Source organism: Pelodictyon luteolum DSM 273 (genome assembly GCF_000012485.1).
Lineage (GTDB): Bacteria > Bacteroidota > Chlorobiia > Chlorobiales > Chlorobiaceae > Chlorobium > Chlorobium luteolum.
The window spans coordinates 1270185-1500870 of record NC_007512.1; the positions used below are offsets into that span (position 1 = coordinate 1270185).

The 230686-nt window shown below is 57.2% G+C and carries 209 protein-coding genes, 5 tRNA genes, 1 pseudogene, 1 CRISPR repeat array and 3 riboswitches (2 of these 219 only partly in view); of the genes and pseudogenes, 89 read left to right on the plus strand and 126 right to left on the minus strand.

Features of this window, described 5'->3' with window-relative positions:
* Together PLUT_RS05815 and PLUT_RS05820 are read right to left on the minus strand one after the other, a co-directional pair.
* Positions 1-478: the 5' portion of a hypothetical protein gene (locus PLUT_RS05815; RefSeq protein ID WP_011357849.1), read on the minus strand. Its footprint begins 53 nt before the window's first position; only the first 478 of its 531 coding nucleotides appear in the window; it begins with the start codon at positions 476-478; the stop codon falls past the left edge of the window.
* A gap of 125 nt (positions 479-603) precedes the next feature.
* Positions 604-1203, minus strand: a complete 600-nt coding sequence (locus PLUT_RS05820) for a nitroreductase family protein (RefSeq protein ID WP_203415257.1) — start codon at positions 1201-1203, stop codon at positions 604-606.
* Between the two features lie 172 nt (positions 1204-1375).
* Here PLUT_RS05820 and PLUT_RS05825 point away from each other — a divergent pair, with 172 nt between their 5' ends.
* The 5 genes from PLUT_RS05825 to PLUT_RS05845 all read left to right on the plus strand — a co-directional run bounded on the left by PLUT_RS05825 (position 1376) and on the right by PLUT_RS05845 (position 5724).
* Complete coding sequence (locus PLUT_RS05825) at positions 1376-1915, plus strand: DUF2141 domain-containing protein (protein ID WP_011357851.1); 540 nt, start codon at positions 1376-1378, stop codon at positions 1913-1915.
* Complete coding sequence (locus PLUT_RS05830) at positions 1912-2109, plus strand: YnbE family lipoprotein (RefSeq protein ID WP_011357852.1); 198 nt, start codon at positions 1912-1914, stop codon at positions 2107-2109. Before PLUT_RS05825 ends, PLUT_RS05830 begins: the two co-directional genes overlap by 4 nt.
* 17 nt (positions 2110-2126) lie before the next feature.
* The gene (locus PLUT_RS05835) at positions 2127-2474 is read left to right on the plus strand and encodes a YdbL family protein (protein ID WP_011357853.1); all 348 of its coding nucleotides are present in this window, start codon (positions 2127-2129) and stop codon (positions 2472-2474) included.
* 9 nt (positions 2475-2483) lie between these two features.
* Complete coding sequence (locus PLUT_RS05840; RefSeq protein WP_011357854.1) at positions 2484-4550, plus strand: intermembrane phospholipid transport protein YdbH family protein; 2067 nt, start codon at positions 2484-2486, stop codon at positions 4548-4550.
* 226 nt (positions 4551-4776) lie between these two features.
* Positions 4777-5724, plus strand: a complete 948-nt coding sequence (locus PLUT_RS05845; RefSeq protein ID WP_011357855.1) for a hypothetical protein — start codon at positions 4777-4779, stop codon at positions 5722-5724.
* Here PLUT_RS05845 and PLUT_RS05850 read toward each other — a convergent pair.
* The 4 genes from PLUT_RS05850 to PLUT_RS05865 are packed head-to-tail and all read right to left on the minus strand — an operon-like array spanning position 5706 to position 11348.
* Entirely contained in the window at positions 5706-7037 is a 1332-nt protein-coding gene (locus PLUT_RS05850) for an NAD(P)/FAD-dependent oxidoreductase (protein ID WP_011357856.1), read from the minus strand. The two genes, PLUT_RS05845 and PLUT_RS05850, sit on opposite strands and share 19 nt — an antisense overlap.
* Positions 7034-8239, minus strand: a complete 1206-nt coding sequence (locus PLUT_RS05855) for an efflux RND transporter periplasmic adaptor subunit (RefSeq protein ID WP_011357857.1) — start codon at positions 8237-8239, stop codon at positions 7034-7036. The genes PLUT_RS05850 and PLUT_RS05855 overlap by 4 nt, the downstream gene beginning before the upstream one ends.
* Positions 8236-10617, minus strand: coding sequence for an ABC transporter permease (locus PLUT_RS05860; RefSeq protein ID WP_011357858.1), 2382 nt, complete (start codon positions 10615-10617; stop codon positions 8236-8238). The genes PLUT_RS05855 and PLUT_RS05860 overlap by 4 nt, the downstream gene beginning before the upstream one ends.
* The gene (locus PLUT_RS05865; protein ID WP_011357859.1) at positions 10611-11348 is read right to left on the minus strand and encodes an ABC transporter ATP-binding protein; all 738 of its coding nucleotides are present in this window, start codon (positions 11346-11348) and stop codon (positions 10611-10613) included. Before PLUT_RS05865 ends, PLUT_RS05860 begins: the two co-directional genes overlap by 7 nt.
* Positions 11349-11500: 152 nt before the next feature.
* On the opposite strand from PLUT_RS05865, the gene PLUT_RS05870 reads away from it, so the two are divergent.
* Positions 11501-11965 carry an SET domain-containing protein-lysine N-methyltransferase gene (locus PLUT_RS05870; protein WP_011357860.1) on the plus strand — a complete coding sequence of 155 codons (465 nt, stop codon included), beginning with the start codon at positions 11501-11503 and terminating at the stop codon, positions 11963-11965.
* 35 nt (positions 11966-12000) lie between these two features.
* Here PLUT_RS05870 and PLUT_RS05875 read toward each other — a convergent pair whose 3' ends face one another.
* The 21 genes from PLUT_RS05875 to PLUT_RS05975 form a co-directional block, all read right to left on the minus strand.
* Complete coding sequence (locus PLUT_RS05875; RefSeq protein WP_041464105.1) at positions 12001-13173, minus strand: NAD(P)/FAD-dependent oxidoreductase; 1173 nt, start codon at positions 13171-13173, stop codon at positions 12001-12003.
* A 128-nt stretch (positions 13174-13301) separates the two neighbouring features.
* Entirely contained in the window at positions 13302-13808 is a 507-nt protein-coding gene (locus tag PLUT_RS05880; RefSeq protein WP_238974556.1) for a DUF134 domain-containing protein, read from the minus strand.
* Positions 13793-14752 carry an SLAC1 anion channel family protein gene (locus PLUT_RS05885; protein WP_011357863.1) on the minus strand — a complete coding sequence of 320 codons (960 nt, stop codon included), beginning with the start codon at positions 14750-14752 and terminating at the stop codon, positions 13793-13795. Before PLUT_RS05885 ends, PLUT_RS05880 begins: the two co-directional genes overlap by 16 nt.
* Positions 14753-14797: 45 nt before the next feature.
* Positions 14798-15205, minus strand: a complete 408-nt coding sequence (locus PLUT_RS05890) for an OsmC family protein (protein WP_011357864.1) — start codon at positions 15203-15205, stop codon at positions 14798-14800.
* A gap of 125 nt (positions 15206-15330) precedes the next feature.
* Complete coding sequence (locus PLUT_RS05895) at positions 15331-16092, minus strand: adenosylcobinamide-GDP ribazoletransferase (protein ID WP_011357865.1); 762 nt, start codon at positions 16090-16092, stop codon at positions 15331-15333.
* A 4-nt stretch (positions 16093-16096) separates the two neighbouring features.
* Positions 16097-17161, minus strand: coding sequence for a nicotinate-nucleotide--dimethylbenzimidazole phosphoribosyltransferase (gene cobT / locus PLUT_RS05900; RefSeq protein WP_041463836.1), 1065 nt, complete (start codon positions 17159-17161; stop codon positions 16097-16099).
* Positions 17162-17205: 44 nt separating this feature from the next.
* Positions 17206-17736, minus strand: coding sequence for a bifunctional adenosylcobinamide kinase/adenosylcobinamide-phosphate guanylyltransferase (cobU, locus tag PLUT_RS05905; RefSeq protein WP_011357867.1), 531 nt, complete (start codon positions 17734-17736; stop codon positions 17206-17208).
* A complete protein-coding gene (cbiR, locus tag PLUT_RS05910; protein WP_011357868.1) occupies positions 17733-18539 on the minus strand; it encodes a cobamide remodeling phosphodiesterase CbiR in 807 nt (268 codons plus the stop codon). Before cbiR ends, cobU begins: the two co-directional genes overlap by 4 nt.
* 5 nt (positions 18540-18544) lie before the next feature.
* Positions 18545-19810, minus strand: a complete 1266-nt coding sequence (locus PLUT_RS05915) for an ABC transporter ATP-binding protein (RefSeq protein ID WP_011357869.1) — start codon at positions 19808-19810, stop codon at positions 18545-18547.
* Between the two features lies 1 nt (position 19811).
* Positions 19812-20780: a FecCD family ABC transporter permease gene (locus PLUT_RS05920; protein WP_011357870.1), complete on the minus strand. Its 969-nt coding sequence runs from the start codon at positions 20778-20780 to the stop codon at positions 19812-19814.
* A gap of 76 nt (positions 20781-20856) precedes the next feature.
* Positions 20857-21399: a cob(I)yrinic acid a,c-diamide adenosyltransferase gene (locus tag PLUT_RS05925; protein ID WP_011357871.1), complete on the minus strand. Its 543-nt coding sequence runs from the start codon at positions 21397-21399 to the stop codon at positions 20857-20859.
* A 32-nt stretch (positions 21400-21431) separates the two neighbouring features.
* On the minus strand, positions 21432-22394 hold the full coding sequence (gene cbiB / locus PLUT_RS05930) for an adenosylcobinamide-phosphate synthase CbiB (RefSeq protein WP_011357872.1): 963 nt from the start codon (positions 22392-22394) through the stop codon (positions 21432-21434).
* Positions 22391-23437, minus strand: a complete 1047-nt coding sequence (gene cobD / locus PLUT_RS05935) for a threonine-phosphate decarboxylase CobD (protein WP_011357873.1) — start codon at positions 23435-23437, stop codon at positions 22391-22393. Before cobD ends, cbiB begins: the two co-directional genes overlap by 4 nt.
* The gene (locus PLUT_RS05940) at positions 23434-24969 is read right to left on the minus strand and encodes a cobyric acid synthase (RefSeq protein ID WP_011357874.1); all 1536 of its coding nucleotides are present in this window, start codon (positions 24967-24969) and stop codon (positions 23434-23436) included. Before PLUT_RS05940 ends, cobD begins: the two co-directional genes overlap by 4 nt.
* A complete protein-coding gene (gene bluB, locus PLUT_RS05945; RefSeq protein ID WP_011357875.1) occupies positions 24963-25631 on the minus strand; it encodes a 5,6-dimethylbenzimidazole synthase in 669 nt (222 codons plus the stop codon). Before bluB ends, PLUT_RS05940 begins: the two co-directional genes overlap by 7 nt.
* A 3-nt stretch (positions 25632-25634) precedes the next feature.
* A complete protein-coding gene (locus PLUT_RS05950) occupies positions 25635-27587 on the minus strand; it encodes a TonB-dependent receptor plug domain-containing protein (protein WP_011357876.1) in 1953 nt (650 codons plus the stop codon).
* Between the two features lie 245 nt (positions 27588-27832).
* A riboswitch (cobalamin riboswitch) is annotated at positions 27833-28073 on the minus strand.
* 144 nt (positions 28074-28217) lie between these two features.
* Entirely contained in the window at positions 28218-29309 is a 1092-nt protein-coding gene (gene trpD, locus PLUT_RS05955) for an anthranilate phosphoribosyltransferase (protein ID WP_011357877.1), read from the minus strand.
* Positions 29310-29389: 80 nt separating this feature from the next.
* Entirely contained in the window at positions 29390-30361 is a 972-nt protein-coding gene (locus PLUT_RS05960; RefSeq protein ID WP_011357878.1) for a zinc-dependent alcohol dehydrogenase, read from the minus strand.
* A 111-nt stretch (positions 30362-30472) separates the two neighbouring features.
* A riboswitch (cobalamin riboswitch) is annotated at positions 30473-30673 on the minus strand.
* A 164-nt stretch (positions 30674-30837) separates the two neighbouring features.
* Positions 30838-31185, minus strand: coding sequence for a hypothetical protein (locus PLUT_RS05965; RefSeq protein WP_011357879.1), 348 nt, complete (start codon positions 31183-31185; stop codon positions 30838-30840).
* Between the two features lie 27 nt (positions 31186-31212).
* A riboswitch (cobalamin riboswitch) is annotated at positions 31213-31431 on the minus strand.
* Between the two features lie 62 nt (positions 31432-31493).
* Entirely contained in the window at positions 31494-33161 is a 1668-nt protein-coding gene (locus PLUT_RS05970; protein WP_011357880.1) for a Na/Pi cotransporter family protein, read from the minus strand.
* A gap of 87 nt (positions 33162-33248) precedes the next feature.
* Entirely contained in the window at positions 33249-33758 is a 510-nt protein-coding gene (locus tag PLUT_RS05975) for an SRPBCC family protein (RefSeq protein ID WP_011357881.1), read from the minus strand.
* Between the two features lie 123 nt (positions 33759-33881).
* Here PLUT_RS05975 and PLUT_RS05980 point away from each other — a divergent pair, with 123 nt between their 5' ends.
* The 13 genes from PLUT_RS05980 to PLUT_RS06040 all read left to right on the plus strand — a co-directional run bounded on the left by PLUT_RS05980 (position 33882) and on the right by PLUT_RS06040 (position 46655).
* A complete protein-coding gene (locus tag PLUT_RS05980; RefSeq protein WP_011357882.1) occupies positions 33882-34796 on the plus strand; it encodes a cobalamin-binding protein in 915 nt (304 codons plus the stop codon).
* Positions 34797-34898: 102 nt separating this feature from the next.
* Positions 34899-36173: an MFS transporter gene (locus tag PLUT_RS05985; protein ID WP_011357883.1), complete on the plus strand. Its 1275-nt coding sequence runs from the start codon at positions 34899-34901 to the stop codon at positions 36171-36173.
* A 46-nt stretch (positions 36174-36219) separates the two neighbouring features.
* Positions 36220-37278, plus strand: a complete 1059-nt coding sequence (locus tag PLUT_RS05990; protein ID WP_011357884.1) for a Gfo/Idh/MocA family protein — start codon at positions 36220-36222, stop codon at positions 37276-37278.
* Positions 37279-37283: 5 nt separating this feature from the next.
* Positions 37284-38711, plus strand: coding sequence for a CCA tRNA nucleotidyltransferase (locus PLUT_RS05995; protein WP_011357885.1), 1428 nt, complete (start codon positions 37284-37286; stop codon positions 38709-38711).
* A gap of 67 nt (positions 38712-38778) precedes the next feature.
* Entirely contained in the window at positions 38779-40086 is a 1308-nt protein-coding gene (gene purB / locus PLUT_RS06000; RefSeq protein ID WP_041463838.1) for an adenylosuccinate lyase, read from the plus strand.
* Positions 40079-40522: a SoxR reducing system RseC family protein gene (locus PLUT_RS06005; protein WP_238974558.1), complete on the plus strand. Its 444-nt coding sequence runs from the start codon at positions 40079-40081 to the stop codon at positions 40520-40522. Before purB ends, PLUT_RS06005 begins: the two co-directional genes overlap by 8 nt.
* A 181-nt stretch (positions 40523-40703) precedes the next feature.
* A complete protein-coding gene (locus tag PLUT_RS06010) occupies positions 40704-41537 on the plus strand; it encodes a Fe-S cluster domain-containing protein (RefSeq protein ID WP_011357888.1) in 834 nt (277 codons plus the stop codon).
* Entirely contained in the window at positions 41538-42863 is a 1326-nt protein-coding gene (rsxC, locus tag PLUT_RS06015; RefSeq protein WP_011357889.1) for an electron transport complex subunit RsxC, read from the plus strand.
* A 19-nt stretch (positions 42864-42882) separates the two neighbouring features.
* Complete coding sequence (locus tag PLUT_RS06020; RefSeq protein ID WP_011357890.1) at positions 42883-43857, plus strand: RnfABCDGE type electron transport complex subunit D; 975 nt, start codon at positions 42883-42885, stop codon at positions 43855-43857.
* The gene (locus PLUT_RS06025) at positions 43854-44399 is read left to right on the plus strand and encodes an RnfABCDGE type electron transport complex subunit G (RefSeq protein WP_011357891.1); all 546 of its coding nucleotides are present in this window, start codon (positions 43854-43856) and stop codon (positions 44397-44399) included. The genes PLUT_RS06020 and PLUT_RS06025 overlap by 4 nt, the downstream gene beginning before the upstream one ends.
* On the plus strand, positions 44396-44998 hold the full coding sequence (gene rsxE / locus PLUT_RS06030) for an electron transport complex subunit RsxE (protein WP_011357892.1): 603 nt from the start codon (positions 44396-44398) through the stop codon (positions 44996-44998). Before PLUT_RS06025 ends, rsxE begins: the two co-directional genes overlap by 4 nt.
* Positions 44998-45576, plus strand: coding sequence for an electron transport complex subunit RsxA (gene rsxA / locus PLUT_RS06035; RefSeq protein WP_011357893.1), 579 nt, complete (start codon positions 44998-45000; stop codon positions 45574-45576). The genes rsxE and rsxA overlap by 1 nt, the downstream gene beginning before the upstream one ends.
* 65 nt (positions 45577-45641) lie before the next feature.
* A complete protein-coding gene (locus tag PLUT_RS06040) occupies positions 45642-46655 on the plus strand; it encodes an FAD:protein FMN transferase (RefSeq protein WP_011357894.1) in 1014 nt (337 codons plus the stop codon).
* Between the two features lie 438 nt (positions 46656-47093).
* Here PLUT_RS06040 and pgi read toward each other — a convergent pair whose 3' ends face one another.
* Both pgi and PLUT_RS06055 read right to left on the minus strand, forming a co-directional pair.
* Positions 47094-48749 carry a glucose-6-phosphate isomerase gene (pgi, locus tag PLUT_RS06050; RefSeq protein ID WP_041464108.1) on the minus strand — a complete coding sequence of 552 codons (1656 nt, stop codon included), beginning with the start codon at positions 48747-48749 and terminating at the stop codon, positions 47094-47096.
* A gap of 45 nt (positions 48750-48794) precedes the next feature.
* Positions 48795-49214: an ATP-binding protein gene (locus PLUT_RS06055; RefSeq protein ID WP_049752370.1), complete on the minus strand. Its 420-nt coding sequence runs from the start codon at positions 49212-49214 to the stop codon at positions 48795-48797.
* Positions 49215-49470: 256 nt separating this feature from the next.
* Between PLUT_RS06055 and PLUT_RS06060 the strand changes: the two genes are divergently transcribed.
* The 4 genes from PLUT_RS06060 (at position 49471) to PLUT_RS11725 (ending at position 52458) form a co-directional block, all read left to right on the plus strand.
* Positions 49471-50796 (plus strand): ammonium transporter, encoded by a 1326-nt coding sequence (locus PLUT_RS06060; RefSeq protein WP_011357897.1) that lies wholly within the window; start codon positions 49471-49473, stop codon positions 50794-50796.
* A gap of 21 nt (positions 50797-50817) precedes the next feature.
* The gene (locus PLUT_RS06065; RefSeq protein WP_011357898.1) at positions 50818-51159 is read left to right on the plus strand and encodes a P-II family nitrogen regulator; all 342 of its coding nucleotides are present in this window, start codon (positions 50818-50820) and stop codon (positions 51157-51159) included.
* Between the two features lie 100 nt (positions 51160-51259).
* Positions 51260-51934, plus strand: a complete 675-nt coding sequence (locus tag PLUT_RS06070) for a hypothetical protein (protein ID WP_011357899.1) — start codon at positions 51260-51262, stop codon at positions 51932-51934.
* Between the two features lie 215 nt (positions 51935-52149).
* Positions 52150-52458 carry an AbrB/MazE/SpoVT family DNA-binding domain-containing protein gene (locus PLUT_RS11725; protein ID WP_011357900.1) on the plus strand — a complete coding sequence of 103 codons (309 nt, stop codon included), beginning with the start codon at positions 52150-52152 and terminating at the stop codon, positions 52456-52458.
* Positions 52459-52465: 7 nt separating this feature from the next.
* Here the strand turns inward: PLUT_RS11725 and PLUT_RS06080 are convergent, their stop codons facing one another.
* The 3 genes from PLUT_RS06080 to PLUT_RS06090 form a co-directional block, all read right to left on the minus strand.
* Positions 52466-53602, minus strand: coding sequence for a hypothetical protein (locus tag PLUT_RS06080; protein WP_011357901.1), 1137 nt, complete (start codon positions 53600-53602; stop codon positions 52466-52468).
* Positions 53603-53695: 93 nt separating this feature from the next.
* Positions 53696-53899: a YgaP family membrane protein gene (locus PLUT_RS06085; protein WP_011357902.1), complete on the minus strand. Its 204-nt coding sequence runs from the start codon at positions 53897-53899 to the stop codon at positions 53696-53698.
* A 32-nt stretch (positions 53900-53931) separates the two neighbouring features.
* Positions 53932-54984, minus strand: coding sequence for a 3-deoxy-7-phosphoheptulonate synthase (locus tag PLUT_RS06090; protein WP_011357903.1), 1053 nt, complete (start codon positions 54982-54984; stop codon positions 53932-53934).
* Positions 54985-55285: 301 nt separating this feature from the next.
* Here PLUT_RS06090 and PLUT_RS06095 point away from each other — a divergent pair.
* Positions 55286-55491 (plus strand): annotated as a pseudogene (locus tag PLUT_RS06095) (transposase); the annotation flags it as partial.
* A gap of 420 nt (positions 55492-55911) precedes the next feature.
* Here PLUT_RS06095 and PLUT_RS06100 read toward each other — a convergent pair.
* The 5 genes from PLUT_RS06100 to truA all read right to left on the minus strand — a co-directional run bounded on the left by PLUT_RS06100 (position 55912) and on the right by truA (position 63368).
* Positions 55912-58365, minus strand: a complete 2454-nt coding sequence (locus PLUT_RS06100; RefSeq protein ID WP_011357904.1) for a PAS domain-containing hybrid sensor histidine kinase/response regulator — start codon at positions 58363-58365, stop codon at positions 55912-55914.
* A gap of 188 nt (positions 58366-58553) precedes the next feature.
* Entirely contained in the window at positions 58554-58802 is a 249-nt protein-coding gene (locus tag PLUT_RS06105; RefSeq protein WP_011357905.1) for an integrase, read from the minus strand.
* A gap of 833 nt (positions 58803-59635) precedes the next feature.
* Positions 59636-60826, minus strand: coding sequence for an ArsA family ATPase (locus tag PLUT_RS06115; protein WP_011357907.1), 1191 nt, complete (start codon positions 60824-60826; stop codon positions 59636-59638).
* A 173-nt stretch (positions 60827-60999) separates the two neighbouring features.
* On the minus strand, positions 61000-62505 hold the full coding sequence (locus PLUT_RS06120; RefSeq protein ID WP_041464111.1) for a lytic transglycosylase domain-containing protein: 1506 nt from the start codon (positions 62503-62505) through the stop codon (positions 61000-61002).
* 101 nt (positions 62506-62606) lie between these two features.
* Positions 62607-63368: a tRNA pseudouridine(38-40) synthase TruA gene (gene truA / locus PLUT_RS06125; protein WP_011357909.1), complete on the minus strand. Its 762-nt coding sequence runs from the start codon at positions 63366-63368 to the stop codon at positions 62607-62609.
* Between the two features lie 101 nt (positions 63369-63469).
* On the opposite strand from truA, the gene PLUT_RS06130 reads away from it, so the two are divergent.
* The 5 genes from PLUT_RS06130 (at position 63470) to miaA (ending at position 69725) form a co-directional block, all read left to right on the plus strand.
* On the plus strand, positions 63470-65374 hold the full coding sequence (locus tag PLUT_RS06130) for an alpha-amylase (protein ID WP_011357910.1): 1905 nt from the start codon (positions 63470-63472) through the stop codon (positions 65372-65374).
* 73 nt (positions 65375-65447) lie between these two features.
* Positions 65448-66359 (plus strand): PfkB family carbohydrate kinase, encoded by a 912-nt coding sequence (locus tag PLUT_RS06135; RefSeq protein WP_011357911.1) that lies wholly within the window; start codon positions 65448-65450, stop codon positions 66357-66359.
* A gap of 79 nt (positions 66360-66438) precedes the next feature.
* Positions 66439-68196, plus strand: coding sequence for a sodium:solute symporter family protein (locus PLUT_RS06140; RefSeq protein ID WP_011357912.1), 1758 nt, complete (start codon positions 66439-66441; stop codon positions 68194-68196).
* Between the two features lie 7 nt (positions 68197-68203).
* Positions 68204-68785 carry a Maf family protein gene (locus tag PLUT_RS06145; RefSeq protein WP_011357913.1) on the plus strand — a complete coding sequence of 194 codons (582 nt, stop codon included), beginning with the start codon at positions 68204-68206 and terminating at the stop codon, positions 68783-68785.
* A gap of 25 nt (positions 68786-68810) precedes the next feature.
* On the plus strand, positions 68811-69725 hold the full coding sequence (gene miaA / locus PLUT_RS06150; protein ID WP_011357914.1) for a tRNA (adenosine(37)-N6)-dimethylallyltransferase MiaA: 915 nt from the start codon (positions 68811-68813) through the stop codon (positions 69723-69725).
* 58 nt (positions 69726-69783) lie between these two features.
* On the opposite strand, the gene PLUT_RS06155 is transcribed toward miaA, so the two are convergent.
* Positions 69784-70029 (minus strand): hypothetical protein, encoded by a 246-nt coding sequence (locus PLUT_RS06155; RefSeq protein WP_011357915.1) that lies wholly within the window; start codon positions 70027-70029, stop codon positions 69784-69786.
* Between the two features lie 202 nt (positions 70030-70231).
* Between PLUT_RS06155 and PLUT_RS06160 the strand changes: the two genes are divergently transcribed.
* From PLUT_RS06160 to cfa, 3 genes are all read left to right on the plus strand, one after another.
* Positions 70232-71227, plus strand: coding sequence for a DUF481 domain-containing protein (locus PLUT_RS06160; RefSeq protein WP_157858154.1), 996 nt, complete (start codon positions 70232-70234; stop codon positions 71225-71227).
* A gap of 166 nt (positions 71228-71393) precedes the next feature.
* Positions 71394-72008 (plus strand): STAS domain-containing protein, encoded by a 615-nt coding sequence (locus tag PLUT_RS06165; protein WP_011357917.1) that lies wholly within the window; start codon positions 71394-71396, stop codon positions 72006-72008.
* 73 nt (positions 72009-72081) lie between these two features.
* A complete protein-coding gene (gene cfa, locus PLUT_RS06170; protein ID WP_011357918.1) occupies positions 72082-73203 on the plus strand; it encodes a cyclopropane fatty acyl phospholipid synthase in 1122 nt (373 codons plus the stop codon).
* Positions 73204-73266: 63 nt separating this feature from the next.
* Here the strand turns inward: cfa and PLUT_RS12095 are convergent, their stop codons facing one another.
* The 13 genes from PLUT_RS12095 to PLUT_RS06230 form a co-directional block, all read right to left on the minus strand.
* Positions 73267-73389, minus strand: a complete 123-nt coding sequence (locus PLUT_RS12095) for an antitoxin MazE-like protein (protein WP_338047141.1) — start codon at positions 73387-73389, stop codon at positions 73267-73269.
* Positions 73390-73512: 123 nt separating this feature from the next.
* Entirely contained in the window at positions 73513-74580 is a 1068-nt protein-coding gene (locus tag PLUT_RS06175) for an exo-beta-N-acetylmuramidase NamZ family protein (protein WP_157858155.1), read from the minus strand.
* A gap of 254 nt (positions 74581-74834) precedes the next feature.
* Positions 74835-74907, minus strand: a tRNA-Met gene (locus tag PLUT_RS06180).
* A gap of 46 nt (positions 74908-74953) precedes the next feature.
* Entirely contained in the window at positions 74954-77062 is a 2109-nt protein-coding gene (gene metG, locus PLUT_RS06185) for a methionine--tRNA ligase (RefSeq protein WP_011357920.1), read from the minus strand.
* 67 nt (positions 77063-77129) lie between these two features.
* A complete protein-coding gene (locus PLUT_RS06190) occupies positions 77130-78125 on the minus strand; it encodes a PSP1 domain-containing protein (protein WP_011357921.1) in 996 nt (331 codons plus the stop codon).
* Positions 78126-78166: 41 nt separating this feature from the next.
* Complete coding sequence (locus PLUT_RS06195) at positions 78167-78928, minus strand: lysophospholipid acyltransferase family protein (RefSeq protein ID WP_011357922.1); 762 nt, start codon at positions 78926-78928, stop codon at positions 78167-78169.
* Between the two features lie 7 nt (positions 78929-78935).
* A complete protein-coding gene (locus tag PLUT_RS06200; protein ID WP_041463842.1) occupies positions 78936-80144 on the minus strand; it encodes a pyridoxal phosphate-dependent aminotransferase in 1209 nt (402 codons plus the stop codon).
* 17 nt (positions 80145-80161) lie between these two features.
* A complete protein-coding gene (gene coaD / locus PLUT_RS06205; protein WP_011357924.1) occupies positions 80162-80668 on the minus strand; it encodes a pantetheine-phosphate adenylyltransferase in 507 nt (168 codons plus the stop codon).
* Between the two features lie 12 nt (positions 80669-80680).
* On the minus strand, positions 80681-81217 hold the full coding sequence (gene rsmD / locus PLUT_RS06210) for a 16S rRNA (guanine(966)-N(2))-methyltransferase RsmD (protein ID WP_011357925.1): 537 nt from the start codon (positions 81215-81217) through the stop codon (positions 80681-80683).
* A gap of 15 nt (positions 81218-81232) precedes the next feature.
* Complete coding sequence (locus PLUT_RS06215) at positions 81233-82138, minus strand: transketolase (protein WP_011357926.1); 906 nt, start codon at positions 82136-82138, stop codon at positions 81233-81235.
* Positions 82139-82241: 103 nt separating this feature from the next.
* The gene (locus tag PLUT_RS06220) at positions 82242-82886 is read right to left on the minus strand and encodes a DedA family protein (RefSeq protein WP_011357927.1); all 645 of its coding nucleotides are present in this window, start codon (positions 82884-82886) and stop codon (positions 82242-82244) included.
* The gene (gene purC / locus PLUT_RS06225) at positions 82883-83602 is read right to left on the minus strand and encodes a phosphoribosylaminoimidazolesuccinocarboxamide synthase (protein ID WP_011357928.1); all 720 of its coding nucleotides are present in this window, start codon (positions 83600-83602) and stop codon (positions 82883-82885) included. The genes PLUT_RS06220 and purC overlap by 4 nt, the downstream gene beginning before the upstream one ends.
* Before the next feature lie 88 nt (positions 83603-83690).
* Positions 83691-84095 carry a hypothetical protein gene (locus PLUT_RS06230; RefSeq protein ID WP_011357929.1) on the minus strand — a complete coding sequence of 135 codons (405 nt, stop codon included), beginning with the start codon at positions 84093-84095 and terminating at the stop codon, positions 83691-83693.
* Between the two features lie 78 nt (positions 84096-84173).
* Here PLUT_RS06230 and PLUT_RS06235 point away from each other — a divergent pair, with 78 nt between their 5' ends.
* The 3 genes from PLUT_RS06235 to PLUT_RS06245 all read left to right on the plus strand — a co-directional run bounded on the left by PLUT_RS06235 (position 84174) and on the right by PLUT_RS06245 (position 87593).
* Positions 84174-85220: an endonuclease/exonuclease/phosphatase family protein gene (locus PLUT_RS06235; protein WP_011357930.1), complete on the plus strand. Its 1047-nt coding sequence runs from the start codon at positions 84174-84176 to the stop codon at positions 85218-85220.
* Between the two features lie 160 nt (positions 85221-85380).
* On the plus strand, positions 85381-86991 hold the full coding sequence (locus PLUT_RS06240; RefSeq protein ID WP_041463844.1) for a tetrathionate reductase family octaheme c-type cytochrome: 1611 nt from the start codon (positions 85381-85383) through the stop codon (positions 86989-86991).
* Positions 86988-87593 carry a cytochrome b/b6 domain-containing protein gene (locus PLUT_RS06245; RefSeq protein WP_011357932.1) on the plus strand — a complete coding sequence of 202 codons (606 nt, stop codon included), beginning with the start codon at positions 86988-86990 and terminating at the stop codon, positions 87591-87593. Before PLUT_RS06240 ends, PLUT_RS06245 begins: the two co-directional genes overlap by 4 nt.
* Here PLUT_RS06245 and PLUT_RS06250 read toward each other — a convergent pair.
* Genes PLUT_RS06250 through PLUT_RS06260 form a run of 3 tightly spaced genes read right to left on the minus strand, consistent with a single transcriptional unit; the run spans position 87590 to position 90184 of the window.
* Positions 87590-88423 carry a DUF1848 domain-containing protein gene (locus tag PLUT_RS06250; protein ID WP_011357933.1) on the minus strand — a complete coding sequence of 278 codons (834 nt, stop codon included), beginning with the start codon at positions 88421-88423 and terminating at the stop codon, positions 87590-87592. The two genes, PLUT_RS06245 and PLUT_RS06250, sit on opposite strands and share 4 nt — an antisense overlap.
* Positions 88420-89754 carry a Y-family DNA polymerase gene (locus PLUT_RS06255; RefSeq protein ID WP_238974560.1) on the minus strand — a complete coding sequence of 445 codons (1335 nt, stop codon included), beginning with the start codon at positions 89752-89754 and terminating at the stop codon, positions 88420-88422. The genes PLUT_RS06250 and PLUT_RS06255 overlap by 4 nt, the downstream gene beginning before the upstream one ends.
* Positions 89732-90184 (minus strand): LexA family protein, encoded by a 453-nt coding sequence (locus tag PLUT_RS06260; RefSeq protein WP_041463845.1) that lies wholly within the window; start codon positions 90182-90184, stop codon positions 89732-89734. The genes PLUT_RS06255 and PLUT_RS06260 overlap by 23 nt, the downstream gene beginning before the upstream one ends.
* 353 nt (positions 90185-90537) lie before the next feature.
* Here PLUT_RS06260 and PLUT_RS06265 point away from each other — a divergent pair, with 353 nt between their 5' ends.
* Together PLUT_RS06265 and pth are read left to right on the plus strand one after the other, a co-directional pair.
* Positions 90538-92616, plus strand: coding sequence for a sodium-translocating pyrophosphatase (locus PLUT_RS06265; RefSeq protein WP_011357936.1), 2079 nt, complete (start codon positions 90538-90540; stop codon positions 92614-92616).
* Positions 92617-92700: 84 nt separating this feature from the next.
* On the plus strand, positions 92701-93273 hold the full coding sequence (gene pth / locus PLUT_RS06270) for an aminoacyl-tRNA hydrolase (protein WP_011357937.1): 573 nt from the start codon (positions 92701-92703) through the stop codon (positions 93271-93273).
* A gap of 46 nt (positions 93274-93319) precedes the next feature.
* On the opposite strand, the gene PLUT_RS06275 is transcribed toward pth, so the two are convergent.
* The 3 genes from PLUT_RS06275 to hisC form a co-directional block, all read right to left on the minus strand.
* The gene (locus PLUT_RS06275) at positions 93320-94165 is read right to left on the minus strand and encodes an alpha/beta fold hydrolase (RefSeq protein WP_011357938.1); all 846 of its coding nucleotides are present in this window, start codon (positions 94163-94165) and stop codon (positions 93320-93322) included.
* A gap of 78 nt (positions 94166-94243) precedes the next feature.
* Positions 94244-94786, minus strand: coding sequence for an RNA methyltransferase (locus PLUT_RS06280; protein ID WP_041464114.1), 543 nt, complete (start codon positions 94784-94786; stop codon positions 94244-94246).
* 6 nt (positions 94787-94792) lie between these two features.
* Positions 94793-95866, minus strand: coding sequence for a histidinol-phosphate transaminase (hisC, locus tag PLUT_RS06285; protein ID WP_011357940.1), 1074 nt, complete (start codon positions 95864-95866; stop codon positions 94793-94795).
* Between the two features lie 167 nt (positions 95867-96033).
* Between hisC and PLUT_RS06290 the strand changes: the two genes are divergently transcribed.
* The 7 genes from PLUT_RS06290 (at position 96034) to PLUT_RS06320 (ending at position 101959) form a co-directional block, all read left to right on the plus strand.
* Positions 96034-96456 carry an RNA polymerase sigma factor gene (locus PLUT_RS06290; protein WP_011357941.1) on the plus strand — a complete coding sequence of 141 codons (423 nt, stop codon included), beginning with the start codon at positions 96034-96036 and terminating at the stop codon, positions 96454-96456.
* 163 nt (positions 96457-96619) lie between these two features.
* Positions 96620-97639: an ADP-glyceromanno-heptose 6-epimerase gene (gene rfaD / locus PLUT_RS06295; RefSeq protein WP_011357942.1), complete on the plus strand. Its 1020-nt coding sequence runs from the start codon at positions 96620-96622 to the stop codon at positions 97637-97639.
* Positions 97636-98592, plus strand: coding sequence for a PhoH family protein (locus PLUT_RS06300; protein ID WP_011357943.1), 957 nt, complete (start codon positions 97636-97638; stop codon positions 98590-98592). Before rfaD ends, PLUT_RS06300 begins: the two co-directional genes overlap by 4 nt.
* A 219-nt stretch (positions 98593-98811) precedes the next feature.
* The gene (locus PLUT_RS06305) at positions 98812-99243 is read left to right on the plus strand and encodes a YgiW/YdeI family stress tolerance OB fold protein (RefSeq protein WP_157858156.1); all 432 of its coding nucleotides are present in this window, start codon (positions 98812-98814) and stop codon (positions 99241-99243) included.
* Positions 99244-99301: 58 nt separating this feature from the next.
* Positions 99302-99835 (plus strand): DUF4405 domain-containing protein, encoded by a 534-nt coding sequence (locus PLUT_RS06310; protein ID WP_011357945.1) that lies wholly within the window; start codon positions 99302-99304, stop codon positions 99833-99835.
* Between the two features lie 10 nt (positions 99836-99845).
* Positions 99846-100544: a response regulator transcription factor gene (locus PLUT_RS06315; RefSeq protein WP_011357946.1), complete on the plus strand. Its 699-nt coding sequence runs from the start codon at positions 99846-99848 to the stop codon at positions 100542-100544.
* Positions 100541-101959 carry a sensor histidine kinase gene (locus tag PLUT_RS06320; RefSeq protein WP_011357947.1) on the plus strand — a complete coding sequence of 473 codons (1419 nt, stop codon included), beginning with the start codon at positions 100541-100543 and terminating at the stop codon, positions 101957-101959. Before PLUT_RS06315 ends, PLUT_RS06320 begins: the two co-directional genes overlap by 4 nt.
* On the opposite strand, the gene PLUT_RS06325 is transcribed toward PLUT_RS06320, so the two are convergent.
* Positions 101932-103167 (minus strand): helix-turn-helix transcriptional regulator, encoded by a 1236-nt coding sequence (locus PLUT_RS06325; RefSeq protein WP_011357948.1) that lies wholly within the window; start codon positions 103165-103167, stop codon positions 101932-101934. The two genes, PLUT_RS06320 and PLUT_RS06325, sit on opposite strands and share 28 nt — an antisense overlap.
* Before the next feature lie 192 nt (positions 103168-103359).
* Between PLUT_RS06325 and PLUT_RS06330 the strand changes: the two genes are divergently transcribed.
* The 3 genes from PLUT_RS06330 to PLUT_RS11900 all read left to right on the plus strand — a co-directional run bounded on the left by PLUT_RS06330 (position 103360) and on the right by PLUT_RS11900 (position 104392).
* Positions 103360-103548 (plus strand): 4Fe-4S binding protein, encoded by a 189-nt coding sequence (locus PLUT_RS06330; protein ID WP_011357949.1) that lies wholly within the window; start codon positions 103360-103362, stop codon positions 103546-103548.
* Positions 103549-103727: 179 nt separating this feature from the next.
* Positions 103728-103916, plus strand: coding sequence for a 4Fe-4S binding protein (locus PLUT_RS06335; protein ID WP_011357950.1), 189 nt, complete (start codon positions 103728-103730; stop codon positions 103914-103916).
* A 302-nt stretch (positions 103917-104218) separates the two neighbouring features.
* The gene (locus PLUT_RS11900; protein WP_011357951.1) at positions 104219-104392 is read left to right on the plus strand and encodes a hypothetical protein; all 174 of its coding nucleotides are present in this window, start codon (positions 104219-104221) and stop codon (positions 104390-104392) included.
* Positions 104393-104417: 25 nt separating this feature from the next.
* Here PLUT_RS11900 and PLUT_RS06340 read toward each other — a convergent pair whose 3' ends face one another.
* Positions 104418-105083: a PASTA domain-containing protein gene (locus PLUT_RS06340; protein ID WP_238974561.1), complete on the minus strand. Its 666-nt coding sequence runs from the start codon at positions 105081-105083 to the stop codon at positions 104418-104420.
* A gap of 144 nt (positions 105084-105227) precedes the next feature.
* Complete coding sequence (locus tag PLUT_RS06345) at positions 105228-106202, minus strand: polyprenyl synthetase family protein (protein ID WP_011357953.1); 975 nt, start codon at positions 106200-106202, stop codon at positions 105228-105230.
* Between the two features lie 226 nt (positions 106203-106428).
* Here PLUT_RS06345 and tatC point away from each other — a divergent pair, with 226 nt between their 5' ends.
* Complete coding sequence (tatC, locus tag PLUT_RS06350; RefSeq protein ID WP_011357954.1) at positions 106429-107412, plus strand: twin-arginine translocase subunit TatC; 984 nt, start codon at positions 106429-106431, stop codon at positions 107410-107412.
* Complete coding sequence (locus PLUT_RS06355; RefSeq protein WP_011357955.1) at positions 107409-108434, plus strand: alpha/beta hydrolase; 1026 nt, start codon at positions 107409-107411, stop codon at positions 108432-108434. Before tatC ends, PLUT_RS06355 begins: the two co-directional genes overlap by 4 nt.
* On the opposite strand, the gene coaE is transcribed toward PLUT_RS06355, so the two are convergent.
* Together coaE and PLUT_RS06365 are read right to left on the minus strand one after the other, a co-directional pair.
* Positions 108402-109061 carry a dephospho-CoA kinase gene (gene coaE, locus PLUT_RS06360; protein WP_011357956.1) on the minus strand — a complete coding sequence of 220 codons (660 nt, stop codon included), beginning with the start codon at positions 109059-109061 and terminating at the stop codon, positions 108402-108404. The genes PLUT_RS06355 and coaE overlap by 33 nt on opposite strands.
* Positions 109058-109405, minus strand: a complete 348-nt coding sequence (locus PLUT_RS06365) for a hypothetical protein (protein ID WP_157858157.1) — start codon at positions 109403-109405, stop codon at positions 109058-109060. The genes coaE and PLUT_RS06365 overlap by 4 nt, the downstream gene beginning before the upstream one ends.
* A gap of 224 nt (positions 109406-109629) precedes the next feature.
* Between PLUT_RS06365 and PLUT_RS06370 the strand changes: the two genes are divergently transcribed.
* Both PLUT_RS06370 and PLUT_RS11990 read left to right on the plus strand, forming a co-directional pair.
* Positions 109630-110232 (plus strand): superoxide dismutase, encoded by a 603-nt coding sequence (locus PLUT_RS06370; protein WP_011357958.1) that lies wholly within the window; start codon positions 109630-109632, stop codon positions 110230-110232.
* Positions 110233-110894: 662 nt separating this feature from the next.
* Positions 110895-111080, plus strand: a complete 186-nt coding sequence (locus PLUT_RS11990) for a Txe/YoeB family addiction module toxin (RefSeq protein ID WP_238974562.1) — start codon at positions 110895-110897, stop codon at positions 111078-111080.
* A 144-nt stretch (positions 111081-111224) separates the two neighbouring features.
* On the opposite strand, the gene PLUT_RS06375 is transcribed toward PLUT_RS11990, so the two are convergent.
* Entirely contained in the window at positions 111225-112085 is an 861-nt protein-coding gene (locus PLUT_RS06375; protein WP_011357959.1) for a DUF4292 domain-containing protein, read from the minus strand.
* Positions 112086-112241: 156 nt separating this feature from the next.
* On the opposite strand from PLUT_RS06375, the gene PLUT_RS06380 reads away from it, so the two are divergent.
* Complete coding sequence (locus PLUT_RS06380) at positions 112242-113423, plus strand: class I SAM-dependent rRNA methyltransferase (protein WP_011357960.1); 1182 nt, start codon at positions 112242-112244, stop codon at positions 113421-113423.
* Between the two features lie 162 nt (positions 113424-113585).
* On the opposite strand, the gene PLUT_RS06385 is transcribed toward PLUT_RS06380, so the two are convergent.
* From PLUT_RS06385 to trxA (PLUT_RS06395), 3 genes are all read right to left on the minus strand, one after another.
* Positions 113586-114656 (minus strand): type I restriction endonuclease, encoded by a 1071-nt coding sequence (locus tag PLUT_RS06385; RefSeq protein WP_011357961.1) that lies wholly within the window; start codon positions 114654-114656, stop codon positions 113586-113588.
* Positions 114657-114854: 198 nt separating this feature from the next.
* Complete coding sequence (locus tag PLUT_RS06390; RefSeq protein WP_011357962.1) at positions 114855-115445, minus strand: 5' nucleotidase, NT5C type; 591 nt, start codon at positions 115443-115445, stop codon at positions 114855-114857.
* Position 115446: 1 nt separating this feature from the next.
* Positions 115447-116253, minus strand: coding sequence for a thioredoxin (gene trxA / locus PLUT_RS06395; protein WP_011357963.1), 807 nt, complete (start codon positions 116251-116253; stop codon positions 115447-115449).
* 162 nt (positions 116254-116415) lie between these two features.
* Here trxA (PLUT_RS06395) and PLUT_RS06400 point away from each other — a divergent pair, with 162 nt between their 5' ends.
* The gene (locus PLUT_RS06400) at positions 116416-118677 is read left to right on the plus strand and encodes a heavy metal translocating P-type ATPase (protein WP_041463847.1); all 2262 of its coding nucleotides are present in this window, start codon (positions 116416-116418) and stop codon (positions 118675-118677) included.
* A gap of 21 nt (positions 118678-118698) precedes the next feature.
* On the opposite strand, the gene PLUT_RS06405 is transcribed toward PLUT_RS06400, so the two are convergent.
* The 20 genes from PLUT_RS06405 to PLUT_RS06500 all read right to left on the minus strand — a co-directional run bounded on the left by PLUT_RS06405 (position 118699) and on the right by PLUT_RS06500 (position 143385).
* Positions 118699-119370 (minus strand): HAD family hydrolase, encoded by a 672-nt coding sequence (locus PLUT_RS06405; protein ID WP_011357965.1) that lies wholly within the window; start codon positions 119368-119370, stop codon positions 118699-118701.
* Positions 119371-119380: 10 nt separating this feature from the next.
* Complete coding sequence (locus tag PLUT_RS06410; RefSeq protein WP_011357966.1) at positions 119381-121117, minus strand: ATP-binding protein; 1737 nt, start codon at positions 121115-121117, stop codon at positions 119381-119383.
* Between the two features lie 193 nt (positions 121118-121310).
* Positions 121311-122291: a helix-turn-helix transcriptional regulator gene (locus tag PLUT_RS06415; protein WP_011357967.1), complete on the minus strand. Its 981-nt coding sequence runs from the start codon at positions 122289-122291 to the stop codon at positions 121311-121313.
* Between the two features lie 107 nt (positions 122292-122398).
* Complete coding sequence (locus PLUT_RS06420) at positions 122399-125074, minus strand: cation-translocating P-type ATPase (protein WP_011357968.1); 2676 nt, start codon at positions 125072-125074, stop codon at positions 122399-122401.
* Positions 125075-125178: 104 nt separating this feature from the next.
* A complete protein-coding gene (locus tag PLUT_RS06425) occupies positions 125179-128832 on the minus strand; it encodes a DUF3683 domain-containing protein (protein ID WP_011357969.1) in 3654 nt (1217 codons plus the stop codon).
* A gap of 59 nt (positions 128833-128891) precedes the next feature.
* Entirely contained in the window at positions 128892-129800 is a 909-nt protein-coding gene (locus PLUT_RS06430; RefSeq protein ID WP_011357970.1) for a glycosyltransferase family 2 protein, read from the minus strand.
* A 78-nt stretch (positions 129801-129878) separates the two neighbouring features.
* A complete protein-coding gene (locus PLUT_RS06435) occupies positions 129879-131195 on the minus strand; it encodes a pentapeptide repeat-containing protein (RefSeq protein ID WP_011357971.1) in 1317 nt (438 codons plus the stop codon).
* A complete protein-coding gene (locus PLUT_RS06440; RefSeq protein ID WP_011357972.1) occupies positions 131192-132493 on the minus strand; it encodes a hypothetical protein in 1302 nt (433 codons plus the stop codon). Before PLUT_RS06440 ends, PLUT_RS06435 begins: the two co-directional genes overlap by 4 nt.
* Positions 132493-132891 (minus strand): DoxX-like family protein, encoded by a 399-nt coding sequence (locus tag PLUT_RS06445; RefSeq protein WP_041464120.1) that lies wholly within the window; start codon positions 132889-132891, stop codon positions 132493-132495. Before PLUT_RS06445 ends, PLUT_RS06440 begins: the two co-directional genes overlap by 1 nt.
* Positions 132892-133100: 209 nt before the next feature.
* Positions 133101-133832, minus strand: a complete 732-nt coding sequence (locus PLUT_RS06450) for a PhoU domain-containing protein (protein ID WP_011357974.1) — start codon at positions 133830-133832, stop codon at positions 133101-133103.
* 175 nt (positions 133833-134007) lie between these two features.
* Positions 134008-134694, minus strand: a complete 687-nt coding sequence (gene phoU / locus PLUT_RS06455) for a phosphate signaling complex protein PhoU (protein ID WP_011357975.1) — start codon at positions 134692-134694, stop codon at positions 134008-134010.
* 18 nt (positions 134695-134712) lie between these two features.
* The gene (gene pstB / locus PLUT_RS06460) at positions 134713-135573 is read right to left on the minus strand and encodes a phosphate ABC transporter ATP-binding protein PstB (RefSeq protein ID WP_011357976.1); all 861 of its coding nucleotides are present in this window, start codon (positions 135571-135573) and stop codon (positions 134713-134715) included.
* A 6-nt stretch (positions 135574-135579) separates the two neighbouring features.
* Positions 135580-136926, minus strand: coding sequence for a phosphate ABC transporter permease PstA (pstA, locus tag PLUT_RS06465; RefSeq protein WP_011357977.1), 1347 nt, complete (start codon positions 136924-136926; stop codon positions 135580-135582).
* Positions 136927-136962: 36 nt separating this feature from the next.
* A complete protein-coding gene (locus PLUT_RS06470) occupies positions 136963-138126 on the minus strand; it encodes a PstC family ABC transporter permease (RefSeq protein ID WP_011357978.1) in 1164 nt (387 codons plus the stop codon).
* A 213-nt stretch (positions 138127-138339) separates the two neighbouring features.
* On the minus strand, positions 138340-139149 hold the full coding sequence (locus tag PLUT_RS06475) for a phosphate ABC transporter substrate-binding protein (RefSeq protein ID WP_041464121.1): 810 nt from the start codon (positions 139147-139149) through the stop codon (positions 138340-138342).
* A gap of 153 nt (positions 139150-139302) precedes the next feature.
* Complete coding sequence (locus PLUT_RS06480) at positions 139303-140118, minus strand: phosphate ABC transporter substrate-binding protein (RefSeq protein WP_011357980.1); 816 nt, start codon at positions 140116-140118, stop codon at positions 139303-139305.
* Positions 140119-140310: 192 nt separating this feature from the next.
* Positions 140311-141390, minus strand: a complete 1080-nt coding sequence (locus tag PLUT_RS06485) for a putative porin (protein WP_011357981.1) — start codon at positions 141388-141390, stop codon at positions 140311-140313.
* Between the two features lie 126 nt (positions 141391-141516).
* Complete coding sequence (locus PLUT_RS06490) at positions 141517-141777, minus strand: hypothetical protein (protein ID WP_011357982.1); 261 nt, start codon at positions 141775-141777, stop codon at positions 141517-141519.
* A gap of 72 nt (positions 141778-141849) precedes the next feature.
* A complete protein-coding gene (locus PLUT_RS06495; protein WP_011357983.1) occupies positions 141850-142542 on the minus strand; it encodes a GNAT family N-acetyltransferase in 693 nt (230 codons plus the stop codon).
* 15 nt (positions 142543-142557) lie between these two features.
* A complete protein-coding gene (locus PLUT_RS06500) occupies positions 142558-143385 on the minus strand; it encodes a lysophospholipid acyltransferase family protein (RefSeq protein WP_011357984.1) in 828 nt (275 codons plus the stop codon).
* A 220-nt stretch (positions 143386-143605) separates the two neighbouring features.
* On the opposite strand from PLUT_RS06500, the gene PLUT_RS06505 reads away from it, so the two are divergent.
* Together PLUT_RS06505 and PLUT_RS06510 are read left to right on the plus strand one after the other, a co-directional pair.
* Entirely contained in the window at positions 143606-144295 is a 690-nt protein-coding gene (locus PLUT_RS06505) for a class I SAM-dependent methyltransferase (protein WP_011357985.1), read from the plus strand.
* Complete coding sequence (locus tag PLUT_RS06510; RefSeq protein ID WP_011357986.1) at positions 144292-144954, plus strand: HAD family hydrolase; 663 nt, start codon at positions 144292-144294, stop codon at positions 144952-144954. The genes PLUT_RS06505 and PLUT_RS06510 overlap by 4 nt, the downstream gene beginning before the upstream one ends.
* A 40-nt stretch (positions 144955-144994) precedes the next feature.
* Here the strand turns inward: PLUT_RS06510 and PLUT_RS06515 are convergent, their stop codons facing one another.
* Positions 144995-146068, minus strand: a complete 1074-nt coding sequence (locus tag PLUT_RS06515) for a metallophosphoesterase (RefSeq protein ID WP_011357987.1) — start codon at positions 146066-146068, stop codon at positions 144995-144997.
* 58 nt (positions 146069-146126) lie between these two features.
* On the minus strand, positions 146127-146843 hold the full coding sequence (locus tag PLUT_RS06520; RefSeq protein ID WP_041463849.1) for a PHP domain-containing protein: 717 nt from the start codon (positions 146841-146843) through the stop codon (positions 146127-146129).
* Positions 146844-146976: 133 nt separating this feature from the next.
* Between PLUT_RS06520 and trmH the strand changes: the two genes are divergently transcribed.
* Positions 146977-147636, plus strand: coding sequence for a tRNA (guanosine(18)-2'-O)-methyltransferase TrmH (gene trmH, locus PLUT_RS06525; RefSeq protein ID WP_011357989.1), 660 nt, complete (start codon positions 146977-146979; stop codon positions 147634-147636).
* Here trmH and PLUT_RS11510 read toward each other — a convergent pair.
* Positions 147588-147947, minus strand: a complete 360-nt coding sequence (locus PLUT_RS11510) for a hypothetical protein (RefSeq protein ID WP_011357990.1) — start codon at positions 147945-147947, stop codon at positions 147588-147590. The genes trmH and PLUT_RS11510 overlap by 49 nt on opposite strands.
* 83 nt (positions 147948-148030) lie before the next feature.
* Entirely contained in the window at positions 148031-148255 is a 225-nt protein-coding gene (locus PLUT_RS06530) for a hypothetical protein (protein ID WP_011357991.1), read from the minus strand.
* 243 nt (positions 148256-148498) lie between these two features.
* Here PLUT_RS06530 and PLUT_RS06535 point away from each other — a divergent pair, with 243 nt between their 5' ends.
* Both PLUT_RS06535 and PLUT_RS06540 read left to right on the plus strand, forming a co-directional pair.
* Positions 148499-149959, plus strand: a complete 1461-nt coding sequence (locus tag PLUT_RS06535) for a sigma-54-dependent transcriptional regulator (RefSeq protein ID WP_011357992.1) — start codon at positions 148499-148501, stop codon at positions 149957-149959.
* 44 nt (positions 149960-150003) lie between these two features.
* The gene (locus tag PLUT_RS06540; RefSeq protein WP_238974563.1) at positions 150004-150483 is read left to right on the plus strand and encodes an NUDIX hydrolase; all 480 of its coding nucleotides are present in this window, start codon (positions 150004-150006) and stop codon (positions 150481-150483) included.
* On the opposite strand, the gene trxB is transcribed toward PLUT_RS06540, so the two are convergent.
* From trxB to PLUT_RS06565, 5 genes are all read right to left on the minus strand, one after another.
* Positions 150416-151351 (minus strand): thioredoxin-disulfide reductase, encoded by a 936-nt coding sequence (trxB, locus tag PLUT_RS06545; protein WP_011357994.1) that lies wholly within the window; start codon positions 151349-151351, stop codon positions 150416-150418. The genes PLUT_RS06540 and trxB overlap by 68 nt on opposite strands.
* 100 nt (positions 151352-151451) lie before the next feature.
* Complete coding sequence (gene trxA, locus PLUT_RS06550; RefSeq protein WP_011357995.1) at positions 151452-151781, minus strand: thioredoxin; 330 nt, start codon at positions 151779-151781, stop codon at positions 151452-151454.
* A gap of 83 nt (positions 151782-151864) precedes the next feature.
* Entirely contained in the window at positions 151865-155431 is a 3567-nt protein-coding gene (locus tag PLUT_RS06555; protein WP_011357996.1) for a DNA polymerase III subunit alpha, read from the minus strand.
* Between the two features lie 134 nt (positions 155432-155565).
* On the minus strand, positions 155566-156696 hold the full coding sequence (locus PLUT_RS06560; RefSeq protein ID WP_011357997.1) for a glycosyltransferase family 4 protein: 1131 nt from the start codon (positions 156694-156696) through the stop codon (positions 155566-155568).
* A gap of 18 nt (positions 156697-156714) precedes the next feature.
* A complete protein-coding gene (locus PLUT_RS06565) occupies positions 156715-159060 on the minus strand; it encodes a glycoside hydrolase family 65 protein (RefSeq protein ID WP_011357998.1) in 2346 nt (781 codons plus the stop codon).
* 341 nt (positions 159061-159401) lie between these two features.
* Here PLUT_RS06565 and PLUT_RS06570 point away from each other — a divergent pair, with 341 nt between their 5' ends.
* On the plus strand, positions 159402-160604 hold the full coding sequence (locus PLUT_RS06570; RefSeq protein ID WP_011357999.1) for a leucine-rich repeat domain-containing protein: 1203 nt from the start codon (positions 159402-159404) through the stop codon (positions 160602-160604).
* Between the two features lie 127 nt (positions 160605-160731).
* Here the strand turns inward: PLUT_RS06570 and PLUT_RS06575 are convergent, their stop codons facing one another.
* The 5 genes from PLUT_RS06575 to PLUT_RS06595 all read right to left on the minus strand — a co-directional run bounded on the left by PLUT_RS06575 (position 160732) and on the right by PLUT_RS06595 (position 166683).
* Positions 160732-162282: a sodium ion-translocating decarboxylase subunit beta gene (locus PLUT_RS06575; protein ID WP_011358000.1), complete on the minus strand. Its 1551-nt coding sequence runs from the start codon at positions 162280-162282 to the stop codon at positions 160732-160734.
* Between the two features lie 95 nt (positions 162283-162377).
* A complete protein-coding gene (locus PLUT_RS06580; protein WP_011358001.1) occupies positions 162378-164225 on the minus strand; it encodes a biotin/lipoyl-containing protein in 1848 nt (615 codons plus the stop codon).
* A gap of 77 nt (positions 164226-164302) precedes the next feature.
* Positions 164303-164584 carry an OadG family transporter subunit gene (locus PLUT_RS06585; protein ID WP_011358002.1) on the minus strand — a complete coding sequence of 94 codons (282 nt, stop codon included), beginning with the start codon at positions 164582-164584 and terminating at the stop codon, positions 164303-164305.
* Positions 164585-164653: 69 nt separating this feature from the next.
* Complete coding sequence (locus tag PLUT_RS06590) at positions 164654-166174, minus strand: fumarate hydratase (protein WP_041464125.1); 1521 nt, start codon at positions 166172-166174, stop codon at positions 164654-164656.
* Positions 166175-166218: 44 nt separating this feature from the next.
* Positions 166219-166683 (minus strand): universal stress protein, encoded by a 465-nt coding sequence (locus PLUT_RS06595; protein ID WP_011358004.1) that lies wholly within the window; start codon positions 166681-166683, stop codon positions 166219-166221.
* 288 nt (positions 166684-166971) lie between these two features.
* Here PLUT_RS06595 and PLUT_RS06600 point away from each other — a divergent pair, with 288 nt between their 5' ends.
* The gene (locus tag PLUT_RS06600) at positions 166972-168522 is read left to right on the plus strand and encodes an AAA family ATPase (protein WP_011358005.1); all 1551 of its coding nucleotides are present in this window, start codon (positions 166972-166974) and stop codon (positions 168520-168522) included.
* Between the two features lie 4 nt (positions 168523-168526).
* Here the strand turns inward: PLUT_RS06600 and PLUT_RS06605 are convergent, their stop codons facing one another.
* The 7 genes from PLUT_RS06605 to PLUT_RS06635 form a co-directional block, all read right to left on the minus strand.
* A complete protein-coding gene (locus PLUT_RS06605; protein ID WP_011358006.1) occupies positions 168527-169402 on the minus strand; it encodes a VIT1/CCC1 transporter family protein in 876 nt (291 codons plus the stop codon).
* Positions 169403-169435: 33 nt separating this feature from the next.
* A complete protein-coding gene (gene htpG / locus PLUT_RS06610) occupies positions 169436-171313 on the minus strand; it encodes a molecular chaperone HtpG (RefSeq protein ID WP_011358007.1) in 1878 nt (625 codons plus the stop codon).
* Positions 171314-171455: 142 nt separating this feature from the next.
* The gene (locus tag PLUT_RS06615; RefSeq protein ID WP_041463850.1) at positions 171456-172325 is read right to left on the minus strand and encodes an N-acetylneuraminate synthase family protein; all 870 of its coding nucleotides are present in this window, start codon (positions 172323-172325) and stop codon (positions 171456-171458) included.
* A 47-nt stretch (positions 172326-172372) separates the two neighbouring features.
* The gene (locus PLUT_RS06620) at positions 172373-172891 is read right to left on the minus strand and encodes a KdsC family phosphatase (RefSeq protein WP_011358009.1); all 519 of its coding nucleotides are present in this window, start codon (positions 172889-172891) and stop codon (positions 172373-172375) included.
* Positions 172892-173401: 510 nt separating this feature from the next.
* Positions 173402-174280, minus strand: a complete 879-nt coding sequence (locus tag PLUT_RS06625) for an ADP-polyphosphate phosphotransferase (protein WP_011358010.1) — start codon at positions 174278-174280, stop codon at positions 173402-173404.
* Between the two features lie 165 nt (positions 174281-174445).
* The gene (locus PLUT_RS06630) at positions 174446-174988 is read right to left on the minus strand and encodes an inorganic diphosphatase (protein ID WP_041464126.1); all 543 of its coding nucleotides are present in this window, start codon (positions 174986-174988) and stop codon (positions 174446-174448) included.
* A 136-nt stretch (positions 174989-175124) separates the two neighbouring features.
* Positions 175125-176678, minus strand: coding sequence for a mechanosensitive ion channel family protein (locus PLUT_RS06635; RefSeq protein WP_157858159.1), 1554 nt, complete (start codon positions 176676-176678; stop codon positions 175125-175127).
* A gap of 231 nt (positions 176679-176909) precedes the next feature.
* Here PLUT_RS06635 and PLUT_RS06640 point away from each other — a divergent pair, with 231 nt between their 5' ends.
* Positions 176910-178499 carry a peptide chain release factor 3 gene (locus tag PLUT_RS06640; protein ID WP_011358013.1) on the plus strand — a complete coding sequence of 530 codons (1590 nt, stop codon included), beginning with the start codon at positions 176910-176912 and terminating at the stop codon, positions 178497-178499.
* A 177-nt stretch (positions 178500-178676) separates the two neighbouring features.
* Positions 178677-178871, plus strand: a complete 195-nt coding sequence (locus PLUT_RS06645) for a hypothetical protein (RefSeq protein WP_157858160.1) — start codon at positions 178677-178679, stop codon at positions 178869-178871.
* On the opposite strand, the gene PLUT_RS11130 is transcribed toward PLUT_RS06645, so the two are convergent.
* The 8 genes from PLUT_RS11130 to PLUT_RS06680 form a co-directional block, all read right to left on the minus strand.
* On the minus strand, positions 178855-179625 hold the full coding sequence (locus tag PLUT_RS11130; protein ID WP_162010066.1) for a response regulator: 771 nt from the start codon (positions 179623-179625) through the stop codon (positions 178855-178857). The two genes, PLUT_RS06645 and PLUT_RS11130, sit on opposite strands and share 17 nt — an antisense overlap.
* Positions 179558-180418 carry a PAS domain S-box protein gene (locus tag PLUT_RS11135; RefSeq protein WP_049752372.1) on the minus strand — a complete coding sequence of 287 codons (861 nt, stop codon included), beginning with the start codon at positions 180416-180418 and terminating at the stop codon, positions 179558-179560. Before PLUT_RS11135 ends, PLUT_RS11130 begins: the two co-directional genes overlap by 68 nt.
* A gap of 235 nt (positions 180419-180653) precedes the next feature.
* A tRNA-Pro gene (locus PLUT_RS06655) sits at positions 180654-180726 on the minus strand.
* A 15-nt stretch (positions 180727-180741) separates the two neighbouring features.
* Positions 180742-180814: transfer RNA gene (locus PLUT_RS06660), tRNA-Arg, on the minus strand.
* Positions 180815-180899: 85 nt separating this feature from the next.
* The gene (locus PLUT_RS06665) at positions 180900-182288 is read right to left on the minus strand and encodes an FAD-dependent oxidoreductase (RefSeq protein ID WP_011358015.1); all 1389 of its coding nucleotides are present in this window, start codon (positions 182286-182288) and stop codon (positions 180900-180902) included.
* Between the two features lie 47 nt (positions 182289-182335).
* Entirely contained in the window at positions 182336-182950 is a 615-nt protein-coding gene (gene recR, locus PLUT_RS06670) for a recombination mediator RecR (protein ID WP_011358016.1), read from the minus strand.
* Positions 182951-182959: 9 nt separating this feature from the next.
* Positions 182960-183289, minus strand: coding sequence for a YbaB/EbfC family nucleoid-associated protein (locus PLUT_RS06675; protein WP_011358017.1), 330 nt, complete (start codon positions 183287-183289; stop codon positions 182960-182962).
* Between the two features lie 127 nt (positions 183290-183416).
* On the minus strand, positions 183417-184400 hold the full coding sequence (locus tag PLUT_RS06680; protein ID WP_011358018.1) for a transketolase family protein: 984 nt from the start codon (positions 184398-184400) through the stop codon (positions 183417-183419).
* Between the two features lie 85 nt (positions 184401-184485).
* On the opposite strand from PLUT_RS06680, the gene rsmA reads away from it, so the two are divergent.
* The 7 genes from rsmA (at position 184486) to meaB (ending at position 194421) form a co-directional block, all read left to right on the plus strand.
* Entirely contained in the window at positions 184486-185307 is an 822-nt protein-coding gene (gene rsmA, locus PLUT_RS06685; protein WP_011358019.1) for a 16S rRNA (adenine(1518)-N(6)/adenine(1519)-N(6))-dimethyltransferase RsmA, read from the plus strand.
* Between the two features lie 94 nt (positions 185308-185401).
* The gene (locus tag PLUT_RS06690) at positions 185402-187297 is read left to right on the plus strand and encodes a propionyl-CoA synthetase (RefSeq protein ID WP_011358020.1); all 1896 of its coding nucleotides are present in this window, start codon (positions 185402-185404) and stop codon (positions 187295-187297) included.
* A 12-nt stretch (positions 187298-187309) separates the two neighbouring features.
* Positions 187310-187723: a methylmalonyl-CoA epimerase gene (gene mce / locus PLUT_RS06695; RefSeq protein ID WP_011358021.1), complete on the plus strand. Its 414-nt coding sequence runs from the start codon at positions 187310-187312 to the stop codon at positions 187721-187723.
* Positions 187720-189504, plus strand: coding sequence for a carboxyl transferase domain-containing protein (locus PLUT_RS06700; RefSeq protein ID WP_011358022.1), 1785 nt, complete (start codon positions 187720-187722; stop codon positions 189502-189504). The genes mce and PLUT_RS06700 overlap by 4 nt, the downstream gene beginning before the upstream one ends.
* A complete protein-coding gene (locus tag PLUT_RS06705) occupies positions 189501-191267 on the plus strand; it encodes a methylmalonyl-CoA mutase subunit beta (RefSeq protein WP_011358023.1) in 1767 nt (588 codons plus the stop codon). The genes PLUT_RS06700 and PLUT_RS06705 overlap by 4 nt, the downstream gene beginning before the upstream one ends.
* Positions 191267-193411, plus strand: coding sequence for a methylmalonyl-CoA mutase (gene scpA, locus PLUT_RS06710; RefSeq protein WP_011358024.1), 2145 nt, complete (start codon positions 191267-191269; stop codon positions 193409-193411). The genes PLUT_RS06705 and scpA overlap by 1 nt, the downstream gene beginning before the upstream one ends.
* Complete coding sequence (gene meaB, locus PLUT_RS06715; RefSeq protein WP_011358025.1) at positions 193408-194421, plus strand: methylmalonyl Co-A mutase-associated GTPase MeaB; 1014 nt, start codon at positions 193408-193410, stop codon at positions 194419-194421. Before scpA ends, meaB begins: the two co-directional genes overlap by 4 nt.
* Here the strand turns inward: meaB and PLUT_RS06720 are convergent.
* Positions 194405-194863 carry a universal stress protein gene (locus PLUT_RS06720; protein WP_011358026.1) on the minus strand — a complete coding sequence of 153 codons (459 nt, stop codon included), beginning with the start codon at positions 194861-194863 and terminating at the stop codon, positions 194405-194407. The two genes, meaB and PLUT_RS06720, sit on opposite strands and share 17 nt — an antisense overlap.
* 376 nt (positions 194864-195239) lie before the next feature.
* Here PLUT_RS06720 and PLUT_RS11515 point away from each other — a divergent pair, with 376 nt between their 5' ends.
* From PLUT_RS11515 to cas2, 8 genes are read left to right on the plus strand one after another with little or no spacing between them, the layout of a single operon-like run.
* Entirely contained in the window at positions 195240-195479 is a 240-nt protein-coding gene (locus tag PLUT_RS11515) for a CRISPR-associated endonuclease Cas3'' (RefSeq protein ID WP_081423686.1), read from the plus strand.
* Positions 195463-197469: a CRISPR-associated helicase Cas3' gene (gene cas3 / locus PLUT_RS06725; protein ID WP_238974564.1), complete on the plus strand. Its 2007-nt coding sequence runs from the start codon at positions 195463-195465 to the stop codon at positions 197467-197469. Before PLUT_RS11515 ends, cas3 begins: the two co-directional genes overlap by 17 nt.
* Positions 197470-197492: 23 nt before the next feature.
* Entirely contained in the window at positions 197493-198206 is a 714-nt protein-coding gene (gene cas5c / locus PLUT_RS06730) for a type I-C CRISPR-associated protein Cas5c (RefSeq protein ID WP_011358028.1), read from the plus strand.
* Entirely contained in the window at positions 198203-199948 is a 1746-nt protein-coding gene (cas8c, locus tag PLUT_RS06735; RefSeq protein ID WP_011358029.1) for a type I-C CRISPR-associated protein Cas8c/Csd1, read from the plus strand. Before cas5c ends, cas8c begins: the two co-directional genes overlap by 4 nt.
* A gap of 11 nt (positions 199949-199959) precedes the next feature.
* The gene (gene cas7c, locus PLUT_RS06740) at positions 199960-200859 is read left to right on the plus strand and encodes a type I-C CRISPR-associated protein Cas7/Csd2 (RefSeq protein ID WP_011358030.1); all 900 of its coding nucleotides are present in this window, start codon (positions 199960-199962) and stop codon (positions 200857-200859) included.
* A gap of 5 nt (positions 200860-200864) precedes the next feature.
* Positions 200865-201509, plus strand: a complete 645-nt coding sequence (cas4, locus tag PLUT_RS06745; RefSeq protein ID WP_011358031.1) for a CRISPR-associated protein Cas4 — start codon at positions 200865-200867, stop codon at positions 201507-201509.
* Entirely contained in the window at positions 201506-202537 is a 1032-nt protein-coding gene (gene cas1c / locus PLUT_RS06750) for a type I-C CRISPR-associated endonuclease Cas1c (RefSeq protein ID WP_011358032.1), read from the plus strand. Before cas4 ends, cas1c begins: the two co-directional genes overlap by 4 nt.
* A gap of 3 nt (positions 202538-202540) precedes the next feature.
* Positions 202541-202831 carry a CRISPR-associated endonuclease Cas2 gene (cas2, locus tag PLUT_RS11520; protein ID WP_011358033.1) on the plus strand — a complete coding sequence of 97 codons (291 nt, stop codon included), beginning with the start codon at positions 202541-202543 and terminating at the stop codon, positions 202829-202831.
* Positions 202832-203011: 180 nt separating this feature from the next.
* Positions 203012-205614: direct repeats of the CRISPR family, unit length 32 nt; unit sequence GTCGCGCCCCACGCGGGCGCGTGGATTGAAAC.
* A 1018-nt stretch (positions 205615-206632) separates the two neighbouring features.
* Here cas2 and PLUT_RS06755 read toward each other — a convergent pair.
* Together PLUT_RS06755 and PLUT_RS06760 are read right to left on the minus strand one after the other, a co-directional pair.
* Positions 206633-207379 carry a slipin family protein gene (locus PLUT_RS06755; protein ID WP_011358037.1) on the minus strand — a complete coding sequence of 249 codons (747 nt, stop codon included), beginning with the start codon at positions 207377-207379 and terminating at the stop codon, positions 206633-206635.
* A 46-nt stretch (positions 207380-207425) separates the two neighbouring features.
* A complete protein-coding gene (locus PLUT_RS06760) occupies positions 207426-208778 on the minus strand; it encodes an NfeD family protein (protein WP_238974565.1) in 1353 nt (450 codons plus the stop codon).
* A gap of 218 nt (positions 208779-208996) precedes the next feature.
* On the opposite strand from PLUT_RS06760, the gene PLUT_RS06765 reads away from it, so the two are divergent.
* The 9 genes from PLUT_RS06765 (at position 208997) to PLUT_RS06805 (ending at position 219283) form a co-directional block, all read left to right on the plus strand.
* Entirely contained in the window at positions 208997-209689 is a 693-nt protein-coding gene (locus PLUT_RS06765) for a zinc metallopeptidase (protein WP_041464129.1), read from the plus strand.
* Between the two features lie 39 nt (positions 209690-209728).
* Positions 209729-211222: an amino acid permease gene (locus tag PLUT_RS06770; protein WP_011358040.1), complete on the plus strand. Its 1494-nt coding sequence runs from the start codon at positions 209729-209731 to the stop codon at positions 211220-211222.
* Positions 211219-211929, plus strand: coding sequence for an SDR family oxidoreductase (locus PLUT_RS06775; RefSeq protein WP_011358041.1), 711 nt, complete (start codon positions 211219-211221; stop codon positions 211927-211929). The genes PLUT_RS06770 and PLUT_RS06775 overlap by 4 nt, the downstream gene beginning before the upstream one ends.
* Positions 211930-211977: 48 nt before the next feature.
* Positions 211978-212622, plus strand: a complete 645-nt coding sequence (gene tmk / locus PLUT_RS06780; RefSeq protein WP_011358042.1) for a dTMP kinase — start codon at positions 211978-211980, stop codon at positions 212620-212622.
* Positions 212623-212761: 139 nt separating this feature from the next.
* Positions 212762-214024, plus strand: coding sequence for a hypothetical protein (locus tag PLUT_RS06785; RefSeq protein WP_011358043.1), 1263 nt, complete (start codon positions 212762-212764; stop codon positions 214022-214024).
* Positions 214025-214064: 40 nt separating this feature from the next.
* On the plus strand, positions 214065-217226 hold the full coding sequence (locus tag PLUT_RS06790) for a beta-phosphoglucomutase family hydrolase (protein WP_011358044.1): 3162 nt from the start codon (positions 214065-214067) through the stop codon (positions 217224-217226).
* A 114-nt stretch (positions 217227-217340) separates the two neighbouring features.
* A complete protein-coding gene (queA, locus tag PLUT_RS06795; protein WP_011358045.1) occupies positions 217341-218381 on the plus strand; it encodes a tRNA preQ1(34) S-adenosylmethionine ribosyltransferase-isomerase QueA in 1041 nt (346 codons plus the stop codon).
* Between the two features lie 13 nt (positions 218382-218394).
* The gene (locus tag PLUT_RS06800; RefSeq protein WP_011358046.1) at positions 218395-219117 is read left to right on the plus strand and encodes an IspD/TarI family cytidylyltransferase; all 723 of its coding nucleotides are present in this window, start codon (positions 218395-218397) and stop codon (positions 219115-219117) included.
* An 89-nt stretch (positions 219118-219206) separates the two neighbouring features.
* A tRNA-Met gene (locus PLUT_RS06805) sits at positions 219207-219283 on the plus strand.
* 316 nt (positions 219284-219599) lie between these two features.
* Here the strand turns inward: PLUT_RS06805 and PLUT_RS06810 are convergent.
* Together PLUT_RS06810 and PLUT_RS06815 are read right to left on the minus strand one after the other, a co-directional pair.
* Entirely contained in the window at positions 219600-220904 is a 1305-nt protein-coding gene (locus PLUT_RS06810; RefSeq protein WP_011358047.1) for a type II toxin-antitoxin system HipA family toxin, read from the minus strand.
* Between the two features lie 3 nt (positions 220905-220907).
* On the minus strand, positions 220908-221249 hold the full coding sequence (locus tag PLUT_RS06815) for a helix-turn-helix domain-containing protein (protein ID WP_011358048.1): 342 nt from the start codon (positions 221247-221249) through the stop codon (positions 220908-220910).
* Positions 221250-221758: 509 nt separating this feature from the next.
* On the opposite strand from PLUT_RS06815, the gene PLUT_RS06820 reads away from it, so the two are divergent.
* The 3 genes from PLUT_RS06820 (at position 221759) to PLUT_RS06830 (ending at position 223873) form a co-directional block, all read left to right on the plus strand.
* Positions 221759-221831, plus strand: a tRNA-Gly gene (locus tag PLUT_RS06820).
* A 36-nt stretch (positions 221832-221867) separates the two neighbouring features.
* Positions 221868-222320: a hotdog fold thioesterase gene (locus tag PLUT_RS06825; RefSeq protein ID WP_041463852.1), complete on the plus strand. Its 453-nt coding sequence runs from the start codon at positions 221868-221870 to the stop codon at positions 222318-222320.
* Positions 222321-222457: 137 nt separating this feature from the next.
* Positions 222458-223873, plus strand: coding sequence for a B12-binding domain-containing radical SAM protein (locus tag PLUT_RS06830; RefSeq protein ID WP_011358050.1), 1416 nt, complete (start codon positions 222458-222460; stop codon positions 223871-223873).
* A 133-nt stretch (positions 223874-224006) separates the two neighbouring features.
* On the opposite strand, the gene PLUT_RS06835 is transcribed toward PLUT_RS06830, so the two are convergent.
* The 6 genes from PLUT_RS06835 to PLUT_RS06860 form a co-directional block, all read right to left on the minus strand.
* Positions 224007-224435: a DUF2141 domain-containing protein gene (locus tag PLUT_RS06835; protein ID WP_238974566.1), complete on the minus strand. Its 429-nt coding sequence runs from the start codon at positions 224433-224435 to the stop codon at positions 224007-224009.
* A 29-nt stretch (positions 224436-224464) separates the two neighbouring features.
* On the minus strand, positions 224465-226279 hold the full coding sequence (aspS, locus tag PLUT_RS06840) for an aspartate--tRNA ligase (protein ID WP_011358052.1): 1815 nt from the start codon (positions 226277-226279) through the stop codon (positions 224465-224467).
* Between the two features lie 130 nt (positions 226280-226409).
* Positions 226410-226703 (minus strand): hypothetical protein, encoded by a 294-nt coding sequence (locus PLUT_RS11995; RefSeq protein WP_238974567.1) that lies wholly within the window; start codon positions 226701-226703, stop codon positions 226410-226412.
* Between the two features lie 389 nt (positions 226704-227092).
* Complete coding sequence (gene dnaX / locus PLUT_RS06850; protein ID WP_011358053.1) at positions 227093-228283, minus strand: DNA polymerase III subunit gamma/tau; 1191 nt, start codon at positions 228281-228283, stop codon at positions 227093-227095.
* Entirely contained in the window at positions 228280-229563 is a 1284-nt protein-coding gene (locus PLUT_RS06855; protein WP_011358054.1) for a YihY family inner membrane protein, read from the minus strand. Before PLUT_RS06855 ends, dnaX begins: the two co-directional genes overlap by 4 nt.
* 60 nt (positions 229564-229623) lie before the next feature.
* A protein-coding gene (locus PLUT_RS06860) for an MFS transporter (RefSeq protein WP_011358055.1) crosses the window boundary here: on the minus strand, positions 229624-230686 show its 3' portion. The gene runs 215 nt beyond the window's last position; the window shows 1063 of its 1278 coding nt (coding positions 216-1278); the start codon falls outside the window, past its right edge; its stop codon occupies positions 229624-229626.

Here is a 230686-nt window from a genome sequence, read left to right on the forward strand (position 1 = left end):
CGTTCAGGATACGCCGGGCCTCTTCTGCTTCATCCGCCGTCCCTTCTGCCATGACAAGGAAATGCCCCTCACGGAGTGCAGCTTCATACCGGCTTGTGCACTCCTTGGGAATGCCGATGCTGAAGAGCGCCGCACCGACAGCGCTGAGGCCGCCGACCACAAGCTCCCGCTCAAGCGCGGAGAGGATCAGCTCCACGATAGGGCCGAACAGCATCACATGGCCGATGCCGGGCACAAAGAATGAGGCCGAAGCGGAAAACTGGCGGGAAAGTCCCTGCCAGAAGGCTTCGAGCTTCCCGCACGCCCTCAGCTGTTCACCGATGCGGTAGAGACCTGACACATGCGCCCCATGAGGGGAATCCAGGCCGATAAGGGAAAGCTTGCCAAGATCGAAACCGGATGCGCTGAGCTCTTCGATGGCCTTTTCAGCCGTGAGATGCTCAAGAAACACCCCTGTCGTCACATTTCTCCGCTCCATTCCATTCCTCCCTCTGTCTCTCTGAACGTTAGACAAGCTACAGCTTCAGTATATAGGGGGAGTAGACTACGCCAGCATATCACAGTGAACGGAGCGCATGCCGCTCAAGGCTCCGCTCCAGCATTTCAGCCCTTCACAAGGACACGCTCTTCAATCGGCGAAAACGACTTTTCACCGGGCCAATGCTTGACGCTACCGTAAACCAGCTGTGAGAGGAGACGCCATGAAGGAGCGATGCCCCATTCACGATGCACCGCCTCATCGATAAGCGGATTGTAATGCTGGAGCGAAGCGCCGCATCCCTCATCCTCAAGCGCGGTCCATACGATGTACTGCGCCATGCCCGAAGTCTGGAGAGAAAACAGGGGGAACTGAGCGGCATAAAGCGGATAGCTGGTACTGAGGCCATCGATCACCGCCTGGTCCTCAAAAAACATCACGGTTCCGGCACCGGCACGAAACCCTGCAATTTTTTCCTCAGTTGCCGGAAAAGACTCTTCGGGAACAACTCCGCGCAGGATATCCAGGACAATATCCCAGAGCCTCCGGTGTGCATCAGGCTTCAGCACCACAGCACGGGAGCTCTGCGAATTGAAGGTAGAAGGGGTATGGAGTATGGCGTGATGGACAATAGCTACCACACGGTCGTGCTCAACCGCCACTGCGGCGCCGATGTCATAAACCGAGCGGCGGTGCCGGACGGCCTCGAGAAAATCCCGTTTCATGCTCATTGCTCTCCCGCTGGCTTCTGGTTAATAAAACGTAACCGATAAAAATCATGAACGCATGAAACGCCCCTCCCGTTCCGGGCGCGCGGGCAGGAACCGTTCATTGTGTATATTCCAAAAAAAAGAGAACGATGCGCCTCAACCACCCTGCAACCATTTCCAGAACCACATGCCTAGCTTGAAAGCACTCCTCCTCGCGCTGCTTGCAGCCCCACTGCTGTCGGCATCGGTGCCGCACCGTGAGCCGGACGCCATAAACAACAACGAAAAAGGATCCCTTCGGGTACAGATCATGGGACTCGCCAGCACAGAGGGCATCATCGGAGCCGCCATCTACACCTCGAAGCAAGGATTCCCCGACAAACCCGAGCGGGCCTATCTCTCCAAAGCAATGAAGCTGCAGGGTTCATCCCCGGTCTTTGAATTCAGGAACATCCCATATGGCACTTACGCCGTAAGCATCCTGCATGATGAAAACGGCAACGGGAAAATGGACAAGACCTTCATCGGCATCCCCAAGGAAGGTTTCGGGGTCTCCAACAACCCTGCCATCGGATACGGCCCTCCGAGTTTCAAAGAGGCACGATTCGAAATAACCGCCAAAGAAGTTGAAGTGCGGGTCGCGATGAACTATCTTGAAAGAATGAAAGGTTCAATGAACAACAGCAACGCCAATAACGGCAGCATACAGCAAAAGGACCACAGATGAAACGGAACCACACGTCCCCCTTCATGCTTCTCGTCTCGGGATCCTTCCTCCTCGGATGCAATCCTACGGTAAGGGTCGAAGCACCCGACAAACCGATCGTGATCAACATGAACATCAAAATCGATCATGAGATCCGCGTCAAGGTCGACAGGGAGCTCGACTCGCTGCTTGACAACAAACAGGGACTATTCTAAACCGGAGAACCAGCACGATGAAAACGAAATCGATCTTCTCTCTCGCCATCCTCTCTTTTATGATGCTGCTGATGGCACTGGCCGCACCAGCTTCAGCACTTGACCTCGATACGGCTCGCTCCAGCGGACTTGCCGGCGAAGTCGACACCGGCCTGCTTGCCATACCTCCAGGCGCAGCTCAGGATGCTGCCACCCTCATCAGAGACATCAACAACCAGCGCCGGGCTGAATACGCCCGTGTGGCGGCCCAGAACAACCTCGCGCTCGATGTCGTTGGCTCAATGATGTTCCAGAAGATCTACAGCCGGCTTCCGGCAGGCACATGGATCCAGATCAAGGGTGAATGGAAGAAAAAAACACCCTGACCGCTTCCCGTGAAATGGCTGCTGCGCATCATACCCCTGCTCCTGCTGCTGCCGCTGCTCTTTTTGGCGGCAGCATGGGTCTTCTTTCCGCAGATTGCCCCCGCCCTTCTCCGTTCCGCTCTTGAAGCACCGGGACGCCGTATAGAGATAGCCGGCCTCTCCCGGCCCGGCTTCAACTCTGTAGGCTGCCATGCCCTCACGGCCGATGTTGAGGTACCGCCGGGTCCCTGCACCCCTGACACCGCCGCCACCCTCTACCATGCAACCATCATCAGGCCGCAGTTGCGATGGGATACCGATCTTTCGAAGCTCCTCGCCACGGGAAAAGCCACCATCACCCTTCGCCTCACTGCTGACAGCCTGCAGTTCGGGCCAAGCTCCGGAGCATTCAGTTATTCCGATACCGACCCTCTTGCCGGCGTGGAGATGAGCATCTCGCTGAATGGTTTCAATGCACCGGCATTCACCCCGCTTGCCGCCTCGTATGTGATCGATGATGCCGCCCTCGAGGCCGGCGGATTCAAGGCCAGGGGCATCAGCGTCCCGCTCAGGGCCTCGGCCGACCGGGAATGGGTGCCGGAAAAGGCCGACATCAGCATCCGGAGCCTCGAAAACAAAACCGGTCCGTTGCCCGTTACCGCCATCCGGGCATCCCTCATCGCTCTGCCCGACAGCAGCAACCATTGCACCCTCACCCTCAACCGCTCTTCCCTGGAACTCTTCGGCATGAAGGCCTCGACCGACACGCTTGCCTACGATATGCTCCGGAAGCGGGCCGCATTCCAGCTCGATATCGAAAACGCCGATCTTATCCGCCTGCAGGGCACCAAAGCGGGCAACCGGGAAAAGCCTTTTGCCACCGGAGTGCTCCACGGAAGCATTCCGGTCGTCTACGCCGACTCTGTCCTGAGGGTAGAGGGAGCCTTCATCTCGGCCTCCAAACCCCTTGCACTCCATTGGTACGACCGCACCGTGCAGGAGTGGCTGTCGATAGAATTGGGGACGGGTCCCGTCCTCAGGAAGCTCAAGGCCCAAATAGCCGTCGGCGGCCCGGAGGGAACCGAACTTACATCCCTCTCGGCAGGAATGCTTCAGGGAACCCTCAAGGCAAAAACCGCCAGAACTCCCGCCCCGTCCGGCAGGAAACCCATCATCGTGGGGATTGAGGGCGTCGATGCCCTGCAGACGGTCAAATTCCACGGAGCCTATAAAGGAGCACTCAAAGGCCGTATCTACGGTACGGTACCTGTCACTCTTGAAAAAACGGGGTTTGCCATCCGGAACGGAACCCTCCGCTCAGAGGGAGGAGGAACCATCTCAATCAGAGACCCGAAAACCGGGATAGAAGCCTCCTATGCGTTCACTGAACCAACGGCGCGCTTCACCCGTTACCCGACCGGTGCCCTTACCCTCGATTTCAGCATGAGAGAGCTCACTCGCAAGGCAGAAGGCGGCGAACTGCTCCTCACTCACCCGGCAGGCAGAGCCTTGCTGTGGAGCGATCCGGCGTCCCCCGACATGGTACGCCTTACGAACTTCAGTGCAGGATTTTTCAACTCCACCCTCAGCATAACCGATGCACGCTACGATATGCTGACCGGCAGCGGGAACACCGTGCTGCATTTCAGCAGCCTCCCGCTGCAGAAACTGCTGGACCTGCAGGGCACGAAAAAGCTCTATGCAACCGGCACCCTTCAAGGCGACATACCCGTCAGGATGGATAAAGAGACCATCGCCATCAAGGACGGTGGGCTGCGCGCCGAAGAATCCGGGCAGATCATCTATGCCACCACCCCCGAGGAACGGGCAGCCGCCAACCCAGGACTCAGGACAACCTATGAGGCACTCACCAACTTCCTCTACATCCAGCTCGCCTCATCGCTTGACATGGCTCCTGACGGCGAGTCACTCTTAACAGTCCAGCTGAAAGGCAATAACCCAGAATACCAGGGCGGGCGCCCGGTTGAAATCAACCTCACCATCCGCCAGAACCTCCTCTCCCTCCTGAAAAGCCTGAGCATTGCCTCCGACATCGAGCGCTCTATTTCTGAAAAAGCGCTCCGACCTGAGAAATAAGCAGCCGCCACGCCTGCTTTCCTACCTCCCTGTACAAGCGCACCACATTCCTACATTTCCGTAGCTTTAAACACTACAGGCACACGTCCAACAAAGCCGTAGGACATTGCCATACAGTGACTTAACAAACATATTGATTCCGGCACGGTTATTGCAATTGATTACTGCAGATACTTCTGCCATTGCTGCATTTTTCAGTTCACCAATCAGGAATACCCATAGCATCATGACGACCAGAACCATGCAACCATGCAGCACCCCGTACGGAGGACTTGAAGGGATCGAGTTCCGTGAGCTTGCCTCAAACAGCAGAATGGACGGCGGCTTCATTACCGGCCCTCAGACGCTCAAGACACCATTCGGCGACATGGTCCCCCAGTTTGAAACGGAAGACATGGGGCGCCGTACCCTTAAACCGCTCTGCTTCTACAAGGACGGAACACCGAAAGCCATCCCCCTGCAGACCCGGACCATGCTCAAGACCCCTATCGGGCATCTCCCGGCCGAACTCTTGACTTTTTATCCCTCCGGTGCGCTCAAAAGGGTGTTTCCGCTCGACGGGAAGCTCAGCGGGTTCTGGTCGTGGCAGAACGAGCTGAAGCTTGCCGAAAAGCTCAGCTTCGACTCACCGCAGGGAGCGCTGAACGCCAAGGTGATTGCATTCCGCTTCTATGAAAGCGGTGCCCTGAAAAGCCTCACCCTCTGGCCCGGAGAATCCATCACCATCATGACGCCTCTTGGTATGATCACAGCAAGAAAAGGGGTGTCATTTTATGAAAACGGGTCGGTCAGGTCCCTTGAGCCCCTGAAAAAGACCGTGCTCGAAACACCGATCGGCGACATGAGGGCCTACGACAGCGAACCCAACGGCATCCACGGCGACACCAACTCCCTGCAGTTTGCGCCGGACGGCAGCATCAAGGGCATCAGCACGGTGGACGAAGCCATTGAGGTGAGCATTGAGGGTGTGCTCGAAGTGTTCCGTCCCGGGCTGAAGAACAATGTCTGCGGTGACGAGCGGAAGGTGAAGGTTCCGATGCATGTCCTGTTCAGGGGGGAGCGCGTTTTCATCAACAGCGAGGAGGGGGAAGGCTTCAGTGTCGAAACATGCCGGGCGATTGGGCTTGAGGCCCTCAGCGGCGCCGACGAGCCGTCCTACTCCTGCGGAGGCTGAGCGGCTGAGGTTCCGGCAAGCCACCCTGTGGAAAAAGCCGCCTGCAGGTTATAGCCGCCGATTTCACCGGTGTAGTCGAGCACTTCACCGGCGAAGTACAGCCCCGGGACCAGTCGCGACTCCATCGTTTTCGGGTTCACCTCACCAAGCACAACCCCGCCGGCTGACACCTCTCCCTGCTCCATCGGCACCTTCGCCACCGGCCCCAGCGGGAACCGCTTCAGCACCGAGAGCAGGGATTGCCGGGTTTTCTTCTGCAACCCGCCCCAGACCACCTCGTCTCCAATGCCTGCGTGAGGGAGGATACAGCCTACAAACGCGGTCGGGATGGTGCCGTGCGGGTGGTTCCCGCCAGCAATCCTTCCGCCGGGTGCAATCGGACAGGACTGCAGGAACTTGCGCACCATCTGGCTGCCGTTACGCGCTGCATGAAGGAGCAGCTCCTCCTCCAGTGCGCTCACCTCATGGGAGGGGAACAGATCTGCCGTCATCATGCATGACCCGGTGGTCTGCATGATGCGTGCAACATCGCGTGAAATCGAGAGCGCCGCCGGTCCGCTGAGGCCGCGATGGGTAAAGAGCACGTCCCCGTTCCGGGAACTCTTCTCTTTACCCGAAGAGGCATGAATGGTAACGGAGCGGAGAGCAATACCGGAGAGCTCACTGCCGGGAGGATTGATGAGGTAGAGGGGTGCGAGTGCCGGGGAGACAGGGGTCTTTGTATGACCGAGCGACACGGCAAGCCGGATGCCGTCCCCTGTCGTACCGAGCTGCGGCCATGAAGCGCCGCCGGTGGCGATGATGAGCCGTTCCGCACTGAAGATGCCGCCCTCCGTCTCCAGCTCAAACATCCCGCTCTTCCTGCTGACTCTGGTTACTCTTGAGCCATAGATCATGAGGGTGCCGGCACGCTTCAGCATCCGGCTGAGGGCCTCGGCAACCGCATCGGCATCGCCTCGCTCTGTAAACACCTTCCCGTCCGGTCGTGCCTCAAGCCCGACCCCTTCGGCCTCCATCAGGGCAATGATGTCCTCGTTGGTGAAGCTGTGGAGGGCATGGCGGAGAAAGCGGCGTTCATTCATCCTGAGAAAACCCTCCTCAAGAATGGCCTCTACCGGTCCGGCGTGGGTAAGGTTGCATTTCCCGCCGCCGGATATCCTGATTTTCTCACCGGTACGACGGTTGCGCTCAAACACCATGACGGAACGTTCGGCCTTCGAAATGCCCCCCTGAGCCGGTGCCCTCAATGCAGCAACAGCTGCCGCCATGCCTGAGGCTCCGCCGCCGATGATGGCTACTCTGCAGTGCTTCACGTCCGCTCCCTGACGCGGACACCATCGCGAAGAACTGGTGACGGGTGCAGAATGACCCTGGCACCAACGTCAATACCCTCCAGCAGTTCCGCCTCATGGGTTCCCATAAGCCCGATCCTGACCGGTTTTTCAGCGGCCCGGCCGCCTTCCGCCACGAACACATGCCACCGGTTTCCGGCGCGAAAGAGCGCACTCCGGGGGATTTTCAGGCAGTGCTCCCGCCGCTCCACCTCAATCCGCGCCTGCACCCGGTAGTTGTCGCCAAGAGCCGGTTCGGCAGAGAGAAGAACGGCAATGACGTTCACCCGTTTCTCCTCCACGCCGAGAGCGGAGAGTGTCGTTCTTGCAGCTGGCTCCACCCTCATGACTCTGGCGGCAAGGATGGAGGGCCCTCCCCAGCCGGTGATTTCGACAGGGTTTCCGGGACGGACAAGAACCGCATCGCTGGAGAGAAGATCGATGATGATTTCAAGCGACATGGGATCGCCGATATCAAGCAGCGGGGTGCCGGCCTGCAGGGTGCGCTCGCTTTTTTCATGGATGACGAGAACCCGGCCATCGACAGGCGAGAGCACATGAAGAGGCCTTGATGCGACTGAGGGATCAATGACCGCTCGTGCTCTGCCTAAACGGAAGCGGGCGGCTTCAGCCGCGGCAGCAGCCGACTGCAGTTCTCTCTGCAGCATGGCCGAGTCGTTCTGCGCCCCCTCGAATGCTTCCTTCGATACAGCACCCTCGCCGTACAGGTTCCGATAGCGCAGGGCGCGAAGAGCCGCTTCGCCGGCATTGACCGCAGCCTTTTTTTTACGGGCGAGCGATTCATCGAGCGCTGAGGCTGCAGCCCGGGCGCTGAAAGCCGCCTCCCGCTCCTGCAGGGCGTCAAGCGCCGGTGGAAGGACAGTGGCGGCAATGTCTCCTCTACGGAGGGAATCCCCCTCCTCAAGCGTGATACGCAGAAGCCGTCCGGTTATCGGGGCTGCAACCCGGTAGCGCTCACCTACACGGGCGGTTCCCTCATCTTCAATCGTGGCCTGCAGAAGACCCGGGGAGACTGGAGCGGTATCAACAGAAACCGGAGCAGGCCGGAAGAGGGCGTACAGCAGAAACGCCACACCAATGAGCCCTAGAATCGTGAAGAGCCGATTCTTTGAAGGCAGCTGAAAATGTTTCCGGCCGGAAGCGTGCATGCTGTTGAGAATCATTCCCTTGTTTTGAGGACCGCCACAAGATCAAGCCGCTGCAGTCTGCGCCATATTGCAAAACCCGACAGCATTGACACCGATATGACGACAAGATAGGCAAAAAGAACGTTCCACACCGTAAACACCAGGGGCATCCGGTAAAGATCCGAGTTCAGTGAACGGGCAAGAAGGATAGAGAGCAGGATTCCGAGGAGATAGCCGGGGATAAGGGCCCCGAGGGTTATGACGGCCTGCTCGCCAAGCAGGATAAAGGAGATCTCCCCCTTCGTCATTCCGAGTATCCGCAGCCCTGCCAGTTCGCGGGAGCGTTCTGAAAGGGAAATCCTGGCCCCGTTGTATACGACGGCAAACGCAAGCACACAGGCAAATACCGTCAGGATAATGGTTGAGGTCATCATGCTCCGCTCGATCAGTTCGTCGAAACTCTTCCGGAGGGCTTTGAGGAGCATGATGCCGCCGACGCCGGGCATCTGCTTGAAATCGGCGTAGCGGGCTTCCATTTCTGCTGGATCTATCTTCAGGAGCGCACCGTTCACCACGCCGTCGTCTCCGGCAAGGCGGTTGAGCCCTTCAAGCTGCATGTAGGCGCTGAGCCCGAGGATTTCATCAATCGTCCCTGCCACCAGGACATTTCCGGAACGCTGTCTGCCATGGAGAAGATCGACCCGGAGGGTGTCGCCCGCCTCGACGCCGAGAGCCGAGGCAAGCTCTGTGGTCAACAGCATGCCGTCCGGAGGCACCGTCCTTGAAAGCCCCCTGCTGTCGACAAGACGCTGGAGGCCGCCCCTGAAGGGAAGCCCGCGGATCGACTGCCGTTTCGAGCGGTGCCGGAAGCTCAGCCGCGCAGGCTCCTCCCGGTAGTACTCATCCTGAAGCACCCCCTCACCACTCTTGAGGGAGGATGCGATGGAGGGCGGCATAGGATTATTGAAGAGGAGCGTGACATCTTCACGGTGTTTTTCACCGAACTCGACATGCACCATCCATTTCGTTGCATCGTAGGCGTAGCGACCGGCAAACAGTATGGCGACTGCGAGGGCCACCATAGCCAGAGAAAGCGTGCTCTTCCATGGATGACGCTCGAGGTTCCTGACAATGATCTTCACCGGAACCGGCATCCGTCCGAAAAACCGGAGCCGGTCCAGCAACCCCTCACGGTACAGCGCCGGCGACTCCGGACGCATTGCCTCGGCTGGAGGAAGTGCGGTGACACGCCGTACCGATGAGGCGGCGCCAAGAAGCGCTGCGGCAAAGCTCAAGACGACAGCCAGCAGCAGGTCAGCCGGACGGAACAGATAGAGCGGATCGGGGAAATTATAATACTCAGAATAGATCCTCATCAAGCCTCTGCCGAGAAAGACACCCCCAACAGCACCGCCAAGCACGCCAGCCGCAGCGGGAAGAAGGGCAAAGCCGAGATAATGCAGACCGATCTCCCGCCCCCGGTACCCCATTGCCTTCAGGACGCCGATCTCCTCGCGCTGGAGGTTGACCATGCGGGAAAGAATGATGTTGAGAAGAAACACGGCAGCCAGAAGGAACACAGCAGGAAGAAAAGTCACCTGGACGGCAACCTGGCGGATCTCGTCGGAGATGAAGCGGTCGGAGATCTGTTCATCCCGGCCATATGCACCAAGCGAACCGTAGCGGCCGAGCAGCCTGTCGAGCTCCATCTTCACATCCTCCTTTGAAGCATCCCGCTCCAAAGCAACCGACAGGTCGTTGAACGCCCCGCTCATGTCGAGGGCCGACTCCATTGCAGTACGACCCATCCAGAGCACACCGAAATGCCGGCTGTCGGGAAAGAACGCCCCCGGCTGTACCTCGTAGACATACTCCGGCGAAAGACCAGTCCCGACAATCCTGAGTTCTTTCAACCGACCGTTGATCACCACCCGGATCCTATCTCCCGGCTTGAGTCCGTTGGCCTCCATGAATGGCCTGCTGGCCACAACCTCGTTAAGAGATCGGGGTTCGATGTACCGGCCTGCAACAACGGCAATCGCATTGAGCGATGCCTCCCCGCTGCGCTCCGGGATGGAGATCAGCCGGGCTGTTGCGGGTTCAGGAAGGCCCGGAACATCAAGCGTCACGTCGGCTACCACCCTCGATGTCACAAAGCGCACTCCGGGCACAGCGGACACTGCACCCTCCATATACCCCGGGGCCCGCTTCAGCTGCATGAACACATCGGCGAACCGGTACCTGGCGTAGTAAGCCTCCAGCGTGGCTTCAAGCGAATACTTCACGCTCCGCATCGACACAAAAACCGCTATGCCGCAGGCCACCACAGCGGCGACTGCCGCCATCTGCGTAAGGCCACGGCGAAGCCCGAAGAGGAGTTTGTGGTTCAGGGTATGCATCTCTCGAGCTACCATGAGAGTTCGGAAGGATCGAGACGCGTTTCGTTCCGGTAGTCCTCCGAGACCTCCCCGCTTCGCATCCGGATAACCCTGTGGGCCATACCGGCAATCGAAGCATTATGGGTGATGAGGAGCACCGTTGTCCGCAGTTCAGCGTTCACCATCCGGAGTACCTCCAGAACAATCTTTCCGGTCTGGAAATCGAGTGCTCCGGTGGGTTCGTCGCAGAGCAGCAGCCGGGGCCGTTTGGCTACAGCCCTCGCAATAGCCACCCTCTGCTGCTCCCCTCCTGAAAGCTGAGCTGGAAAATGCTGCATCCGTTCACCAAGACCAACAAGCCGAAGCGCATCCACTGCATCCATCGGATCAAGGGCGATGTCGGTGACGAGCTGCACGTTCTCAAGTGCAGAAAGGCTCGGGATCAGGTTGTAGAACTGGAAAACGAACCCGATGGAATGGCGGCGGTATTCAGTCAGTTCAGCTTCGGAAGCCGTAGAGAGGTTCCGATCGCCGAACAGCAGGGTTCCGGATGAGGGCGTATCAAGGCCGCCGATGATGTTCAGGAGGGTGGATTTCCCGCTTCCCGAAGCGCCGAGCAGCACGACAAGCTCCCCTTCAGCAATGCTGAGGGAAACATTACGGAGAGCCTCAACACTTACCTCGCCCATCGGATATGATTTGCCAATCGAGTCAAGGGTGAGGATGATCCCCCGATCCCTGTCCGGGAGGTTCTCTGCTATGTCCATCTCTGTGCGGATTATGATGTTCTGTCATAATTCTTCAACAGACTCCGCATGCATTTCATTTCCCGGGGGGAGAGGGATGAGGAAAACAAACGTTATTTTAGGATGACAGCCAGAAAAACCGATCCGTCAGTTCAAGAAGAGACCCCTCCGCCATGCATGTCAATATATACCTGCTCTCTATCATCATATTCATTCTCGGCCTCCTTACCGGAGCACTCGCGCTCTTCTTCACCGGGAGGAAGCACCGGGCTCCCTCAAGAGGCAAAGTCGGCATAGGGCCATCAAGCGTAGCAGGGCGCGGGGCGTTCGCCCTGGAAAAAATCAATGAAGGAGAGGTGCTCGAACGGTGCCCGGCTCTCGAGGTGACGGAGAGCGATGTGGGAGGGGAACTCGTGAACTATGTCTTTTACGGAAACACCGAGCGCTCGCGGCTCGTCGTGATGGGCTATGGGATGCTCTTCAACCACTCCTTCGAACCCAATGTCGCCTACTGGCTCGACGATACGGCAACAGGCCCTGAACTGGTGCTCTATGCACTCCGGACGATCAGCAAGGGAGAGGAACTCTTCTACAACTACGGAAAAGAGTGGTGGAGCACCAGGCAGGAAGCTGTGTAGGCTCCCCTGCCCGGCCATCTCCATAGGAAGAGGGTCTATACGCCCGAAGTCCTCAGCAGCCTTCCGAGCTTGCTGAACCGGTAGTAATGCGCCCAGCCGTGCTTCAGCCAGTGCCCGAAAAGGGGCATGGGAAAAAAGATCTCCTTGATGCCGTCCGCATAGACGAAGCCGGCTCCGTTGCCGATGTCCATGACACAGAGGATGTTCAGGTGCTCCCTGTAGCCTTTCAGCGCCCCCTCGCGGCCCTGAATGACAATTGACGCGTTGTGTGCGGCGTTGACAGCCATGGTTTCAGCAAGATGCCCCTGCTTGGCCTTCCAGTCAGGGCCCTCGAGCGCGGCCGAGTCACCGATTGCGTACCACCCTTCGATGCCGTCAATACGGCAGTAATCGTCAATCATAATGAAGCCTGACGGGTTCAGCGGAAGATTCGACTCCTTGATGACCCGGTGGCCGTCAAGCGCGGAGATGAACATGGTGAAATCGCTCTCCAGACGGCTGCCGTCCTCGAACATGACCCCGCCCTCGTCAAAGCCAGTGATTTTCTTCCCGTACCGTGTCTTGAACCCGTTATCCCTGAACATGCCGTCCATCGCCTCAAGCGCCTTCCTGCCCATTCTGGCTCCCGGCTGCGGCATCGGGGCGAAAAAGGTCATCTCATAGCGGTCACGGATGCCGAGCTTCTTCAGCTTGTGGTGCAGGTTGAAGAAAAGCTCGAAGGCCGGTCCGCCGCGCACCGCGCTCTTATCCTTTGGATTGCCCCCGAACCCGAAAGCGATCTTTCCGCTCCCCTTTGCGATAATGGCATCGACCCGCTCTTTCAGGTAGAGTGAGTTCTGCGGGCTTGCGCAGATGGAGCGGGCATGCTCCATGCCGGGGTACTGGATCTTTGCGGCGCCGAGCGCCACGACCACAGCGTCCGTTCCACTCCGCTCCCCGCCTTTTTCAAGCCACACCCTGCGGCTCTCCGCGTCAATGGCCGTGACTCGGTCGATGGTCAGGGTGAAGCCGTGACGCCGGGCCAGTTTTTTGAGCGGGATGGACGCGTCGCTGTATTTCAAGGTTCCGACCGGTATCCATATCGATATGGGAAAAATGAACAGGTGGTCTCGGTCTGATACCAGTTCAACGGAGAATCCCTTCTTGCGGAACGCAATTGCCGCTTCAGCGCCGGCAATGCCTCCGCCGAGTATGAGCACACTCTTTATGTTCTTCACTGCATTATGCTGTTTGTCGTGATAATATGCATGCCTGAGGGGCACGGAGTGACGACATTATAAGCATATGCCAATAATTATGAAACAATAATTCGGAAACTGTTTTCTAACGCTTCATGTCAGTCTATGGAGGAGCAGCGCCCACGGCGTACCATGGGGCGGCCGCAGTCGGGGCAGTCAAGGGTCCGGCAGGGTGTGCCGTTATGGTGCGGTATTTCGGTCCCGCAGTGGAGGCAGACACAGATTCCCGGCTCGTCAGGCTCGCCGTTTGGATCCTGCGGCTGGATGTGGCCGCCCTCGATGCAGATTGAATGACCCTCGACGAGCGCCAGAGCAACCTTACGATGTGCAGAGTCCAGGATACGGCCGAAGGTCTGGCGGGATACCTTCATGAGGCCGGCAGCTTCGGCATGGTAGAGGCCGAGTTTGTCAGCAAGACGGATGGCCTCGAGTTCGTCAAGCGTGATCACCACGTCTTTCAGCCGTGAGGGAGACACGCCCTCCGGCTTGAAGCAGGTTGCCCTCGGCTTGCCGACGACACAGCGGCACAGGACCGGCCTGCCGGGGCGGACGGGTTTTCTCCGGCTGCGGCTTTCGCTCCCTTCTCCCATCACTCCTCGGTGCATATACTGCCGGAAACCATTGCGGTTGCCGTACGGATGATGAGAAAAAGCACGACAATGGCCAGAAAGGCGAGCTCAAAAAACGCAATGCTCCGGAAAAAAGGGTTTTCAGTGAGGGAGAACATTTTCACGGAAGCCAGCACCCTCGCTGCGATCGGAAAAGAGTACGCCCACCAGGAGAGGTGGAACTCCAGCCGTGAAAGCGAAGGGAGACGGAAGAGCAGAAGGACGAAGAGGTAGAGGGAAAAGTAATAGAGAATGCGGGCGAATGCATCAAGCTGGCCGCCGTTCAGGCTGAGATAGGCGAGAAAGCCGAGTGCCGGAGGGGCAAAGAGGATGAAGAGGGTCGGCATGAACCGCTCGGGAATGGAGGCATGGAAGATCATCCGGTTCATGACGATGACAAAGAGGGCGATCCAGAACACCAGGCCGAGAGAAAAGAAAAACCAGGAGAGCTCGAGGTTCCCGAGCCTTACGCCCGAAAGCGGAACAATGATGGAGCCCATGATCGGAATGAACCAGGCCGGAGTCATGTGGCTGATCCGGTAATGAGGTTCAGACATCCAGCTGGAAATGATGGCGACAGACGAGGCGAACTGCAGAAAGACTCCGACCATGAAGAAATAGCGGGCCGTCTCGATGTCGCGGACAAGAAACACCGCCGAAAAGATGAGAAGAACGATTGCCGGCAGAGGAAAGAAATTGATCAGGACAGGATGGCCCCACTCAAGAGCAACTTCTCCCGGATGCAGGAGGGATTTCAGGAGGTAGGCCACTACGGAGAGCCCGCCGATGGCAAGCGTGAGGTAGAGCAGCCAGTCGGAAGGAAGAGATCCCATACCGGCCAGCGGCATGCTCCGCTGCACGGCCAGCGTGAAGCCGGCCATGCCGAGGACCAGCGAAAAGAATGTTACAGGGAAATGCCGGAGTCGCTGGATCTTTTCCATAGCAGAGAGTGTCCTGCGTTCAGGTTAAAAAAGGCAGCCCGACCCTCAGGAGCCGGCGACCGAAGTCGAAAGCTCGAACACCGGAGGATCCTGGATATGCTTCTTCACCGCGCAGAGGTTCGCCGCATTGATGACCGCATCGCGGTACTTCTCCGGGAAATCGGCCGGAAGCTGGATATCAATGGCAATTTTCCCGATGCCGCGACCACTCTCTTTGGGGAAATGGGACTGCACGATACGGATGTTATCGGTCGGAATGTCGCGCTGCTGACAGAAGGAGTAGACGTATATGCCGGCACAGGTGCCGATGGAAGCAAGGAAGAGCGCGAACGGCTCTGGAGCCGATCCCTCGCCGCCGCCATTCGGGGACTGGTCGGTATGAATGGTGAAGCCTTTGAACTCGGCATTGACCTTCTTGCCGCCGCCGAACGAAATGATCATATCGTTGCCCATGATGTAAGATAGAAATAAGGGTGTAAGGAGATGCTCTGAAACAGATCCCGGCCAAAAGGGGGGATGCCTATTATAAGCATATGCTCATGTAGAACCAAATGCAGAAATCCGCCCGGCCCGAAACCTCAACGCAGCATGAAATAAAGTCCGCCAGCCGTCCATACGGCTATTTCCGTCACCTCGCTGACCGCCCCGAGAACGTCTCCGGTGACTCCACCAATTTTCTTACTGGAGAGCCAGCCGATGAAGAGGGTTGAGGCAAGAGACGCTCCTGTAACAATGACAACAGCCCCCGGGGTGCTTTTCAGGACGAAGACGATGATCAAAAGGGCTGAGAGGGAGGAAACAACGGCATGCTTGCGGCCCGCCCCCACAACAAACCCCTCCGCCGTGCCCCCGCCGCTGCGGGCGTAAGGAAGCGCAACGGCAAGCGCCACCTGAGCCGTGCGCGCAAGCACCACGCCAGCAATAACCCAGTCGAAGGCACCGAACGAAAGAAGCTGTTCAAGGGCAACCCACTTGAAGAGCAGGAGAGAGCCAAGACCCAGAGCACCGAACGAGCCGACATTGGGATCTTTCATGATCCTGAGGGCCGAATCGCGGTCGCGCCCGCCCCAGAATCCGTCAAACATGTCTGCAAGGCCGTCGGCATGCATGCCACGGGTAACCACAAGGCCGGAGACAACCATCAGCGCAGCACCGAATCGGTCCCATCCCGCCAGGTATCCGATCCAGCCGGACCCGGCCACGAAGAGGCCGAGCAGCAGGCCGACAGCAGGAAACCAGTAGAGGGCAGAGCTGAACGACCGGGCCTCTCTGCCCGGAACCGGAAACACGGAGAGCGTCCTTAGTGCAGTAACAAGACCCGTCACAAGACCATTAAGCATCCTCTTACTCCCCCTCTTTTCCGGCTACGCAGGCAGAGCTGAACGTTGCCATTTCGTTGTATATCCGTATTGCCCCCTCGATCACATGCATGGCAAGCGCACCGCCCGTTCCCTCGCCGAGTCGAAGGTCGAGATCGAGAATCGGTCGAACTCCCTGCGACTCCATCACCGTTCTATGGCCCTGCTCGTTGGAGAGATGGCTGAAGAACAGGTACCCGGACGAGGCCGGACAGAGCTTCATTGCAGCAACGGCTCCTGCCGTTGAGATGAAGCCGTCGACCACGACCGGAAGCCGGACTGAAGCGGCACCGAGGATGAAGCCTGCGATGCCGGCGATTTCAAACCCGCCGAGCGCAGCTAGCGTCCCTAGCGGTGTTCCACAATGTAGCTGATTGATCTCAATGGCGCGCCTGATCACCGTTTTTTTATGCTCCAGGCGCTGGTCGTCTATTCCGGTTCCCCTTCCGGCGATCGTCTCCGGCGCTATACCGAGAAGCACAGCATAGAGCGCGGTTGCCGGCGTCGTATTGGCAATGCCCATCTCCCCTGTTCCAAGCAGGTGGTAACCGGCCTCATGGGCGGAGAGGGCTATGCCGGCTCCCGCCATAAGGGCAATAAGGGTCTCGGCTTCCGTCATTGCAGGCCCTTCGGCAATGTTCCGGGTGCCGCGCCCGACCTTCCGCTGAACGAGGCCCTCAGTCTCAGGGAAATCATGGTTCACGCCCATGTCGACCACGTCGAGATCTGCTCCAGAATGGCTGGCGAGGACATTGATGGCCGCTCCGCCGGAGAGCATGTTGTAGACCATCTGGGGTGTCACCTCGGCCGGAAACGCCGAGACACCCTCTATAGCGACGCCGTGGTCGCCGGCGAAACAGCAGATCTTTTTCTTTGTGAGCACCGGCTTCAGGCATCCGGTAGCCCGGACGAACTGCAGGGCAATCTCCTCCAGACGGCCGAGGCTCCCACGGGGTTTGGTAAGGTCGTCGAGATGCGCCTGTGCGGCCTCCGTAAGAGTGCCGTCAACCGGCTGGACCGCATCGATGAGGGTCTGGAACTGTTTCTGCATGGAGGGTGTGTCAGAAAAAAGGTTGCGCAATGATGAGGGTTTGGTCATTTCAGTTTAAGCGGCAGCCCGCTGGCCAGGAGCCATGCTTCATCGCTCCGGGAGGCAACACGCTGATTGATGATGCCTGCCATGTCGCGGAACCTGCGGGCCATGGCGTTTTCGGGCACAATGCCCATGCCCGTTTCATTGGTGACGATGACCAGGGAACAGGGCGGCTGCAGGAGGACTTCAAGGAGGGCATCAATTTCCGCCGAGATGGCCGGTTCATCGTCACCGAAACGGTGCATGAGATTCCCGGTCCATACCGTGAGGCAGTCAAGCAGCACCACATCGGTCTCCTCTGGGACATTTTTCAGTGCACGGGCTATCTGAACCGGCTCCTCAATGGTCTTGAACGCCGAACCGCGTTCCTCCCGGTGGCGGCCGATGCGCCTCTGCATCTCAATATCGAACGGTTCGGCCGTAGCAAGAAACACCCTCCGCCGATGCTGCATGGCAAGCCTCAAGGCAAAGGTGCTCTTGCCGCTCCGGGCTCCGCCCGTCACAAAGACAATCTTTGTCGGTTTATCCGTCATGCCCGCCTCCTCCTTGTGTCAAACAGGCTGCATGAATCAAGGAAGTCAGCCTCAGAAAAGATTTCCATGGTAAAGACCCGCTCAAGGTCGGGATGTGTTTTGAGTCTCTCCATCACCATGTCGAGAATCGTGGCATCAAGGTGGCGGAGCGAGACATGGTCGCGCCCTTCCAGCACCCCATGCACATGCAGCACCCTCGCCCGGTGCAGGTAACGGTCGAAATACTCAGCGGCCGGGAACCCGCAGAGCATCATATGGCCGACGTCAAGCGTCACCGAGAGACCGAGGTCATCGACCACCGGCCAGATGTGTTCGTAGGGATAGTTGAGGGTTTCGACCGAAAACTCGCTGGCAGAAGCATCCGTGGAGGAGAGCAGGCGTGAGGCAGAAGCGCGGAACGCATCGGCGAAGCGCATGAGGGCTGACTGGTCAAAGGTGTTGACGTCAACACCCTTTCCCGCTTCAGCATGCACCACATAGGCCGAACGCGGCAGATCGGCCGTGAGTTCGACGATGCGCATGCACTTCGCTACCGAGCGCTCCCTCTCATCCCTGTCCCTGTGGCCAAGATAGGCGTCGAGCGGCAGATGGACCGAGTATGTGAGGTCATCTTCTGCGGCAAACTCAATAAGACGCCGCATATCGTCGGCCGTTGGCAGGTTCGAGAACTCGTCGGACTCGAAGAGGACGAGTTCTATGTCGTCCACCCGCTTTCTGAGATACTCCACATTAGGGATGATCGCATCCGGAATGATGTAGGAAGTGGTCCCGAAGCGGCAGGGGAATGCATGCTGTGATGCCATCGGTATCAGGTTGGTTGCTGTTGCTGCAGTTTCATGATGAGCTCGTGCATCGTCTGCCACGACAGGGCGCCTCTTGCCGTCATATCGGCAGCGAGGCGGCTGGCGGCTTTATACTCCGTATAGTCCCGATCTTCAAGGCCCCGGGCGATGAACACCCGCAGGCCCTGGCGCAGTGCTTCGTCTGCGATCTGAAGGTTGACCAGGTTGCCTGAACCGAAAGGCACATGGGTGATGATCAGGGCATCGGCTTCGGCCACCATCCCGCGGGCTTTATCTGCCGCCTCCTGCCCGACCGCTGAAAAAGGCTGTTCAAGCACTGCGGGGATGGAAAGCGCCCGGGCCGCTTCGGCATCGGAATCAAGCTGGTTGAGCACACCCGTCGTAACGCCGAACCCCTCGAGAACCAGGCGACGGTAGAGCTCGATGCCGCTGCCCCCGCCGGCGACCACATGGGTACGGATTGCAGGGCTGCCGCTCATCTTTCGCCCTTCAAGGTTCCCCGTCACCTGGAGTGAACCCGTAAAGGGGTCCGGACGGACCTGGAGTTCGCAGTCATACACCCGGCCGAGCAGGTCTGGGCGAAGGACTTCGTGCGGCGCCCCGTCGGCGGCAAGCCGGCCCTCATACATGAGGAGCAGGCGGTCGGAGACGGAGGCTGAAAGCGTGAGGTCATGGCTGACGAGCACGATCGTCAGCTGCTGTTCGCGATTCAGGTTGAGCAGGATCTGCAGCACCTCGTTGCGGTGATTGATGTCGAGATGGGAGATCGACTCGTCGAGCATGATGATGCGCGGCTCCTGCGCCAGCACCATGGCAAGCGCAACGCGCTGCTGCTCGCCGCCGCTGAGTTCCCCGAAATACCGGTTGCGGAGATCGAGAACGTCCGTGTAGATCATGGCGCGCTCGACAAGGTCGTGGTCATGGGGGGAGAGGCGGCCGAGCAGCCCCATAGACCCGACACGGCCGTTCATCACGATTTCAGCGACGCTGAACGCCATCGGAGCATCAAGCTTCTGCGGCACCACCCCGAGCAGCGATGCGCGCAAAGAGGGCCGGAGAGTACAGACATCCTGTCCGAATAACTCGACCGACCCGGCAACAGGCTTTACAAGGGCCGCAGCAGTCTTCAGAAGGGTGCTTTTGCCGCTACCGTTGGGGCCGATGAGGGAGACGAACTCCCCTTCCCTGACAGCAAAACTCACCCCGTCGAGCACACGGCGGTGGCTGTAGCCGGCAGTTACGTCCCTGAATGTCAGTGCTTCGCCTGCCATCTCAGCTGATCCAGGCCTGTTTCATCCGCTTCTGGAGGATAATGAGGAAAAATGGGCCTCCGGCAAGCGCAGTGACGACCCCGACAGGTATTTCGACAGGAGCGATGAGGGTACGGGCGAGAGCATCGCACATGACGAGAAATACCCCGCCACCCAATGCTGAGAGCGGAATCAGCTTCCGGTGGTCGGGTCCGAACGAGGCCCGGACCACATGCGGCACGATGAGCCCGACAAACCCTATCATGCCTGACAGAGAAACTGCGGTGGCTGCAAGCAGGGTTGCAAGCAGCAGGCCGAGAACGATGATGAGCCGTGCATTGATACCCTGGTAGTGCGCCATGTCGCGACCGAGCACGAGGGCATTCAGCGGCCGCGACAGCACCCAGGAGCCGATGAGGCCGATCGAGACCAGAAGGGACGCAGCGAGCTGCTGTGAAGATGAAGCGGGTTGAAGACTTCCGAGCATCCACCAGATGACATTGTGCAGTCCTTCCACGCTTGCACTCGAAACCAGAAACATGATGATGCTCGAGCATATGGCGCTGACGATTACTCCCGCAAGAATCAGGCTGTAGACCGATGGCTGGCCGCCTGTGCCCTGGCTGGCGATTGCGTAGACGAGGATGAGGGTCAAGACGGCGGACACAAAAGCGATGACCGGAAGGCTGAAGGGAAGAGCAAGAGAGGCCCCGGCCAGGATGCTGATTGTGGCGCCGAGCCCCGCCCCGCCGCTCACGCCGAGTACGTAAGGCTCTGCCAGAGGGTTGCGGAGCAGTGCCTGAAAGACCACGCCGGAAGCCGAGAGAGCGGCACCGGTCATGAGCCCCATCAGGAGTCGGCTGAAGCGAAGCGACAGGATGGCATTGCCTGAAGGGGTCTGGAGGTCGGGAATGCCGATGCCGGAAGGCCCCAGGAGGAGCGAGAGCACGAGAAGGAGAGGAACGGCAGCAAGAAAGGCCACCACCCGCAACCGCCGGGGCTTCCGGGCCGTGAACCGGTTATCGGCACAGACCGCCTTTTCAGGGTTTCTATAGATGGAAGGATACTTAATCTTCCACTCCTTTCTGGGCAGGGATGCCCGCTTCGTAGCCGTGCTTCAACATGGTCATTTCGGTAGCGGTATCGGCCAGGTCCAGCAGCTCCTGAGGCGCATTGCGGCCGGTCAGGACGACGATCTTCCCGTCAGCGGCACCTTTGATGCCGGATATGAGGGGTGCAGACTCGATAAGCCCTCTGGAGAGCGCGAAACAGACCTCGTCGAGCAGGACGAAATCGCAGTCGGGGTCGAGAAGGGCGGCAAGTGCGGCCGACAGCCCTTCGGCCGCGGCCTCCCTGTGGTCTGCCATCTGGGGGCTGTCAGGGTCACGCGGAAGGAATCCCCTGCCATGCTGCGACCACTCCACCAGCGGTAAAGCGCTGAAAAACTTCTGTTCGCCGACCTCGCCGTCGGATTTCACGAACTGAATCACCCGTGCACGCATGCCGTGGCCGAGCGCACGGGCCAGCATGCCGAATGCCGCAGTGCTTTTGCCTTTGCCGTTGCCGGTAAAGAGAAGGATACGCCTTGCATTTCTCTCAGCCTCACCCATCGCAGTGTTCCGTTGTTATGAGTTAATGTTGGTCATTGTAAAAGAAAGTGGCCGATGGCTGCCGACAGCAGAACCCCGCCCCCGAGAAAAAAGAATGCCGTCAGCCGCATGAGCCCTATGGCACCCCGAAGCGTCCGGGCATTGCAGCGCTCAGCGCGTACGCCAAGGACCGGCGCCATATCCGGCACCCCGCCATAGCTGCGTTCTCCACCGAACATCACCCCCAGCGCACCGGCAAAGGCGGATTCCGGATATCCTGCGTTGGGGCTCTCATGAAGAGCTGCACCCTCCCGGACAGCCCTGAATATATCAAAAACCCGCAGTTTCGCGACTGCAGCCGCAAGCGCTATGGCAAAGACGGTCAGCCGTGCAGGGATAAAGTTGACGAGATCATCGAACCGGGCCGATGCCCATCCGAACTCCATATAGCGCTCATTGCGGTACCCGAAGGTTGAATCAAGCGTACTTGCCGCCTTGTATGCAACTACGCCGAGAGGCCCAAGAAGGAGCGCGTAAAAGATCGGGGCAGTCACTCCGTCAACAGTATTCTCTGCCACGCTTTCGGTGGCGGCAAGGGCAATGGCGTCTTCATCCATCACCTCCGTATCGCGACCGACCATCCATGAGACCCGCTGCCGGGCTTCTTTGAGTCTTCCTGCCGCAAGCGGACTGAGCACGGCAAGGGCGTGGTCGGCAAGGTCACGCGTGGCGAAACAGCTGTACATAATAAGCACCGAGACGACATCGGCAAAAAGCGGGTGCAGTGCCGCCGCGCCCCTGATGACGGCCCAGGCCGCACCGGAGGAGATTGCAATGACTGATGCCGCGGCAAGGATGCCCTGAAAGCGAAGCGGAAGCGCGGTGCGGCGGAGCCGTGCTTCAAGAGCGGCAGCAAGGCTCCCCATCGCACGGACCGGATGCGGCAGCCACCTGGGGTCGCCGAATGCAAGGTCAAGCAGGAACGCCGCCAGAACAAGCCACACCGACTCCATCATGGCATCACCTCACGAAAGAGAGCGATGAGGCGGGTGTTTTCATCGGGTGTCCTTACGGCAAACCGGAACCACTCCCCTTCCAGTCCGCGGAAGTTTCTTGCATCGCGCAGATGGATCCCCTTCCTGGTAAACTGAGGGAGCAGAACATCAAGAGAGCGGGTCGAGCGGGCGAGGAAGAAATTCGCACTGCCGCCATAGAGCGTGAGACCCTCGATTGAGGAGCACTCCCGCTGTATCCTTTCACGTTCTGCAGCGAGCATCTTGCGGAGCGACTCCTCCCACGTGCCGCATCCGGCCAGCCTCCCGGCCACCTGCTCGGCCACAGCGTTCACCGTCCACGGCTCCTTGTGGAAGAGCAATCGTTCAATGACATCGGGATGGGCGACAACCGCACCGAGGCGAAGCCCCGGAAGGGCATAGAACTTCGTCAGGGAGTGCACCACGACCACGTTCTTCATGGCCATGACCTCCCGCATCAGCGAATTCCGGGGAAATGCCGCGGTATACTGGATGAACGCCTCATCGACAATAAACCACTTTTCAGGGAACCGGCTTGCGAGTCCCGGCAGCATCCCGGGCGGAAGTTCAGTTCCTGTCGGGTTGTTGGGGTTGGCGAGGAACAGGGCGTCAACACCGTCCATTGCAGAAACCAGCCGCTCGAACGATGGCATCGCAAAACCGTCCGCCTCGCTGAGTTCCATCCATACGACTTCCGCACCCGCAATGCGGCATGCCCGCTCATACTCGTAGAATGAGGGTGCAGGGATAAGCACCCGCCGGAGACCGTGGGCCCGCGGCAGGAGGTAGATGCCCTCAGCGGCCCCGTTCAGAGGAAGCACCGAATTGGGATCAAGTTTGAACCGGTCCACATAGAACGAACGGATCCCTGCCCCGTCGATGGAGGGGTATCTCATCAACTCAGAAGGCTCGACGACGACCGGGCCGATCGGCGGAAGAACCGGACTGATGTTGATGCTGAAGTCCAGCATGGCGCCCGATGAAGCCGGAGAACCCCCGTGCGTATGGTCATAGAGACTGCTCACACGCGCTCCTTTGGCGACAGCCTGCCGGCAAGGGCAAAAAGCCTGTCAAGATCAAGATTGTCTGAAAAGTGCCGGGCAAGCATGTCATAGCTGCGGTCCGACTCAAGCCGGCGGCTGATCTCCTCCCGAGGAGGCGTGTAGCTGGAATCAGCCTCCTCCAGGAAATGGTGGCGAAGGGAGGGTTCATCGAAAATACCGTGGAAATAGGTGCCCATAACCCGTCCGTCTTCGCTCACCACCCCGTCGGTATCCTCGCTCGGCAAACCGTTTCGCTCGGTAACCTGCAGGAACGGGCGGCATGAACCCTCGACAGCCGTACGGCCCATATGGATTTCATACCCTGAAGCTGCCACATCGGCACCATGCAGTCTGCCTCGGGAATTTGAAAGATATTTCTCCTTATCCAGCACGGTGCTGACTTCCAGAACGCCAAGCGCCTCGCTCGTGCCGGGCTCTCCTTCAAGCCCGTGCGGATCGGCAATGCTCCGACCGAGCATCTGGAACCCGCCGCAGATACCGAGAATCATGCCTCCCGAACGGCGGAATGCACTGATCTCTTCCTCCCATCCCATGCTCCGGAGCCACTCAAGATCCCCTCGTACGTTTTTTGATCCCGGTAGGACCAGCATCCTGTACCCCTCAAGCGAACGGGGGCGGTGCAGATAGTGAAGATCGACCGACGGATCCTCTTCGAGCGGAGAGAGGTCTGTAAAGTTGGAGATATGGGGGAAATAGATTGCCGCCACGCCTACCCTGCCCTCAGCAGGTCCTCCTCCTGGATCCACCTTCGCCTGAAGCGGAACGGCATCTTCGGCATCGATCGTAAACCCCCTGAAATACGGAATGACGCCGAGCACCGGCACACCACTCATCGCTTCGAGCATCTCCACGCCCTCCCGGAACAGGTCGATGTCGCCCCGGAAACGGTTGATGATGACCCCTTTGACGAGCGCGCGGTCTTCGGGAGGGATGATGGAAAGGGTGCCCACAACCTGGGCAAATACGCCCCCGCGGTCGATGTCGGCAACAAGAATCACCGAAGCTCCCGCTTCACGGGCCGTACGGAAGTTCACGAAGTCGCGCTTATAGAGGTTCATCTCTGCGCAGGACCCCGCGCCTTCAATAACCAGCAGTTCATGCTTTGCCATCAGCCGGTGCAGGCTCTCGAATGCCGCAGCCGCCCACTTCGAGGTATCTTTGAAATACCCCTTCGCACTCTCGGTCGAGGATACCTTTCCCTGCAGCACGACCTGCGCGCCGGTATCGGTGTTGGGTTTCAGGAGGACGGGGTTCATGTCGGCAGTCGGCGCAACCCGGGCCGCCTCGGCCTGCACGACCTGAGCACGGCCGATCTCCATACCATCCGGCGTAACTCCGGAGTTGTTCGACATGTTCTGCGCCTTGTAGGGCGCGACATCAATGCCCGCATCACGGAATATCCTGCAGAGCGCCGTGGCTACGATGCTCTTGCCGACGTCGGAAGCGGTGCCGAGAACGGCGATGGAATGTGCTGTTTCATTCTGTACTACCATACCTCGTGATGCACCAGTGTTTTAAGCTCCATCCTCGGCAGCCAACCGGCCTGCTCAAGTTCTGGAGTTTCGTGAAAAAAGCTCACATAGCCCACGCAGAGCCACGCGACAGGAACGATGTGCTCCGGAATCCCGAGCACCTTACGCACATGATCATGATGCACAATGCTTACCCATCCAACCCCGAGGTTCTCTGCCCGGGCGGCAAGCCAGAGATTCTGCACGGCACAGACCGAACTGTAGAGATCCATCTCGGGGTTTGGCGTCCGCCCGATCACCACATCGCCACTTCGGGACCGGTCACAGGTGACGCAGATGCCCATCGGCGCATCCATTATACCCTCCAGCTTCAGCGAGCAGTACTTTTCCCTCTGTTCACCGCCGAACAGTGCCGCAGCCTCCCGATGTGCCGTTTCGAATCCGTCCTTGATACCCTGTCGCACGCCCATGTCCTTGACGACTATGAAATCCCACGGCTGCATGAAGCCCACACTCGGGGCATGATGTGCCGCATGAAGGATACGCTGCACCACATCATCAGGGACAGCATCCGGAAGATACTGTCCCCGTACATCACGGCGACTGAATATCACTTTGTAGAGGGCATCGCGCTCTGATGGCGATATAGTGCTGTTCACTCTTGCGTTTTGCAATATCTCCATGGTTTAGAAATCGGCTCGAATGCCCACAACAAAATTGATTCCCGGCATTGGATAACCTGTAACATACTGGTAATCCCTGTCGAAAAGATTGTTTATCTCGCCCTTTAGGGTTATGCCTCGTCCATTCACTTTGGTGTGATCGAATGGAAATTTCTTTGAAGCGGCAAGATTCACCACCGCAAAGCTTCCCTTGGTGACGAATGCGCCATTATTGTTTTCCCAGTCCTGGACAATCGTACTTCCCGTCATGGCGACATTCACCGAACCGGCAAACCCTCCTTTATCACGCAACCTGATCCCTGTTGATGCATTCCATTCGGGTGTATACGGAAGATTCGCACCGGTCTTGTCATCCTTGAACTCGAAAAGATGAGTGTACCCTGCAAAAGGTTCGACGGTCCAGTTTTCGCCCAATGGAGCAAAGGGCCAGGACAGTTCGGCCTCCAGTCCTGAAACCGTAGCACTTCCGACATTGACATACGTGTAACTTGAGGCCCCTGTGGCACTGGTCTCAATCAAATCAGTATAGTCAGTGGTAAATACCGTACATGAAGCCACAAGTCGCTTCCATGCCACGTCAATCCCCCCTTCCCATGTCAGACTTGATTCTGGTTTCAGCTCAGCGTTTCCGATATAGGTTTTTCCGTATGAAACGATTTCTCCGGCAAGCTCTCTGGCAGAGGGCATTCTGAACCCTTCGGCATAGGATCCTCTCAAACGCAGGCCATCGGCAATCCGGAATGCAAGGCCGGCCTGCCCGGATGTATTGTCGGTGTTCCGGGATGTACCCTCATTTGCATGAAGGTCAACAGAGTAATCATCATACCGCAAACCTGCGGTAAGGGTGAGTGCATCATCGAAAAAAAGGTATCTGCCAAGGACGAATGCCGCAGGATTTTCGTACTGGCTCCATTTCGGAGCCAGAGTAGATTCAAGTTCATACTGCAGCCAATCAACTCCCGCCGTCACCCTCATTGAGGCTTCTGCATAGCTGATTTGCGCCTGAGCACCCTGCTGATCGGTATCGCTCTGGCTCATATAGGATGAACTGGGACTGACATATCCGTATTTATCCATCCCCATGTAATAGCGAGCCATCCAAGACCATCGCCCTTCGCCATCGGAGCCTTCATACATCAAATCGGTCGAATGATTGTTCTGAACCGTGTAGGCATCGAAATCAGGAGTAGCGAAATATGAGGGTGAACCAGCTCGTTCAAGATCGAAAACATGATAGATTACCTGCATACGCTGATGCGGAAGGAATTCATATCCCAGACTGAGGCTTCCCATCACCTGGTCATCAAATCCAGTATTCTGATACGTATCACCTGAGCCTGTCTGGTAATCACCCATATCTGCAGTTGAAACACTGCCGGAAAAATCAAACCTCCCTATACTCCCTTCTGCACCAGCGCCGGTCTTCACATATTCGTTGTTTCCAACCTGCTGTGCTGCAAAAAATGAGGGTGCACCACTGCCTGTTTTGGTAATGACATTCACCACTCCGCCAATCGCTGCAGAGCCGTATTGCACAGATGCGGGTCCGCGTATAATTTCAATACGCTCCACATTCTCGGTCATGATCTTTGCAAGATTTCCGGTGCCAGCACGCCGTCCATCCAAAAGGATGAGTACCTTTCCCATCAAATCATTTCCATGTGTTTCACTCCGAAACCCCCTGAGGCCGATTGAAGTCAATGTCCCGGGATATTTCTGAAAATGGCCAAGGCTTTTCTCCGCAAGAAGCTCGCTGAGATCCTTGGCTGACGAAAGCTCGATCTCTGCCCTTCCGATAATCGTGACATTGGATGTCACGGTGCTTTTCATCTCCTCGAAACGGCTTGAGGTCACAACAACCTCGTCCATCATGTAGGTTAAAGAGGCCTCTTCTGCAAACACTCCCCGGCTCGAGAGCAGTCCGAGCATGACGGCGAGAAATACTTTTTTGTTCATGATTGTTCCTGTGTTCAGTTATGGATTATTGAACAGACAGGGGTTAGCTGAAGGGTGCGTATGACACTGAAGCGGCATTTCCTTTTTGGATTCCAGAACAAAGCATCATTGACTGTGAGACCATACAGCTGCAGCCGGAGACTGGAGAGACGGACCTTGGGCCTGTGCTTTGCAAAAAGGATCAGATGGAAAAGCGATGCAGAAGTAATACAGCTTTGCCCAGACTATTAACCCGTAGTCGATCGTTTATGCAAATGGTAGATGGCAGGTCTCCTGACTTTGACGGCTTACTTCCATTCCGGCCTTCCCGCTGTTTTCCGAGGTGGAAAACGATGCAGTGACCTGGAACGAACCCTGAAACCGATGCATGTGGCCATGCAGGGATTTCGTGGCTTACCGTTATACAGTTGCGGGTACAGTCTGCGATTTTCACGCAGTTCCCTATTCTCCGGTTTTTAAACCGGCACCAGCTACGCTGAAAGAACAATTATGAAGCGTTATATAGCGAATTCTCCTGAAACTGACAAGCGCAATCAGCCGGGCCCGCTCCCCATGCAGGCACAGCAAGCCTTTCAGGCGAGTGGCCGCAGAGACACGGCAATCAACCTCCGAGCCCTCACAGCCACAGCCTTATCTGCTTTCATTACTCATAAACACATCACGCCCCTGATACTGACGCAGGGCTTCGAATTTCTCATAGGCGGCACCGCTCTCAAGTGCATGGCGCGCCTTGTCACCACCCTCGCGATACGACGATGCAATGCCGGACACATAGAGTGCTGCCGCTGCGTTCATGCAGAAGAAATCGGCTGCCGCTCCGCCCTCGAGGCCCTCCAGGACAGCGAGAACTGTTGCTGCATTCTCCCTTGCAGTGCTTCTGCTTGCGATGCATTCGAACGGCACCGTTTTCATCCCGAAATCCTCCGGAGTGACTTCATAGTGCGTAATGCTTCCGTCCCGGAGTTCAACCACGCGGGTCGGCCCGGAGAGGGAGAATTCATCAATACCGAACGCCGGGTCGAACCCCGCTGCCGTACCGTAGGGAGAGAGTGCCGCTGCCATCCCTATGTCTCTCAGGATTTCCACCATCTGTACCGACACGGCAGGGGCATAGGCTCCGATAACTGCACAGTTGTTCTGCCGGCAGGGACGGGTGAGCGGACCGAGGATGTTGAATGCCGAAGTGAAACGCATGCTTCTGATGAGCCGTGCCCAACCTGACTGCAGGAACGCCTCTCCCGGCAGATAGCATATCCCTGCATGCCGGAGACTCTGTGCGGCCCGCTCAAGCGGGTGGTCCAGATCAACCCCCAAAGCCTCGAAGATATCGGACGCTCCAGAAACGCCGGTAACGAGCCGCGCACCTTTTTTTGCTATGGGCAGACCGCATGCTGCGGCAATGAGTGCGGCGGGGCTCGAGCAGTTCAAGGTTTTCAGCCGGTCGGATCCCGTGCCGACGATATCACATACAGGCCCCACGAGATCCACATCGATTTTCAGGGTATCGTGGCAGTCAAGCGCGTCCCACGCTCCGGACAGTTCCCCGGTGGTCGGTCCCCGCATCAGATGTGCTGCAAGAAATGCCCCCTGCTGAAGCTCCGGCTGAAGGTTGAGGATAACCTGCCGATAGGCCTCCCGGGACTCCTCGCGATCCATGATGTGGCCACCGGCAACAGCGGTAATCAACTTTCCGAATTCCCGAAGCCGTTGTTCATTCTCCATTGATTTTTTCCTTCATAATCGGCCCCCGTCCGATCCCGGCGGAGGCACTGTTGTTGTAATAACACGCTCATCAGGGCACCTCAGACAATGACATGGCGGAAACCTTTCCCGCTGAGGACTGCTTCCATTGCGGGTTGCACCCCGTCCAGCCGGATCCTGCGCTCAATAAGGAACCCGAGCTCAGCGCTGTACCATGAAAGCAGGCGGACTGCTTCACCCATATCATGAAGCCGGCAGCCATAAGCGCCTATGAATGCAAGCTCACGGTAATGCAGCTCATCAACTACGCGGGCAGGGATTGCCGGCTCCTTCCCTATCCCGCTGAACAGGCAGAACCTGCCGCCGGCCGCCAGCCGGTCGACTCCGGCCTCAATGGCTTCCGGAGCCGGCGTGGCGTTGAAGACAACATCAAACAGACCACAGGGCGCGCCCGGATGTACGTCGGTGCCGATTCCGAAACGATTTCTGAACACCTCGCTCTTTGAAAGCTTCTCTATATCAGGATCGGACATAACGACAGAAGCGCCACATTCCCTCGCCACAAGGGCAACGAGAAGCCCCAGCGTACCTGCCCCGTAAATGAGGACCCGCTCCCGGGAACTCACACCTCCCTGCCGCACGCCGTGTACGGCACAGGCGAGAGGTTCGGCAAGCGTTGCCATCACCGGGCCGACTCCCTCAGGCACTTCGAGAAGGCTGGAGCGCGGAGCCGTGAGGAATTCAGCAAAACCGCCATCACGATGAAAGCCGGTGATGCGCATGTCCGGGCAAAGGTTCTGGCGCCCGCTCCGGCACGCCATACAGCTGCCACAGGCTTGACCGGGCCACAGGGCATAAAGCTGCCCCGGATTGCCCTCGATAGTGCCGCTGACTTCATGGCCGAGAACCCGTGGCAGCCGGAGGTCACGATGTCCCGAACTCCACATCTTGGCATCGGTGCGGCAGATCGCGGCCGCCCGGACCCGCAGAAGAACCTCGCCTTCGCCCGGTATCGGAATCGGCCGATCGAGAATCGAGAGTGATTTGGGGCCGCAGAGAAGGAGTGCTTTCATGTTTTCGCATAAATAAAAAAGGGCTTCGTCCCATCTTCATTGAAGATGGAGCGAAGCCCTTTGCCATTGGGATTCTCTCAAGGCACTCCCCACGGGGGTAAATGCCGATTATTGGTAAGGGTTCGTCACAGCAGGTCTTCTGGCTCCCGGATCATTCCTCCCCCGCAGACCTTCCCATTCCGGTATGCCGGAACAGTGACCATCCCCTTCCGGGGATCTTGTGCAGGTTCAGTTCCCGGTTACAGCGGCGGGACCGCCACGGATTCACACCGTGTTCCTGGATGCTATGCAACCACTCATTGCAAAGGTAATGCATCCGCGATGAAATACAAATCATGCAAAGCCACAGGAACAACATGGAGCTTCCGCCGGGCTGCTGAACCAGTGTATCAATCTGAACGGGCTTGAAATACTGCCTCAGTCACCGCGCCATGTGCCGCAGTTCCATACCATGAGGTAAGGAGCGGGGAGAGAGGCTAAAGGGCAAACAGCGTCACCGACACGATAAGCAGCGAGTTCAGGGAATACGGATACCCGTATCCGAACGGATCCCAGAGCGGGTCAGCAGGCTTTTCCTGCATGCCGACGGGAAAACACGCCTCCGGCCTCCGGTGCTGCAGGATGGCTCTGGCCATCCGCGGACTGGTGAACAGCATCCTCGGGCTTGTGGAAAACACCTCAAGCGGAGGCGGTGAGATGAAATCCGGAGCCCGCAGCGCCGGAAAGAGGCGGCGGAGGATCGAAAGAAAAATGCGTGTGCCGATGCGACCGACAGAGAGGCGGAGTTTACCCGCTCCCCGTGCTTGTGCGGAGTTGTTCTTCATCTTGGTATCTCAGCTTTTATCCCGAAGCGTTCACGAAATAGTTGCGGCAGGTCTTCTGACTTTCCCGAATTCCTGCAGCCTTCCCGTTCCATTTTTGTTTGGAACAGTGGCATTGTTGCAGAAACCTTTCCATCTCCCTTGGGGGATGCAGGATTACAGCAGCGGGTACTGTCCCGGATTTACACCGGGTTCCCTATTACGCCTTCGATGTTTCCATATTCAGGCACCACAAGTCTAGATTTGCAGGATAAGAAAAAGTTTCCTCCCGCCAAACAGAAGAAAGCAAGAGATGCCATAGTGGTCCTCCATCAGCTCTTCTCTCCTGCTCCGGCAATGACTGTCGTAATCGCCTTCGAGTAATGGTGAACCTGTTCGAGGACATTGACCAGCTCCATATGCAGGTCGTGCGTCAGTTCCGATTCAGGATTGCGCCGTACACGCTCCAGATGCGAGGCCCCGGTCTCTGAGGAAAGAGTGCGGAACTCCCGGTCTTTGGCGAGGATCGCCGCCGCTTCTGCGGCGTCCATGCTCTGAAGCAAGTCGGCAAGCCTGCCCGATTCGCTGCAGACAAACGCATGCAGGCGGAGCAGCTCCTCTTTCCCATCCATGCTCAGCGGAGTCCTGAGGCTCTCTTTCATCCTGACAAGACGACGGGAGAGCACCTCGATGACGTCTCCCATGGATTCCAGATACTTGACCGTTTCCATGAGAGCGAATACCTCCCTTGACTGCGCCTCGGTAAGACCGCTCCGGCTGATCTTTATCAGGTAGTCCGACACCCTCCGTTCGAGGTAATCCATCTTTTCCTCCCGCATGTCCATTCCTCCGATAATGGAAAGGCTGGGGAACACCTCATCCCGGCCCCTGTCCTCACGAACAAAGGGGTGCAGCGCAGCGCAGACCATCCGGGCCGCTATGCGCGCCATGCGTACGATCTCCCTGCGCGCGTAACTGAGGGCAAGTTCCGGTGTGGCAAGCGCGGACTCCTTCAGGTACCAGACGGCTGGCTGCTGGCGGATCTCCATCGGGTCATCCGGGTAAAGGAAATACAGCAGGCGGTCGAACAGCGGCAGAAGCGGAAGAAAGACAAGAGCCATGAAAACGTTGTATATGGAATGGGCGTTGGCCACCTGCCGCGGCAGGTCCTCCGACACGCTGAGGGTCCGGACGAGCGAAGCAAACTGGGGGATGAAGAAGATGAAGAGGAGAATGCCCGCCACGTTGAACATGACTTGTGCAAGCGCCACCCTTTTGGCTGGCCGAAGCATCCCTGAGCCGGCAATCACTGCCGTGATGCAGGTGCCGATGTTGGCGCCGAGAAGCAGAGGAATCGCCGCCTCAAGACCGATGCTGCCCTGAGAAGCAAGCGTTATGACGATACCGATAAACGCGCCGCTGCTCTGCATGAGGGCGGTGAGAAAGAGGCCCGAAAGAAGTCCCGCGAGCGGGTTGTCAAGAAAGGAGAGCATCTGGAGAAAGGGCGGATAGGCCTGCAGCGGCGCTACCGCCCCGGACATCAGCTGCAGACCGAAAAACAGCAGGCCGAACCCCGATACCGCCTCGCCAAGAAAACGGAGGTTCTCAGTCTTGGCGAGAGTGTAGAGAAGAAAACCCAACGTGAAGATGACGAGGGCGTAATCGTGGAGCCGGAATGCAATCAGCTGTGCCATGGCCGTCGTGCCGATTTCCGCGCCTAAAATCACGGCCAGCGACTGGCTGAAGGTCATGAGGCGGGACTGTACGAGCCCGACGAGGGTGGCGATGATGGTACTGCTGCTCTGCACCACCATAGTTGCCATCGCTCCGGCAAACAGCCCGAATACAGGCCTGCCGGCAATGCGTGAAACAAACACCCTCATCCGTTCACCGGAGGCCTTTTTCAGGCCGCTGCTCATCATCCTGATCCCGAACAGGAACAGAGCCAGACCGCCGGAAAAATACACGGCGATGGATGTGAAGGAGATCACCTGGTTCATGGCATGTTCATGGCATGTTCATTAGCGAGTTAATAGTGCGTTCATGATTCGTGTACAGCTCGTTTTGGCTCGTTGTCGGCACCCGGTTCATGATGGAGATGGAGACGGGCCGCCTGCAGGCAAATTACATATTTTTTCTCTGCCGAGCAGAGCAAAGCCCCTCTGACGCCTGTATTCAAAAACCTCCCGGAGCCTATGGCTGAGGATGAATGAATCGACCAGTTCACCAAGAACGCCACCGGGCATACGGTAGAAGATGGTATCGGTCATTTCCGTGCCCCCCTTGACCGCCTTGAACTCATGGCGATGCATCCAGTGCAGATAGGGACCGGAGAGCTGCACGTCCTCAAAAACAAATGGCTTTTCTACCCGGCTGATTTCGGTTTCCCAGAAAACAGGGACAAGCATGAAGGGATAGAGTGTATAGGTGATGCGCATACCCTCATGAATGTGCCCCGCGCCCGACCCTCCCGTTACCCTGAAGCGCATCTCAGGCGGAGTCAGGCGGGCAAGGTTCAGGGGACGCGAAAAAAAGTCCCAGACGCATTCAATCCCGACCGGGAAGTGCTGTACGAACTGCAGTGTATGTGTTTCCATAGTTCCTATAACGCTCCCGGGGCAAAAAAGTATCCCCGCCCTGTTGGCATTTACAACACGCGCTATGTACCTTGCTACTGCATTTTCCACCCGATACCTTCAGTAACCGCAACAACCACCCGTATGCGTCGACAGGGCAACCTTTTCCGGCAGATGGCCTTTCTGCCCCTCTTATGCATGTTCATCTTCACGGCCGCATGCACGGAAAAGCATGCAGAAACCCCGGCACAGGACGCCAGACGCCCGAAAATCGTCAGCCTCGCACCGAGCCTCACCGAAATGCTCTTCGCCATAGGGGCCGGGGACCAGGTCGTCGGGCGCACCAGCGCCTGTGACTGGCCGGTTGAAGCTAAAGCGATCCCGGTAACCGGCGCCTTCGGCCGCCCCTCACTTGAAGTACTCGCATCCATCCACCCCGATCTTGCCATCGATGTCGACCTTGCCGATGAGAAGATGGGAGAAAAAATCAAAGGGCTCGGCATACGGCTTGAGACCATAAGCTGCAAAACCCCTGAAGAGATCCCGGACGCGCTGAGAAGACTCGGCCGGCTGACCGGCCACGAAAAGCAGGCCGACAGCCTTGCAGCCGTCATCACGGAAGGGCTCGGCCGATACCGCATGAAGGCCGAAGAACGCATGAAGGCCAGAGAAAAGAAAACGCGCCCGAGCGTCTATCTGGAAATCTGGGACGACCCGTTCTGGACCGGCGGCAGCGGCAGCTACACCTCGGCACTGATCGAATGCGCCGGAGGACGCAACATCGGGGACGTGGTGGAGAAGGAATATTTTGAAATATCCCAGGAGTGGGTGATTGCCCGGAACCCGGACATCATCGCCTGTATGTACATGGCCAGGGAGACCTCCGCTGCCGGAGATGTGATGAAGCGCCCCGGCTGGGGGCACCTCCGTGCGGTGAAGGGGGGACATGTGTACGACGGGTTCGACAACAGCCTGTTCCTGCGTCCGGGGCCGAGGGTCCTTGAAGGAGTGGAAAGGCTGCACAGACTCTTTTACCCCGGGGACAAAGAGAAGGGCTGAATTTCAGGCCGGCAGTACCGATTCGGCTTCAATTTTCTTATCTTTGGGGCTTTGACCCCCCCGGCCGGGGGGGCAAACCGCTGAACAAAACGCTCCCTGTGCATGAAGAAGTCGCCACTGTTCATCCTGCTCCTGACCGTCATGCTCGACCTTATCGGGTTCGGGATCGTGCTGCCGCTTCTTCCGACCTACGCAAAGGACCTCGGAGCGAACCCGTTCATGATCGGCTTCATCGCGGCGATCTTCTCCATCATGCAGTTCATCTTCTCCCCGCTATGGGGAAAGCTGAGTGACAAGATCGGCCGGCGGCCGGTCATGCTCATCAGCATCTTCATCACTGCGCTCTCCTATCTGCTCTTCTCCCAGGCCAGCACCATACCGCTGCTCATTCTCTCCCGCGGCCTTTCCGGCATCGGCTCGGCCAACATCGCCGCCGCACAGGCCTACATCACCGACGTCACCGACAGCAAGAGCCGCTCCGGCGCGATGGGCATGATCGGGGCGGCATTCGGCATCGGCTTCATCATCGGCCCCCTCATCGGCGGCCTGCTCAAACACAACTGGGGCATCCCGATGGTCGGCTATGTCTCTGCCGGGCTCATCGCTTTCGACTTCCTGCTTGCCGTCTTCTTCCTGCCTGAATCGAACAAAAACGCAGGAAAGCTCTCCTTCAGCTTCGGCAGGTCGGCCAAAGGTCCCTCCCGCCCCGTTCTGGAAATCCTCGGGGAAAAGACCGGAGAATATGTCGACGGCCTGAAACTGGCCTTCAGTTCCCGCCCGCTGGCCATGCTGATGATCGCCAATTTCCTCTTCACCTTCGCCATCGTCAACATGCAGGTGGCCTCCATCCTCCTCTGGAAAGAGTATTTCATGGCGACCGACCAGGGCATCGGCTACATTTTCGCCTATGTCGGTTTCTTTTCCGTCGTTGTTCAAGGCGGCATGATCCGCAACCTCATCAAAAAGCTCGGAGAGCACAAGCTCTTTCTCTGGGGCCATATCTTCACCTTCATCGGGGTCTTTTTCGTCCCCTTCGCCCCTAAGGACTCCCTTTTCACCATCGGGCTCCTGATCCTCTTTTTCTTTGCAATCGGCACCAGCCTCGTGGCCCCGATCAACCTCTCAATGATCTCCCTCTACAGCTACAAGCAGCAGCAGGGACAGATACTCGGCATCTCGCAGTCGGTCAACTCGCTGGCCCGCATCATGGGACCCTTCAGCGGAAGCATCCTCTACGGCATGAACTTCCACGCCCCCTACATCGTCGCCGGAGCGCTGACGGTTCTCGGGGTACTGATCGCGCTTGATATGTTCAAGTACCGGATCGAGGCCTTCGATACCGAGGGTGCCGCAGCTGTAGAATCCCCAAACGCCTGAATCAGAACCCCCTTCGGCAACCATGCCCTAACTGGAGAATACCATCATGAACATCGGAGTGATAGGCGTCGGCAAGCTCGGTGAGTTCCACACCAAGCTGCTGGCGGAAATAGCGCAGGAAACCCCCGGTGTCACCTGTGCCGGCGTATTCGACCTCGATCCCGCAAGGGCCCGGGAAATCGCCTCGAAATACGAGGTCTCGGTGTTCCCCACCATCGACAGTCTGGCTGAAGCCTGCGATGCGGCCGTCATCGCCACAACGACGAGTTCCCACTTCCAGATCGCCCGCGGCCTGCTTCAGAAAGGCCTGCACCTTTTCATCGAAAAACCCATCACAACTACGGTCGAAGAGGCAGACCTGCTCATCCGTCTCGAAAAAGAGATGGGCGTCACCATCCAGGTCGGCCATATCGAGCGGTTCAACCCGGCCCTGAGAGCGGTCGAAGCCCATATCGGGCGGCCGATGTACATCCAGGCAGAACGGCTCAGCGGCTTTTCACGCCGGGTGACCGATGTCTCTGTCGTGCTTGATCTCATGATCCACGACATCGACCTTGTCCTTTCGCTCATCAACTCCGAGATCCGCCATATCTCTGCTTCCGGCGTCAGGGTGTTTTCCAACGAGCTCGACATGGCCACAGCCCGAATCGACTTCCAGAACGGTGCGACAGCAAACGTCACGGCGAGCCGGCTCAGCCGGAGCCGCAGCCGCAAGCTCCGCTTTTTCGGGACTGCGCCGAAAAGTTACGCATCGCTCGACCTCACGACAGGCAAATCCGAAGTGTTCCGGCTCGTGAAGCCCGAAGAAGCCTCATCGAAAAACCCCATCAAGACCTTTGCAGCAAAAAAGATCCTCGAACAGTTCGGCGAGATTCAGGAGTCAATGCAGGGCCTCGTGCTCGACTACATCCACCCCGACCCGCCGAAAGTCAATGCCCTGAAGGACGAGCTGCTGCACTTCATCGCCGCAGTGGCGGGTGAGGCTCCAGTGGCAGTCAGCTCCCACGACGGCCGACGGGCAATCATGGTGGCCGGACGCATCGCCGAGGAAATCGCCGCAAACGCAGAGGCCCTGAAAGCGGCTGAAGGAGCGATGGAGGACTGAAGCGCATGGTAACTACTGTTCCCGATATCCTGTTCCGCATTGGAGAAATCGCCGACAGGAGCCAGATGGGCTGCTACCTTGTCGGCGGCTATGTCCGCGACATGCTGATGCAGCGCCCCTGCACCGACATCGACATCATGGTGTTGGGCGACCCCGTTCCCTTTGCAAAGACCGTCCAGAAAGAGCTCGGTGGCCGGAATTTCGTCTTGTTCGAACGGTTCCGCACCGCACGCCTCGAGCTTCCGGACCCGGAGGGTGCGACCTTTACCCTTGAGCTTGTCGGCGCCCGCAAGGAGTCCTACAACCACGACTCCCGCAAACCCATCACCCTCAAGGGCACCCTCGAAGACGATCTCTCACGGCGCGACTTCACCATCAACGCCCTTGCCCTCGTCCTCAACCATGAAGGGCGCGGCACCATCGTGGACCAGCACTGCGGCCGGGAGGACCTTGAAAAGAAAATACTCCGCACACCGCTCGCCCCTCTGCAGACATACTCGGACGACCCTCTCCGCATGATGCGCACAGCGCGTTTCGCAGCACAGCTCGGCTTCACCCCGGCTCCTGAAGCAGTGGCGGCCATGGCCACCATGCACGAACGCATCAGGATCGTATCTGCCGAACGCACGAGCAGCGAGTTCCTGAAAATCATGCAGTCCCCCGAGCCTTCAGTCGGGCTCAAACTCCTGCATGAAACCGGAGTGCTCGCAGAAATCCTCCCTGAAACGGCAGCCATGGCGGGCATCGAACAGATCGACGGCCTTGGCCACAAAGACACCCTCTACCACACATTCCAGGTGGTCGACAACGTCGCCCGGGCGTCCCAGGACCTCTGGCTCCGGATTGCCGCGCTCCTGCACGACGTCGCAAAACCACAGACAAAGCGGTTCAGCAAACATGCGGGCTGGACCTTCCATGGCCATGATGCGGTGGGAGTGAGGGCGGCGGCAAGGATCTTCCGCGAAATGCGATGGCCGCAGGACCGGCTCGTCTATGTGCAGAAAATGATCCGCATGCACCACCGGCCCATTCCCCTCTCGAAGGAAGAGATCACGGACTCGGCCATCCGCCGGCTCATGTTCGACGCCGGAGAAGATCTGGAAGACCTGATGACGCTCTGCCGTGCAGACGTCACGAGCAAGAACCCCCGGAAGGTTGCCCGCATCATGCAGAACTTCGGAAATGTGGAGAAGAAGATCGCGGAAGTCGGAGAAAAGGATCTTCTGGCCAAATGGCGCCCGCCCGTCGACGGACTGGAAATCATGCAGGAGCTCCAGCTCCCGGAAGGCAGGATGGTCGGCATGATCAAGAAAGAGATGGAAAACGCCATCATCGACGGCACTCTCCCCTATGAGCGTGAAGCAGCGCTCGAGTATGTTCGGGAGGCATACAGGAGGTTATCGGGAGATGGCCCCCCTGCAGCGGGAAAATAAGCACCGACTTTTCGTTATATTGAGCCTTTTTTGAAGAACCTTTTCGAACTCCAAAACAGCACCACCCTTGATACCTCGTTACTCACCCAAAGACATGACGGCGATCTGGACCGATGAAGCCAAGTTCCAGCGCTGGCTCCAGCTTGAAATCGCCGCAGTCGAAGCCCGCATGGAAGCCGGAATCGTCCCCCCCCCTGCACTCGACACCATCAGGAAGAAAGCCGCATTCAATGTGGAAGAAATCCTTGAGATCGAGAAAGAGACCAAGCATGACGTCATCGCCTTCCTCACCAATGTCGCAAGCTACGTCGGCCCCGACTCCCGCTGGATCCATGAAGGGCTGACCTCGTCCGACGTGGTCGACACGTGCCTGGCCATGCAGATGCGTGACGCCGGCGCCATTCTGGTAAAAGATATCGAACAGCTCGTCGCCGTGCTTGCCCGGCGTGCCGTCGAGTTCAAGTACACGGTCGAAATGGGCCGCACCCACGGCATACACGCCGAACCGACCACGTTCGGGCTCAAGCTCCTGCTCTGGCACGAGGAGATGAAGCGCAACCTCCTGCGGATGAAGCGCGCGGTCGAGACCATCTCGGTCGGAAAGATCTCGGGAGCCGTCGGCACCTACCAGCACCTCTCCCCCGACATTGAAGCAGCCGTATGCCGCAAACTCGGCCTGGAGCCCTCCAGCATATCGACCCAGATCCTGCAGCGCGACCGCCATGCAGAGTTCGCAACCACCATGGCCATCGTCGCCTCAAGCATCGAGAAGTTCTCCGTCGAGCTCCGCCACCTGCAGCGCACCGAGGTCCGTGAGGCTGAGGAGTACTTCAGCAAAGGCCAGAAAGGCAGCTCGGCCATGCCGCACAAACGCAACCCCATCACCTTCGAGCGCCTGACGGGCCTGGCCCGCGTCGTACGCTCAAACTCCCTCGCCGCCATGGAAAACGTGGCACTGTGGCACGAACGCGACATCTCGCACTCCTCGGTCGAGCGCATCATCATGCCCGACAGCACGACGGCACTATGCTACATGCTCCGCACCTTCTCGGAATCGCTTGAAACCCTCCTCGTCTACCCCGAACGGATGGAAGAGAACTTCAACTCCTCCTACGGCCTCACCACATCGCAGACCCTGCTTCTGGCCCTCACGGCAAAAGGCCTGACCCGCGAAGATGCCTACCGGCTCGTGCAGCGCAACGCCATGGAGAGCTGGGCGACGAAAACCCACCTGCGGGAGCTCGTACTGAAGGATGAAGAGCTTCTCCAGCACATCAGTGCAGAGGAAATCGCCGGTCTGTTCAGCTTCGAGACCATTCTCGGCAAGCTGAAGAACAGCGTTGACATCATCTTCAAGCGCAACGGACTTGACTGAAGGAGCTACACGAATGTACGGACGGGTACACGCCGTAAGAAAAGGCCTTGCAGAGATCATGGTCGTCTGTGAGGACGAAGCCCTGAAAGGCCCGCACTGCGGATTCTGCAGTGCCAGCGGCGGAGGTGCAGGCAAAGCGAAGAACGAGACCATTCTGGCACGGAACGACGCCGGTGCAACCGCCGGCACGATCGTTGAACTCTCCATCGGCGAGCATGCCGAGCTGAAGGCCGCACTCATCCTCTTTGTCATACCCCTCTCGACATTCATTCTCGCCCTCATCGCGGCGGCAGCCGTCCAGCTGCCGCTCCTGCAGGCGGCAGGTACGGGAGGAGCGGTCCTCCTTCTAACCCTCGTCGTCCTCAAGGCTGTTCTGAGAAACAAGACCTACCACAGGGTGGTCCGCGTCGTACCAAAACCCCTGAAACACGGGTGAAGAACGGCAATTGCCCTGCAGTACTTTTATTTCAGACAGAAAAGCCGTACCTTGAAAGTCAGAATTTTCAATGCCCGCACATTCGCTGCGGCTTCGAACGGGAAAACTGCCCCGTTACAGACCGCCTGAACCGGATGATGCATCAACCGGCATACCCGTATGCCGCCTCTATTACAAGCCAATGGTAAATGAAGCCTTCATACCCGCCGTCCTCAGCCTGGGAACCCTTGCCCTCGCCCTCGGCGTCATCATATACTTTGTCTCCAGAAAGTTCCATGTCGCAGAAGACCCGATGGTGACCATCATCAACGGGGTCCTGCCCGGTGTCAACTGCGGCGCCTGCGGCTATCCAAGCTGCAACCAGTTTGCCGAAGAGCTGGTACGAACCAGAGACACCTCGATGACCTGCCCGGTCGGAGGAAGTGATCTTGCCGCAAAGCTCGGTGACTCGCTCGGCATTGAAATGGCTGAGCCAAAGCCGGTTGTCTGCGCCGTCCTCTGCCAGGGTTCCGACAACGTCGCAAAGCCTTCTGCCGAGTACGTCGGCATCCAGGACTGCTGGGCCGCCACCCAGGCATTCGCCGGCCCCAAACTCTGCCGCCACAGCTGCATCGGCCTCGGCTCCTGCATCGCATGGTGCGACTTCAATGCCATGCGTATCGAAAACGGCCTCATCGTCATTGATTCCGACCTCTGCACCGGCTGCGGAGCCTGCATTCCCGCCTGCCCCACCGGAGTGCTCGTCATGCAGGACAAGAAAGCCGACAGAATCTTCATCGCCTGCAACTCGCACGACCGCGGTGCCGACACCAAACGTGCCTGCGACGCCGGCTGCATCGCCTGCCAGAAATGTGTGAAAGAGTGCCCTGAACAGGCCATCGTCATCGAAGACTTCGTAGCCCGCATCATCCAGGAAAAATGCACCTCGTGCGGCAAGTGCATCGAGGTCTGCCCGACGAAAGTCAACTGCATCGTCCGGCTGAACGATACCGTCAAATCAAAACAAGCCTCATAGATGAAGACATTCACGGTTGGAGGCATCCACCCTCCCGAACATAAACTGACTGCATCGAAAGCGATTGAGGCCATGCCGATTCCCGCCGAGATTGCCGTTTCTATGAACCAGCACCTCGGAAAGCCCGCCAAACCGGTTGTGAAAGTGGGCGACGAGGTCAAGAAAGGCCAGCTCATCGGTGAAGCCGACGGATTTATCTCCGCCAATGTCCATGCCGGCACGAGCGGCAAGGTCAAGGCTGTCAAATCGGCCCCGCACCCCGGCGGCAACTACTCAATGACCGTCATCATCACCACCGACGGCAAAGACGAGTGGCTGGAAGGCTGCAACACCCCGGCCATTGACCCGACGAGTCTTTCGAAAGAGGAGATTCTGCGGAAAATCAAGGATGCGGGAGTTGTCGGAATGGGCGGAGCAGGGTTCCCGACCTCAGTGAAGCTCTCCCCTCCCAAGGACAAGCCGGTCGACACCATCATACTCAACGGCGCCGAGTGCGAACCGTTCCTCACCGCCGACCACCGCCTCATGCTCGAGTCTCCGGAAGGTATCGTGAAGGGCCTTCTGATCATCACCTCGCTCTTTGAGGGAAAGGCAAAACCCTTCATCGGCGTTGAATCGAACAAACCCGACGCCGTTCTTGCTCTCCAGAAAGCAGCTGCCGGAAAAGGCATAGAGATCGTCACCCTCGAGACCAAATACCCTCAGGGTGCGGAAAAACAGCTCATCAACGCCATCACCGGCCGCACCATCGAAGAGGGCCAGCTCCCCTTCGACAAAGGCTGCCTCGTCCAGAACATCGGCACGGCGCTTGCCGTCTACGAAGCCGTATGCCTGAACCGTCCGCTGGTTGAGCGCATTGTGACCGTATCGGGCATGGAGATCAAGTCGGCAAAGAACATCAAGGCGGTCATCGGAACCCGCTTCAGCGACATCGCCGCTTTTGCAGGCAGCATGTCGGAGAAAACGAACCAGGTCATCACCGGCGGACCTATGATGGGGCGCTCGCAGTTCACCCTCGACGTTCCGGTCACAAAAACCACGTCGGGCATCCTCTTCATCAACAACACCATGCTCACAGGTTCTCGTGAAAGGACCTGCATCCGATGCGGCAAATGCACGAGCGGCTGCCCACAGAGCCTGGAGCCATGGCTGCTTGCCACCGAAGCCGAGTTCCGCCGGCTGGATGATGCCGAGACTTACGGGCTCATGAACTGCACGGAATGCGGCAGCTGCAGCTACCAGTGCCCGTCAGGACGCGAACTCGTCCACTGGATCAAGTACGCCAAGGCCCTCAGAAACAACCGCCGTCAACGCAAAACCGCTTAACAGCAACAGCATTAGCCACATGGAACCACTGAAGTTGAAAGTATCCTACGCGCCCTTCGTCCGCTCGAAGGACTCGATAGAATCGGTGATGTACAACGTTGCCCTAGCGCTGCTGCCGGCAACCGCACTTTCGGTCTACTATTTCGGCATCCCCGCCCTGCTCGTGACCCTTACGGCCATCGCCGCATCCATCGCCTTTGAATGGATGACCGACCGCATCCGAAGGAAGCCCGATTCCTGCTTCGACGGCAGCGCCGTTGTCACCGGCCTGCTCCTTGCACTCAACGTCCCCTCCGGCCTTCCGCTCTGGATGGTCGTCCTCGGAGCCTTTGTGGCCATCGTCGTCACCAAGCACCTGTTCGGAGGGCTCGGCTTCAACATCTTCAACCCGGCGCTTGTGGCAAGGGTGTTTCTCCTCATCTCCTTTCCGGTCGCCATGACCAGCTGGCCTGTCCCCTTCGCGGTGGACATGCAGACGGCAGCCTCCCCGCTCGGCATCCTGAAAACCGACGGACTCTCCGCCCTCCAGGGGTTCAGCTACATGGACGCGCTGCTCGGCAAAACCGGCGGAAGCCTCGGTGAAACCTCCGCGCTTGCGCTCCTCATCGGTGCGGCATGGCTCTTCTACAAGCGCTACATCACCCTCACCATCCCGCTGACCTTCATCGCCGTCACCGCAGTCTTCACCGGCATATTCTATCTCATCGATCCTTCGACCTACGCCACCCCGCTCTTCCACATCCTGACCGGCGGCCTCATCCTCGGTGCTTTCTTCATGGCTACCGATATGGTGACAAGTCCGATGTCGATGCGCGGCCAGCTGGTCTTCGCCGGCGGCTGCGGCATACTCACCGCAGTAATCAGACTCTGGGGCGGATACCCTGAAGGGGTCTCGTTCGCAATCCTCATCATGAACTCCCTGGTACCGCTGCTTGACCGGTGGGACCTCAACGACATCAAGGCCAAGAAACAACAGTCCCTCGAAACAGCATGAGACCAGTCATCATACTTACCATCATCGGCCTTATCAGTGCCGCCCTTCTGGCAACGGTCGCCGACTTCACCAAAGAGCCAATCGCGATTGCCAAAGCTCAGATGGAGCGTCGTGCGATCGAGAAGATCTTCCCATTCCAGCTTGACAGCCTCCGAACCCTCGAAGCTGCCGGCACTTCATTCTTCGAAGCCTACGACACCGAAGGCACACTGAAGGGCATCGCCGTGAAATCATTCACGGAAAAAGGCTACGGCGGCAGGATCGAAATCCTGCTTGGTGTCGCCCCCGACCACAGCATCATCGACTACAAGGTCATCACGACCATGGAAACCCCCGGCCTCGGAGACAAGATCGACAAGGAGAAGTTCCGCCGGCAGTTCCACGGAGTCAGCCTGGACGGGCCGGTATGGAAAGTCCACAAGGATGGCGGGTTCGTCGACGAACTGACTGCGGCCACAATCTCCTCGCGAGCCATCACCGATGCCGTCCACACCGGACTGGAACTGATCAACCAGCAATACCCTAACACCGCTGCAAAATGAACGAAGCACTCAATACACTGACCCGGGGGTTCGTCAAGGAAAACCCCGTGACCAAGATGCTCCTCGGGCTCTGCCCGGTGCTCGCGGTCACCACTTCTGCGGTAAACGGACTCGGCATGGGACTTGCGACCACCTTCGTACTGCTCGGCTCGAATGTCGTGATATCGCTCACATCGAAAATGATCCCCGACACGGTACGCATCCCGTCGTTCGTGCTCATCATCGCCACCTTCGTGACGATCGTCGATATGCTCATAAAGGCGTTCTCGCCTGAGCTGAACCAGGCGCTCGGCATCTTCATTCCGCTGATCGTCGTCAACTGCATCATCCTCGGTCGTGCTGAAGCCTTCGCCAGCCGCTCCGGAGTATGGTACTCGGTGCTTGACGCCATCGGTATGGGTATCGGCTTTACCCTGGCGCTCCTTGTTCTCGCCTCCATCCGCGAGGTTCTCGGCAGCGGAACAATATTCAATATGCCTCTCATCGGCGAGAACGGCACCCCGCTGCTCGTCTTCGCCCTCCCTCCCGGCGCATTTGCAGGCCTCGGAGCAATGATTGCACTCATGAACGCACTTGAAAAGAAAAGAGGAGTCAACTGATGGCTGAATATCTGCTCGTAATCGTCAGCGCTGTTTTTGTCAACAACGTTGTCTTCGCCCGCTTCCTCGGCATCTGCCCCTACCTCGGGGTCTCAAAGAAACTCGACACGGCCCTCGGAATGGGACTTGCCGTCACCTTCGTCATGACGCTCTCCACCGCCATCACCTATGTGCTCTACCACGGCGTGCTCGTGGCATTCCACATTGAGTTCATGCAGACGGTCATGTACATCCTCGTCATCGCCTCGCTGGTACAGCTGGTCGAAATCGTCCTCAAGAAGGTCTCCAAGCCCCTGTACAGCGCGCTCGGCATCTACCTGCCGCTCATCACCACGAACTGCGCCATCCTTGGTGTGGCCCTGCTTGCCATCCAGGAGAAGTATTCGCTTGTGATGTCCGTACTCTTCGCCTTCTTCTCCGCCATCGGCTTCATCCTGGCCATCGTCATCTTTGCCGGTGTGCGCGAAAAGCTTGAAGACGCAGATATTCCGGCCCCGTTCAGGAACGTCCCGATCGGCCTGGTCTCCGCAGCAATCCTCTCGCTTGCATTCATGGGATTTTCCGGACTTGTGAAGTAAGATACCCCCGCGAGAACGCAGCCTCCCCCGCCTGCCCGGGCGGGGGCTGCAAGCCAGAAACCGCCATGCGAACTCCCTTCCGCCTCTCTCTTCTCATCTTCTTTCTCACCATCCTCTTCTCCTGCTCCGCCCGGCTGGACGAAGCACCGGTGTACGAACAGGAAAAGGTCCTGATGGGGACCGTCTTCAAAATCAAGGCTGCAAGCAGGGATATCCCTGAAGAAAAAGTTGAAGCGGCTTTCACCAACGCATTCCAGAGAATTGCCTCTCTGGAGTCCCAATTGAGCGAGTGGATCGCCGAAAGCCCCGTCTCTCTGGCGGCACGTCAGGCAGGCCTCGCCCCCGTTCCCGTCACCCGGGACCTCGCGAACGTCACAGAGCTCGGCCTGGCCATATCAGACAGCACCGGGGGCGTATTCGACCCGACCTTTCTGCCGCTCGGGAGGTTGTGGGACATCAAGCACCGGAAGTCTCCGCCTCCCCCCGACAGCATTGCGGCTGCCCTGAAACTTGTCGACTACCGGGCTGTCCGGCTTGAGCGGAAGAAGATGACGCTGTATCTCGAAAAGAAGGGGATGAAAATCGGGTTCGGGGGGATCGCCAAAGGGTACGCTGCACGCGAAGCCGGCAGGATACTGGAGCGGGCGGGCATAGACGACTACATCATCAACGCCGGAGGAGATCTGTTTGTGCACGGCAGAAAGAACGGCGGGGAATGGAGCTCTGGCATACAGGATCCCGACAGAAAGGACGCCCCTCCGCTCATCCGCTTCAACATAAGGCGTGAGTGCGGCATCGCAACAAGTGGAGGGTATGAGAACTTCTTTATATGGAACGGCCGCCGCTACCACCACATCATCGATCTTTCGACCGGCCAGCCGGCTTCGGGTATGAAAAGCGCGACGGTCTTCGCCCATGACCCCGCAAAGGCAGACGCCTATGCGACCGCCTTCTTCATCCTCGGGCCCGAGCTATCACGCGCCCGTACCATGCGTGACACAACCCTCGCTTACATCCTCATCGACAGCACAGGCCGCATCCACCGCAGCCCGAACCTTTCAGCCTTCATTGAAGAATGAGGCTCTACCAGGGGGCTCTGGCTTCAGGGAAGCTCAAGATAAAAGCCATCCGAAAGGCAAGCGATGAAAAGAGACAAACTGCTGACAGTGGCCCCGAGGGTCTGAGGCACCAAGGGAAAGAAGGGCGGAAGAAACTAAATCAAAATGCCCCCTGGGGAGGGAAACCGGGGTTGTGTATTGGAACATGTTGAACATCACCGGCTTCCGGCATTGAATAATCAGGGCTCACGTGAATAAAGAGCATGCGAACGAGTAAACCGCCTGAACAGACCCCAGGCGCACCACCGGGAGTCCTTATTGACTTCGGGCACGACAGATGGCGGACTCTAGTGGAATAACGTGGAGAGAGGTGTGGACCCGGCAATACGAACCCCCGGGGAGAAATCAGTATTTTCCCGGGGGTTCAATGCATGCCGAACGTGGCGAAATCAGAAATGACTACCCGACCTTCTGCCCCTCGCGGTAGCTGCGGTAGCTGTTGATGAGGGCGTTGGTCGAAGCATCGTGGGCATCGCTCTCTTTCTGGGACTGGAGCTCAGGCAGAATCGCTTTGGCCAGCTGCTTTCCGAGCTCTACTCCCCACTGGTCGAACGAGTTGACCTGCCATATCACTCCCTGCACAAACACCTTGTGCTCATACATGGCGATGAGGCTTCCGAGCGTAAAGGGATTTATTTCATCCAGCAGGAGCGTATTGGTCGGTCGGTTTCCGGGGAAGACCTTGTGCGCCACGAGCATCTGCATCGTTTCTTCATCGACCCCCGCAGCCGCAAGCTCTTCAGATGCCTCCGAAGCACTCTTGCCGCGCATGAGCGCCTCGGTCTGGGCAAAGCAGTTGGCGACGAGAATGTCATGATGCTCACCTATGGGGTTCTGGGTTTTCAGCGGCAGAATAAAGTCTGCAGGAATGAAACCGGTTCCCTGATGCAGGAGCTGGAAGAACGCATGCTGTGAATTGGTTCCGGGCTCGCCCCAGATGATCGGTCCGGTGGGATACTCGACCGTATTGCCGAGCCGGTCTACCCGCTTGCCGTTGCTTTCCATGTCCAGCTGCTGGAGATAGGCCGGAAGGCGATGGAGATACTGGTCATAGGGAATGACGGCGTGGGAGGGTACATCGAAGAAATTGTTGTACCAGACGCCGAGCAGGGCGAGGATGACGGGAATATTCTCTTCAAGCGGAGCCTCCTGGAAGTGCTCGTCCATGGCCCGGGCTCCCCGGAGCAGCTCCTGGAAAGCCTCAAACCCCAGATAGAGCGCAATGGAAAGACCGATGGCAGACCAGAGGGAATAACGGCCCCCGACCCAGTCCCAGAACCTGAACATGTTCTCCGGATCAATGCCGAACTCCACGACCTTCGTGCGGTTGGTCGAGACGGCGGCAAAATGCAGGGCGATGTGGGCCGGGTCAATAGCCCTCGAAAGGAACCACTCCCTGGCTGTCATGGAGTTGGTCAGGGTCTCCTGAGTGGTGAAGGTTTTCGATGCAATGACAAAAAGGGTGGTTTCAGCATCAACCCTCTTGAGCACTTCGCTGACATGGGTGCCGTCGATGTTGGACACAAAGTGTACGGCAATGGCGCCATCTGCGAACGGGCGGAGCGCCTCCGTCACCATGCAGGGACCAAGATCGGAGCCGCCGATGCCGATGTTTACGACATCAGTAATGCGCTTTCCCGTATACCCCTTCCACTCTCCGCCAACCACCTTGTCGGTGAACGCCTTCATCTGCCGGAGCACCGAGTCCACCTCGGCAGGCACATCGAGCCCGTCGACGTTCAAGGTGTAGCCCGGCTGGCGGCGCAATGCAGTATGCAGAACCGCACGGTTTTCGGTGAAATTGATCTTTTCTCCCGCGAACATCCCGTCCCGGGCCTCGATGAGGTTCGCCTGCCGGGCAAGCTCTACGAGCAGACCCATGGTCCGGGAGTTGATACGGTTTTTCGAGTAATCAAGAAGCAGGCCGTTCCAGCGGATTGAGAAGTGCTTGAAGCGGTCATGGTCGCTCATGAACATGTCCCGCATATGGAGTTGCTCGACCTCCTGGCGGTGTGATACGAGGGCGCTCCACGCAGCACTTCTTGAAAGATCCATCATGATGTTCCTTTGTCCTGTGTTTGGGGGGTTACTACAATGCCGTCAGTACGGTGCATAACGGAGGCGCAGCGTGCAGCCCTCCCTATTACACTCGACGTCGACGATTTCAGCAATGCTGGATATAATATACATCCCTCTGCCGGAAGAACGCATAAGGAACTGCGGTTTGGTTGGATCTGCAAGGTCGCGAAGTGCGAATCCGCAGCCGCAGTCCGTCACCTCTACCCGGAGCACGGGGCCGTTGGCTTCGAGGGTGGCATCGAGTTGCACGGTAATCGAGAGTTCCTCATGCCCGCAGTTCCCGTGCTGCACAGCGTTGACGAACACCTCTTTGAGTGAGAGCTGAAGCTGGCGGCGAAAATCCCGGCTGTACCCCTCCCCCCGGGCAAACGACTCCACCCGCCCCCGAAGGGACTCGTAGGCATCCACGTTGCCGTGGAGGGTAAGCATGCAGTTTCCCATAGGCCGTTGTCTTTCGAAAGAGCGCCAGAGACCGGTTCCTATGAGGAATGTAGCATTGCAGGGCCATCAGGACAAACCGGAGCATTCGGAAATGCGGCTTAATTATTTAAGTCAGAAAGAATTTTGTGCTAATTATTTACTACTTATTTGTGTGAATGCATTATTTCTTTATATTAATCCCAGAAGTTCTCTTAAAGAATTTCCTTAATGGTCAACCTCGCTTAATCTTTTTAACAAACAGTAAACAATCAACAGCATGAAACGATCAACGCTGACATCAGGAGCTCTCTCCGTAGGCGCGTTTCTGGCGCTTGCCCTGCTCAGCCCGCCGCTCCAGGCAGCCGAAGCAACGGCGGACGCCGTCAACGCCTATGCGATAGACAACTTCTTTATCTTCATCTGTGCCGTGCTTGTCCTCTTCATGCAGGCAGGATTCGCTCTGGTCGAAACCGGACTCAACTCCGCGAAGAACACCGTGAACATCCTGTTCAAGAACCTGATGGACCTTTCAATCGGCGCCATCCTGTTCTACTTCGTAGGATACGGCATCATGTACCCGGGTGAAGCCTTCTCGGGCGGGTTCTTCGGCTTCGGAGGATTCGGCATCGGTTCCGTGGCACCGGAGACAGCCGCCGGCAACCTGCACCCTGCAGTCGACTTCCTCTTCCAGGTGGCCTTTGCCGCAACCGCTGCAACCATCGTCTCGGGCGCCGTTGCAGGAAGGATGCAGTTCAAGTCCTACCTGATCTATTCGGCAGTCATCAGCGGACTCGTCTATCCCATCAGCGGGTTCTGGCAGTGGGGCGGAGGCTGGTTGAGCGCGCTCGGATTCCATGACTTCGCAGGCTCACTCCTTGTCCACGCCCTTGGCGGATTCGCTGGACTTGCAGGCGCGATCGTACTCGGACCAAGGATCGGCAGGTTCAATGCAGACGGAACACCGAACGCCATGCCCGGTCACAACCTTGCACTCAGCACGCTCGGTGTCTTCATCCTCCTCATCGGATGGTACGGGTTCAACCCCGGCAGCCAGCTTGCAGTCGTCGGCGCTGACAACACCAATGCCGTCATGCTGATCGCAGCCAACACCACCCTTGCGGCAACTGCCGGTGCGGTTGTGGCAATGTTCTTCGCATGGGCGCTCTTCAAGAAGCCCGATCTCACCATGGGGCTCAACGGCATGCTTGCCGGTCTTGTCGCCATCACGGCCAACTGCGATGCCGTCACCTATGACGAATCGCTCATCATCGGTGCAGTCGGCGGTATCCTGGTCGTTGCCGGCATCAAGCTGCTCGACGTGCTGAAGATCGATGACCCTGTCGGCGCATGGCCGGTGCATGGACTCAACGGTGTCTGGGGCGGTGTGGCAGCATGGATCTTCGGCGGACAGCCGATGGTCGCGCAGCTCGTCGGCTCCATCGCCATCCCGCTCTGGGGATTCGCTACAATGCTTGTTCTGTTCTTCATCCTGAAGGCGATGGGCGTCCTCCGCGTCTCGAGGGACGATGAAATGAAGGGCCTTGACATCTCCGAGCATGAGGAGGAGGCCTACTACGGATTCCAGATTTTCACAACTCAGTAACCAAACAACCGGAGCTCACACATGAAATACATTGTCGCAATGATCCAGCCCCACAAGCTGCCTGACGTGAAGGCTGCGCTTGCAGAGGTTGGAGTGAGGAAGATGACGGTTACCAACGCGCTGGGTTGCGGTGCACAGGGAGGCTACACAGAGGTCTACCGCGGCGTACCGAGCGAGGTCAACCTCCTCAAAAAGATCAAACTGGAAATCGGAGTCAATGAAGAGTATGCCGAAAAAACCGTGAAAGCCATCGTCAAAGGGGCCAAGACCGGTGAAATCGGAGACGGAAAGATCTTCATCTTCGACCTCCCCGAATGCGTCAGGATCCGCACTGAAGAAAAAGGTGAAGACGCCATCGGATAAGGAAAACAACTGTTCTTTTCAATAAACAACCCATCGTCGGGGTACCCGGAAACCGGGTGCCCCGGCAACCACACAACAATCAGCAAACAGGAGAAATCCAATGAGAAAGACCGCAAAATTCCTGACACTCGCAGTAGCGCTGGCAGCAACATTTACCGGCACCGCAAAAGCAGACGAAGGCTTCAGCATCGGCGCAGACATTATCAGCACCTATGTATGGAGGGGTACCGAACTGAGCGACTCCCCCTCGATTCAGCCTAGCCTGAGCTACACATTCTCCGGCATCGGCATAGAAATCGGCGCATGGGGTTCATACGCCATCGATGACAAAGCAGATGGCACCCGCTACAAAGAAATCGACCTTTATGCCTCCGTACCGGTCGGCCCTGTCACACTTACAGTGACGGACTATTGTGACGCCGCTGCAGATAACTCTTTTGACTTTTCGCAGGACGGCCCCAATGTCGTTGAACTGAGCGCAAGCTATGGAATCGATGACCTCAGCCTACTTGCTGCGATCAATGTGGCTGGAAAGGAAGGAAGTGCTAAAAACGCAGTCTACTGTGAAGCCGGCTACCAGTTCTACGACAAAGACGGCTACACTGCCTCCGGCGTAATCGGCGCAGGAGACCAGGCGTTTTACGGTGACACCCTGAGCAACGGATTCACTATCGTCAACACCGGCATCTCTGTCTCGAAGGACCGCTACACCGCATCCTACGTGTACAACCCCGATTCCGAGAAGTCAGTCCTCGCCTTCATGGCATCGTTCTAAACCGCTGTTCCATGTTCTTTCCCATCGACTGTCTTGTGTGTGTGCTTGACAGAGATAGCAGCAGAAGGGCCTTAGGGCCCTTTTGTTGTTTATGGGCTGAGGGAGGGGGATCCCTCCACACCATAGATTGGGGGTGCATCGCTTCCTTGCTTCCGAAGGGAAAAAAGTTTAAGGTGTCACAACGGCAGTTATTTCCAACCTGTGACCGAAATAGCATGGAAATCAGGAAAATCAGTGAAGAAGGCCGGATAAGCATCCCTGTCGCAATCAGGAATAAAGCAGGGCTGAATACCGGCGACACCGTAGCGGTGAGGATAGAAGGAGAGCACATCATAATCAGCAAGCCTGAACCGAAGGAGGATCCCTATCTGGCGATTGCCGAGGCTTCCCTTACAGAGTGGCTTGAGGCGGAAGATGAAAAGGCCTGGGAAGGGCTCTCTGGCCCGGAAGATAATGAAAGGCGAAAGGAAACATCAGGGGCCCGGCCACAGGGCGAGCGTCGCCGCCCTGAAGCAGAACCATAAAAAAAGATCAGGCGATCTGTTTTTCGTAAATCACATACTCCTTATAGGGCTTGCCTCCGATGACCTTGGCGAGCTTGCTCATGGCCTCGTTGGACTTGAGCACCCAGCTCATCTCACTGGCGAACAGGCCGTGCTGGCCCCCGTAATCGGCAATATGCGTGTTCAGGATGCTGTCGATCCCCTTGTTGCGGTACTCGGGCAGCACTCCCATCACAATGGTGCGGACAAGGGAGATGTTGCGCCGGTACCAGAGGAACTTCACGAACCCCCAGGGAGTGAACGGGTTGCCGTTCACATGGCGGAGCGCCTGGTTGATGTCAGGCAGTGAGAGGGAGAACCCGATGGTACGTCCATTGGAGTCCTCTACGAAATAAATATAGTGCGGGTTGGCGATCGGCTTCAAACTCTTGGCCATGAAGTCGAACTCCTTGTCCGTCATCGGCACGAACCCCCAGTTTTTCTCCCATGCGCTATTGTAGATGTCACGCACCAGCTCGATTTCCCGTTCGAAATTCTTCATGTCGATGATCCTGATCGACAGCCCCTCACGCTTCATCACATGCGCCGAGATTTTGCGTAGCCGCGCAATGTCGATGATCTTCTGGTCGATGTACCATGCCAGCAGTTCCTGACCGACATGGTGACCGGCTTTCTGGACAAGATCGTTGTAATAGGGAGGGTTGTAGAGCATGAGGAAGACCGGAGGACTGTCATAGCCTTTGGTAAGCATGCCGCACTGGTCGTTCATTGAAGGGCTGACAGGACCGCGCATGGTGTCCAGCCCTTTTCCCTTCAGCCAGTCCGCAGCTGCGGCAAAGAGGGCGTCGGCAACCCCCTGGTCGTTCAGGCACTCGAAAAAGCCCCAGAACCCGACACGGTCGCCATGCACCTCATTATGGCGGCGGTTGGCGATGGCGGCAATGGTTCCGGCCATGGAGCCGTCCTTCCAGGCGGTGAACATTGCAAGTTCTGCATGTTCGTAGAGCGGGAAAGCCTCAGTGTCCAGCGTCTTCATGTAGTCGGAGATCACCGGCGGCACCCAGTTCTCTTTCAGCTGCCGGTCATCCCGGTAGACCTTCCAGGCGAACTTGATGAACGCCTTGCGTTCCTGCTTTGTATGAACCTGCCTGATTTCGATGGACATTTCGCCCTCCCTCCTCGAATGGTTGTCTCATTTAGGAATACAAATCCCCCTGGAAAGGGGGATTATGTCATTGATAAATCACCGGCTGAAAGGTCACTTGAACGCGTTGCCGGGCTCGACGCCGAGTGCCTTCAGAATGAGGGCCATCGGGCAGAAACCGGTGAATGCGGACTGAAGCATCATGGCGCCGACAATGCCGGTGAGCCAGAGCCATCCGGTGCTGATGGTAACAGCAAGGGAAACACTGACGAGAATGAGAAGTCCAGCTATGGCAAGAACAAGCTTATCGATATTCATGTTGATTTGGGTTATGGTTTAGAAAGCGAAAGTCAGAGAATTGAGTGCATGGTATCGGCTCCCTCACGCAGCATCCGTTCAGTCTCTTCCCACGAGATGCACTCGTCGGTAATCGAGACGCCGTAATGGAGCTTCTGGGGGTCTTCGGGAAAAGGCTGGTTGCCGGAACAGATATTGCTTTCGATCATGACGCCGGCAATACTTCTGCTGCCTTCACGCTTCTGGCGGAGGATGTCCTCCCACACCTTCAGCTGCTGGGCGTGCTGTTTACCGGAATTTGCATGGCTGCAGTCAACAAGCAGGGACTGCTCGAGCCCGGCTTTCTTCAAGAGCGCTTCGGCTTCGGCGATGCTCGATGCATCATAATTAGGCCCCTTGCTGCCGCCGCGAAGAACCATGTGCCCGAACGGGTTGCCCTTGGTGGTGATCACGCTGCTGCGCCCTTCCTGGTCGATGCCGAGAAAACTGTGCGGGTGCATCGCCGAGCGGATGGCGTCAACGGCTACGCCGAGACGGCCGTCCGTCGAGTTTTTGAACCCGACCGGCATGGAAAGGCCGCTGGCCATCTGCCGGTGCGTCTGCGACTCGATGGTGCGGGCGCCGATGGCAGCCCAGCTGATGACATCGGCCACATACTGCGGGGTAATGGGGTCAAGGAACTCCGTCGCACAGGGCAGACCCATGGCATTGATTTCAAGGAGCAGCTTGCGGGCATGATAAAGACCGTGCTCGATATCGTAGGTATCGTCTAGATGCGGATCGTTGATGAACCCTTTCCATCCGATGGTCGTGCGCGGTTTTTCGAAGTAGACCCGCATGACGATGACAAGGTCCTCCTCAAGCTCTTTGCGCAGGATTGCCAGCCGCTGGGCATACTCGCGGGCAGCGTTGATATCATGAATCGAGCAGGGGCCTACAATGACCAGCATGCGCCGGTCCTTGCCCGTGAGGATCCCCTCTATTTCGCGACGTCCTGCAGCAATGGCCAGTGCCGCCGCCTCATCAACCGGAAGCCGGTCTTTGAGGTCACCGGGGGAAGAAAGCCGGATGATGCTCGAAACCCGTAAATCATGTAACTGTTCCATCAGCGATACAGACAATAATGCTCAAAAATGCTCGAAGAATGCTCGTTCAAATCAGTCACTGAAGATAAAAAAAACCACGAGATATAATGAAGATACCCCACAATAAATTCCAGCGTCAGGGCACACTGCAGTGCAGGGCATCGGCATTATGACGCATCAGGCACCACGTCGCCAGTATAACAATCCGTTTAAAATGGAAGCCTTTGAACTGCCCCTCAAGGACAACAAGACCGGCGAAGGAGGCAGCCGATGATCTCGGAGTTTATCCAGACGCAAATGCGCCGAGGGCTCGCAAAGAGCGGACAAAGGAAAGACCAAGGCGCTTCTGTCGCTCGAAAAGAAGCTGGGCAAATGGCTTGCAGAGAGCGCTCTTTTGCCCAGATCCTGGATTGGTCTGACTGCCTTGAGACCACCCACGTGCAGACTGCCATGGGCAGCTACCGCTGGGCGGCCGAGTCAGTTGCCAGAGACAGGCTGTTTCTGGAGTATCCGGGCATGACTTCATGACCTCGTGTATGCATTCTCCTACTGTTTGGTTAGGATACCATCGTTCGGGTCGGCGTTTAACTGACCGGCTGAACTCATCGCAGTTGCGCCCGGTTAATAAAAAAGGATAAACCGCCTTGCACTGAAGGATCTTTTTGGAACGCCGGAGTCATTTCCGTACCGCCAGCAAGAAGAGATGATCGGATTGACGGTGCCAGCTTGACACGGAGCAAATGCCGCAGAGCTGGCTGAGCGGCTGTTTCGGAGGTGGGACGGGACGCGGCCGGCATGGCGAGAGGCTATCAGCGCAGCAAGCCAGGCGTAGCGCGTGCAGGCTGGATCACTCCGCCCGGCAATTTCGCCCGGCATCTTCATCCATCCCACGCTGCCACCGTCCGGCGTGCACCCCATGACACCACCACTCACTCCACGTCCCCCATTTCATTGAGGGGGGAGGTATGACTGGGGCTCCAAAGACCGCTGAACCAGACCGACAAGATCTTTGATGCTGAAAGGCTTGCGGATGAAGTTCACTCCTTCCTGCAGCGACTGAAGGTGATCAAGGCTTTCAGGTGCGTAGCCGGACATGAACATACATTGCAGGTCGGGATCGGCCTCCTGCATAATCTCATAGAGCTGAGGGCCGTTCATGCCCGGCAACACCACATCAGTAAGAAGCAGGTTGATGCCCTGCGGGTCCAGCTTGAGGGCGCTTTCGCCATCCGGAGCCGAGCGCACCCGGTATCCTATTTTTTCAAGTATCGTCTGGACGAGATGCAGAATATCCGGCTCGTCTTCAACAATGAGGATGACCTTGCTATCCTCTACGGCCGGCTCACTCCGTTCATCATCGGCAGGTTTTTCTGCCACTACGGGATCGCTATACAGGGGGAAGGACAGGGTAAAGGTGGTTCCTTTACCCTGTTCGCTGGAGCATGCAACATGGCCGTTGTGCTGCTTCACGATCCCGTAGACGGTTGAGAGGCCGAGGCCTGTGCCCTTCCCTACCTCTTTAGTGGTGAAGAACGGCTCGAAAATGTGCGGAAGATGACGCTCATTGATGCCGATTCCGGTATCGGAGACGGTAAGGACGGCATATCCCGGTGTCGTACTCTCGCCGGCGTTGATCGTAATGGTACCGTTCTCTTTTATGGCGTCGCGGGCGTTCAAGCAGAGGATGAGGAGGATCTGGTCGAATTGCCCGGGATCGATCGAGATGGAGTTGATGGCGGGGCCGGGGTGCCAGACGCAGGCGATGGATTCACCCATAGCACCACGCAGCATCGGGAGGCACTCTTCAACCAGTGCATTCAGCCTTACGACAGCCGGCTGCACGGTCTGCTTGCGGGCGAATGCCAAAAGCTGGCTGGTGATTGCCACTGAACGCTCGGTTGAGTTCAGAATGGCCTTAAGCCCGTTGAAAAACGGATGGGATTCCGGTACCTGGTCAAGCAGCATTTCCACATGGCCGAGCGTGATGGCAAGCATGTTGTTGTAGTCATGCGCGATGCCTCCTGCGAGCTGGCCTACAAGTTCCAGTTTCTGCGACTGGTTCAGCTGTTCCTGCATGACCTGCTCCGCCCTTTCGGCATGCTTGCGGGCAATGATGTCCCACGCAAAGCCGGCAAGGTTGTTGACGAGGGATGCATCGTCTTCGGTATAGTCGTAGGGGCAGTTGCCGATACCGAAAATGGCCGTGACTGTAGTCCCCTCCATATGGGGAACAACCAGTTCACGCTGCACGTCGCTGTGGCCGTGAGGCAGCGGGCGGTTGCGGTTGAGGGACTTGAAATCATTATGGATGAGTGCTTTTCCGTCCCGCAGGGCCTCTTGCCAGATACCGGCCATCCGCACGCCCATATCGCCCTGGTCAGTATCCATCCGGCATTCGTGCTGCATCGTGTTCGTTGACCATACCCGCTGCATATCCGGAGAGAATGGGCCCGAAAGCACGTGGCAGAACCCGATGATGCTGTCAGTCAACCGTTCAGCTTCGTTGAGGGTTGCTCGAAGCAGCTCCGCTTCAGTAGCGGTCTCCGACATCTGGTAAAGGCGTAGCCGGAACGCCATCAGGGATGCAAGGCGGTTGCGTTCGGTGATATCGTTGATGATGAGATAGACGTAGGGTTTGCCATGGATGCTGATTTTACTTCCGAAAGCCTCTACGTCGCGGATGGTACGGTCAGCCCGCCGATGACGGAACTCAAAGTGCTGGCTTTCGTGCTCTTGCCATGATGCCAGATGCGACTGTATTGCTTCCCATGGCAGCACATTGATCTGGCTGATGTTCATGGACTGCAGCTGGCCTGCCGGCCAGCCATAATAACGCTCTGCGCAACCGTTTGCGTCAATGATGTTGCCGCTGGCAGGATCGAGGATGAGTTTGATGACGCTATTGCTTTCAAACACCGCCTTGAACCGGGCCTGACTTTCACGGCGCATCCCGTCAGCCCGCATCCACTCGGTGACGTCAAGAACTATTCCGGCATATCGGATGACCTTGCCCTGTTCGTCCCGTACCGGAGTCCCTTTTGACATGAGCCACTGAACTTCGCTGCTGTTCAGGCCATTCACCCGCCATGTGCAGTTGAATTCCGTGCCCTTCGCCACAGCGTTATGAATGGTCGATTCAACGGCCTCCCGGTCTTCGGGAAAGATCGTCTCACGCCACGCTTCATAGGATGGCTCGGTGGAGTGAGGATCGAGGCCGTACAATGGCCACAGCTCCTCTGACCATTCGTTGGCGTTCGTCGTGATATCCCACCCCCATCTGCCGGCGTGCACCAGCGAAAGGATGGGGTCAGAAGTGCCCTCAGCAATGCTGTCAATCAGCCCAGTCAGGCGGGATTGGCCGATACCGCCGGAAAGACTGGAGAGATGTTGTGTCTTCTCCATAACGAATCATGTTTGATGTGAACCAACGCCCATACCGATGAGAGACGCACTAACACAGGCGTTTTGCACGAAGTCCCCGCCCATGGCTACCGTCACGATGGCAACGGACTGCGCCGCCATAACCTGCTACACCAAAGAATTCATCGGCGCGATTTTTGGGTGATGTCGCGAAACGGGTTTCCAATAAACTACAGCCCGCTTCCGGTTGTTTGATTTGCTGACCAGTACATTTTACGAAGTTTCTGCTTCTCTCCCCATGCTCTTTTTCTTTCAGCGATAATCCCTGCTGCAAGGTCCCGATGCATCTGTTCCGGGGTCACATATCCGATGCGTGAATGGTAGTGCTCCGTGTTATACCAGCGGAAATACTTCTCGAAAAAGTCCATGACGACTCCTTCATTCCAGTGCGAAAACCTGCCCATGTACACACTTTTCATCCGTCGTCCGGCGAATATGCGCCCTTAGGGTTGCAGTCCTTACAGCGAATCGGGGAGGGTCACATGGTTAGCCTTTCCTCCAAAGACGCTCTCCCCGATGGAGTGCCGGCTCCTCTCCTCCCCGTGCTTGAAACTGATCCATATGGGGCTGAACCCTGCAATTGTACTGATTCAATACCGACGACACTTTTTCCGGACGCAAAATCAAATTCCAGGCCACCCCACCGATAAGCGCCTGACGCCTTGAAATTGAGCCCTGAACGGGACACCTGCCAGAGAACAGTGAGGATGACATCACGCTTGATGCTGCTCTGCAGGATAGCCGGGGCTTCCCTGCCGTCCGGATATCCGGTGAGGGCTGCGTTCCTGATGGAACGGCCCAGCACTTCAGTCTCAGTCGCACTATGAAGCATACCGGGAGAGGCGAAAAGAAGCAAAAGAAGAAAAATGGGGGTCAGAGGAACCGCAATGCAACTACACCGTCGTCCATATAAAGAGTTTCCAAGACTCGGAGCTGACACTAAACGTGCGGCAGGGTAATGGGGAACAGACATAAGAGTTACTTTAGTCCTTCATTATACCACCCATCACAAGAATACACTACACTCGATACAGCGCGGCAGACAGTCTACGGCAGACAATGCCAGTCAACTGTTGCTTCTCTTATAAGAGACTCCGTTGCGCCCCTCGTCGTTCGCCGAGCTCAACCCACAGGATGAGTTTCAACACCAAGAGGGGGCCTGTACTGGGCCGCACCCAATAAAAAAAGCCCACCGGAGTACGGCAGGCTTTTAGAGAAAAGTGCACCCCGGAGGCCCGGGATGCATGGGGGCTTATTCCGGCCTGGAGAAATCGATGCTGAGCCACTTGTCCTCGAACGAGGCACCGGTGGACTCCATGCCGGCAAGGAAGATCGGCAGGGCAACGATTTTCTGGTAGTCGCCGATACGGATGGTAAGGTCATCGCCGAGCTTGAGGATCTTCGGTTCAAGACCCATGTGGTCCATGAACGGAAGACGGACGCGAACCTTGTAATGACCCTCAGATACCTTCTTGATGTCGATCGGGTTCTCCTTGAAGAGGATCTCAAGCGGGTTGGTCTCACCATATACTTTCTCGCCGACCTTGCGGAGCATCTCGAGACCCACGACCTCACCCTCGAACAGCGGAACCTCTGCAATCGGAATCGGGGCGAACGCGCTCTTGATCTGCTCGATGTAATGCTGCTGGATGGCACGCCATTTCTTGAAATAGGGGTCCTCTGTGTGATCCGGCATGATCCGGTTGATGGTGATGCTGTCGACCGTGATGCCGTAGAGGTTCAGGTAGGTCAGTGCACGCATGGACTCCTTGATGACCATCTTCTCGGGGTTCATGACGAGGCGGACGGTGGACTTGCTGCCGTCGGCAAGCAGGTCGATGATGCCTTCGGTCGAAGAGAAGAGGTTGTCGACCTTTTCGTAGACCTCTTCAGGTGCGACGAAATCGTCGATCTTCTTGATCTTTTTGGAGAGCGGCCTGATGACCGGCTTCACCATATATTTCTCGACGTTGCGGATGAGTTTGATGAACCAGCCGAATGTCTCGGGAAGCGAGAGGAGGCGGAGGGTTTCGCCGGTCGGCGCGCAGTCGACGACCAGAAGGTCGAAATCGGCCTGCTCTTCATTGTAGCGCTTGATGTAGGAGAGAGAGAACAGCTCTTCCATGCCGGGCAGAACGCCCATTTCTTCGGCGTAGACGCCTTCGACACCGCGCGACTCCATCAGCTGGGCAAAATGCTCCCTGACGACGTCCCAGTTCAGATTGAGGTCGCCGAACACACTGACTTCCTGACCCCAGAGGTTTTCAGCAACCTTGACGGGAGAAGGTCCGAGCGTGACGTCGAGTGAGTCACCGAGGCTGTGAGCCGGGTCGGTGGACATGATGAGGGTCTTGTACCCCATATCAGCAGCTCTGAGAGCCGTGGCTGCAGCAACTGAGGTTTTACCAACGCCGCCCTTTCCGGTAAAAATGATATTACGCATACGATTTAATGATTCTCATTTAAGGAATTATTGAAAAAGCTGTGTCCCCAAGCTGTGTCCACCACATGCCGTCTGCCGCCATGCAAACATGAAAAGGCTAAAGATAATAAATTAATCAATTAATCTGAACACCACCTCGGCAACTTATTACCTCCCTGACAGGAGGAAGTGATTCAGGGAGACACCCGAAGTTTCTGTCCGGTTCGGATGATTTTCTTATTGGAGATCCGGTTCCACTCCGCCAGACGTCGGACACTTATCCGGTACTCTGAGGCGATGTCCGAAAGGGTCTCTCCCCTTCTCACCCTGTGGTAGCGCACATCCCTGCCGGAATTCTTCCGGCTCCCTGTGTCCGTGGTGGCGATGCTGAGCCGCTGACCGCGCTGGATCAGCATCCTGCCGCCAAGGCCGTTAAGTTCAGCAAGTTCCCGGATGCTTATTCCATAACGGCGTGCGATGGAGGCCGCAGTTTCCCCCTTTGCAACCCTGTGGGTCGTGATGCGGGCCGGGGGAGAAGGTTGCAGGGGGGAAACATCCGGAACAACCTCGGCTGTATCAGTTATCCCCTCCGGGATATCGAGTGCGGTCACGACGGGATCGTAGAGGTCGTTTTCACGGTCGGAGAAGACGCGGGCATACTGCTCCGGGATGCGAAGCTCCCCTTTTGCCGTGTTCCCTGCCGGGACGAATCCGATCTTGTACTGCGGGTTGAGGAACCGGAGATCCTCGATCGGAAGGCCGAGCGTAAGGCTCACCCGTTCGAAGGAGACCGGGCGGCGTACCTCGACGGACTCGATGTCACGGTACAGGAAACCCGGCAGGAGAGGCTCGAGATTATGCTCCCTGTGGTAGTTCATGATATAGTGGACAGCGATGAACGCCGGCACATACCCGCGGGTTTCAGCGGGCAGATACCGCCATATGGTCCAGTAATCCCTGTTCCCCGATGACCCCGAAGCTGCCCGGGCTTTCCGGATGGCCTTGTTGACGTTTCCGGGTCCGGAATTATATGCGGCGAGAGCAAGGAACCAGTCACCGTATATGTTGTAGAGGTCGCGAAGGTGGCGTGCTGCTGCATCACTGGCTTTCCGGGGATTGAACCGGTCCTCGATGAATGATGATGACTCCAGACCGTAGCGGCTGCCGGTTCCGTACATGAACTGCCAAAGCCCCTTTGCCCCGGCCCGGGACACGGCAGTGGGATTGAGGGCCGACTCGACGATGGCAAGGTATTTCATGTCCGCCGGCACATTGTGGCGGGCAAGGGCGGCCTCGAACATCGGGAAATAGATGCGGGTGAGTCCGAGAATTTTCGTCGTCGCAATCCGCTTGTCAACCGCATAGACCCTTATAAAACCCTTGACATGGTTGTTGTAGGTCAGATTGAAAGGCGTTTTACGGTTGAGGGCCTCGATTCTTGCGGCATAGACCGAATCGCTGTACTGGGGGACGAACTGCAGCGGAAATCCTGAACGCGTCTCGGTACCGGACGGAACGGCGAAATGCTCGTCGCTGAAGTATGATGCCTGCATGAGGCTGTCGAGCGACGCCGAGAGCGAGGCGCTCGAGAACACATCGGGAGCGGAGGCCGCGGCCGCTGGACGCCCGATGGGCGCAAGAAGGAGCAGCAGCAAAGGAAGCAACAGCCCCGGAAGGGCATAAGGGATCCTGATGGTCACAGGTGGCACGGGAAACGTATATGGAAGATTCATGGGTACGAAGGAAACGCCCCCGATCAACATATGAACACTTCCCCAGTATTACAAGCGACGGAAGCGGCTTATCTCAGCTTCCGGCATCCGTAATCATCCGGATACACCACCCGGGATAGAAAGAGGCCGGAGGCGGCTGCCGGCCGAACCCTCCGGGCATGGGCATCGGCATCGAGCATCGCCTTGAAGGAGCATGGATCGAGCCGGCCCGCACCTATGTCCATCATCGCGCCCACCAGTCCGCGAACCATGCTCCGAAGAAACCGGTTGGCCGCAATATGGAAGACCAGAAACCCCCGATGGCGGTACCATCCGGCCATGCGGACCGAGCACAGGCTGCCCGTTCCGTCCCGGTCCTCACGCGAAAAAGCGCTGAAGTCATGGATGCCCTTGAGGGTTACGGCAAGAGAGTGCATGAGGGGTAGGTCAAGCGGCCTGGACGAACAGCCGGCAAAACGTCCGAAAACGGCCGAGGGTTCTTCCATGAGGAAGTAACGGTACTGACGCTCGGCAGCACTGAACCGGGCGTGGAACTCCATGTCTACTTCCTGAGGGCAGTCAACCCTGATGGTATCCGGCAGGAGGCAGTTGAGTGAATGCGCGATACGCTGTAGCTCAAGCGATGAGGCGGTCTGAAAATTCACCACCTGACCGAGGGCATGCACGCCCCGGTCGGTACGGCCGGCTGCTGCAAGGTTGACCCTCTCCTGCAGGATACGGCTGAGGCACGCCTCCAGTTCCCCCTGTACGGTCACGATGCCGCCCGGCTGGCGCTGCCATCCTGCATACGGAGTACCGTCATATTCTACGCGCAGTCTGATATTCCTCATGAGAATTGCTACATTTCATTCCGTCAGTGCCAACAATGCACTGAACAGGAACAGATATTCAACCAGAACTGATATTCAATTCATATACAACAGCCCCCATCGTGCATAGAGAGCATTTAGAGATTGTCCAGAGCGCCCTTCGGGCCCTCTCCCCCGCCCCGGAATCATCCAGCTACCGCGTCCCCCGGATGTGGGTGGATGAACAACCCGGAGCAATCGCAGTAGATCCGGTCCTCTGGCATCTGGAGCAGCTTGGGGAACTGCTGGCCTCCCCGTCAGCGGACACAGCCGTCGACTGGCACCGGGAAGCCGTCGTCTACAACCTCTTTGTGCGCTTCGGCTGCGCCTTCGATCACGACGGGGACGGCCGGATAGCCCCGGAGCCCCTCGCTTCCGGCTTCAGGGAGACCGGCACGCTCCTGAAGGCGATCGCAATGCTTCCTTATATAAAAAAACTTGGTGCCAATACCATCTACCTGCTCCCTCTCACCACCATAGGCGAAAAAGAGAGGAAAGGCACCCTCGGTTCCCCCTACGCCGTTCAGGATCCGCTACGGCTCGACCCGATGCTGGCTGAGCCAGCTCTCGGACTCCAGCCCGAAACCCTCCTCAAGGCATTCATTGAGGCCGCACACCTTCAGGGCATGCACGTGGTGCTGGAGTTCGTCTTCCGTACTGCCTCCGTCGACAGCCGCTGGATAGGGGAACATCCAGAGTGGTTCTACTGGCTGAAAGAGAGCGTTCCCCCGGAATCCTACGGCCCGCCGCACTTTCAGCAGGATACCCTGAACGAGATCTACAGCCTCGTCGACCGCCACGAGATGGAAGGCCTCCCTGCCCCTTCGGAAAGCTATCGCAACCAGTTCGCCCGCCGCCCCGTTACGGCCGAGCCCCAAAAGGAAGGCGGGTATAGGGGAATCGATGCCGACGGTGAAGCATGCAGAATCGCCAGCGCGTTTTCCGACTGGCCGCCGGACGACCGGCAGCCCGCCTGGACCGATGTCACCTACCTCCGCATGCATACACCTCCGGAGTTCGACTACATCGCCTACAACACCATACGCATGTACGATGCCGCGCTCACAAACCCTGAAACCCACAACACCGGTCTCTGGGAGGAGATCTCGGGCATCATCCCCCGCTTCCAGCGTGAGTACGGCATCGACGGCGCCATGATGGACATGGGCCACGCACTGCCGGCAGCACTGAAAAAAGAGATCGTCACGCGGGCACGGAAAACAAGGCCCGATTTCGTCTTCTGGGATGAGAACTTCGACCCGACCCCGGCCATACGCGACGAGGGCTTCAACGCCGTCTTCGGCTCGTTCCCCTTCGTCGTCAGCGACATCATCTATATCAGGGGGCTGCTCAATTTCCTCAACAAGACCGGCGTGGCCCTACCCTTTTTCGGGACCGGAGAAAACCACAACACCCCCAGAGTTCCGTTCCGCTACGGTGAACAGGAGGCAGGAAGAAGCTTCTCGACCTTCATCTTCACCCTGTCAGCCGTCCTTCCTGCCGTTCCCTTCATCCACTCCGGCATGGAGATCCTTGAATGGCGTCCGGTCAACCTCGGGCTCAACTTCAATGATGAAGACCGCGCCATGTGGCCCCCGGAAACCCTTCCCCTCTTCAGCGCCGCAAGCTTCGACTGGGAGAGGACGAACAGCCTGCAGCCGCTGAACGGGTACGTCAAAAAAGTACTCGACGTGCGAAGCCGCCATCTCGACATCATACTCTCCGGAGAGCAGGGCTCCCTCGTTATCCCCATCGTCTCCGACGACGCCATCTTTGCACTGAAGCGGACGGCCGGAGGCCGCTCGCTGCTCTTCATCGGCAACAGCGCCATTGACAACCCGAGAACCGGCTACATCGAGTTCAAAAAAGAATCCGCAGCCCTTGACGACCTGCTGACCGGAACAATATGCATGGTAGAAAATCACCGGCTCGAACTCACCCTCAAGCCCGGCCAGTGCATGCTCTTTCTCCTTCCGGATGAAAATTGAGGCACCTTGGAATCATACTGCGTAAAATCGTATCTTGAGTACTTTTACCCGAACCACTAAACGACCCTCGACCATGCCCATACTCATTGTCGGCTCCCTAGCATTCGATGACATCGAAACCCCCTTCGGCAGTTCCATGAACACCCTTGGAGGCTCCTCCACCTATATCGCCCTCTCGGCAAGCTACTTTGCCGACAAAATCCAGATGGTCGGCGTGGTAGGATCCGATTTCGAGGCAGAACACTTCCAGCTTCTGCACGACAGGGACATTGATACCAAGGGAATCCAGGTCATCGAAGACGGCAAAACCTTCCGCTGGGCCGGCCGCTACCACTATGACATGAACACCCGTGACACCCTCGACACCCAGCTCAACGTCTTCGCGGATTTCGACCCCCATATCCCCCACCAGTACCAGGATACCGGCATCGTCGTGCTCGGCAACATCGACCCCGAACTGCAGCTGAAGGTGCTTACACAGATAAAGAAGCCTGAAATGGTCATCCTCGACACGATGAACTTCTGGATCGAGGGCAAGCCCGAAGCGCTTAAGGAAACCCTCAAGCACGTCGACGTCTTCATCCTCAACGACAGTGAAGCACGCCTGCTCAGCGGCGACCCGAACCTCGTCAAGTCCGCCCGCATCATCCGCGAGATGGGACCCAAGACCCTCATCATCAAGAAAGGCGAGCACGGCGCACTCCTCTTCACCAACGGAGGCATCTTCGCTGCACCGGCGTTCCCGCTTGAGTCCATCTACGACCCGACAGGAGCCGGAGACACATTTGCCGGCGGATTCATCGGCCATCTCTCCCGCTGCGGGGAAGTGACCGACATGGAACTGCGCAAAGCAGTGCTTTACGGCAGCGCCATGGCCAGCTTCTGCGTCGAGAAGTTCGGCACTGAAAAGATTGCAGCGCTTGATATGCTTGAAATCGAAGACCGGTACGACAGCTTCCTCGAACTCTCCAGAATCGACGTCTGAGCCCACTGTTCAAAGGGCCTAAGGGCCATTATCCCATGAACCCGGGGGGCAGAGAATCCCCCGGATCCCCTCCAAGCCCATGAATGCGCTCAACGCCCTCGACTACAGTTTCATCATCGGCTATCTCCTCCTGACGCTCTTCATCGGACTCTGGTTCTCCCGGAGAGCCTCCGAGAACGTCGGAGAGTTCTTTCTGTCCGGCCGCAAGCTTCCCTGGTGGATCGCCGGGACCGGCATGGTGGCCACCACCTTCGCCGCCGACACGCCGCTGGCCGTAACAGGCTTTGTCGCACGCCATGGCATTGCCGGCAACTGGGTCTGGTGGACATTCGTTTCAGGAGGCATGCTCACCGTCTTCTTCTTCGCCCGACTCTGGCGCCGCGCTGAAATCCTCACCGACCTCGAATTCATCGAACTGCGATACAGCGGCCCTGCCGCACGGTTCCTCCGCGGGTTCAAGGCCATCTACTTCGGACTCTTCATCAACGCCGTCATCATCGGGTGGGTCAACCTCGCCATGTTCAAGATCATCAGCATCATGATCCCTGAACTGAACCCGCAGCTGACCATCATAGCCCTCGTCCTCTTCACCACCTTCTACTCCAGCCTCTCAGGCCTCTGGGGCGTCTCCATCACCGATGCCGTGCAGTTCGTGATCGCCATCGCGGGCTGCATCATCCTGGCGGTTCTTGCCGTCCAGTCGCCGGCAGTCGTCAATGCAGGCGGGCTGCAGGCAGCGCTGCCGGAGTGGATGTTCGACTTTTTCCCGGCCATCACCGCTAAAGACTCCGGCGGAGCCGGTGCCTTCGCACTCCCCTTCGCCTCGTTTGCCGCCATGGCCTTCGTGCAGTGGTGGGCATCCTGGTACCCCGGCTCCGAGCCCGGAGGCGGAGGCTACATCGCACAGCGCATGATGAGTGCCAAGGATGAAAAGCATTCACTGCTGGCCACCTTATGGTTCACCGTGGCCCACTACTGCCTGAGGCCGTGGCCATGGATCATCGTCGGCTTGGCTAGCCTCGTGATGTTCCCCGACCTGCCGGCGGCAGAGAAGGAGGACGGGTTCGTCTACGTCATGCAGGCCGTATTGCCGCCGGGCCTCAAGGGCCTCCTCATCGCAGCATTCCTGGCCGCCTACATGTCGACCCTTGCCACCCACCTCAACTGGGGAACCAGCTACCTTATAAACGACTTCTACCGCCGCTTCATAACGATCGACGGTTCGCCAAAGCACTACGTCGCAGTCTCAAAAATCACCACCGGCCTCACTGCCGGCTTCGCCCTCTACATCACGTTCTTTGTCCTCCACACCATCACGGGTGCATGGGAGTTCATCATTCAGTGCGGAGCAGGCACCGGGTTCGTGCTTATCCTCCGCTGGTTCTGGTGGAGGCTGAACGCATGGAGTGAAATCACCTCCATGCTCGCCCCGTTCCTCGCTTACGGATACCTGTCGCTCTTTACACAGATCGTGTTCCCCTCGTCGATCTTCATCATCGTCGCATTTACCATCACTGCCACTCTGGCCGTCACCTTTCTCACCGCGCCCACCGAGCGAAAGCACCTTGAGGCTTTCTACCGCAAGACCAGGGTTGGCGGGGTCCTCTGGGAGCCTGTCGCAAAAAACCTTCCCGATGTCCACTCAGACACCGGATTTCTCCGGCTCTTCTTCGACTGGGCGCTTGGTATTGCCATGGTTTACGCCATACTCTTCGGCACCGGCCGGATCATCTTCGGTGAACCGCTGACCGGAGCACTTTTCCTTGCCGGAGGCGCCGTAGCCGGAACCCTCATCTTCATGGACCTGAACCGACGCGGCTGGAACAACCTGAACTGATAGGAGGATGAGGACACCGAACATTCTGCTTGCATCGCAGTCGCCGAGGCGTCGCGAACTCTTAGCCCTCTTGGCCATTCCTTTCACGGCTGTAAGGGTTGATACGCCTGAACAGTTCGAATGCGCTGCATCTCTTGAAGAGAACGTGCGGAGGATAGCGGAAGAAAAAGCACGGGAGGCGCGGCGTCTCTACCCCGAAGAGTCAAGCTCTTCCATCATCCTCAGCGCCGACACAGTGGTCGAACACGACGGGCTGATCCTGCAGAAACCACAGGGAGAGGAGGAGGCCCTTGCCATGCTCCAAAGCCTCCAGGGACGAACCCACTCTGTCCACACGGGGTATGCGCTTCTCTACGGAGAACGGAAGCATACCGCCATGGCAACCACCCGGGTCACATTCAACGCAATGCCGAAGAGGGAGATCATGCGCTACATCGCCACAGGAAGCCCCTTCGACAAGGCGGGGGCCTACGGCATCCAGGACCCGGTGATGGCCTCCTATGTCAGTGGGATAGAGGGATGCTACTACAATGTTGTCGGCCTGCCGCTCTCAGCGGTATGGGCGGCCATTCAGAAAATGGTTGTTTAAGACGGTGGGGAAAGTCTCTGGAAACATGACGGTACCGGTCATCACCGGACCGACGGCGTCCGGCAAGTCGGCCCTCGCTCACCGGCTCGCCCTTGAAACCGGTGCAGAGATCCTCTCCGCCGACTCCCGCCAGGTCTACCGTGAACTCACCATCGGCTCGGCCAAGCCCTCCCGGGAGATGCTCCGGGAGGTAGCGTACCACTTCATCAACGAAAGAGCAATCACGGAGCCCTTCAGCGCCGGCGCGTTCGCCCTTGAAGCCACAGCACGCATCCGGGAGATCAAGAGGCGCGGCAAACGGGTCATTGTGGCCGGAGGGTCGGCGCTGTACCTGGAGGGGCTCATTAGTCCCTTTGCCGAACTCCCCCCCCAAAATGCAGAAATCCGCCGGAAGCTCAGCGAGCAGCTGGCGGACCTCGGAGGCGAACTCCTGTATGAACGACTCAAACAGCTGGACCCGGAACAGGCCGAAACGCTTGACCCGACAAAAACCCACCGCCTGCTCCGCAGCCTCGAAATCATTGAGATCACGGGGCGGACCGTAACGGAACTGCAGGCAAAAAAGAGCGGAGAGCCGTCCCCCCCGAGTTCGCTGCACTTCAAAACCTTTGCGATAGATATTCCCCGAGAAGAACTCTACCGGCAGATCAACCGGCGCACGGAATCGATGATGGAGGAAGGGCTCCTCATTGAGGCTGAACAGCTCTGGAAGCGGTACCGGATCGAAATTGAAAACAAGTCACTGCCGGCACTTCTCACCGTCGGCTACCAGGAACTCTTCGACCACTTCAGGGGCCGCACCACCCTTGACGAGGCCGTCACCCTCATCCAGCAGCATACCCGCAATTACGCAAAAAGACAGCTGACGTTCATGCGCAACCGGCTCACAGTCCAATGGATGCCGGCCGATACGGACTGGACTGCGCACTTCACGGGATAGAACAAGCGGCTCCATCAAGAGGAGCCCAGCCGGGCATGCCCGTTCAGACAAACAGATCTTAATTCCCGTTCAGCGATTGGGCCGGTTCGTTCTTTGTGAGGATGCCGTCAGCGACCATCTTCTCGATGGCTTTACCGAGCTCTGCGTGTGTCCTCAGCATGCCCTGCATTGACATGGCGACTGCGGCAACAGGACGTACGCTGGCCTGCTGATCTTCAATTTTGGTGACGTTGACAAGATCCATACGGATGACTCCGTCAATGAGCATGATATTGGCGATGCCGTCGGCATAAATGGTCTGCATGGCAGGGAAGGTTTTAATGGTGGTTGATACGAGCCATAATTAACGAAATATGTGCCATCCATCCAATAATCCGGATCCAGGCGGGTACTCTCCGGATGATAAAAATTTGTCTGGATGCAAAAAAGAAGGTAGGTTGGCACCAAATACAGATACGATACCCCGTATCCAAAACCCAGCAAACCCTTTACCCCCCTATTCCGCCATGCAGTTGTGTTCCCCCGCCCGCCGATCTCTTGCCCCCGCACTCTTTCTCGCCCTTCTTTTCGTCCACTCATCCCCTGCTCTTGGCATCGACCGGGTAAGCCTCTCGAACGGCGACCAGCTGAGCGGCACGGTGGTGAAGATGGAGAATTCCGCCCTCCGCTTAGACACCGGGTACGCAGGACCGATTTCTATAGCCTGGAATAAAGTGATTGGGCTCACCACAGAGAAACCCATGCGCATCCTTCTGGAAGACGGCAGGATCATGGAGTCCACCGCCCTCGTGCAGGCCGATCTGCTGCCGGTGCAGCAGATCAACCCCGAAGCGTGGGTGACCGGCGATGGACACCTCTTCAAAGGCGAGGCCGCACTGTCGCTGAACTTAGACCGGGGCAATACGCGATCTGACGAAGCCGATGTCGACACAGCCATGGAGTGGCGGCATCTCCGCCACCGGGTAAAGCTGTCAGGTGAACTGGAGTACGACACCACGGAAAGAGCAACGACGAACGACAAATGGTACGTGCTCGCCAAATACGACCATATCGCCTCCCCTCTCCGCTACTACGGCGCGAAGGTGGACTTCAAGACCGACCGCATCGCTGGACTCGACCTCCGCTTCGCCGCCGGCCCCTATCTCGGGCTCCAGTTCATCCACACCCCCGCAACCCGCCTCAGCACCGAACTCGGAGCGGATCTGGTGAGTGAGCGGTTCACGGCCATACCCGGCAACAACTACATGGCCGGCTCCTGGTCGCTTGACTGCAGCCACACGCTCCTTACTGACACCCTCGAGCTCTACCATCACCAGAAAGGCCTCGTGAACGTTGAGAGCCTCTCGGGTGTCATCCTCGACACCTGGACCGGCCTGAAAATCCCGATCCGGGGAGGATTCAGCACCAGTGCGGAACTCAAGGCCGAGTACAGCGGCGACGTCGGGGAAAACATCAAACCCTGGGACCTCTCATACCGCCTGAAATTCGGGTACAACTGGTAGGAAGCACCACAAGGTGCGGCATTTTCAGCGCATAAAAAAAATTCTTTGTGTGTGGATTTTTTGCCTATAATAATTCTGTGGGACAAGGAAGAGACCGGCTTTTTCCGGGAAAGTCTTAACAGGTTCTGCCCGTAATATCTTACAGGTTTTATCGTAGGAATTTACAATGAAGCACTCAGTATCGAACCGCAAGGAACTGACCATTCTGAAAATAGAGGAAACCGTCTTTGATTTCCGGCACGGCACCTCGTACAAGAAAGCCGTAGAGGATCTCATAGAAAGCGGCAGCACCAACCTCATCATCGACTTCAGCCATGTCAAGGCGATCGATTCATGCGGCATCAGCTCCATACTCCTCACCCATCAGCTTGCCAACCATGCCCACGGGCTCGCTATATTCGTCGCTCTCTGCCAACAGATCAAAGATCTTCTCAAACTCACCAACCTCGACAAGCAGCTCTATATATTCTCATCGATCAACGAGGTGGTGACGCTGGTCGAACCCGCCATGAAAACCCGGCGCTGCTCGCGCGCAAAATCTAAATCCGCAGCATACGACCACCCGGACGAAGTCGGTGACGAGCTGGACCTGCTCCACGAGAACGACATTGACAGTGTGATCGATGAAGATGATATGGGCGTATCATCTTTCGATGATGATGAAGAAGAATTGACCGGCGATGACCGGGTTGAAGGCGAAGGGAGCAAGAAGAGAGGACGTCCGAAAAAAACCGCCGGACCCACGATCGGCAGAAACGGAAAGAAAAGCACACGGGCCTGAACGATGGCCCCTTCAATACCGGCGTAACTGACCGCAACATCCCCCGAGGAAAGACTGCAAAGGAGTCTATGCCATGGGGGATTTTTCATTGTGCCGGAGCCATGTGGAGCGCCTGCTCCAGCCTGCCGGCATCCAGGTGAACGGGCCGGAACCCTGGGACATCAAGGTCCACGACAGACGTTTCTATCGCCGCATACTCACCGACGGCCATCTCGGAGCCGGTGAATCCTATATGGAGGGATGGTGGGACTGCCGCGCCCTTGATGAGTTCATCTACAGGGTGCTCCGGGCAGGCGTCGACAAAAAGGTATCAGGCTTCCGGGGGTTCCTGGAGCACAGCCTCGGAAGGCTGATGAACCGCCAGGCACCCCGGAGGGCATGGACCGTCGGCAGAACGCACTACGATACCGGCAACGACCTGTTCCAGGCCATGCTCGACAGCAGGATGATGTACAGCTGCGGATACTGGAAGGATGCCGATACGCTCGAACAGGCGCAGGAACAGAAACTCCGGCTCGTATTCAATAAACTCGACCTCAAGCCCGGCATGCAGGTGCTCGATATCGGATGCGGCTTTGGAGGGGCGGCAAAGTTCGCAGCCGAGGAGTACGGGGTGGAGGTTACGGCGGTGACCATATCCGGCGAACAGCACCGCCTTGCACGGGAGCGATGCCGCACAAGAGATGTACAGATAGAGCTCATGGATTACCGCGACATCCGGAAAACCTTTGACCGTATCTACTCCATCGGCATGTTCGAGCACGTAGGGTACCGCAACTACCGAACCTACTTCGACACCCTGAATCGCTGCCTCAAAAAAGACGGTGTCACACTCCTCCACACCATCGGTTCCAACAGGCCCTCGACAAGCGGCGACCCGTGGAGTGAAAAGTACATCTTCCCCAACTCCATGCTCCCTGCAGCAAGCCAGATCACCAGGGCCTACGAGGGGCGCTTCATGCTTGAAGACTGGCATGTATTCAGTCTGGACTACGCCCGGACCCTCATGGCATGGCACCACAACTTCGAAACCGCCTGGCCACAACTCCGCCACCACTACTCCGACACATTCAGAAGAATGTGGAACTACTATCTCCTGAGCTTTGCAGGAGCCTTCAGGGCCCGCAACATCCAGCTCTGGCAGGTGCTGCTTTCAAAAAAGGGTATGAACAGCCGAAAGGGCGTGCCGCGATAGCCCTTTGAAGACCATGGTATGCCTGTTGGGGCTCCCCTGCCGCGCGTTCATGCCCTCCAGCCGTCACGGGTCTGCGGCATTCTCAAGAAAGCGGACCACGTCGGGTTCTATACGATCATGTACCAACAGACGAGACTGGCGGCGGCACTCATCGCCAAATCCTGCAATGCCGGGTGTCCGGAACAACGACCATAAATGACCTCAGGCCTCGCATTCGTAACAGCTGGAGATACTTCTGTCTTCTTTCTGTCTGCTCCCGGTCATGAGTCCCCTGTATTCTTGCGGGAGCCTTTTTACGGAAGGAAACCCTCAGGGATACAGCAGAAGGGGCCGGAAACCCTCAGCCTCACGCCGGCTTTCAGCCACGATATCGCGGGGCGTCATGCCGGAGGTGATCATTTCACGGAACCGGGGCGTGCCGGCAAGGCGGTCGAAGAAAGTGCGCTGGCGGTCGATGCCGAGCTCCTGCGGGTAGCGGTTATGGAGCAGAGAGAGTATGACGGAAGCGGTCATGAAGGGATCGAACACGTCGCGATCGGTCACCTGTAGCCGCACCCCCCCGCACCTCTCGCCCTTGAACTTCGACGAATTAGGGACAAAACGTACCGCCTTGAAGCGGACGCCCGGAAGAGCGTACAGATTCAGACGCAGGGCGAGCTGTTCCCCGTCAATAAAGGGCGCACCGAACTGCATGAAGGGATGGCCTGTCCCGCGGCCCTCACTGACGTTGGTTGCCTCAAGAAACACCGTTGCAGGATAGAGGATGGCCCCGTCAACACTCCGGATGTTCGGGGAGGGGCTCCGGAAACTATAGCCGGGAAACTGATCGCCGAAGCGCCCGCGGTCCCACCCGCTCATTTTCACGACCCTCAGCGACAGATCCGGGCAGTACCTTTTTTTGATGAAAAGGGCTATTTCACCGACCGTCATGGCGTGGAGGAAAGGCACATCGAGAGAACCGACGAACGAGGTGGATGCGGGTTCGAGCATGAACCCTCCCCTCCCAAGCGGTGAAATGGGGTTGGGGCGGTCGAGCACCATGAAGGAAATGCCCGCCTCGCTGCATGCCTCCATGGCATACTTCATGGTGGAGATATAGGTATAGCAGCGCACGCCGACATCCTGGAGATCAAACACCAGGATATCGACCTCCCGAAGCAGCGATGGATCGGGTCGGCGCGAGGCCCCGTAGAGCGAATGGACCGGGAGGCTACCGGAAAGAACCGCTCCCCCGGCCTTCTCTCCAGCCTCCACATCAAGGGCGAACCCATGCTCTGGTGAAAGAAGATAGCGGAGAAGGACCCCCTGGCGGAGCATCATCCGATACCCCTGCTCCCCGCTCTTGGTCCGTGCAGCCGCATTGGTGATAAGGCCCACCCGGAGGCCTTTAAGATCACTGCAGCCGGTTACCTCCAGACTGTCGATGCCAGAGAGCAGCCGCTCTCCTGCCTCGGCGCGCGCCCACTGAATCAGCGAGCCCGGAACGAGAAAGAGAGCGATGATGAGAGAGGTAATTATGAAAGGGAAAAAACGAGCAGGAAGAAAAGCCGGAGGAAACCAGCTCGACCGGCTCCCCCACCGCGGAAAACGCGAAAAGCCGGTTCCCCTTATGAGGACCGGCTTCTGCTTTGTGGTGGGGACAGGACTTGAACCTGCAACCTTCGGGTTATGAGCCCGACGAGCTACCAATTGCTCCACCCCACGGTGTTTGTATGCACAATGTACGGAATCCCGAATCATTTCCAAATTATTATTGCACACTCTGGCCATTTATTTTCTCTCCCTGCGGTTCAACCATGAAAAGCCGCCCCCCTTCACCCTCGACGGCAAGCAGCATCCCTTCGGAAATCTCACCGCGGATGGTGCGGGGCGCAAGGTTGGCTACAAGCAGCACGTTTTTGCCTACCATCTCTTCCGGGCTGTAGTGTTCGGCAACGCCGGCAAGCACCTGACGCTGGGTTGAGCCGACCTGCACCTGCAGCTTAAGCAGTTTCGAAGCCTTTTTGACCTTTTCGGCGGCCCTCACCGTGGCGACCCGAAGGTCGACTTTCTGGAAGTCGTCGAACCCGATTGCCGGCTTGAACTCAATTTTCACCTCAATGGCTCCCGCTTCGCGCGCTTCGGCTTCACGGACGAGCTGCTCGATCTTCTGGAGTTCGGGCTGTATCTCCTGGTCCTCAATCTTTCTGAACAGGATTTCACTCTCGGGGCTGAGTTTGTGTCCCATCGGAAGAGCTGGCTCAAGAAGTGTCTTGAGGATGGGCTCACATTTGCGTACAAGGCCGTCCACTCCACCCTTGAAGCCAAGCATCCTGTGGATGCGGTCACAGGTTTCGGGAATGACAGGATAAAGGGCAATGGAGAGTGCATGGCAGAGATTCAGCGAGAGCGCCATGGTCCTTCCGGCAGCTTCAGGATCGGTCTTTATGGCTTTCCAGGGCTCTGCCGAGGTAAGGAAACGGTTGGCTGCACGCGCAATGTCCATTGCGATGGTTGCGGCCTCCCTGAAATGGAACCCCTCGTAAGCCTGGTCGAGCTGGCTCTGGGTGGCGTACCAGTCGATACCGAGCCCTTCCCACTCCTGAACGGTGCAGCTGTGCGGCACTTCGCCCCCGAAGCGCGAGTTGGTGAAGTCGATTGAGCGCTTGATGAAGTTGCCAAGCGTATCGGCCAGTTCACCGTTGGTACGGTTCTGGAAGTCGGTCCAGCTGAAATCAGTATCCTTGTTCTCCGGGTAGTTCATCGCGATGCTGTAGCGGAGGGTATCGGCAGGGAACTTCTGGAGGAACTCACCGAGATAGACGGCGTAGTTGCGCGACTTGGAAAACTTCCGGCCCTCGAAGTTCATGAACTCGGATGCCGGCACGTTGTCGGCGAGGTTGTATATCCCATCCTCCCGACCCTCGTTCCAGGCCATGAGGATGGCGGGGAGCATGAGGGTATGGAAGACGACGTTGTCTTTGCCGATGAACTGGACGAGACGGGTTTCAGGGTTCTGCCACCAGTGGCGCCAGAGATCCCGGTCGCCCTGCTCCTCAGCCCACTGCCGGGTGAAGGAGATATAGCCGAGGACGGCGTCAAACCACACATAGAGCACCTTGCCTACCGCTTCCGCCTCGCCGAGCGGCACCTTGATGCCCCAGTTGAGGTCGCGCGTGATGGCCCGGTCGTTGAGGCCCCCTTTGAGCCAGGTGCGGGTGTAGTTGAGGACGTTCGAGCGCCAGTCATCCTCGTGGGAGTTGACGAACCGCTCAAGTTCAGCCTGGTAGCGCCCGAGCGGAAAATACCAGTGGAGGGTGTCGCGTAGCTCCGGGGTGGCGTTGGAGATCTTGCTTTTCGGGTTTATGAGCTCCATCGGGCTGAGGTGCGTGCCGCACTGTTCGCACTGGTCGCCGCTGGCCTCGGTGCTGCCGCAGATGGGGCAGGTACCGCTCACATAGCGGTCCGAGAGGAAGCGCCCGCCTTCGGCGTCGTAGAAGAGTTTTTCGGTCCTGCGGTTGAAAATCCCCTTCCGCTCCAGCTCAAGGAAGAACTCCTGGGCGGTTTCATGATGGAGTTCCGATGAGGTGCGGCCGTAACAGTCGAATGAAATGCCGCACTTCAGGAACGCCTCAAGGTTCATCCGGTGGTACCGGTCGACCACGTCACGCGGACTGATGCCTTCCTTCTCCGCCGTAATGGTGATCGGCACGCCGTGCTCGTCTGAACCGCCGATATGGAGAACCTCCTCCCCTTTCAGGCGCTTGTGGCGGACATAGATGTCGGCCGGAAGGTATACGCCGGCAAGATGGCCGAGATGGACAGGACCGTTTGCATACGGAAGAGCGGTAGTGACAAGCGTTCTTTTGAACTGGGCCATAAAAACTGAATCTGGAAAAAGCTGGTAAAAACTGTTTGTACTAGGACGGTGGATCCCCCCGCAACCCTCAGCTGCGGCGCTCCCGTTTCTGAAGGAACATGGCGTTGAAGCGTTCGAGCGGCAGTCGGCGTTTGCGCGAACCCGCTTCATAAACGATCCATACCACTTTCTTCTCCAAGTCGACGCTGTCGATGACGGCCGGGCCGTCGGGGGTCGAGAGCAATGTGCCGGCGACGGGCAGTTGCGGCCCCTTGCAGGAGGAAGCGGCCGGATCGTTTTTACTGAACCCGAGACAGCATTTCGGCTTGTTGCAGAGACCGGTGATGTTGAAGGCGTGGCTGTCGGCATTGCCGGTATCAGCATACTGGGTCTTGTCGGCAAACGGATTGGCATGGATCTTCTGGAGCCAGCTCGAGCAGCAGAGCATGCACCCGCAGGGGCCGAACGCATTGGCGCGCCGGGCCTCCTCGCGCGTCGTGATCTGCACCATCTGGATCCTTGCACGGAACTCCCCGGCAAGGTCGCGCACAAGGTTGCGGAAATCGACGCGGTGCGACGAGGTGTAGTAGATGGAAAGCTTCTGCTGGTCCATGCGCAGCTCCACGTCGACCAGTTTCAGCTCAAGGGCGTGGCGCCGTACCTTCGCAATGCAGACGTCACGGATCTCATCCTGCTTTTTCATCACATCCTTAAGCATCACGAGATCCTCGGGGGTAGCCAGACGAAGGATTACCGGACGGGTTTCATGCTTCCGGTCGAGCCCCTTGAGAACGAATTTCTTGCGGGCTATCCGGCCCGTCGAATAGACCATACCGAAATCATACCCCCCGTCTGACTCCACGATGACTTCCTGGCCGACATCGAGCGGCACGGCTGTGTTGTTCAGGAAAAAGTCACGGAGACAGCCTGCAAGCTCGACTTCACAGATATCTCCCTCTACGCCGGTCACCTCATCAGCGGAGCCGGAGTAAAGTTCTTCGACTTCGCTGTGCAGCAGCTGTGAAAGCCGCAGCCTGACCTGTGCGTTGTCGCCCTGAAGGCAGCTGCATACAACATTACCCATAGTCGTTATTTCACTCCTTAGGTGAGGCGCCAAAAAGCGCCTTAATGTATGGGGCGCAAAAAGCGCCTTAAGGTTTCAATCCGCCGGTTTATCGAAGCCTTTCCCCTAAGAAGGGTACGGGCCCCCTCAAGCCGGCGGGCTATGACGTTCTCTTTGAGCGTGTCGAGCCGGGCCGAAGTTTCCTCCTCAAGGAGGCCGGTCAGCCGCTCCGTGCCAGGAAACGTTTCCCGGGTGACTTTCTCTGGTGGAGCGATCGACAGGAACAGCTCAGGTTTCTGTTCTTCAAGATATTCAATCCGGCTGACAACTGAAACAAGGTAAATGCTCTCTCTGGATTCCAGAACACGCTTCACGATGGAGGCCGCCCCGCGGTAATAGCCGAGCGGGCGCCGGTCGACATGCTCGATCCTTCCCTGCGGGAAGAGCCAGAGCGCGTTCTGCCTCTCGGAGGGGGCAAGGAGCAGTTCGGCCGCATAGGAGAGAGTCCGGGCCGCACTGCGAGGGTTCTCCCTGTTGAGTGAAAATGCCCCGAGACGGGTGAAGAACCGGTGCTTTTGGAGCTGTCGTTCTTCAATGATGATGTGAAGGTTCTGGCAGAAGTACTCCTCTGTGAGGAGCTGCGACCAGAACCCGTCCCACCAGTATGCGTGGTTGCAGTGGAAGATGACGGGCACACGGAGGTCCATCTCCCTGAGGGCGGGGTCCAGCAACACCCTCACGGAGTTGAAAAACCGCCTGAACTGCCGGCGCGAGTACCAGCCGAACCAGAGGGTGTACAGCCTGCTGCGCCGGACATACAGCATCAAGTCCTCACTGGAATGCGCGGCTGATGCGGAGGACAGCCTCCTCCAGAGAGGCAATTGAGGCCGCATAGGAGAGGCGGAGGTTTTCGGGGGCACCGAACGCGTCACCCGGAACCGTCGCCACGTAATGCTCCTTGAGGAGGTACTCGGCCACGTCTGCCGAATCCTTCATCACCTTTCCGCCAAGCGTCCTGCCGATGATGCCCCTGATGGAGGGGAAGATGTAGAATGCGCCCTCAGGAAGCGTTGCCTCCACGCCGGGAATGGCGTTGAGGGCATGGAACATGAAGTCGCGCCGTTTTTCAAACTCACGCCTCCGCTCCTCGACAACCGACTGATCGCCCTCGAGGGCGGCGACAGCAGCTTTCTGTGCGATGGCGTTGGGGTTCGAGGTGGTCTGCGACTGGATCTTGTCGCAGGCATCGATGATCCATTTGGGGCCGGCGAGGTAGCCGATGCGCCAGCCGGTCATGGCATAGGTTTTCGAAACACCGTTGCTGACAATCACCCACTCCTTCATTTCGGGGATGCGGGCGGGCGAGAACGCCTTGACGGCGCCGTAAACGATCATGTCGTACATCTCGTCGGAGAGGACAAAGATCTCGCGGCCTTTGAGCACATCCATCAGCGCACGCACTTCCGCCTCGCTATATACAGAGCCTGAAGGGTTCGAGGGAGAGTTCAGGACCAGCATGCGGGTTGCAGGGGTGATGGCAGCCGTAAGGTCGGCGGGAGTCATCTTGTAGCCGTTTTCGATCGAGGTCGGAACCGTTACCGGGGTTGCACCTGCCAGGCGAACCATTTCGGGGAAGCTGACCCAGAACGGGGCAGGAATAAGCACTTCATCGCCTTCCTCGCAGAGGGCGAGGAACGTGTTGGCAAGCGTCTGTTTGCCGCCGTTGCTCACCATGACCTGGTTCGTTTGGAACTCCAGGCCGTTGTCGCGGCGGAACTTCTCCACAATGGCTTTTTTCAGCTCGGGGATGCCGGAGTTGGCCGTGTAACGGGTAAAGCCGGAACGGATGGCCTCGATGCCGGCCAGGTTGACGAAGTCAGGGGTCGGGAAATCAGGTTCCCCGGCTGAAAGACTGACAATATCCTTGCCCTCGGCCTTCATGGCGTTGGCAAGTGCTGAAATCCTCATGGTCTGCGATTCCTGCATGCTCCTGACCCGGCGTGTCAGGTATTTTTCTGCAGGCGAAGTGGTGGTCGGCATAGTGGTCTGTTATTCGTTTATGATGTGGTGTTAGGTTTCAGTTCTTTTCGTTTGCGGTGCAGCATCGAGAGCACGGAAGGGTGCACGAACTTGCTGACGTCACCGCCAAGCATTGCGACCTCCTTGATGATGGAGGAGGCGATGTAGGTGTACTTGACATTCGGCATGAGAAAGACGGTGGTCACATCGGGATTCAGGTGGCGGTTCAAAAGCGAGAGCTGGAACTCGTACTCGAAGTCCTTTACCTGGCGCACCCCCCTGATGATGGCATTGGCGCCCACGTCACGGGCATATTCGGCCAAAAGACCATCATGCAGCACTTCCACATGCAGCCCGTCCATACCGATGGTGATTTCGCGGATTGCGTCCATCCGCTCCTCCACCGTAAAGAGGGTGTTTTTATTGCTGTTTTCGGCAATGAGCACCGTTACCTCCTCGAAAATCGTCAGCGCCCGCTCCAGTACGTCGAGGTGTCCGTTGGTAAACGGGTCAAACGTGCCTGGATATATGGCTTTCTTTTTCATGGTGCAGGGAATTCAATGCTGAAAAAAAGTAATTCTCGTCATACCGTAGTCACGGTGGAACGAGTAGTAGGGCGAAAGGGAAAAATCACCGTGCGCATCGTGCTCGATGAGCAGCCAGCCATCTTCTTCGAGGAGGCTTCCTGCCATAATGCCCTCAATCAGCCTGGGATAGTCTTCCCATGCATACGGGGGGTCAGCGAATATCAGGTCGAAGGAACCGGTCTCGGACTGCAGAAACAGGGTGACGTCTTCATTCACAATAGAGACCATCTCTTCCACCTTGAGCTCTCCTGCCGTTTTCCGGAGGGAGCGGAGCGAAACGGGATGACGGTCGACGAAGGTGACCCTGGAGGCTCCCCTGCTCAGGGTCTCAAAGCCAAGGGAACCGAAGCCTGCAAAAAGGTCGAGCACACAGGACCCTTCGAAATCCATTCTGGAGTGAAGGATGTCAAAAATCGACTTCTTCACCCTGCTGCTGCACGGACGAACATCCTGCAGGGGGGCAGTCGTTATCCTGCGGCCCCGGTATCTGCCCGCGATGATCTGCACTGGAGGCCCGTTGCCCTAGAAATCGCCGAAGCGGGTCTCTTCGAGGATCGCAAGCGCTTTTTCGGCATCGTCCTTCGAGGGCGGCTTGCCGTGCCAGTTGGTATTGTCCTCCATGGTGCCTTCAAAGAACGGAACCCCCTTGCCCATGATGGTGACAGCAAGGATGACTGAAGGGTTCGGGGCTGCCGCCAGCTTCACCTTCTCGACGGTGGCGACAAAGTCCTCGATGTCGTTGCCGTCGCAGTGATAGACGTTCCAGCCGAATGCACGCCATTTGTCTGCGAAGGGCTCGATACCCATGACGTTTTCCACCTCTCCGTCAATCTGCTGGTTGTTGTAGTCGACGATGCCGATGATGTTGCCGAGGCCGTAATGGGCGGCACTCATCGCAGCCTCCCAGATCTGGCCCTCCTGGCACTCGCCATCTCCCATGAGGCAGAAGACATGTCCACCCTGCCTGTTCATGCGCTGGCCGAGCGCGGCTCCCGTTGCAACCGAAAGACCCTGGCCGAGTGAGCCGGACGCGATGCGGATGCCGGGAAGCCCTGCCTCACACGTCGGATGGCCCTGGAGATAGGAGTTGAGCTGGCGGAGGGAACCGAGCTCCGAGAGGCAAAAGTATCCTGAACGGGCAAGGACGCTGTACCATACCGGAGCGATGTGCCCGTTGGAGAGGAACAGCAGGTCCTGGTCGCCATGGTCCCAGAAATCATGGGGGCGGTGGCGGAGAACCCTGAAGTAAAGGGCTGTGAAAATGTCTGCCATGCCAAGGGAGCCGCCGGTATGGCCGGAACTGGCCATTGAGAGCATGCGGACGATGTCGCGGCGGACCTGGCGGGCCATAGCCTTGAGGTCTTCAAGTGAGCCGAGCTCAAGTAGCTCGCCTTTTTTTTCAGCAGGATAGCGCTTTAAAGTTGCCATGGGGAGTAGTACTGCGTTCGTGTATGAAAAATAAAGGGAAATTCAGTGGCTCTTGCCCGGTAAGCCGAAAGTTAAAGGGCTTGGCAGAAATAACAAAAAAAACTCACTCACCTTCGCGCTTTCTCTCCCTGTGAAATCTGCGGAGGGCGAAAAAAAGGAAGAGCGCGAAAAGAATCGTGATGGGCACGCTGTAGAGCGCAAGATAGCCTGAGGCCTCCTGCCAGTTGCTGCCAAGGAAGTAGCCGCCGTAGAGCAGGAGCAGGTTCCAGAGGAGCGAGCTAAGAAATGCGGCCGGAAGAACCCGGGGCACATGCAGGTGCATGAGGCCCGCCATGATGGAAATGACGGCCCGTGAACCGAACAGGAACCGGTTTACCAGGACGGCAAGGTAGCCGTGCCGGGAAAACTTCCTGCGCAGGACCACCATGTCACCGGGGGGGAAAAGCTTGTGGAGACTGCGGGAGAGCCAGTGCTTCACGGGCCCTGCATCGTCGGCATAGAGACGGACGCCGAGCCCCCGGCTGAAGAGGAAAAGCAGCATGAACCCGGCCGTGGAACCGAGGGTGGCCGATAAAAGCGACCAGCCCATCGAAATCGTGCTGAAGGAGATCATGTAGCCGACAAAAGCCACCGGCACGTCCCCCGGAATCGGGGGAATGACGTTTTCAAGGAAAGCGACAAGGAACAGCAGGAGGTAGACCGAAAGAGGGTCTGCCTGCTGCAGCCACTGTATCGCAGGTTCCATCATGAAAGCGCCCCTGAGCCGAGTACCCGCTTCTGCACTTCGCTGTAGGCATCCTCAATGCCGCCAAGATCAAGGCGGAACCGGTCCTTGTCAAGCTTTTCGTTGGTCTCGAGGTCCCAGAACCTGCAGGTGTCGGGGCTGATCTCGTCGCCGAGCAGGATTTCGCCGTGATGGCGGCCGAACTCTAGCTTGAAATCGACAAGCTTGAGCTTCACGCCGGCAAAAAAGGGCTTCAGCACCTCGTTGACCCGGAGGGCGCGTGTTCCAAGCACGGCAAGTTCATCAAGGCTGGCCACACCGAGAGCCACGGCATGCGATTCGTTCATCAACGGGTCGTCGAGATCGTCGTTCTTGAGGTAAAACTCGACGATGGGCTCCCGGAGCACACTTCCTTCCGTAAACCCGTAGCGCTTCACCAGAGAACCTGCGGCGATGTTTCGCACGACAACCTCGACCTTGATGATATCAAGCTTCTTGCAGAGCATGTCGCGGTCGGAGAGTTTTTCTACCAGATGGGTGCGGACCCCCTCGCCTTCCAGCATGGTGAAGAGCTTGCAGGAAATGGCGTTGTTCACCACCCCCTTTTCTGCTATAGTGCCCTTTTTCTTGTTGTTGAATGCGGTGGCGTCGTCCTTGAACTCCTGAATGACGAGATCAGCTTCATCGGTCAGGAACACTTTCTTTGCCTTGCCTTCATGGAGGAGCGTTGTCTTTTTCATTATGCGGTTACGTTGGTGAGTAGGTGATAACAAACGGGTGAAAAAGGATGGCGGCGCCCTCTGGGGCGCAGGTGGAAAGAGGATTTGCTCAGCGCCCGTCCGTACGCTCTGAAGCAGCCTGCTGTACCGCGCCGGTAAGCACGATCGTGATCTGGTCGTCGGTTAGGCCGCGATCTTTGAGGAAACTCATGAACCGGAACACTCCGAGGTCGGAGAGCATGGCTTTCGGCTGGTCTCTGTCATCCAGCCCTCGCGAGCGACTGTGCTCACAGGAGGTATGGATCCAGTCTTCGATAAACGGCTCTGTCTTGCCCTTCTCAAGAAAAAAAGCCGTGACAATACGTTCGACATCCTCCAGAGAGGGCTCCGGATGGGCTTCGAATACCAGCTGCATCTCTTCGGAAATTCTGGTCAGGACGATGACTGCCTCCCTGTCAAGAGTCTCTTCAAGAATGTCCTTGGCACGGTCCTTGACATCTCGTTTCCGATCCATACCGCGTTCCCCTGCAGTGAATGAAATAAAAATTGAAACTGGAAAAATCCCGATTAAGTTACATAAAGCATACTGATTATGACAATGAAAAAAATACTCTCCGCCTTTTTGCTCCTCTCGCTTCTCCATGGAGTGGCCAAAGGCGGTGAAAAGACTGTAGATGACCGCCCCGAAAGCCTGCTCCTCCTGTGGTGGAACGTCGAGAACCTCTTCGACACGACGGATGATCCAGGGATCTCCGACGAGGAGTTCACCCCGGAAGGCCGGCTGCACTGGACCCCTAAAAAACTCCTTCTCAAAGAGATGCGCATCGCCTACGTCATGAAAGCGATCGCCACCCATCCTGACTACGGCCAGCTTCCCGCCGTGCTCGCCTTCGCCGAGGTTGAGAACGGTGCCGTGTTCCGCCGTGCCCTCCAGAAAATCAAGGGAGCCCGGTACCGCGCCCTCTACCATGACTCCCCCGACCTGAGAGGCATCGACATCGCGCTCGCCTATGATCCGGAGCGCCTGGACTTCACCGGAATGAAGACCTACAGCGTTCCGCAGGATGGGCGTCCAACGAGGGACATCATCGTCGCCGGGTTCAAGAACCGGGGCCGCCCCTTCACCCTCATCCTCAACCACTGGCCTTCCCGCGCATTCGGCAGCGCCCTGACTGAGAAGAAACGCATCATGGCCGCCAGGGTGGCAAGGGCTGCGGCCGACAGCCTCCTCCTCCAGAACCCGGATGCCGACATCATCGTCATGGGCGACTTCAACGACAGCCCCCAGGACCGATCGGTGAGGCGCACCCTCCGCGGCACCCTCAATCGTCTGCAGGCCCAACGAGCCAAGGACGGCACCCTCTACAACTGCTGGGGTGGAAGCAGCCAGCCCGGCAGCTACTCCTACCGGGGCCGGTGGGAACGGATCGACCAGATCCTTGTCTCAAAAGGCATGCTCTCCGGCCCCGGCATCCGCACCGATGAACCCGGTGCGTTCAGCTGCTTCTTCTTCCGCCCCATGTTCACAAAATCCGGGAAAAAGCCCTGGAGAACCTATGAGGGAGGAAAATACAGCGGCGGCTACAGCGACCATCTCCCCCTCCTGCTCAAAGTCGCCACCACGTCGCACCCGCACTGATTCCTGCGTACTTTTCCCCCGCAAAAAGAACCTTTCCGACTGGCCGATACAGTCCGTTAACAATCGTTATCTTGTTCTTTATAAAAAACTTATACGTACATTACTGCTAATTGATTCTTCCTCTCTCTCTCTCTCTTTTGCAACCGTAAACAAACCACCCATGATGAAAGTGCTCGTGGGCCGGATTCTGCCGGTTATGCTCATCCTCTTTGCCTCAGGGCCTCTTTCCGGAGCGGTCTACCACCTCCCCAAGGACTCTCTCTCGGTCTCGACGGCCGACCACAGCAAATTCCGGCAGCTGCAGCGGGAGTTCAAAAGCGGGCCCGAAGTCACAAAAGCCTGCCTTGAGTGCCACACCGAAGCTGCAAAACAGGTCCACCGCACCAAGCACTGGACCTGGGAAGTGCCGATGAAAGACGGCAAGATGCTCGGCAAGAAAAACGTGGTGAACAACTTCTGCATCTCCGTTGAAAGCAACGAAGCGCGATGCACGTCCTGCCATGTGGGGTACGGATGGAAAGACAAGCAGTTCGACTTCAGGAGCGAACAGAACGTCGACTGCCTCATCTGCCATGACGGAACCGGCACGTACCAAAAGCTGCCCGCCGGAGCCGGCCACCCCGCCTACGAGGCGACGGTGCAGGAAAAGAAGAAGTACCCCAAAGTAAACCTCTCCTACGTTGCCCGGAACGTGCAGAACCCGGACCGCCAGAACTGCGGCATCTGCCATTTTGAAGGCGGAGGGGCCGACGCGGTGAAGCACGGAGACCTGGACGGCTCACTCATAAAGGGGCCGCGTTCGCTCGACGTGCACATGGCGACGGGCAAAAACGAGCTGAACATGACCTGCGTCGACTGCCATAAAACCGAAGGACATCAGGTTCCCGGCAGCCGCTACACACCTATGGCTCGTGATACCCACGGCTTCGACTATCCCCTGGCCGACGACTTCCCGACATCCTGCGCCTCGTGCCACAGCCTCGAACCGCACCGGAAGAACAAGAAGCTCAACGACCATATCGACAAGGTGGCCTGCCAGACATGCCATATCCCCCATATCGCAAAAGAGCGCCCGACGAAAATGTGGTGGGACTGGTCGAAGGCGGGCAAGTTCGACGAAAAGGGAAAAATGATCACGAAAAAGGACGCTGCCGGCATGCCGACCTACGTCACCAAAAAGGGCGAGTTCCGCTGGGAGAAAAACGCTCGGCCCGAGTACCGCTGGTTCAATGGCGAAATGAACTACGTGACATTCCACACCACCATCAACGACAAAGGAGTGGTGTCGGTCAACCGTCCCTCCGGCATGACCGGCGATACACTTTCCCGCATATGGCCCTTCAAGGTGCACCGCGGGCTCCAGCCCTACGACACGGAGCTGAAGCACTTCGTCAAGCCGAAACTCTTCGGCCCGAAAGGCTCCGGCGCCTACTGGTCGGACTTCGACTGGAAGCGCTCGATAGAAGCGGGCATGAGGGAGTCCGGGCTTAAGTACAGCGGCAGCTACGGGTTCGTAGAAACCGAAATGTTCTGGCCGATTTCGCACATGGTTTCACCTAAAGAAGATGCGCTCGGCTGCGTGGAGTGCCACGCCCGCGGAGGACGGCTTGAAAACCTCTCGGGATTCTACCTTCCCGGCCGAGATGTCAACCTGTTCGTTGAAATCATCGGACTCCTCGTCACCGTCGGCTCACTGGGAGGAGTCATCATCCACAGCATCGTGCGCTACTACACCACAAAAAAACACAAGGAACGGGAGGAGAGAGCATGAGGAAAATCTATCTGTATGCACGGTTTCAGCGCTTCTGGCACTGGATGCAGGCCCTCATCATCTTCGGCCTTCTCTTCACGGGAATGGAGGTTCACGGGCTCTTCAAGATCATGGGCTACGAAGCGGCATTCCATGTGCACAACTTTTTTGCCGTCGCGCTTTTGAGCTTCATTGTCCTGGCCTTCTTCTGGTACATCACCACCGGTGACTTCCGCCAGTACCTGACGGAGGGCAACCTGGTCGAGAAGATCCTCATGCAGGCCCGCTATTATGTCATCGGGATCTTCCGCAACGAGCCGCACCCGTTCAAGAAAAACGAGATCTCCCGGCTGAACCCGCTGCAGCGTATCACCTATCTCGGCCTCACGCTTGTCGGCCTGCCGCTGCAGATCATTTTCGGGTTCATCTACTACTACTTCAATGAGCTGGTAGACCTCGGCATGAACCCGGCATGGCTCGAGCCGGTGGCCCACATCCACACGCTCCTTGCCTACCTGCTCATCGGGTTCGTGGTGATGCACGTCTACATGACCACCACCGGCCACACCGTCACCTCCAACATCAAGGCCATGATCACCGGCTGGGAAGAGGTGGAGGACTAGGAGGCGTAACAGTAGAGGCAGCGGTGGCTGCAGGTTCCATAGGTTCCAATGTCCCGGCTTGGCGCACACCCGCACTGGTGGCGCTGGCCGGGATCTTTTTTTCTCCCTCCTTCCCTATTCCGCCCGAGCCCAAGGTCCAGCTGAGCACGGCCCGAAATCCGGAGGAGCAGATCCCTGTCGACGCAGCTGGCGGGGCGTACGCCCGCCTGCGACAGGTCCAGCGCCTCGGCGCAGGCGGAAAGCTCCATACCGCACTCCGCGGCAATACGGGCACAGCCTCCCGCAACAGCCTCCATCGCTGCAGCATCCAGCTCAAGCGTTCCCAGAGCCTGCATCGCCCGCTGTGTCTTGCGGTACCGGTCGACGAAGCTGATGATGGCGTGCCGGGTATAACCCGAGAGCTCACGGGCGAAGTGAGCGAACGATTCCAGATGCCACTGGACGTCCATCCGTGCGGTAAGGATCACGGGATCGTACCGCCAGATAACCCGTTCAGGACCGAGATGCTCTGACAGGCACCGGAACCGGTCCACGAGAAGCGGCTTCGGAGGAAGGCACGGCTCGATGTCGGTGCCGTAGGGGGTGAGGGTGAAGAGGAAGTAGTAGGGGTAGCCCATGCGGTCCAGCTCCGGGAGGAAGGGCATGAAGGGGCCTGGATCTTTCGTCCAGAACACGATGCCCTCAAGGGCATCGGGGTTGAGGGCAATGCGGCTCACCTGGCTCGGCCGCATGGGATTGGGAACCAGCACCTCACCCGCTCGCAGGCACTCCATAAACCACTCCCCGTGGCATGCCGGTATGTCGGTCCGGCGGCTTGCGCTGATGATCACCTGTGAGCGGGAGCGGGTGGGGCCTGCGGTGCGGAGGGAACCCGGAGGATCTCCTCCCAGGAAGTGGTGTAGCGTGGGGAGATGTGCCGGCAAAGCGGCTCCCAGGCCCGGGAGTCCTCCGCGGCAAGGCGGATGCTGCCGTTTCCGTAGCGGAGGTTGACCTGTTCCATGACCTGCTGGAGCGCTTCAGCTCTCCCCTCACCCTCGTCGCCGAAGAGCAGGAATGACTCTCCCGGAGGGTTCTTCGGAGCAATGGCTCCGAGAAGCACACCGGCTTTCCGGTACGGGTGGCCGCCCTGGTAGATCGCCTCGAGCACCCGGGAGGCGGCCGTGACGAGCGTCATGGCATCGTCGGCCGCACGGGGAAGAGAGACGGTGCGTGAGGCCTCGCGCCGGAGAGCGGAAGCGGCAAACGGGCTCGTGGAGATGAAGACGGTGAGAAGCGAGGCCGTCGAGCCCTCACGGCGAAGCTTCGAAGCGGCCCGGGAAGCGAAGCTTGCAACAGCCTCTTGCAGTTCCTCAACCGAGAAAACGTTCCGGCCGAACGAACGGGAGGTGCAGATGGTCTGTTTCATGGGCCGGACAAGCTCCAGCGGGAGACATCGGTGCCCCTGGAGCTCAGCCTGTACCTTTGCGCCGGTGACCCCGAGCAGCCGGCGCACAAGCGCGGGAGGCATACCGGCAAAGTCGGCTGCGGTTTGAATACCCTGCAAAGCGAGTTTCAGGCTCCACTGCCGACCGATACCCCAGACATCCTCCAGATGGGTGGATGCAAGGGCACGGCGCACCCGGTCCGCCCCCTCAAGCATGAGCACGCCGCCGCACGAGGGGTCTTTCTTGGCCGCCTTCGCTGCAAGTTTGGCGAGGGTCTTGGTATGGGCGATGCCGATGCTGACGGGGATACCGGTGTGTTTGAGCACGGTGCGTCGCATGAGGGCCGCATGCTCCCTGAGGCCGAAACGCCGGAACCCGGAGAGGTCGAAAAAAGCCTCGTCGATAGAATAGCGCTCCTGCTCCGGAGCCATGGCCCCGAGGGTGTTCATCACCCGTGAAGACATGTCACCGTAGAGGGGGTAGTTGGAAGAAAAGACTGCGACGCCGTGGCGGCCAATCACATCCCGGCACCGGAACAGCGGAGTACCCATCGCTATGCCAAGCGCTTTCGACTCCTCGGAGCGGGCGATGACGCAGCCGTCATTGTTGGAAAGCACCACCACCGGCCGCCCACAAAGCATGGGGTTGAAGACCCGCTCGCAGGACACATAGAAGTTGTTGCAGTCGGCAAGGGCGAACATAAGCGCTCCCCGTTCAGCGGGACTTGTGGATGACATAGGTGACGATACCCCACACCTGGAAATCGCTCTCCTCGCCGATCCGGATGGGGCTGTATGCGCTGTTTTCAGGCATGAGCATGAGCACCCCGTCATCCATGGCAATGCGCTTGACGGTGAACTCCCCATCCAGAAAACAGAGCGCGATGTCGCCCTCCTTCGCATCCAGGGAGCGGTCGATGACAAGGATGTCGCCTTCGGCGATGCCGGCCTCGATCATCGAACTCCCCTTCACCCGCGCATAGAAGGTTGCATCGGGGTGGCGGACGAGGGCCCGGTTGAGGTCAAGGGTAACTTCGAGATGATCCTCGGCCGGCGAGGGAAACCCTGCCGAAACAGCCGTTTCAGCCAAAGGAAGCGGCAGCGGAACCGAGAGGTCGGCCCGATAGAAATCAAGGAAAAGAGTATGGTGTATGCTGCTTAGTCGCATGAGGGTTAATAAACGAAACATTCCAGGAGCCGGCAAGAAAAGTAGCAGAGAACCCGCCCGGAGGGGGGGCTCCCATATACCCTTATGATACGCCATATCGAAAGAATTATCAGAATCGGAACCGTGAATAACGCCCCGGAGCCCGCCCTGAAGTTTGCAGTCCGCTTCATAAATCGTAAATTTCATCTTTACTATGACTTAGACTCCATCATAAGCCGGCACGCCGGTCCTGTTCTTTGGCCTTTTGCAGCATCGGCTTCCCTGAAGCCCGGATCTACTGTTCCTCACACCGGAACAGTGGATTTCGCACGTTCGCACGTTCGCACGTTCAAACATCCAACAAAAAAAAAGCCATGGACAATTCAACTGTGCTGTACGCAATTCCTCTCACCGGAGTACTTGCGCTGCTGTATGCCTTGTTCAAAGCCTCCTGGATTTCAAAGCAGCCGGAAGGTACTGAAAAAATGTCGACCATCGCCGGGCACATCGCCGACGGGGCCATTGCGTTCCTGAAGCGCGAGTACAAGGTCCTCGTCATCTTCGTCGCATCGGTTGCAGTTCTTCTCGCCTTCGCCAACAGCGGCAGAGAGGGTACATCCCCGATCATCGCCGTGAGCTTCGTCGTCGGAGCGTTCTGTTCCGCTTTGGCCGGATACTTCGGTATGAGGGTGGCGACGAAAGCCAATGTGCGCACCACCCATGCTGCAAGAACAGGCCTCGGAGAGGCACTCAACATCGCCTTTTCGGGCGGTCTCGTCATGGGGCTTTCCGTCGTCGGACTTGGCATCATCGGCCTGTCCGGACTCTTCATCATCTACAGCCAGATGTTCACGGACATGGCTGAAGTCATCAACCTCATATCCGGCTTTTCGCTCGGAGCATCTTCCATCGCGCTCTTTGCCCGCGTGGGTGGAGGCATCTACACCAAGGCGGCCGATGTCGGTGCCGACCTGGCAGGAAAGGTCTATGAAGGCATCCCGGAAGACGACCCCCGCAACCCCGCCACCATTGCCGACAACGTGGGCGACAATGTGGGTGACGTGGCCGGCATGGGCGCCGACCTTTTTGAGAGCTATGTAGGCTCGATCATCGGAACCATGGTGCTCGGTGCCGCGTTCATCCCCGTATTCAACAGTATCGGGTTCCCCAACCCCATCGCCGCCGTCATGCTTCCGCTGGTGCTTGCCGCAGTCGGCATCCTGGTCTCCATCGCCGGATCGTTCCTCGTGAAGGTGAAAGAGGGAGGCAACCCGCAGACCGGCCTCAACATGGGCGAGTTCGGAGCATCCATCGTCATGGCGGTGCTCAGCTACTTCCTCATCACAGCATACCTCCCCGCAAGCTGGACGGCTGAGGGCATCGTCTACAGCTCGCTGAATGTTTTCTATGCCGTCATCATCGGTCTGGCCGCAGGCGTCATGATCGGCCTCATCACCGAGTACTACTGCTCCACCGACAAGGCTCCGGTCATCGGCATCGCCCGCCAGAGCATCACCGGTGCGGCAACAACCATCATTGCAGGCCTCGGCGTCGGCATGATGTCGACGGCCCTTCCCGTCCTCGTGCTTGCTGCAGCAATCGTCGCCTCGCACTATTTTGCAGGCCTCTACGGCATCGCCATCGCAGCCCTCGGCATGCTCTCCGTCACCGGCATCCAGCTGGCCGTCGATGCCTACGGACCGATTTCCGACAACGCCGGCGGCATCGCCGAAATGGCAGGGCTCCCGGCCGAAGTGCGTGAACGGACCGACAAGCTTGACGCAGTCGGAAACACCACCGCCGCCATAGGCAAAGGCTTTGCCATCGGCAGCGCAGCCCTGACGGCCCTGGCCCTCTTCGCTGCTTACCGCCAGCAGGCCCACATCACCTCTCTCGACATCGCAGAGCCGATCATCATGGCAGGCCTGCTGATCGGTGCCATGCTGCCGTTCGTATTCAGCGCCATGGCCATGGGAGCGGTAGGGCGCGCAGCAAGCGACATGATCAACGAAGTCGGCCGCCAGTTCCGTGAAATCCCCGGCCTGCGCGAAGGAACTGCTCCTGCAGAGTTTGCGCACTGCGTCGACATCTCCACCAAGGCAGCCATCCGCGAAATGATCCTTCCCGGCCTCATGGGCGTGCTCGTTCCTGTAGTGGTCGGGTTCATATCCAAGGACATGCTCGGCGGTCTGCTTGCCGGCGTGACCTCATCGGGCGTGCTGATGGCCATCTTCCAGTCGAACGCCGGCGGTGCATGGGACAATGCCAAGAAACGCATCGAGGGCAAGATCGAGTTCGACGGAGTGGTTTACGGTAAAGGGTCCGATACCCACAAGGCCGCCGTTGTCGGCGACACGGTGGGCGACCCGCTCAAGGATACCAGCGGCCCGAGCCTCAACATTCTTATGAAGCTGATTGCGGTTGTGGCGCTCGTGATTGCCCCGCTGCTTTGATAACTCGGCAGCTTTTCGTACCATTGGACGGCCTTCAAATGAAGGCCGTCCCTGTTTTCACCCTCTCTCTGAAGGTCTCAAGCAATGAAACTCATCATCGGCCTCGGGAACCCTGAATCCCGTTACAACAATACCCGTCACAACATCGGCTTCGACCTTGTCGACAGCCTCGCCGCCGCGTTCGGCTCATCGTTCAGCTCCGGAAAGGGAAAATACCTTGCCGCAAAGATCACGCACCGTCAAGAGACCTTGATGCTCATCAAGCCGACCACCTACATGAACCTCTCGGGCCATGCCGTTGTGGCAGCAATGAACTTCCACAAGGTACAGAAGAACGACATCCTCGTCGTCTGCGATGACCTCAACCTCCCCTCCGGCACCATGCGCCTGCGCGCAAAAGGCTCGGCCGGCGGCCAGAACGGCCTGAAGCATATCATCGAATCGCTCGGAAGCGACGAGTTCGCGCGCCTTCGCATCGGCATCCGCCTTGGAGAGATGCCGCCGGGGTCGTTTTCGTCGTTTGTGCTGGGAAAATTCAGTGCGGAAGAGCGGGTTGTGATGGACCGGACACTCGAATCATGCCGGGAAGCCGTTCTGGACTTTGCCAAAAACGGCATCGAGCACGCCATGAACCACTACAACAAGTCGGCAGAATAACTTCAGAATGATTGCAGAATGATTGCAGAATGACGCGCTCTCTCGTTCAGCAGGCAACGAGGCATGCGGGTGCAGCTTCCTCGATCCCGGCAACCGCATCCATACCTCCTGATATCTCCTGAAGGAACATGATTGCCCGGTGGTTGAATTCGACGGGCTGGTCGACGTTGCAGACATGGCCGCTGTTGGTGATGACCTGCAGAAAAGAGTTGGTATGCCGGGTAATGATGATGCGGACCGCCGGCAGGAACATATGGTCCTCCTCCCCCATCAGGTAGAGGGTGGGGATGCCGGTATCCTTTTCCTCAAAGTACCGCAGGAGCGGTGTGAGCTCATAGGTGAGCCGGAACCAGCGCATGAACTCTTTCTGCGCCACCTTTTTCGCCTCGTTCACAAAGAGCAGGCGCGACTTCTTGTGGCGCTCCCGCGGCATGATGATCCAGGCAAAGAAGCTGTAGAGCCACATGTAGGGCACCACACGCTTGAACATATTGCCGAGGGTGACGAGCACCTTGGCCCTGACGTTGAGCCGGATGATGGCCCCGCCCATCACCATGGAGCTGACCCGTTCGGGAGCCAGTTCGCTGAGGTTGCGGATGAGGATGGTGCCGAGGGAGATGCCGATGAAGTGGGCCTCACGGATCTTGAGGGAGTCAAGCACCTCCAGAATGTCGCGGGTGATGTCCTCGAAGTTGTAGTGGCGGTCTTCCTTTGATCCGGCGACTGCCTTGGATCGCCCGTGGCCTCGAAGGTCGACGAGCAGCACGTTGAAGTGGCGGATGAACTCCTTGATCTGAAGGAACCATATCGAGGAACTTCCGCCTGCGCCGTGCACGAACACGACCCACGGGGCCCCAGGTTCAACCAGTTGATATGTCTTGTAATGCAGCATTGAAGAACACTTTTGAAACGCCGTTCTCTATAGTTACCCACTCCCTACCCCCTACTAACTCCGGAATGCCGGAAAACCTCACCCGTCTGCCCGAAACACCCGTACCAGCTCGAAAAGCGCCACGCCTGCGGCAACTGACACGTTCAGGGAGTGCTTGGTTCCGTACTGCGGAATTTCAAGAACCCCGTCCGAGAGCCTGAGCAGACTGTCATCAATCCCCTGAACCTCATTGCCGAGCACCAGGCAGAGGGGGAAATCAACAACCGAAAGCGACGTGTAGGGCCGGCTCCCTTCGGTAATTTCAAGGCCAAAGACCTTCCGGCCGGAAGCTTTCATCTCAAGAACCGCCCGGTGCGGGTCCGGGATGTACTCCCAGGGCATGCTCAAGTCGGCCCCGAGTGCGGTCTTCGAAATCTCCTTGCGCGGCGGTGTTGCCGTATAGCCCGAGAGGAGGATCTTTTCGATGCCTGCACAGTCGGCTGTCCGGAACAGTGAACCGACATTCCACATGCTCCTGATGTTGTGCAGGAGCAGCACGACGGGATGGCGGTCCGTGGGCGGATACTCGCCGGGGTCGAACCGCCCCATCTCACTGGCCTCAAGCTTGCGGAAGCCCTCCATTGCCATCTAGCGAAGCGCCCTGGAAAGCCCGTCGAGCAGGCGACGGTTCTCGTCCCGGAGACCGATGTTGCATCGCAGGCAACCCTCCATCAGCGGATATCCCGACACGTTCCGCACCAGAATACCCTCTCCACGAAGATGCTGGAAGACCGCCCTCGGATCGGCAACGCGGATGATGAGGAAGTTCGTGTCGCTCATGAACGGCTGCAGGCCATCCATTCCCTCAAGTTCAGAGTACATTCGTTCACGCTCATCCAGAATATACGATACCGAATCCTTAACAATAGAATAATTCGCGAGCACATGGCGGAGGGTGATCTCGGCAAGCCGGTTCGATGCGAACGGAATTTTGGGTTTTGTGAGCTCGGCCATCAGCGCTTCCGGCGCTATAGCGAAACCGATGCGCATGCCGGCAAGGGCAAGCGCCTTCGACATGGTTCTGAGGATCACCACGTTCGGAAGCTCATCGACTAAGGGAAGGGCTGAGGGATGGCGTGAAAACTCGATATAGGCCTCATCGACAAGCACGATGGCACCGGACTCCGTGGCTATGCGCCGGATGTCATCAGGAGAAAGGGACTTACCGGTCGGGTTGTTCGGCGTGGAGAGCACGATGAGGTCCACAGCCTCAGCTTTAGCCCTTTCAAGAATAAGGTCGGCATCGAAATCCAGTCCCCGACGCATAGGCACTGAAACGATGTCGGCCTGCATGAGGAGGGCGATCTTCTCATACAATGAAAACGAAGGCTCCGGAATCAGGATCCTGCGGCCCGGACCGAGACACGCCATGAATATGGTGTAGAGCAGCTCGTTCGAGCCGTTGCCCATGATGACGCGGCCGGCCGGAACCCCCAGGAACTCCGCGTAGGCCTCGATCCCCCGGTAGGGCAGGATGTCGGGATAGCGGTTCCAGGGCTCGCGGACGAACTCTCTGGTGATGGCCTCCTTGAGCCACATCGGAACGTCAAAGGGACTCTCGTTCTGGTTGAGTTTCACAGGGGCCTCCTGGCCCCCCTCCACCACGTATGCGCCTATCTTCTGAAGAGCCGGATTGAGGTGTCGGTGGATGTCGTTCTGCATGGGAATGCGGAGAGGAGTTGCTTACATATTGATTACGTTCTCTGGTCCGTTGAAAAATATCTTTTTCCGAGAATTCACGAAAATAAACTGGACAATGATCCTTTTTATTCGTACCTTAAAACAAGACAAAAAATATCCTGTATCTAAATCCTAGAAGGAGGACAACAATGACGACGATCAAGAAATCCCCGATAGACCTGCTTGATGACATATACAGTCTTGCATACTGGATGACAGGCAGCGAGAAGGCCACAAGCGAGCTGGTCAACATGACCTATGTCAATGCCGATATGCGCTCTGAGGAAACCGCCATCCTCAAGACGTTCCGCGAGTGCTACATAGACCGGTACGGCCAGGAAACAGACTTCTGCATCGACAGCATCGACTGCAAGCCGGAACGGAATCTTATGGCCGTGCTTCGCCAGTGGGCAGCCGACATAAAACTCAGCGTCCTGCTCAACGAGATTTCAGGGCTGAAGCACGCCGAGATCTCGGAAATCATCGGCAAACCGGTCGAGACCATCCGCACCTGGCTCTTCCTCGGCCGCAAGCTGCTTGTCTCCGACATGCTCCTGAAAGTCTCAGCCTGAGCCGCTCAGGGCCCCAATGCAACAGTCGTGCAAAGACCGCCCTCCTTCACCGGGCGGTCTTTTGTTTTACGCCCTCCCTCACTATATTGGTCCTTAACTAGAGACGGTGCCCGCTGCAGGGAACCCAGAGGACAGCCCTGAGAACAATTTTCATCATCCCCGCATGATCATCATCACCGGCGGCGCAGGATTCATAGGAAGCGCCATGCTTGCCGAACTCAACATCCTCGGAGAGGAAAACGTCACGATCGTTGACGAGCTCGGCCTCACCACCCCGCCGAAGTGGCGCAACCTCTCCGGACTAAGATACCGGGACTTCATCCATAAAGACGACTTCCCCGCCCTGCTTCAGCGCCATGCGCTCCAGGATGTGACGGCAATCATCCATATGGGTGCGAACAGCTCCACCACCGAGACCGACGCCGACCACCTTCTCAGGAACAACTACGAATACTCCAAGAAGATAGCCGCCTACTGCATGGAAGAGGGCGTAAGATTTATCTATGCCTCCAGCGCGGCAACCTACGGCGACGGAGCCGAGGGCTACACGGACGGCACAGAAGCCGTCGAGCGGCTGCGACCCCTGAACATGTACGGATACTCCAAACAGCTTTTCGACCGCTGGGCCATCCAAAACGGCGTCCTCGGAGCAGCAACCGGCCTGAAGTTCTTCAATGTCTACGGCCCCAACGAGTACCATAAGGGAGACATGTCGAGCGTGGTCTATAAAGCATACCACCAGATTCTGGAAACAGGGAAAGTAAAGCTCTTCAAATCGCACCGGGAAGGCTACACGGACGGCGGGCAGGAACGCGATTTCATCTATGTCCGGGACTGCACCGCCATCATGGCCTGGCTGCTCGAAAACCCCTCCGCCACCGGCCTCCTCAATGCCGGAACCGGCACGGCAAGGACATTTCGCGAGCTTGCCGAAGCAACGTTTTCAGCCCTCGGCCGCGACCCTTCGATCGAGTACATCCCGATGCCCGAGGCGCTGCGGGACAAGTACCAGTACCATACCCGGGCGGAAACCGCCTCGCTCAGGGGATGCGGGTACGATAAGCCGTTCACGACGCTTGAAGAGGGCGTCAGGGAGTATGTACAGCGCTACCTCATGCACGAGAGCCCGTTTCTCGACATGAATACAGACACGAAGGCCAACCCACAACCCTCCGCAACTTGACTACCAGGCAGATTGAGATAGAAGGCATCGAACCGGTCATCCTCTTCGGCCCGCACGACGCAAACCTGAAAACCCTCAAGAAAGCGTTTCCCGACGTCCGCATCAGCTCAAGAGGCGCGAAGCTCTCGCTGGAAGGATCAGGGGACGATGTCCGGGCCCTCGGCAGGATCATCGATGAAATGCGCCAGCTCGCTCTCCGGCACGGAGAAATCCTAGAAAGTGACCTCAATACCCTCATACACCTCACCATCTCCCCCGTTGAAGAGAGCGGAGAAGGAAAAGCGGCGGATGAGGACATCATCGTCTCGACGCAGGACTATGCCGTACGGGCCAAAACCAACGGGCAGCGGCGGATGGTGACTGAGGCCAAAACCAACGATATCGTCTTTGCCATCGGTCCGGCCGGAACGGGAAAGACCTATACGGCTGTGGCCATCGCGGTCGCCGCATGGAAAGCCAAGACCGTCAAGCGCATCGTCCTAGCCCGGCCTGCCGTCGAGGCCGGCGAAAGCCTCGGGTTCCTGCCCGGCGACCTCGCCCAGAAAATAGACCCCTATCTGCGCCCTCTCTACGATGCCCTGCAGGACATGCTGACATCGGAAAAACTCCGTCTGCTCACCGAACGAAGGATCATCGAGATCGTTCCGCTCGCCTACATGCGCGGCCGAACCCTCAACAACGCATTCATCATCCTCGACGAAGCCCAGAACGCCTCGACGAAACAGATGAAAATGTGCCTCACCCGTCTCGGGCTGAACTCCAAAGCCATCATCACCGGCGACGTCACCCAGGTCGACCTTCCGCAGGAAATCGAATCAGGACTCGGCAACTCGCAGAAGATCCTCAATGGGATCAAAGGGATCAGTTTCGTGCACCTTGACAAATCCGACGTGGTGCGTCACAAACTCGTGCGTGACATCATCAACGCTTACGAAATCCACGAAAAAAAATAACCCCTCCCGCCAATGGGCTCCGGTCCGCCGATGGACATACCGTCCAGACAGCCTCTCACCCCCGCACTACCGGGGGTGTTTTATTTTTAAGCGAATTTTAAGCCGCCCTTCATCTCCGTTTAAGGATTGCGGGGCTATGTTATGATCAGTCGGTTGGATACCATACACAGCCGGCTGCAGCAGAGAAAGATGAAACCAATGAACAACAGAATGGAGATTATGATGAAAAAAATGACACTGATGGCACTTCTGGGTACCACGAGCATGCTCCTCAGCACCCCGGGCTTTGCAGCGTACCGCGGCCCCGATGCGGCCGTTGTGCAGCCAAAGGGACCCCGTGCCGCAGCGGCCGCATCCGTCCGGGACATGCCTGAGAACTCGAGGGTCATGCTTGAAGGCCGCATCGTCAACAAACGCCGTGGCGACTGCTACACCTTCCGCGACCGCAGCGGGGAGACGCTCCTGGAAATCAGGAACCGGACATGGAATGGCTTCAACGCCGACCATACCACCCTGGTCAGGGTATTCGGCAAGACCGAGCGCCGTGGACGGCAAACCTGCGTGGAGGTCAAACAAATCGAGCGGGCAGACAGGGGCAGGATGGCGGTGGGCCCGCAGATGCGTCCCGGCACCATGGGACCCGGGCGCTGAACAAACCTGATACGTCAATAAATTATAACCCAAAATCATCAACCAACCCGTTCAAGCTATGAAACTGACCATGAAATCCTGGGCAACTCCAATCGCCGCCGGCGCCTTCCTGATCTCGGGAGTTACAGGAGTGCTGATTTTTTTCCATATTGAAACGGGGCTGGTCGAACCTGTCCACAAGTGGCTCAGCTGGCTGCTTGTGGGCGGCGTTTCCGTCCATCTCCTGGCAAACTGGAAAGCGTTCAGCCTGTACTTTTCAAAAAACTCAGCCCTTGCCGTATTTGCCGCGGCAATGCTCGTGACCGCTCTTTCAGTAATGCCGTTCTTTGGTGACGAAGAGCATGAGAAAACAGAAAAAAGGACCGCCCGAAGTCTGGTGCGCGCTCTTGAGTCCTCTTCGCTCACTACCGTGGCGCTGGTCGTCAACGATACCCCTGAAACTCTCGACATGCGCCTCAAGAGGCGGGGCATCAAGGATACCGACCCATCTATGACCGTAAGCGCCATTGCTGATGCAAGCGGCATGGAAGCCGGTGACGTGCTGGCAATCCTCGTCGGAGGGAAAAACGGACACGAAAAAGGCAACGACTGAACAGGAACCCATGCGACTGCTGATCATTGAAGACGAACCGGGAATAGCCCGCTTTCTCAAGGAGGGTCTTGAAGAGGAGCACTTTGCCGTCGACACGGCCTTCGACGGAGAAAGCGGGCTTGAGCTCGGCATGAGCAACGATTACGACCTCTGCCTGATAGACTGGATGCTGCCGAAACTGAGCGGCATCGAAGTCTGCCGCCAGCTCCGCAAAGCCGGTTCGGCAGTTCCGGTCATTTTCCTCACCGCCCGCGATACCCTCGACGACGTCGTCTTCGGCCTCGGGGCGGGTGCGGACGACTATGTAAAAAAACCGTTCGCATTCGAAGAACTCCTGGCCAGGATCCGCGCCCGCCTGCGACAGAACACACCAACCACGGGCCCGCTCACTGCAGGTGCACTTTGGCTCGATCCGGAAACACACCGGGCAGGGTGCAATCGGCATGATCTCACCCTTACACCCAAAGAGTTCGCCCTGCTTGAATACCTCCTGAGGAACCTTGACAGGGTCTGTACGAGAAGCCGCATCATCGAGCATGTCTGGGACATCCATTTTGATGCTGACACCTCAGTCATCGACGTCTATGTCAATTTTCTCCGCCGCAAACTCGAAGCCGCAGGATGCACGGGCCTCATCAAGACCGTCCGCGGGGTCGGCTATGTCATCCGAACACCTGAAGCAAACAACGAGGAGAAGAGTAACGAGTGAGTCTTCGGAACCGCATAGCGGTATACTACACCGCAGCCACAGCCGTGCTCATCGCACTGGTCTTCACCACGGTCTACCTGATGGTAGAGGGTGTGGTCTACCGGCACTTCGACCAGGAGCTGACGATGGCGGCCGCAAGGGTTGTGAGCATCACGGATGGACGCCTGAATGACCGGCGCCCGATGGAAATGGAGGATTCTGACCGGGAAAAAGAGGACGATGAGCACCGCAAGCACCGCCGTGAACGCTTGAGGACGGAGTTCATACAGTACTCCGCTGCCGATGGCACCCCCATCTCCCGCTCCGGCAATCTGGGACTGAACGCCCTTCAGGTAAAGACGGGCTCCACCGCTACCATCTACTTCAACACGACGGTCGGCGGGCTTGCGGTCCGGCAGATCCAGCTCCCGGTTGAGGGTAACGGAGACCCTCAACCCAGATGGATCAGCGTGGCGCGTCCTCTCGGGGACGCCATCGCCATGCTCCTAGACCTCAGAAGTGTTCTCATGCTGTCGTTTCCAGCCATACTCATAACCCTCTTCGCCCTCACCCGCGCCATTGCAGCCAAAAGCATCCGACCGGTCGAAGAAGCAATCATGGCAGCCGAAAACATCACCAGGGAACATTTCGAGCGCCGCATACCCCTGCCAGCGAACCGTGATGAGCTTTACCGGCTCTCTGCAACGTTCAACGCGCTCCTCGACCGCCTCCAGGAGGCATTCAACCGGGAAAAGCAGTTCACGGCAGACGCATCCCACGAACTGAAAACCCCACTTTCTGCAGTGCAGGGCACCCTGGAGGTGCTCATCCGCCGTCCAAGGGAGCGGGAGCACTATGAAGAGCGCATCCGATTCTGTCTGCTGGAGCTGCATCGCATGGCAGGCCTCATAGAGCAACTCCTCCTGCTTGCACGCCACGATGCCAGAGAGGTATCCGCCACCCTCCGCTCCATCGACATCAATGCACTCATCCGTGAGGTAGCTGAGCGACAGGAATCGCGCGCCGGAGAAAAGGAAATCACCATCCGGGTTCCAGAGGAGTCAAGCTTCATCGTAGCGGCTGATCGGGAAATGCTCGGCATCATCCTTGACAATATCATCGCCAATGCTGTGAACTACTCCCCCCGGTCAAGAACGGTCACAATCAGAACCGGCACGGAAAACGGACTGCCGTTCTGCACCATCAGCGATATGGGGAAGGGCATCGAGGAAAGTAAGCTCGAGGCGGTGTTTGAGCGATTCTACCGGGTCGACGCGTCCAGAAGCATCGGTTCGGGAGGTTCGGGGCTAGGGCTCTCCATCGTCAAAAAACTGGCGGACCTGCAGGGAATAACGGTACGGGCGGAAAGCCGGCCTGGAGAAGGTGCCACGTTCCGACTGCTCTTCCCCTACCCTTCAGACAGTTCCAGCAGGTAGGACTTGATCGAGCGGTGCCTGCCGATGCCGAGCTTTTTGTGGATGCGGTAGCGCAGGCTCTCCACTCCGCGCGCAGAAACACCCATCATGCCCGACAGTTCCCGGTTCGTAGTGTTGTGCTTCATGAGAAGCAACGTCTGAAGCTCCCGCGGCGTAAGGCTCGGATGGATCTTCTCCAGAAGTGTGATGAAGGCCCGGTCCCGTTCGGCAAAACGAATGCCCGCCTGAGCATCCGCAATCGGAGCGGAGCTTCCGGAGGAAAACAACGATCGACATGTCGCAGCAATCCCCGCACCCCGCCCCGCATCGTCCTCCAGCGCCATAACCTTTCGGGCAATCGCATCAAGCGCAGCCCTTTTCTCGGCGACCGAACGCGAAACACTCTCCAACTTTTGTTCCTTCGAACACAACTGCAACAGCAGCCTTGATCGTTCTTCTTCAAATCCCTGAAGGGCTTGCCGGTGCAGTTCCATCTGCGCCTTCATGTGGTGTTTTTTCCGATCGAGACGCTGCTCATAGGAGCGGCGGAGGTCCGCCATCTCAGCCTGATGCTCGGCGGCTCTTGAGCGAAGGTCGTCCTGCATGCATGCAATGGAGCGAAGAAACGGATAGTATGGACTGTCAGCGGCCGGAAAAGGAACAACCTGATCAAGCATATTGAACCATGTCATCTTTGCCACGGCACAAAGAAACTCCTGCAGGCGGGCATGCCCCTCATCCTTTGAAGTGCCCCAGAACGACGCTTGCGGCAGGGTACCGCTCTTAAAGGCAAGGGTGCTTTCCACCGCGTCCTTGAAACTGTCGGCAAAGATGACCTCAATCTGAGCCGGAACCACCGATGCGGCAGTCTCCATCATGGTCCTGAACGACGGGCGAAGGTTATAGAACACGATCAGCCTCAAGCTCGGAGACCACCGGTATAACAGATTGGTGATGTCTTTTTTATAGCCCCATGACATACCATCGACATCCTGGAGGTTCCAGATCCAGTGGATCGGGCTGCCCCGAAGCACGGGACTGTCAATGACCGAATGGATGAGATCGTTATCCATATAATCCAGCACAACCGGCACGTCGGCCACCACCCTGCTGTGGATGATGTCATTGCCGATAACCGAAATCTCCTTGACGTAGCCGGCTGATCCATGCCGGACCGACCACTCGGGAAGGCGGGTAACGGGAAGATGTGAAACACTGCATCGTTCCATTCCGTGAGGGGGAAAAATCTGGCGGAAAGCTCCGTCTTTAAATGTAGCCCCATTCGTGGACATGAACAAATACTTCGTGATTGCACCAAGCAAGGACAGGAACTCTGCGCCGGCGGGTGCTGTTGTAAACTGACGAAGCCTGCCTCCCGTAGCCGGGAGGAACATCGACAATCTAAAAGAGGGAGAACCACCATGGCACACCGCATCACAGAGACATGCACATATTGCGCTGCATGCGAACCCGAATGCCCTGTCAATGCGATTTCGGCAGGAGAAGAGATTTACGTCATCGATGAAGCCGCATGCGTCGACTGCATCGGCTACCATGATGAAGCGGCATGCGTGGCCGTCTGTCCGGTCGACTGCATCATCAAAGTATGAGCCGATGTTCCACCTTCGGGGCATGTGGGATCGCACTCGCGGGTAGCCTTCGTACAACGAAACCGGAGGAAAAGGCGCGCGGAGTTTTTTTTCGGGCGGGAAATTATCTTATATTGACAAACTTGTATTGAATCGTTCTTTTTTACCTGTTTTAACAACTCTTAAGCGAGGAAGTCAATATGGCACTCTACATTACCGAAGAATGCACCTACTGCGGCGCCTGTGAGCCCGAATGCCCGGTCACCGCAATTTCAGCCGGCGACGACATCTACGTCATCGACGCAGCAACCTGCACCGAGTGTGCCGGTTACGCCGATGCTCCCGCCTGTGCAGCAGTCTGCCCTGCAGAGTGCATCGTTCAGGGATAAGCTCCGGAAACGGGCCCCAATCGAAAAGAGGCTGTCTCAGAATCAACGCTGGGACAGCCTTTTTTGCGTTCACAGCATACCCTTGATGTACTGAGATGCGGGTCCTGAGGACCACCAGCCTCAGTAGCTCATAACAATGACTGACGGATGAGTGACGAAGGAGTGACGAAGGAATGATGAGTGACGAAAAAGGGCCGCCATTGCAGGCAGCCCGTTTGTGTCTGTTGCTGTCCTTTTGAGACAGCCTCTTTTTTTGTTATCATCCTTAAACGACCTACACCAACCCACCCCGGCATGTCGGCATGATCAAAAACGCCCTCCTTACCATCCTTACATCGCTGCAACTGCTGCTGGCGGGCATCTGGCTCGTCATCCGCATCGTGCTGGAATACTTCGGGATCATCAGCGACGGAAACGACCGCACGACCGGAATCAAGGGGCTGAGGGACGAATACAAAAAAGCCAACTACCGCTAACCGCTACAAGTCTGGCGGTGCAATACTATTCAGCGGTCACCACGGTAAGATCGACGGCCTGCCCCGGGGATACATAGGCGCTGACCGCGGGACGCTGGCTGATGACGGTGTTCGGCACCAGAATCGCGGAATACTCCTTCGTCACCCTACCCCGCTTGAGACCAGCCTCTGTAATGACCTTGTCGGCCTGCGAAAGCGACATGCCGAGCACGTCAGGCACAATAAGCTTCTCCATTCCCTCATCCGACTCTTCGAAGCGTCCCACTATCAGCGAAACCGATGAACCGGCCTTGACCGATACCCCTGCCGGAACTGATTGGGAGAGCACCCGTCCGTCCTCATCGCGGCTGCGGACGGGGCTGATCTGCACGTCGTCAATGGCGATATCCATCCGCGCCATGGTCTGCAGTGCATCGGACTGGATGCGTCCCACGAGATCGGCCATGGGATAACTCGGTTTTTCCCTCCTGTTCAACACGAGATAAATGTCACGCCCCTTTTTGACCCTCTGGCCGGCGGCAGGCGACTGAGATAAGACAATGGTCGAGTCCACGCCGCTTATGTACTTCACGTGGTAGCGCTGTCTCGGATCGAACCCCTCCCAACGCAGTTTGGAAGCTGCATCGTCATACTGGAGGCCTGTCACATCGGGAACGGTGACAGCACTGCCAAGGGAAACGTACCAGGGCATGATCACCCTGTCTATAACCCCGGCAACAAGAAAAACTATAAGAAAAATCAGTCCGGCTTTTTTCATCATAACAAGAGAAAATCATAATCAGGTTCATAAAAGCACAAGGAGCGCTTCTGGCCGCACCAGGATAGCGCGGCAAGCTCAGTGCTGGCGGTTCATTACAAAATCGACCAGGTTCATAAGCGCCATCTTTGCCTTTCCCTCAGGAAATGGCTGAAGGGCAGCTCTCGACTCGTCGGCAAAGCGTTCAGCCACGCCTGCGGCATAGGTGAGCCCGTCCATACGCTTCACAAACTCAATAACCTCGCCCCGCTTCAGCGCGCGTTTTCCGGAGTTCTTCAGGATGGAGCGGATCCGCCTCGCTTCGGAGGGGGCAGCATTCGAGAGAGCATGGATGAGCGGCAGGGTGATTTTCTTGTCGCGGATGTCGATGCCCATCTCCTTGCCGGTTTTTTTTGAGTCGCCGGTATAATCAAGAAGATCGTCACGGATCTGGAAGGCAAGCCCCAGGTGCTCCCCATAGCGCTTCATGGCGAGTATGCTCTTCTCGTCCGACGTTGCGCTGAGGGCACCCATGGCGCAGGAGGAGGCAATGAGGGAAGCCGTCTTGTCGGAAATGACGGAAAGATAGTCCTCCTCGGTGATGTCCAGGCTCCGGGTCTTCTGTATCTGGAGAATTTCGCCTTCACTCATGCGGCGTACTGCATCAGAAACCTGATGCAGAAATCCGTAGTCACCCGAGTCGAGCGAATAGAGCAGGCCCCGGGAGAGGAGGTAGTCGCCGATGAGAACGGAAATCTTGTTTTTCCAGATCGCATTGATAGAGGGAAGCCCCCGGCGCATCTCGGCGCCGTCGACAACGTCGTCATGGATCAGGGTAGCCGAATGCAGAAGCTCGACCATGATGGCGGCACGGTAGGTCGCATCCGTCACGCCTCCCGAGACTGCGGCGGAAAGCAGGACCATCGCCGGCCGGATCTGTTTGCCCTGCTGGCGGAGCACGTACCGGGTAACCTTGTCGACCAGTGTATTCTGGGCATGCAGCAGCTCCCGATACTTCTTCCGGAAAATCTCGAGTTCATCGGCCACCGATGCCGTTACTTCATTGATATTCAACAGCTCCCCGGTCTTAATGGGTGAAAGGACGATACAATGCCCTGCAATTTACAAATATCGCGATTCCGCATGCAAATAAAATAACGACGCGGCATGTAGCGCACCACAGGGCGATGCCGCTATCGGAGCGAGCAGGAAACAATGTTTGCCAACGTGCATCTTTGTTGCTATGTTTTGAAAGCTGCGCCATGACTCCCGAGCGACCACCTCCACAGAGAACCGAGCGATGAAGAAGGACGAAGAACCCTCCATACCCCCCCCTGATTCAGGGACTGAACAGGACGGCACCCGGCCCGGGACCCCGCCAGCAGAAGCCGAGTCCGTCGGAAACGGCAGCACGCCGCCTGAACCCGCTCCCGATGTAAACCAGGGAGAGCTGTTCGACCTCACACCGATTGATCCGGCATTGGCTGCCGTCGGCAACGGCCGGAAAACGTCCGCCGATGAGCTGAAAGACCCTCAGGAGGACAATGCTGAAGGCGGGGGGCACTTCATCGAACATCTTGACGAGATCCGAACTAGACTCATACGTTCGGCACTGGTCCTGGCCCTCGCCACCGGCCTCTCGGCCTTATACTCCGACTTCCTCGTCGACAACGTGCTGATCGGCCCCCTCAAGAGAAGCAGCGGCACCCTCCAGCTCCAGAACCTTGTGCCCTACGGCCAGATATCGATCTATCTTCAGGCGGTGTTCTTTTCGGGCTTCATCGTCTCGTTCCCCTTTCTTGCTCTCCAGCTATGGCAGTTCGTGGCGCCGGGGCTGCATGAACATGAGCGTTCGGCAGGGCGATTCTCAATCCTCTTCATCTCGCTCTCCTTTTTCCTCGGCATCATGTTCGGCTATTTCGTGTTCCTTCCGGTCTCTCTGGCCTTTTTCGCCTCGTTCGGCTCCCCCCTGATCGAGAACAACATCTCCGTCCAGGACTATGCCAGCTTCTTCATCGGCACCCTCCTGACCGCAGGGCTGGTGTTTGAGCTCCCCTTCATCTCCTATATACTCTCCAAGATCGGACTGCTGACTCCGGCTTTCATGCGCTTCTACCGGCGCCATGCCATTGTCACCCTGCTCATTGTCGCGGCACTCGTCACCCCGTCGACCGACATCGTCACCCAGCTGGTGATCGGCGTACCGCTCATCCTGCTCTATGAGGCAAGCATCCTGATTTCAGCGCATGTCAACCGCAACAACGCAGCTTTGAAACGCTCGTGACCAGCACTACTGGACATCAGCCCCGTCTGATCAATCTTCCTGTACAGGGAAAGACCCTGGAGGGCAACCCGCTCGGCGATCCCTCCCTGCGGCTGATGCCGGTCTACCTCCCTCCCTCCTACGACGACAAAAAGCGGTTTCCCGTCATCTACCTCCTGGCCGGATTCGCCTCGAGCGGAGCCTCGTTCACCAACTACTCGTTCATGACGCCCTCGGTTCCCGAAATTGCCGAGCGGCTGATCGGCGAAAGAACGATGGAGGAGACCATCATCGCCATGCCGGACTGCATGACGCGCTACGGCGGCTCGCAGTATGTCGACTCCGCGGCTACGGGGAAGTATGAAACCTATCTGGTTGAAGAGATCGTCGGCGCTGTAGACCGGAATCTCAAAACACTGCCCGGACGTGAACACCGCGCAGTCGCGGGCAAATCATCGGGAGGGTTCGGTGCACTCCGGCTCGCCATGCGCCACCCCGATGTGTTCTCTGCGGCTGCATGCCACAGCGGCGACATGGCCTTCGACCTGTCATACAGGCCGAACTTCCCCGCTGCCGCAAGGATACTTGAACGATACAACGGAAACATCGCCGCATTTTACGAGCGCTACTTCGCTTCACCGAAACCCCCGCAGGGAGAGTTCGCGCTGCTTGACCTGCTCGCCATGTCGGCAGCCTATTCGCCCGACAGGTCCCGGCAAGCACCGGAAAACATGCGTCTGCCGTTCGATCCCGAAACCGCGGAAACGATTGAAGAGGTTTGGCAGGAGTGGATCGGGTTCGATCCGGTGCAGATGCTGCAGGGCGAAGAGCACCGCCTTGCGCTCAGCTCTTTGAAGCTGCTGTTCCTTGACTGCGGAACAATGGACGAGTACAACCTCCAGTTCGGACTGCGCATTCTCACAAGGGAACTCCGGCGTTACGGCATAGCGCACCGCCATGAGGAGTTCATGGATTCGCACGGAGGCACCTCCTACCGCTACAAGGTATCGCTACCGGCGCTTGCTCTGGCAATCCGGGCCTGAAGCCGCGGCCTCTACAAGAACGCTGTACAGCCGCCCGGCCTCCTCTTTGAGCTTCGTCTTCCCGATGTCGTTGTTCACCACATAGTCCGCCCGCGCAACCAGCATCTCCTGAGGCCACTGGAGTGCGATGCGCTTCCGTATGTCCTCAGGGGTGCCGAGCCCCCTCGTGACCGCCCGCTTGATGCGGGTTTCGGTGTCGGCGGCGACGACAACAACAAAATCGAGGTCTGCGGCACGACCCGTCTCGAACAGGATGGCTGCCTCCATGACAAGAATCGCCGTCCCCCGCCCGAAGGCCTCAAGCGCCCTCTGGCGAAATGCGTTGTATACTTTCGGGTGGATAAGGTTATTGAGCGCCCCAAGCGTTGCGGGATGGGAAAACACCTCCCTTGCGATGCGCTTCCTGTCGAGACTGAGCTTGCCGGAACGGGTTTTAGAGTAAACGTCCTTGCCGAAAAGGGATTTGATGCCCTCCATAATTTCCGGATCAGAAACCTGCAGCTGGCGGGCGACCTTGTCAGCCTCGAACAGTTCGCAGCCCATCTTTTCCAGAAAACGGCACAGCGTGGACTTGCCGCTGCCGATGCCGCCGGTGACACCGACAAGGAACGGATGCGATGGGGTCATTTGGGCGCGTCCGCTTTCTTTCGGATATTCTCCCGGACACGGACTAGCACCTTCTGCCATCGCTCGGGGTCAGTCCGGTACAAATCACTCTTCGCTTTGAGCTTCTCCATACTGAGACTGTGGCGCTCAAGCATCGAGGCAAGGGTTGCGGAATCGAGATCCGCAGTGATGGCTCCGCCGGTATCTTCCGATACGCCGGAGGTCAAGAGATACTCGCTGTAAAACTCGCTGAACCGGACATCGTCAGCGTCCAGTGTTGAGGAAGGCTTTCCCTGGCATCCGCCGAGGAGCGGAAGGAGGAAAAGGGCTGCAAGAACCATGCGGAGGGAACGGCTCGGTTTCATCTGTCGGTTCGGATACGGTGTTGAAGGTGCCTGAAGCAAGCAGCCGTCATCCCTCAGGGCAGAGACGGCCGAAAATGATTTTTCAAGATTTAAGAAACTAAATCCGGAATTCAAAAGTTTATCATTTATTAATCATGCGCAGTAAACGCATACGGCACAATATAATCCACCTATAGCAAAGGCTCGGCAACCTCTCTTAAAAACAATAAAAAACACACTTCATCATGGCCTACCAGCAACCAGCGCTCCCTTGGGCGGAAAATGCCCTTGAGCCCCACATCTCCGCTAAAACCCTAAGCTTCCATTACGGCAAGCACCATGCGGCATATGTCACCAACTACAATAACCTCGTCGGCGGCACGCCACTTGATGAAATGCCGATTGAGGATGTGATTGCCCAGACGGCCGGCGACTCGTCCAAAATCGGGGTATTCAACAACGGAGCGCAGGCCTGGAACCACAGCTTCTACTGGAACTGCCTCACCCCGAACGGCGGTGGAAAGCCTTCCGGTGAACTTGCTGAAGCGATAGAAAAGGATTTCGGCGGCTACGATGCATTCCGTGAAGAGCTGAAGAATGCCGCAGCGACGCAGTTCGGAAGCGGATGGGCCTGGCTCGTGCTGGAGAACGGTACCCTGAAGGTTGCCAAAACAGCCAATGCAGAAACCCCCATGACAAAAGGCATGAAGCCGATCCTCACCATTGACGTGTGGGAACATGCCTACTACCTCGACTATCAGAACCGCAGACCGGATTACACGGCAGCCGTCATCGACAACCTCATCAACTGGGAATTTGCCGAAGAAAACTACACGGCTGCACGCTGAGGAATATACCAATAGCCTGCTGAACAGGTGCCCCTTGAAAGGGCACCTTTTTTTTGAGCCAGAGCACCCCATCCGACTCTTCCTGACTCACAGCCCTCGCTTTATCCGGTACGGCAGGACGCATAGATTCACGACAGCCGGCACCGGGATAAAGTTGCCGATCATGCATAGCAGGTGGGGTAAGTGAGGCTTCTGGAGGCGACGGCGGGGTATGCTTTCTGAACTATTTTGTAGATGAAGCCGTTCTTTTCCTGCCTTACTTACAAACCTTGTGAATACTTGATCCATGATAGAAATCACCAGCACAGAATTACGGCGGAATATGGGCAAGTACCTTGAACCTGCCACAACAAAACAGGAGCAGGTACCGGTCCGATACAGGAACAAGCGGCTGTTTTCGTAGACCCTTGATGCCGTTAATGAGAGCCGCGCAGAAAAGACAGCGAAGAACGAGAAGTATTTTGAACAGCCGGAGGTGCTGAACGCTATCCGTCAGGGAAAAGCCGACATAGAAGCAGGACGGTGCGTTACGATCAAAAACCCCAATAACATATGGGAAAGTATTCTCTCGTAACTTCCGATCTCGAAAAAGCTCATCTGGCGGCGTCATACAAAACCGGAAATGCTAAACGCATCAAGAAAATCTCGTAAATATCCAGAGAGTGCTGGCGAATCATCCAAGAACCGGGACAGGCAAACCAGAGCGACTCAAAGGGAATCTGAAGGGGTATTGGTCACGACACCTCAGTAATAAACATCGTATCGTGTATGAGATTATTGACAACACCGTACCCGTTTATATCATCGAGGCCAAAGGGCATTACGATGACAAGCAGATTCCCCATTGATTGACCGACCCCCTACCCTCGCCTCACCCGCGGGGTTTTTTCAATTACCCAAAGCCAAGCATACTCCGCAAGCCCCCCTTTCTTTGATGGCATCACTTTCTGGGTTGAACACAGCGCCGATAAAGCACATGCCGGCATGTCATCTTAGAGCCAGGGCACTCCGTCCGACTCTTCAAGACTCACAACCCTCGCGTTATCGGGTACGACAGGACGCATAGAGCCGTTTCTACGATTGAATGCGCGTTCGTCATAGGAGATGACCAGCTGTCGCTCTCCCTTTCCCTCATCACCCTGCAGCACCATTTCGATTGTGCGGGGCACCATGGCGCTTTTACCGTCCACCATGCAGGCCTCGAAGTCCTTGAAGTGCATTTCGCTCGTGAGCCGCCCCGCGCCGTCCTTTACCTGAAGCGCACGAAGTGTACCGGAAGCGGAATCTGCGACAACCACCTTCGCCCCTGACCCTGATGCAATGCTGAAAGAGACGAGTCCGTCTCCCTTCTGCACAGAACGGATGGCCCCGGCAGGCTCAGGGATGTCCATAAGGCCGAGCAGCGAACCTGAAATGAGCATCGGCCCCGAACTGACGCCGAGTATTTTTTCGAGGTTCCGCTCGTTGTTTCCGCCGCTGAAATAGCGGTTACGGAGCATATCGTGCACCAGCACCGAATCCCGGCCGATGAAAATATCGGCGACAGGCAGGCCGATGAACCCGGCACTTACCAGCATGCGAGACTCCCCCCCCCTGTTCACCCGTATGCTGCAATAGACCTTGTGACGATGCTTCAGGGTTTTGAGCCATACATCGGCGTAGCCGTCAACCGAGGTGATGAAGGGCGCCGATGCCCGCACACGCTGGTACAGGGCCGCATCCCCCTTTGAAAGCACTGCTTCTCCGAGAGGCAGCTCCTGTCGGGACACCGTCCGGAAACCCGAACAGCCGGAAACCATAACCGAAAGCGCAAGCAGGAGAGCCCACGCCAAAACACCGTTTTTACGCATCATCACCTTCCGTTTTTCGTGCTCGCGTCACCATAGGGGGACGAAGCTTCATTATCCTCTTTGAAAACAGCATCCTGTAAAGCACATTGCAGTACAGGTGTTTTTTCAAGTGTACCCTAAAAAACACCACCGTCAAAACCACAACCCTACAACCGCGACATGCATTCCATACATCTCAAACCGAAAGAACACCGCAGAATCCAGAAGGGACACCTTTGGGTATTCAGCAATGAACTCAGGGAACTTCCCCGCGACATCGCCGCCGGGGAAACCGTCCGACTGCACACCCATGAAGGAAAGCTTGTAGGGGCAGGCTTCTACAATCCCAACTCACTCATCTCCTTCCGTCTGCTCACCCGCGGCGAAGAACTGCCTGACAGGGATTTTTTCCTCCGCAAGCTCACCGAGGCCCTCGCCCTCAGAGAGAAGGTATACCAATTGGACGACACTGATGCCTGGCGTCTTGTGCACGGAGAGTCCGATGGTCTGCCGGGACTTATCGTGGACCGGTTTGCAAAGGGCATCGTCCTGCAGGCATTCTCTGCCGGAATGGACCTCCACCTGCCCCTCATCACCGAAATCCTGCAGGAACTGCTGAAGCCGGAAGTCGTGGTAGTACGCAATGAATCCGTGCTCCGGGAGCTTGAGGGCCTTCCGCTCTATCGTGACGTGGTCGCCGGCAGCAAAACAGCGGTCGTGCAGACAATCCATGATGCAGGCATCACCTTCAAGGTCGACCTCTATGAGGGCCAGAAAACAGGGTTTTTCCTCGACCAGCGTGAAAACCGCAGGATCCTCAGACGCTTCAGCAAGGGAGCAAGGGTGCTCGACGTCTTCACCAACGATGGCGGGTTCGGCCTCAACGCACTGGCTGGAGGAGCATCCTCCGCACTGCTCGTCGATGCATCTGAAGAAGCCCTGAAACGTGCCGAGCGCAATGCCGGACTCAACGGGATGGACAACTTCAGTCTCATGGCAGGGGACGCGTTTGACGTACTCCAGCAGATGATTGATGCCAAAGAACAGTTCGATATCGTCATCCTCGACCCGCCAAGCTTTACAAAAAGCCGGAAAAACCTTCCAGTGGCACTCAAGGCATACAAAAAGCTCAACCAGCTCGGGCTGAAGCTCGTGAAAAACGGAGGGTTCCTGGCAACCGCATCGTGCAGCCACCATGTATCGGAGGAGGACTTCCTGCAGAGCATCCATCAGGCCGCACTCCTCAGTGGCACACAGCTCAGGATGATCTACCGCAACTCCCAACCCTTCGATCACCCGGTGCTGCTCTCAATGCCTGAAACCGGATACCTCAAATTCGCCTGTTTCTACGTAACCCGCTGAATATGCCTCTTTGGCCTGTGCTGTAAAAGCGCAGGCCGTTGATAAAAAAGCCCTATCTGCCATTCGCTGATCAGTTGCGGCAGATAGGGCTTTTTTTTACTTACGGCAAATGCGTCGCCAGCGACAAGCCTACGTCAAAAACCAAATCTCGGGTCGTCCCGTTTAGTTTTGATTGTCGTACCAGGCAACACTTTGCATCAACTCATCCGAGAGGTCAAAAATGTCTTCAAGAGATCCAATATCGAATTTCATTTCTTTTTTATTCTCCCCAAAAACAGTAACCGATTTTTTATCGCTGGTCATACTGAAATAGAGTCTGCACACGGTTTTTCGGTTATTGTCATCTAAAAGAACAGCAAAATAGGATTGGGCATCTCGATACGCTAAACGTTTGACATCAACATTCCGGCGTAAAATTGACTTTACTATCATAAACGCCTCAAGTTCATCATCAGTTGTGACGATCTTAGTCCCTTCTTTTGGCGTCAACTCATTCAACGCCGATTCTTTATTACTTTCTCCTTCTTTTGTCAACGCAGTCTTCAACCTTTCTGTAATGAGGTCTGATATATGCTGCTGAATTGACTTTTTGGTCAGCGAAGTAAACTGATCTAAGACTTTTGCAGTTACAATGCTGGGGTATACCTGTCGTGCAAAATACTTCACAAAATCAACAGATGGATTGATTAGCTCCTGCTTTATCAATTGCTTTAACTCATTTGTATATTTTAAATCGCTTGCGGTGTTAACTATACTATCAACGTCGAAGCTTGATTTATGAAATTTCTTCAATTCTTCCAGTTGACCATCATTAATCTCTGTGATATCAAACTCAAGAAACGGCTTTTCATCCATTTTATTCTGTTGCACCAAATCCGAAAAGAACCTATAACTCACCCCATTGGTCAACAAGCCAAACTTTGCCTGTGAAACATGGAAGTAGCGTAATAACTGGCCATCATGGAGATTTAAATCTTGAGCCCAGTGTTTGCATTCAATCAAGATTGCCGGCACACCATCCTTAATGATTGCATAGTCAATTTTCTCCCCTTTTTTCAATCCAATATCCGCCGTAAACTCCGGAACCACTTCAACTGGGTTAAACACATCGTATCCCAATGCCTGTAGAAATGGCATAATGAAGGCGTTCTTTGTCGCCTCTTCCGTTCCGATCTGCTCTTTAAGCTTTGAAACCCTATCAGCTATGGCTTTCAGTGAATCCTTAAGGTCCATGATGGTATGCGGGTAAGTACGTTGTCAAAGATTACCACTTCCACCAATGTACTATTATTTTTTCAGCCATAAAGCATAATCGCGGTAAAGTCGAGCACTTACACTCGTAAGACAAGCGTTGATCTTTATTAAAATGAAAGTAAATACTCCCGCATCTAACATCCCGGCTTTTGCGGGGAAGATGTGGTTGAGAGAAGACTACCCCTGTGGCTCTTTTTCCCGCTCTTTGACGAGACGGTAGGCTTCCTCCCACGAAGAGGCCTTCGGAGCGGAGATGTGTCGGTTGGTGCTGTTGGAGAAGCAGATGGTGTAGAGGCCGCTTTCACGGAGCTGCAGGATATTGTCCGGGCTGTCCTCGATGTATATGTCGGCACCCACTTGCGACTTCACCTTCATGAAACAGAGATCCCAGTAAGGAATGCCGTGACTGTCGAGCCACTCGACCGTCTGCTGCACGGCCGAAGCATGGAAGTAGTGGATGAAGAGACGGTGGGTGATGATGCGGATGCGGTATCCTTCATCGGAAAGCAGGCGGAGGTAGCGGCGGGCTCCGGGAACCATCGGCATCGTCCGGAACAGTTCGCGCTGGGTGACAGCAAACCGGTGCAGGCTTTCATACTGCCCGGGGCCGCTGATGCCCCATTCGTCAAGTCCGTAGGAGACTTCCTCCGGAAGCTCATCGAGAGGCCGCTCCAGCCATTCCGAAGCGATACGACGCATGCGGTGGTAAAAATCGGCACAGACTCCGTCCAGATCGACGCCGATGACTGTTTCACGGGGGCTCTTCATCTCAGAACGCCCTGTCGAACGACCTGCGGTGACGGATCGATACCTCATGCTCCTCGCCGAGAAAACGGAAGATGGCGATGCAGGCGGTTCGTGATCCATCGTCATCATAGCCACGATTCCGCCGGAGCACATCAATGAACCCTTTCAGCGCACCGTCGAAATCCTCACGGCGCAAGCACTCGATTGCTGCAAGATAGTCCGCCCTGAGATCGTCCTCAGGAAATGCCGACAATGAGGCATCAAGAAGCCTGGAGAGCGTCTTCAAGGTACCCGCGAGCTCCATGTACTCAACCTCCGCATCCAGCTTCGGGGAAAGGGCGAGCACATACCCCGGTGCGGAAAAAAGCTTGAGTTTCAACAGAAGCGAGAGAGCCTTCAGATTCCCGGGTTCACTTTCAATCACGCCCTCAAGTACGGAAAGTGCCATCGAGAGCTTTCCCTCCCGTATGAACTCTTCCGCCAGCAGAACCTCTTTTGCATAAGGGCCCGGCACGGCCTTCTGGAGCCACTCCTCGATCTGGTGTTCCGCGAGCGCTCCGGTGAAGCTGTCCCGGACCTCACCTCCGGAAAAAAGCATCACGGCAGGAATGCCGCGGATCTGATACCGGGAAGCGATATCGGGGTACTCCTCGGTGTTGACCTTCACGAGTACCCACCCTCCGATATGCCTTTCAGCAAGTTTTTCGAGCACAGGGGCCAGCATGCGGCACGGCGCGCACCACTCAGCCCAGAAATCGACAAGAACCGGAAGATCATAGCTCCGATCTATGACATCACGCTGAAAATCAAACGAAACGGGCTCAGCCATAACTTGAGGAGGGGATATGTGGCAAAAACATCGTAGGGTTACGATACCATTTATTTTTGAGTTATGCCACCCCGCATGAGTAGCTGCCGGTTATGAGCAATGGAACCCCGGGCATGGGTATTGCGTTTGAGCTACTATGAATAAATAAACCACAGAGAGGCAATGAGCAGAAAAAAATACCGGGTAACGGGGATGAGCTGCGCAAGCTGTGCAAACATCGTGCAGAAGAAACTCACTGCCATGGAGGGAGTGGAGGGTGCCGATGTGAACTTCGCAACGGAAAAGGCGACAGTTGAACTGTCGGACGGAGCCCCTCGGCTCGAAGCCATGAACAGTCAGCTTGAAAAGCTCGGCTACCGGCTTATGGAAGAGGAGACGGAGCCCGGTATGGAAACTACCGACAGAACGCATGCTGGCGCACCCGAAGAACGGAAGGCAGGAGAGGAGAAACTGAAGTCCCTCAGGGCCATGAAGAGGACGGTGCTTCTGGTCCTCCCTCCCGCTATTCTGATGGTTGCCGTGATGCTCTACGGCATGCTGGTCCGACCGCTCCCGCACGATATCTATAACCCGGTGGCGATGATCATTGCCACCATCATCCTCTTCGGCCCCGGCAAACCCTTCCTGAAAGGCGTCTCGGCCTTTGTCCGTTACCGTGCCGCCACCATGGACACCCTGATCGGCATCGGCACCCTTGCCGCCTACACATACAGCTCGGCCATAACGCTTTTTCCCTCAGTCCGTGAGTTCCTGCAGGTCGATCCCCATACCTATTTCGATACTGCCGTAATCATCATAGGTTTCGTCCTTTCCGGGAAATATCTCGAGGCCCGGGCTAAACAGAAAACGGGTGAGGCCATCGAAAAGCTCATCGGCCTGCAGGCCAAATCGGCCATCATCGTCCGTGATGGAACGGAGATGACGGTGCCGGTTTCGGAGGTCCGGCGCGGCAACCTTCTGCGTGTGAAGCCGGGAGCCGTCATCCCGGTCGACGGCATCATTGCCAAAGGCACGGCAACCATCGATGAATCAATGGTAACCGGCGAACCGGTCCCCGTTGACAAAGCACCCGGGGAAGAGGTAATCGGCGGCACCATCAACAAGCAGGGATCGTTCACCTTCACCGCCATGCAGGTGGGTTCGAATACCATGCTGTCGAGAATCATCGCCATGGTCGAGGAGGCCCAAGGCTCAAGGGCACCGATACAGAACATGGCAGACCGCGTCGCTTCGGTCTTCGTTCCCCTCGTGCTTCTCTTCGCGCTCCTCACCCTCCTGCTCTGGCTCTTTATCGGCTCGCTCACGATGGGGTTCGCCGCAGCGCTCCCCCTGGCCATCAACAGCTTCATCGGCATCCTGGTGATCGCCTGCCCCTGCGCTCTTGGCCTTGCCACACCGACTGCCATCATCGTCGGAGTCGGCAGGGGTGCTGAAAACGGCATCCTGGTCAGAAATGCCGAGGCACTAGAAAAGCTTGCTGCCGCAGACACCGTGGTCTTCGACAAAACCGGGACCCTCACCTCCGGCCGACCGGTAGTCACCGACATCGTTGCCCTCAACGCTGAACCGGAACGGTCGCATATCCTCCAGCTTGCGGCAAGCGTGGAGGCCCTCTCTGAACATCCTCTTGCCCGGGCAATCGTCGAGGCAGCAGAACAGCAGCAGCTTCAGCTGCTGGAAAGCCCGGAGTTCAAGTCAATGGAAGGGTTCGGCGTCAGCGCCCTTCTTGAGGGCAAACGGGTACAGGTGCGAAAGCCAACGGTGGAGGAATCCGCCCTGCCCTCAGCCTCGTCACTCCTGGCAGAGGGGAAAACCCTTGCCATTGTCGATGTGGAGGGAAGCGCAGTCGGAATGGTTGCGCTTGCCGACACCATGAAGGAAAACGCCCGTGATGCAGTGGAGGCGCTCAAGAGGCAGGGAGTAAAGGTCATCATGATGACAGGGGACCGGGTGGAGGCTGCAGAGTGGATTGCCCGTCAGGCCGGCATCGATACCGTCATGGCAGGCGTACCGCCAGAAGAAAAGGCGGAGAGGATCAGGGAACTCCAGCGCGAAGGCCGCAGGGTTGCCATGGCGGGAGACGGCATCAACGACGCCCCGGCCCTTGCCGTGGCAGACGCCGGCATTGCGATGGCCACAGGCACCGATATCGCCATTGCCGCTGCCGGCATCACCCTCCTGAAAGGAGATATCATGAAGGTCACGGAAGCGGTGCAGCTGGCGCGTGCGACACTGCGGGTGGTGCGCCGGAACCTGTTCTGGGCATTCTTCTACAACATTGTCGGCATACCGCTTGCGGCAGGAGCCTTCTACCCCCTGTTCGGACTGCTCCTCAACCCTGCTTTTGCGGGCATGGCCATGGCGGGAAGCAGTGTATCAGTGGTTGCCAGTTCGCTCTGGCTTAAACGGATGAGAATCCGCTGAAGAGTGAAGCAGAGTGCGGGATCATGAAGCGCATGGGGGCACTGGAACCGATAAGGACAATCCGAGATGGCGGAGTACGGCCAGAAACTCATCCTCTACAGCAAGAGCACCGCTGAAGCGCTGCAGGCGGGTGAGGCTGTTTTGCACGATGACGCAGTCAATGCCGGCTGCATGGGCGGAATTGAAGCCCCGCAGGGAGTCTTCAACCGCCAAAGCGTGGCATGGGTCGACACCAAGCGTCTCGAGGGCTTTGCTGTAGGGTTCGGGGTGCGGTTTAGGCCGCTCTACGTCGTCATCGGCTATGATCAGCTCGAAATGGTCAAGCAGGCCGGTATGACGGTGCATCATGAGCACCTGGTCGCGTGGACTGCCGGTCACCATGGCCAGACGGACTTTTCCAGAAAGAAAAGAGAGTGTTTCAGACACACCGGGCCGGACCGGAACTTCACCCTGAAGACATCGCATGTAGCGGCTGTTGCGCCGGCGCAACATGTCGCCGGCATCATCCTCCTGCATGCCGAGCTCAATGGCGATCTGGAGGCTCCGTTTGGCATTGCCGAGATACTCCCTCGCCCATAAGGCTTCGGTGATCTCCAGCCCCGATTCCCGGAAAAACTCCTTTGTCACATCAAAAAAAAGACGCTCCGTATCCAGCAGCAGGCCGTCGTTGTCAAGGAGCAGCAGTTCCTTCATAGAGCACTCCTCACGCTTCAAGCACTTCACGGATTTTGGAGGTCAAGGCGTCCCGGGAAAATGGTTTTCCGAGGAAGTGCAGCTCCGCACCCGCTTCGGCATCAGCAAATGCATCGGCCGCGTATCCCGACATGAAGAGAGTCTTCAGCCCGGCACGGGCCCGAGAAAGCTTTTCAGCCAGTTCCCGGCCGTTCATGCCGGGCATCACCATGTCGGTGAGGAGCATGGCAATCTCTCCATGATGCTGCTCTGCTCTGGCGAGGGCCTCATCCGCGTTTTCGGCATCGAGCACCCGAAAGCCGATGCTCTCAAGAAAACGGCGTGTGATATGGCGGACAGCGTCTTCATCGTCAACAAGCAGGATGGTAAGATCCTCTGCGGAAACCGAGCCGGTCGATGCATCGGAAGTCGCTCCTGCAGGGCCGTCTGTGATTTCGAAAGAACGCGGAAGGAAGAGCTTCATGATGGTGCCATTTCCAGGGGTACTCTCAACACTCACGAACCCCCCGCTCTGCTCGACGATGCCGTATACCGTCGAAAGACCGAGTCCGGATGCCCCGCTGCGGGTCGAGAAGAAAGGCTCAAAAACATGCTCGAGCACTTCGGGCGCCATACCGTGTCCCGTATCGGACACTTCGACAAGCACCATATCGTCCAGAGATATCTCGCCAATAGAGTCAGGCGTATGCCCTTCCATAGGAACGTTCCGTGTGACGATGTCGATCCTGCCGCCTCCCTCCAGCGCAAGAACAGCATTGTCAAGCAGGTTGGCTATGATTTCTTCGAACTGGGACGGGTCCATATTCACCGGCCAGAGCTCACTGCAAGAGGTAAAGGAAATCTCGATTCCGCTGGCGTAGAGCGGTCTGACTGACTGCAGTACGCCGGCTATAGCATCATTACATGCGATGACTTTGGGAACGACAACCCGTTTGCGGGCGAATGAGAGAAGGCTTGTGGTCAGCTCTGCACAGTGCATCACCGCCTGGCGGATCTCTTCCAGACTCCCATCATGCTCCGAAGCGGGGCCAAGTCGGGAGAGCATAAGGTCGGCATGGCCGAGAATGGACTGGAGGCTGTTGTTGAAATCATGTGCGATGCCGCCGGCAATGCGGCTCACCGACTCCATCTTCCCCGCTTTGACGAGGAGCGAATGCATCCGCTCTTTTTCCGCCTCGATCCTCCGCCGCTCCCGTATGTCCCGCGCAACGCCGATGATGCCGGACAGATTCCCGTCTGCGTCCTGAAGGAACGTCGTCATCACCTCTGTGGGAACCACAGAACCGTCCTTGCAGAGCTGGTCGAACTCGCAGACCGCCGAGCGGGCCGTAATGTCTCCCTGTTGGAGCGCCGTCAGGCGGGACTGGATCTCCTCAGCGGCGACAAGTGCCGAGGCAGGGGTGAGGGCATCGAAAAGCGATTGACGACAGATCTCCTCGGGGGTGAATCCTCTCAGGCTGAACACGGAAGGACTTGCATACACATAGCGGTTACGCCGGAAATCATATAGCCAGATGACATCGCCGCTGTTTTCAGTGAGAAAACGGAAAAAGGATTCTCCGCCGACCGTATCGATGAGGGGAAAGCCCTCCTTGGCCCCCTTAAGCATTCCGGAGACACCTCTGAGCGGGTCTTCATACTGCGGCCCGCTCTGGCAACGCACATGGCCGCCGGCATTATGAACAAAGCGCCGGGGCAGTTCCTCTCCGCCAACAGTCGCATCCTTCAACCGTGCGTTCTTCCTCATGGCAACAACTCCTTTTTGGCGGGGGAGAAATTCATGATGGAACACTCTGCACATACCCTGCACGGAAAAACCAACCTGATGCATAATAGGAATAGTCTCTGTGGCCGTGTAGTCATTGGCGGCAAGTGGGGACCGCCGAAAGGCCACTGGTTCAATGTATGGAAACAGCTCAAGAAAGACAAACCGCCCGCATTCACAGGTAGAGCATGCCCATCCGCACAATCTCCTCTTTCACCCGGTTCCTCAGTTCTTCGGGGGCAACCACTTCGGCTTCTCCTCCGTATCGCATCACCCAGCGCATGACGGCCTCCAGAGAAGGAATCTCCATAGAAAGAGTGAGTGAGCCATCCTCATGCTCTTCGAGCTCCTGGGAAGAATGCCACTTTCTCTCCCTGATCCACTGCGAGTGATGCGGGGAAAACCGGAGCGAAACCTTTACGAGCTGAGGTTCGCGAACATCCTCGAATGCTCCGGAAAGATATCGGCCCAAAGGAAACCCTTCCTGAAGACTGAAGACTTCATCGAGCGGCACTGCCTCGCTGATCCTTGAAACAGCAAAGGTGCGCACCTCCTGACTCAGCTCACACCATGCGACGAGGTACCATGAGGTGAGCACCTGCGAAAAATGAAGGCGATAGGGATGAATGGTGCTTTGTGTCGCAGCTCCGCTTCTTGACGAGTCATCGTAGATGATCCTCATTTTCGTCTGTTGCCGGAGGGAGTCCTCGATGGAAGTGAAACAGGCAATCGAGACCAGCGGGTCGGAAAACCGGCCGAAGGAATGGATGTCGGACTCGGATCGGTCGGCACAGGCCCCGGGAAGATACTGCAGCACCTTGTCGAGTGCACGGCTCACCTCATCATGGCAGGGCGTGCCGTGATACCCTGAGATTACTTTCTTGGTTGCCATAAGTGCCTCGGCCTCCATGGGATCGAGAAGCACCTCGGGAAGGAACTGCCATGCCCCTTCATAGGCAAACCCCCGTCTCCGGGAGTCATAGACTATCGGGGCACCGAGCATGTCCTTCATGTAGCGGATGTCGGACCGGATGCTTCTTGGCGACACGTCGAAATAGCGGGCGACGGCGGAACAGTTGGGATATCGGCTGTTGCGGAGCAGGCGGTCCAGATGCTGCATCCGTACCATCGGGGGCCGGAACTGTCTCATGGGCATGTACTACATTAAAACAATAACGAAACGGTCACAGTATAGTTTAAAATAGGCGAATAATAGGCGAAAGTAAAAGTATTTATCTGTTTTTTACTGTGTAGGCAGATTCTTCAGGCTGCTTCAGGCTGGTTTTTGCGTATAAAAAGCTTTACCAGTTCAAGCACGGGAAGCACGGAGAGAGCCGGAAGCACCGTCAGGATCCAATCTTTTCCCTCAAGTCGGACCACGCCGAACGGCCCTTCAAAGAGGGGCACGAAAAGCACTGCGGCAAACATGCAGGACTCCCACAGCACCGCAAGGTTGAGCCAACGGTTGGCAAACGGACGGCGGAATACCGAGGCTGTGAGGGAACGGAAATTATAGGCTTTGAAAAACTCGATCAGGACGAGCGAAACGAAGGTCATGGTCATGGCTGTCCCGACAGAGCGCTCAGTATGAAGCGCGTAGGTGAACAGGAGGAGGTTGCAGAGGGTCGACCAAAGACCGCCGGCAAGCATGAGAGCCATGAGCGGAGGTGTGAAGACGCCGGTCTTCGGATCTGCAGGGGGACGGCGCATGATGCCCTCTTCAGGGGGATCGACGCCAAGAGCAAGTGCAGGAAGGCCATCGGTGGCCAGGTTGACATAGAGGATCTGCACCGCAGTAAGCGGCATCGGCAGACCCAGCAGCATGGCGCCCACAATGAGACCGAGCTCCCCGATATTGGATGAGAGCAGGTAGGTCAGATACTTGCGGATGTTGTCGTAGATGCCCCGACCCTCTTCGATGGCATCGACGATTGAAGAGAAATTGTCGTCAGTGAGGGTCATGGCCGAGGCCTCCCGGGCGACATCGGTGCCGGTGATGCCCATCGAGATGCCGATATCGGCCCGCTTCAGGGCCGGGGCGTCATTAACGCCATCTCCAGTCATTGCGACCACTTCGCCGTTTTTCTGCAATGCCTCGACAAGGCGGAGCTTGTGCTCGGGAGAGACCCGAGCAAACACAGAAACGGAGGCGGCAACGTCACAAAGGGCACCCTCATCCATCGTCTTCAGCATCGCACCGCTCACCACACGCCCGTCACCGGGAAAGCCCAGTTCCTTGGCAATCGCCGCAGCCGTCAGAGGGTGGTCGCCGGTAATCATCACAGGACGTATGCCGGCCTCGATGCATCGGCGGACAGCCGGCCCCGCTTCCGGACGGGGAGGGTCGATCATTGCTGCAAGGCCGAGAAAGGTCATTCCGGTTTCCGCACCCTCAAAATCCTCTGCATCCCGTCTGGCGAATCCGAGCACCCGCAGGGCGTTGCTTCCGTACAGGTCAGCCGCCGCCTGCATCTGGGTTTTCAAAGCATCATCGAACGGTACTGACGCACCGTCCATAGACACAGCTGAACAGCTCCGGAGCACCGCCTCCGGAGCCCCTTTCATGAACACCTGCCCCTTCCCCTCAATCCGGTGCAGGGTAAGCATCCGCCTTGTTTCGGATGAAAACGGGATTTCTCCGATGCGGGGACAGCGCTTTCTTTCAGCCTTTTCATCAATGCCGGCCTTGCGTGCTGCAACGACGAGAGCCCCTTCGGTGGGATCCCCGGCAACCGTCCAGATGCCATCCCCGTCCATCTCGAGACCGGCGTCGTTGCAGAGCACTGCCGCCAGAAGCAGCGCTTTAGCCTTATCGGGCATGAAGGAACCCTCTGCAACGGAGAGGGTTCCCTCGGGCAGATAGCCGGTGCCGCTGATGAGCACCTCTCCCTCTCTGAGGCGGATCCTCCGGACGGTCATTTCATCGCGGGTCAGGGTACCGGTCTTGTCGGTACAGATCACCGTTGTGCTTCCGAGCGTTTCAACCACAGGAAGTCGGCGCATGAGTGCGTTTCGCCGGGCCATCCGCTGTACGCCGAGGGCGAGCGAAATCGTGACGACAGCAGGAAGGGCCTCAGGGACCACCGCAACGGCAAGGGCAATACCGAAAAGCACCATCTCCATGAAGGGTCGTCCGTGCAGCAGCCCTGAAACGACGATGAAGAGAACAATCAGAAGCGCAGCTCTTGAGAGAAGGATGCCCACCCGGTCAAGGTTTTTCTGGAGCGGGGTCCGCTCCGGAGGAACCTCCCCGAGAAGCGAAGCAATCCTGCCGAACTCAGTCTGCATGCCGGTTGCCGTCACCACGGCCTCTCCCCGTCCGGCACGGATGGTCGTACCGGCAAACACCATGTTGAGCCTGTCTCCCGGAACGGCTTCCTCCCTAAACACGGAGTCTGCTGATTTTTCCGTCGCTTCAGACTCCCCCGTCAAGGGCGACTCGTCGACAATCATGCCATAGGAAGAGAAAATGCGGGCGTCGGCCGGCACCCTGTCACCCGCATCAAGGATGATGATGTCGCCAGACACAAGTTCCGATGCGTCAAGCGTTGACTCCCTGCCTCCCCGCCTGACCCGGGCCATCGGTGCCGCCATCTTCCTGAGTGCAGCAACAGCCTGTTCCGCCCTGTACTCCTGGACAAAACCGAGCACCACGGCGAAAAGGACGATAATGGCGATTGTTGCCGCTTCAAGCCCCTCGCCGATCAGGAACGAAAGAGCGGCTGCAATGAAGAGGGTTATGACGAGTACATTGCGGAACTGAAGGAGGAGCAGGGAAAGTGGACGGACGGGGCGGACAGGGCGGATGATGTTCGCCCCTTCCTTATGCTTGCGCAGAAGGACGGCATCGTGCGTCAGTCCGTCCGGACCGGAATCAAGCCGGCGCATGGCCTCATCGGCCGGAAGCGCGTGCCATGGTACCCTGGAATCCGAATGCATGAGACCCTCCCGTGATGATCGGGTTTCCCGCCCCTTCTTGAGGGGCGCATGTCTCTACGGAGGAAAAAACACCGCCAGAGATGTTTTAAACGGAAGCCTGGAGCTTAAAAGTTTACGGCCACGGCCCTCGAGGCCTGAAGACGGAACTTCTCTATCCAGTCAGGACCCGAATGCTTTATGGCAAGGGCGACGGTAAGATGCTCGGCCCGGAGTCCCATGTCGACGTTGCGGCCGAGTCCCTGGACGCAGGATGGACAGTTGGTCAGGATGACGGCATCCGGCGCTCCATGCATGGCCTGGCCGATAGCCTCCCGTTTGCGCTGGAGCATAGAATCGGTGATGTCGGGGCGAGACAGAGAGAGAGTGCCGGCCTCCGAACAGCAATGCGGAACCGGAGTGATGGCACCGAACCCGCCGATTTCGGCAATGACTTCCTGCGCCTTGCCGTGCAGTGAATCATGGCAGGGAGCGTGGTAGAGTCCCCGCGCCCCGCCCTCAAGCCTCATTCCCTGCTCCTGCAGCCAGGCCGCGGTGTCAATGATTCTGCCGCCGAAGAGCCGGCCAGCCTCGATTGCGTCCAGTCCCTCCATGCATGTGCCGCAGGTCACCAGACAGGCATCGAATTCAATGTAGGAGAACATCTCCCTGATCTGGCTGAACATCACGCTGTTGCGGAGCACGATGCTGGAATACTGATCGGTTTTTGCATTGACATGGGCAGGAAATCCGCAGCAGAGAAACGGCGGGGGGATAACTACCCTGGCTCCCGCTTCGAGCAGGAGGTGGATGGCCGCCATCGATATGGTGGAGTTGAGCCGCTCGGAACCGCACCCCGGGAAATAGAAGACGCTGGAGGTGGCTTCCCGGGCAGGTTCGAACACGAGCACCTGGTCGGGGCCGCATTCGGGCAGTACGTCGCGCAGGGTCCCGGCAGGCACCTTCGGCACCGGCGAACGGAGCATACGTAGCGGGTAGAGTGCCGGAGGCTCGTTTTCGGGCTGAATGGGCCGTACGATGCGGGTACCTGCCCGCTGGGCGGCGCCTCCCATCTGGAGCACACTCTTGCGGAACAGCTGGTTGAAGGCCGGAGAGCGGCTTTCAAGATAGCTCAGGGTCATTTCAGTAACCGGAGAGGAGTGCTTGATGCCCCAACCCGAAAGGATTTCACGCTCAAGAACGGAGACGTCTCCTGTATCGATATCGACAGGACAGGGCTTGAGGCACTTGTGGCAGATAGTGCAGTGGTCGGCAACCTCCTCAAGCCAGCGGAGCAGGGCAAAATCGGTCGAGCGCTCGCGCTGCGCATCGAACAGCAGCGCCTCAATCAGCGAGCCGATGGCGAGGTTCTTGTTGCGCGGGTGATAGAACATCCCGCGTGCAGGATAGTAGACACAGCAGTCCGTCTTGCATTTTCCGCAGCGGATGCAGTAGTCGACCTTCCGTGACAGCGACTCGATCTGGGCCCGCTGCAGAATGTGGGCCTCAAGCTCGAGCATATTGAACGAGGGGGTGAAAATATGCTTGAGGAGCTCGAGGTCGTCGAGCTTGCCGGGGTTCATGAGTCCTTTGGGGTCAACCTTCCTGCGGTACAGCGAAAGCTCCTCAAGGATCGAGGGGTCGAGGTATTTCAGTTTGGTGACGCCGATGCCGTGCTCACCGGACACAACGCCGCCGAGCTCGACCACCTTTTCCATCACCCGGTCAATGACCCGGTCTGCCCGCTCCAGCATTGGCCGGTCGTTCGAGAGCACCGGCACGTTCACATGCACGTTGCCGTCACCGGCATGCATGTGGGTTGCGAGCACGATTCTCCGGTCGCGGATATAGCGGTATCTCTCTTCAAGCGCCTCCTGGACATCAGGGTACCCCTGCAGGAGCTCGCCAAGCTCGCCGGCCAGTTCTTCGACGATTGCAAGTGAACGGAGATCCTCAAGGGAAGCTTCCGATATCCTGTTGCCGAAAAGCCTGCAGAGATCGAGGCCTGCGGGGACTTTGGCGGCAAACTGCCCGTCATCCTCAACGACCTTGGCCCCCTGGAGGACATCGCGTGCACGCTCCATGAAAAGCAGCTGGGCGTGTCGTTCCTCCTCGATGTTCAGGCCGTCGATGAACCGCGCGAATTCTGCCAGAGCTTCGAGCGGGATGACAATGTCCTCATTGAGCTTGAAGGCATTGGTACGCCGGGCGATGGCGCCGAGTTTCTTGCGGTCGGCCCAGAACCGTTCGGCCGCGGCATCATCGCGCGCCAGGAACATCAGGGTGTTGGGATGGCGGCTGAGAAGTTCCTCCACCCGCGCCACCCCGCGGCCCGCCTCTTCCTCCGTATTGCCCGCGATATCGATGAGCAGAACCGCCTTCGGCGTCTGCGGCCTTGTGGCCTTCACCTTATAGTCAATCGCCCGGATGTACTCATCGTCGAAATGCTCAAGGGCGAGCAGGGCCTCGCCGCCTTCGGCCGGCAGCGGGAAAATCTTCGACAGTTCGACAATCACCCGGCTTGCTTCGTCCATATCGGGTCCGAAAAACTCCAGGCAGAGCGTTTTCTTGACCGGGTACTTTGGATAGAGCACGAACACGGCCGAGGTGATGACCCCGTCGGTACCCTCTTTCTGCAACCCCGGCACGCCGCCGAGAGCCTTGTTGGTGATGTCCTTCCAGAGGCCTTTCTTCCGGATGTCTGTGCCGAGCAGCTCAATGCGGTCGATCCTCCGGTCTGATTCGTCGCGGATCTCGAAGGCGACGGTATCTTCGTGCAGAATCTTGCGAAGCCGGTGGTCGGTTCTGCGGACGGTGATGTTCTCTCCCGTCGGCATGGCCATCCGCCACTCAAGCAGATTATCTATGCATGTGCCCCAGCGCACCGCCATTTTGCCGCCGGCGTTTTCAGAAATATTGCCACCGATGGTACAGGACCATTCGCTGGTGGGATCGGTCGCAAACACCAGTCCATGGTGATCGGCCTCGTGCATGGCCTTTTCGGTCACAACGCCTGCCTCCACTTCAATGACCGATGCGGTGCGCATCTGGCCGTCATCAAGCTCGAATTCACGGGCGGTGATCCCCTTGATGTGGTTCATCTTCTCCATGTTGACGATGACGCAGCCGGAATGCAGCGGAACCGCGCCACCCGTCAGGCCTGTTCCTGCACCGCGCGGAATGGCATGAAGCCCGAGGCTGGAAATGGCGGTGAGAATCGGGGCCACCTGCAGCTCGAGATCGGGCGTGACGACTGCGACAGGCAGATGCAGGCGCCAGTCTGTGGCATCCGTCGCATGAGCAACAAGGGAAAACGGGTCGAAGAGTACGTTCTTCACGCCGACCACTGCGCCAAGCTCACGGCGCATCCTCCGGCGAAGATCGGGAGTGAGGGCAACCACACGACGGAACCGCTCAACCTCTTCCTGAACGGCGGCAACGATCGCCGTGACGCGGGTTTCGCCGTTGGCCGATGCGGCAATGACCTCGAGGTCCGCCATCGCACGCTCGAACAGCCTGCGCCGCCGTGCAGCCGAATCGACCAGTTCCTGGAACAGATAGGGGTTGCGGCGATGGATGAGGATTTCGCCAATGATGCTCATCAGAAGGCGCGCCGAACGGCCCGTCACCCTGCGCTCACGCAGTTCGTCGAGCATACGGACGACATCGGCTCCGAGCAGGAACGCAATGGCCTGACGGTCACCAGCCGAAGTGTAATTGAAGGGAATCTCCCTCGGTGTGCTTTGTGCCGATTTCTGGGATTTCTGGCCTCGTGTCAACATTCAATCAGGGGTCATGGTGTAAATAATAAAAATAACACAATCCGGAGGCATTCCATTCCTCAAGGCAGAAGAGCGCGAGCCCGTTCTCCCATATCGAGCTGGAACATTCCCGCGAGAGTCCGTTTTTCCGATGAGGAACCTGCAAACAGCTTGAATCCCATCATACTGGTCATCGACTGGACCGCACAGTTGATCCTGCCGATGAAAAGATCAAGATCGGTAACTTCATGCCGGACGTCGGAAGCCGCCTGCTCCATGAATGCCAGGAACTGCTGCTGGCGCATCTCACCGATCCGCGAGGACCATGAGGCGTCTGATATCCGGAAAGCACAGAGCGGTTCATCAATCACGTACAGGTCTCCGAGCTGGAGCAGCTGGAGCCAGAAATCAAGGTCCGTGGTATAGGGCACCCGTGCGCTGTAGCCGCGGGTTCGAGGAATGGCTTCAGAGGGAAACATGCCGGATACCGGTTCGCCGATGATATTGGTACCCATGCGCACCATCTTGCGGACCACCTCGACTGGTCCCTTGCGCCCTTCGTCCAGAAAGTTCACCTTGCTGATGAGCGTCTTTCCGTGGGAGTCGATGATGGCCCGCTGGGCACTGACGAGGCTGACGCCCTCGTTCATGGGATCCCGGAACGCAGCAACCTGTTTTTCCAGGCATGAGGGATAGAGTATGTCGTCGCCGCACACCAGCTTCACATAGCGACCCGACACCTCGCTGACGGCACGGTTCCAGTTTGCTTCAGGACCGAGGTTTCGCTCGTTCTGCTGAAGACGGATGCGCGGATCGGCATAAGACGCCGCTATTTCGAACGACTCGTCCGTTGAATTGTCATCATAGATAAGCAGCTCAAAATCCTCGTACGTCTGGGAAAGTATCGAGCGGATTGTTTCACCGATAAAACGTGCATTGTTGTACATCGGAACAGTCACGGTGACCATTGGACGGTTGCAACCGTTCATACCATTGCCTCCCATACATTTATGGGCAGAGCCTTCATTACGGCGCCCCGCCTTCATCGATACGCTGTGTGTGTCCTGCTAGTCTGCAATATAGCGCGCGTCATGCTTCTCTGCCCATCCGGGAGTCGCTTTTTTCCCTGAATCCAGCACTGTGGCCCCTGAAACCCTGGCGCCGCTGAGCCTCGTACGGCTCATGTTGGCCCTCCAGAGGTTCGCGCCACAAAGATCGGCGCCGCCGAGATCAGCTCCGGCAAGCGTTGCCCCCCTAAGGTCGGCACCCCGAAGGTCGGCGCCGCGCAGGTCAGCATCCCCGAGGTCCGTAAGCCGCATACCGGCCGCTGACAGGTCAGCGCCCCTAAGGTCGGCCCCAAAGAGGTTTTTGCCGGCGAAATCCGCTTCGCGGAGGTTGATGGCAACAGGACTCTCAGTACGACGCATCCGGTTCCACCGGGTAACATTCTTCTTCAGCGACTCGTACTGTATGGCGTCATAGGGTGCATTCAAGGGACCGGTGCGCTGCCAGAGGTTCACAATCCCCTTGCGGGGAGCCTTTTCGGGACGCACGCTCTGCGCCCCCACGAGAGGAACAGCAGCGGAAGATGACGCTGCGGGTGCGGCAGTCTCTCCGGCCGACACGCCGGGGGCCACAGCCGTTCGGGCGGGTGGCGGAGCGGGGATGTCTGCGATGAACAGGGCGCCATGGGCCACTGCCCAACGAGCCGTCGCATAGCTGCCGGAATCAAGCACGGTTGTTTCCGACACGCTTGCGCCTTGAAGCCTCATCCGGTCGGTGTTCGCCCTCCAGAAATATGCAGCACGGATGTCAGCGTTCCCAAGGTCGGCACCGTTCAGCTGAGCTTCACGGAAATGGACCTCCTTCAGGTCCGCTCCGTGGAACACAGCACCGGTGCAGTCGGACAGCCGGAGGTCGGCCCGAACCAGGACGGCACCCGTACAATCCGCTCCATCGAGCACGGCGGACGCCAGATCCGCACCGTTCAGCCGGGCGCCCTGCAGGTTGGCGCTGGAGAGGATCGAAGATACGGCCGTAACTGAATCCAGCACTGCCCCCTTCAAATCCGCACCCGACAGGTTCGTCTGGCTGAGATCGGCTCCCCGGAGAACGGCACCGTGCAGATCGTATTCCATCAGTTTACGGCCCTTGAGGTCCGCGCCTGAAAGATCGGGATGCTCCGGGCCGCTCTGGCTCCGCATGGCGTTCCACGCCTGCCTGCCTTCGCGCAGCTTCAGAAGAAGAGACTGATCAGCGGCAGCAAGCGGTGCGGCACTTCCGAGAATGACCAATGCGCCAAAAAGAAACGGCAGGACGCGGGACGGCGGCAGGAAGTACCGGAATGAAAAGCCCATGGCGTTGATGGTGTACATGGGGTTCATGCTGAGGGTCCGTTGTCTCCGGAGCCTGCATGAAGCTCCCTGTGGAGGTTGAAGGAAAGAAAGAGGACAGCTAGCCCGAACACCAGCCCGGACAGGCCGAGCAGAACGGCATTCTCAATGAAAAAGGCCAGCAAAACTCCCGTCGCCGAAACCAGCATCACGGTAAGCTGCATGAACGCCCGGTCCATTGCTGCAGATGAAAGCAGGCGGGAAAGGGCCTGGCCTTCCTGAAGCATCTCCAGAGAATCCTTCCTGACGATGGCGGGGATGACGATGTAGATCATTCCGATGAAAGAGAAGGTGATCCAGCCGAGCAGAGCGGCATGGGTGTGGGAATGGTAGATCCACATCGCATCCGGGCTGATGGGAGGATGCGCTCCGAACGGGATGCCCTTGATGAAGTAGACGTTCATGATGCCGTATGCGCTTGTGGCGAAGAGAAGTGAAAGTCCACTGAAGAGGAACGCCAGAGCCGGATGGTGGAAGTTCTTCTTGAAGAAGGTGTAGAGGTAGGCTGCAAAGCCCCAGAGGATCGCCATGACGCCGAACAGTAGAACGTGGCTGACGAGCATCATCCCGAAATAGTGACCGATGAGGATGACGATGAGGAACACCAGAACCCCGCCGACAAACGTATAGAACCAGAGGCTGAAGAGACGCGTGATGAGTTCACGCTTCGGAGACTGCTTCCAGGCATAGGTATAGAGGAACCCCATGACGCTGATGGAGAGGGGGAAAGAGGAGCCGAGGAAATAGGCCGACTGCGTCACGAAAAACGGAATGAGGCCCTGTTCCGGGAACGCCTCCTTGAGGCCGAGGGTGAAGAGACCGAGGTTTGCGTTGAGCAGGAAGATGACATCGAAGATATAGTACCGGACCGAGACGTCCTTCCAGATCTTCGGGATGGAAAGCGTGGTGAAGATCTCGTAGAGCGGGCCCATGACGATGATCATGAGAAACAGGCCGGTCAGCGCTTTCAGGAGCGGCCACTGCATCCATACCGCCACGGTGATGGAAACGAGGGAAAGCAGGACGGCGTAGATGTAGCGCCGCTGCCTCGGGGGGCTGATCTTCAGCTCCGGATAGATGGCCGAAGTCAGGTACCGGTTGAAGATGAGGATGGCAAGGTTGCCGAACCCGATGAAAAAGAGGTACGGGTGAAGCTGGTTCAGGAAATGGCTGCCGGCAACGGCGCCGAGGGCTCCGAGAAGGGCGGCGACAGTGATGACTGAAATGGTGACGTAGAGAAACTGTCTGGCAACGCTGCCGGTCGATTCAGTGTGTGATGTAGGCTGCATCAAAAGAGGCGTTTTGTGTTGTTCAGTTCAAGGATGGCGATGAGCGAAAGTGCTATGAGTGCAACATTCAGGGTCAGGGGGTTGAACGGCAGGGTCAGCATGCCGGGCTCGAAAATGCCGACGAAGAGGAGCAGCATGCACAACGTCACGATATTGAACCAGAAAACCCAGTTCCGGCGGGCCACAAGGAGGTAAAGACCGAAAACTATCTCCCCCGCTCCCATCCAGGAAACCGCAATACAAGCCCACCGGTACACGGGAATGATATGGCCGAGGAGTTCGACTTCCCCGCTGCTCATGCAGTAGAGTTTGGGCACAGCCCCCTGGTAGATCCAGGAAAAGGCCAGAGCCACACGGCACAGGATGAGCACACTGCTCTCTGCGGACATGAATGCCATCGGGGAAAAACCCTTAGCCTTGGTGGACGTGGTGTCGTTCGGATTGTTCATGGTGTGCATCCCTGCAAAATACGAGAGTCCCGGTGACGATTCTGAAAATTCAGCACAAGCAAAAAAATCAAGGCGCCTGCATCCAATAAAAAAGCGAACCGGAGTTCGCTTTTCAATATGCCGGTGCATTCCTCTGTATCCTTCAACCCGTCAACGGGTCAGCAGAAATTGCTGGAAATGGAGCAGGAAATGACGGCGCACTCCCTGACATGGTCGAGGATCGAGAGGATCCCGGTATGGCTGATGATGTTCTGGTCGTTGACCGTCGACTTCAGCTTCTCCACAGCCTTGTCGTAAAGACCCTGGATCTCCTGCATCATGTCGAGGGTTTCGCGGGCATGCTTCGAGTTGCCGCTGACAAAGGCTTCAACCGCTTTCTTGATCATTTCAGCGGTGATGTCGCCCATTGGTTTCAGGCCGTATTCGTCCTTATGGAGCTCCTGCACATTCGAAAACTCGACAAACGGCGTCTTCTCGGCGATGTTGAGGGCAAACTGGGCCATTTTCTCCAGTTCCTGCAGGATCATGCGGGCATCGCGGACACCCTTCAGCTGGTCGGTATCGAGGGTCTGGAACGCACTGTATGCAAGGGTGAGATACTCGACCTCGAACTTGCCCTTCTGGATATATTCTTCGTCGAACTTGAAGGCAGAGGCCGCCAGTTCGGTATTCTTCTTGGTTGAAGCCCTGATGCTGAGCATCAGGTTGTTTTCCACGTTCGAGGACAGCTTGGTGAGCTTCTGCTTGAGGGACTCAAGCTGCACGTGCACAGTACCCTGGGGTTTGATGGAAAGACCGAACTTCTGGGGATCGATCTGAACGGTGAAGGCTTTCGGGGTTGCAGCAGTTTTCGGGGAATCACCGAAAAGTTTTCCTAACAGACTGGCCATAAGGATCGGACACCATGCTTAATGATTAAGGGAAAGAGTACGAGAAAAAGCGAGAGAAAACGGAATATCGCTTGTAAACTGAATTTAGCTGTCGGGAGGGGTTAAATCAAAGAAAAAAACAGCAAAAAAGCCCGGCGGATAACCGGGCTTGAACTGCACTGTGGAAGCATGGTCTTCAATCTTTCAGCGACTGGATCAGCTTTTCATAGGAGATGTCGCTGTGCCGGACGATCTCGCCCGTCACAAGGTAGGTGACCTCATGGGCGATACGGGTGGCATGGTCGGCCATGCGCTCGATGTAGCGGGAGATGCTGAGGAGCGAGATCAGCTGATCGACGTTCAGGGCAGGGTCTTTCATGAGGGTAGCGACCTTCTTGAAAACGGCACTGTGGATGCTGTCGATCTCTTCGTCAAGGGCGCAGACCTTGTCGGCAAGGAAACGGTCCTTGTTGATGAATGCCTCGATCGACTTGCGGGTCATGTCGGCGGCAAGGCGGCCCATGGAATCGAAATCGAACATGGCAAGCATGTCGGGCTTGATGTCCGGCATGCGCTCGATGATGTGGACGGCAAGGTCGCCGATGCGCTCGAGATCGTCGTTGATCTTCATGATGGTGACGATCGTGCGCAGGTCCCGGGCAACGGGCTGCTGGAGGGCAAGGAACGCCAGGCAGCGCTCTTCAAGCCCGACTTCGGCAAGATCGATCTCAAAGTCGATGCGCCGGATTTCGCGGGCCTGCTCTTCATCCTGGTTGCGTATCGCTGTAAGGGCGTCGTCGAAGTTCTGAAGGACCTTTTCCGAGAGATGGACAAGGACATCTGAAAGGTCCCTGATATGTTCGTGTACCGGTCTGTCTGACATGGCGTGTGAGTGGTTGCGTTAGCTGAATCTTCCGGTGATGTAGTCCTCAGTCATCCTATCCCTCGGATTGGTGAAGAGCTGCGAGGTGCCGGCATGCTCGACCAGCGTGCCCTCATAGAAAAACATGGTGTAGTCTGAAACACGCGAAGCCTGCTGCATGTTGTGGGTGACGATCATGATCGTATAGCTGCCGCGAAGCTCCTGGATGAGGTCCTCGATCTTGGCTGTGGCCTTGGGGTCGAGAGCAGAGGTCGGCTCGTCGAGCAGAAGGATTTCGGGCTCGACGGCCAGCGTACGGGCTACGCAGAGCCGCTGCTGCTGTCCACCGCTGAGGCCGAGGGCGTTGCGCTCAAGGCGGTCGCTCACCTCGTCCCAGAGTGCCGCCTTGCGGAGGCTCTTCTCGACGACTTCAGCCAGCTGCTTCTTGTCGTTCATGCCGTGCAGACGCGGGCCGTAGGCGATATTGTCAAAAATCGATTTCGGGAACGGGTTCGGCTTCTGGAACACCATGCCGATCTTCTTGCGAAGCAGCACCTCGTCGGTGAGCTTGCCGTAGATGTCCTCTCCATCAAAACGCAGGGTACCGGTCGTATGGCAGCTCGGAATAAGATCGTTCATACGGTTGATGGCACGCAGGAACGTGCTCTTTCCGCAGCCGCTCGGTCCGATGATGGCCGTCACATATTTCGAGAGGATATCGGCGTTGACCTTTTTGACGGCTTCGAAGTCACCGTAAAAGATCGAGAAGTCCTTGGCGACGACATGGGGCTTGCCTCCGCCGCTCACGCTTTTTCGTTCAGAAGGGATGTAGATGTCGCGCGTTGCGGTCTTTGCAGGGGTGTCCATGGAGATCTCCTTTTCTTCCGCTGTCATTTGCATGGTTAATCAGCCTTTTAATTTCTTGGATATGCGGGCTCTGAGCAGTACCGCCGAAAGGTTCAGAAGGAGCACGATGCTGACAAGGGCAAGCACCATGCCGTACTGCACGTGGCGGATTTCGGCCGCCGCCTCATGTTCGCTGGCAAGGTTGTAGATATTCCACGACAGCGCCGGGGTCGGTGATGAAAGCACATCGGCAATGCCGATGGCCGAACCTACACTTACCGCTGCGGTGAAGATGATCGGAGCGGTTTCGCCGGCCGCCCTGCCGAGACTGATGACGCCGCCGGTGATGATGCCGGGAAGCGCTGCAGGCAGGATCACGGTAACGATGGTGTTCCATTTTGTGGAACCCAGACCGAGCGAAGCTTCTTTATAGGTTTTCGGCACCGCCAGTATCGCCTCTTCAGCCGCCCTGATGATGGTCGGCAGGATCATGATGGCAAGGGTAAGTGCACCGGCAAGCACGCTTTTGGATTCCGATACGTTCAGGGTATTGATGAAGAAGGCCAGACCGAACAGACCGAACACGATGCTCGGTACACCGGCAAGGGTGCTGTTTGCACTGCGCAGCATGCTGGTGAAGACGCCGTCCTTGGCATACTCGGTGAAATAGATGGCCGCGACAACACCAAGCGGAAAGGCGAAAAGCATGGCGCCGATGGCGAGGAAAAAGGTACCCTGGATTTCAGGCCATATGCCGCCGAAGATGTGGGCATCTATCGATGAGTCGGTGAGGAACCCCCAGTAGAGGGTGAAGCGAGGAAGCAGCATCTTTTCAGCGTTTTTCTCGACAAAACCGAACATCGGGGCAAGTTTCGTCCCCTCAAACGACTCGGCCCGGCGGACGAAGTACTCCTTGGCCATAACGTCGGGATCTGAATAGTCCCACTTGGACTCATAGAGCAGGGCGTGGAGTTTCTCCTCGGCCTTCTCCCACCGGGTCTGACCGTAACGGAAACGGGTCAGGATGGCCGAATCATCGCCGGGCGGAGGACCGAGCAGGGTCTGGAGCGCGGTCTTGACCGGGCCGTACTGCATACGGTACTCCCTGGCCTTTTCAGGATCCATACCCTCAAGCTCAAGCTCGAAATCCGCAAGCATCCGGTACGCCTGGTCCCGGTACACGGCAACTTCAGCGATTTCGCGCTCGAGCTCTGCCCCGTCACCGCGGTGGAACTCGTTATAGAGGAGCTTGCGATGCTCGATCGTTCCCTTGAAGAACACGGCGCCGAGTCCGTTGTAGATGATCGGCGTGATGACAATCAGAAGCGCAAGGGCCATGACGACGATCGAACCAATCCCGAGAGCGGTGAACGAACGGTCCAGTATTTTCCTTGTTCCGAGATTCATGACTGCCTGTTTGGTATTATTGGAATCTTGAGGCTCTTACTGACCCGAAAGAATCTTCCTCTGGCGGACGACGATGCGCTCGCTGATGAGGTTGCTTATGAAGCTGATGACGAGGAGCAGGAGGCCCATGGCGAACAGCACATGATAGCGGGCCGAACCGGTCACCTGGTCTGCTTCGCCCATATCACCGGCGATGGTGGCCGTCAGGGTACGGACCGCCTCGAGGTAGTTGTACCAGGGATCGGGGATATGCGAAGAGTTGCCGGAAGCCATCCACACCACCATGGTCTCGCCGAGCGAGCGCATGATGCCGAGAATGACGGCGGCAAGAATGCCGCTGCTTGCGGCGGGAAGCACTGTTTTGACGAGTGTTTCAGCCCGGGTGGCGCCAAGTGCGTAGCTTCCTTCGCGGAGCTCGCGACCTACCGACTGAAGGGAATCCTCCGCCACACTGACGATCGTCGGCAGCGCCATGAAGCTCAGGATGATGGAGACGTTGAGGGCGTTGGTGCCGGTGAGGATCTGCATGCCGTTGAGCTGCGAACCCACCACGTAGAGCACGAGAAAGGCGAGAAGGGTGAAGAGCACCTGAAGCATGGTTGCATAGCGCTTGCGGCGAACCGGTTCCTCAATACCGGCAGTCAGGAGGTCGGAACCAACGATGACGGCAAGCAGCAGGAACGGTCCTGCAAGGATCCACCATACCCACATGAGCATGGGTCCGCCGCTTGTCTGGAGCAGCGGAGCGAGGATCACGAGCGCAAAGAAACCGAATGCGACAGAAGGAATGGCCGCAAGCATCTCAATTACCGGCTTGGCGTACTGGCGGACCGAAAAAGGAAGGATGTCGCTGAGGCAGACCGCTGCGGCAATGCCCATCGGGACAGCGAGGAGGGCCGAGCCGAGGGTGACCATGCCGGTGCCGTAGATGATGGCAAGTGCGCCGAACTCGCCGGGATCTCCTGCAGGGTACCAGTTGCTGCTGGTGAAGAATTCAGCGAATCCTCTCTGCTGGAAATAGGGAACGGCATCGACGGCGACGAAATAGAAAATGAAGAGAACGACGATGGCGACAAACGAGGCAATGAGAAGCAGAATGGATTCTCCTGCAGTCCTGGCGGCTTTCTGCATTTTCCGCCTCCCTTCGCTGACAACGAACGCGCCTGAACGGTTGCTGTCTCTGTTCACGTCTCCACTCATGATGATACGGTTGGGTTCAGGTAACGGGGCGGATGCTGGTGCGTTGATTTCAATGCCTCAAATCTATACTCTTTAGCGAAAGAAAAAAACGCGCACGTGTTACATCTTTGCAACAACGCCTGCCCAAAAAACAACAAAAGCCGGAATCGGGTTGCATTCCGGCTTTATGAAAAGTATTGAGCTGCATGGATCAGTGGTCCCCTTGAAGTCACATCACTGGCTGATGAAGCCGAGTTCACTGATGATCCGCCGCCCGTCAGCAGTCGAGGGCAGTGCGAGAAACTGTTTGATGCTACCCGTCGGCTGGCCGCTGGTATAGAAATAGAGCTTGCGCGACAGCTTGTAGGTACCGCTGCGGATGCTCGCGACGCTCGGCTTTACCCCATCGACAGGAACCGCCCGGACTGAGGAGTCCAGAAATCCCATGCCGATGAACCCGATCGCAGAGGGTGTCGTCGACACACGGCTCTTCACGGCGCCGTTGCTGGCCTGGGACTCAGCCCTCGGCATGATAGGCACAGCCTTGCCGGTGACGAGCGTCTTGAACGACTCCTGGGTGCCGCTGTTCGACTCACGCTGGATCACCACGATGCGGGAATTCGGTCCGCCGACCTCGCGCCAGTTGGTATAGCGTCCCTGATAGATCCCTGCGATCTGGGCCTTCGTAAGACCCCTGACAGGGTTCGAGGGATGAACGACGATGGCAATGCCGTCAAGGGCGGCAACATGCGCTACCGGCTGAATACCTTTTTTCCTTGCAGCAGCGATTTCCTGTGTTTTCATATCACGCGACATGGCTGCAATGTCGCAGGCGCCGTTGATGAGGCTTTTGGCACCGTTGCCGCTCCCCGACTCGCTGACGGTGACCGGAACACCGTAGCGCTTCGTGAAATATGCCGCAAACGATTTCGCTATGGGTCCGACAGTCGTCGAACCATCAATCACAATCCCATTCCCTGCCGCAGACACCTCTGTGCCCATAAGCATCAGCGCCGCCAGCGCCAGCATCAACATCCTCTTCATCATATGTTCCGGTTCAATTTGGTTCCCTCTGTGCAAGAAGAAGAAAGGTAGGAAAAAGAAGCCCCCCTTGAAATAAAAAAAGCCCCCCCGATGCAATGCACCGGGAGGGCGTCATAACAGCAGCGCTCTAAGCCGCCACCACAGGGTGGAAGCTTACTGGTTCACGAAACCAAGTTCGCTGATCATGCGCATGCCCTCGGGGGTCTGGTTGAGCTCGATGAACTGCTTCACAGCGCCCTTCGGCTGACCGTTGGTGTACATGAAGAGCGGGCGGGAGATCGGGTAGGTACCGTCCTTGACCGAAGCAACGGTAGGAGCCACACCCTCAACACTCACAGCCTTCACAGAACCATCAACAAAGCCGAGGCCGAGGAAGCCGATGGCTGCAGGGGTGGAGGCAACACGGCTCTTTACAGCACCGTTGCTGGCCTGGGTCTCTGCACGCTTGGAGATCGGAGCTGCCTTGCCCATGACGAGGCTCTTGAAGGTGTCCTGGGTACCGCTGTTCGATTCACGCTGGATCTTGACGATCTCGGCAGTCGGGCCGCCGACCTGGTTCCAGTTGGTGATCTTGCCGGAGTAGATGTCACGGATCTGCGTCTTGGTAAGGTTCTTCACACGGTTGCTCGGGTTCACAACAATAGCCATACCGTCAAGAGCGACAACGTGCTCAACAGGATTGACGCCCTTTGCCTTTGCAGCAGCAATCTCGTTGGTTTTCATTGCGCGGGACATGTTGGCGATATCGCAGGTGCTGTTGATGATGCTCTTGGCACCGTTGCCGGAACCGGATTCGCTGACGGTCACATCGGTACCGGTGGTACGGGTGAAGTATGCTGCGAAGGACTTGGCAATCGGGCCGACGGTGGTGGAGCCGTCCATGACGATCTTGCCGGCGGCAGAAGCGTCACCGGAAGCCATCATACCGAAAACAGCCGCACCCATAAGGATTTTGCTGAAGAGTTTCATGTCTAAGTAAGTGATTTGGTTTAGGAAACAAGAAAATAAAAGAGATTACGAGAGACTGCTCTGTTCCGCCGGTAGCGTGAAGATCCTTTAAAAAAGGCTGTCCTGCCGGAAAAGCAGGAGCAGCCTTGCAGGCCAACCACACAACCTGACGAAGAAAGAACACCACACACGAAAGAACAACACACAAAGTGATTAGAACTTCACGACAGCGTCAAGCTGGAAGAGGTGCTTTGTATCATCAACCTGAGCAGCTGTACCATCAATCTTATTGAAGTTAAAGTACGTTGCACCAAGCGTCATATTCTGGATGAGCTGGTATGTGCTGCTAATTTTGAAGCCTTCACAGTTTGTCCCACCACCATTACGATCACTGTCAGTCATGGCTGGATTTACCGCGTCCTCCTCAAGCTGTACATACTCAACCGATCCTTCAATCTGACCGGGATTCTTTGCCTTACCAAGCTTTAAGCCGACAAGCATACCATCCCTACGCGAATCTGTAATGCCACTGAAATCGCTATTTTCAGCCATATTAGTAGCAAACTGACCGTAGACCTTCCAGGGTAGGGAAGACACCTTGCCTCCGACACTTCCAAAAAGCTCGATAATATCATATCCGAGTGATGGATCGGGCATATTATCGTAGCCATAGTAAGAGGCTCCGAGCTGATAGCCTAAATTGCTGACTTCACCCTTGTAGGATGCCTGTGCGGCCAGAATGTAGGTATCATCGCCAACGGAAGATTCATCATAGAAATATGAACCAGCGACGAGTGAAAGACCATCCTTCTCTTTTCCTTTGGCATCTTTCCCATACTGCACAGTCGCTCCCTCAATTGTAACGTCGCCGTCCCAGATGAGATCGTCTATAACCGCAAGAGTGCTCTTAGTTGCCCTCTTACCAAGAATCAAGTTGACATCACCATTGAGGAACATCGGATGATAATCGATATATGCCTCATTCAATAAGATGGTGTCCGCAGCAAAACTGTCATCTAGAGTCTCGTTCCTTGAAACCGGATCTGTGTCGTTTCCAGTAGCGAGCTGCAACCCAGCAGATAGCTCCTCGTTAATCCACATGTCGGTTCCAAAACGGACACGAATACGGTGGCGGTCACGGCTATTATCATCAGTCGTGCTGACATTATCATCAGTCAAACTAGACTCATAACGATAGCGGATATCCCCTTTCCAGTTCCAGTCTACTGCCTGGGCGTTGCTCGAGAACCCGAGAACGGCAGCCAGACCGATTAACATTGCTGTTTTTTTCATGATATGGTTTGGTTGGTTTGCGTAATGTGTTGCATGATTGATTCTTTTTTCATGCGCTGATAATCTAGGCCTCCAGTGTTACAGGACTGTTAAGGCTTTGTAAAGAGATTGTTAACTGAGTCTTCATCATATCTTCAAATCAGTGATCACCACCGCCCCGTGGAAGCGGCGATCAGGGAAAATGACCCGCCCTTTCTGGTTGATGACGACATGGGGATATCCCGCTTCGTCAAGCAGCGCAAGGATTTTAGCAAGATCCTTTCGACCGGCGGGCTTGATGATGATGTCAGCCAGGGCATCGACTTTCTTTACACTGTGGCGGGAGAGTTCCTCCCGGAGAAAGAACTCGCCCGCCACCGCTGTTTTCAGCGCTTCAAGGTTCAACATGGTATCCTCCTTCCTGCGGCTTCACGAAAAAACTGCAGAGCTCCTTACCTGCAGCCCGGCGCCTTAGGGCGCCTACCCCCCTGCTATCGGCCGGCGGCCGAGAAGGGCCTGACGGGCGGCCTTCCGCTGTTCCTTGCGCTCAATGACCGCATGAATGCCCTCGCTGAGCTCCATATAGATGCGGTTGCGGCTGTTCTTGATGCGGCGAAAGAGTTTCAGGATGTCGAGCGTAAGGATGATGCGGGTGGAGCTGCAGTTCAAGTCACCAAACAGGTGTTTGCCCACCACCTCGAACCCGAGCACGCGGGTATGGAAGTTGAAGGGAGAGTTGGCCTCCCCTTCGAAGACGTCAGTAATGAAATGGGTATAGTCGCGCTCGACCACTTCGGCAGTTGCGGCGCGCATAAGACGCAGCGCAATACGGGGGTTGCGGCGGTACTCGCCAAGAATCATGAACCGGCCGATTTCAGCGTAGCGTCCTGCGGTCCTGAGCTTTTCGACATCTATCCCCGGCTCGAACTTCACTTCGTACCGTTCGGGCAGTTCAAGCGGCGGATCGTAGAGGAGGCGGATGACGCCGGCAGGCTTTCCGCTGACCTCGGCAATGAACCAGGACAGGGTATCGCTTTTGAGAACATCCTCGGGGATCTGCCCTTCGACGCCCGCTATCCAGTTCTTCTCTATGCGGAAGACCTGCTCAATGACCTCGAGCACCCGGCTGCGGTCACAGGCGCTCTCCACTCTCCTGACGGTAACACTCGACATGGCGGTCCTCCCGGTTTACAGGGCACCCTCCCCGACCGCAAACGGCGGACGGGATACGGACCCGTATGGTTGTTGGTAAAGTGCATGATGTTCGTTCGGCATGGGTCCCTGATAGCGTTTGCCTGACAGGTCTGCAAGGCAGTGCATGACCCTGTGGGTCACTTCATTTGCCAGTGCGGCACGCCGCTGCACACCGCCCTGTTCCTCTTTCTTGACGGCACGGTAGGCTTCCGACTGCAGGGTGAAGTCGATCGGGGTGCCCACCCGTATGATGGTGCGCCCGAGGATGGGGATGCGTCCCTTCTGTATGCGGAGCGGGAAGTCGATGCCGACAGGGATTACCGGGGCACCGGTCGTGAGGGCAATGTGGCCGATACCGCTCTTGCCTTTGGCCAGGGCATCGGCATTGCGGTTGCGCCGCCCTTCGGGGAAAATGCCGATGCTCCTGCCGGAAGCGATCTTGCGGCAGCAGCGCTCGACGGTATCTTCCGCCATCCGGACCGGCCGTGAGGATTCTATCCAGGAGAGGGTGGAGCGCTTGTTATAGACATAGACGGGATCGATCATCCCCATCAGCTTGCCGAGTACCGGCACCCTGCCGTACATCCAGTCGATGACGAAGCTGATTGTGCGCCCGCCCATGTGGTAGATGAAAAAGATCGGGACCATCAACGCTTCAGCAGAATTGTTGTGGTTGAAGGCGAAAATGTATGGCCGTCCGTCACCGGGGAGGTTCCCGAGCCCTTCCGCCTTCAAAAGGAAGAAGTTCGGAAGCATCAGGAGCCGGAGGAGCAGCGCCCGCATCGGGGAGAGCCGGGGAAGCGGCCTGAAGTAGTCTTTCATACGCAGTAAGCCTTATTGGCTGAGCCGCCAAGAAGCGGCAGGGGTTTTCAGGGTACAGAAGAAAGAACGTCTTTATGTGTTGACGAACAGTTACGGGGGTGCAACGATTCTGCAAATTTGAAGAGGGTGCGGGAAGGGCCGGAGGAGGGAAATTGAAACAAATAATGCATCGGGGCTGTTTTAAGCTTTGTGCAGATAAACGATTTTTTATTTTCCCCCTATGACAAACCATTGGCACAGTTCAGAAAAATTCAACCGGCAGGCAGAAGGCTGGGACGACAATCCCCGCAGACTCGCCATTGCCGAAGCCGTCTTCAAGGCTCTTGCCGAAGCGGTACAATTCACCGAGAGAACCGAAGCGCTTGAATTCGGATGCGGGACAGGCCTGGTGACCATGCAGGTCGCCCCGCGGGTACGGAAGGTGACGGCCATCGACACCTCGCACCGGATGCTCGGCGTGCTTGAGGGCAAGATCATGGCGACAGGGACGAAGAACATCGACTCTCGCTGCCTTGATTTGACCGTCCCTGATGAAATGCGCCGTCTGCCGAAAGGGCACTTCAACGTCATATACGCGAGCATGACGCTCCATCACATCGACGACACATCCTCGTTCCTTCAGGAACTTTCGGAGCTGCTCGCCCCCGGCGGAACGCTTGCCATGGCGGACCTTGACCTCGAAGATGGCTTTTTCCATGACGATGCCGATGAGAAGGTTCATCCCGGATTCGAGCGGCCGGCCCTTGCGGCCATGCTTCTGGCGGCAGGCCTCCAGAACCCGACGTTCCGGACCGCAGCCACTATCGAAAAGAAAAACCGGACGGGAAGAGAAGCATCCTACCCCATATTCCTCGCCACGGCAACCAAACCGGAAGCCTCGAAGGAACAGCCGGAGAGCGCGGCCGAATGAGCTGCAAGGCGGTCATCTTCGACCTTGACGGGACCCTGCTCGATACCCTCAAGGACCTCTCCGTCACCCTCAATGCCGTGCTCTCGGCAAACGGCCACCCCACCCATCCGCTCGAACACTGCCGCTACCTTGTCGGCAGCGGCATGCGCGAACTCGTCCGCAAAGCCCTTCCCGACGGAGTCGGCACACCCGACACCATCGAGAGGATCCTCGGGGAACTTCTGGAGCAGTACGCACTCAACTGGAACGTGCACTCGCAGCCCTACCCGGGCATTCCGGGAATGCTCGACGGGCTGGAGCGGCTTGGAATGAAAAAAGCCATTCTCTCCAACAAGGCCGACCGGTTTACGAAGCTCTGTGCCCGGCATCTTCTTGCAGACTGGCATTTCGATGTTGTCATGGGCCACCATGACGCAATCGAGCACAAGCCCTCACCCGAAGGGGCGCTCCTCGTAGCGGAAATGATGGGTGAAAAACCCTCTGACATTCTCTATGTCGGCGATACCGGCATCGACATGCTGACGGCCAACCGTGCCGGCATGTACCCGCTTGGCGTACTCTGGGGGTTCCGGCCTGAAGCGGAGCTGGTGGAAGCCGGGGCACGCTCGCTTACAGCCGATCCCGAAGGGATACTACTCCATCTGGAGGGCTGCGCCTGAAGGGCAGAGTGAGGGTGGCGAGCGGCTGGAGTGAACCCTTTCAGGCCAGAAGGTGAAGGCGGGAGAAGACGTAGTCAAGGGAGTCCTCGTTCAGCACAATCCTGTAGTACCCTGTCGATCCCAGCTCATGCGGGCTGTTGTCGCGGTCGCTCGTAAAGCGGCGGCTCCGTTTTCCGTTGTACCAGTAGACAAGCCGGATGCGGTTTCCCTCGATTTCAAGGGCGGTAATGCCCCTTTTTCCGATGGCGCACCCTGAATTGAACACGCTCGGGATGGTGATGTTATTATAGAGCCCGCTGCGAAGTCCTATCCTTTTTCCCTCGCGGTAGCATGCCTCAAGCTCCCCCTTCAGCTCCGCAATCTTCCCTTCGATTGATACCTTCTCACCATTCTCTGCTGATGAATACGCCCTGCAGAGCTCTTCTATCCGGTAGTTGAGGTAGTCGACTTTCGAGAGCGACTCGAAAAGGGGACGGTGGGTATGGCCGATGATCGACACAACCTTTGCCTCGTTCGAAAACTCGTAGATGGATTTTTCAATGGCGAACCGGCGGCGGCTGTTGTAGGCGATCGAGAAGTTCCGGATACCGACCGGCTTTGCGATGTAGCGGAGGAAAAAGATTACGGCCCGGCTGACGATGGGATAGGACTCCCAGAGCAGCACGGAAGCCTGGTGGCCGTGGAACACAAGGATGGTCTCGTCCCCGTAGGAAAACTTCACCGACTCGACCAGCGAGTCGGCAAGCGGGTAGGAGCGGTTGCCTGCAAGTTCCGTGTCGTGGTTGCCGATGGTTTTCCAGAGAAACGACGTCCTGCTGAACTCCCCGAAAATATCGTACATGGAGGTCCAGGCCCGGGAAATCTCATCGAGCGGGAACTTGAAGAGTTCCTCTATGTCGCCATTCAACACGAGACCGTACTTTTCAGGAAGGTAATAGGTCGAAAGCATAGCCTCGATGAGGTCGCTGTTGCGACGGAACTCGTCGCGCCGGCCGCCGTTGCCCATATGGAGGTCGCTGAGGATCAGGACCCGGGTATCGGTTTCAAGGCTTACCTTGCTTGCGTTCTGGAGCAGTCGCTCCAGATGGGGGTGTTTCTTCTTATGAATGCTCATAGTGACTGCTGTGCCGCGCTTCGCCCTCCTGCCCCTGAATCAGCCGCCCTCGGGGCCATCATCTGCATACCCTGACAGAACCCGTCCCTTTGAGCGGTCCTCCCCTGTACAGGAAAAGCGAAACTGCGGCGTTGGTCCGGATCGCCTCTTTGACCGCTTCGACATTGCCGCGGCATCGCAGGAGGGTCTTCCATGAGCGAAGGTGTTTCTCCTCGTGGAAGTCGGAGTTAGCGATATAGTTAAATTTTTTCAACCCCACAACATTAAACAGGTCATCACGGTTTGCGACCTCCCATGCGTCGAACATGGTGGCGTATTCTTCATGATTGTTCCAAAGATGCTCGGAAGGCGCTTCACCCGAGTGGTTCCGGACATACGGGTGGCAGGCAACCGACACGGCCCCCTGCCGGCGGATCTCCCGGAGCAAGGGCTCCACCGGAAGGTCGGGGCTTATGAATTCCTTTACGTCGAGGGCGAGGATGTGGTATTTCGAGGTGTTGTTGGTAAGCTCAATGCCGGGGATGAGCAGCATGTTCCATCGCTCCCAGGCAACCCGGGAGGCCTCCCAGAGTTCGTGCAGGTACTCGCTGAACCGTTCGGGTGGCACGCTGCAGTGCGGACCGGGCAGCTGGAAGCTCGCGGTGTCAAGCACATGGTCGGTAATGGCAATCACGTCGAAGCCGGTGCTGCCGTACAGTTCGACCACATCCTGAAGCGAAAGCTCGCCATCGCTCCAGCGTGTATGGATATGGAAATCACAGTAGAGCCAGTCCATATGGATCGCACAATAAGGGTGGGAAAAGGGGCGCAGAGGGACCGCAGACAAGGTAGGATATTCCATTCCCTGAATTCCACCGTTATTGTTAACTTCATGAAAAATCACGCCACACCCTTAAACCTCAAGCCCATTGATTGACAGCGAACGATTCAGGCAAATCAGGAGCATGCTCCGCCGCCGCCAACCGGACCTGACGGTGGTCATGGACAATGTCAACAAACCCCACAACCTCTCCGCCCTCATCAGGAGCTGCGATGCCGTCGGCATCCACGACCTGCACGCCGTTTCGAAACAGCGATCCATCCATACCCGGCAGCATGCCGCAGCGGGCTCAAGCCGCTGGACCCGGCTGCACCTCTGGCATGAGATCAAGGAGCCCTGCAGTGCTCTCCGCCGGGAGGGCATGCAGCTGCTTGCGGCAACCAACGTTGCGGCAGCCGTTGACTTCAGGGAGATCGATTACACCCTCCCGACCGCCGTAATCCTCGGTGCGGAATGGGACGGGGTATCGAAGGAGGCCATAGGAGAGGCCGACCGGACGATCATGGTACAGACGCACGGGATGGTGGAGTCGCTGAACGTCTCGGTGGCAGCTGCAGTGATCCTCTTCGAAGCAGAACGACAGCGTAGCCTGAATGGAATGTACAGGGAACTCCGGATGGAAGAGGAACAATACCGGAGGCTGCTCTTCGAGCTATCCTACCCCCGCCTTGCCGAGCAGCTCACCCTAAAAAAGCTCCCCTACCCCGCACTTGATGAGGACGGCGGCATATTCCCCTTGGAGATGTAGCAGGTAAACCGGCCCTCGCCCTCCCTGCCTTCGATATGGCGGTGAAGAAGCCAGAGCAGATGGTCTATTTCATCAAGAAGCCGGGAGTGGTTGAACGCAAGGGCGACGAGGAACATCGGGAACGAGATGTGCTCACGGCGGAGCTTGCGGAGTACGTTGCCCATCGCACGGGCCATCACAGGAAAACCGGGTGACTGTTCGGGTATTATCGACGGAGCATCGGGAGGCAGGGGCGCGTAATCGCAACTGAAACAGAAATCCTCGTTCCCGTCCCATTCGATGACGATACGGTATGGTTTTGGCGCACTCATACACAAGCGGTTTTAGCGCTATATAACCAATTCACGGAACGCGGCACAGCCAGCTTTGTTAAGGCTCTGCAAAAAAAAGAAGCCTAAGGCTCCATTTTCAATGAAGGCGGGATGCTGGCGCGCAGCTTCAGGAGCTGCTCGAGGATCGCCTGCAGGTCTTCGGTAATGGCGCCAAGCAGTTCGGTAAATTCCGTCCTCTCACGCACACTCATTGCAGCGATCTTCTGTTCCTTCAGGAGCAGTTCGGTGACGGCGGCATCAAGCGCCGTGCAGGAATCGGTAAGTTTCCTGACAATTCCCTTCTTCATGGTGAACGTCACAGCGGGGAGCGTTGTTTGAATGCACAGGCTGAGCAATAACTTCTTGCAAGAACCATACCACCGCCCATATCACGCCGGATACCCTGCATAGAGCCCTTTACAGAAAAAAACTTTTCCGGTTGCGGTACAACTGTCTCAAAACAGGCCGGCATTGCACCCGGCGGGCATTTAGCGTATATTTATCAACACCATCACGTGCCGGTGACACGGCACAAACAAAGATCAGCTGCAATGGCGCTACAAAAGCAACCTAAAACCGTCCTTGTTGCCGACGACAGTTCGGTCATCAGGACCCTGATGCAGCATCTCCTGAAAAAGCTCGGCTACCGGGCAATCACGGCAGAGAACGGCACCAGCTGCATCAGAACTCTTGAAGAGGAGCCCGTCGATGTGCTCCTGCTTGACTTGAACATGCCCGAAAAGGACGGAATGGAGGTGCTTTCCTGGGTTCGGGAACAGGGGATGACACTGCCGGTGATCATCATCACCGCTCTTGAGGACGTGAGTCAGGCAGTGCAGTGCATGAAAATGGGGGCATATGAATACCTGACGAAGCCAGTGGAAAACGAACGGCTTGAAATCATCCTCCGCAATGCCCTCTCGGAATCATGCCTCAAAGAAAAGGTTGCCGTTCTTGAAAAGGAGCTCATAGCCAAGGACCTCTTCCGTGAGATCCGCGGAAACAGCCCTGCACTCCGCCGCTCTATCGACCAGGCGATGCAGGTGATGGAAACAGACATGAACGTACTTCTGAACGGCGAAAGCGGCACCGGCAAGGAACTGTTCGCCAAGGCCATCCACCACGGAAGCAGGCGCAAAGGCGGACCGTTCGTCACCATCAACTGCGCGGCGATTTCGAGCGAACTGGCCGAAAGCCTGCTGTTCGGGCATACGAAGGGGGCCTTCACCGGCGCAACCGCCGATCATGCCGGGTACTTCGAACAGGCTGACGGCGGCACCATCTTCCTTGATGAGATCGGAGACATGAGCCTCGATATCCAGGCCAAGGTCCTGCGTGCGCTCCAGGAAAAAAAGATCCGGCGGGTTGGAGAAAAGAAGGAGCGGGCGGTCGACTTCCGGCTGGTGTCAGCCACCCACCGGGATTTCTCACAATCCATCACCGACAAGAGCTTCCGTGCTGATCTCTACTACCGGCTGGAAGAGTACCCGCTCTATATTCCTCCGCTCAGGGAACGGCAGGAGGACATCATACCGCTCGCCGAACATTTCCTTCAGGAATTCTGTAAGGCCAACGGCCTCGACACTCCGGTCATTGCTCCCGAAGCCCTTCTTTCGCTGCAGTCGCACCCCTGGCCGGGCAACGTCCGCGAACTGCAGAACATCATCCGCCGCGCTGTACTGACTGCCGGAGAGGGCAGGATTGCATCCTTCATGCCGCAGGGATCGCAACAGAAGAGCACACCGCAACCCTCATCCCTGCCGATCTCTGTTCCGGCAGAGACCACCCCGACATCCGCACCGGTAAAGCCGGAGAGGGGAACTGAAAATCAGGCGATTCTCAAAGACATCGAGCTGCAGGCCATCGTCGACACCTACCGGGAGTGCGGCGGCAACCAGAGCAGGACCGCCGAACTTCTCGGCATCAGCCGTTCCACCCTCATCAGGAAAATGAAGCGCCACGGACTCACAAGGAGTGTTTCCATCGCACCGGCTGACAGGAAAAGTGATTGATGCAGCGCTTAAGAGAGGCAGTGACACAGGCAGTGACACATGAAATGACCGGAAGCGTAAGCATGGAGGCCGGAAGGCATGAGGGAGCGAGCATCATCATCCATGATGGCCGCGGCTCTGTCCTGCTGTTTTTACGCGACAATATACCCGCCATACCCTACCCCGGCATGTGGGACCTTCCCGGCGGACATATCGAACCGGGAGAGACCCCATACGAATGCATCGTAAGGGAAATGCTGGAGGAGATAGAAACGGACGTCAGGGAGTGCGGACTCTTCAGGGCCTACCCTTTCAGCGACCGGAAGGAACATGTCTTTGTGATCCAGCGAGAACTGAGGGTCCGGGAAACTGTGCTGCACGAAGGCCAGATGCTCCGCTGGTTCACGAAAAGAGAAACGGAGGAGACCGCACTTGCGTACGGGTTCAACCGTGTGCTCAGAGAGTGGTTCGAAGAGTTCAGCGGATCGTTTCCAGATACCGCTCAGCGTCCACAGCAGCCATGCACCCCGTTCCGACCGCGGTAACGGCCTGGCGGTAGATGAAGTCCTGTACATCGCCGCAGGCGAATACGCCCTGAACGCTTGTTTCAGTGGAAGATTTCTTCGTTAGGATGTAGCCATAGTCGTCGATATCGAGCTGGCCCTCGAACATTTTCGCATTGGGCGCATGGCCGATAGCCATGAATACCCCATCGCATGCATGCTCTTCAAGCTCCCCGGTTTTCACGTTCTTCAGCCTGATGCCGGTTACCTTCTGTCCGTCACCCAGAATCTCGTCGACAACAACGTTCAGCATGGTGTCGATTTTCGGGTTCTTGCTGGCACGCAGGCTCATGATCTTCGATGCACGGAACTCTTCACGCCGGTGCACGAGCACAACCCTCGAAGCGAACTTGGTGAGATAGAGCGCCTCTTCCATCGCAGTATCTCCTCCGCCGATCACGAACACCGTGCTGTCACGGAAAAAGAAACCGTCACAGGTGGCGCAGGCCGAGACCCCGCGTCCTCGGTAGCGGTCTTCCGACTCAATGCCGAGCCATTTGGCGTTGGCACCGGTGGCGATGATGAGGGCGCGTGTCAGAATCTCGCTGCCGTCCTCAAGGGTAAGCGAAAATGGACGACGGGAAAGGTCGGCTTCCGTCACGCTGCCGAACTTGAATTCCGCATTGAACTTCGTCGCCTGATCGCGCATCCGCTGCATCAGTTCGGGTCCCTGGATCCCCTCGGGGAACCCGGGAAAGTTCTCGATTTCCGAGGTGATCATCAGCTGGCCGCCGGGCTGGTACCCATCGATGACGAGGGGCTTGAGGTTCGCTCTGCCGGTGTATATGGCTGCGGTATAGCCGGCAGGACCGGTACCGATGATGACGATATCACGGACGTCTCCTTCCATGGCGCATTCGGATGTTGATGGTTCGAAAAAAGTGAGGTACGGGGAAAAAAGGCAGCGCCCCGGCACGTCATGCCGGGGCATGTTCGCTGCACTGGAGAAATCAGCCGATATGCTCGTCGATTTTCTTTGCGATCATGTTCTTCGGCATGGCGCCAACCATCTGGTCGACAACCTGGCCGTTCTTGAACACCAGCATGGTCGGGATGCTGCGGATGCCGTACTGGGCAGCCGTATTGGGGTTATCATCGACATTGACCTTGGCAATGACAGCCTTGCCTTCGTAGTCGCCTGCAAGCTCTTCGATGACAGGTCCGAGCATCATGCAGGGTCCGCACCATGCAGCCCAGAAGTCAACGAGTGCAACCTTGCCCGACTCGAGGACTTCAGCCTTGAAGTTCTGGTCGGTAGCCACGAGATATTTTCCGCTCATTTAAGGTATCCGATTAAATTGTTTAACAAGTAAAACTCCATATAAATACATCTCGACGAATGAGGAAAGTAACAAAAAAACAGCTACCCCGCAATTTTGACATTGTCCGGTCCCAGAATTTCCTCAAGCTGCAGGAGGGCATCCTCGTCGGCATCGAAGGGTGAACTGCGGGCAAACACATTGAGGGTTTCGATGGACTCGCCTGCCTGCACCCTGACCTCAAAGTCAACCGGCGTATCGCCCCGGTGCCGATCGAACACCTGCTTGACCTTCCGGAGGCGTTCAAGCTGCGTATCCTCGTCTGCATCGACCTTGAGCACGATTTTGCGGATCAGGGTTTTACGGACCTTCTCTACCGGCAGGACCTCCCGGACGAGCAGTTTCAGCATTCCCCCGCTCACTTCAGCCTCTGCGACAAGCATCACGACCCCGTCCGGCTTGAGCAGGTGGGCGTACTGTTCGTAGACGCTGGCGAAGACCGTAAAGTCCGCCTTGCCGGTAAAGTCCTCTATAGAGCCGAACAGCATCTGCTTGCCCTTGCGGTCGCAGTAGGGTTTGGTAGAGACGACGAGACCGATGACGCGGTACTGGCGGGAAAGGGTGATTTCGCGCATGTGGAGCTGAAGCGAAGAGAACGCAGCCCAGTCGCGGCGCCACGGGGAGAGCGGATGGCGGCTCAGGTAGAACCCTACCAGCTTTTTTTCGTGCATCAGCTTCTCAGGTTCCGGCATCTCCGCGGCAGGCTCCATGTCGGGATAGTGGGCATCCTCTTCCACCGTGCCCTCTTCGACGCTGAAGAAACCGCATTGGCCTAGGGTGACGGCCCGGTTTTCAATCTGGCCGAACTTGATGGCTTTGTCGATGTTTGCAAGCAGGCGGGCCCGGTGCGGATCGATTTCGTCGAACGCGCCACAGAGAATGAGGCACTCGAGCGCCTTACGGTTCATTACCCGCTGATCGACCGAAGCGGTCAAGTCGAACAGGTTCAGATAGTCCCGTTTTCGGCGAAGCCGGGCTGTAATAATGGCCCTTGCCGCACCGCCGACCTGTTTGATGGCGCTGAGCCCCACACGGATGGCCGGCGGGCCGGTCGAGTCGTCGACGGAAAAGAGTGCGTCGCTTTTGTTGATGGACGGCGGAAGAATCGAAATCCCGAAACTCTTGGCCTCGTCAGTGAGATGCTTCATCCGCTCGGTGTCGCCGATCTCGCTGTTGAGGATGGCAGTCATGAACTCGATGGTATAGTGCGCCTTCAGCCATCCCGTCCAGTATGCAAGAACCCCGTATGCCGCAGAATGGCTCTTGTTGAAGCCGTACCCGGCAAACTCCGCCATCAGCTCGAAAACCCGGGTCGCCAGGGAGTCATGCACCCCCTGCTCCACGCCGCCCTTGACGAAGTCCGCCTTGAACTTCTCCATGATCTCGGGCTTTTTCTTGCCCATCGCCTTGCGGAGATTGTCGGCCTTAGCCATCGAAAACCCGCCCATCACCTGCGAAATCTGCATGACCTGCTCCTGATAGACGATAACCCCGTAAGTCTCCTTCAGGATGGTTTCCAGCATGGGGTGCATATAGTCGATGGTCTCGCGGCCGTGCTTGCGGTCTACGAACAGGTCGACGGCATTGCGTTTTTCATCGATGCGTGCATTCAGCGCCCCGGGACGGTAGAGGGCGCTCATGGCGATGATGTCTCCGATCTGGGTCGGCTGGAGGCGGGTCATGTAACTCTGCATCCCTGATGACTCGAACTGGAAGATTCCAGCCATCTTCCCCTCCTGGAAAATCTTGAAGGTCTTCCGGTCGTTCATCGGCACCTCTTCAAGCTCGATGTCCACCCCGTGGCGTTTTTTGATGAGCCGGAGGGTTTCGTCGATGACAGCCAGGGTCACCAGGCCGAGATAGTCGATCTTCAGAAGCCCTGCCGTTTCGATCCAGTTCTTGTCGAACTGGGTGACCACCTGCTTCTCCCCCGCCCCGTCCGCGCTTTTCGGTTTGCCGGCTGCAGGCTCGTCAAGATCGATTTCATCGGCGTACTGGCGCTCCTCTGTCTCGATCTTGTTGGAGACATAGAGCGGGACCTGCTCCTCGAGAGGTCCTTCGGTAATGACGACCGCGCCTGCGTGCATGGAAACGTTTCGTGCCCGCCCTTCGAGCGCCCGGGCATAGTCCATGAGCTCGCGGATCTCGGGTGTGCTGTCGGCGTACTCCCTAAGCTCCTTGACCTCGAGCAGCGCCTTTTCAAGGGTGGTGCCGGGCCTTGAGGGCACCAGCTTGGCCAGCCGGTCCGCAACCGAAAGCGGCACCTCGAGCACCCGTGCAGCATCGCGGATTGCCGCCTTGGCGCCGAGGGTGCCGACGGCCACCACCTTGGCCACGCTTTCGGGGCCATATTTCTCTACGGTGTACTCAAGCACCTTCTGCTTGCCGACCGGCGTGAAGTCTATGTCGATATCGGGCATCGAAAGACGCTCGGGATTCAGGAACCGCTCAAAGAGCAGTTTGTACTTCAGGGGGTCGATGCGGGTGATGCCGGTAAGGTATGCGACGATGCTTCCGGCCGCCGATCCCCTGCCGGGGCCAACGGAATAGCCCATCTTCCGGGACGCCTGGATGAGGTCGCTGACAATGAGGAAGTAGGAGCTGAACCCCATCTTTTCTATGACGCCGAGCTCCAGCTCGATGCGTTCCTTAACGTCCTCGGGTGTAATGCCGTCCTCCGGGTTGTCGCCGTACTTTTCACGGGCACCCTCCCATGTCAGGTGGCGGAGGTAGGCCGCCTCGTCCGGGAACGCTTCGGGAACAGGAAAATGCGGGAGGATCGGATCCTTCTCTGAAAATGCGTAGGTGCAGGCCTCTGCGATCCGGAGGGTGGCGGAGAGCTCGCCGTACCGGTCGTCGAAGAGCAGCCCCATTTCTTCGGGAGATTTCAGGTAGTACTCCTTGCCGGGAAGGGCAAGCAGGTTCTGGCTCGATAGTTTCTCCTTCGTCCGGTTTGCCACCATCGCCCGGTAGCACCCGGCGTCACGCCGCTCAAGGTAGTGGACGTTGTTCGTCGCCACCAGCGGGATCGAGAGTTTTTCACCAAGCGCCACGGTCGCGGCATTCAGCTCGTCATCATAATGGGTGCTGTGCCGCTGCAGTTCAAGATGGAACCGGTTGCCGAACACCTCGCGGTAATACGCTGCCTGCGACTCGGCCTCTCCGGCGGCTCCTGAAAGGAGGGCCCTGCCGATACGGCCGGAACTATAGGCGGAAAGACAGAAAAGGCCGTCATGGTAGGTTTCAAGCAGTTTCGGATCGACATGCGGCATGCCGTTGTGGAAACCGTCCTTTGATGCCCTTGAGAGCAGGACACAGAGGTTCCGGTACCCTGTTTCATTCTGGACGAGAAGGACGAGCGAGGGCGCCTGGGCCTGTTTCTGCTGGTGCTCTTCGCCCTCAAGCAGCAGGAGTTCGCTGCCGATGATGAGCCGTACCCCGGCACCTGCGGCATCGCTGAACAGCTCCGGCATATTGAAGATGGCGCAGTAATCGGTCACTGCGACACTCTTCATTCCGAGTGATGCCGCCTTGGTGAACAGTTCGCCCGGAAATATCGGGCTGCTCTGCATCGAATAGTGCGTATGGGCGTGAAGGTGGACGAAATCCATAGGTGCCGTGCTCTCCTGGGGTATGAAAAGGGATGGAGTAATATGTGCATTGCAAGGCAAACATGCACTATCCGGCGTCATGAAAAATCAGACCATAAGCCCCCCTCTCATCCCTTTCGGGGGCATCAGCACGTTCATGATCGGTCAGCGGCACCTGCCGGGCGGCCAAGCAGGCGATGCAGGGGTTCCGGCCGGCGTTCAGGCTGCAGCACGGATTCAAGACGGCGATCGGGGAGAAGATCCATATAGAGCGACTCGTAGGAGCGGACCATCGCATCGGCCGAAAAGCGCTCGAGGAATTCCTGACGGCACCGGCTGCGTGAAATGGTATCAATCTCCCGGATGGCATTGATGAAATCCATCCGGCTGTTGCAGACGAATCCGGTCTTGCCTCCGGTGATGATTTCCGGAGCTGATCCGCATCCGCGGACGATGACCGGAGTGCCTGAAGCAAGGGCCTCGATCATGACGAGCCCGAACGGCTCGGGCCAGTCGATGGTGTTGAGCAACGCCCGTGCGTTTTTCAACAGCTCCCTTTTCCTGCACTCATCCACCTCGCCGACATACTCGACGAGCGGATGCTGGAGAAGCGGCTTGATTCGCTGATCAAAATACTCCCTGTCGACAGGGTCTATCTTGGCTGCAACCTTCAGGCGCACCCCGCAGGCAATTGCAAGCATCATGGCCTGGTCAGGACGCTTTTCCTCTGAAAATCTGCCGAGGTAAAGGAAATAATCGTCGGGATGCAGATTGTAGTCGAACGAGGAGGGAGGGTAGCCGTGGTAGATGGTCCCGACCCAGTTGATGTCGGGGACAGGACTGCGCTGATTGTCGCTGATCGACACTAACGGGAGATGTCGGTATCTGCGGAGAATTGCGGCATAGTCGTCGATATCAAGACGGCCGTGCATGGTGAAGACGGTAGGCGCCTTTGCGTGAACGGCGAATGGAAAAGTCACGTACTCGAGGTGGGAGTGGATGATATCGAACTCGTCCGCCATCTCGCCGTACACCTGGGCAAGCATCAGCATCGTCGTAATCAGCGGAGAGTGTTCCTTGCGTCCAAGCCGCAGTCCTTCCCGGACCGGTGCGATGAGCCTTGCGCTTGTAATCGAATCGCCCGAAGCGAAAAGGGTGACATCATGACCGCGGGCGACAAGACCTTCGGTAAGGTGGTAAACCACCCGTTCGGTGCCTCCGTATTTTTTTGGCGGCACCCGTTCAATAAGCGGGGCGATCTGTGCAATCCTGAGCTGCGTGTTCATCGGTCATCTCCTTCTGATTCATGATGCAGTGTATGGAAGTTCGGTAAGGACATTCGTTCTGATCCTGCTTGTTTTGCGGTAAAGGGTGAGCGGCAGTTCGATATCTTCAAGGGAGTGCACCAGCACCGACACCCGGTCGTGCAGCACCTTCACATCCACCGTCCGGTCCCGCCAGCGGACCGAGAAGGAGAGGCTCTCCCACTTTTTCGGCAGCCAGGGTTTCAGGACCAGCCGGTCGGACTTGATTGAAAATCCTCCAAATCCGGAAATGACCGTCTGCCAGGTTCCGCCGACCGCTGCGGCATGTATGCCGAGATCGGTGTTTTTGTGGAGGTTTTCAAGGTCGAACAGCGCCGTTTTCATGAAATAGCTGTAGGCATGCTGGCGCCGGCCGGCCTGGATTCCCATTATGGCGTGAACGCAGTGGCTGAGTGATGACTTGTGCGCCGTGCGCTTTTCATAGAAATCGTAGTTGACTTCGATCTCTTTACGCGTGAATGCATGAGGAAAGAGCATGATCATCATCAATACATCTCCCTGCTTGATGAGACGGGTCGAAGCAATGTTGCGGTATGTCACACCGCGGGGAAGCACCGGGTGCCCTTCACGGTCGAACCGGTCGATCACATGGTCTTTCAGGGCGAAATAGCCGTCGAACTGCTCGATGACCCCTGTTTTCTGATCTCGCCTGAAGCCGAGCTTGCGGCTCATCCTCAGCCATGCCGCTGCTTCGGCACGGGTGAGGGAAAGTCGTTCGGAAAGGGCTTCGAGCACCTCCGGCCGGGATTTGCCGACATGCTTGAACAGCATGGCCGCCAGTTTGAGGTGCCATTTGACGAGCGCATTGGTATAGGCATTGTTGTCGACATGCTCATGGAACTCATCGGGCCCGATGACGCAACGGATCTCGCATCGCTCCCCGCTGTCGATCACACGGGAGGCCCAGAAGCGCGCCGTGAGGAAAATCATCTCCAGTCCGCAGTCAACGAGAAATGCCTCGTCTCCCGTAACACGGAAATACTTTTCCACACCGTATATCACATCAGAAACGATGTGATCCTCCTCCGCCCCCGTATAGATGAACCGGATGGTCCGCTCAAGCTTGGAGGCGAAACGCGGGGTCACATCAACACCGGTCGTTGCCGACTCCCATGCGTATTTTGCCCCTGCGTACCCCAGCCTCCGGGCGTTTTCCCTCGCACCCGGCAGCGTGTTGAACCGGTAGAGCAGCATGTTTCTGGCGATATCCGGGAAGTTGTAGATGAAGAACGGAAGGATGAAGATCTCCGTATCCCAGAACACGTGGCCGAGATAGCCCTCACTGCTGAGAAACTTCGCCCCGACTCCCCCCGGTGCCGGCGGGCCGTTGATGAGAAGCTGGTAGATGTTGTAGCGAAGGGCTTTCTGGGCGGCATCATCACCCTGTATCTGGACGTCGGCCTGTTTCCACCGTTCATCCCAGAGGCTCACATGGGAGCGGATCTCCGTCTGAACGCCCTTACGGACAAAGGCGCGGAGCCGGCATATGGCGTCTTTCATCATGGCCTCCGGCGGCACTTCCCTGGCGGTGGTGACAACGGAAAGCTTTTCAAACAGGTAGGGCTTTCCCCGCTGGACATCGAGGGTGATTTCGCTGGTGAACTTCTCCCCGTAGATCCTCGGTTCCCATTTCAGATGCTGCCCCGGCGGTGCAACCAGCCGCCAGGAAGCTGCCTCGGCAATGCGCATTTCCTGCTCCCGGGTCTTCATCTCCAGGTACATGAAGTTGCGTCCGCGCTCGATTTTTTCGAGCTGCAGGTGCTTCAGCAGTTCTTCAGGAAAGTAGCCGCGATTGCAGACACCGCCGTTCAGCCCGCTGAACACGCGGAGCGGACCGGAAAAATTCCGCGGGGTTATTCTGACAAGCATGCATCCGTAATGCTGGTTATGCAGCATGACAATGCGGAGGGTCTCAAGGGTGAGGATCTTTCCTGTAGGGTGGCGGTAGGTGGTTCTACGGTGCAGCGCACCTTTTTTGAGGTCGAGGATCTGCTCATGCTGGATGGCGCGGGAGGTGGACAGGCAGAACTTCTGGCCCTCCACCCAGAGCGACAGGTCGGTCCACATCGGGCACTTGACCAGTTCCTCCACATCAGCTTCGGACTTGTCGTACACACCGGAAATGTACATCCCTCCGGCATGGCCGGATGGCAGTTCCTCAAGGCTGCCCCTGATATTGAGGTAACCGTTGCCGAGCGTCAGGAGGGTCTCGTTGATGCGGATATGCTTTTCACTCCGCCGGAATCCGCTCTTGCGAAGGAGCCACTCCTCCTTAGAAAGCTCCAAAAGGCTATCAGCCCAGGGTACTCTTGCATCCGCTCCCATGACAACCTCCCCGGGAAATGTTCCCGTTCCTTCATTTACAGTGGGGGATGATGAAAAATTAAACGGCCTCCCTCCCAAAAAAGTTCAATGAGCGCCCTGAAGAATACAGCCAGGGGCACGGTGGATACAGTGTCCTGTAAGGGAAATTCGGAACAGCACAAAAAAACTACTGCCAGAAGAGGCTGATTTCAGGGGTCCCGGTATGGGGATAACGCATTTTTTCTTATTATTTAAGAACACGGCGCCCCCCAAGAAGGCGACCGACGGATCCATGCTCAAACCGACGAGCGGTCCACCGGTTGCAAGAAGCCGTTTTACCAATGCTTTAACCGCCACCTGTCTTGGAGCAAAACACCTACAACCAATGCCCCGTCTGCAGCTTCCCCCTCACTGCTGACAGCGCCGTCTGCCCCCGGTGCGGCAACGACATTCTCGAAGAGATCTCCTCGCTTGACCAGCAGGACAGGGAACGGCATAACCGTACCATAGAAGATAAAAAAGCCGAATGGTACACCCGCTGCCTGACCGACAAGCTCGCCGGGTTCCAGCCCCCCGAAGAGGACACCCCGGTAGAAATAAAAGAGAACCGGGAAGCCCGCCATATCTGCTGCAGCCCCGATGAAGCCGAATTCCTCCGCACAACCAGCCGCAGGGACCTGCTCCGCGATAGCGGACTGCGGAAAAAATGGTGGGAGTCACTGACCGCCGAGTGGAAAGACGTGGTCCGCCACACCCTGAAAGTGGTTCGGGACCCCGCTGACAATGAACTGCTCGCTTTTTTCGACACCACGCATCTGCGCTGCGACAACCGCAGGATCCATGATCTCCTCCCGGTCGCGCCCCTCGAAAAGCTTCAGCAGCTGCGGTGCGACGAGTCCCCCGTCGAAAGCCTTGAGCCTGTCGCCGGCCTCACGAACCTGCAGCGTATGTATGCCTTCGACTGCGATTTTTCTTCCCTTGAGCCGCTTCGCGGACTGAAAACCCTCAAACTGCTCTGGATTTCGAGCACAAGGGTCGCCTCACTTGAACCGATACGCGACCTGGAAAACCTTGAGGAACTCTACTGCTCCGAAACCCCGATCACCGACCTCTCTGCGCTGAGGAACCTCAAGGCCCTGGAAAAACTCAGCTGCTATAAAACAGGGATCACATCCATCGACGCGCTCTCGGACCTGGAAAACCTGATAGAACTCGGCATCAACAATTCGGCGGTCAACGACCTCTCGCCGCTTTCTGCTCTCAAGAACCTTGAATACCTCCGCTGCAATAAAACCGCCATCGAGAGCATCGAACCGCTCCGTAACCTGCCGTTCCTCCGCGAACTCAGCATTGCAGCAACTCCGGTAAGCAGCATCGAGCCCCTTGAGATGCACAGCGAACTCGAAGAGCTTGACATTTCCTATACCCAGGTACGCTCAATCGAGCCGGTCATGGCCCATGAAAGCCTTGAGAAACTGGAACTGACTGCGGGCCGGATACCCGACATCGAGCTCGAACGCTTTATTGAACTGCACCCGGACTGCGAGGTCATCCTGAAAAGCTGACCGGAAGAAAACGCGGGATACACTCCCCCATACCCTATACCTCCCAAGAACGCAGAATGGCGGCCCGATGGCCGCCATTCTGGCGTATTGCCTGTGCCTGCATTCGCCGGCACCATGGTCCTGAATGTTACATGAACACAGCGAGGAGTAGACCCGCGGCAACCGCAGAGCCGATGACGCCGGACACGTTCGGCCCCATGGCATGCATCAGGAGGAAGTTGTGCGGATCAGACTCAAGACCGACCTTGTTCGCTACACGGGCGGCCATCGGCACAGCCGAGACGCCGGCTGAACCGATAAGCGGATTGATCTTCTGCTTGAGGAAGAGGTTCATGAACCGAGCCATGAGGATACCGCCGGCCGTACCGACAGAGAAGGCGATGAGACCGAGGATGAGGATGCCGAGGGTCTCGATGTTCAGGAACTTCTCTGCAGAGAGCTTGCTGCCGACACCGAGTCCGAGGAAAATGGTGACGATATTGATGAGGGCGTTCTGGGACGTATCACTGAGCCTGTCAACAACACCGCACTCGCGCATCAGGTTACCGAACATGAGGAACCCGATGAGGGGAGCAGTTGAGGGCAACAGAAGCGCGCAGAGCAGGATCACGACGAGCGGGAAAATGATCTTCTCCCTCTTCGATACATAACGGAGCTGGCTCATCTTGATCTTGCGCTCAGCTTCGGTAGTGAAGAACTTCATGATCGGGGGCTGGATGATCGGCACAAGCGCCATATAAGAATAGGCGGCAACAGCAATGCTGCCGAGCAGCGCCGGGCTGAGACGGGAAGCCACAAAAATCGAGGTCGGACCGTCGGCACCGCCGATGATGCCAATGGAAGCGGCATCCTTCATGGTAAAGTTGATACCCGGAACATACTGCGAGAGAACGAGTGCGCCGATAAGGGTCGTGAAAATACCAAGCTGGGCAGCACCGCCGAGCAGGGCGGTTTTCGGGTTGGCGATCATCGGACCGAAATCGGTCATGGCGCCGACACCCATGAAGATGAGCAGCGGGAAGACACCGGTTTCGATGCCGACATGGAACACATAGTAAAGAATGCCGCCCTCATCATTGATATAGGCCAGCGGTATGTTCGAAAACACAGCGCCCATGCCGATCGGAATGAGAAGCAGCGGCTCAAACCCTTTGGAAATGCCAAGGTAGATGAGGAGAATGCCAACGCTGATCATGAGCAGACGGCCGAGACCTTCAGTCCATATCAGGTTGTTGTCGGTAATGAGGGCATAGATGCCGGTGCTCTCCATGAGGTTGTTCATCACCAAGCCGATCGACAGCCTCTCGTGGGTCACTTCGGATCCCTGGATGTTCACGAGGAGGTCTTCCCGGGAAATCCGGATGAGTTCAGTCCCGGCAGGAATCGGCGAGTACTTGTGATAGAGGGAATCGTTGATGTAGGTGATGTGGCCCGAAACGCCGGCAGTCACCGTAATCTTGTTATGGGCCTCATCAGAAAAGAGGGCGAGAAAATCTCCCTGCTTTACCTCGTCACCAACCTTCAGGTTCCGGCTGTCGCGTATCGGGACCTTCACCAATTCAAGGCTGTCGGGAACCTGAAGGGTCACCGAATTGCCTTCGGTCTGGAAAAAAGTCTGGGAAAACCCTGCCGTACTGAAGAGCAGCAGGGAAAACACGACTAACAGTAATTTGCGCATAGTTGTGGTTTGAAACCTATGAATTTTTCAGGGGTGCGCTCCCCATCCCTCCACACTGACAGCTGAAAGGATGGGGGCGTGTCACTCCGGTTTTATCAGGCGATGTATACGAGCACGTCACCGGTTGCCACCGTATCGCCGACGGCGACATCAATGGAGACGACTTTTCCAGCCCTCGGCGACTTGACGGGAGACTCCATCTTCATGGCCTCGATGATGGCGATCTCATCACCCTCGGCAACCGTGTCACCGACTTCGACGGAGATGGCCATGACGGTTCCGGGAAGAGAGGTTTCAACAGGAACGCCCTCACCTGAAGAAGGAACGGCTGCAGGTGCTGCTTCTGCGACAGGTTTCACGGCGCCGGTTCCATCGGCGACCGAAACATTGAAGGACTTGCCGTCCACGGTAACGATATAGTTTGACATACAGGATTTCTGGGGTTTGACGATGAGTTCATTAAGACGCTGATTCACATTCTTCGGTTCGGCCGTGCCATGCTTTTTTGCCACCTTTGCAGCCATTTCAGCCTCAACATCAGCTTTGTAGCGGATGCCGAGCGGCTTGTCGCCCTGGAGGAACGAAATCCCTTTTGCGCCGCATGTTGCAGCGATGAAGATGTTCTCTTCCGTGACGGGAACGCCTGCTTTCTCAAGCAGCGAACGGTTGTAGGCAATGCCGAGCTCGGGGTTGCGGTCATTGATGTCGTGCACATCCTCTTTCGTCGGCTGAAGTCCGAGCTGTTCGGATGCAAGCCGCACCACTTCCGGATCAGGCTCTGCAGGGGTGTTGCCGAAATAGCCGAGCACCATCTTGCCGTAGCTGTCGGTGATCTTCGTCCAGGGGCCCTGCACGGTGTTTGCGAAAGCCTGCTGGAAATAGAACTGGGAAACCGGGGTGACGGACGAGCCGAACCCGCCCTTGGCGACCACTTCACGCATGTTGCGGATGACCTCCGGGAACAGGTGCAGGGTGTTGTTGTCGCGCATCATCTGGGTGTTGGCCGTAAGCGCGCCGCCGGGCATCGGCGAGAACGGGATGACGGGGTTGACCTCTTTGGCTTCCGGCGGCATGTAGTACTTCTCCATCCGTTCAGCAAAGAGCGCCTCGACCTCGATGTACTTCTCGGGATCGATGTCAAGCGTATAGTCGGTGCCGCGCAGGCGGTGCCACATGGTGAGGATGTCGACCTCGGCCGTGCCTCCGCTGACGGGAGCCATGGCAAGATCGATGATGTCCGCTCCGCCTTCAATTGCGGCGAAGTTGCAGGCCACGCCCATACCGGCGGTGTCATGGGTGTGGAACTCGATGATGGTACCCTCTGGGAGCATCGCACGTGCGCCCTTGATTGATTCATAGACCACCGTCGGGGTCGTCACGCCGGAAGCGTCCTTGAAGGCAACGCTGTCGAACGGAATGCCGGCGTCAAGGATCTCACGAAGCTTGTCGAGGTAGAACTTCGGGGTGTGGCAGTAGCTCTCCTTCAGTCCCGGAGGAAGGCCCATGAGGGCAATGACGACCTGATGCTTGAGGCCCGCATTGTGGATGCACTGGCCGGAGTATGCGATATTGCGCACATCCATCAGGGCGTCGAAGTTGCGGATGGTGGTGATGCCGTGCTTCTTGAACATCCTTGCGTGCAGGTCGATGATGTCGCGCGACTGCGATACCAGACCGACGACGTTCGCACCCCTTGAAAGGGTCTGGAGGTTGATGTCGGGACCAACAACCCTGCGGGCGGCGTCCATCATCTCGAAGGCATCCTCCTGGCAGTAGAAGTACAGGCTCTGGAACCGGGCGCCTCCACCGATCTCGAAATTATCCGTCCCGGCTGCAACGGCAGCCTCGAGAGCGGGGATGAAATCCTCAGTCTTCACCCGTGCGCCGTAACAGGACTGGAACCCGTCACGGAATGATACATCCATAAACCGTATTCTTTTCATGTGCCTTCTTTGGTTTTATTGAGCTTTTTCAGTTCGTCGATACGTTTTCAGCCGCCGTGCATGGCCCGGGCTGAGCTTTAAGACTGCCGTGCGGCATGGGCATGGACCGCCGCGGTTATCACTGCCGTCATTCTGGCCGCATCGCCTGCGGTTCCCATGGTGGCGGCAGCTTTCTTCATATCCTTTTCCCTCTTTTTCCGCCGCTTGGACTCGATCTCGTCAAGGATGCTCTTCTCTTCATCGAGCGCATGGGTTCTGAACACATTCGAAAGGATCTTGATCATCATGATCATCAGCATGATGAACACATACACGGTGAGCATACCCACCACCATGAGAATTACGCCGTCAAACGCCATAGCTTCGATTTTTATTGATTGTTGAGTAGCAAAACGGAACCCCGTCAGTCCGGCACCGGCCGGAACACCTTACCCTGCTGCCTCGAGGGCGCGCTTCGAATCGTTCTCTATCTCGCTGTGAAGGCTGTTGCCGTGTGCGTCCATGGTTACGATGGCCGGGAACCCTTCGACCTCGAAATGCCACATCGCTTCCGGCACGCCCATCTCCTCAAGCAGATCCACACCGGTGACCTTCTTGATGCACGCCGCATAGTACTGCGCAGCACCGCCGATTGCGTTCAGGTAAACCGCCCCGTGCTCCTGGAGCCCGGCCAGGGTCTTCGGCCCCATGCCGCCCTTGCCGATGATGGCGCGCAGGCCGAGTTTCTTTATGACGTCCGCCTGGTAAGGCTCTTCACGGATCGAGGTTGTCGGGCCTGCAGCGTTGACGGCGTAAGATCCGTCCTCGTTTTTAAGGATGACCGGTCCGCAGTGATAGAGCACTCCCCCGCGGGTATCGACCCCTTCGGGAAGGTCATGGTGCATGATGTAGTGATGGAAGGCATCCCTGCCGGTATGCATTTCGCCGCTGACGAGCACCACGTCGCCGACCCTCAGCGAGCGTACCTCCTCTTCGGTGAGAGGGGCCTTCAGCACCACCTCTTTTCCGGTGAGAGGCATCCCCTCCCCTTTGGCCATGCGGGTGATTTCATTTTCGTCACGGAACTGCCACTCTTTCACCGACCCGTCAGCCGGATCGACAATGATGCCGAGACGGCGGTAGGCCCAGCAGTTGTATGCCACAGACACGAAAAAGCTTGCCGGCACCCGGTGCGACTTGCCGATCTTGCAGCCGAGCAGGGTGGTTTTTCCGCCGAAGCCCATCGGGCCGATGCCGAACGTGTTTGCCGAAGCCATGATGCTCTCTTCGAGGCCCTGCAGATCATGATCCGGATTGGTGTCGTCGACCCGGCGGAAGAGCTGTTTTTTGGCAAGCTCGTAGCCGCTGGTGCGGTCTCCCCCGACGCCGACGCCGATGAAGCCCGGGCTGCAGCCCTGACCCTGCGCCTGCCAGACCGAGTGGAGGATGCACTTGCGCACGCCGTCGATATCGCGTGCCGCCCTGCCGAGTCCGGGAACCTCCATCGGAAGGGAATACTGGATGTTCTTGTTCTCGCAGCCGCCGCCCTTCAGGATGAGGCGCACTTCGATGTCCTCTTTTTCCCAGGGCTCGAAGTGGATGACGGGGACATGGCATCCGAGATTGTTTCCGGAATTCTTTCCGGTGATGGCATCAACTGCATTCGGGCGGAGTTTGCCGGTACGCGATGCCTCAGCGATCGCTTCTTCGATCTCCCGCTTCATGAAGAGCTGATCGACGCCTTTCGGGGCGTGGATGAAGAATGTCGGCATGCCGGTGTCCTGGCAGACCGGAGCGACGCGGTCGACCGCCATATCGATGTTGAGCGAAATGGCCGACATGGAAAGCCCTGCCCTGGAATCCGGATCCTCTCTCTCTATGGCCGCAGCAATGGCACGGCGGACATCGCTCGGAAGGTTGGCGGAGGTCTCGGTGATCAGCGACAGTACTGAATTGCGGAAGTTCGTCATCATAACAAAAAAGCTATGCGGTTCAATGAAATTTCTACTGGCACTCAGGCCGAAACGATCCGGCCCGAAACGTCATGCTTGACAAGCAGCACCGGAATGTCGCAACCGCGGAACACCGCTTCAGCAACGCTGCCCATCATCAGCCGCTTGAGACCTGTGCGGCCGTGGGAGCCCATGATGATGAGATCGGCACCCCACAGCGCGGCCTGCTCGGTGATGACACTGTCCGCCTCTCCCCTGAGCACCAGCACATCGGCCGCGAGTCCCTTCTTTTTCTCTCTCATGAGCAGGGACGAAAAGTGTTCGGGAAGCACATCTTCCTGACGGGCCCCGCCGATTTCCACGCCGTAGCCGGCAGCAGTCTTTTCAGCGATGTTGCCGCCGTGCAGCACATGCAGGAACCGCACATGCGCTCCTACCCGGTGGGCGAAATCGACCGCGTAGCGCACTGCCGTATGCGACGCTTCGGAATAGTCCGTCGGACAGATGATTTTGGTAAGATGGATCATAGTCAGAGAAATGGAACCAAGGGTTAACCGCCAGCAGCCGGAAAGGCCTCTCTGGCGCCGGGAGAAAATGGTATCTACAAAATTTCAATTTAAACTTTTTTTGGACTTAAGCTATCAGATTGTGACCGGTTCGGCCAAACCGCTGGATATCACAAATGCCCCTCCGGCCGGCGACTCCGTCCACCTCCATCAGGCTTGCCGGACACCCTGCACGCTCGTATATTGATAAAATCAGAGAGTTCCGTTTCCTACAAACCTCCCCCTCCGGCCCCATCACGGGGAGCTGCCATGAACCGTCTGCCGGAATCGCTTCTGGACCCCCAGGCATACCCGCACCCCACTGGTGAAATTGTATTGGTCGAGACCCATATTTCATGGGTATTTCTTGCGGGCGGCTATGCCTACAAGGTCAAAAAACCAGTTGATCTCGGGTTCCTCGACTTCTCAACCCTTGAAAAGCGCAGGCAATTCTGCCACGAGGAGCTGCGGCTGAACCGGAGGCTATGCCGGGGCATCTACCTTGATGTCGTACCGGTTGTCCAAAGAGACGGGCGGCTTCATATCGGGGGAGAGGGTGAGACGGCAGACTACGCCGTCAAAATGGTACGTTTCGACCGGACACAGGAGCTCGACCGCCTGCTCCGGTCCGGCGGCCTGAAACAGGCACTGGTCGAGCAGCTTGCCTCAAAGATCGCAGCCTTTCACACATCCCTTGACCCGCTTCCCCCTTCGACCCCGTACGGCACAGCCGATACGCTCATCAAGCCCATGCTCGAGAACTTCGGCCATCTGGAGCCGGCTGCAACCGATGCAGGCGAGGGCGCCCTCGTCGAGCGGCTGAGGAAGTGGACACTCGAACGCCACAACGAGCTCATGAGGGTATTCGCCGGGAGAAAAGCCGCAGGATGCATACGCAGGTGCCACGGCGACCTGCATTCGGGCAATATGGTGCTGGTGAACGAGGAGGTGGAGGTGTTCGACTGCATCGAGTTCAGCAATAGGCTCAGCTGCATCGACGTCGCCAGCGATGCCGGATTTCTTTTCATGGATCTCCTGCATGCAGAAAGGAGGGATCTGGCCTGGTGCTTCCTGAACCGGTGGATGATGGAAACCGGCGACTACGGCGCGATGCGGGTAGTACGTTTCTACACCATCTACAGGGCGCTGGTGCGGGCAAAGGTGACGGCGATACGCTACAGCCAGGAAACAGGCGAAGCGCGAAAGCTTGCCCTGCAGGAGCACCGTTCCTATATCGGCTTTGCCGGCCGGTGCATAGAGGAGAAACGCCCATACCTGCTCATCACAACGGGACTCTCCGGCAGCGGCAAAACGACCCATGCCGCCGCACTCGCCACGACACTTGGCGCAGTGCATGTCCGGTCCGACATTGAGCGCAAGCGCCTTCGGGGCCTGAAACCGCTTGAGAGCAGCCGGGAGCTTTCGGAGTCCATCTACACCACACAAATGAGCCGGGCGACCTACAACCAGCTGCTAGAGGCGGCGGATGCTGCACTTTGCGGTGGCTACCCGGTCATTGCCGATGCCGCGTTCCTCAGGAAGAGCGAGAGAAAAGAGTTCATTGATCTGGCCGGTTCACTCGGATGCCCCTGCAGGATCCTGGCGTATGAAGCCCCTGATGAGGTGCTCATGCAACGGGTGCGACTGCGGAGTGAACGGCACAGCGATGCCTCCGAAGCAGACGAAGCGGTCCTTCTGGAACAATATGCCAGACGTGAGGGGTTCAGCGGCAAAGAGGAGCCGCTGGTGCTGAGGATAGCAACAGCGGGAAAGGTGGACCCGGAGGCTGAAGGGAGGCGGGTTACGGCCTCCCTCCACTGACCGGTCATACCTCTATGCCGAAAGCATAGCGGATGACATAGCCGGCAAGGAAACTCAAGGCGGCAACCGAGAAGCTCAGCCCGACCATTTCAAGGAACCGGGTCCTGAAGGGCACGTCGCGGGCAACGGAAATGTAGTAGTTGAAGAATCCGATGATGCAGACCGCTCCGAAAAACGACAGGCCGAGCGACACATAGAGGTCGGCGATCAGGATGAAGGGCGCAACCAGCACGATGACGGTCAGAATATAGGCGATGCCGGTATAGATGGCTGCACGGAAAGGGTTGTTTCCGTTCGGTTCAGACTTGGTCGACAGATACTCCGAAGCCGCCATCGATAGCGCTGCGGCAAATCCCGTGATGGAGGCGGTAAGAGCCACAAGTCTTGTATCCTGCAGGGCAAGAGTCAGACCGGCAAGCACACCCATCAGTTCGACAAGCGCATCGTTCAGGCCGAGTACGATCGAGCCGGTGTACTGCAGGCGTTCCTCGTCAAGCAGCTTGAGCAGGGCCTCCTCATGCTCCTCTTCGTCGCGGAGAATGCCGTTGACTTCATGCAGCGAGGGCGGCAGGGCTCCGTAGGCATCGAGTGCGCCTTTTTCCCCCTTCTCCATCAGCCTGATGCCGAAGGTGAATCCGAAGAGCATGCTGACCAGTGAGTAGAACCAGATCCTGAAACGGCTGGGAGCCACGTCCCTGCGGCTATGGTTCTTCCAGATATTGTAGTGCCGCATCTCGTCATCGGCGATCTGGGCCAGCACCCGGCGGTTCTTCACCCCGCGGACCCTGGTGGCCAGATTGCGGTAGATATGGTACTCGGTGATCTCGTTCTTCTGGAATGCCTCGATCTCCCTTGTGTTCAGTTCCCTGTTGCGTTTCACAGTCCTGGTGTTTGTTATTGTTGGGGTATGCCGTTACCGCGAAAGCGTCGCTGCCTCGATCAACTCATTCATCCGCGAGACAAAGCCCGTGGTGGAATCCAGTCCGCCCTCAAGAAGCAGTGCCCCTTCGTACAGCTGGTGGATTGCGGTACGGATGAGGGGGTTATTGTCGTTGGCCATCATCATGCCCGACAGGTTCCTGATGATGGGATGCGAAGGGTTCACCTCGAGGATCTTCCTGCCGGCCGGCATCTCCTGCTGCATCATTTTCATCATCCGCTCCATCTGGCTGTCCATGGCGTCCTTGCCGCTGACAAGCGTCACGGGAGAGCTGACGAGGCGGTGTGACTCGACAACGTCCTCGATGCCCTCGCCAAGGGTTTCCCGGAAGATCTTCAGCAGCGGAACAAGCAGATTTTCAGCGATCGGCTCCGTCTTGTCCTTCGTTGCTTTGGAGAAGTCAATGTCCGCCTTTTCGATGGACTTGAGCTGTTTTTTGTCGTACTCGTGGATGGAGGGAATCACGAACACATCAACCGGATCACTGAGCAGCAGCACTTCGATCCCCTTGTCCTGGAAATACTCAAGGTTCGGGTTGGCAAGGAGCTGGGCCCTGCCTGCACCGGAATGGTAGTAGATCTCTTTCTGGTCCGGAGCCATGCGGGCGGCGTACTCTTTCAGGGTGACGTACTCCCCCTCCCCGGTCTTGGTGCTCTCGAAGCGCAGCAGCTCGATGAGTTTGTCGCGGTTGGTGAAATCAGTGTTCAGTCCGATTTTGACAATGGGGCCAAAAGCCTTGTAGAAGGTCCTGAACTTCTCCGGCTGAGCGGTAGCGAGCTCCTCGAACCAGCCAAGGATCTTCCCGGTCAGGATCTGCCGGATTTTCGACATTACGGGGCTCGACTGCACGATTTCACGAGACACGTTCAGCGACAGGTCCTCGGTGTCGACCACGCCCGCGATGAAGCGGAGATACTCGGGAAGCAGATCACGGCACTCGTGCTGGATCATCACCTTTTTCACATAGAGCTGCGGACCTTTGTTCTCGAGTTCGCCCTGGCGATAGAGCAGCTCCATCGGAGCCTCTTTCGGAAGAAACAGGATTGCCTTGAAGCTGACGGCCCCTTCCACCGACACGTGGAGGTAGTCGAGGGGTTCGTTGAAATCGTTGCTGATGAACTTGTAGAATTCGTTGACCTCCTCCTGCTTCAGCTCGCTCTTCGGACGCTGCCAGAGGGCGGTGATGCTGTTGAGCTGCTTCGTTTCGAGATAGATCGGGAAATCGACGAAGTTGGAGTACTTCTTGATGATGTGCTCGACCCGGTACTCTTCGGCAAACTCCTTGTGCTCGTCCTTGAGGGTGAAGGAGATCCGGGTGCCGGGCTCTTTTTTGTCGATCTTTTCGATGGTGTAGGTCCCCTGGCCTGACGAGCGCCACCGGAGGCCTTCAGACCCGGCCCGTGCGCTGCGGGTCTCGACCGTGACGTCGTCGGTCACCATGAACACCGAGTAGAACCCGACGCCGAACTGGCCGATGAGGTTGCCGTCGAGCTCCTTTTTCTCCTGGCGGAGCGCCTGCATGAAGCCGAGGGTGCCGGACCTGGCCACGGTGCCGAGGTTGGCGATCAGTTCCTCCTCGGTCATGCCGATGCCGGTGTCTTCAATGGCGAACGCTGCCGTCTTGGCGTCAAGGGAGATCCTGATGGCCGCCTCTCCGGAGACTTTGGCCATGGTGTCGTCGGTAAGGGCGCTGAAGCGCGCCTTGCTGAGGGCATCGGAAGCATTGGAGACAAGCTCGCGGAGAAAGATTTCGGGATGGGTGTAGAGGGAATGGACGATGAGGTCGAGCAGCTGTTTCATTTCTGCCTTGTACTCGAACTCCTGCACTGCTGTATTCTGCTTGTTGCTCATGATGAAAGGTCGTTGATCTCGTTCGTAGAATAATAGTATATGCCGCCGTCGGTACACGGCAAGGCCGCTGCCCCACCCGGCGGGCGAAGGAGGAATTTAAGGGAGACGGGTAAATATAGCAAGCCTTCCCCCCCGGAAGCACTCAGGAGCGGCGGAGTTTTTTGCGTGCTGCTGCCTCTCCTGCATAGACCCGCTTGATGCCGTCGCCCATGGCTTTTTCAATGTCGCGGATGTTTTCGACGAGGCGCGACATGCCGGAGATCTCAACCGAGGCGGCCTGGTCCGACCCCCACATGGCACGGTCGAGGGTGACATGGCGTTCAACGAAGGTTGCTCCGAGCGCAACAGCCGCCCAGGTGGTCGGGAGCCCGGTTTCATGGCCGGAATAGCCGATCGGTACCCCCGGATAGAGCGACTTGAGGCTCGATATCATTTTGAGGTTGAGCTCCTCGACCGGACAGGGATAGGTTGAGTTGGTATGGGCGATAAGGAGGTTTTCGGACCCGAGCTCATTGACGGCGGCCTCAACCTCATCCATGGTCGACATGCCCGTTGAAATGATGAGGGGACGGCCGGTGCCCTTCGTTTTCCGGAGCAGGGGCAGATCGGTGAGCGAGGCCGAGGCCGCCTTGTAGCATGGCGGCTCGAATGCCTCCATGAAATCAACCGCCTCTTCGTCCCAGCACGAAGCAAACCAGAGGATATTGTTTTGCCTGCAGCAGCGGTCGATCTCGGCGTACTCCTCCGCTCCGAACTCAACCTTGTAACGGTAGTTGATGTAGGTCATCCGGCCCCAGGGTGTATCGCGCTCGATGTCCCGCTGATTCTCCGGCACGCAGAGATCCGGAGTCCTTTTCTGAAACTTCACGGCATCGCATCCGGCAATGGCCGCGCTCTCTATGAGCTTTTTTGCGACATCGAGGGACCCGTTGTGATTGATGCCTATCTCGGCGATGATGAAAACGGGCTGGCCGTCACCGACAGCCCTGCCACCTATGTTCACTGCTTGCATTGCTCTTTTGTGATAACGATGAAAAAATACTGGTCGGCCGACCCTGCCTAAAGGCTTCTCAGGCGAAGGAGCCATTCGGCGAAATCCCTGAATGCCCCGTACCCTCCGTCCGCTGCGGCCCGGTAATGAACAAGGGGTTCGACAAACGATGTAGCGTCACCGGGACATGCCACGAGGCCCTCGGGCGCGATAGCCTCCATGATCTCCACATCGTTGACATCGTCCCCGATGTAGGCCAGTTCGGACAGCTGCAGACCGGTTTCCATAAGGACAGCCTCAAGCATCGCCCGCTTGTCCTTGACGCCGAGGTACAGGCGGGTCATGCCGAGCTTTTCGGCACGCTTCCTGATGCTCGGGGACACTTCCCCCGTCATTACTGCGGTATCAATGCCGTGAAGACGCAGACGCTCAACCCCCATCCCGTCACGGATAGAGTAGCGCTTCATCACCTCCCCGGACTCGGAATAATAGACGCCGTTGTCGGTGAACACACCGTCATTGTCGGAAATAACGAGCCGAATCTGGGCAGCACGGGTCGCAAGCGTTGCAAAAGGCAGTGAAAGCATAGGGATCAGCGTATCATGGATCTGCCCCCGGAAAGCCTCTTAGAGACTCCGTACCCCGGGGAGCAGGGGGACTGTTTCTGCCGCAGAATATATGAACATTTTGGTCATTTTCCGGCATGCGCATTAAAAGCGAACCAGGGCGGCAAAAAGCTGTCAACAAGTTATCAACATTCCATACACATCAGGAAGCAGTGTTGTCAACAGCACACCACGAATTACGCCAGAAGGGTAAAAGAACATAAAAACCCCCATAAAGCACTACATAAAGACAACTTAGAAATGTATACCCCCTTAACATCCTACCGCCATGACCTGATAAAAGAGTTTCAGATACGCCCTTCATGAAAGTTGTCAACACCGGAAGCGCCGTTCATGGGCAAGCTGCTAAAGGCCCCGGGGCACTTTCACGCCACAGAGTACGCCACGGGGGATGCCGTGCCGTAATAATGATCCCGGACCCCCATGCCGCATCGTCCATCCGCCCCCGGTTCTGCATCAAGGGGAGCTCAGCTATTCGGCCAACAGCACTCTTCTGCAGGCCTGCAGCTCTTTTTTCCGTTTACTTGAAGCGACAGGATAGCTGAGATCCAGCCCCTTGAAGAGATCAAGCAGTATGGAGGAAACAATCAGCCGGGCGTTGCGCTTGTCATCGGCCGGAACCATGTACCAGGGGGCATCGGCACTGCTTGTCGCCGACAGGCAGGCGGCATACGCTGCCATGTATTCATCCCAGTATCGGCGTTCCTCGATGTCGTTCATGCTGAACTTCCAGTTCTTGGCCGGCTTGTCAATCCGTTTCAGGAACCGACGCCGCTGCTCCTCTTTTGAAAGGTGGAGAAAAAACTTCACGATCCGGGTACCATTGGCGTGAAGATGGCGTTCCATGTCGTTGATCGAGCGGAAGCGGGCTTCCCATACATCCTCCTTCCGGGGGTGACCGTTGGCGATTCCTTCGCTCTCAAGGATTTCGGGGTGAACGCGGACTATCAGCACCTCTTCATAGTAAGACCGGTTGAAGATGCCGATACGGCCCCGGGAGGGAAGGGCGCAGGTGGTGCGCCATAGAAAGTCATGGGCGTGCTCCTCCATCGAGGGATGCTGGAAACTGTGGACCTCGCATCCCTGGGGATTGACACCGGTCATGACGTGACGGATGCAACTGTCCTTTCCTGCCGCATCCATGGCCTGGAATACCAATAGTACCGCATAGCGGTTGTCGGCATAGTGTACCTCCTGCAGCTCACTGAGCGACGTCACATGGGCTGAGAGCAGCTCCCGATAGTGCTTTCCTGATGAGTACAGCGGTTCGACAAGGGTCGGACGGGAGGAGAGGTCGAGCGTTTCGCCGGGTGCGGCACAAAATACTGAGGTATCAAGCAAACTGTCCATGGCCGTGTCTCCTGGATTGACTGCAAGGTGAGATTGCAATGCGCTGTATAGGTATAATATAGTACAGCGCACTCCAACACCCTGCGATTAAGCGGCTGGAAACAGAAAGCGGCAGGAAGACCGGAGTCCGCCTGCCGCTTCAAGCATAGAATGAAGCCCCGGGCCTCAGACTTTGGGTGCATAGACCTTGTCGTAGTTTGCAATGGCATGCACAACACTCTGGCGCGCGATCTCGGCATTCTGGAACTGTTCGACAAGCACCGTCTTTTTCTCGAGTGATTTGTACTCTTCGAAAAAGTGCTGGAGCTCCGAATTGAAGTGTGGTGAAAGCTGGTCGATGTCGAAGATGTTGCTGAGGCTCATGTCATCTTCAGCAACGGCTATGATCTTGTCGTCACCCTCGCCGTGGTCGATCATGCGCATCACGCCGATCACCCGTGCACGCACCATGCACATCGGCACGATCTGGCACTGAGAAATCACCACGATGTCAAGCGGGTCATGATCATCGCCGAGCGTCTTGGGGATGAAGCCGTAGTTGGCGGGATAGAACACGGAGGAAAACAGCACCCTGTCGAGCCTCAGCATGCCGGTTTTCTTGTCGAGCTCGTACTTGGTTTTGCTGCCCTGTGAGATTTCGATGATTGCGTTGACAATCTTAGGACTGTCCTCACCGATCTCGACGTGATGCCAGGGATTGAAATTCATGGGCGTATGAATCATTTAAAGTATTGAAAGCCTCCAACAGAAAATGCTGAGCCAGTATAGCATTTTTTTTCAAACCGCCATAGGACCCCGGCGATCTCAATGAGGAATAGTCCCCAGGGCATGAGCGAATCGCACGTCATTTAGCATTGCCGTCAACATGGACACGGAACTGCGGTGCCTCTACGCCCGTCTCCTGGTGCCCCGGGGGAAGTGTTGAGGCGTTGCCGTCCCTGAGGGACGCATAATGCGGCGAAAGGATCTCTATGCCCGCTTCTGCGCAGCAGTCCTGGATATTCTGGTAGAGCATGGAGTATGTAAGGGCCATCTGCAGGGGGCAATCGGTATAGGCGTTGATCTCATAGCGGACATAGTAATCGTCCAGGCCGGTCTGCAGGACGAAAGGCTTCGGATCCTGAAGGATGCCCTCTGTCCTGCCTGCCGCATTTATGAGGGTCTCGTGCACCAGCCGCCAGGAGATGTCATAGCCGAGGGTGATGGTAGCATGCAGGATAAGCCTGCCCGCATGCGACACGCCGCTGTAGTTGATAATGTGGCTTCCCATCACCATGCCATTGGGTATGGTGATCTCCTCGTTCTTGATGGTCAGGATGCGGGTGACGAGCAGCCCCTTTTCGATGACGTCACCGACGGTGTCGGATATTTTCACCCGGTCCCCCACCCTGAATGCGCCCGTGTAGGTCATCACGACACCGGAGACGACATTGGCCACGACAGAGGTTGAACCCAGCGAGAAGAGCAGACCAATGAAGACCGAAATGCCTTGGAACGCGGGTGAAGACGAACCCGGCAGGTACGGGAAAGAGAGTACCAGCGCGAGTGCTATCACCAGAAAACGGACCAGCTGATAGGTAGGCGTGGACCACTCCGCCTTGAATCCGCTGAGGGTGATCGTGCCTTTTTCAACTTCGCCGAAGAGGAACCCGATCAGCTTCAGTCCGTACCGGGTGGAGAGGATCACCAGCATGAGAATGAAGAGGCTCGGGATGTAGCCCAAAAATCCGCTCCAGGCATGCTCGATGCTGAGGAAAAGGGAGCCGAGGGCACTCTGCACCGTTCCGCGGGTCCCGGGAAAAATGCTGAACAGGCCGGTCAGGTAGACAAACGCAAGCAGTGCATTGAGGGTATAGCGGGCATAACGGCTGAGGCCAAGAAGAAAGCCGGTGAGCTGGGAGGCCGTGAATACCTGCACCTTCTGGATGGAAAAACCCTTCAGCCTGCGGTCCTTTTCCCGACGGATGCGCACTTCAAGCGCCTGGAAGCCGGTTTTGAGCCAAGCCGATATCCGAAGCAGCAGCAACGTCTCAAATGCAATGAGAGCAACATTTACGAACAGCTCGACAGCAGGCATCTGCAACAAGCCCCTGAGAGCGAACCATCCTTCACCAATACTGCGCGCGATGACGGGATGACCTGCAAGAATCTGCAGACCGGCGGCACAAGCAGCGAGTATGAGTGCCAGTCGGGCGGCATAGGTAACGCCGCGGGTGAGGGCCGATGGATCATTGAGCTTCAGTCGGCCGACAGCCAGCCTGATGAGGGGGACCCGCTTAAGGAGGCCGGCCGCAAATCCTGCGATACGGCCGGCAAACAAAAAGCCGAAGAGGACGACAGCAAGAGCTGCGGCAAGGGTTGCCCAGAGGGAATCAAAAGTGACAGAAGAAAAATCCATGCGCTCCATCTGCAAACGGCCAGTGGGTTATGGGGACTAGTGAGGTTTAGGGAAAGATACATCAGCAACGACTGGAATACACTCCTTTTTATGCTGCCAACAGCCGGGCGGGACCCGGCGCTACGCCGGAGCCGTCCGGCGGGATGAAATTCTTTTTTTGGACGCCGTCTTCGTATCTTCCCCCCCTGTCGCCCGGCACAACCGACACACGAAGAAACGCACCGAACACCAATGGATTTACAGAAAGAGATCTCGAGACGGAAGACATTCGCCATCATCAGCCACCCCGACGCAGGCAAAACCACACTGACAGAGAAGTTCCTCCTGTTCGGCGGAGCCATACAGACCGCCGGCGCAGTAAAAAGCAACAAGATCCGCAAGAGCGCGACCAGCGACTTCATGGAGATTGAAAAGCAGAGGGGAATTTCAGTGGCCACCTCCGTCATGGGATTCGAGTACGGCTCGAGACGCATCAACATTCTTGACACGCCGGGTCACAAGGACTTTGCAGAAGATACCTACCGCACCCTTACGGCCGTTGACAGCGTCATCCTCGTCATCGACTGCGTCAAAGGAGTCGAGGAACAGACCGAACGCCTGATGGAGGTCTGCCGCATGCGCCGAACTCCGGTCATCATCTTCATCAACAAGCTGGACCGCGAAGGACGTGAGCCGTTCGAGCTGCTTGATGAACTTGAGAACAAACTCTCGATCAGTGTCCGCCCCCTCACCTGGCCCATCGGACAGGGCCAGTCGTTCAAGGGTGTCTACAACCTCTACGGAAAAAGCCTCAACCTGTTCGAATCGGGTTCCAGCCGCGTGACACAGAGTTTCGTCAGCCTCCAGGACCTCAACGATCCGGAACTGGACCGGTGGATCCCTGAAAGCTTCTCAAAAAAATTGCGCGACGATGTCCTTCTCATAGAAGGCGTCTATGAGCCGTTCGACAGAGAGCTCTACCGCGAGGGTCTTCTGGCGCCGGTGTTCTTCGGAAGCGCCATCAACAACTTCGGCATCCGGGAGCTGCTTGAGACCTTCACAGAAATAGCTCCGAGCCCTGATGCCCGTGAAGCTGCCGAACGAACGGTTCACGCAGCCGAGGAGGCCATGACGGGGTTCGTCTTCAAGATCCATGCAAACCTCGACCCGAACCACCGCGACAGAACGGCGTTTTTCAAGATCTGCTCGGGGCGGTTCGAACGCAACCGGTTCTACACCCACACCCGGCTGCAGAAAAAAGTCAGGTTCTCAAGCCCCACCCACTTCATGGCCAACGAAAAGAGCATCATCGACGATGCCTGGCCGGGTGACGTCATCGGCCTCTACGACAACGGTTCACTGAAAATCGGCGACACCCTCACCGAAGGCGAGGACCTTCACTTCCGCGGCATCCCGAGCTTCTCCCCAGAGATCTTCAAGGCCCTTGAAAACCGGGATCCCATGAAGCAGAAGCAGCTCGACAAAGGCATCCGTCAGCTCACCGAAGAGGGTCTTGCGCAGCTGTTCATCCAGTTCGGGAACCGCAAGATCATCGGCACGGTAGGCGAACTGCAGTTCGACGTCATCAAGTTCCGACTCGAACACGAATACAACGCACAGTGCGATTTCACCCCCCTCCGGTACCACAAGGCATTCTGGGTGACGGGAGCCGACAAGGAGATGCTTGAAGAGTTCCGCCGCCGCAAGGCCGGTGCAATCGCCCTTGACCGCGAAGAGCGCCCTGTATTCCTTGCAGAAAGCGAATGGATGCTGAAGGTTGCCAGAGAAGACTACCCCTCCCTGGAATTCCATACCACTTCCGAATGCACGCCGGCTGAATAAGACACACCCCCTTACGGACATGCGTTCCGTAACGCCGCAACTGTATCAGTTCGGAACAACGCACACAGGCATCGACTGATGCCGACTGCGCCGCTCTGCCTCCGGCACGGCAATTGCTGTCCAATTGTTTTAATGACTGTGGCCACCATGGTCCGCAGTCGGGACAAACAGGCCCGCATGCAGATACGTATACATACTGCCGGAGGCATCAGCACCTACAGCGGCATCAACGAGATGCCCGAAGGCATCCTGAAAGGATTTGCGGCATGGATGATCATGACGGACGAGAGCTTTCTGGCAGTCCACGACACCGTCATAGAAATCATTGACAAAAAAAATGGGGCCGACGGGCCGGCTATGCCTCTGTCCTGAACATTTCCTGCACCTTGCCGATCAGCTCTTTGACGGAAAAGGGCTTCTGGATGAAATTAACGCTCCTGTCGGACACTCCGTGGCTACCGACGATGTCGGCCGTGTAACCGGACATGTAGAGCACCCTGACATCCGGATGGAGCTCGGTGAGCCTTGCGGACAGTTCACTCCCGTTCATCTCCGGCATGATGACGTCGGTAAGCAGGAGGTCGATCGAGCCGGCATACTCCCGGACCCGGCAAAGAGCTTTCAACGGAGAAGAGGCGACGAGAACCGTGAAGCCCCGGCTTTCAAGCACGAACCGGCAGAGTTTGAGGATGTCGGGCTCGTCCTCGACGATAAGGACCACCCGGCCGCCACTGCAGGCTGAAGTGTCGGACGCCTCCCTTTCAAGTTTCATGTCTGCATCATCTCCAAGAACATGGACAACCGGCAGATGGATGCTGAACCGGCTCCCCCTGCCGGGCTGGCTTGCAACGTCTATGAAGCCATGGTTCTGTTTGACGATGCCGTAAATGGTCGACAGACCAAGACCGGTACCCCTCCCGAGATCCTTCGTTGTGTAAAACGGCTCGAAAATATGGGAGAGGACTTCAGGATCCATTCCCGCGCCGGTATCTTCGACCGAAATCACCGCATAGTGGTTCGGCCTGTGCCCTGCAGATCCATCTTCGGGTACATGGCGCTCAAGGTGGACGCTCGCGGTACTTATGGTCACCGTTCCGCTCTGCCCTATCGCATCCCGTGCATTCACGCAAAGATTGGTGAGGATCTGGTCGATCTGCGAGGGATCGATTTTGATATGCACCCCCCCCCGAACCGGGTTGCCACTTGAGAGCGACATGCTCACCGATAAGCCGCTGCAGGAGGGAAAGCGTCCCCTCAACAGCTGAGTCGAGTTCGAGCACCTTCGGAAGAACGACCTGCCTGCGGGCGAACGCCAGCAGCTGACGGGTAAGATCCGCGGAACGGCTGGCCGCCTTGAGGATGGAATCCAGATGTCTGCGCAACTCCCCTTCTGGAGCGGTTTCCTCAAGAAGCGCCTCGGTATGACCGAGAATCACGGCCAGCATGTTGTTGAAATCATGCGCTATGCCGCCGGCGAGCTTGCCGACGATCTCCATTTTCTGGGAGTGCTGCAGTTGTTGACCGAGGCTCTCGTTCTCTTCTTCTGCCTTTTTGCGGTCGGTAATATCAAGCCCGGTACCGATGATATACGGCATGCCGGCAATGATTGCACGCCGGCCGGTCATGAGGAACCAGCGATAATCGGGCCCGCCGCGAAGCAGCACCCGGCCTTCGTCAATGTCCTCCTCCCCCGTCTCCAACACGCGGCGCATCCGCTCGATCGCTTCTGCCCTGTCATCGGGATGAAACGTTGCCATGGCATTGCGACCCGCCATTTCCTCGTCGCTGAGGCCGAGGATCTCGTCACGCTGATAGGCATTCCACCGTACATACCGCCCCATGGCGTCCAGCATGTAGAACGCTCCGGGGATGGACTCAATGATGCTGTCCGTGATGGCATGTCCGCTGACATCGGGCAAAGCCTGGTTTACCAAAGAGGGCTCATGGCCCGGGGGTGGGGTCCTTTCCATAATGATGCGACAAGAGTTGAGGGAGGGGGCAAGTCGTCACTATGTAAAATATACTTTTATTCACTCTGAGCAATACTGAAATATAACCACAGCATATAGAGTTGCATTGTCGGGCGGGGGGAGGAGGGAACTGTGACATAATAACAAAAGGCGACTGCGGAACCTGCCGCAATCGCCTTTAGTGTCGGGGTGGCGGGACTCGAACCCACGACCTCTGCGTCCCGAACGCAGCACTCTACCATCTGAGCCACACCCCGATATGATCTTCCCTGTGCCCTTGGACAGATTCGAACTGCCGACCTTTAGTTCCGGAAACTACTGCTCTATCCACTGAGCTACAAGGGCCTGCCTGTTCATCCCACAGCCTGAATCAGGGTCTCAAAGATAACATTTTTTCATTTTCCGAATAATCATTTTCCGAATATTTTTTTTATCCCTCCCCGACTCCTGCTGCTTTCATGATCCCCGCTGCCGCCAGGTTGGCGCTCATCACCGCACCGCCCATGGAGTCGTAGTAGAGCTGCCGGGAAAAGCCGCCGGCAAGGAAGAGGTTGCGGAGAGGGGTCTCCTGCGTCGGGCGGTACTGCTCCATCCCCGGCAGTGGAGCATAGACCGACCGGGGAATTCTGACGACCGTCGACTTCAGAACGGTGGCTCCGGCCGATGAGGCGGGATAGCAGTTGCGCACCGAGAGGTCAACCTGGCGGACGATCTCCTCTTTCGTCATCTTCATCAAGGGAGAAGCCGGGGCCACGCAGAACTCAAGGCGGCTGCCGCCGTTGAAGGGTTTGCCGCGGAGCGTCGCATATTCAGGCGTCGTACGTGCAAGGTTCGCATAGACGGGAATCACCCCGTCGGGACTGAAGAGGACATTGTCAACCGGAGTGATCTCTCGATCGTACCAAAGCTGCACGGAAACGACCGGCACCCCTTCAAGGTTGTCGAGACCATGGAAAAACCGGTCATGCTGCTTCAGGGTCGGGGGAATGACACGGTTGAGATTGTGTATCGGCAGTGCGGCAAGGTAGTAGTCGGCCGTCAGGATCTCTCCGTTCCGAAGGAGCACGCCCTTGATTTCGCTGCCGTCGAAAAGAAGCTCATCGACCGCCGCACCGGTACGGAACTCCGCGCCCTTCCCCCTGGAGTGCCCGACCAGCGGCTTATGGATGTATTCCGAAGGGGCCCCTTTCAGGAATCCCATGCGCGAAGCGTCCGGAATGCGGTAGAAGGTTTCGGTGACGTCGAGGATGATCTTGGCGGAAATCTCTTCGGGGGGAATGAACTTCAGGGCCAGCGACATGGGCCTGAACATCTTGTCCATGAGATTCTTACCGAATTTCTTCTCCTGGGCCCACTCGGCAAACGTCAGATGGTCCTGGGTCGGCGCATAGGCGTCACGCTGCAGGGCAAGCGGAATGAGCGAACGGGAGAATGCGGCCATTTCGCCGAACGAGAAATACCCGTTGTTTATGATGGCGGGAAGCAGGTGCAGGGGGCTCGGCAGGTTCCATGTGCTGAAGGTGAAGCGCCCTCCTCCGGCCATTGTATAGGTCAGGCGGTGGTCCTTCCAGAGGACCGCATGGTAACTCCCGATTTCCCGAAGGAGATCGTACAGCACATCGTAGGCGCCGAAAAAACAGTGGGTGCCGGATTCCACCCAGTCGCCCTCCTCATCCTTCCAGGAAGAAACTTTTCCGCCGAACAGGTCGCGTTTCTCAAGAACCTTGACCTCGAAACCACGATCAACAAGCCGTTTTGCCGCTGTGAGGCCGGCAAGGCCGCCGCCGAGGATCAGTACCGATTTCTTATCTCCAGTCATATCAATAAATACCGTTCAATTGCTTGCAGAAAACCTGGCCGTTCCCGTTAGACCGCCGAGCGGCCTTCCATGGCCCGGGAAAGGGTGGCTTCGTCAATGAATTCAAGTTCGGCACCGACAGGGATGCCTCTGGCAATCTTTGTAACCTCCACCCCCAGCGGCTTGAGCAGCCGGCTGAGATAGAGGGATGTCGTCTCGCCCTCAATCGTGGGGTTCAGGGCAAGCACGATTTCACGAACGCCTCCGATCCCTTCGGGTGAAAGCCGGCCGAGCAGTTCGCGGATCTTTATGTCGTCCGGTCCGACCCCGTCCAGCGGGGAGATCACACCGTGCAGCACATGGTAGAGGCCCCGGTAGTGCCCGGTCTTTTCAAACGCGAGAACGTCGACCGGCGACTCGACGACGCAGATGACCGTCCGGTCACGCCCCTGGCTGGTGCAGATTGAGCAGGGATCCTCTTCGCGGTCGGTCACGTTCTGGCACACCGAACAGCGGATCACCCTGTCTTTCACATCAATGAGCGCCCGGGCAAGCCGCTCGGCCTCAAGCCGCGGCTGCTGCAGAACGTACATGGCAAGGCGACGGGCGGTTTTGCGGCCCACGCCCGGAAGACGCGAGAAAGCGTCAATCAGGGCTTCTATTGAGGATGAGCTGTACTGCATGCCCGGGGGTTACTGGCCGAGGTTTTTCAGGATGTCCTGAGGGTTGATCATTCCGCCGGCCACTTTCGAAATCTCCTCCTGCGCCATCCGGCCAGAGGCCTCGAGCGCACTGTTCACGGCAGCAAGCACCAGATCCTGAACCATTTCGGCATCGTCCATGATCTCGGGATCGATCCACAGGGAGAGCACCCGCTGCTTGCCGTTGACCGTCACCTTCACCATGCCTCCGCCTGCCTCGCCGGAGGTGACCAGCTTTTCCAGCTGTTTCTGCACATCCTGCATCTTTTCACCAGCCTGCTGGATCTGCTTCATCATATCGCCAAAATTCGGCATTCCCATATCTCAATCCTTCCCGTTTAGCTTCGTTCCTTTAATAAAACTCCGGTACCCCCTAAGGCCAACACGCCCGTCACGGGTACCGGAAGCAATGTTCGTCACCACGCAGCCGGAAGGGCCGCGGTGCAATTCAGTCCTTCCTTCGAAGGGCAAGATAGATCTTTTCAAGAATGTCCTCGGTCGTCAGCTTGTATTTCTGGAGCAGGTCGTCAGGTTTTCCCGACTCGCCGAACTGGTCCTCGACCCCCACCATCTCGATAGGAACAGGGATGTTGCGGGCACAGACGCCGGCAACGGCGTCACCAAGGCCGTTGTGGATCTGGTGTTCCTCAGCCGTGACGATCGCCCCCGTATCGTTTGCAGCGCGTACAATGGCGAGGGTGTCGATCGGCTTGATGGTGTGCATGTTGATCACACGCACGCCGACGCCCTCCTTTTCAAGGATCCTGGCCGCTTCAAGCGCCTTCCAGACCATGATGCCGCAGGCGATCACGGTGACATCCTTCCCGGGGTGGAGTTCGATCGACTTGCCGATCTCGAATCCGTCTTCATCAAGAGAAAAGTCGGGAATATTGGGTCGTCCGAACCGCAGGTAGACAGGCCCATTGTGGGCGGCAACTGCTTTGACGGCGCGTTTCGTCTCGCTGTAGTCGGCAGGAACGACCACCGTCATGCGCGGCAGGCCCCGCATGATGCCGATGTCTTCAAGGATCTGGTGGGTCGCGCCGTCTTCACCGAGGGTGAGCCCGGCGTGCGAAGCACAGACCTTCACATTGAGGTTCGAGTAGCAGAGCGACTGGCGGATCTGGTCGTAGACCCGGCCGGTGGCAAACACGGCGAAACTGGCGGCAAACGGGATCTTCCCGGTGGTCGCAAGGCCTGCTGCCATGGAAATCATGTTCGCTTCGGCAATACCGGTCTGAATGAAGCGCTCAGGGTAGGCGTCGCGGAACAGGTGCATGTTGAGCGAGCCGGTCAGGTCGGCGCAGAGAGCGACGACGGATTCATCCTCATGGCCTGCCTGAAGCAGGGCTTCCCCAAATCCGGTTCGGGTGGCTTTGTTTCCGCGGGAAACATATTGCCCGGCTTCGGCTCCGATGTTATTTTCTCCCATTACTGATCAGAATAGAGTAGATTATTGAAACTGCCTACCAACGTTGCGCCCGCCCGGCAGAGCGCGGCTGCAAACCACGCCCCTCATGACAAGAGTTGAATATAAGCATACAGAAATAGCGGTAAAAAAAAAACTGGGGCAAAACTTCCTCACCGACCGGAACATCACCCGTAAAATCGTTGCTGCTTCGGGTGCCGGGTCCCAGGACAGGATCCTTGAGATCGGCCCCGGCTTCGGGGCGCTGACGCGGGAGATCCTTGAGGTATGCCCCGCCTTCACGGTGGTCGAAAAAGACCGGGCGCTGGCGGCATTCATCCGGCAGGAGTATCCGCAGCTGCAGCTCATTGAAGCGGACTTCCTCGATATTGACCTTGAGCGGCTGGCCGCCGGCGGCCCCCTGCGGGTTCTCGGCAACATTCCATACTCCATCACCACCCCCATTCTCTTCAAGCTGCTGGAGAACCGCCGCTCCATCACCTCGGCGACCCTCATGATGCAGCACGAGGTCGCTGCACGCCTCGTGGCGACCCCCTCGACGAAAGAGTACGGGATTCTGGCCGTCCAGCTGCAGACCTTCTGCGATGTCCGCTACCTCTTCAAGGTCGGCAGAAAAGTGTTCCGCCCTCAGCCCAATGTTGACAGCGCCGTCATCAGCATGGTGCCGAAAAAGAATGTGGCCGTAGAGGACGCTCAGGCATTCAGCCGTTTTGTGCGTACCGCATTCCACCAGCGGCGCAAAACGCTCTACAACAACCTGAAAGACGCCTACATGCTTCAGGCTGTCGATGAAGGAACCCTGAAACTCAGGGCCGAAGCGCTCTCGATCGAAAAGCTTGCCGATCTCTTCAAGCTGGTGCAGCCGCTCCCGGCGGGTGAACCACCCATGAAAAGGGATGGCAGAAGGTAACAATTGCCAATTGTTCCACATCTGAATTTTCAGTAACATGATGATCGGCGACGTCCCGTTTCACGACCCACTCCAACATAGCGAGGGCACCCCCATGGAACACTCCTACAACGAGATTTTCAGTCAGTCGGTCCAGAGTCCCGAAACCTTCTGGGCAGAAGCCGCAGACCGGCTTCACTGGTACCGGAAATGGGACCGCGTCCTCGACAGCTCGAACCCGCCTTTCTACCGCTGGTTTACGGGGGGAACCACCAACACCTGCTACAACGCGCTGGACCGCCACGTCGACGAAGGCCGGGGAAACAGCCTTGCGCTGATCTTCGACAGCCCGGTCACAGGCACAAAAGAACGATATACCTACCGGGAACTGCGCGACATCGTGGCCCTGTTTGCCGGAGCACTGCAGTCGAGGGGCGTGCGCAAGGGCGACCGGGTGATCATCTACATGCCGATGATACCCGAAGCGGTGGTCGCCATGCTTGCCTGTGCGAGGATCGGCGCCATCCACTCGGTGGTATTCGGCGGCTTCGCCTCCCATGAACTTGCCGTGCGCATCGACGACTGCAAACCAAAGGTGATCGTGTCGGCCTCATGCGGCATCGAGCACTCGAAGGTTGTCGACTACAAGCGGCTGCTGGATTTCGCCATCGAACTGGCACACTTCAAGCCTGAAATCTGCATCATCCGCCAGCGCGACCAGCTGAAGGCGGAACTGAACGAGGAGCGGGACCTCTCATGGAAACAGTCGCTGCTCGGCGCCGAGCCGGCAGCGTGCGTGCCGCTTGAGTCGACCGACCCGCTCTATATCCTCTACACCTCAGGGACCACCGGCCAGCCGAAAGGCATCGTCCGCGACAACGGCGGCCACATGGTGGCGCTCAAATGGAGCATGGAGCACGTCTACGACGTGAAACCCGGTGAGGTTTACTGGGCGGCAAGCGATGTGGGATGGGTCGTCGGCCACTCCTACATCGTCTACGCTCCGCTTCTCCACGGATGCACGACCCTGCTGTTCGAAGGCAAGCCCGTCGGCACTCCCGACCCCGGCACTTTCTGGAGGATCGTCTCTGAATACGGCGTCTCGGTGCTCTTTACCGCCCCTACCGCATTCAGGGCGATCAAGAAAGAAGATCCCCACGGCCGCTACATGAAGCAGTACGACCTCTCCTCGCTCCGCACCCTGTTCCTTGCCGGCGAACGGGCCGACCCTGACACGGTGCAATGGGCTGAACAAAAGCTCCAGGTTCCGGTGATCGACCACTGGTGGCAGACGGAGACCGGGTGGGCCATTGCGGCCAACTGCCAGGGCATCGAACCCGGACCGGTCAAGTACGGCTCGGCTTCTCGTGCCGTGCCGGGCTATGACGTGCGGGTGGTCAACCAGGACATGGAGGAACTCCCGACAGGAGAGATGGGCGACATCGTCATCAAGCTTCCGCTCCCTCCCGGCACCATGCTGACCATCTGGAAGGCCGACAACCGGTTCGTTGAAAACTACATGACCCGCTACCCCGGCTACTACCAGACAAGCGACGCAGGCTACATTGATGAGGACCGCTACATCCACATCATGTCGAGGACCGACGACATCATCAACGTGGCCGGCCACCGTCTGTCGACCGGCGCCATCGAGGCGGAGCTGTCCGGCCATCCCGACGTTGCCGAAAGCGCAGTCATCGGAGTCCACGACGACCTGAAGGGGCAGGTACCGCTCGGCTTCCTCGTACTCAAAACAGGAGTCGACACCCCGCACCAGCAGATCGTCAAACATGTCATCGAGTACGTGCGGGAGAACATCGGTCCGGTCGCATCGTTCAAAAACGCCGTCATCGTCGACCGCCTCCCGAAAACCCGCTCGGGAAAAATCCTCCGCTCAACCATGCGCAAACTGGCCAACAGCGAGCCCTTCGACATCCCGGCAACCATCGACGACCCGGACATCCTCGAAGAGATACGTACAGCCCTCAGCACAATCGGCTATGCCACATGACAACAGGAATCAATGATCAGTAAAATAGACCATATCGCCATCGCCGTATCGAACCTCGACGAAGCAGTCCGGACCTACATGAACGTCCTCGGCTGCGGGGCGGATGCCATACGTATCGAGGAGGTCCCCTCCGAACAGGTACGGGTGGCATTCATTCAGGTAGGAGAGACGAAGATCGAACTGCTCGAACCCATGTCCCCGGAAAGCCCCATATCGAAGTTTCTGGAGAAGAACGGAGAGGGCATGCACCACATCGCGTTCTCCACAGACAGCGTAGCCCGGGAACAGGAGCGCGTAACAGCCCTTGGCATGCGCCCGCTCGGTGAGATACGCCGGGGAGCCGGAGGAAAGGAGATTCTCTTCCTCCATCCGAAAGACACGGGGCGGGTACTTATGGAACTCACCGGGAAAAAGAAAGAGGAATGAAGCACTTCCAGCTCCCTTTCGAGAAACAGGAAGGGTTCAGCTATGCACATGCAGACATCGAGGCGCTTTCGGAGTATGACAAGTACCTTCTCTCGTTCCATCCGGAGCGTCCGCGGTACCTCGACTACCTCACCCTGTTCGAGAAGCAGGAAGAGTGTCTCCGGAGCGACCGATTCGGCAGCTGCACCATACAGGTCCACCGCGCCGAACTCACCCTGAACGGCACCACCCACCGGGTGATGCTCATCGGCCAGCAGTCCTCCCCGACTTCCGACTTCGCCCGCCTCCAGGAGATCATGAAAAACCCGGAGGAGATCGCCCGCTGGAACCACGGCATGCCGACCCCGGCGGCTTTCCAGAAGGCCATCGAGGCCATCGCCCTCGCCGAAGCAGAGAAGCGAACCATCATCACCATCATCGATACGGCAGGGGCTGATCCCACCGAGGCCTCGGAAGCCGGCGGCATCGCCTGGAAAATCGGCCGCTGCATGCAGTCGCTCGCCGAAGCCTCCGTCCCCACCCTCTCTGTGATCATCAACCGCGGATGCAGCGGCGGCGCCATAGCCCTCAGCGGCTGCGACGGGATACTCGCCATGGAGTATGCGACCTATATGGTGATCTCTCCCGAAGCCTGTTCATCCATCCTCTTCCATACCCGCCAGAAGGCAGCACTTGCCGCCGAACTTTCCCGCATCACGGCACATGAGGGGCTGGAGCTCGGCATCATCGACGACCTGATCCCGGAATCGGAAGGCCCGGCGCACCGGTTCCCTGACGGAGCACTCCGCTCTTTCCGCTCCGGCGTGCTCCGCTGGCTTGAAAAGCTCTCCGCACTCTCTCTCGATGAGGTGTTCAGCAGCAGGATGGAGCGCTGGAAGCGTATCGGACGGTGGGAGTATATGGCTGAAGAGGAGATCAAGACTTTTGAAAAACCAGTCCGGAACCTCCCCGATGCACCCGAAAAGAACCGGTTTGTTCCGCGCCACAAAGGGTGTCGCGACAGCGAAGGCCGGGCCATCGTAGACCCGGTGCTTTTCTCTACACTCCGGCGAGACAACTTTCGCTGCGACACCTGCCTTCACCGCTACCTCCGCCTCACGGCACATGACTATATAGCGCTCGTGCTCGACGAAGGCTCGTTCAGGGAACATCCCCAAACCCGGCATATCATCGACAGCGACATCCTCGCCTTCCCCAACTACCCCGAAAAACTCAGGGAGGCGCGCCAGCGCTCCGGCACCGCCACGGCCTTCATCACCGGAGACGGCAGAATAGAGGGGCAGGATGTGGTGTTCTGTGCCTCGAATTTCAGTTTCCTCGGCGGTTCGTTCTCCATGTCGACCGGTGAAAAGCTGCGCATTGCCGCCTGCATCGCCCTCGAGCGGCAGTGCCCGCTCGTCATCCACGCCACGGGCGGCGGGGCGAGAATGCACGAAGGGTGCTCCTCAATGACGAGCATCCCCAAGATCCATGTAGCGCTCTCGGCCGTCGAGCGGGCCGGGCTTCCGCTCGTCACCATCATTTCCGACCCGACCCTTGGCGGCGTGGCCATCGGAGCCGGATCTCGTGGAGAGCACATCATAGAACATAATGCGGGCAATATCGGTTTTTCAGGCAAACGGGTCATCGAACAGTATACCGGCCTACCCACATCGAAAGGATTTCAGACAGCCGACTGGCTCAGGGAAAAAGGATACGCCTCCCGCATCGCACGACCATCTGAAATGAAGCGCGAAATATCGGCCATCATCAGCCGGCAACCATCAAACAGCAAGCAATGACAGCACAGGAGCCCGGTCTCGGGTATAGTGAATTTCCGGCGGTAAGCCGGGTTGAATGGAAAGAACGGGTGGCGTCAGACCTCGGGGAAGGCAAAACCTATGACCGGATTGTATGGCAGACGCCCGACGGCTTCCCGCTTGAACCCTGGTACGGCATCAATGAACCCTCGCCCCGGATCAGGGTCCCCATGCAGGCAGGCGGCACCACCGCAGTAAGCTGCCGACGCATCACGGCTGAAGATCCCGAAGAGGCAAACCGGGATGCGCTTCGGGCACTCGAGGAGGGAGCCGGTGCGCTCGAGTTCGTCATGACTGGCAAAGAGAGCTGCCGGCCGGCATATACCCGGCGGCTCCTTTCCGGCATCAGCCTTGAAAACGTCCCCGTATGGTTTTCCGGCACGCCGGACCATCTCGCCCTCACCGGGGCACTCGCCGCAATGGATGGATTCTCTGCCAACACCGGCGGACTGCTCAGCCCTCCTCCGGCCGGAGATTCCGGGTTGCTTCAGGCACTCTGTTCCGGTGAAGGCCTCCCGGTCACCTTCGGGACCCTCTGCGTGGACACCGTCCCCTTCCACGACAGGGGCGCGACTCCAGCTGAAGAGGTAGCGCTTGCTCTTGCCGGCATGAGCGACATGATTGAAGAGCTCCTTGAAGCCGGAATCCCCGGGGAAAGCATTGCAGGGAAAATGACCATCACTATGGCGGTGGGCTCGAGCCATTTTCTTGAGATGGCCAAACCGAGGGCGCTGCGGGCACTGCTCCCCCATCTCCTTGAAGCATACGGGATACCGGCGGACACATTGCCCCGCCTCTTCGCCAGAACCTCTCGCAGAAACCTCTCGCTCCTCGACCCCCATACCAACCTGCTCCGTCTGACTACCGAAACAGCCTCGGCCATCGCCGGAGGGTACGAAACGCTTGAGATCGCTCCGTTCGACGCCGGGAAATCGACCTCCGCGGGTGAAGCCGCCCGCATCTCGATGAACATCCACCTGCTGCTCACGATGGAGGCCGGGCTCGGCAGGGTCCAGGACCCTGCCGCCGGATCGCCCTTCATCGAAACCATGACGGCAAAGCTCGCCGGAACGGCCTGGGAGATTTTCAAGACCATCGAATCGGCAGGCGGACTCAGTGCCGCATCCCCCCTTGTGGAATCCATGATTGCCGCTGCGCGCAGCGCTGCCCTGAAACAGGCGGCAACAAGGAAAAAAACCCTTGTCGGGGTCAACCGCTACCCCGCAGACCTTCTTCCGCAGCAGCTCCTCCATCTCGACGCCCTCACGGCAACAGCCGACGAAAGCGTGGAGGGAAGTGAAACGGCACGCTTCGAACGGATCCGGCTCCGCACGGCATCGCATGCCCTAAAGACCGGCCGCACCCCGTCGGTGTTCATCTGGATGCACGGAAACCCGGCCGTATCCCGCCTGCAGGCAGGTTTTACCGAAGACTTCTTCCGCTGCGGAGGGTTCGCCATATCGGGCAGCGCTGAACTGGCGGTTGAGGCTGCATCGTGCGCGACCGCACTTGCAGACAAGCCCTCCTTTGTGGTGCTCTGCATCGCCGAAAAAGACCCCGTTCCCTCAGCCGAATCAATCTGCCGGATGCTTAAAGAGGCCTCCTCGGGCATCATTCCGGTGATGGCGGGAAAGCCCCCCGAAGGACACGAACGGCTTACTGCCGCAGGGATCGACAGCTTCATCTATACCGGGGTCGACTGCCCCGCAATGCTCGAGAAATACCAACACACGACAGGAGCGTAATGAAACCCGATTTTTCATCCATTGATATTTTCAGCGGGGCAGTACCCGCAGCACCGCAGCACGACGAGGCTGAAACGCCACGCTGGCTCACCCCGGAAGGACTCGGGGAATGCCGCTCCTATGCCGGCCGTGAAGAAGCTTCTGAAGCGCACCTGCAGGGTGCGCCGGGGTTCCCGCCCTTCACCGCAGGCCCCTACTCCACCATGTACACGACCAGGCCGTGGACCATCCGGCAGTATGCAGGGTTTTCAACGGCCGAGGAGTCAAACCTCTTCTACCGCCGCAACCTTGCCGCAGGCCAGAAAGGTCTCTCGGTCGCCTTCGACCTTCCGACCCACCGCGGCTATGATTCCGACCACCCGAGGGTGGTGGGAGATGTCGGCAAGGCCGGAGTCGCCATCGACTCGGTCGAGGACATGAAGATCCTCTTCGACGGGATTCCACTCGGCGACATCTCCGTTTCGATGACCATGAACGGGGCGGTGCTCCCCGTCATGGCATTCTACATCGTCGCCGCCGAAGAAGAGGGCGTGGGGCCGGAAAAACTCAGCGGAACCATCCAGAACGACATCCTCAAGGAGTTCATGGTCCGCAACACCTACATCTACCCTCCGGCGCCTTCAATGCGTATCATTGCCGACATCTTCCGCTATACGAGCGCCACGATGCCGAAGTTCAACTCCATCAGCATCTCCGGCTACCACATGCAGGAAGCCGGTGCCACGGCGGACCTGGAGCTGGCCTTCACCCTTGCAGACGGACTCGAGTACCTCCGTACCGGCCTCGAAGCCGGCCTGGATATCGACGCCTTCGCCCCCCGCCTCTCCTTTTTCTGGGCCAGCGGCATGAACTACTTCACCGAGATCGCCAAACTGAGGGCGGCAAGGATGCTGTGGGCAAAAATCGTGAAGCGCTTCAATCCGAAGAACCCGAAATCGCTGATGCTGCGCTCCCATACCCAGACCTCCGGCTGGAGCCTCACCGAGCAGGACCCGTTCAACAATGTTGCGCGAACCTGCATAGAAGCTCTCGGCGCCGCACTCGGCCATACCCAGTCGCTGCACACAAACGCCCTCGACGAAGCCATCGCGCTGCCCTCCCCGTTCTCGGCGCGCATCGCCCGCAACACCCAGCTCTACCTGCAGGAGGAGACCGACATCACCCGGAGCATCGACCCGTGGTCGGGCTCATACTATGTCGAATCCCTCACATCCCAGCTTGCATCGAAAGCGTGGAAGATCATTGAAGAGATCGAAGAAGCCGGAGGCATGGTGAAGGCTATCGAGCAGGGCATCCCGAAACGGCAGATTGAAGAGGCGGCCGCCCGCAAGCAGTCCCGAATTGATCGCGGAGAAGACAGCATCATCGGCCTGAACGCCTACCGTACCGCTGAGAAAACCGACATCGAGCTGCTTGAGGTCGACAATACCATGGTGCTCCATAAACAGATGGAACGCCTTGAAAGAATCAAGGCCACCCGCAACCCGGAGGAAACCCAGGCAGCGCTCCGGGCCATGACGGAATGCGCCCGATCGGGAGAGGGAAACCTTCTCGCCCTCGCCGTTGATGCTGCGCGCAAACGCGCCACACTCGGAGAAATATCCTCAGCCTGCGAAGAGGTGTTCGGCCGATACCGCTCAACAGTCAGGCTCAACAGCAACGTCTACATGTCAGGAATGGAACACAACCACCGGTTCAGGGAGGCACAGGACCTTGCCGACACCTTTGCATCCATCGAAGGCCGACGGCCGAGGATCATGGTCGCCAAGGTCGGACAGGACGGCCATGACCGCGGAGCCAAAGTCATTGCAGCCGGCTTTGCCGACGTCGGCTTCGACGTCGACATCAGCCCGCTCTTCCAGACCCCTGAAGAGGTCGTCCAGCAGGCGCTCGACAATGATGTGCACCTCATCGGCATCTCCAGCCTTGCAGCCGGCCACAAGACCCTCATCCCGGAGACAGTCAAGCTGCTCAGGGAGGCAGGACGGGAGGATATTCTGGTGATTGCCGGCGGCATCATACCCGAACGCGACCATGCGTTCCTCCGTAGAGAGGGAGTAGCGGCGATATTCGGGCCGGGTACCGTCATTGCCGATGCAGCCATTGAGATTCTCAGCATCCTCATAGGAAAAACCGGCGTATGAGCAGGCAGGGGTCAGCGGGAACCGGAGGACCGCTTGATGCGGAAAGCATTGCCCGGGGCGTGATTGGCGGCAACCGCCAGATGCTTGCCAGAGCCATCACGCTCGTGGAATCCGAAAACCCGGTGCACGCCGAATCGGCACGCCGCATCCTTGAGCAATGCATCACTGAAGGTCGGCATGCGATGCGCATTGCCGTCACCGGCTCGCCGGGAGCCGGCAAAAGCACCTTCATCGAATCACTTGGCGAAGAGATCATCAGCAACGGTCATAGCCTTGCGGTCCTTGCCGTCGACCCGAGCAGCCTGCGTTCGAGAGGAAGCATTCTCGGCGACAAGGCCCGCATGGAAAAGCTGACCGCACGAAAAGAGGCCTTCATACGCCCTACCGCGTCCTCAGGCCACCTCGGAGGCGGAGCGCCAAAAACCCATGAAACCATGCTGCTGCTGGAAGCGGCGGGTTATGAAGTCATCATACTGGAAACAGTCGGGGTGGGCCAGTCGGAAGTACATGCCGATGCCATGACGGACTTCGTCCTTCTCCTCATGCTGCCGGGATCGGGTGACGAGCTGCAGGGGATAAAACGCGGGATCATGGAAATTGCGGACGCAGTCGGCGTCACCAAGGCGGACGGAGAGCGGGTGGAGTTGGCCAAAGCAACAGCATCCGACTTTACGGCAGCCCTCGGCATGCTGCCCGAGAAACACCCCGGACACCGGCGGAAGGTGCTCCTCACCTCGGCACGCAGCGGAGCAGGCATCAAGGAAACCTGGGGGGAGATTACCGGCTTCTTCGATCTTCTCCAAAAGAGCGGGGAGCTTGAGCTGCGTCAGCTGCAGCAACGCTCAAGCCTGCTCCGGGACCTCGTCGAATGGGGACTCAGGAAAGCGTACCGGAGCGACCCTGCCATACAACAGCGGAAGGCGGAGATAGAGGCCGAGGTTGCTGCCGGCCGGCTGAGCCCGTTCGAGGGCGCCGATCTGCTCGTCGAAGCCTTTAGGCTTCGCCGATAAACTCCTTCTCATCATCCTTGACGATCAGCACCGGGCAGCCAGCCCTGCGCACGATTGTTTCGGCAACGCTTCCCATCAGGAGGCGGCTGAGCCCTTTCTTGCCGTGGGAACCCATGATGATGAGGTTGACATCGAGTTCGTTCAACCGCTCCAGGATGATGTCGGCAGGATTGCCGATGCGTACAAGCCCATCGGCCTTGATGCCGGCAGCACGAAGCTCACCGAGCAGGAGCTCGAGATCCTCTGTGGCAGCCTTCTCGAGGTCCTCTTCAAGCGGCACATAGTTGAGCGAGATGTCAACAGCCATCGGACGGGGCTCGACTACGTTGAGCAGCATGAGTGACGCACCCATGCCCAAGGCAAATTCCTGGGCGTAACGCACCGCCTTTTTCGATACATCGGAAAAATCAACCGGACAGAGGATGGTCTTGATCTTGAACATGGCTGTATGTTTATGTTGTCTGTTTGCAGACCTTCACTGCAGGATTTCTTTCAAATATATAACAAAAATAAGCTCGCAGACTACCCAATACCCACCGTCTCAATGTAATTGCTATAGGAAAATAACGCTCTACGCACATAAATTTTACACCTAGGACACCCTTTGTCCCATAGCCCATAGTAGATTGCTTTTGAATCGCCGGCTTAACACATAGTGATTTATTGAAATCAATGCATAAATTACACCAATAGGACTTCACGGTAAGGCGGCATAGAATCAAATCAACCCTTCCTTCCCAACCAGAGAACGTTCTGCAATTTATGCAGTCGATTTGCGCGATTCTTGTCAATGTAGAAAACTCAGCCCAGTTCCCCCGATGAAACCCGTTGCACATCTCCGTCAATTAGAGGATTCCGTTTGGGAAGAACATTCCCTTCATGACCACCTCATGCATGTTGCAGAACTTGCCGGCAGATTTGCAAAAGAGTTCGGCAATGCCGACTGGCTGCAAGCTGCGGGATTATTGCATGATCTTGGCAAATTCAACCCGACCTGGCAGGAATATATCCGCAGGAACAATGGGGATTATTCCGAGGAGGATGATGGGCAAGATTGACCATTCCGCTGCTGGAGCCATACATGCCGTGCAGAAACACGCCCTGATCGGAAAAGCTCTGGCCTATCTCATTGCCGGCCATCACACGGGGTTGCCGGACTGGTATCGTGAACCCGGTACTGGCGGCCAAACATTGCCCGAACGGATAGAGAACAAGGATCATCATCATCTTCAACATGCATTACAGGGTAAGCCTCCGGCTGACATTCTTGAGGTTTCCTTACCGACGACGCACCCCTGTGGAAGCCCGACTCCAGCTCCCGAATTGATGCACCTGTGGATTCGCATGCTTTATTCCTGTCTTGTCGATGCGGACTTTCTCGATACAGAAGCATTCATGAATCCGGATAAGGCTCAAGCGAGGTTACATGCATACAATCTTTCCGAACTGAAAGATACGTTTAATCATTTCATGGCCCGGAAACAGGCTGGAGCTAAAGATTCACCAGTAAACCGGGCAAGAAACTTGATTCTAGAAGAATGCCGTACGAATGCCGCTCTGGAGCCGGGACTTTTTTCCCTGACGGTACCAACAGGTGGCGGAAAAACACTGTGCTCCATGGCATTTGCCCTTGAGCATGCAATCCGGTTCCAAAAAAAACGAATCATTGTTGCCATACCCTATACCAGTATCATCGAACAGACTGCCGATCAGTACCGACAGATATTTGGCAATGATGCGGTGCTTGAACATCACAGCAACCTCGATCCTGAAAAAGGAAGCGGGAAGTATAGGCTTGCCTCAGAGAACTGGGATGCACCAATTATCGTGACCACGAACGTGCAGTTGTTCGAATCTTTATTTGCCGCCAAAAGCTCAGCATGCCGGAAGCTCCACAACATCGTCAATTCAGTTATTGTGCTTGATGAAGCGCAGATGCTGCCCACCGGGTATCTGCAACCGGTTGTTTCCGTTCTGGAATTGCTTGCGGAGCATTTCAGAACCTCAATTGTCCTGTGCACAGCTACACAGCCAGTCTTGTCCGGCAGAGTCGGAACCGGACAGAATGTGCTGAAAGGTTTCAAGAATGACGGTGTCAGGGAACTGATGTCTGATCCCGACAACTTGTTCAAGGTATTTCAGCGAGTAACGGTAAACATGCTTGGCGATGCCGATGAGAGGCATGAATGGGACAAAATAGCTGAAGCCATTACGACCCAACGACAGGCGCTATGCATCGTCAATACCCGAAAAGATTGCCGTGAGCTACATGGGCTGATGCCGGAAGACACCATTCATCTTTCTGCACTCATGTGCCCTGAACACAGAAGCCAGGTTATCGCCGATATCAAGTCAAAGCTGATTGATGGAGAATCTGTTCGTGTCGTCAGTACACAACTGCTCGAAGCTGGTGTAGATATAGACTTCCCTAGGGTTTATCGAGCATTCAGCGGTCTTGACAGCATCGCACAAGCTGCTGGCAGATGCAACCGGGAAGGAAAACATGAAAGAGGGGATGTCCTCGTATTCAACCCACCGAAACCACCGCCTCCCGGCATCATGCTGAAGGCTGAACAAGCCGGGAAGGAGATGTTCCGAGCATTTCCAGAACTGGCAACGACCCTCATGCCGAGAGCCTTCAGACAGTACTTCAGCCTGTATTACGGACGCTTGAACAGTTTCGATGTACAGAAAATAATGGAACTGCTTGTTGCAGATGCCCCTCAGCTCAATATCCAGTTCCGTACGGCGGCCATGCGGTTCAAGCTGATCGATGACAAGAGCCAGCATGGTGTTATCGTGCGATACCGATCCGAAAGAATCGATAGCAACCCGCTGATCGACCAATTGCGTTATGGCGGCCCGAATCGCAAGTTGATGAGACAGTTGCAACGTTTTTCGGTCAACGTGTATGACAAAGATTTGATGCAACTCAGAAATAACGGGCTGATAGAAAACATCAACGGTGTATGGGTGCAGCTGTCGGAAAGTGCATACCATCCGGTTTTCGGATTGAACGTCGATGCAACACTGGACTATTACTGGTAAATCAATCACGGGGATGATACGCTATGGAACATTTCAACAAAACGTTCTGCCTTGAAGTGAAAGGGGATTACGCCTGTTTCACAAGGCCGGAGATGAAGGTGGAGCGCGTCAGTTACGACGTCATCACTCCTTCATCGGCGAGGGGGATTTTCGAAGCGATATTCTGGAAACCAGCCATTCGCTGGCGAATTCGAAAGATCGAAATATTGAATCCGATCAAATGGATTTCGGTGAGGCGCAATGAAGTCGGTCAAACCGCAAGCGACCGAAGTGAGGGGATTTTCATCGAAACAGCGCGACAGCAACGAGCAGGCTTGTTTCTACGGGATGTGGCCTACCGGCTTTACGCTGAACTTGAGTTCATCCCGCATCCCAACAGAACTGAAACAAAACGTTCTGTTCCAGAACCACTCCTTGACACATGGGAAAAAGAAGAGTTCAGAAAAGACGAAAACCCTGGCAAATACTATGGCATCTTCGAGCGTCGAGCTCGAAAAGGTCAGTGTTTCAACCAGCCATATCTCGGTTGCCGCGAGTTCAGTTGCGAATTCAGGTTGATTGATGGCCACACAACGGAAACAGTGCCAATCAGTGAAACGCGCGATCTTGGATTCATGCTCTACGATCTTGACTTTGAAAAGAACGTCAAAGAATCCTCACCAGCGTTTTTCAGGTGCTGTATGGAACAAGGAGTGATCAACGTCCCGGCTTGGGATAGCGAGGAGGTGAGAAAATGATTTTACAGGCTCTCTATGACTACTACCAGCGCAAAGCTGTCGATCCGGATAGCGGTATTGCGCCAGAAGGTTTCGTATGGAAAGAAATTCCTTTTGTTATAGTGATTAATCACGAGGGTGATTTCATCTCACTTGAAGATACCCGAGAAGGAGATGGCAAAAAGAAACGGGCGAAAAAATATTTGTTACCGAAATCAGTCGGACGTTCAGGATCCAATGGATGGATGACAAGCTTTCTTCTATGGGATCATTACGGCTATGTGTTGGGTCATGCAAGAAGTGAAGGTGAAAAAGATCAGGTGATGGCTCAAAAACAGATGCTAAGCTTTATTAAAAAGATTCAAGATTTGCCTCAGGAGATTAAAGAAGACAACGGTGTCTTGGCTGTCATTCGTTTTTATGATCAACGCTCATATGAAAAAGTAAAAGATTCAGATAAGTGGGAAGAGTGCTCTAAAATCATCGGGTGCAATATGAGTTTTAGGCTGGATGGCGATAGCAGTCTTATACCATGCAATACTAGCGTTCAGAAATATATTGCGGATCAATGTGACGAAAACGCTGATGGTGTTACCGGCTTATGTCTTATCACAGGGAAAAGAGGAGAAATAGCCAGAATTCACAGTGATACACCGATAAATAAAGACTCAAAAAAATTTGTGTCCTTTCAGAGGAGCTCAGGATATGACTCTTATGGAAAGGAACAGGCATTTAATGCCCCAATCAGTAAATCAGCTGAGTTCGCTTATACCACTGCCATGAATATGCTCTTAGGAAAGGACTCAATAAATAAAGTGCAGGTAGGTAATACGACAAGTATTTTCTGGTCACAAAAAGAAGATGTCTTTGAGGCGATTTTTCCATCATTCTTTGGGTACAATAAAGACAATCCTGATGCTGATGTCAAAGCTGTAAAAACTCTTTTTGAAAGTGCCTGGACGGGATACGTAAATACCAACTCAAACACACGGTTCTATATACTGGGGCTTTCGCCGAATTCAGCTCGCATTGCTGTCCGATTTTGGCATACCGGAAGTATCGGGAAATGTTCCGGAAATATCAAACAGCATTTCGATGATCTTGAAATCATCAGACCTTCACATGATAGAGGACATTATTCCTTGTTCTGGCTTCTTTCCGCAATAGCACACGAGAAAAAGGTTGACAATATTCCGCCAAATCTCTCAGGACAAATTTTTGAAGCCGTTATAACGGGAGGGACTTACCCGGCAACCATGCTTCAGCAGACCATAAGGCGCATTCGTGCAACTCAGGACGTCACAAGGGTTCAGGCAGGAATTTTAAAAGCCTATCTCAATAGATTTCACAGAATTTACTCAACCAAAGAAAAGGAGACAATCACCGTGGCTCTTGATTCTAATAATATCAATCCGGGATATCGGCTTGGGCGGCTTTTTGCCGTACTTGAAAAAATTCAGGAGGAAGCAAACCCCGGAATAAACGCAACGATACGTGACCGGTTTTATGGCGCGGCTTCATCCACACCGGTTACGGTATTTTCGCAATTACTTAAACTGAAAAACCATCATCTTGCAAAACTCGACAATGAAGGCCGAAAGGTCAATTTCGAGAGGATGCTTTCTGACATATTTGCCGGGATCGATGCAAGTATGCCAGCACATCTTGCCATGGAGGATCAGGCCCGTTTTGCTATCGGCTACTATCACCAACGACAAGCATTGTTTACAAAGTCATCTTCAAACAACGAATCCAAAAATTAGGGAGAACAATCATGAGCGATCTTACAAAGAGGTACGATTTTGCATTACTGTTTGATGTACAGGACGGCAATCCAAACGGTGATCCTGATGCAGGAAATCTGCCCAGAATAGATGCAGAAACCGGCATGGGTCTGGTAACCGATGTTTGCCTAAAACGCAAGGTTAGAAACTATGTGCAGCTTTCAGGTAAGGATATTTTTATCAAGGAAAAAGCTGTTTTGAATACCCTAATCAGCAATGCATATGAAGAGCAGAAAATAGACCTTACAAAAGATCCTGTCGATTTGAAAGATGGCAAGAAACGCAACAAAGACGGCACTGCGCAAGGTGGTGAGGTCGAGAAAGGCCGTTCCTATATGTGTTCAAGATACTACGACATCCGCACATTTGGAGCGGTGATGTCTACAGGAGCTAACGCTGGTCAGGTGCGTGGACCCATTCAGATTACTTTTGCCCGGTCGGTTGAGCCGGTCGTTGCATTGGAGCACAGCATTACCCGTATGGCTGTCACAACTGAAGCGGATGCGGAAAAACAAAGCGGCGATAACCGGACGATGGGCAGAAAGTACACTGTACCCTACGGGCTGTATTGTTCACATGGTTTCGTTTCGGCTCACCTCGCAAATCAAACCGGCTTCTCAGCAGAAGATCTCAAACTGTTCTGGGAAGCCTTACAGAATATGTTCGAACATGACCGCTCTGCAGCCCGAGGTATGATGTCTACTCGAGGACTCTATGTTTTCGAACACAGCACAGCTTTGGGTAACGCTCCGGCCCACAAGTTGTTTGAACGGATTAAAGTGGAACGGAAGCCGGAATCAGAAGGTCCGGCTCGTTCATTTGAAGACTATACCGTTACGATAGATGAAAGCGGACTTGACGGCGTGACTTTGCATAAAATGCTGTGCTGAAAAGCATGTACGCTGCATCCGATTTCATAGCGCTCTCGGCATTGCAACACTTCGTTTATTGCCCCCGACAGTGTGCATTGATCCATATCGAACAGGTATGGGCTGAAAACAGCTTCACTGCTGAGGGTAGGGTAATGCATGAACGTGTTGACGACGGAGAAACATCGTACCGTTCGGGGGTTCGAACTACAAGGAGCGTCTTGCTACGAAGTTCTATGCTGGGTGCTTCGGGTATAGCTGACGTTGTCGAGTGGCATAAGAGCAATAGCCTTGAGGAACCGTTCCCGATAGAGTACAAGCGAGGAAGGCAGAAAAAGCATGATGCCGACAAGGTTCAACTCTGTGCCCAAGCCATCTGTCTTGAGGAGATGCTTAACCTGACAATACCTGCCGGAGCATTGTTCTATGGACAGACAAAACGGCGGTTCGATGTGACTTTCGATTCAACACTTCGAGCAAAAACCGTTTCTACTGCAGAATGCGTTCATGAACTGTTCAGGAATGGCGTCACTCCCCTGCCGGAACCCGGCCCGAAATGTACACAGTGCTCATTACAGGAGCTCTGTCTTCCTAAGGTCGTTGCACATAATCGGTCGGCTAAAGAGTATGTGCACAAACTGCTTCATGAACTGTCGGAGGGTGAAATTTGAAAAAGCTGCTCAACACGCTGTTCGTAACTACGCAAGGAGCATATCTGTCGAAAGAAGGAGAGTGTGCGGTAATAAAAATCGATAAGGTTGAAAAGGTACGGCTGCCCCTTCATATGCTTGACGGAATTATCTGCTTCGGGCAGATAACCTGCAGCCCATTTCTCATGGGTCACTGCGCAGCCAATGGCGTAACCGTAACGTTCCTTACCGAATACGGCAAGTTCCTCTGTCAGGTACAGGGGCCAACAAAAGGCAACATTCTGCTCAGGCGTGCACAGTACAGGCAAGCTGATAACTATCTGCAGTCGGCCATGCTTGCCCGATCGTTCGTCATCGGGAAAATCGGTAATAGTAGAGTTACGCTAGCAAGAGCCCTGCGGGACCACCCCGATAAGATCGATTGCGAAAAGATGCATTATGCTCAGCAACTGCTGGCAGGCTGTATAAAAAAGCTTGGAAATGAAACCGATCAGGAGCGAATCAGAGGCATCGAGGGTGAAGCTGCAAGAATATATTTCGAGGTATTCGACCAGTGCATTACCTCTTCTGATCCGTTGTTCTGCTTCAATGGCCGGAACCGTCGGCCGCCGGTTGACCGGGTAAACTGCCTGCTGTCGTTTCTCTATACCCTTGTGACGCACGATATCCGATCTGCACTTGAGTCATGCGGGCTCGATCCTGCAGCGGGTTTTCTGCATAAAGACCGACCCGGCCGCCCGAGCCTTGCGCTCGATATGCTGGAAGAGTTCCGTTCCTATATAGCCGACAGAATGGCATTGTCGCTGATTAACCGGGGACAGATTCATGCGAATGATTTCACAGTATCCGCAACTGGCGCTGTGCTGATGAAAGACGATGCAAGAAAAACATTACTAACGGCTTACCAAAAAAGAAAACAGGACGAAATAGAGCATCCTTTTATAAGAGAGAAAATGGCTGTAGGACTGATTTGGCATATGCAGGCTATGTTGCTGGCCCGTTATATCCGAGGGGATATCGATATGTACCCACCCTTTGTCTGGAGATGACCGATGCTGGTACTTGTAACCTATGACGTCAATACAGAAACGCCTGCCGGCAGGCGAAGGTTACGCAGGATTGCTAAAACTTGCCAGAACTATGGGCAACGAGTTCAGTTTTCCGTTTTTGAATGCAATGTCGATCCGGCACAATGGGTAAAACTCCGTGCAAAGCTGATGCAGGAAATGAATCCTGCCCATGACAGCCTGCGATTTTATTTTCTCGGTTCAAACTGGCAGAATCGTATTGAACACGAAGGAGCAAAAGAACCGCGCGACCTTGAAGGACCGCTAATTTTATAACACGCGAACCTCAAGCTGCACCTGAAAACCCAGAAATGTTCGCGAGAAAGCTTAAAAGCATTATTTATAGCAACTTAACTCTTCATGTCATCAGGTTTGCGTAAAGTGTTATTTGACATACGAAACGGTTCGCGGATAATGCTCCGCAACCCGTGGAATAGCTGACTCTATAGATTGACAGTCGCGCCCCACGCGGGCGCGTGGATTGAAACTTTGATGAATGGAACCTATCGGACGAGCGAGTAGTCGCGCCCCACGCGGGCGCGTGGATTGAAACAGCGTAGGGTATAGGTACGGTATCGATAGGGTAGTCGCGCCCCACGCGGGCGCGTGGATTGAAACTGATAGTGTGGTATGGCCAGCCATTATAGGCCGCGTCGCGCCCCACGCGGGCGCGTGGATTGAAACCGGACGGGGATCACATTATTGCCCGCCGTAACGAGGTCGCGCCCCACGCGGGCGCGTGGATTGAAACCTTGTGAAGAAAATGGCGCAATTAAAGGTGTTGGTCGCGCCCCACGCGGGCGCGTGGATTGAAACAATGATGGTGGTACGATTTACAACCTCGTTGTGGTCGCGCCCCACGCGGGCGCGTGGATTGAAACAATCGGATTGCAGACCGTATCTATGAGATGCTTGAGTCGCGCCCCACGCGGGCGCGTGGATTGAAACTCATGCCCGCCGTTGAAGTTCAGCAAGGGATCGAGGTCGCGCCCCACGCGGGCGCGTGGATTGAAACACCAAAATCACAGTCGTTTTCGTAACCGCAACGGTCGCGCCCCACGCGGGCGCGTGGATTGAAACGGGTAGTTATGGCGGAGCATCTGGAGCGTGGGGTGTCGCGCCCCACGCGGGCGCGTGGATTGAAACGCCGAGCTGATGGTTGGCCTCTGGGGTGGCATCGTCGCGCCCCACGCGGGCGCGTGGATTGAAACAAAACTTGGTGCAACAAAAGTCACGCTGTCTGAGTCGCGCCCCACGCGGGCGCGTGGATTGAAACAAGTCCGCTCGGAGTATCGTGGACCTGGTCCCAGTCGCGCCCCACGCGGGCGCGTGGATTGAAACTTTGTATACATGGGGGCTTGCCTTTGGTGGGCCGGTCGCGCCCCACGCGGGCGCGTGGATTGAAACCTATAACCTCATTACATGGTTGGAGCACCGCTATGTCGCGCCCCACGCGGGCGCGTGGATTGAAACGAAGCGAATACGACAAATCATACTCTCCGCCGGGTCGCGCCCCACGCGGGCGCGTGGATTGAAACTTTTTCGAGGGTGCCGGGGACGGAAGGGGACTCGTCGCGCCCCACGCGGGCGCGTGGATTGAAACTACCCTGTGGTTGAGCTTGATGGCGCAGGCGCTGTCGCGCCCCACGCGGGCGCGTGGATTGAAACTGAATATCCGGCGCCATCTTACGGAACGCATCGGTCGCGCCCCACGCGGGCGCGTGGATTGAAACTTGAACGCGTCGCTTTCGTCGGCGACAATCATTGTCGCGCCCCACGCGGGCGCGTGGATTGAAACTCTTCCGGACCGAGCTCCTCGATGTATGGGTTCGGTCGCGCCCCACGCGGGCGCGTGGATTGAAACAGTTATCCTTTTGAGGTTAAAGTTCGTACGCGAGTGTCGCGCCCCACGCGGGCGCGTGGATTGAAACCGAGGCAAGTACGCAGGGTTCGTCAGGTTCAAGGTCGCGCCCCACGCGGGCGCGTGGATTGAAACAATATCGGCCTGCATATCCAACAGCGCGTTTATCGTCGCGCCCCACGCGGGCGCGTGGATTGAAACTCGTCAAACGCTATCCTCATAAAAGGGCGTGATGTCGCGCCCCACGCGGGCGCGTGGATTGAAACATCCGGGAGGTGCAGGAGGCGACCGGCATCCCGGTCGCGCCCCACGCGGGCGCGTGGATTGAAACAGCGACGACATCAGCCGACAGATACGGCTCGATGGTCGCGCCCCACGCGGGCGCGTGGATTGAAACATGTACCGGACAGCCCGCAAAAATGCAATCTCCGTCGCGCCCCACGCGGGCGCGTGGATTGAAACTAAAAAACCTTGAGGAGGTAGGGTTATGAAAGTGGTCGCGCCCCACGCGGGCGCGTGGATTGAAACAACCAGGAGCGATGGCTCGATGATGTAGATGATGCAGTCGCGCCCCACGCGGGCGCGTGGATTGAAACAAACTCATTTGTTGTTGTTTCCCGGTTCCGCTGGGTGTCGCGCCCCACGCGGGCGCGTGGATTGAAACCACTATAAAATCAGAAGAAAGAGAAGGCAAGGAAGGTCGCGCCCCACGCGGGCGCGTGGATTGAAACTATTCGACGATTATCACCATAATAAGATGAAGCAAGTCGCGCCCCACGCGGGCGCGTGGATTGAAACGCCTCAAGACGGGCAGCAGTGTTATCGAGAGCCCGGTCGCGCCCCACGCGGGCGCGTGGATTGAAACAGGTAAGTTCCTGCCGACCGAGGAGAAGATTGCTCGTCGCGCCCCACGCGGGCGCGTGGATTGAAACTACTTCGGCTCTCGCGGGCTTGAGAAGATTGGGCAGTCGCGCCCCACGCGGGCGCGTGGATTGAAACTTCGGGATACAGCGCGTCAACTGATACCCGTGCCCGTCGCGCCCCACGCAGGCGCGTGGATTGAAACATGAGTCTCCCTGCTACTCTTCGCAAGCGGTTCGAGTCGCGCCCCACGCGGGCGCGTGGATTGAAACGCCTATCTGGGACGACGGGTCCCAGCTTTTCGGGTCGCGCCCCACGCGGGCGCGTGGATCTGGGAACTTGAGGTACTGTTCGTTCGCGATGGCGGTCTTCTTCCCCACACGCGGGGGGGGGGTCCATCAGCAAGGGAATCAAACCGCGGAATTAACCAGGGATTATAGTACATCGTCATCGACATAGGGCCAGACGCCCCACTCGACAAAGTTACCGAAGGCATTAATCTGAGCTTTGAACGCTACAAGGCAATACAACGCATCATCATCCTGATGGGCGACAAAGCCCCCGAGATCCAAAAAAAGCTGACTATGAGACGGGAAAGATGCTCGTAGAGCTGCAGAGAAGACTGAAATAAAAAAAGCGATATAAAGAAGACCGGAGCCTTTCTTCCCGGTGGGCCGGCATTACCCGCCCCCCCCTCATCGCACTACAAATATACGCACGAATCGCTAAAATATAACCCGCCATGATCGAGCCAATTATCCACATCGAGGTCGCCGGGATCCAAGAACTCAAAAGCCTGCTCGCCCGCATAACCAGCCCTCGCACAGCAAGTAACCAAAGACAGCGACGCACTCCACGGCATCGGCACCATCCTCTACAAAAGCGCCATCACCACCATCAACCAAGGCGGCCGGCCACTCTACAAACCACTCGCCCAAAGCACCATCAACAAACGATGGGCCAAAGAGCAAACGCGCACCCCCGGCAGTCTTCCCCACAGGCGTGGGGGTGTTGTGATACCCTCAATCGCACAATATCTGGTAATATTATTCCAAAATAGAACGCACAATACATTCTATCAGCTCGCCGTGTTCAACAATGAGCTTCGGATGATTGATAACAGGCAAGATCTGGATTATGAACAGTTTCGCGCTTTTCGCTTCGTTCAGCTATACCGATGTATGTTCCCCGTGCTCGTAAAAACTTGACAGGAAGACTGACTTCACAGATAAGAGTGTTTGCGCGATAGCAGAATCAGAAAAGCCGGGGGAAATCACTTATGGGGAAACTCACCCTGCCGGTTATGATTCCGTACCCTCTAGTGGACGGAATCATAACCGGCGGCCTCCGCTCCGTCAGGACTTGTTCAGGAAGACAGAGAAGAGATCGATCGGGATCGGGAAAACGGTCGTCGAGTTGTTCTCCTGGGCGATGTCCTTCAGGGTCTGCAGGTAGCGCAGCTGCAGGGCCGAAGGAGCAGAGGAGATGACCATGGCAGCGTCAGCCAGACGCTGGGCGGCCTGGAACTCACCCTCGGCGTTGATGATCTTCGAACGGCGCTCACGCTCCGCCTCGGCCTGCTTGGCCATGGCGCGACGCATCTCTTCGGGAAGGTCAATCTCCTTCACCTCCACCTTGCTCACCTTCACACCCCAGGGCTCGGTGTCCTTGTCGAGAATGGACTGGATCCGGGTATTGATTTCATCGCGCTCGGCCAGGAGATTATCAAGCTCTCCCTGTCCACAGACACTCCGGAGGGTGGTCTGGGCAAGCTGCGAGGTCGCGAAATGGAAATCCTCGACATCGATAATGGCCTTTACCGGGTCGAGCACCCTGAAGTAGACCACCGCACTTACCTTCACCGACACGTTGTCGCGGGTGATGATGTCCTGCGGGGGGACATCGAGTGTGACGGTGCGGAGGTCCACCCGCACCATCTTGTCGATGCCCGGGATGAGGATGATGAGCCCCGGACCTTTGGGACCGAGCAGCCTGCCGAGGCGGAACACGACGGCCCGTTCGTATTCGCGCATGATCTTGATCGAAGAGGCCAGAAAGGCCGCAACGAGGATCAGTATGGTGAGAAAATTGAAAGTAAGCATAGTGTGCATCCTTTATGGTTATTGTTGATATGGTTGTCTGTTCCTGTTATTGCCTGTTCACCTGCAGCTGCATCCCCTTCATCCCCTCCACCCTTACCCCGCCCCCCTTCTCAACGGCGGAAGCCGACACCGCGTCCCAAAGCTCTCCGTGCACGAATACCTTTCCGGGGACTCCCGGGGCCAGCGGCTCGAGTGCCTCGCCTGTTTCACCGACCAGACCCTCGCCTCCCGACAGTTTTCTCCCGCGTGCCGAACGGACGATGAGGCGCAGGATCAACACGACTGCCAGAGAGAATGCTATGAACACAGGAAGGAATACCTGCAGCGACAGGGTGAGGCCGCTCGAGGGGAAATCGAACAGCATGAGGGATCCTGCAAAGAGCGACACAAGCCCTGCAACGGCAAGCACGCCTCCGCTCGTCACGAAAACCTCCATAGCCAGAAAAAGTACGGCAAGCATGAGAAGGAGGATGCCGGTGATGCTGGCAGAAAGCAGCTGCAGCGAATAGAGGCCGAGCAGAAGCGCTACGGCACCCGCAGTGCCTGGAAAAATGGCTCCGGGGCTGGCGAATTCGAAATACAGGCCGAGAAGCCCGGCAAGGAAAAGAATGTAGGCGATGTCCGGATGAGCAACGGCCATCAGCACGGATTCGGAGAATGACGGCGGTTTCATGACCAGCCTGGCGCCTGCAGTCGAGAGGGTCTGGATTCCTGCAGCGGTTTTTAGCTGACGGCCGTCTGTGCGCCGGAGCAGCTCTTTGGGCGTATCGGCAATGATGTCGATCACCCCTTCCTGCAGGGCTTCGGAGGCACTTGAGGCAAGGCTTTCACGAACCGCACGCTCCGCCCACTCAGGATTGCGGCCGCGCTCGAGGGCAAGGCTTCTGGCAAATGCGGCAAGATCATTGACCGCTTTCGTGCCGGCGGCACTTTCCCCCTGCCCGGGGATTCCGGGAGTGACTGGATGTGCGGCACCGGTTTCCGTACCGGGCGACATGGCAGCCACATGGGCTGAAAGCAGGAGAAGGGCTCCTGCCGAAGCCGCCTCGGCTCCTGAAGGCGATACATAGACGATGACGGGAACCGGGGATGCCATGACGGCCTTGACCATGGTGCGTAGAGAACTCACCAGGCCGCCGGGAGTATCAAGTTCAACGAGCACAGCCCCCGACCCCTCCAGAGAAGCCTCATCGAGCACCCGGCTGAAGTAGCGGGCACTGCCGGGGTTGACCGGCCCCCTGAGCACCATCCCGGTGACAAGCCGCTCCACCGGGACCGATTCTGCGGCATGAAGGGACTGGAAAAAGAGTAACATCACCACCATCACCAGGGCGACGCCGAAGCCGGGTATTCTGAATGGAAGAGCGCGCATCTCCATCGACAGGTGAATGGTTCTCAAATGTGAAGAATTTGTAAAGGATTAAGGAATATGGCAGGTAAAGCGTTCCCCTGCAAGCCCCGCGCACCCGATTCCCCAAAGGGGCGGTTACGCTTTACATTACAGAAACTTATCTGTATGTTTATCTGTTATGTATTTTTGACTGCCTGCCGGGCAAGACCCCATGCAATACGCTTACGATGGCGGTATGCATCCCATGAACATCATCAATGACCACCATGTTTTATTTTGATCCGCTCTATTTTGTTTTCGCACTTCCCCCGATGCTGCTCGGCCTGTGGGCCCAGTTCCGGGTCAAATCAACTTTCAAAAAATATGCACTGGTACGCACCGGCTCGGGCATAAACGGTGCCGAGGCTGCGCGGCGCATTCTGGAGCGCGGCGGCATCGCAACGGTGAGTGTAGAGGCTACACGCGGCATGCTTTCGGACCATTACGACCCCCGCCACAAGGCGCTCCGCCTGAGTGAAGATGTCTATAGCCAGGCAAGCATCGCCGCCGTCGGTGTGGCGGCCCATGAGGCAGGCCACGCATTGCAGGATAAAACCCGATACTTCCCGCTGCAGATCCGCTCCCTCATGGTGCCGGCCGTCTCCATCGGCAGCAATGTCGGCCCGCTTCTCTTCATGGCAGGGATATTCCTTGCCGGAACCATCGGCACAACGCTTGCCTGGGCGGGCATCATCCTGTTCGGCTCGACGGCGCTCTTCGCACTGGTGACACTGCCGGTGGAGATTGATGCAAGCCGCAGGGCCAAAGCGCTGCTGGTATCGCAGGGCATCGTCTCACCCGCAGAAATGCAGGGTGTCAATGCGGTGCTCAACGCCGCAGCATTGACCTATGTGGCGGCAGCCGCACAGGCCGTCATGCAGCTGGTCTATTTCCTTTCCATCATGAACCGCCGCGACTGAGCGCCCCGCCGCACGGTCCGCACAACCCCTTCTGTTCGAGTGAAGCAAAGTTTCAGGAAAAAACCGCTTGCCCTCCTCCTTGAAGAGATGCAGGGCGAACACCGCCTCCACAGGGTGCTCGGGCCGGTGGCACTCACCAGTCTCGGCGTCGGGGCCATCATCGGCACCGGCATCTTCGTACTCATCGGCATCGCCGCACACGACAAGGCGGGACCTGCCGTCACCCTTTCCTTCGCCCTTGCCGGCTTCGCCTGCATCTTCGCAGCCCTCTGCTATGCCGAGTTCGCCTCGATGGCGCCCGTGGCCGGCTCAGCCTACACGTACGCCTATGCCACCCTCGGCGAGCTCTTCGCATGGATCATCGGCTGGGACCTCATCCTTGAATACGGTGTCGCATCGGCAACGGTAGCGCATGGATGGTCGCACTATTTCCAGGACTTCATCAGCATCTTCGGTCTGTCGATACCGGCGGTGTTCAGCCGCCCTCCGCTTGACTTCGACCCGGCAACAGGCATGATGACCCCCACCGGCGCACTGTTTGACCTTCCTGCAGTCCTCGTGGCGCTCGCCATGACGGTGGTGCTGGTCAAGGGCATCAAGGAGAGCGCAGGCTTCAACTCCGTGATGGTGATCCTTAAAGTGGCCGTCGTGCTGCTTGTGATCGTGCTCGGGGCGATGCACATCAACCCCGCCAACTGGCAGCCCTTCGCCCCGTTCGGATACTCCGGACTGAGCCTGTTCGGCCATACCGTGCTCGGCCCTGCCGGCTCGGGCGGCGCGCCGGTCGGCGTGCTCGCAGGAGCGGCAATGATCTTCTTCGCCTACATCGGATTCGACTCTGTATCGATCCATGCCGAGGAGGCCATCAACCCGCAGCGCGACATCCCGATCGGCCTCATCACCTCGCTCATCATCTGCACCGTCCTCTACATCGCCGTTGCCACCGTCATCACCGGCATGGTTCCCTACGACCAGCTCAACATTGACGCTCCGGTATCAAACGCCTTCAAGCAGGTCGGCCTTGAATGGGCCCAGTTCATCGTATCGCTCGGCGCCATAACCGGCATCACCTCCGTGCTGCTCGTCATGATGCTCAGCCAGCCGCGCATCTTTCTTGCAATGGCGCGCGACGGCCTGCTTCCTGTCAAATTCTTCGGCGCCATCCACGAGAAGTTCAGGACCCCCTGGAAATCGACCATCCTCACCGGTATCTTCGTCGCCGTGCTCGGAGGCCTTCTCCCTCTCCGCCTTCTGGCAGAACTTGTCAACATCGGAACGCTGTTCGCGTTCGTCGTCGTCTGCAGCGCCGTGCTCATCATGCGCCGCACCAACCCCGATGCCGTGCGCCCCTTCAGGGCCCCCCTCGTGCCGTTTGTGCCGATTGCCGGCATCCTCACCTGCCTCGTACTCATGTTCTCGCTCCCGGCTGAAAACTGGCTCCGCCTCATCGTCTGGCTCGCAATCGGTTTTCTGATCTACTACTTCTACGGCCGCCGCCACAGCGTGCTCCGCAAAATAAACAGCGCCCGATGACAGAGAGGACAACAGGAAAAACAATCCTCATCACAGGGGCCTCGACCGGCATCGGTCAGGCCACTGCCCTTCTTCTTGCCGAAGGGGGCTGGAATGTAGCGCTCGCCGCCCGATCCCGCGATAAGCTTCTGTCGCTCACGAGCCAGATAGGAACAAAGCGGGCGCTTGCCATTCCGACCGATGTGGCCGACTGGCAGTCGCAGGAGACGATGGTCCGGAAAACACTTGAGCGGTTCGGTACCATCGACGCGGTGTTCGCCAATGCGGGGTTCTCCAAAGGCTCAAGCTTCCTCGGCGGTCCCGACCAGCCGGACGAATGGCGCCAGATGGTGCTGGTCAATGTGTACGGCGCAGCGGCCACCGCACGACTCACGCTGCCGGAACTCGTCAAGAGCCGGGGACACTTCCTCATCACCGGCTCCGTTGTCGGTCGCGTCACATCCATCCGAAACCTCTATTCGGCAACGAAGTGGGCCGTCACCGGCATGGCGCAGGCGATACGCAACGAAATGGCCGGCACCGGCGTCCGCGTCACCCTGGTGCAGCCTGGAGTGGTCGATACCCCGTTCTGGGAGAGCATCCCAAAGCCCGGCACGCCGGAACTCCAGCCGGAAGACATTGCCCGCGCAGTCCAGTACGCCCTCCTGCAGCCGGCGCATGTCGACGTCAATGAAATCATCATCAGGCCGACGGGCCAGCCGCACTGAATCGTTCCGGACAGCAGCCGGGCCAACACACCAGACCCTTTTTCATCCATGCTCATCACCTTTGAGGGAATAGACGGCGCAGGCAAGTCGACACAGATCCAGAAACTCGCCGCATACCTGAAACAGGAGGGCCGCGAGGTTCTCACCCTGCGGGAACCGGGGGGAACGGAAGTCGCCGAAAAGATACGTCACATCCTCCTCGAAAGCCGCCACGACATCACCCCCGTCGGAGAGCTGCTGCTCTTTTCGGCAAGCCGCGCCGAGCTGGTATCGGAAGTGGTCCGGCCCGCTTTGGCCGAAGGCAAAACCGTCATCCTCGACCGCTTCTTCGACTCCACCACCGCCTATCAGGGTTACGGCCGCGGCCTCGACCTCAACATGCTCCGGACCCTCATCGCCATCTCTACCGGCGCACTCACTCCCGACATCACCTTCTACCTCGACATCCTTCCCGAGGAGGCGCTGATCAGGAAGTTCTCCGAAAAGTCCCTCCCGCTGGCATTTGAAAACGAAGAGCTCGACCGCATGGAGCGCTCGGGCCTCGAGTTCTACCGGAATGTCCGCCAGGGATACCTCGACATCATAGAAGCCGAACCCGGACGGTTCAAAAGCATCAACGCACGCCACGGGGTGCAGGAAATACACGCAATCATCGTCAAAACCTTGAACGAACGCTTTAAGGAGCAATCCTGACAACCGCTCCGGAGCGAGACCAGCGAGGAAGGATTGCCGTTCTGTTAATTCTGAAGAATCCTGCCGCTTTTGGCGGGATTTTCCGTAAATTGCCGGTCGTAATGCCCATCCTTCACCTTTTCCTATACTTTGGTTATCAATGCACGAAAGCATCCTGAAAGAGCGCCAGCTGACCACATGCACCACCCCCATCACGCTGCAGGACATCAGGACCCTGAAGGAACTTTACACCCTCAAGGCAGAAACCAAGGAACTTCGTGAGCCGATCGTCAGGAACATCATCAAGCAGCGTGTCGTCGGACGCGCCTGCATCGAGTCCCTGAAAAACGCCCTCTACTCGCTTGAAACCATCTACATCGACGACAACACCGGGCACCGTCTGCTCCGGCTCGACGGGATGAAGCAGATCGAGGTCGACCTTACCTATGAAATCCGGGAACTGCAGAAGGACATCTACTACCTCGAATACGGCGAAGACAAGTTCATCGACTACCTCGCCAAGTTCATGCCCGAGTTCCGCGCCTATGTGAACAAGGGCGTGAACCTGCTAAAGGGCAAGCAATTCAACGCGTTCATCACCGACCGCGACGGCACAACCAACAACTACTGCGGCCGGTACCGCTCCTCCATCCAGCCGATCTACAACTCGGTGTTCCTTTCGCGGTTCGCCAAGAACTGCTGCACCCATCCGATCATCATCACCTCGGCACCCCTCAAGGACTTCGGCATCCTGAACGTCTCCATAAACCCGAGCCACACGTTCGTCTACGCGGGCTCGAAAGGCCGGGAGTTCATCAATCTTGACGGCGAGTTCAACAGCTTCCCGATTGAAGAGGACAAGCAGAAACTCATCCACCGCCTCAACGATCACCTGCGGGTAATGCTGCAGGACCCCGATTTTGAAAAGTTCAACTTCATCGGCTCGGCCCTCCAGATCAAGTTCGGCCAGACCACCGTGGCGCGACAGGACATCAGCAGCTCGATTCGCGATGACGAATCCTCGGCGTTCCTGGAAAAGGTGAAAAGCATCGTGCGCGAAATCGACCCCGAGGAGAAGAACTTCCGCATCGAAGACACCGGGCTCGACATTGAAATCATCCTGACCATCGATGTCGACTGCAACGATGCCGTCATCAAGGATTTCGACAAGGGCGACGGCCTCTCCTTCATCAGCAGGGAACTTTCCCTCAGTAGCGCAAGCGGCCCCATCCTCGTCTGCGGCGACACTCCGTCCGACATCCCGATGCTGAAAACCGCGATGGAGATGTTTGACGATGTCTGGACCATCTTCGTCACCCGCGACCATGAGCTGAAAAAAGAGGTTCAGGAAATATGCCCGAAAAGCATCACGGTACCCTATCCGGACATACTCCTGACCATCCTCGGCCTCCTGTCGCTCTGATATTTTTTTCCGCATCACCAAAATCATACTACTACACGGCATGAGCACTCTCTTCAAAGGCGCGATATTCGATCTGGACGGGGTCATCACAGGAACGGCGAAAGTACACAGCCTGGCCTGGGAATCAATGTTCAACACCTTCCTCCAGCAGTACGCGGAAGACAACAACGAACCGTTCGTTCCCTTCGACCCGCTCCACGACTACCACCGGTACGTGGATGGAAAACCGCGCATGGAAGGAGTGAAAAGTTTCCTTGAGTCCCGTGACATCGAGCTTCCCTTCGGCGAACTCGACGACATCCCCGAGAAAGAGACCGTCTGCGGGCTCGGCAACCGAAAGAACATCGTCTTCACCGAGATCCTCCAAAGAGAGGGCCCGGAGGTCTACACCACCTCGGTCGAGCTCATCGAAACCCTCATCAAGAACGGCATCCGCATCGGCATTGCCAGCTCGAGCCGCAACTGCCAGCTTATCCTCAAACTGGCCAACCTCGAACACCTCTTTGAAACCCGCGTCGACGGTGAAGTCTCCATAGAAATGGGCCTGAAAGGAAAGCCGAACCCCGACATCTTCGTCACCGCAGCGGCCAACCTCGGCCTGCTCCCCCACGAATGCGTGGTGGTCGAAGACGCGATTTCAGGCGTACAGGCCGGCTCGCGCGGAAACTTCGGCATGGTACTCGGCATCGCCCGTGACATTGAAGGCTCGAAACTCCGCGAACAGGGCGCTGACATCGTTGTCCGTGACCTCGGAGAGATCACCATTGATGGGATCCGCGACTGGTTCCGGGAAGGGCTCCGCCATGAAGGCTGGAACTTGACCTACACCGAGTTCTCCCCGAAAGAGGAAAAGCTCCGCGAAACCCTTACCGCCATCGGCAACGGCTACCTCGGCGTACGCGGCGCCTGGGAAGGCTCGAAAACCTCCGAATCCCACTACCCCGGCACCTATATTGCAGGCATCTTCAACCGCCTGCCCTCCAAGGTCCACGGCCAGACGGTCTTCAACAACGACTTCGTCAATGCCCCGAACTGGCTCCCGGTCGAGTTCCGCATCGGCGGCGGCGAGTTCATCGACCCAGCCCTGCAGACGATCCTCAGCTACCATCAGAACCTCGACTTCCAGAATGCCGTGATGGAACGCGAAGTCGTCATTCAGGACAACCTCGGCAGGATATCGCGTATCAGCAGCCGCCGGTTCGCCAGCATGGACAACCCCCATATCGTGGCACTCCGCTTCACCCTCCGTCCCGTCAACTACAGTGCTACGGTCGAGTTCCGGACGGCAATCGACGGCACTGTGGAGAACAAGGGTGTCGCCCGCTACAACGAACTGGCAACCGACCATCTTGAAGAGGTTGCCTCCACCTGTACCGATGGTGTAATGCTGCTTCATGTGCAGACGAGCGTTTCGAAGTACGACATCGTCACCGCAGCCAGAACCCGGGTGCTCTCGCACGGCAAGGAACAGGAAGTCCTGCGCACAACGATCAGGGAAAATCGTTTTGTCGGCGAGTGCTTCAGCCTCGAACTCGCCCCCGACAAAAGCGGCACCATTGAAAAAACCGTCGCCATCCACACATCCCTCGATGCCGATCAGCCGCAGGGACCGGTGGAGGCCGCTTCGGCCACCCTCAGCGGAACAGGCTCGTTCGACGACCTCTTTCTTGCCCACAGGGAGGCCTGGCAGGCAATCTGGGAGCGTGCCGACATGGTGGTCGAAGGAGACCGGTTCAGCCAGAAAGTGCTCCGCCTGCATATCTACCACATGATGGGCACCGCTTCACCCCACAATCCGTCAATCGACGCCGGCATGCCGGCACGCGGACTGAACGGCGAATCATACCGCGGACACATCTTCTGGGACGAGATCTTCATACTCCCCTTCTTCAACAGCCACTTCCCGGAGATCTCCAAAGCGCTGCTCATGTACCGCTACCGCAGGCTTTCTGCTGCGAAGGAGTACGCTCGCGAAAACGGATACAGTGGAGCGATGTTCCCCTGGCAGACCGCCGACGACGGGCAGGAAGACACGCAGATCCTCCACTTCAACCCCGCCAGCGGGACCTGGGGCCCCGACCTCAGCCGCAAACAGCGCCACGTCTCCATTGCGGTGTTCTACAACACCTGGCGCTATGTGCATGACAGCGGCGACACGGCGTTCCTCAACGCCGAGGGTGCGGAGCTCATGTTCGAGATCGCCCGGTTCTGGGCATCCATCGCCCACTCTTCAGCCGAAACCGGCAAGTACCACATCGAAGACGTCATGGGTCCCGACGAGTTCCATGAAGCGCTTCCGGGCAGCGGCCGCGAAGGGTTGAAAGACAACGCCTACACCAACATCATGACGGCCTGGCTGATGGAAAAAGCCGTAGAGGCCAGCGAACAGATCGACAGTCAGGCCCTCAGCGCCCTGATGGAGAAAACCGGCCTCGGGTTCGACGAAATCGAGCTCTGGCGCACCATCAGCAGCAACATGACGATCCCCGTCGACCGGGACGGCATCATCGAACAGTTCGAAGGGTACATGGGACTCAGGGAACTTGACTGGGCGCACTACCGCCAGAAGTACCCGAACATCCACCGCATGGACCGCATCCTCAAGGCGGAAGGCGACAGCCCGGACAACTACAAGGTCGCAAAGCAGCCCGACGTGCTCATGACCTTCTATACCCTGCCTCCCTCCGAAGTGGCCCGTCTGATCGAGAAGAACGGCTATGGTAAAATCGATCCCGAAGTCCTCGTCCGCGAGAACTACGCATACTATGAACCCAGAACCAGCCACGGCTCGACACTCAGCAAGGTGGTCCACTGCATCATCTCCAGTTACCTTGAAGAGGGTCGTGATACCGCATGGAACTGGTTCATGGAAGCCCTGAAAAGCGACATCCGCGACACCCAGGGTGGCACCACCCAGGAGGGCATCCACTGCGGGGTCATGGCCGGCACGCTCGACACCGTGACCCGGTTCTTCGCCGGCATCTCCTTTGAGGGTGACCGCCTAAGCGTGCACCCCAACCTTCCGCCGCAGTGGAAAACCCTTGCGCTGAAGGTCGTTTTCCGCGGAAACCTCTACGCCATCGAAATCGAAGACCAGAAAGTCAGCGTGACTCTTCTTGAGTCCCCGGCCGACGAAGCAGAGGCCTCTATCAACGGTCAGGATGTGGTACTCAAAAAAGCAGTTCTTCACACTGCCGGCTGAACACGCCCGTCAGGAACCAGGGGGCGGCAAGCTATGCCGCCCCGGTTTTGTATTATTGGCGTTTAACCGTATTATGATTTTTTTCTTTTACTGCAGCTTCACCGCTTAGAGCTTATGCGCCTATCAAATTTCAGGTACACCCTTCCGAAGACCAAGATCGCCGATCATCCCGCCGACCCGAGGGACTCATGCAAGATGATGGTCCTGAACCGCCGCAAAAAGGACATCGAGCACAAGGTCTTCGAAGACATCGCATCCTACTTCAAGAAGGGCGACCTTCTCATCCTCAACAACAGCAGGGTGTTTCCCGCCAAGATCTTCGGGCAGAAGGAAAAGACCGATGCCAAGATCGAGGTTTTTCTGCTCCGGGTCCTCAATCGTGAAGCAGGCCTCTGGGACGTACTCGTCGACCCAGCCCGCAAGGTCCGCGTCGGCAACAAGATCTACTTCGACGAGGACGTCGTGGCTGAAGTGGTAGACAACACCACCTCACGCGGACGCACCATCCGGTTCCTCAATCCTGAAATAGATGTGTTCAGCCTGGTCGACAGGATCGGCAACGTCCCCCTGCCGCCCTATTTCACCCGGAAATCCAAAGACTCCGACAAAGAGAACTACCAGACCGTCTATGCCAACCAGACCGGTTCGGTCGTAGCCCCGATGGCCGGCCTGCACTTCACGATGCCGCTGCTCCAGAAGATCCAGAAAATCGGCGTGAAGGTCCTGCCGATTACCCTGCACCCGAGCTTGAGCACGTTCAACGCGATTGAAGTCGAAGATGTCTCGAAGCACAAGATGGATTCGGAATATTTCAATATTCCCTACCAGACGGCCATGGAGATCAATGAGACGAAAATGAAGAAAAGCGGACGGGTGATCGCCGTCGGTACAACCACGTGCAGGGTCCTCGAAGCCAATGCCACCGTCGACGGCAAGATCAAGTTCGGCCAGGGATGGACCGACAAGTTCATCTACCCGCCTTACCAGTTCAAGGTGACCGATGCGCTCGTCACCAACTTCCAGCAGCCCGAAACGACCCTCCTGATGGTAGTCAGCGCATTTGCAGAACACCGCCTTCTCATGGACGCCTACAAGGTGGCCCTGAAGAACGACTACAAGTTCCTGGCTTACGGGGACGCCATGTTCATCCATTAAGTACCCGTAGAGAGTGAACGCCATCGCCATCATTGCCGCCAGCGGCATAGGGAAACGGATGCAGCTGCCCGGCGGCAGGAGCAAGCAGCTGCTTGAAATCGGAGGGTTCCCGGTCATCCACCACACCCTCAAAGCCTTCGAGGATGCCTCGCAGGTCACGGAGGTTTACATCGCCACGAAAGCCGACAACATCGACCTGCTCCAGGACATGGCCCGCAGTGCCGGGTTCAGGAAGGTCCGCCACGTGATTGAAGGAGGCAAGGAGCGCCAGGACTCCGTATGGAACTGCATCCGCATGATCAGTGACGGACACTCTGGCGCAGGCGAACTGCCCGATGCCATCCTGGTCCATGACGGGGCACGCCCCTTCATCCGCCCCGAAGAAATCGACGACATCGTCCGTCTCTCGGTAGAATCGGGCGCATGCGTTCCCGGAAACCGCCCGAAGGATACCATCAAGTACATCGGCAGCGACCCCTCCTGCTTCGGAGCCACCCTTGAGCGTTCGCGCCTCATGCAGGTGCAGACCCCCCAGGGATTCCGTGCCGGCATGCTCATCGATGCGCACCATAGGGCGGCAGAAGAGGGATGGTACGCAACCGATGACGCAGCGCTGGTCGAACGCTATTTCCCCGACTATCCGGTCAGGATCTACGAAACAGGCTACCACAACATCAAGATCACCACACCCGAAGACATACCGGTAGCCGAAGCGATTTACCAAGCTCTCCTGTAATAGCCCTGAAACCGGCTGCCGGAGCCCAGAAAAACCAGAGATTCAGTTTGTTTATTGTGAGGGCTGTCGTATATTATCAGCCCGGAAATGGTGAGGTAGCTCAGTTGGTTAGAGCACAGGATTCATAACCCTGAGGTCGAGGGTTCAACTCCCTCTCTCACCACCACTTCCAAGTTTACCACCATGCGTAAAGCGCCGAAAGCCCCTATTCCACAGGGGTTTTCGCGTTTCTGCCATTCGCCTCTTTTCGCTCATACTACCATTATCCGCATTATTAATCCGGCAACGAAACTACGAAGCTTGTGCATACCGGACTTTTGGGTGATTGAATAGCTTCGCAACTTTCCTGGCGATTTCTGAAGATGCCTCAAATGTGAAACGGTCTTCTTTCGAATTGTTTCTTTGTTCCGCGAAACACCGCCCTTGTTTCCATGCACGGCCGATTTCTCTTGTGCAAAGCACGACAGACAGCTCTAGACTTTTCATTTCAGGTATATAAGGGTCTTTGAGATCTGGTCCCGTAAGGCAGGATTAACCATGACTTCATCGGCATAGTGCGTCCAATCCGCAACCGCAGCATTGACTTCATCGATGATGCCGGCGGCTTTTTTTACACTGACGGATTTGCCGATGGCGAGCAGGTCTTCCCTGGTGATGTCTCTGCGCTTGCCGTTGATGCTCAGGGCATGCTGACTGACCCATCGATGATCGGGCTGCCAGGCGTGGCAGACATCATACGCCGGTGCCAGTTCCCATTTTCCGCCCTGTTTCAGCCGGAATGAAAAATTCTTGGTATGGTCGTCACAGTTCCGGGCCGCGACGTTGAAGGTCATCCTCCTGAACAGTTGCTCGGCATCGGGATAGGGCAGTTTCAGTTCGCGCATGGTCTGAAAAAGCTGTTCGTAGCTGAAACTCATGACCAAGTTGTAGTCGAAGTGCTTCAGGGCACTGAAGGTCTGGATATGATGTTTCGTTGATCCTCCTTCACGGTCGAACCGTTTGGTCATGAAGTGCGCCCTCCCGTGTTCCTCCAGCAATCGGCAGGGCATCATGGTGATGCCGCAGGCCTGGGCCATGTGGTAGTAGGCCATTTCCACCCGGCCATAGCCGTGAGATGAGCCGAGTTGCACGTCGCTTACGCCGTCGAGCTTTAATAGCCAATGCGAGAACCCTTGTGGGGCATTAGTCTGCCCAGATCGAACCTCTCCGGTTTTCTCGTTCAATGCAATTATGGCCTTCGGCCTTGCACCGCCTGCCGAGGTGCCGATACGCAGCAGTTCCGACACCACCTTTTCCGTGTCCGCTTCGAGGTTGGTTGAAAAGGCCTCTTTGCTGGAGAGCATCCTTTTGGCAATATCCACCAGCGTATCGATCTCCAGAGAAAAGGTCCGTTTGCTGGCTTTCCAGACAGCCGGTTCGAATTCCAGAGCACCCATTCCACGGGTGCCCATAAAGCAGAGCATTTCGACCGGATTCATGCTGTTCTGTGGGCGGCCCTGGCGGGCCAGCCACAGATTGATCAACTGGTTACCGTACCGGTCAGGCAACACATCGGCCAGGAGGCCCGGCAATCCTTTGAAATTGTCCAGTGCAGGTTCAGCCTTTTTGCGCAGCGAGGGAAACAGAAACAGATTCCCAACATATGAGATGGGCATCTGCAGGGGAGCAAGGTCCCATCCCTTCGACTTGAACCGGGGATCAAACTCAAAGGTTGCCAGACCGGCCGCATCATCCCAAGCGACAGCTCCGGCCAGTTCTCCCCATATTCTGACTTCCGCTACGTCCATTGCTTACCATTCATGTTCTGTGGAGTCGTTGCGCTGTTTGCCTCTGGCCCGATGCCTTTTTTCTTTCTGCATTCTGGCCAGTGCCAACGGACTGAGGCGCTGCTCCACGACAAAACTATCCATGACCTGCAACTGCTCCAGTACTCTGAGTACCTGGATCAGGGTGCCGAGAGTGACAGTCTGGCCTCTTTCCAGCAAACTCAGAGTCGAGCGGCTGATGCCCGCCGCATGGGCAGTCGCGTCCTGTGTCCGGTTCTGTTCCAGACGATGGTGCCGCACAAAAGCGCCTATGTAGGCGGCAAGCGCCTGGTCACTCATTGATGTCCAATTGATGTTCTCAGTCATACTCCTGCTTTTTGCCTCATCAATGCACTAATCACCATTGGAAGATACCCTTAATCATGCGAATGCTCAAAATAAATGAGTGACATATCATTCACTATATATCAATAATGCCCTTAATGCATGACTTTCTACGCCTTGATGCATAGTGCAGCTACGGATGGCGGTCTTGCTCCAAGACGTCTCTATATACGCCATGCGCCACTCTTCCCGCTGAAGTGCGATTTCAGCCTCAGGAACCGGAACTGAATGACGACAATGAGCGGCAGGCGAAGCGGCTCATTCGGCCGGTGCGGCATCGCGATGAAGGCGACATCCAGCGCATTTATGTGGGCATCCTGTGGATCCCGGCAAAAAAGTGAACGGTTTTTTTAAAAAAAAGTGTCATATTCCTTTGCACAAAAGCGGGGACTTATTTTACATGGAAAGATGATTCAGGTGACGATATTTTCAGCCCCCGCTGAAAAAGTCTGTAAACAGGAGGGCATTCATTGCCTCTCTCACCACCAGATGCGGGTGTAACTCAGTTGGTAGAGTGTTTGCTTCCCAAGCAAAATGTCGCGAGTTCGAATCTCGTCACCCGCTCCCTGTCCGGAACCCTTTCCACGAACTCCTCCGCCCATGACCCAGCCATCCGTTTTCTTCGGACCCGCAAGCGCGGAAGAAATCAACCGGACGCAGATCCTTGAAGGGCAGATGGCCCACCACATCGGCATTGAAATGGTTGAAACGGGACCCGATTACATGACGGCCCGAATGCCGGTCGACCAGCGCACCATCCAGCGCATCGGCATCCTCCACGGGGGCGCCTCGCTTGCCCTTGCCGAAACCGTCGGCAGCATTGCCGCATCCTACGTCGTCGACCGCGAAAAGTTCTACATCGTCGGACAGGAAATCAACGCGAACCACATCCGCCCGACGAGAAGCGGATACGTCTACGCAACGGCCCGGCCGCTGCACCTCGGCAGAACATCACAGGTCTGGGACATCAAGCTGAAGAATGACGAGGGTAAGCTTACCTGCGTCAGCCGCTTCACCGTTGCCGTCCTGAAAAAGGATCCCACCCTCAGCTGACATCTCCGTCAGCGCCGACCCCCTTTAGCGATTTTAAAGCCATCCCGGCCGTTTTTATCAAAACTTTTCCTAACTTGGAAGTTCTTTAGCTTAAGGAACCTACAGGTCTTTTCACCTCATTTGTCGTTTTTCAGGGTATGCAGACTGAACAAGCCGAAACCTTCATCGATCCTTCCGCCGCTTTCGCAACATCCATCTCCCCGGAAGACATCCTCCAGCAGCTCGCACGGCAACAGAAAACCAGAAAGAAATGGCTTCTGATCCAGCCCAAAAGCATTACCAGCATGATGGTGGACTCCGGCACCGTCAGCATGCCCCTGAACCTCATTATGGTGGCGACCCTCGTCGGACAGCTGTTCGAAGTCACCTTTATCGACGAACGCCTTGGAGAACAGATACCCGAAGACTTCTCCCCGTATGATGTCGTGGCCATCACCTCCCGCAGCCTCAATGCCATGAAAGCATATGGTATCGGCGACCGGGCGCTCCGTCAGGGCAAAACCGTCATCCTCGGCGGCGTCCATCCCACCATGCTTCATGAAGAAGCCGCCTCGCACTGCACAAGCGTCGTCTACGGCGAGATCGAATCCATATGGACGGAGCTGGCCACCGATATCCTCAACGGCCGCATGAAGCCGCTGTACCGCGCCAAGGAGCTGAAACCGATGGGAGACATGCACCGACCGGACTTCAGCTACGCGCTGGCCTCTAAAAACTCAAAGAAATACAGTTCAAGGATTCCGATCCTGGCCACGAAGGGGTGCCCGGTCGGCTGCAACTTCTGCACCACGCCCACCATCTACGGCAAAAATTACCGCTACCGTGAACTTGATCTGGTGATCGAGGAAATGCGATACCACCAGGAGCGCCTCCAGAAAGAGAAGATCAATCTCTCCTTCATGGACGACAACATCAGTTTCCGGCCGAAGTACTTCATGACGCTGCTTGAGGAGATGTCGAAAATCGGCGTGCGCTGGAACGCAAACATATCCATGAACTTTCTGGACAAACCCGAAGTGGCGGAACTGGCCGGACGCTCCGGATGCGACCTCCTCTCGATCGGCTTCGAGTCGCTCAACCCGGAGACCCTCAAAAGCGTCCACAAAGGCTCCAACCGCCTTGACAACTACGCAAAGGTGGTCGACAACCTCCACCGGAACGGCATCGCCATCCAGGGCTACTTCATGTTCGGGTTCGACAACGACACCGAGGAGAGTTTCCAGCTCACCTACGACTTCATCATGAAGAACCGGATCGAGTTCCCGGTCTTCTCGCTTGTGACCCCCTTCCCCGGCACGCCCTACTTCGACGAGATGAAACCCCGCATCCGCCACTTCGACTGGGACAAGTACGACACCTACCACTACATGTTCGAGCCGCAGGGCATGGGAGGCGAAACCCTCCTGAAGAACTTCGTCAAACTCCAGCAGGAAGTCTATAAAGGAAAGGCGATCATGCGGCGCATGCAGGGCAAGCCGCTCAACTGGGTCTGGCTGGCAAACTTCATGATGAACCGCTTCACCCGGAAACTGACGCCGGAGATCTACCTCTGAAAATTGCGGAAAGAGGGATACACGCCTGAAAGCAGGGGCGGGCATGCGGATTGCATGCCCGCCCTTTTTCGTTCAGGGCAGAGAGAAGTGGCCAACAGGCGGGAAATACGAACATGGAAACAGCGTTTCACTGCTAGAGGTAGCGCATGTTCACCCGGATCGCTTTTTCCGGGGCGTCAAGAAGGAAGGATGCATCGTTGAATGAAGGCGGGCCGAATGATGTGCGGGGGTTGTTTGATGTGCCGACACCCTCTTTCGGCATGCCGAGGAAGTTGGCATCCAGCCTCCCGTTGCCGTTCCGGTCATGAAAGATGGTGAGGGCGTAGGTGCCGTAGGGAACGGCATCAAAGCGGGCGGAAGTAACGCCTGACGGTATGGTGAGGGTTCTCGCTGCCCGGGCAGTCTTGGCCGGGAACCCTTTTTTTTCATTGAACAGGGCGATGATGCAGCCGGCATTTTCGTTACTGAGGCCGGAGACGGAAACGGTGATCGAACCAGTCTCGGCTGCCTGAAGGGACCCGGCGCCGGCAAGAACCGGCACCAGAGCAAGAAAAACAGCCACTGGCAACAGAACCGTCCTTAGGAGCCCCATCACTTCTTCTCTTCTTCAGGAAGGTCAAGGCGGATATGGAGCTCCCGAAGCTGCGCCCCGGTAACTTCAGACGGAGCCGCCATCATGAGATCCTGTGCCTGCTGGTTCATCGGGAAGGCGATGACTTCGCGGATGTTCTGCTCATCGCGCAGAATCATGACGAGACGGTCAAGGCCCGGTGCGATACCTCCGTGGGGCGGTGCGCCGAGCTTGAAGGCCTCGATCATGTGCCCGAAGCGCAGATCGACCTCCTCGCGGCTGTAGCCTGCGATCTCGAAGGCCTTGTACATGATCTCGGGCTTGTGGTTGCGGATGGCGCCGCTGGAGAGCTCGATGCCGTTGCAGACGATGTCGTACTGGTAGGCCAGCACGTCGAGCGGGTCCATGGTCTCAAGTGCCTCCATCTCGCCCTGCGGCATGGAGAATGGGTTATGGGAGAAGTCGACCTTTTTGGCGTCCTCATTGTATTCGAACATCGGGAAGTCGACGATCCAGCAGAATGATAGTTCGTCGGGGTCAAGGGTGAACAGGTCGCCGAAATAGGTGCGCATGCCGCCCATGATCTTGCATGCCGCCTCCCATTTGCCTGCAGCGAAGAAGACCACATCCCCGGTCTCAAGCGTGAGCTGGTCTTTCATGGCCTGCAGTTCGGGCTCCGTCATGAACTTCACGATCGGACCCTTCGGGCCTTCCTCGCGGAACTGGATGTAGGCCAGTCCTGCCGAACCGAGCTCTCTGGCCCTTTTTTCAGCCTTGTCATAAAAAAGGCGGGACTCGGTCCCACGACCTTTCAGGACGAGCGCCTTCACGGCACATCCGGGCTTTGTGTTCGAGGCGAAAACCTTGAAACCTGAATCCGTGAACATCGGCGTCACATCCTCGATCTTGAGCGGGATGCGCAGGTCCGGCTTGTCGGTACCGTAGCTGTCCATAACCTCGCGGTAACTGATGCGGGGAAAGGGGAACCGGGTGATGCGTTTCTTCGACATGGTGTCGGTAAGATGGCGGAACATGCCCTCGAGAATCTCGAACAGGTCGTCCTGCTCGATGAAGGCCATCTCCATGTCAAGCTGGTAGAACTCGCCGGGGCTGCGGTCCGCACGGGCGTCCTCGTCGCGGAAGCATGGCGCGATCTGGAAATAACGGGGAAAGCCGGCAACCATGAGCAGCTGCTTGAACTGCTGGGGTGCCTGCGGCAGTGCATAGAACTTCCCGGGATGCAGACGGCTCGGGACCAGAAAGTCACGTGCACCTTCGGGAGAACTGGAGGTAAGAATAGGGGTCTGTATCTCGATGAAGTCACGCTCCTCGAGGTAGCGGCGGATGGCGGCACTGATGCGGCTGCGGAAGATGATGTTCTCGTGGATCTTTTCCCGGCGAAGGTCTATGAACCGGTACTTGAGCCGAAGCTCTTCGGACGTCTGCACCTCGTCGGCAACGGGAAAAGGCAGTGGACGTGCGTGGCTTTCAACGCCGATCGCTGAGACCACGACCTCGATCGAGCCTGAAGCAAGTCGGGGATTGATGGTTTCCGAAGAGCGCGCGACAACCCGGCCCTCAATGGTGATGACTGACTCTGCGTGCAGACGGCCGGCAAGTTCGAAAAGCTCCTCCCGCTCGGGCTGCACCACGAGCTGGCAGATGCCGGTATGGTCTCGCAGGTCGATGAACACAAGGCCGCCGTGGTCGCGGATTCTGTGGACCCACCCACCGAGCCTTACCTCACGGCCTTCACCATCAAGGCCTAGCTGGCCGCAGTAGTCGGTGCGAAAACGGTTTTTGAGTGCATTCAGCTCGCCTGCTTCTTTCGTCATAATATCTATGGATGTCCTTGGGATTGAAATACTTGTCGGCCGGCTGCGGCCGGAAAGACTGAATATGAGGAATTTTCATCATTTATAAAACCATCAGCATGTGGAACCCCGCACACAGCTGAACACACGATCAATAGATCAGCTCCCCTCCGAACTCCTTAATGATGTAGCGGACGACCTCGTTCGTGCCGGTCAGTTCCCCAAAGAGGGTGAAGACGCTCTTCTCTCTGGTGCAGGCGTCTTTTTCCGCATCGTAACGGATGCGGACCCGGAGCGGTTTCTGGTAAAACGCCGTCAGCTTCTCTCCGAGCAGGTCGGCCGCCCCGATCAGTTCCTCGCATGAGAACTTCCGGCAACAGACGAGATCGAGAACTCCTTTGGCGTTGCAGGCCGTAATCTCGCATAACTGCAGGTGCGTTGCCATGACGGACCCTCCCCCTTTCTGGAGACTGTCGAGAAAGAGGTTCCACTCAAGGCGAAGAGCCTGTAGATCTCCATCATCGCATGCCGGGGAGCCGGACGGAGAGGGGCCGCTGCCTCCGGAAACGGAAGGAAGGCGGGCAGCGGGGTTTGAGACGTAGCCCGTGAATTTTTTCTGCCATGAACCGAGGTCAAGCCCTTCTTTATGGGGCGCGGGATTTGGCTGCCCGGTCGCTGCAGGCAGAGACTGGTCGAGCGGGGTATCAAAGGCCTCGGGGACTTCTACAGGCGGCGGCTCCGGCAGAGGAGCTGGCTCAACGGAAACAGGCGGCTGCCCGACAGGCTCACTCTTCTGGGAGGCGACTGAGGGATCGGCAGTCTTTCGGCGGGATGCTACATCAGGGGCTTTTTTTTTTGAGGCTCCTGCGTTATCGGAAGCTTGCCAATGTCATCGGCCGGAAGGTGCAGCTCGATCAGCCGGAGAAGGGCCAGCTCAAAGCGGAACTGGTACTCGAACTGGAACTTCAGTTCTTTCTGGGTTTCAAGCAGGAATGAAGCCATCTGCATGAGCTGCCGGGCGGAAAACTTGCCGGCATCGGCCTCATAGCGCTCCCGGACGGCATCGGGCCGTTCGACAAGGCGCGAGGAGCGGAGGTTCTGCACCATGAGGAGGTTGCGGAGATGCTCGATCAGCTTTTCAAGAAAATCCTGCTCGTCATAGCCGTTCTGGATGACGAACTGAGCAACCTCGATCATGGCTGGAGCATCACCGGCGGCAATGGCGTCGGTGACGGCAAAAAGCTGTTCGTCATCAATGTAGTTCAACAGCTCTGCCACGTTCTGGTAACTGATGGCGCCATCCCCTCCTGATTGGGCTGAAAAGGCGATCACCTGATCAAGGATGCTCTGGGCGTCACGCATCGAGCCCTGGGCTTTGCGGCACACCAGCTGCAGGGCGTCCGGTTCGACCTTGATTCCTTCGGACTCGCAGATGCCCTGCAGCTGCTGCTGGATTTCGGGCAGCGGGATCCGCTTGAAATTGAACCGCTGGCAGCGCGAGGCGATGGTCGCGGGAATCTTGTGCAGTTCAGTCGTGGCGAAGATGAAGATGGCATGCGGCGGCGGCTCTTCAAGCGTCTTCAGAAACGCATTGAAGGCTGCAATGGAGAGCATGTGCACCTCATCGATGATGTAGACCCGGTAGCGCCCCTTCTGCGGGCCGTAACGGACGTTCTCGCGCAGAGCGCGGATATCGTCGACGCTGTTGTTTGAAGCGGCATCGAACTCGGCGATGTTGAGGCTGGTGCCGGTCTCGAAGTCACGGCAGCTTTCACACTCCCCGCAGGGCTCGGTAACATCGCGGAGCCAGTCAGCATCATCGATCATCCTCTGGCAGTTGAGGGCCTTGGCAAACACTCTGGCAGCCGTGGTCTTGCCAACGCCTCGAAGACCCGAAAAAATGTACCCGTGGCCGAGCCGTCCCATCCTGAGCGCATTCTGGATCGTGCGGGTGATATGCTCCTGCGCCGTGATGTCGGCAAATTTTGCCGGCCTGTATTTTCTTGCGATTACCTGATAACTCATACCTGCCCTTCGTTACTTCCATCCATCAGTTGTATGAGGGGGACGTGCATGCTCTCTTCGAAGCATGCGCCGAGACGCTCCCGAACCCCCTGCAGTTCAATTCCATCCCATGCAGGCCCGGCCTGACCGAAATCCTCAGCGCCGAAATCCGGCGGGAGCTTTATGAAGAGGTCGTACAGCGTCATGACATGGAGGTCGCTCGCCGCAGCCATCCCGCCGCTGGCGGTCAGATGCATGAAGCGGCACTCAAGAAGAATATCCACAATTTTTCTTAAAGAGGAAGGGTTCTCTCGATGAAACTCCCTGAGAATTTTTTTCATGTCCAGAACAACGCCCTCCCCCCCTGCACGCCAGACCATCCGGAGTACTGCGAGCATGAGGGGAACACCCCTCAAAGGATCGAACTCCGGGGCCGCCGGGCCGGAAAGCCTCCGCGCCCCGAGGCAGTAGACGATTTCTGCGCCGGTCAGTACGACGACCCAGCCGAGGTAGATCCAGAAAAACAGCATCGGAATGACCGACAGGGCTCCGTAGATGTGCTCGAACGTTGCCACATTGGCCACATAGAACGCAAACCAACGCTTTGAGACCTCAAACAGCAGCGTTGCCACAAGTGCGCCGGAAAGGGCGTGAAGGAAACGGACCCTGCGGTTCGGCACAAGGAGGTAGAGCAACAGAAGGGCAAGCACGGTGATGGTGGAGGGAAGCAGGGAGAGGAGCCGGGTTTTCAGCTCGAGCAGCGGACCTTCCGTGAAGACCGTGTACCAGACGAAGGAACTTGCCGCAAGGCTCGTGGCCAGAAGCACGGGTCCGAGCGTCAGGACCGTCCAGTAGAGGGTGAAGCCCTGCAGGACCTTTCTCGGCGAGTGTACCTCCCAGATCTCGTTGAGGGTATGGTCGACGGTTGAGATGAGGACAAGAGCGACAATGAAGAGAAACAGGGCCCCGAAAATGGGCATGGTGAAGGTGTTGCCGATGAAACCTGAGAAATACTCCCGGATCATCCCGCCGGTACCCGGCACGAAATTATGCACGATGAAGTCTTCCACATACGGCTGGAGCGGGGCGAAGACGGCAAAGACGTTGAGAATGGAAAGCACCACGGCAAGAAGGGGAACGATCGAGAGGAGGGTCTGGAAGGCCAGTGAGCCGGCGCTGAGAAATATCCGGTCATGGCGGACGTTCTGCAGGAAGAACGGAACGAACGAACGGAAAAAAGCCCCCGCCTCTCCGATCCGCCGGTGCATGCCGTCCATGATTCCGTTGCTGCCAGGTGCCATTCGTATCCGCTGTTCAGTTTAGCGCACCTTCGGGGGCGCCTTTCAGGGTAAGATAGCAATTCAGCCGGAATCGGAGGCACCCGCGGCCGAAGCACCGGCGAGGCTGCTTTCGGAACGGACCCTCGTCATCAAGAGAAGTCCTGCCATGAAAAAGAGCAGGAGCGAAGCGAGAGCCGCTTTCTGGCTTCCCGCTCCGGCCGACACAAGACCGAACACCAAAGGGCCGGCAATGGCGGAAGCCTTGCCGAAGGTGCCGTCATAGAACCCGAAAAACTCCGCCAGATGTGCCCGGGGCGTCAGGCGGGCCATCATGGAACGGGAGGCCGCCTGCGAAGAGCCCATGGACATGCCGGCCAGCATGCCGGTTGCAAAAAACATCTCTTTGCTGTCGGAGAGAATAGCTGCCAGGATGACCAGAAACCAGATGATGAGGGTAATGACGATGGTGCGCTTGGGACCGATCCGGTCGGTCACGAAACCAAACGCCACTGAACCCGCAATGGCGGTGGTCTGCACCGTCATGAAAAACACGATGAGCTCTCCGGTTGTGAAATGGAGCGTGTTCTGGGCATAGATGAAGGCAAAGGCGATGACCGTCAGAATGGCATCGTTGTAGAAAAAGTAGGCAAGAAGAAACCGTGACAGATCGGGGAAGGATCGGATATGGGTAACGGTGTGGCGCACCTCCCTGATGGAGCGAACTATCCCCTCCAGAGAGAGCATCGGGCCCGCCCTTCGGCCGGAGTCCCGGAGCACGAGAAAGAGCGGCGTGGCGAAGAGGGCGAAAAAAGCTGCGGCAATGAGAAAACTCAGCTTGAGGTTCCCGATGTTCGACACAGTGACCCCGCCCTCGAGCAGCGGGCGGACGAGCAGCAGGATCGAAAGCGCCCCGAGGTATCCCATCGCGAATCCGTAGCCTGAAAGGCGGCCGATGCTCTTTTCGGATGTGATCTCCTTGAGGTAAGCGTCATAGAACACGAGCCCGCCCTCGAAGCCCATGTTGGCAAGCACAAAGAGCACGAGCGCCAGAGCAGCCGTCCCGGGCCCTGAAAACGAAAGGAGTGCGGTTGCAAGAACCGACATGAGGGTGAAGGAGAAGAGGAATCGCTTGCGCCGGCCCGAC

Excerpts from the sequence above, each read along its gene's own strand:
- PLUT_RS05820 (WP_203415257.1), bottom strand. The coding sequence starts at position 1,203 with ATGAAACGGGATTTTCTCGAGGCCGTCCGGCACCGCCGCTCGGTTTAT.
- PLUT_RS05825 (WP_011357851.1), top strand. The coding sequence starts at position 1,376 with ATGCCTAGCTTGAAAGCACTCCTCCTCGCGCTGCTTGCAGCCCCACTG.
- PLUT_RS05830 (WP_011357852.1), top strand. The coding sequence starts at position 1,912 with ATGAAACGGAACCACACGTCCCCCTTCATGCTTCTCGTCTCGGGATCC.
- PLUT_RS05835 (WP_011357853.1), top strand. The coding sequence starts at position 2,127 with ATGAAAACGAAATCGATCTTCTCTCTCGCCATCCTCTCTTTTATGATG.
- PLUT_RS05845 (WP_011357855.1), top strand. The coding sequence starts at position 4,777 with ATGACGACCAGAACCATGCAACCATGCAGCACCCCGTACGGAGGACTT.
- PLUT_RS05855 (WP_011357857.1), bottom strand. The coding sequence starts at position 8,239 with ATGATTCTCAACAGCATGCACGCTTCCGGCCGGAAACATTTTCAGCTG.
- PLUT_RS05860 (WP_011357858.1), bottom strand. The coding sequence starts at position 10,617 with ATGGTAGCTCGAGAGATGCATACCCTGAACCACAAACTCCTCTTCGGG.
- PLUT_RS05865 (WP_011357859.1), bottom strand. The coding sequence starts at position 11,348 with ATGGACATAGCAGAGAACCTCCCGGACAGGGATCGGGGGATCATCCTC.
- PLUT_RS05870 (WP_011357860.1), top strand. The coding sequence starts at position 11,501 with ATGCATGTCAATATATACCTGCTCTCTATCATCATATTCATTCTCGGC.
- PLUT_RS05880 (WP_238974556.1), bottom strand. The coding sequence starts at position 13,808 with ATGCACCGAGGAGTGATGGGAGAAGGGAGCGAAAGCCGCAGCCGGAGA.
- PLUT_RS05885 (WP_011357863.1), bottom strand. The coding sequence starts at position 14,752 with ATGGAAAAGATCCAGCGACTCCGGCATTTCCCTGTAACATTCTTTTCG.
- PLUT_RS05890 (WP_011357864.1), bottom strand. The coding sequence starts at position 15,205 with ATGGGCAACGATATGATCATTTCGTTCGGCGGCGGCAAGAAGGTCAAT.
- PLUT_RS05895 (WP_011357865.1), bottom strand. The coding sequence starts at position 16,092 with ATGCTTAATGGTCTTGTGACGGGTCTTGTTACTGCACTAAGGACGCTC.
- cobT (WP_041463836.1), bottom strand. The coding sequence starts at position 17,161 with ATGCAGAAACAGTTCCAGACCCTCATCGATGCGGTCCAGCCGGTTGAC.
- cobU (WP_011357867.1), bottom strand. The coding sequence starts at position 17,736 with ATGACGGATAAACCGACAAAGATTGTCTTTGTGACGGGCGGAGCCCGG.
- cbiR (WP_011357868.1), bottom strand. The coding sequence starts at position 18,539 with ATGGCATCACAGCATGCATTCCCCTGCCGCTTCGGGACCACTTCCTAC.
- PLUT_RS05915 (WP_011357869.1), bottom strand. The coding sequence starts at position 19,810 with ATGGCAGGCGAAGCACTGACATTCAGGGACGTAACTGCCGGCTACAGC.
- PLUT_RS05925 (WP_011357871.1), bottom strand. The coding sequence starts at position 21,399 with ATGGGTGAGGCTGAGAGAAATGCAAGGCGTATCCTTCTCTTTACCGGC.
- cbiB (WP_011357872.1), bottom strand. The coding sequence starts at position 22,394 with ATGATGGAGTCGGTGTGGCTTGTTCTGGCGGCGTTCCTGCTTGACCTT.
- PLUT_RS05940 (WP_011357874.1), bottom strand. The coding sequence starts at position 24,969 with ATGGTAGTACAGAATGAAACAGCACATTCCATCGCCGTTCTCGGCACC.
- bluB (WP_011357875.1), bottom strand. The coding sequence starts at position 25,631 with ATGGAGATATTGCAAAACGCAAGAGTGAACAGCACTATATCGCCATCA.
- PLUT_RS05950 (WP_011357876.1), bottom strand. The coding sequence starts at position 27,587 with ATGAACAAAAAAGTATTTCTCGCCGTCATGCTCGGACTGCTCTCGAGC.
- trpD (WP_011357877.1), bottom strand. The coding sequence starts at position 29,309 with ATGGAGAATGAACAACGGCTTCGGGAATTCGGAAAGTTGATTACCGCT.
- PLUT_RS05960 (WP_011357878.1), bottom strand. The coding sequence starts at position 30,361 with ATGAAAGCACTCCTTCTCTGCGGCCCCAAATCACTCTCGATTCTCGAT.
- PLUT_RS05965 (WP_011357879.1), bottom strand. The coding sequence starts at position 31,185 with ATGAAGAACAACTCCGCACAAGCACGGGGAGCGGGTAAACTCCGCCTC.
- PLUT_RS05970 (WP_011357880.1), bottom strand. The coding sequence starts at position 33,161 with ATGAACCAGGTGATCTCCTTCACATCCATCGCCGTGTATTTTTCCGGC.
- PLUT_RS05975 (WP_011357881.1), bottom strand. The coding sequence starts at position 33,758 with ATGGAAACACATACACTGCAGTTCGTACAGCACTTCCCGGTCGGGATT.
- PLUT_RS05980 (WP_011357882.1), top strand. The coding sequence starts at position 33,882 with ATGCGTCGACAGGGCAACCTTTTCCGGCAGATGGCCTTTCTGCCCCTC.
- PLUT_RS05985 (WP_011357883.1), top strand. The coding sequence starts at position 34,899 with ATGAAGAAGTCGCCACTGTTCATCCTGCTCCTGACCGTCATGCTCGAC.
- PLUT_RS05990 (WP_011357884.1), top strand. The coding sequence starts at position 36,220 with ATGAACATCGGAGTGATAGGCGTCGGCAAGCTCGGTGAGTTCCACACC.
- PLUT_RS05995 (WP_011357885.1), top strand. The coding sequence starts at position 37,284 with ATGGTAACTACTGTTCCCGATATCCTGTTCCGCATTGGAGAAATCGCC.
- PLUT_RS06010 (WP_011357888.1), top strand. The coding sequence starts at position 40,704 with ATGGTAAATGAAGCCTTCATACCCGCCGTCCTCAGCCTGGGAACCCTT.
- rsxC (WP_011357889.1), top strand. The coding sequence starts at position 41,538 with ATGAAGACATTCACGGTTGGAGGCATCCACCCTCCCGAACATAAACTG.
- PLUT_RS06020 (WP_011357890.1), top strand. The coding sequence starts at position 42,883 with ATGGAACCACTGAAGTTGAAAGTATCCTACGCGCCCTTCGTCCGCTCG.
- PLUT_RS06025 (WP_011357891.1), top strand. The coding sequence starts at position 43,854 with ATGAGACCAGTCATCATACTTACCATCATCGGCCTTATCAGTGCCGCC.
- rsxE (WP_011357892.1), top strand. The coding sequence starts at position 44,396 with ATGAACGAAGCACTCAATACACTGACCCGGGGGTTCGTCAAGGAAAAC.
- rsxA (WP_011357893.1), top strand. The coding sequence starts at position 44,998 with ATGGCTGAATATCTGCTCGTAATCGTCAGCGCTGTTTTTGTCAACAAC.
- PLUT_RS06040 (WP_011357894.1), top strand. The coding sequence starts at position 45,642 with ATGCGAACTCCCTTCCGCCTCTCTCTTCTCATCTTCTTTCTCACCATC.
- pgi (WP_041464108.1), bottom strand. The coding sequence starts at position 48,749 with ATGGATCTTTCAAGAAGTGCTGCGTGGAGCGCCCTCGTATCACACCGC.
- PLUT_RS06055 (WP_049752370.1), bottom strand. The coding sequence starts at position 49,214 with ATGGGAAACTGCATGCTTACCCTCCACGGCAACGTGGATGCCTACGAG.
- PLUT_RS06060 (WP_011357897.1), top strand. The coding sequence starts at position 49,471 with ATGAAACGATCAACGCTGACATCAGGAGCTCTCTCCGTAGGCGCGTTT.
- PLUT_RS06065 (WP_011357898.1), top strand. The coding sequence starts at position 50,818 with ATGAAATACATTGTCGCAATGATCCAGCCCCACAAGCTGCCTGACGTG.
- PLUT_RS06070 (WP_011357899.1), top strand. The coding sequence starts at position 51,260 with ATGAGAAAGACCGCAAAATTCCTGACACTCGCAGTAGCGCTGGCAGCA.
- PLUT_RS11725 (WP_011357900.1), top strand. The coding sequence starts at position 52,150 with ATGGAAATCAGGAAAATCAGTGAAGAAGGCCGGATAAGCATCCCTGTC.
- PLUT_RS06080 (WP_011357901.1), bottom strand. The coding sequence starts at position 53,602 with ATGTCCATCGAAATCAGGCAGGTTCATACAAAGCAGGAACGCAAGGCG.
- PLUT_RS06085 (WP_011357902.1), bottom strand. The coding sequence starts at position 53,899 with ATGAATATCGATAAGCTTGTTCTTGCCATAGCTGGACTTCTCATTCTC.
- PLUT_RS06090 (WP_011357903.1), bottom strand. The coding sequence starts at position 54,984 with ATGGAACAGTTACATGATTTACGGGTTTCGAGCATCATCCGGCTTTCT.
- PLUT_RS06100 (WP_011357904.1), bottom strand. The coding sequence starts at position 58,365 with ATGGAGAAGACACAACATCTCTCCAGTCTTTCCGGCGGTATCGGCCAA.
- PLUT_RS06105 (WP_011357905.1), bottom strand. The coding sequence starts at position 58,802 with ATGAAAAGTGTGTACATGGGCAGGTTTTCGCACTGGAATGAAGGAGTC.
- PLUT_RS06115 (WP_011357907.1), bottom strand. The coding sequence starts at position 60,826 with ATGCGTAATATCATTTTTACCGGAAAGGGCGGCGTTGGTAAAACCTCA.
- truA (WP_011357909.1), bottom strand. The coding sequence starts at position 63,368 with ATGAGGAATATCAGACTGCGCGTAGAATATGACGGTACTCCGTATGCA.
- PLUT_RS06135 (WP_011357911.1), top strand. The coding sequence starts at position 65,448 with ATGCCCATACTCATTGTCGGCTCCCTAGCATTCGATGACATCGAAACC.
- PLUT_RS06140 (WP_011357912.1), top strand. The coding sequence starts at position 66,439 with ATGAATGCGCTCAACGCCCTCGACTACAGTTTCATCATCGGCTATCTC.
- PLUT_RS06145 (WP_011357913.1), top strand. The coding sequence starts at position 68,204 with ATGAGGACACCGAACATTCTGCTTGCATCGCAGTCGCCGAGGCGTCGC.
- miaA (WP_011357914.1), top strand. The coding sequence starts at position 68,811 with ATGACGGTACCGGTCATCACCGGACCGACGGCGTCCGGCAAGTCGGCC.
- PLUT_RS06155 (WP_011357915.1), bottom strand. The coding sequence starts at position 70,029 with ATGCAGACCATTTATGCCGACGGCATCGCCAATATCATGCTCATTGAC.
- PLUT_RS06160 (WP_157858154.1), top strand. The coding sequence starts at position 70,232 with ATGCAGTTGTGTTCCCCCGCCCGCCGATCTCTTGCCCCCGCACTCTTT.
- PLUT_RS06165 (WP_011357917.1), top strand. The coding sequence starts at position 71,394 with ATGAAGCACTCAGTATCGAACCGCAAGGAACTGACCATTCTGAAAATA.
- cfa (WP_011357918.1), top strand. The coding sequence starts at position 72,082 with ATGGGGGATTTTTCATTGTGCCGGAGCCATGTGGAGCGCCTGCTCCAG.
- metG (WP_011357920.1), bottom strand. The coding sequence starts at position 77,062 with ATGGCCCAGTTCAAAAGAACGCTTGTCACTACCGCTCTTCCGTATGCA.
- PLUT_RS06190 (WP_011357921.1), bottom strand. The coding sequence starts at position 78,125 with ATGGGTAATGTTGTATGCAGCTGCCTTCAGGGCGACAACGCACAGGTC.
- PLUT_RS06195 (WP_011357922.1), bottom strand. The coding sequence starts at position 78,928 with ATGCTGTATGTCCGGCGCAGCAGGCTGTACACCCTCTGGTTCGGCTGG.
- PLUT_RS06200 (WP_041463842.1), bottom strand. The coding sequence starts at position 80,144 with ATGCCGACCACCACTTCGCCTGCAGAAAAATACCTGACACGCCGGGTC.
- coaD (WP_011357924.1), bottom strand. The coding sequence starts at position 80,668 with ATGAAAAAGAAAGCCATATATCCAGGCACGTTTGACCCGTTTACCAAC.
- PLUT_RS06215 (WP_011357926.1), bottom strand. The coding sequence starts at position 82,138 with ATGGCAACTTTAAAGCGCTATCCTGCTGAAAAAAAAGGCGAGCTACTT.
- PLUT_RS06220 (WP_011357927.1), bottom strand. The coding sequence starts at position 82,886 with ATGATGGAACCTGCGATACAGTGGCTGCAGCAGGCAGACCCTCTTTCG.
- purC (WP_011357928.1), bottom strand. The coding sequence starts at position 83,602 with ATGAAAAAGACAACGCTCCTCCATGAAGGCAAGGCAAAGAAAGTGTTC.
- PLUT_RS06230 (WP_011357929.1), bottom strand. The coding sequence starts at position 84,095 with ATGGATCGGAAACGAGATGTCAAGGACCGTGCCAAGGACATTCTTGAA.
- PLUT_RS06235 (WP_011357930.1), top strand. The coding sequence starts at position 84,174 with ATGACAATGAAAAAAATACTCTCCGCCTTTTTGCTCCTCTCGCTTCTC.
- PLUT_RS06240 (WP_041463844.1), top strand. The coding sequence starts at position 85,381 with ATGATGAAAGTGCTCGTGGGCCGGATTCTGCCGGTTATGCTCATCCTC.
- PLUT_RS06245 (WP_011357932.1), top strand. The coding sequence starts at position 86,988 with ATGAGGAAAATCTATCTGTATGCACGGTTTCAGCGCTTCTGGCACTGG.
- PLUT_RS06255 (WP_238974560.1), bottom strand. The coding sequence starts at position 89,754 with ATGTCATCCACAAGTCCCGCTGAACGGGGAGCGCTTATGTTCGCCCTT.
- PLUT_RS06260 (WP_041463845.1), bottom strand. The coding sequence starts at position 90,184 with ATGCGACTAAGCAGCATACACCATACTCTTTTCCTTGATTTCTATCGG.
- PLUT_RS06265 (WP_011357936.1), top strand. The coding sequence starts at position 90,538 with ATGGACAATTCAACTGTGCTGTACGCAATTCCTCTCACCGGAGTACTT.
- pth (WP_011357937.1), top strand. The coding sequence starts at position 92,701 with ATGAAACTCATCATCGGCCTCGGGAACCCTGAATCCCGTTACAACAAT.
- PLUT_RS06275 (WP_011357938.1), bottom strand. The coding sequence starts at position 94,165 with ATGCTGCATTACAAGACATATCAACTGGTTGAACCTGGGGCCCCGTGG.
- PLUT_RS06280 (WP_041464114.1), bottom strand. The coding sequence starts at position 94,786 with ATGGAGGGCTTCCGCAAGCTTGAGGCCAGTGAGATGGGGCGGTTCGAC.
- hisC (WP_011357940.1), bottom strand. The coding sequence starts at position 95,866 with ATGCAGAACGACATCCACCGACACCTCAATCCGGCTCTTCAGAAGATA.
- PLUT_RS06290 (WP_011357941.1), top strand. The coding sequence starts at position 96,034 with ATGACGACGATCAAGAAATCCCCGATAGACCTGCTTGATGACATATAC.
- rfaD (WP_011357942.1), top strand. The coding sequence starts at position 96,620 with ATGATCATCATCACCGGCGGCGCAGGATTCATAGGAAGCGCCATGCTT.
- PLUT_RS06305 (WP_157858156.1), top strand. The coding sequence starts at position 98,812 with ATGATGAAAAAAATGACACTGATGGCACTTCTGGGTACCACGAGCATG.
- PLUT_RS06310 (WP_011357945.1), top strand. The coding sequence starts at position 99,302 with ATGAAACTGACCATGAAATCCTGGGCAACTCCAATCGCCGCCGGCGCC.
- PLUT_RS06315 (WP_011357946.1), top strand. The coding sequence starts at position 99,846 with ATGCGACTGCTGATCATTGAAGACGAACCGGGAATAGCCCGCTTTCTC.
- PLUT_RS06325 (WP_011357948.1), bottom strand. The coding sequence starts at position 103,167 with ATGGAACGATGCAGTGTTTCACATCTTCCCGTTACCCGCCTTCCCGAG.
- PLUT_RS06330 (WP_011357949.1), top strand. The coding sequence starts at position 103,360 with ATGGCACACCGCATCACAGAGACATGCACATATTGCGCTGCATGCGAA.
- PLUT_RS06335 (WP_011357950.1), top strand. The coding sequence starts at position 103,728 with ATGGCACTCTACATTACCGAAGAATGCACCTACTGCGGCGCCTGTGAG.
- PLUT_RS11900 (WP_011357951.1), top strand. The coding sequence starts at position 104,219 with ATGATCAAAAACGCCCTCCTTACCATCCTTACATCGCTGCAACTGCTG.
- PLUT_RS06340 (WP_238974561.1), bottom strand. The coding sequence starts at position 105,083 with ATGCCCTGGTACGTTTCCCTTGGCAGTGCTGTCACCGTTCCCGATGTG.
- tatC (WP_011357954.1), top strand. The coding sequence starts at position 106,429 with ATGAAGAAGGACGAAGAACCCTCCATACCCCCCCCTGATTCAGGGACT.
- coaE (WP_011357956.1), bottom strand. The coding sequence starts at position 109,061 with ATGACCCCATCGCATCCGTTCCTTGTCGGTGTCACCGGCGGCATCGGC.
- PLUT_RS06365 (WP_157858157.1), bottom strand. The coding sequence starts at position 109,405 with ATGAAACCGAGCCGTTCCCTCCGCATGGTTCTTGCAGCCCTTTTCCTC.
- PLUT_RS06370 (WP_011357958.1), top strand. The coding sequence starts at position 109,630 with ATGGCCTACCAGCAACCAGCGCTCCCTTGGGCGGAAAATGCCCTTGAG.
- PLUT_RS06375 (WP_011357959.1), bottom strand. The coding sequence starts at position 112,085 with ATGATGCGTAAAAACGGTGTTTTGGCGTGGGCTCTCCTGCTTGCGCTT.
- PLUT_RS06380 (WP_011357960.1), top strand. The coding sequence starts at position 112,242 with ATGCATTCCATACATCTCAAACCGAAAGAACACCGCAGAATCCAGAAG.
- PLUT_RS06385 (WP_011357961.1), bottom strand. The coding sequence starts at position 114,656 with ATGGACCTTAAGGATTCACTGAAAGCCATAGCTGATAGGGTTTCAAAG.
- PLUT_RS06390 (WP_011357962.1), bottom strand. The coding sequence starts at position 115,445 with ATGAAGAGCCCCCGTGAAACAGTCATCGGCGTCGATCTGGACGGAGTC.
- trxA (WP_011357963.1), bottom strand. The coding sequence starts at position 116,253 with ATGGCTGAGCCCGTTTCGTTTGATTTTCAGCGTGATGTCATAGATCGG.
- PLUT_RS06400 (WP_041463847.1), top strand. The coding sequence starts at position 116,416 with ATGAGCAGAAAAAAATACCGGGTAACGGGGATGAGCTGCGCAAGCTGT.
- PLUT_RS06405 (WP_011357965.1), bottom strand. The coding sequence starts at position 119,370 with ATGAAGGAACTGCTGCTCCTTGACAACGACGGCCTGCTGCTGGATACG.
- PLUT_RS06410 (WP_011357966.1), bottom strand. The coding sequence starts at position 121,117 with ATGAGGAAGAACGCACGGTTGAAGGATGCGACTGTTGGCGGAGAGGAA.
- PLUT_RS06415 (WP_011357967.1), bottom strand. The coding sequence starts at position 122,291 with ATGCCCATGAGACAGTTCCGGCCCCCGATGGTACGGATGCAGCATCTG.
- PLUT_RS06420 (WP_011357968.1), bottom strand. The coding sequence starts at position 125,074 with ATGCATTCGGATTCCAGGGTACCATGGCACGCGCTTCCGGCCGATGAG.
- PLUT_RS06425 (WP_011357969.1), bottom strand. The coding sequence starts at position 128,832 with ATGTTGACACGAGGCCAGAAATCCCAGAAATCGGCACAAAGCACACCG.
- PLUT_RS06430 (WP_011357970.1), bottom strand. The coding sequence starts at position 129,800 with ATGAACGGTTGCAACCGTCCAATGGTCACCGTGACTGTTCCGATGTAC.
- PLUT_RS06435 (WP_011357971.1), bottom strand. The coding sequence starts at position 131,195 with ATGAACCCCATGTACACCATCAACGCCATGGGCTTTTCATTCCGGTAC.
- PLUT_RS06440 (WP_011357972.1), bottom strand. The coding sequence starts at position 132,493 with ATGCAGCCTACATCACACACTGAATCGACCGGCAGCGTTGCCAGACAG.
- PLUT_RS06445 (WP_041464120.1), bottom strand. The coding sequence starts at position 132,891 with ATGGCATTCATGTCCGCAGAGAGCAGTGTGCTCATCCTGTGCCGTGTG.
- PLUT_RS06450 (WP_011357974.1), bottom strand. The coding sequence starts at position 133,832 with ATGGCCAGTCTGTTAGGAAAACTTTTCGGTGATTCCCCGAAAACTGCT.
- phoU (WP_011357975.1), bottom strand. The coding sequence starts at position 134,694 with ATGTCAGACAGACCGGTACACGAACATATCAGGGACCTTTCAGATGTC.
- pstB (WP_011357976.1), bottom strand. The coding sequence starts at position 135,573 with ATGCAAATGACAGCGGAAGAAAAGGAGATCTCCATGGACACCCCTGCA.
- pstA (WP_011357977.1), bottom strand. The coding sequence starts at position 136,926 with ATGAATCTCGGAACAAGGAAAATACTGGACCGTTCGTTCACCGCTCTC.
- PLUT_RS06470 (WP_011357978.1), bottom strand. The coding sequence starts at position 138,126 with ATGAGTGGAGACGTGAACAGAGACAGCAACCGTTCAGGCGCGTTCGTT.
- PLUT_RS06475 (WP_041464121.1), bottom strand. The coding sequence starts at position 139,149 with ATGAAGAGGATGTTGATGCTGGCGCTGGCGGCGCTGATGCTTATGGGC.
- PLUT_RS06480 (WP_011357980.1), bottom strand. The coding sequence starts at position 140,118 with ATGAAACTCTTCAGCAAAATCCTTATGGGTGCGGCTGTTTTCGGTATG.
- PLUT_RS06485 (WP_011357981.1), bottom strand. The coding sequence starts at position 141,390 with ATGAAAAAAACAGCAATGTTAATCGGTCTGGCTGCCGTTCTCGGGTTC.
- PLUT_RS06490 (WP_011357982.1), bottom strand. The coding sequence starts at position 141,777 with ATGTTGAACCTTGAAGCGCTGAAAACAGCGGTGGCGGGCGAGTTCTTT.
- PLUT_RS06495 (WP_011357983.1), bottom strand. The coding sequence starts at position 142,542 with ATGTCGAGTGTTACCGTCAGGAGAGTGGAGAGCGCCTGTGACCGCAGC.
- PLUT_RS06500 (WP_011357984.1), bottom strand. The coding sequence starts at position 143,385 with ATGAAAGACTACTTCAGGCCGCTTCCCCGGCTCTCCCCGATGCGGGCG.
- PLUT_RS06505 (WP_011357985.1), top strand. The coding sequence starts at position 143,606 with ATGACAAACCATTGGCACAGTTCAGAAAAATTCAACCGGCAGGCAGAA.
- PLUT_RS06510 (WP_011357986.1), top strand. The coding sequence starts at position 144,292 with ATGAGCTGCAAGGCGGTCATCTTCGACCTTGACGGGACCCTGCTCGAT.
- PLUT_RS06515 (WP_011357987.1), bottom strand. The coding sequence starts at position 146,068 with ATGAGCATTCATAAGAAGAAACACCCCCATCTGGAGCGACTGCTCCAG.
- PLUT_RS06520 (WP_041463849.1), bottom strand. The coding sequence starts at position 146,843 with ATGGACTGGCTCTACTGTGATTTCCATATCCATACACGCTGGAGCGAT.
- PLUT_RS11510 (WP_011357990.1), bottom strand. The coding sequence starts at position 147,947 with ATGAGTGCGCCAAAACCATACCGTATCGTCATCGAATGGGACGGGAAC.
- PLUT_RS06530 (WP_011357991.1), bottom strand. The coding sequence starts at position 148,255 with ATGAAGAAGGGAATTGTCAGGAAACTTACCGATTCCTGCACGGCGCTT.
- PLUT_RS06535 (WP_011357992.1), top strand. The coding sequence starts at position 148,499 with ATGGCGCTACAAAAGCAACCTAAAACCGTCCTTGTTGCCGACGACAGT.
- PLUT_RS06540 (WP_238974563.1), top strand. The coding sequence starts at position 150,004 with ATGACCGGAAGCGTAAGCATGGAGGCCGGAAGGCATGAGGGAGCGAGC.
- trxB (WP_011357994.1), bottom strand. The coding sequence starts at position 151,351 with ATGGAAGGAGACGTCCGTGATATCGTCATCATCGGTACCGGTCCTGCC.
- trxA (WP_011357995.1), bottom strand. The coding sequence starts at position 151,781 with ATGAGCGGAAAATATCTCGTGGCTACCGACCAGAACTTCAAGGCTGAA.
- PLUT_RS06555 (WP_011357996.1), bottom strand. The coding sequence starts at position 155,431 with ATGGATTTCGTCCACCTTCACGCCCATACGCACTATTCGATGCAGAGC.
- PLUT_RS06560 (WP_011357997.1), bottom strand. The coding sequence starts at position 156,696 with ATGAACACGCAGCTCAGGATTGCACAGATCGCCCCGCTTATTGAACGG.
- PLUT_RS06565 (WP_011357998.1), bottom strand. The coding sequence starts at position 159,060 with ATGGGAGCGGATGCAAGAGTACCCTGGGCTGATAGCCTTTTGGAGCTT.
- PLUT_RS06575 (WP_011358000.1), bottom strand. The coding sequence starts at position 162,282 with ATGCGCAAATTACTGTTAGTCGTGTTTTCCCTGCTGCTCTTCAGTACG.
- PLUT_RS06580 (WP_011358001.1), bottom strand. The coding sequence starts at position 164,225 with ATGAAAAGAATACGGTTTATGGATGTATCATTCCGTGACGGGTTCCAG.
- PLUT_RS06585 (WP_011358002.1), bottom strand. The coding sequence starts at position 164,584 with ATGGCGTTTGACGGCGTAATTCTCATGGTGGTGGGTATGCTCACCGTG.
- PLUT_RS06590 (WP_041464125.1), bottom strand. The coding sequence starts at position 166,174 with ATGACGAACTTCCGCAATTCAGTACTGTCGCTGATCACCGAGACCTCC.
- PLUT_RS06595 (WP_011358004.1), bottom strand. The coding sequence starts at position 166,683 with ATGATCCATCTTACCAAAATCATCTGTCCGACGGACTATTCCGAAGCG.
- PLUT_RS06600 (WP_011358005.1), top strand. The coding sequence starts at position 166,972 with ATGAACCGTCTGCCGGAATCGCTTCTGGACCCCCAGGCATACCCGCAC.
- htpG (WP_011358007.1), bottom strand. The coding sequence starts at position 171,313 with ATGAGCAACAAGCAGAATACAGCAGTGCAGGAGTTCGAGTACAAGGCA.
- PLUT_RS06615 (WP_041463850.1), bottom strand. The coding sequence starts at position 172,325 with ATGCAAGCAGTGAACATAGGTGGCAGGGCTGTCGGTGACGGCCAGCCC.
- PLUT_RS06620 (WP_011358009.1), bottom strand. The coding sequence starts at position 172,891 with ATGCTTTCACTGCCTTTTGCAACGCTTGCGACCCGTGCTGCCCAGATT.
- PLUT_RS06625 (WP_011358010.1), bottom strand. The coding sequence starts at position 174,280 with ATGGACAGTTTGCTTGATACCTCAGTATTTTGTGCCGCACCCGGCGAA.
- PLUT_RS06630 (WP_041464126.1), bottom strand. The coding sequence starts at position 174,988 with ATGAATTTCAATCCCTGGCATCACGTCGAGATCGGTGAGGACAGTCCT.
- PLUT_RS06635 (WP_157858159.1), bottom strand. The coding sequence starts at position 176,678 with ATGGATTTTTCTTCTGTCACTTTTGATTCCCTCTGGGCAACCCTTGCC.
- PLUT_RS06640 (WP_011358013.1), top strand. The coding sequence starts at position 176,910 with ATGGATTTACAGAAAGAGATCTCGAGACGGAAGACATTCGCCATCATC.
- PLUT_RS06645 (WP_157858160.1), top strand. The coding sequence starts at position 178,677 with ATGCAGATACGTATACATACTGCCGGAGGCATCAGCACCTACAGCGGC.
- PLUT_RS06665 (WP_011358015.1), bottom strand. The coding sequence starts at position 182,288 with ATGACTGGAGATAAGAAATCGGTACTGATCCTCGGCGGCGGCCTTGCC.
- recR (WP_011358016.1), bottom strand. The coding sequence starts at position 182,950 with ATGCAGTACAGCTCATCCTCAATAGAAGCCCTGATTGACGCTTTCTCG.
- PLUT_RS06675 (WP_011358017.1), bottom strand. The coding sequence starts at position 183,289 with ATGGGAATGCCGAATTTTGGCGATATGATGAAGCAGATCCAGCAGGCT.
- PLUT_RS06680 (WP_011358018.1), bottom strand. The coding sequence starts at position 184,400 with ATGGGAGAAAATAACATCGGAGCCGAAGCCGGGCAATATGTTTCCCGC.
- rsmA (WP_011358019.1), top strand. The coding sequence starts at position 184,486 with ATGACAAGAGTTGAATATAAGCATACAGAAATAGCGGTAAAAAAAAAA.
- PLUT_RS06690 (WP_011358020.1), top strand. The coding sequence starts at position 185,402 with ATGGAACACTCCTACAACGAGATTTTCAGTCAGTCGGTCCAGAGTCCC.
- mce (WP_011358021.1), top strand. The coding sequence starts at position 187,310 with ATGATCAGTAAAATAGACCATATCGCCATCGCCGTATCGAACCTCGAC.
- PLUT_RS06700 (WP_011358022.1), top strand. The coding sequence starts at position 187,720 with ATGAAGCACTTCCAGCTCCCTTTCGAGAAACAGGAAGGGTTCAGCTAT.
- PLUT_RS06705 (WP_011358023.1), top strand. The coding sequence starts at position 189,501 with ATGACAGCACAGGAGCCCGGTCTCGGGTATAGTGAATTTCCGGCGGTA.
- scpA (WP_011358024.1), top strand. The coding sequence starts at position 191,267 with ATGAAACCCGATTTTTCATCCATTGATATTTTCAGCGGGGCAGTACCC.
- meaB (WP_011358025.1), top strand. The coding sequence starts at position 193,408 with ATGAGCAGGCAGGGGTCAGCGGGAACCGGAGGACCGCTTGATGCGGAA.
- PLUT_RS06720 (WP_011358026.1), bottom strand. The coding sequence starts at position 194,863 with ATGTTCAAGATCAAGACCATCCTCTGTCCGGTTGATTTTTCCGATGTA.
- PLUT_RS11515 (WP_081423686.1), top strand. The coding sequence starts at position 195,240 with ATGAAACCCGTTGCACATCTCCGTCAATTAGAGGATTCCGTTTGGGAA.
- cas3 (WP_238974564.1), top strand. The coding sequence starts at position 195,463 with ATGATGGGCAAGATTGACCATTCCGCTGCTGGAGCCATACATGCCGTG.
- cas5c (WP_011358028.1), top strand. The coding sequence starts at position 197,493 with ATGGAACATTTCAACAAAACGTTCTGCCTTGAAGTGAAAGGGGATTAC.
- cas8c (WP_011358029.1), top strand. The coding sequence starts at position 198,203 with ATGATTTTACAGGCTCTCTATGACTACTACCAGCGCAAAGCTGTCGAT.
- cas7c (WP_011358030.1), top strand. The coding sequence starts at position 199,960 with ATGAGCGATCTTACAAAGAGGTACGATTTTGCATTACTGTTTGATGTA.
- cas4 (WP_011358031.1), top strand. The coding sequence starts at position 200,865 with ATGTACGCTGCATCCGATTTCATAGCGCTCTCGGCATTGCAACACTTC.
- cas2 (WP_011358033.1), top strand. The coding sequence starts at position 202,541 with ATGCTGGTACTTGTAACCTATGACGTCAATACAGAAACGCCTGCCGGC.
- PLUT_RS06755 (WP_011358037.1), bottom strand. The coding sequence starts at position 207,379 with ATGCTTACTTTCAATTTTCTCACCATACTGATCCTCGTTGCGGCCTTT.
- PLUT_RS06765 (WP_041464129.1), top strand. The coding sequence starts at position 208,997 with ATGTTTTATTTTGATCCGCTCTATTTTGTTTTCGCACTTCCCCCGATG.
- PLUT_RS06775 (WP_011358041.1), top strand. The coding sequence starts at position 211,219 with ATGACAGAGAGGACAACAGGAAAAACAATCCTCATCACAGGGGCCTCG.
- tmk (WP_011358042.1), top strand. The coding sequence starts at position 211,978 with ATGCTCATCACCTTTGAGGGAATAGACGGCGCAGGCAAGTCGACACAG.
- PLUT_RS06785 (WP_011358043.1), top strand. The coding sequence starts at position 212,762 with ATGCACGAAAGCATCCTGAAAGAGCGCCAGCTGACCACATGCACCACC.
- PLUT_RS06790 (WP_011358044.1), top strand. The coding sequence starts at position 214,065 with ATGAGCACTCTCTTCAAAGGCGCGATATTCGATCTGGACGGGGTCATC.
- queA (WP_011358045.1), top strand. The coding sequence starts at position 217,341 with ATGCGCCTATCAAATTTCAGGTACACCCTTCCGAAGACCAAGATCGCC.
- PLUT_RS06810 (WP_011358047.1), bottom strand. The coding sequence starts at position 220,904 with ATGGACGTAGCGGAAGTCAGAATATGGGGAGAACTGGCCGGAGCTGTC.
- PLUT_RS06815 (WP_011358048.1), bottom strand. The coding sequence starts at position 221,249 with ATGACTGAGAACATCAATTGGACATCAATGAGTGACCAGGCGCTTGCC.
- PLUT_RS06825 (WP_041463852.1), top strand. The coding sequence starts at position 221,868 with ATGACCCAGCCATCCGTTTTCTTCGGACCCGCAAGCGCGGAAGAAATC.
- PLUT_RS06830 (WP_011358050.1), top strand. The coding sequence starts at position 222,458 with ATGCAGACTGAACAAGCCGAAACCTTCATCGATCCTTCCGCCGCTTTC.
- aspS (WP_011358052.1), bottom strand. The coding sequence starts at position 226,279 with ATGACGAAAGAAGCAGGCGAGCTGAATGCACTCAAAAACCGTTTTCGC.
- PLUT_RS11995 (WP_238974567.1), bottom strand. The coding sequence starts at position 226,703 with ATGGCAACGCACCTGCAGTTATGCGAGATTACGGCCTGCAACGCCAAA.
- dnaX (WP_011358053.1), bottom strand. The coding sequence starts at position 228,283 with ATGAGTTATCAGGTAATCGCAAGAAAATACAGGCCGGCAAAATTTGCC.
- PLUT_RS06855 (WP_011358054.1), bottom strand. The coding sequence starts at position 229,563 with ATGGCACCTGGCAGCAACGGAATCATGGACGGCATGCACCGGCGGATC.